Source organism: Streptomyces omiyaensis (assembly GCF_014650895.1).
GTDB classification, from domain to species: Bacteria; Actinomycetota; Actinomycetes; order Streptomycetales; family Streptomycetaceae; genus Streptomyces; species Streptomyces omiyaensis.
This window is the reverse complement of the sequence record NZ_BMVV01000002.1, coordinates 1-227,828: the sequence shown is the minus strand read 5'-3', so window position 1 is coordinate 227,828 and position 227,828 is coordinate 1. Positions and strand designations below refer to the sequence as shown.

Below are 227,828 nucleotides of genomic sequence, written 5' to 3'. Positions count from 1 at the left end.
ATGACGCTGAACCCGATCGGCATCCGTCTCGCCCCGGGTGCCCTGCTGGGCCGCCTGTCCGCCGACATCATCCGGTACACCACGCTGCTCTCCCTCGTGACCGAGTGGCGCGACGAGCAGGCCCGCCAGGACGTCATCACCTCCCTCGACAACCTGGCCGTCGTCGCCGAGGACGCGACCGACGAGACGGAGATCCTGGCCCGCGTCCGGGCTGTCGAGTGCGCCGCCGACATGGACCCGGCCGACGTCGCCATCACCCTCGACCAGCTGGTCCGGCTCCGTGACGAGCTCGACAAGACGATCGCCGACATCCGCAGCACGCACCTCGTCCTGTCCGGGCGGCTCGGATGACCGGCCGCCACGCCCACGACGCGCGCCGCTGCCGCCTGTGCGCACCGCTTCGCCACCCCTCGCAGCGCGACACCCGCCGCGCCCTACCCCTGCTCCTCCCCGCCCAGACCCGGAGGCCCTCGTGAGCTTCAGCGCAACGTGGTTCCTGACCCTGCAGACGTCCGTCCGTAGCTCCACGGCCGTCGGCCCGGTCCTGTACATCGAGCCGGACGGCATGGCCTACGGGGCCATCAACCTGCAGATGCGGTCCGGCCTCACGCTCGACGAGAAGGTGCAGATCGCGGACCGCGTCGCCGCCGAGGTCACCCGCTGGCGGGACGAGATCGCCGCCCGCGCGGACCAGGAGCGCACGGCCGCCGACGAACTGGCCGCGGCCCGCGCCGAGATCGCCCGCCTCAAGGGCGAGCTGGACGGCGACGCCGAGTGAGCGCCGAGGAGGCGCAGCGGCTCCGCCTGCTGCGCTGGGCCGCCGGCCAGTGGAAGGGCGAGTGGACCACGCGTCGCGTGCAGCACCTCTACCAGGCCCGCTTCGGCCCGGGCGACTGGCGGCGCAAGGCCCGCGGCGACCTCGACCAGCTGGCGCGGCAGGGCCTCCTCATCGAGCACGGCCCGGAGAACCAGCGGCACTTCACCCTCAACACCTGGAACGGAGGCAGCCCGTGATCGCCACCGGGAGCGACGACTACTCGCAGGCCCTCGCCGAACGCATCGGCCAGTTCATCGTGGACGCCGACGCGAACGCGCCCCGCAGCTTGCAGAAGGCCATCGGCCCGAGCGAGGTCGGCGAGCCGTGCGAGCGGCAGCTCACCTACAAGATCCTCGACTGGCCCGAGACCAACCACAACCGGGACCCGATCGCCGCGATCATCGGCACCGGATTCCACATGTGGATGGCCGAGAAGTTCGAGGCCCGCCAGGCCCCGCTGCCCGACGGGCGCCCGCGGTACCGCATCGAGGAGCGCGTCACGGTCCGCGACGGCTACACGCCGGCCGCCACCGTCGCCGGGAGCAGCGACCTGTTCGACCGGCTCGCGCTGCTCAACAACGACTGGAAGCTCGTCGGCAAGAGCAGCCACGACAAGTACCGACGGCAGGGCCCGGGCGACAAGTACCGCGTCCAGGCCCACCTGTACGGCCTCGGGCAGGAGAACGCCGGGAACCCCCCGGCGCGGGTCGCGGTCACGTTCATCGCCCGGCACCACGAGCTGATGGTCCACGTCTGGTCCGAGGCGTACGACCGGCAGGTCGCCCTCGACGCGCTCGCCCGTCTCGATCGGATCCGCGCCCGCGCCCAGTCCCTGGAGCTCGACCTCCACCCCGAGCGCTGGGACACCGTCCCCACCACCGACAAGCCGACGTGCCGGTTCTGCCCGTGGCTCAAGCCCGGTAGCACCTCGCTCACCGACGGCTGCCCCGGGGTGCAGAACAGCAACCCCGGCTCGTCCCTCAGCGCGCTCATCGCGTGAACCACCCCAACCAGGAGCACACACCGTGACCACACCTCAGCAGTACCAGGCGCCGGACGCCGACGACTTCCTCATGGGCGGCGGCGGCGCCCCCACCGCCAAGTTCCCCATGCCCGGCACCACCGTCAGCGGCCGCATCACGCAGAAGCCGACCGTCGAGCAGCAGCGCGACATCAAGACCGGCGACTCCAAGTTCTGGTCCGACGGCAACCCGATGATGCAGCTCGTCGTCACCGTCCAGACCGACCTGCGCGACCCCACCATCGACGAGGACGACGGCCGCCGCCGCCTCTTCGTCAAGGGCGTCATGAAGAACGCCATCGCCGACGCCGTCCGCATGGCCGGCGCCCGCGGCCTCGAGGTCGGCGGCACCATCGCCGTCACCTACACCCACGACGGGGTCGCCAAGGAGCGCGGCATGTCCCCGCCGAAGCAGTACACCGCGACGTACACCCCGGCCGCGCAGGCCGCGCTCCACACCCCTGACCCGGGCACCACGGCGCCGCAGCAGTACGCCCCGCCGCCGGCCGCGCCCGCGCCCGCCCCGGCCGCGCCGCCGGTGGGCCTGTCGCCGCAGCAGTACGCCGCCGCGCAGCAGAACCCCGCCACCCAGGCGCTCCTCGCCCAGCAGCAGGCCCAGGCCGCGAACGCCGCCGCACCCCCGCCGTTCTAGTCCCCCCACCCGAACACCGTCCGGGGCCGCGCGACTCCCCCGCTCCGCCGCCCCGGACGGGCCAACCCCGCAGAAAGCAGACCCACATGACCGAGCGCCCGTACACCGACGACGACCTCCGCACCGAGGCCGCCCGCCAGCACGCCAGCCTCACCGAGGACCCCGACTTCGTGGGCGTCGGCGAGGCGATGGAGGGCACCGAGATCAACAGCCGCCTCCCGTCGGCCGAGGCCGACGGCGAGGAGGGACTGCACTGGGACATGGCCCTCGACAGCAACGAGTTCGAGGCGGCCCAGCGCGCGATCCACAGCCTCATCGCCAGCGCGGCCGACACGTCCGAGTGGGCCGTCGCACTCGGCGCCGACGGGCTGGTCCCGTACGACGGGCAGCTCACCCTCGACGGCGCGGACAAGCCGCTCGCCCGCATCCACTTCGCCTTCGACGCGGACACCTCCGAGGAGATGCGCCTCGCCCTCGTCCAGGGCGTCGGCGGCGCGATCGCCCGCTACCTCTGACCGTCCCTGCCCCGCCTCGGCCCCATGGCGTGATGCCGCCGGATCGGCTCCGGCCCGAGGCACTACCCCCCGAACCGCACCACGCAAGGAGCCGAAGTTGAGCGACACCACACCCGACATGCTGACCGCGGCGCTCGCGCTGCACGCGGCCGGCTGCTCGGTGGTCGCCGTCAGGACGGACGGCTCGAAGCGCCCCACCGGCGGATGGAAGGCGGGCCAGGCCGAGCGCTCCACGGAAGACCGCGTCCGCGCGCTGTTCGCCCACGGGCACCCCGGGGTGGGCATCATCTGCGGCGCCGTCTCCGGCGACCTGGAGATGCTCGAGCTCGAGGGCCGCGCCGTCGACGAGGGCGTCCTCACCGCCCTCGTCGACATCCTCGCGAACTCCGGGCTCGCCGACCTGTGGCAGCGCATCGCCACCGGGTGGCTCGAGCGCTCCCCCTCCGGCGGCCTCCACTTCCACTACCGCGTCGAGGGCGGCGCCCCTGGGAACACGAAGCTGGCGTCCCGCCTGGCCGAGGAACACGAGCTCACCGCCCAGGAGCGGGACCTCCTCGCCCGCCACCCGGGGAAGAAGATCCTGCGCGGCCTCATCGAGACCCGCGGCGAGGGCGGGTTCGTCGTCACCGCCCCGTCGCACGGCACCGTGCACCCGACAGGCCGCCCGTACGAACTCCTCGACGGCGGGCCCGCGACCCTGCCGACCATCACCGTCGACGAGCACCGCGCACTGCACACCGTGTGCCGCATGCTCGACGCCGTCCCCGCGGACGAGGCCCCGGACGGCATCCGCGCGCTCGCGGCGCCGGCCGCGCCGGTCGACGAGGCGGCCGCGTTCCTCTTCTCCACCAACACCACCGCCCTCGGCGGCCTGTCGCCGCTCGACGACTACGAGCAGCGCACCCCGTGGGCCGACATCCTCACCCCGCACGGCTGGCGCCCCCTCTTCCGCAGCGGGCCGACCACGTACTGGCAGCGCCCCGGGAAGGACGGCAAGGAACCGTCGGCCACCACCGGCCGCGCCATGGACCGCGACCGGCTGTACGTCTTCACCACCAGCACCGAGTTCCAGGCCGAGGTGCCGTACACCAAGGCCGGGGCGTACGCGCTCCTCAACCACGGCGGCAACCACTCCGCCGCCGCGAGCGCGCTGCGCCGCCAAGGCTACGGCGAGCCCGCGCCCGAGCCGGTCCGCCACCTCGCCGCCGTCCCCGCACCCCGGACCGCGCCCCCCGTGGACGGGACCGCCGCGCTCAGCGTCGTCGTGCAACACCCCGCGGCCGACACAGGGCCGGAGACGTACAGCCGCACCGACGACGGAAACGCGCTCCGTCTCATCGACCTCCACCAGGACGAGATCCGGTTCGTGCCCCAACGCGGGAAGTGGCTGACCTGGGACGGGCACCGGTGGGCCTGGGACGAGGCCGGCACCGTCCGCGAGATGGCCCGCGCCATCGCGCGCGACCTGCCCAGCGGCGAGGGCGAGGCCAAGCACCGCATGCGGTCCCTCTCCGCCGCCGGGATCGCCGCCATGGTCACCATGGCCACCACCGACCCGCGCACCGTCGCCCACGCCCACCAGCTCGACGCACACCGCATGCTCCTCAACACCCCCGCCGGGGCCGTCGACCTCACCACCGGGCAGCTCTCCGCCCCCGACCCGATCGAGATGCACACCCGCGCCACCCGCGTCGCCCCCGACGCCACGCTGCCCACCCCGCGGTGGGACAAGTTCCTCGCCCAGACCTTCGGCCCCGACCAGGAGCTGCGCGGCTACGTCCAGCGGATGGCCGGCTACGCCGCGTCCGGCTCCGTGAAGTGGCACATCCTGCCCTTCCTCCACGGGCCCGGCGGCAACGGCAAGGGCGTGTTCCTCAACGTCATGCGCGCCGTCCTCGGCGACTACGCCGCGACCGCGCCGAACGCGTTCCTCATGGCCGGGGCCCAGCGGCACGAGACCGAGATCGCCCGGCTCCACGGGCTGCGTCTCGTCATCGCCTCCGAGGTCAACCAGGAAGCGAAGTTCGACGAGGCCAAGGTCAAGGAACTCACCGGCGGCGACGGCCTCACCGCGCGGTTCATGCGGCAGGACCACTTCACCTTCGAGCCCACGCACAAGCTGTTCCTGATGGGCAACCACCAGCCGCGCGTCTCCGCCGGCGGGAAGTCGTTCTGGCGGCGCCTGCGTCTCCTGCCCTTCACCCGTACCCCCGACGAGGTCATCGAGGACCTCGACCTCCTGCTCATCTCCGAGGAGGCCCCCGGGATCCTCGCGTGGATCATCGCGGGCGCCGTCGACGCGTTCAAGGACGGGCTGCGCGACCCCGCGTCCGTCACCGCGGCGACCGCGCAGTACGCCGCGGAGGAGGACGCGCTCGCCCGCTTCCTCGACGAGGCGTGCCACGTCGGTGGCGGCGCGCAGGTCCGCACCGCGACCGAGGTGTTCCGCAGCGCGTACGAGCGGTGGTGCCGTGCCGAGGGCGAGGATCCGCTCCCGTCGAGGCAGCTCGGCCGTGAGCTGAAGGACCGCTTTCAGATTGTGCGAAAGCCCAGCAACGGGACGTACTCGTACATCAACGTCGCCCTCCAGGCCCCGGCCGAGGATCGGTGGGACGACCAGTGACCATGATCAAAGTGCCGTTGCAGTGCCATCGAAGTGCCGTTGAAAGTTCCATCGGAATCCAGCGTTTCCGCAGGTCAACCGCACACAGTGCCATCAGTGCCGTTGAAATGCAGGAACCGGCTCCATGCGCACGCAAGAGCATCAATGCCGAGAAGGTGGCACTGACGGCACTGACGGCACTGCCACCCCACCTGACCAGCGAAAACAGCAGTGCCATCAACGGCACTGCAACGGCACTGCCCCTCGGCGGCACCCGATGACTCTGAACCCGGGCATCGCAGCCAAGATCGCCGCCACCGCCGACCACGCCAAGCCCGGCACCTGCCCCCGCTGCGACGCACCCGTACTCCGCGCACGCGCCGGCCGCATCGCCGCCCTCGACGTCACCGCAGACCCCACACCCCTCGACCTCGCCGCCGAGATCCTCGCCCGCCTCGATGGACGCCTCACCTGGCGGTTCATCACCACCGCCCTCGGCACCCAGCGCATCGCCTGGCGCAGCCCCAGCGTCCCGACCACCGACCCCGTCATCGCCGACCACACCTGCCCGCCCCAGCCCATCCAGGAGGCCCTGCTGTGAGCCCCATCCCCCGCTCCTTCACCCTGGCGCTCCCGCCCGGGCTGAAGCTCCTCAACGCCAACCAGCGCGTCCACCACCGCGTACGCGCCGAGGCCACCAGCCGCATCCGCACCGCCGCCATGAACGCCTGCTCCGAAGACCCCACCATGCGCGCCGCCCTCGTCCTCGCTGGCGACCAGCCGCTGCTCCGCCACGCGTACATCCTCGGAGTGCTCCACCCTCCGTCGCGGCGCCGCGCCGACCCCGCCAACTGGTACCCCAGCTTCAAGTCCGCCGTCGACGGGATCGTTGACGCCGGCGTCCTCGAGGACGACGACCACACCAGGGTCGTCGGACCCGACATGCGCATCGGCCCCGTCGTCCCCGGCGGGCAGCTCGTCCTCCACATTCAGGAGCTCACCACCGAGCAGCACGCCATGTTCCAGTGGGCCGGGCAGGCGGCCGCGTCATGAGCCTCACCCTCGACTGGCGAGTCCTGGCCGCCTGCGCCGCGCCGACCGTCAACCCGGAAGTCATGTACCCCGGGTCCATGACCGGGCCCCATACCGCAGAGGCCCGCAAGATCTGCCGCACCTGCCCCGTCAAGGCGGACTGCCTCACCCACGCGCTCGAGACCGACCAGCGCGAGGGCATCTGGGGAGGTCTCACCCCGAAGGAGCGGGGCCGGTTCCGTGCGGGCGACGGAACCCACCTCGACCCGGATGGGCGGCTGCGTAAGCCGTGCGGTACCGACAGGGCGTTCCGCGTCCACAAGACGTACGGCGAGACCTGCAACGTCTGCCAGGAGGCGCACGACGCCCGCGTCTTGGCCCAGCGCCGACGCCTCCTCGAGGAGGCCCACGCCGCCGGCGGTAGCACCGCTGCTGCCGCCGTTCACCGCCGCATCGGCGAGCCCGTATGCGACCTGTGCCTCGCAGCGCAGGCCCGCGACTCGGCCAACCGCCGCGCCCGCCGCAACAGCGTGAAGGCCGAGCGTGCCCTCACCTGAACATGCAGCAGGGCCGCCCTCGCCGTCATCGACGCCACCACCTGCGGCGACACCGACCACGCCCGCGCCACCCGCGTCGCCACCTACCTCGCCAGCAGCGGCTGGACCATCACACCCGCCTAGGAGAACCCCGTGAGCTCCCGTAGTAAGCGCAAGCAGGTACCCGGAGACATGTTCCCCGGCATGCCCGACATGCTCGCCAAGAAGCCGCCGAAAGCCGAGGAGGGCGAGCATGAGGCCCGCACCCTCGACGAGGCCATCGCCCGCACCCACGAGATCCTCGACGAGGCCCTCGCCGCCTACCCGGAGACGGCCGGGATCTACTGGATGTTCTCCGGCGGCAACGACTCCGTCATCGTCGGCCACCTCCTTCGCGGCCGGTACAACGCAGTCCTCCACGTCAACACCGGAACCGGAATCCCCGAGACCACCCACCACGTTCGCGACGTTGCCGACGCCTGGGGCGACACCCTCCACGAACTCCACCCGCGGAACACCTACGACGACCTCATCCTCGGCAAGGTCATCGCCTCCACGGGCCCCAACGCCGGCAAGCGCGCCGTCTGGAAGGGCTTCCCCGGCCCGGCCGGCCACAAGGTGATGTACCGCCACCTCAAGGACGAACCGCTGATGACGTTCCGCAACAGCGTCCTCGGCGACCAGCGGCGCCTCCCGCGCGCCGAACGCAGGCGAGTGATCTACCTCGGCGGGATGCGCTGGGCCGAGACCGACCGCCGCTTCCGCAACGCCGAAGCCATCGACCCGGCCGGGTCCATCGTGTGGGTGTCGCCCCTCGTCCACTGGACCGACGCCCACATGCGCGAGTACCGGTCCCGGCACCGCTGCCAGCAGGACCACGACCACGCCAAGCACCGGCTGTGCTTCGAGGGCGCTCTGCCGCTGAACGAGGTCACCGAGCACATCCACATGTCCGGCGAATGCCTGTGCGGCGCCTACGCCAAGCCGGGGGAACTCGACGAGATTGAGTTCTTCTACCCGGAGACCGCGGCCCGGCTGCGGGCGCTGGAGGGCCGGGCTGAGGCGGCCGGGCTTCCGGCCTGCCGCTGGGGCCAGAAGCCGCCGGGTGAGTCCAGCGATGCCGCGGCCGGGCGTCTCTGCTCGTCCTGCGTGAGCGTCCCCGGCCAGGACGACCTGATCGACCAGTGGCGCGATGCCGGCCTCATCACCGAAGACCAGCACGCCGCATTCCTCCGCACCGCCTGACATGCCGCAGCCCTCCCCGCACGAAGGAAGCGCGCGGGGAGGGCCGGCACCACCGTACCCACCCAAGGAGCCCTACGTGACCACCTGGACCACCCGCACCACCGTCAGCACCCGACACGAGTGGGAGGTGCCCGCCCGCGAGCCGTGGGGTGCCGACTTCGGACAGGTCGAGTCCGCCACCACTGCAGCGCTACGGCACTACCGGCGCCACTACGGCCTCGGCGACAACGACACCGTCCCCGACGACGCCCTCCGCTTCAAGGTCACCGACGAGGCGATCGTCATCAGCTTCACCATCGACGCCGCCGCCTGACCCCCACCCCGTCCCCGCCGGGCCGCCCACACGGCCCGGCCCACCCAAGGAGCCCCACGTGACCAACCAGCCCACCCGCCCCGCCATGACGATGCGTGAGATCCGCCTCGCCCTCGGGCACAACGTCGAGCCCGTCACCGCCCGCCAGACCGGACAGCAGCCGGACACCTGCACCTGCGGCCACCCCCAGACCCGACACAACACCGCCTGCGCCCACTGCCCCTGCATCGGCTACGCCCAGACCTGGCCCCCGCAGACCGGACAGCAGCCGGACCCGGCGCCGATCGAGCCCGGCCAGGTATACCGGCCGACCGAGGGCAACGCCGCCCGCCTTCCCGAGGGCCGAGCCACCGTCACCAATGTGTGGCCGGGCACTGAGACGGAGCGGTCGATCGCAGTCGACATCGCCACCGTCGACCAGGGCCTCCCCGCCACGGTGCACAGCCTCATGCTCGAATCCCAGCTCCGACGCTGGTACGTCCTCGACATCCCCGCCACCGCCGCCGGGCTGGATGCCAGCCAGCCGGCCACCGACCAGACGCAGCCCCCGCGCGTCGCCTGGCGCATCGAGCACTACGACCCGCAGGCGAAGGAGTGGGTGCCGCAGGCCCGCTACACCACCCACGAAGAGATCGTCGACCGGATCGCCACCCTGAACGCCCGCTTCCCCCTCTGGGCGGACAAGCAGCCCGTCAAGCGCCGCATCGTCCGTGAGACGACCACCTGGACCGTCGAAGGGACCGACCAGTGACCCAGCCCACCAGCCCCGCCTACCGCACCGCGCGCGAGCGCCTCTACACCGCCGCCACCGGCTACGGCCGCATGCCCGAAGCCGACGCCACCCAGCTCCTCGACACCCTCCTCGCCGAGACCCGCGCCACCGCCCTCGCCGAAGCCGCCGCAGCCGACACCGAGGAGACCGACCAGTGACCCAGCCCAGCGCCGAACAGCAGCCCACCAGCACCAGGCTGCGGCAGCTCATCCTCAACGTCCTGACTGGCCGTGCCGTGTGCCCCGCGCCACGCCCCGTAGACGAGGCCACGAGCCTCCTCGACGCCCACCAGGCCGAGGTCCGCACCGCCGTCCTCCGCGAAGCCGCCGACGCCATCGACGCCACGTTCACCGGACCGGACCGCGACCGCTACGCCCGCTACGGCGCCGACCTGCTCCGCCGCATGGCCGAGGAGGGGCGATGACGACCTGTGGCATGTGCGAGACCGTCGCTGGCACCGCCCAGCTCTGCACCAGCTGCACCCGGGCCCTCGACAAGCGCCTCGGCCGCATGCCCCGCCTCTACGCCGCCCTGGCCCCGTTCCTCACCCCCACCGCCACCCGCGAGCCCGGGGGCACGCCCGCCGGCCGCACCGAGGCGCCCCTCCCCGTGGTCGAGCACGTCCTCGACCTCCGCGGCCCCGGCGGCATCGTCGGCATCCTCGAGGACTGGCGCGCCGCCATGTACCGCGACCGAGGACAGACCGCCCCCGCGTCCACCGGGGCCATCGAGACCCGCATCGCCCACGCCGCTGACACCCTGCGCAGCAACCTCCCCGCCATCGCCGCCGAATGGCCCGCCGCCGGCCTCCTCGCCCGCGAGATCCGCGACCTCGAACAGGCCGTCGCCACCATCACCGGCGCCGTCAACCGCCCCCGCGGCACCCGCCTCGGCCCCTGCCCCGCCCAGCACGCCGACGGCACCCTCTGCGGCGCCACCCTCCGACTCGCCCCCGGGGCCCGGGTCATCACCTGCCCCTGGTGCGCCACCACCTACCCGCCCGCCACCTGGACCGGCCTCCACGCCCTCATCGCCCACGACACCCAGGACGCTGTCGCATGAGCGCCACCACCACCGACCCGCGCGCCGCCCGCCGCGAACGCGTGCGCCACCTCGACGCCACTGGCGCATCCACCCGCGCCATCGCAAGAGAGCTGAACATCAGCAAGGACACCGTCCGCCGCGACCTGGAGCACCTGGCGCAGACCGCTGACCAGCAGCCTGAGCCACTGGGTGACCGTGTCGCGCGCCGCAACGAGGAAGCGGGCGCCGCGCTGCGCCACCTCGCCGCCACGGTGCTGCTCGTCCAGAACGAGAAGCTCCCCTACCTGATCCAGACGCCCGAGGTGGCGCACAGCATCGAGGACGAGCTGCGCCAGCACGCCGCGACCCTCACCGCCATCGCCAACGACTTCAGCCTCTACTACCCCCGCCAACGCCCCGCCCCATAGCCAGCCCCACACCGCCCCGCCAAGACTCGGAGGGCCCCGTGAACATCCCGCTCCTCGTCGACACCCGCGCCGCCTCCGTCGCCACCGGCACGCGCCCCGGGACCATCCGCCAGTGGCTCCACCGCGGGCACCTCACCCACCACGGCCACGATCGCGCCGGCCGCGCCCTCGTCGACCTTCACGAGCTCGAGACCCACCTCGCCGACAAGGCCGCTTGATCCCCGCCCCGTCGAGGTGTAACACTGACCCCACGTCCGGCGTGCCCGGACACTCACAGGCCCGCCACCGTGCGGGCCTTCGTCATGTCACGGCACGATCACTCCCTCCACAGGCCGTGCACAACTCCGGCACGCTGACCTGATGCGCAGACTCACCACCGCCCTCACAGCCAGCGTCCTCCTCGCCCTCACCGCCTGCGGCAGCAGCGAGACACCCACCGTCGACACCAAGCCGGCACCCACCACGACGGCCACGCCGTCACCCGAGGAGCAGTTCCTCGCCGACGTCGAGGCCGCGGACTTCGAGAGCTGGAAGACCAAGGAACCCACAAGCGTCGAGCTCACCAGCTACGCAACCGACTGGTGCACCGAGTTCAAGGCCGGCCACGGCGTGGCCTACGTCCTCGGAGACGGCGGCCTCTACCCCAACGGCATGGACTGGGGCACGAAGAAGGGCGAAGCGCAGGAGCTCATCGTCCTCGCCGTCACCGCCTACTGCCCCGAGTACCGCGATCAGATCACCCAGGAGCTCCGCGACAGCGGCACGTACTGACCGAGGAGGCGCCCGTGGCCAGCAACCCCCGCAACGGGCGCCCCTACCGCCGCCTCGTCGCCGCACAGAAGGCCCTCGGCCTGCCCTGCGCACGCTGCGGCGGCTACATCAACCCCCGCCTCGACCCGCGGTCGCCGTGGAGCTTCACGCTCGACCACATCGTCCCCCTCAGCCGCGGCGGCAGCCTCCTCGACCCCACCAACGCCCGCAGCATGCACCGCCGCTGCAACTCGGCCCGCGGCAACCGCACGGCCACCACAGCCCCGATGCGAGCCTCACGGAGGTGGTGACGTGCTGTACGTCGTCACCGGCCCGCCAGCCGCGGGGAAGAGCTCCTGGATCCAGGGCCACGCCGGGCCGCGCGACATCGTCATCGACCTCGACCTGATCACCCGCGCGCTCACCGGCCCCGGCGCCCCCGGGTGGAACCACGACCCGCTGCACCAGCGCGTGGCGCAGAAGGCCCGCTACGCCGCCATCGCCGAGGCCGAACAGCTCATCGACAAGCTCGACGTCTACCTCATCCACACGCTCCCCAAGGCCAAGGCCCTCATCAGGTACCGGCGGCTCGGGGCCCGCATCGTCGAGGTCGACCCCGGCCAGGACGTCGTCATGGCCCGCATCGACGCCATGCGCTCCCCCGAGATGAAGCGGGTGGCGACCCGCTGGTACCGCGAGCGGCACACCCTCAAGGGCACGGTCCGTAGCGCGATGCCGCAGTCGACCGGCCGGTGGTGAGCCCCAGTCGATCAAGGTCGGGCCGCCCGCCGGATCCGTTCTTTGAGCAGGGGGGTGGGCGACCCAAAAGCCCTTGTCGCCCGCTTTTTTACACGGGGCCGAAAATCGCCCCGGGCGGATCACAGCTCGCGCCGCCTGTCAACCCCCTCGCCGATGTAACTTTGAGTGACGACCGGGGGTGATCATGATCTCCAACGTCGAAGCGACCCAAGCCGAGATCGATCAACTCAAGGCGACGGGTCTCGCCCCTGGCCTGGCACAACTTGCACTGACGCTGGCGGCCGCGGTCGACGGCGCCGACGACGTGACCGCCCAGGCCAAGGCCGCTCGGGAACTACGCGCTGTGCTCGAAGGGCTCCGCCGGCTCGCGCCGCCGGCCGCCGAGCGGGACGCCGTGGACGCCCTCGGCGACGAGCTGGCCGCGAAGCGACGGGGGGATGGCCTTGTCCGCGCCCGCCGTGCTTGAGCCGAAGGGCGTGCAGACGCCGACCCTGTTCACCGCCCCACCCGTGTTCTCCTCCTCGATGGCGCAGGAGGCTGTGGAGCTGGCCCGGCTCGCTGGCCTGGAGCTTTTCCCCTGGCAGCAGCACGTCCTGGACGTGGGCATGCGGGAGCGGCGGGACGGCAAGTGGGCGTCGTTCGAGTGCTGCGTGAACGTGCCGCGTCAGAACGGCAAGGGCGGCGTCCTCGAAGCCAGGGAGCTGGCCGGGCTGTTCCTCCTCGGCGAGCGGCTCATCATCCACTCGGCGCACGAGTTCAAGACGGCGCGGGTCGCCTTCCAGCGGATCCAGTCGCTCATCCTCGGTACCCCTGAGCTGCGGAAACGCGTGAAGCGGATGCTGTGCAACACGACCGAGACGAGCATCACGCTGACGAACGGTCAGGCCCTGCAGTTCATCGCGCGCTCCGGCGGGTCCGGCCGCGGCTGGACCGGCGACTGCAACATCCTCGACGAGGCGATGGCGCTCGGTGACGACGCGATGGGTGCGCTCATGCCGACCATGTCCGCCATCGAGAACCCCCAGCTGTGGTACTTGGGCAGCGCCGGGATCGGGGCGCCGTCGGTGCAGCTGGGCCGTCTGCGGCGCCGCGCGCTGGCGGCCCTGGAGGCCGGCGTCCCGGACCCCTCGCTGGCCTACTTCGAATGGTCAGTCGACCCGCACGTTGCCGAGTGCCGGGCGGACTGCACCGCGCACGACGACCCCGACGACCCGGTCGCCTGGGCGAAGTCGAACCCGTCGCTCGGCTACCTGATCAGCCACGAGTTCGTCCGCAACGAGCGGGCGTCGCTCGGCACCTCCGGGATCTTCGAGCGTGAGCGGCTCGGTGTGGGGCTCTACCCGAGCGACGAGGCCGACGTCTGGCAGGTGATCGGGGAGGACGCGTGGCGGGCGCTGGCGGACGCCAAGCCCGCCGCGCAGCCGGGCGACACGGTCGCCTTCGCGATCGACGCGACCCCGGAGCGCTCGCACGCCGCGATCGCGACGGCGACCCCGTGGCGGGGCGGCGTGCACGTCGAGGTGCCCGAGCACCGCCCGGGCCTGGGCTGGGTGCTGGACCGGGCGGCCGAGCTGCACGCGAAGTGGTCGCCGCGGTGCTGGGTCGTCGACGGCGGCGGCCCGGCCGGCTCCCTGATCCCCGCTCTTGAGGACCGGCTCGGCATCACGGTGGTGCAGCCGAAGGCCCGGCAGATCGCGCAGGGCTGCGGGCAGTTCTACGACGCGGTCGCCGATCACTCGCTGTCACATCTCGACGAGCCGTCGATGGCGGTCGCGCTGGCCGGCGCGCAGACACGCCCGCTCGGTGACGCGTGGGCGTGGGCCCGGCGCAACGTCGGCGTCGACATCTCCCCGCTCGTCGCGGCGACGTTCGCGAAGTGGGGCCTGGGCGCCGAGGTCGAGGACCGACCCAAGGACATCTTGAGCAACGTGTGGTGAGAGGGGTATCGGCATGAGCTGGTGGTGGCCCTTCCGCCGCAGGCAGCAGCAGCGCGCGATCACGTACCAGGATGTGTGGGGTGGTGGCGCGGACCCGGCGGCCCTGCGGGGCGGCTCGCAGGAGCGGGCCCTGCGGCTGGCGCCCGTGTACGCCGCTACGCGGATGCTCGCGGACTCGGTGGCGTCCCTGCCGCTGAAGTCGTTCGCGGTCGCGGGAGACGAGCGCAGGCCTGTGCCCCTGCCTGATCTGTTCCGGCGGCCGGCCGCGGTCGGCGCCCGCTACGACTGGCTACACCGGGCGATGACCTCGCTGACCCTGCGGGGCAACGCCTACGGCCTAGTCGTCGCCACCGACGCTTCGGGGTGGCCCTCGCAGATCGAGTGGCTGCACCCCGACGACGTGAGCATCGCGGACAACTTCGCCGCGGTCCCGGTCTGGTACTACAAGGGCCGGCGCCTCGACGAGGGGCAGATGTTCCACATCCCGGCCTACACGCTGCCCGGTCAGATCCTCGGTCTGTCCCCGATCGGCTACCTCATGGTGACGACGGAGACGGGGCTGTTGGCCCAGCAGTTCGGCCGGGACTGGTTCGCCAACGGCTCAACGCCGTCGGCGGTTCTGGAGACCGACATGGAGGTCTCGAAGGAAGCGGCCGACATCCTGAAGGCCCGGTTCAAGCAGGCCGCCGCGGACCGTGATGTGGTCGCCCTGGGCGGCGGCGTGAAGTACCGGCCCATCAGCGTGCCAGCCGAGGAGTCCCAGTTCCTGGAGACGATCAAGGCCACGGCCAACCAGGTTGCCGCCTGGTACGGCGTGCCGCCCGAGAAGGTCGGCGGCGAGACCGGCGGCAGCCTGACCTACGCCACGGTCGAGCAGAACAGCATCGACTTCCTGACGTGGACGCTGCGTCCGTGGCTGGCCCGCCTGGAGCAGGCGTTTTCCCTGCTGCGCCCGCCGGCCGAGGAGGTCAGCTTCAACGTGGACGCCATGCTGCGCACGGACACCCTGACCCGCTACCAGACGTACCGGATCGCCCGGGTGATCGGGCTGAACAGCATCGATGAGCTGCGCGCCATCGAGGACATGCAGCCCCTGCCGGACGGCCTGGGGTCCGACTATGCGCCGCTGGTCAAGGCGCCGGCCGACGAGAGCGAGTAGACGTGAACGACGCAGAGCGCCGGTTCACCCGGGGCCTTGTCGAGGTCCGGGCGGGCGGCGGCACGAGGACGATCGGCGGGTACGCCGCCAAGTTCAACACCCTGTCGCGGAACCTCGGCGGGTTCGTCGAGCGGATCGATCCCGGCTTCTTCGCCAAGAGCGAGGGCGACGGCTGGCCCGAGGCGCTGGCCCGCTACAACCACGACGACAACCGGCTGCTCGGCACCTCCGAGGCCGGGACGCTGCGGCTCGTCGTCGACGGCACCGGCCTGGACTACAGCGTGGACGTGCCTGCCTCCCGCGAGGACGTCTACGAGCTGGTGCAGCGCGGCGACGTCCGCCGCTCCAGCTTCGCCTTCTATACCTTCACCGATGACTGGGGCATGACCGACCAGGGGTTCCCCGTGCGGACGCTGCTGTCCGGCGCCCTGGTCGACGTGGCCCCCGTCAACACCCCCGCGTACCTGGACACCTCGACCGGCCTGCGGTCGCTCGCCGACAAGGCGGGCGCCGAGCTGGACGAAGTCCGCCACGCGGCCGACGAGAACGCGCTGCGCCGCTTCCTGGAGAAGCCGCCGGCGACCGTCATCGACTTGGCGCCGCCGAGCGGGCAGGGCGATCCCCACCCGCTCATGGCGCTGCGGCAGCGGCGCGCCGAGCTCCTCCGGCGCCGCACCCCCTGAGGCAGGGCGACACCCACCTCGACCACCCAACCCACCAGACACCCCGGCCGTCGGCCGCGGGTGCCGTCGTCTTGCCCAGGGAGGGCACAGTGAGTGAGCTCATCAAGCGGCTGCAGGAGCGCCGCGCCAACGTGTGGGAGCAGGCCAAGGCCCTGCTCGACACCGCGGAGAACGAGAAGCGGGACCTGTCGGCCGAGGAGGAGGCCAGCTACCAGGCCTTCAACGTCGACCTCGACAAGATCGACGCCCGCGTGAAGGACATGGTCGACGGCGAGCAGCGCGCGAAGGACGCCGAGGCCGCGCTCTCCGGGCTGCTGGCCAAGCCCGAGACCAAGCCGGGCGGCGGCGAGAAGAAGGACAGCGAGCTGCGCCGCTGGGCCCGCGGCGAGATGCGCGGCGTCGATGTCCCCGTCCCGGCCGGCGTCAGCTTCCGCGACCTGACCAAGGGCACCGCGACTGCGGGCGGCAACACGGTGCCCACCACGTTCTACGGCCAGCTCATGGCGCACCTCATCGAGGTGTCCGGTGTGATGATGGCCGGCCCGACCGTCCTGAACACCGCGTCGGGCGAGACCATCGAGGTGCCGGTCACCACGGCCCACTCCTCCGCGGCGCTGACCGCCGAGGCCGCGGCCATCTCCGAGTCCGACCCGGCGTTCGCGAAGCGGACCCTGGGCGCCTACAAGTACGGCGTCCTGCTCCAGGCCTCCACCGAGCTGCTGGCCGACACCGGCGTGGACCTGGAGGGCTACCTCGCCATGCAGGCCGGCCGCGCGCTGGGCAACGCCTTCGGTGTCCACGCCATCACGGGCGACGGCTCGTCCAAGCCGACCGGCATCGTCACCACGGCCACGACCGGCAAGACCGGCGGAACCGGCGTGGCGGGCGCGTTCACCGCGGACGACCTCATCGACCTCTTCTACAGTGTCATCGCGCCCTACCGGAACAGCACGTCGTGCGGGTGGATGATGCGCGACGCCACCCTCGCCGCGGCGCGGAAGCTGAAGGACTCCCAGGGCCAGTACCTGTGGCAGCCGTCGATCCAGCTCGGCGTCCCGGACATGCTCCTGGGCAAGCCGGTGTACACCGACCCCAACGTCGCCGCCGTCGCGACGACCGCGAAGTCGGTGATCTTCGGTGACTTCTCCGCCTACTTCGTCCGCATGGCGGGCGGGGTCCGCTTCGAGCGCTCCGACGACTACGCCTTCAACAGTGACCTCGTCACCTACCGGGCGATCATCCGGGCCGACGGCCTGACCGTCGACCAGACCGGCGCCCTGAAGGTCTTCGCCGGCGCCGCGACCTGACCCCACCCCGCAGGGCGGCGCCGCGCGGCGCCGCCCCCGCATCGAACCGGAGACACCCATGCGCGTACTCATGAAGGCCGCCCTGTCCGGCACCCACGACGGCGAGCCCTGGCCCGAGCGCGGCGGCCTCGTCGACCTCCCCGACGACGAGGCCCGCCACCTGATCCGGGCCGGTCTCGCGAAGGAGTCCGACGACGAGCCCGAGCAGGACAGCGCCCCGGCGCCCGAGGACCCCCAGGCGCCCGCCGACCCCGAGACGTTGGAGGAGACCGCGACCCCGACCGACGAGCCGGAGACGGCCGTCCCCGTCCGGCGCCGCGGACAGGCGAAGAAGCCCGGCAACGAGTAAGGCGGTACGGCGATGGCCCTCGTCAGCCTGGCCGAGGCCAAGGCACAGCTCGACATCCAGACCACCGCCGATGACGACGAGCTCCAGCGGTACATCGACGCCCTGACCGCCCCCATCGAGCGGCACGTTGGGCCGGTGGAGAACCGCGAGGTCGCCGAGGAGATCGAGGGCCGGACGGCCACCCTGTGCCTGAGCAGCGTGCCGGCGGTCTCGCTCACCTCGATCGTCCCCGTCCTGACCGGCGGGCAGGCGATCGCCGTCGACACGGTCCACCTCGACGGCGCCCGAGGCATCGTCCGGCGCCTGGACGGCGGCAGCTTCCGCGGCGGCCTGTGGACCGTCACCTACACGGCCGGCCGTGGCAGCGTCCCGCCGACCATCAAGGTTGCCGCGCTGATCCTCCTACAGCACCTGTGGCGGACCCAGTACGGCGCCGCCCGCGGCGCCAGCGGCGGCACCGACGACTACGACGTCAACGAGCCCGTGATCGGCTGGGGCTACGCGATCCCGAACCGGGTCCTGCAGCTGCTGGAGCCGTACCGAGTACCCCCGGGGGTGGCGTGATGGCGACCTCCAGGGTCCCGGCCGCGGTCGCTGCCCTCCTCGACATCCTGCACGCGGCGCCGTCCCTCGCCCAGGTGCACATCGAGGACGGCCCGACCGCGGTCAACCTCACCACCCGCGACCGCATCTACGTCGGCTGGCAGTCGGGCGGCGAGACTGCGGTCAGCCTGCAGCAGGACTTCAACGGTGCCGGCGCCCGCACCCGGGACGAGTTCTTCGACATCGCCTGCTACGCCGAATCCCGCTCCGGCGACAAGGACATGGCGGCCCGGCGGGAGAGGGTCTTCGAGATCCTCGCCGCCGTCGAGGACGCGCTGCGGGCGACCGACGCGGCCCCCACGGCGCCGACCCTGAACGGCACCGTCCTGTGGGCACACCTCACCGTCGGCGACCTCTACCAGGACAAGAGCGACGGGGCGAAGGCGGGCGTGAACTTCCAGGTCACGTGCCGCGCCCGCATCTGACCCACCCCCACCCCACCACGAGGAGAACAGCCATGGCGCGTGTGCGCTTCATCGGCGCGGAGCCGGTCACCGTGCCGGAGCTCAACAGCCGCGAGGTCCAGCCCGACCAGGTCGTCGACGTCCCCGACGCCAGGTTCGAGGGCTACGTCTGCCAGACCACGACGTGGGCGCCGGTCGAGGAACCGGGCGCCACGAAGAAGACCGCGGCCAAGCCCGCGGGGAAGGAGAGCTGACCCATGGCGATCGGTTCCGGTCTCGGCGCACAGCTCGGCCTCGCGGCCGAGGTGACCTACGGCACCTACGTGGCGCCGACCCGCTTCATCGAGTTCACGTCCCAGTCCCTCGCCCTGAAGAAGACCACGGCTCAGTCCGCGGGCATCGCGGCCGGCAGGCTCATGGCGCTGTCCTCGCGGCGCGTGGTGACGCAGCGGGAGGTGGCCGGGTCGATCGCCGCGGAGGTCGCCACCCGGGGCATGGGGCTGCTGCTGCAGGCTCTGATGGGGACGACGGTCACGCCGGTCCAGCAGGGCGTGACGACCGCGTACCTGCAGACGCACACCCTGGCCGACACGTGGGGCAAGTCCCTGGCGATCCAGGCCGGTGTGCCGCTGACGACCGGCACGGTGACGGACAAGAGCTTCGTCGGCTGCAAGATCGTCTCGGCCGAGTTCAGCTGCGAGGTCGGCGGCATGCTGACCATGACGCTGGAGATCGACGGCAAGGACTGCTCGGAGGCACAGCCCCTGGCCGTCGCGAGCTACGTGTCGGCATCGCCGTTCCACTTCGGGCAGATGGGCCTGAAGGCCGGCACCTTCGGTGCCGAGACCGCCCTCGACGGCGTCCGCAAGGTCAGCGTCAAGTTCGAGCGGCCGCAGGCGGTCGACCGCTTCTACGCGAACCAGTCCGCGCTCAAGGCGCAGCCGGTCCTGAACGACCTCACCAAGGTGACCGTGTCGATCGAGCAGGACTACGTGGCGACCACGGTCGACGACCTGCACACCAGCGACGCGGCGACCTCCCTGGTCTGGGAGTTCATCGGCGCGGAGATCGCCCCGACCTACACCGAGACCTTCCGGGTCAAGCTGCCGGCGGTCCGGGTCGACGACACGCCCCCGACCGTCGACGGGCCCAACGTCGTGCGCACGACCTACAACCTGACCGCCCTCTACGACGGCACGAACCCGCTGTCCATCGAGTACATGAGCGCCGACAGCACGCTGTAGGGGGGGTGGGCCATGCCCGGCGGCAGCGTACAGATCGCCGGTACCGGCCAGCTCCTGGACCTGTCCAGGAAGCTGCGCGCGGCCGGCGGTCCCCGCCTGCAGCAGAACCTCAACCGCCGGGTGCGGCGCGCCGCCGAGCCGCTGCACTCGGCCATGCGGCAGACGATCCGGAACCTGCCGATCACCGCCGACCAGCGGGCAGCGGGGAGCAGGGGCGGGCCCTCGCCGACGACCCGGCCCCTGCGGGCCACGATCGCCGAGGCGGTCCGGCTCAGCGTCCGCACCGGCCGCAACCCCGGAGCCCGCGTCTGGATCGACCGCTCCGCGCTGCCGTCCGACCTGAAGAACATGCCGTGGGCCATGAACAACGGCACCGGCCGGATCCGGCACCCGGTGTTCGGCAACCGTAAGCGCTGGGCGAACCAGCACACCACCCCGCTGTGGTGGGACAAGGTCGTCCGCACCCACACCCCCCGGATGCGCGCCGAGGTCGAGCGCGTCCTCGGCGACGTCCGCCGGTCCCTCACCTAGGAGCCCCGTTGATCATCGTGCACACCCCCGCCGACGGCGCCGTCGAGCGGTTCGACTTCCGCAGCGTCCGTACCGCGGAGGCGTCCCGGATCACCTCCCTGCTCACGGACAAGGCGTCGTGGCAGGACGTCCGCAAGCAGCTCGGCGACGAGCACCCGGACGTCATGCGTGTCGTCGCCTACGTCCTCAAGTGCCGGACTCAGCCCGAGCTGCGCATCTCCGACTTCGACCCGGTCGTCGCCGACCTCGCGGTCCGCCTGGACCGGCGGGAGATCGAGGAGTGGGCGGAGGTCGCGGCCGCCACGATCGCCGGGATCGACCTGCCGGCCGAGGTCGTACAGCTTCAGCTGTCGTCGATCCTCGACGAGGCCGACGACGTCGACCACGCGCGCACCGTGGTGGAGCGGCTCGTCGCGGGAAAATTCCGCCCCGCCCCGGCGGGACCGACTCCGGGCGGGCCCGGCCCGACGAGCGAGGGATCGACGAGCTCCGAGCCCAGCACCTCGGGCTCTTCGCCCACCTCCTCCACATCGACGGACCAGCCCTCGACGAGCTGAGGGTCGACGACTTCCTGGTCTACGTCGCCTGGATCGAGCAGCACCTAGCCCAGCAAGGAGGTACCGATGGCGTCTGAGCGGCTGACCTTCACGCTGGAGGGGCGGGACGATCTGTCCCGGGTCCTCGGCCACGCCGGGGAGTCCGCCGAACGGCTTCGGGCCACGATGACGGACGCGGCCGACGGCTCCGGGCAGGCGATCCTCACCCTGACCCAGGACGCCGACGGCCGCCTCCGGGACATGGAGGGACGCTTCGTCTCCGCCGGAGACGCCGCAGCGCTCATGGGCATGCAGGCCGAGGAGTCCGGGCGGCGAGTGACGACCTGGGCGGAGGCCGCGGACCGCGCGGGCAAGGCAGGCGACGCCCTCAAGAAGTCGCTGATCAGCCTCGCTCCCGCCGCCGTTCCGATGGCTGCGTCGATCGCACCCCTCGCCGCGTCCACCCTGGCCGCCGGCGTCGGCATCGCGGCGCTCGGCGTGGCGGCAGGCCGGCAGGTGGCGGCGATGTCCCAGGCCGCCGAGGCCGAGCAGGCCTACAGCGATGCCGTCGAGGAGTCCGGGCGGAACAGCGCCGAGGCCGTCAAGGCCCAGGTGGCCTACGCCCGGCAGCTGGCGAAGCTGCCGCCGGCCACCCGCGAGGCGGCCGCCGCCCTGTCGGTGTTCAAGGAGTCCTACTCTGACTGGTCGGACTCGCTCGCGGAGGACACCACCGGCCCGCTGATCAAGGGCATGGGCGTCCTCCAGTCCGTCTTCCCCAAGCTGTCCCCCACGGTCCGGGGGACGGCCGAGCAGCTGGACCGCCTCGTCACGATCGCGGGCGGCGGCGTCGCCAGCCCGGGCTTCGACGGATTCATGGCCCGGGTCGACCGGTGGTCCACCGGCGCGCTGACCCGCGCGACGGACGGCCTGGTTCGTCTGCTGCGCACCGCCGAGCAGGGCAACGCCGACGGCGGCGGGCTCGCCGAGTTCATGGACTGGGCCCGCGCCCAGGGCCCGGCCGTCGCCGCGACCCTGCAGGACGTCGGCCGCGCGCTGCTCCACGTCCTGGAGGCCGGGGCCGAGGTCGGCGTCGGGATGCTGGCCGTCGTCCAGGCGCTCGCGCAGCTCGTCGCCGCCGTCCCGCCGGAGCTCATCACCACGCTGCTGCAGCTGGCGATCGCGATCCGCGCGGTCACCCTCGCCGCTGCCGGCGCGGCCGCGGCCCGCACGGCGATCGCCGCGCTCGGCACCTCCCTGGTGGCGATGCGTGTAGCGGCCACCGCCGCGCCGGGCCCGCTCGCGGCCGCAGGCGCTGCGATCGCGACCCTGTCGCGGACGGCGAAGCTGGCGCTCGTCGGCACGGGCATCGGCATCCTCGCCCTCGTGATCGGTGAGATCGCGGCGGCCGGCGAGGAAGCACCGATCGACGTCGACAAGATGACGTCGTCGCTGGCCAAGCTGGGGCAGACCGGCCAGCTGACCGGCACCGCGCTGGAGCAGTTCGGCGCCGACTTCAGCTCGCTGGGCCAGACGATCGGCGAGGTCCTCGACCCGTCCGTCATGGAGTCCGTGGACAACTGGCTGCACGACCTGCCGGGCGGCTGGTTCAACGCCGGTGTCGCGACGGAGAAGTTCACCGAGCAGGCGGAGGCCGCCGACCAGGCGCTCGCCTCCCTCGTCTCCAGCGGGAAGGCCGACCTCGCGGCGGCCGCGCTGGAGCGGATGCTCGGCAGCATGGACGCGGAGAAGGCCGGCAAGCTCCGCTCTGCCCTCGACGACTACGACGGCGCCCTCGCCAACGTCGCGTTCGAGGCGGAGCTTGCGGCCCAGGCGCAGGGCATCTTCGGCGCCCAGGCGCAGGAGACGCAGAAGAAGCTCGACCAGCAGAAAGCCAGCGCCGACGGGCTGCGGCAGTCGATCTTCGCGTTGACCGACGTGAACCGGAACGCCGCCGGGGCCATGTCCGACTTTGAGGCGTCCATCGACAACGCGACCGCGCTCCTGAAGGACCACGGCGGCGCACTGCAGATGGTCAACGGCGAGCTGGACCTGGGCAGCGAGAAGGCCCGTGCTGCGGACGCGGCGCTGCGGGAGCTGGCTGCCAAGGCGCAGGCGGCGGCGGCCGCCGCCGACGAGCAGGGCCGGTCCAACGAGTACGTCAACGGCATCCTGGACCGGGGCCGGCAGGAGCTCGCCCAGCACGCCGAGGGGCTGGGCCTGAACCGGCAGGCCGCCGACGCGCTCGCCCGCTCCTACGTCGCCGTGCCGGACCGGACGGTGAAGCTGAAGGGCAACATCGAGGACCTTGAAGCGAAGCTGGCCGCCGCGAAGGAGAAGCTGAAGAACGTTCCCGATCCGAAGAAGGCGCAGGTCCGCGCGGACATCTCCCAGCTTGAGCGGCAGCTCGGCGCCGCGCGGATGAAGCTGGACGCGCTTGATGGCAAGGTCGCGCAGACCTACGTGACCACGGTGTACTCGTCGGACCGGATCGCCCGGCCCGAGGGGCACAACGGTCCGGGCGGCTTCCCGAAGTACGCCCGCGGCACGGACTCCGCCGAATCCGGCTGGGCGCTCGTCGGCGAGGAGGGGCCCGAGCTCGTCCGCATGCGCGGCGGCGAGCAGGTCTTTGACCACCTGACGTCGAAGAAGATGGCCCGCTCGATGGCCGACTTCCCCGGGCTCCAGCTCGGGCGGCAGGTCGGTGACGGCCTGGCCGTCGGCATGCTCCAGTCCACCGGCGGGGTCGCGGCCGCGGCCCGGCAGATGGCGGCCGGCGTGGAGGTCGGTGTCCGGGACGAGCTGGAGATCGCGTCGCCGTCGAAGAAGATGACGGCCCTGATGAAGGACGTCCGCGACGGCGTCGTTCGCGGGCTGACGGGGTCGCGGGAGCAGATCAAGGCCACGGCCCGGGACCTCGCCAACGACATCTGGGCCCAGTTCGCGGGGCGGAAGACGGACCAGGACACCCGCCTGGTGCGGATGGTCAGCACCGGGAACGACCAGCTGCAGAAGCTGGCCGTGCGCCGCGACGCGTTGAAGGCGAAGCTGGGCGATGCCCGCGAGCTGCTGAAGGCCCGGGAGTCGGCGCGCGACCAGCTGCGGGCGAACACCCGGACGGCGGCGCAGAACGCATCGTCGCTGTCGAGCCTCGGCCTGGAGCCGAAGGAGGTGACGGCCAGCTCCATCAAGGTGGGCCTGCAGCAGAAGCTGGCGAGGCTCGCCCAGTTCCGGCGGTACGTCGAGGCGCTGGCCAAGCGGGGTCTCAACAGGAACTTGATGCGGCAGGTTCTCGCGATGGGCCCGGAGGAGGGGTACGCCTACGCCTCCGCGCTCGCCGGGATGGCGGCCACCGACTTCAAGGAGATCAACTCCCTCCAGACGCAGCTCGACACGGAGGCCGACAAGGTCGGCATCGCCGGGTCGAACGCCCTGTACGGCGCTGGCGTGGACGCGGCGAAGGGCCTGATCCAGGGGCTCCAGTCCCAGCAGAAGGCCATCGAGGCGCAGATGGTCACGATCGCCAAGGGCATGGAGACGGCGATCAAGAAGGCGCTCGGGATCAAGTCGCCGAGCCGGGTGGGCCACGGGATCGGCGAGAACTTCGGCGAGTCCATCGGCGGCGGCGTCTGGCGGTCCCTGCCCGGCGTCGGCCGGGCGGTCGACGCGGTCGCCGGGCGGATGGCCGGGATCCGGCCGCAGCTCGGGCAGCCGACGGCCGGCCTCGGCGCCGGAGCGGCGGGCGCCGCCAGCGTCACCGCCCACTTCCACATCGACGGGGCCATCGACCCGGTGCGGGTCGGACAGGAGGTGCAGCGGGTGCTGCTCAGTCTCAAGCGGACCTACGGGATCAACATCGACCTGGGGGTGGGCTAGTGGGGGGATTGACGGTTCAGGCCGGCTTCGGGTACTCGGCGGTCGACCCGGACATCGTGTGGACGGACATCACGCAGTGGGTGAAGACCAGCGGCGGCGGCGCGGTGTCCATCACCCGCGGCGCCGCCGACGAGCGGGCGGACACGCAGACCGGGACGCTCAGTCTGTCGCTCGACAACCGGGACGGGAGGTTCACCCCGGGGAACGCGTCCTCCCCGTACACCCCGAACGTCCGCCGCAACACGCCGGTCCGGGTCCTGAAGACGGTGCTGAACGGGAAGAACTTTTTGGTCATCGCCAACTTCGAGTCCTCGGCCACGTCCGCCTGGGGGTGGGCGGCGGATCCGGCGGCGGCACCGCAGGCGTATGCGCGGGACAACACGCGGGCGAACACCGGCAGCTGGTCGATGAAGGTGACGTGGGCGGGCACGGGCACGGGTGGTGTCCTGCGGGCGCCGGTGCACGGCCTACCGATCGGCGTCTCTTGCACGGCCAGCGCCTACGTGTACGTCCCGGCGGGGTCGCCGGCCGTGGTCATCGACATCGACGGCACCCACGTGTCGGCGCCGTCGTCGGTGACCGGCAGCTGGCAGCGGCTATCGGTGACGTGGACGACGACCTCCGCGTCGGCGTACATGCGGATCACGACCGCCTCGGCGCCGCCGGCCGCCGGGACCATGGCGTGGATGGACTCGGCGCAGGTCGAGGAGGGCGCCGCCGCGACGGCCTGGTCGTCGAACGTGGCCAGCTACCACGCCCGCTTCTTCGGCATCGTGGGCAGCTGGCCGGTGAAGTGGTCGGGCCTGCACTCGACCGTAACGCTGACGGCGTCCGACATGATGAAGTGGCTCGGCCGCAGGCCGTCGCTCGGGCCGATGCTCGTCGAGGAGGTACAGGGCGACGGGGCAGCGCTGTACTACCCGCTGTCCGAGCCGTCGTCGTCAGTGTCGGGCGGCGACCAGTCGGGGGCGTCCCGGCCGTCGCTGACGATCCGGCAGAGTGGCAGCGGCGGGACGCTGGAGTTCGGGACGGGCACGGGGCCGCCGGCGGACGAGCTGCCCGCGCCCACGTTCACCCCGGCGTCAGCGTCGGCGGGCAAGTCGCTGCAGTGCCGGGTCACCCCGCTGCTGACGTCGGACGGATCGACGGGCACGCCGATCCCCGGGACCCAGGTGTGGGAGGTATGGCTCTCCACCTCGACGCCCGGGCGGTGCGTCCTGAAGCTGTCCACGGGCACGGCGCCAGCGTTCGAGTCCGGGGTCTACTTCATGCTGGAGTCCGGCACCGGCCGCCTGCAGGCTGTGGAGTTCCTGTTCGGCGGCGGCTCCACGACCACGCTCACCGCCGCGACTCCGACCCTCGCGGACGGCGCTCCGCATCACCTGGTGTGGGACGAGGCGTCGGGCGACGTGTGGGTCGACGGCGTGCAGTACGCCCTCGGGATCGGCGCCCATTCCGACATGGCTCTGCTCACGGTCGGCTCGACGGCCGGCAACTCCGCCTTCCCGGGGACGGACGGCACCCTGCACTGGGCAGGCACGGTCAGCCACGTCGCCGCCTACGTCCGCAACGGGGTCGGCGGCGCGGGCCCGGCGGTCGCGGACATCGTCGACCACTACGACGCGGGGATGACCGGGCACGCGGGCGAGCTGTCGTCGGAGCGGATGTCCCGGCTGGCCGGCTACGCGCGGATCCCGACGGTCACCTCGTCGGGGAGCTTCTCGCCGGTCGCGTCGCAGGGCGTCCTCGGTCAAGCCCCGGTGACGCACATGCGGGACGTCGAGCGCACGGAGTCCGGCCGGCTCTTCGCCGCCCGCGACGGCGCCGCGCTGCTCTTCCAGTCCCGGTCCGTCCGCTACAACCCGACGTCGGCGGTGACGCTGGCGTACTCCGACCTGGAGACGCTGGACGTCGAGATGGCGGACGACGACCAGAAGCAGGTCAACGTCGTCGAGGCGTCGCGGCCGGGCGGGGCGACGCAGCGGATCCAGTCCGATGAGTCGATCGCCCGGGACGGGATCTACCAGCAGCAGCTCACCGTGCTGAAGGTCACCGACGCCGAGGTCATCGACGCCGCGACGTGGCAGGTCATCCGCTACGCGGACCCGCAGCCTGAGCTGCGGCAGCTTCCGGTGGAGGCGTCGACTCTGGCCGTCGCCACCTACCGGGCGCTCCTCGACGCGGACATCTCCACCGTGGTCACGGTGACGGGCATGCCCGCCGAGGCGCCGGCACCGACGGCCATCTCGATGGTCGAGGGCTACGTCGAGCGGATCACCGAGGCCCAGCACCAGCTCGACTTCCACACCTCGCGCGCGGACCTCGGGTCGGTGTGGGTCCTCGGTGACCCCACCTACTCCGTGCTCGGCACCACCACCCGACTCGCCTACTGAGAGGAGCCCCGGTGCCGATCTTCCGTGCCGAGACGTTCTACCTGCCGCCGCCCTACCTCGACCCCGAGGCGTGGGCGGCGGAGCCCCCGGCGATGCGTGCCGTCCGCTGGTACGAGGAGCGGATGCAGCGCCGGGTCACCGTCGGCGAGGGCATGCTCCTGGAGACGGTGTACGCCCGGATCAACCACGGCCGCTGGGTGGCCGACTGCTCATGCCTGTCGGCGCAGATCGTCAGCCCTGCCGACCCCCGCATGTGGTGCATGGAGTGCGGCACCGGCTGGTGGCGCATCACCTTCCCGCCCGACCCGGCCGCGATCGAGGAAGCCCTCGACGGCCTGCCGCGCACCGAGCAGAACTGGTGGGCCGAGGCCGACCCGACCGACCCGACCCGACCCACCCTGGAGGCCTGATGGCGATCGCAGTCCCCCGTACCTGGGTTGTCGGCGAGGTCGTCGCCGCCGCCACGATGAACGCCGAGATCAGAGACCAGTTCGCCGACTTGATCGCGGGCGGCACCGCCTACGCGGTCGCCTGGACCACCACCGGCACCGCGCCCGCCACCGGCAACGGCACACTCACCGGCCGGGCCAAGCTCGTCGGGAAGATGTGCGACGCCGCGATCAAGCTGACCGTCGGGTCGACCACCACCTTCGGCTCCGGGAACTGGATGTTCTCCCTGCCGTACACCGCGTCCAGCTCGGCGGAGTTCGTGTGCCGGGCGTTCGCCGGAGACTCGTCCGTCGGCGCCGCCGGCTACTCGCAGGGCACGGCGTACATCTCGGCCGGCGGCACGACCGCCGCCGTCTACTTCGGCAACACCGGCGCTGCGGCGGCCGCGACGGCGACGACGCCCCAGACGTGGGCGAACGGCGACCGGCTGTGGGCCACCCTCCGCTACGAGACCGCCTGATCCCTGCCCCACCCTGCCCGCCCCGCGCCGACCGGCCGGGGCATCGTCATACCTGGAGGCCCCATGGCCTGGTACCCCGGCGCGGTCAAGATGGAGCTCCAGCCGGAGTCCGATCAACAGCCCGCGATCACGCCCGACCAATTCATCGTCCACAGCATCATCGCGCCGTGGACGGCGAAGCGAACCTACGAGTACTGGCGCGACTCGACCAACCTGGAGTCGCACTTCGGTCTCGGCTACGAGGGCGACCTCGGCCAGTTCATCGGCACCGAGACCCGCGCGGACGCCAACTACCTGGCGAACCGCAGGCCGAACGGGCACGGCGCCGTCAGCATCGAGACGGCCAGCAACACCAGCGGCACGGACCCGTGGACGCCGGCGCAGATCGAAGAGCTGATCAAGCTCGGCGTGTGGCTGCACCAGCGACACGGGATCCCGCTGCGGATCTGCCCGGAGTGGGACGCCCCCGGCTTCGGCTACCACCGGCTGCACCCGGAGTGGGCGAAGGACGGCACCAACTGCCCCGGCGACGCCCGGGTCCGACAGTTCAAGGAGGTCGTGTTCCCGGGCATCGTCGCCCGCGCGACCGGCAAGACCCCCGCCCCCGAGGAGGACGACATGGCCATCTCCGACGACGACCTGAAGCGCATCGCTCTGGCCGTGGCCGCCTTCAAGAACCCGGACCTCGACCCGCGCGATGTCTTCCAGATCCAGCGGGACGCCTCGGCCTACGCCAAGCAGGCCGCCACCCAGACCAAGGGCCTGTCGACGACCGGTCTCACCGACGCCCAGCTCGACAAGCTCGCCGACAAGGTGGCCGACAAGCTCGCCGCCCGCCTCGCCAACTGACAGGAGCCGCATCATGTCCGACGCCGCCAAGCGCACCGCGCGCACCGTCCTCCAGACCGCCGCCGCCATCGCCGTCCTGCTGCCCGCGATCGTCGACGCGTCCGGCATCCCCGCCACCCTGCCCTGGGTCGCCGGCGCGCTCGCCGTCGCCGGCGGGCTCACCCGCATGATGGCGATCCCCGGAGTACAGGCACTGCTGCCGTCCTGGATCCGCACCACCGACACCACCGGCCGCTACGACGCGGGCCGCTCGTGACGCCCACGGAGTCAGGGCAGGTGGCTCTGGAGCTGGAGCGGATGCGGGGCATCCTCGAGACCGGGTTCGCCCGGGTGGATGGCTCGCTGGCCCTGCTGGTGCAGCGGTCGGACCAGACCGACCGGGCGCTGATCCAGCACGGCGACGACCTGAAGTCCCTGGAGAAGCGCGTCGACGCGCTCGAGGCGGACGGCAAGGCCGCAGCCACGCACGGGCCGCGGCTGGCTGCGGTGGAGAAGGTCGCCTGGACGGCGATCGGTGTGGGGCTGCTTGCGGTCCCGGCGGGCGGATGGCTGGTGTCCATCCTGGTGAAGTGACAGCACGCCCCCTCCTTCGGGAGGGGGCGGCTTCGTCATGTCCGGGGGTCAGGCATCCATGGGCTCGGCCAGGTGCGCGGCCGCGATGGAGTCGATCCGGCGCGCGAGGTCGAAGTCGGCTGCGGTCAGGCGGTGGCCGGCGTCGTGGGTGGTGATGCCGAACCGGATCCGGCCCCAGCGGAGGTCGATGTCCGCGTGGTGTCCGATCAGCCGCTCGACGTCCGCAACGTGCACGATCATGGCGACGCCACCGTGGTAGCGGATGCCGTAGCTGCGGGTGATCTCGTCGCCGTCGCGCCGCCACCCGGGCAGGGCCGCGAGCGCCTCCTCGATCTCGGCCTCCGACAACGGCAGCTTCTCGTCCGACATCAGGTCCCCTCCGTCACGGGCGCCAGGGCCTCGGCCAGGTCCCGGCCTACCGGCGCATCGTGCCACGGCCGCATCACCCGCTCCAGCGCCTCCAGCTCCCGGCGCATCCGGGCCGAGCCAGTCTCCACCGCGATCGTCGCCACCTCCCGCGCGATCTCCACCGCCTGCTCCGGCTCCCGAGCGGTGGCGGCCGCGGTGGCGTGCCGGGCCATGTAGACGCCGCGGTCCCGCCGCGCGGTCGCGGGCACGACGGCGAGCACCTGCTGCCACAGGGCGCTCGCCTCGGTGCCGAGCCCGAGCCGGCCGTAGCAGGTGGCGCGCTGCACCTCTAGGTAGCCGGGGGTGCGGCGGCAGGCGTTGCCCCAGGGGAGGTCGTCGTCGACCCGGGGCAGGAGCTGGTCGGCGGCGTCGATGAGCCGGTCGACGGCGGCTCGGTCCCGGAGGAGGCTGGCGCCGTGGGCCTGCTGCTGCATGGCCATGACCCGGATCTTCGGCACGACCTTGTCGTCGTCGAGGGCGGCCTCGCACAGGTCGATGACGCTGGCCCCGTCTCCGAGGTCGGTCCGGACCTGCGCCGAGTTGACCATGGCGTAGCCGATGAGGTGGGGGTCGCGGGCGCGGAGCGCTATCTCCTGGGTGATGCCCCGCCAGAAAGTGGCCGCACTCAGGTCGCCGGCGTCCTGGTAGAGCCAGCCGACGAGCGCGGCGTAGGCGGCGCCGACGCGGAGCAGGCCGCGGCGGGTGTCGCCGGTCGCGCTCCGGGTGAGCTTGTCGATGAGCTGGTACTGGGGGCCGAGGGTGCCGATCAAGTCGTGTGGGCCGAGCAGCATGTCGGCGCGGTAGTGCCCTTCGAGCTGGGCCTGGAAGTAGTCGACGAGCGCGGGGTCGACCTGCTGTGGGGCGAGCGGTCCAGGAACGAGAGCGGGCGCGGTGACGGCGAGGAGGGACTGCTGCTGCACGGTGGTCTCTTCGTGGTGCTCGGGCCGGATCCAGCCCGGCGGGGTGGTGAAGCCGAGGTCCTCCGGCCACCGGCCGAGCGCGTCGTGCAGGACGAGCGCGGTCTCGTCGGACGGCCAGCCGGGGCGCGGTCCCTCCCACCGGCGCCACGTCCGTGGGGACACGGCGAAGTGCCGGTCGTCGAGGAGCCGCTGTCCGTGGGCGGTGAGCGCGCCGGCGGCGGCCTCAGCGGATCTCCAGCCGACGCGGAGGCGGGCCGCGCGCAGGGCGTCGTTGCGGCTCATGCCGCCAGTGTGAGGTGTCATTGCGGTCCCTCAGGGCCGTGGCCGCGCCGTGGCCATGCGTGGCCACTCGATGGCCTACCAGTGCAGATGGGTGCCCACACATCATCGACCTACAGCCACCGGGGCGTACAGCGAACCGCAGGAATGCCCCCGACGGAGGGAGCGCCCCCATGCCTGAGCACAGCCGGCCCGATGAGATCAGGCGGCCCAGCCCGATCGGGGATCTACTCCTCCAGGACGGGCCCTCCGTGGACCGGCGCGTCGAGGACCTGGCAGCGGCTCTCGTCCGGCGCACCCTCGCGATGCGGGACCACCCTGGCGAGGACGAGTTGGCCCGCGTCACGGCGACGCTCCTCGACTACCTCGACGTCCTGGAGCGCGGCCTCCTCACGGTGCCGCCCGTGGACCTGTGCGCGCGCGGCCGCGGCGCCCTGGAGGTACTTGCCCGCCTTCGTGCGGAGGGCCCGAGCAGCAGCCCGCTGGGCACGTGGTCGTACCCCCGGCACCTCGCGCTGTGCGCCCGCGACATGCTGACGGCGATCCGCGAGCACCGGGCGGCGGCACCGTTCATCGGCCGCCCCGACCGCCCGCCCGTCGCGCCAGCCTCGCGGTGAAGGAGTGGCAGCGTCAGGCCCTGTACGTCCTGACCACCTTCGCGCTGCTGGCCGTGATCGGCATCGGCATCACGCGCTGAGCCCTGGTCGGCACCCCGCAGTCCTTAGGATGGGCGGGCCGCACCGAGAGGAAATGATCACAAATGCTCCCCGCGCGCTTTCAGCAGTTCGCCCTCGAAGTCCTGGACAAGGCGCCCGATATCCAGTTGGTTGCCCCCTGGGATCGCGGCGACCACACCACTGGCCTGCACGTCACGTTCACCACCGGGGCCCAGGTCTGGTTCGGCGTCACCACGGCGTCCCCGCCCGGCGCCAAGGGCGACGAGGACCCGGTCGTCACCGGCACCCCGCCTGCCACGGTGGATTACCCGCCCCTCTACCAGGACGGCAAGGTGTCGCCCGAGCGCGCGCAGGACTACCTCGCTGCCGCAGCCGCCAACTCGGGGCACCCCGAGGTCGCGAGCGCCTACGGCTACTCCCCCGAGAACCAGCACCCCGGATTCGGGGTCGTCTTCCACTCGGGCGCGCGGGTCCACTGTCTGTTCCACCACACCGCCCGAGCTGGACAGGGCGCCGGCGGCCGGGAGCTGCAGGCCGCCTTCTAGACCCTCCCCGGCGTTCGGCCGGGGAGCGCACATCGCACCACCGTCAGCACCGCCTACGCCAGGAGGACTGCACTGTGACCAAGCGATTCGACCCCGGCATGTGTGAGGGAAGCTGCCCCGTCTGCGGGGCCGGCGTCGGCTCCGCGCCCGGACAGCCCACGGCCATGCACCAGCGGGGCGGCACCGGCACCGAGACGTGCCCGGGGAGCGGCTCCCCGGCCGTGTAGCCAGTTCGCGGGGCCCCGGTCGACAGCTCTTCGTGGCCGGCCGGGGCTACCGCACTAGATGGGCGAGGGGGACGCCGATCACATCGGCGACCAGAAAGAGCGTGTCGAGGGTGGCCGCGGACTGGCCTTGCTCGATGCGGATGTAGGTCGACCGGTCCATGGGGACCCTGTGCGCGACTGCCTCTTGGGTGAGGTTCGCGTGCAGTCGTGCCGCCCTGATGCGGTCGCCGACCTGTCGGCGCCGATCGAGGACCCAGTCGGGTGGTGGGGCGGAGCGTGGCACGTTCTCCACGCTCACGGGACCATGATCAAAAAGCTGTAGGCCAAACCCTACATTGTGTGATCATGAAGGCATGCGATAGGAAAGCGGAGTACAGCACTCCACAGACTGGCCCTCCCAGTCCTGCCCCCCAGGCGGTCGGGAGCGGTCAGGCGGCGCCCTCGCTTCAGCGGGGGCGCTGTCACGTTCCGGCCTATCGCGGTCAGGAGCTCGGCTACTCACTCCGGGACCGGGCGCCAGCCCCGTTCCCGCGCCTGTTCCCACGGGAACAACACCCCCCATCGGGGCACCCCGAGCGACATCGAGCGACATCGAACAGCCCCGGTATGTCCGGATTCTCGGCATCGCCGCAGGTCAAAAGTGGGTAACGAAACTGGTTCGAGTCCCGTTACTCACCCTGAGGGCCGAGGCCCCGGTTCGGAAGAACCGGGGCCTCGGCCGTTCTCGTGCGCCCGCTAGGAGCAGGTGAGGGTGGGCGGGGGCGGGTTGGCACCGGTCCAGGAGGCGTTGAAGCCGAAGACCGTGGAGCCGCCGGCCGGGACCGTGCCGTTGTACGCGAGGTGCGTCGCCGTCACCGTGGTGCCGGTCTGGGTGACGCCCGCGTTCCACGCCTGGGTGACCCGCTGGCCCGCCGGGTACTCCCAGGTGACCTTCCAGCCGGTCAGCGGGGCGGTGCCGGTGTTGCGGACGGTGACCTGGCCGGTGAAGCCGCCGCCCCACTGGCTCTGCACCGCGTACGCGGCGGCGCAGCCCGCCGGGCCGGGCGGGGTGACCGGGCCCAGGGCCTCGGCGATCCCGGCGTACGCGGGCTTCGGGTTCAGGCTCTCGTCGTAGGGGGTGGCCGCGCCCTGGCCCGGGAAGAAGTCCGGGATCCAGGAGTCGGAGTCGGTGAAGCCCCAGACGGTGAGCCCGGCGCACCGGGTGACGGCCAGGCAGGCGCGGGTCACCGCCGCGTAGTCCGCCTTCTGCTGGGCGAGCTTCGCGTCGGTGGCGGGCAGGGTCATCCGGACGTCGAGCTCGGTGATCGCCACGTCGACGCCGAGCTCGGCGAAGCGCCGGAGGTTGGCCTCCAGGGTGGAGGGGACCTGGCCGAGGATCAGGTGGGCCTGGAAGCCCACTCCGTCGATCGGCACGCCCTGGGCGAGGAGCCGCTCGACCAGGGCGTACATGCCGTCGCTCTTGGCGCCGAGGCCGTCGGTCGAGTAGTCGTTGACGTAGAGGCGCGCGGCCGGGTCGGCGGCCCGGGCGGCCCGGAAGGCGTCGGCGATGTAGGACTCGCCGAGGGTGGCGCCGAAGACGGACCGCCGGAGGGTGCCGTCCTCGTTCAGGGGTTCGTTGACGACGTCCCAGTGGTCGACGCGGCCCTTGTAGCGGCCCACCTCGGTGGTGACGTGGTCGGTCATGACCGCGCGCAGGGCGTCCGGGGTCCAGGTGCCGTTCTCGACCCAGGAGGGCAGCTGGCTGTGCCAGACCAGGGTGTGGCCGCGGACCTCCTGGCCGTGCGCCTCGGCGAAGTCGACGACCCGGTCGGCGCCGGTCCAGGAGAACTGGCCGCGCACGGGTTCGACGGACCCCCACTTCATCTCGTTGCCGGGGGTGACGGAGCCGAACTGGGCGGCGGCGGTGTCGGCGTACCCTCCGGTGAGCCTCCCGCCGGTGACGGCGGTGCCGAGGTAGATCCCCCGGGCGTCGGCGAGGTCCCGCAGCGGGGCCTCGGCGGCCGAGGCGGGCCCGGCGAGGCCGAGGGCGGCGGCGAGGAGCGCCGCGCCGGCGGTCAGGCGGCGGAACACGTGGCACCTCCGAGGGTGAAGACGGCGGGTACGGGGTTGGTGCCGGTCCAGCCGCCGGTGAAGCCGAAGGAGGCGGAGCCGCCGGCGGCGACGGCGCCGTTCCAGCCGGCGTTCCTCGCGGTGACGGCGGAGCCGGTCTGGGCCGGGGTGGCGTTCCACATCTGGCCGACGGTCTGACCGGCGGGGAAGCTCCAGCCGAGGGTCCAGCCGGTCCAGGCGGCGGTGGAGGTGTTGGTGACGGTGACGTCGGCCTGGAAGCCGCCCTGCCACTGGTTGGTGATCGTGTAGGCGACCTTGCAGGCACCGGCGGGCGGGGTGCCGGGGTCGGTGCCGCCGCCGTCCCCGCCGCCGGTCTCGCTCGTGTCGCCGTAGAGGATGCCGCGCCCGTTGGTCGCCACGTAGACGCGTCCGTAGACGCGCGGGTCGCCGGTGATGGTGGCGCCGGTCCAGCCCCACTGGTGGGCGTCGTCGTTGACCCGGACCCAGGTGGCGCCGGCGTCGGTGGAGCGGAAGACGCCGCGGACGCCCCCGATCTTCGCGCTGGAGTAGAGCGCCGGGTAGGAGGCGTTCGGGGCCGCCTTGCCGAAGCCGATCGCGTCGGCCTGGTCGACGCCGGGGAGGCGGGTGAAGGTGGCGCCGCCGTCGGTGGAGTGCCAGAGGCCGTACGCGGCGTCGGGGGCTCCGCCCGCGAGCCAGATGTCGCCCTTCCGCCCCGGGACGGCCTTGAAGCGGACGTTGCCCTCGGCGGGCAGGCCGGTGGCCTTGGCGGTGAAGGTCAGGCCGCCGTCGGCGGAGGCGTAGAAGGTGCCGCCGTGGAAGCCGTAGAAGGTCTTCGGGTCGACCCGGTCGGACTCGACGACGGCGCCGGCCGGGATGCCGGCCGCCCGGGTCCAGGAGGTGCCGTGTCCGGTGGCGGCGTGGACGCCCGCGGTGCCCTCGGGGCTCCAGACGAAGCGGCTGCCGTCGGCGGCCGCGGCGACCGTGCCGCCACCGGTGACGCCCGCGGGTTCCTGTCCGGCGGACCAGTGCGCGCCGTTGTCGGTGGAGAAGGCGACCCGGGGCCCGCCGTCGAGGTGGCCGGAGCGGACGAGGACGTCCGGCTTGGTCTCGGCGTAGTCGAGACTGGTCGTCGAGGTGAAGTTCGGGGCGGTGAACATCATCGGCGGGACGGCGCCGAGGTCGGTGTGGCGGAAGCCCCCGATGTCGCCGAGGGCGCTGATCAGCGGGGCGCCGGAGGGCGGCGAGACCAGGTCGAGGACGGCGGTCTCCTCCAGGCCCTTCACCATGGGCCTGATGGTGAACTTCGCGTCCGCGTCCCACCGGGTGAGCTCGGTGGTGCCGTAGACCGTGGCGCCGGTGCCGTACAGCATGCGGTCCGAGTCGAAGGGGTCGATCTCCAGCGCCTCGGTCATCCAGCCGAGCTTGGGGGTCTGCTCGGGCGGGGTGGGGTTGCCGCCCCAGGTCAGCCAGGGCACCGAGGAGACGTCCATGGTGTAGCGGTTCGAGCGGTCGGGGTACGAGGAGTAGTCCCAGGCCCTGGTCCAGGTGGAGCCGGAGTCGGTGGAGCGGAAGATCTGGGTGTCGGGCCACCAGGAGCTGTAGGCGGAGACCATGACCGTGCCGGGGCGCTGCCGGTCGAGGGTGAGGCCGCTGAAGCCGTGGTAGGTGTCGGCCTCGGCGACGGGGCTGACGTCCTTCCACTCGCCGGTGGCGGTGGCGTAGCGGTAGACCTTGCCCTTGCCGCCGTCGTAGGGGCCCGCGGTGTCGCTGTAGGCGAGGTAGAGGTAGCCGTTCCCGGCGTCGAGGACGCCCTTGTGGGCGAGGTAGCCGGTGGGCTGGCCGGCGAGGCGGGTCCAGGTGGCGCCCGCGTCGGTGGAGCGGTAGACGGCGTTCTCCTTGTCGCCGACGCCGACGTAGATCGTCTTCGTGGCGCCGGCGCCGGCGCCGGTCCCGCTGCCGGTGGACTCGTCGAAGGTGATCCAGACGATGCCCTGCGCGTCGGAGTTGTAGCCGCTGGTGTCGGAGGGGTCCTGCCGGTAGTCGCCGGGGTTGGTGAAGGAGGTGACCTTCGCCCAGGTGGCGCCGGAGTCGGTGGAGCGCCAGAGGCCGTTGCCGCTGGGGGCGCCGAGGTAGAGGACGGAGTTCTTGTGCGGGTCGACGGCGAGGCGCTCGCCCATGCCGCGGCCGGGCATGTTGCCGCCGAGCTTGAAGGGGAGGTCGGCGCGCCGCCAGGTGGCGCCGCGGTCGGCGGAGCGCAGGACGGCGCCCGTGCCGGGGTCCCAGTCGTTGGTGTAGGTGCCGACGGCGGCGTAGACCCTGTCGGGGTCGGCGGCGTCGGAGGCGAGGGAGACGACGCCGGTGTGGCCCCAGTCGTCCCAGCCGACGTGGTCGAGGAGCGGGATCCAGGCGGAGCCGGCCTGGTCCCAGCGGTAGGCGCCGCCGATGTCGGTGCGGGCGTAGAGGAGGTTCTTCTCGGTCCGGTTGAAGACCAGGCCGGGGACGAAGCCGCCGCCGTCGATCCGGACGTTCTTCCAGGTGTACGCGGCGGAGGCCGGGGCCGGGGCGGTCTCGGCGGCGCCCGCGGGCAGGGCGCCGGCGAGGAGCCCGGCCGTGAGGGCCAGCCCCGCGAGCCCCGCGAGGAGTCGTGGTCTGCGCATGGGTATCCCGTCGGGAAGTGAAGTATGGGAGCGCTCCCACTATCCGTTTCCTGTCAGAACACGGTCAATACGCGGGACCCGTCGAAGACGTTCGACGGCCCGCCCGGCCGGGGGCCGAACGGGTGAGCCCGGCCCGGCCCCCGGCGCCGCCCCGCCGGCCGCCCCGCCCCCGCCGCCTACGGTCGGGCCCATGGGGCGGAGGAACGGGACACCACGACGGACCGGCGCCCGCCCGCGCGCCCTGGCGCTGCTGCTCGCCGCGGCCCTGCTCGGCGGCTGCGCGGACGACCCGCCGGTGCCGCCCCCGGCCGGATCCGGGGAGACCGTGGACGGAGCGGGCCGGCCGGTCACCCTCACCGTCGGGGTGTACGGGACCTTCGGGCTCAAGGAGGCCGGGCTGTACGACACGTACATGCGGCTCCACCCGGACGTCGCGGTCCGGCAGACCTCGCTCGCCCGCGCCGACGTCTACTACCCGCAGCTGCTCACCCACCTCACGGCCGGCGCCGGCCTCGCCGACGTCCAGGCCGTCGAGGTCGGGAACATCGCCGAGGTCGTCGACACCCAGGCCGGCCGGCTCGTCGACCTGGCGCACGCGCCCGGGGTGGAGGAGAACGCCTTCCTGCCCTGGAAGTGGGCGCAGGCGCGGACCGGGGACGGGCGGGTCCTGGGGCTCGGCACCGACATCGGGCCGCTGGCCGTCTGCTACCGCAAGGACCACTTCGCCGCCGCCGGGCTGCCCACCGACCGCGAGGAGGTGGGCCGGCTGTGGGCCGGGGAGTGGCGGAAGTACCTGGAGACGGGGCGGCGGTTCGCCGCGCGGGCGCCCGAGGGCGTGGCCTTCACCGACTCCGCGTCCGGGGTGATGGCCGCCGTGATCTCGGGCGCGCGGCTGCGCTACTACGACGCCGAGGGGCGGCTCGTGGTGGCGGCCAACCCGGCCGTGCGGGCCGCCTGGGACCTCGGCGCCGCGTTCGCCGAGCACGGACTGACCGCCCGCCTCCAGCAGTTCACCCCCGACTGGGACCAGGGCTTCGCGCACGGACGGTTCGCCTCGATCGCCTGCCCGGCGTGGATGCTCGGCTACATCCAGGACAAGGGCGGCCCGGACGGGAAGGGGAAGTGGGACGTCGCGAAGGCGCCCCGGCCGGGGAACTGGGGCGGCTCCTTCCTGGTCGTCCCGGCCGCCGGGAGGCACGTCGAGGAGGCGGCCGAGCTGGCGGCCTGGCTGACCGCGCCCGCGCAGCAGGCGGTGCTCTTCGAGCGGCGGGGCAGCTTCCCGAGCGCCGAGGCCGCCTTCGGCCTGCCGCAGGTCCGCGGCGCCCGCCATCCGTACTTCGGCGACGCGCCCGTCGGCCGGATCTTCTCCGCGGCGGCCATGGGGGTGCCGGTGGCTCCGGTCGGCCCCAAGGACGGCCTGGTCAACACGATCCTGTCCGACACGGGGATGCTCCAGGTCGACCAGACGGGCCGGTCGCCGGAGTCGGCGTGGCGGGCGGCGATGAAGGCCATCGACAACGCGCTGGACCGGTGAGGTGGACGGGAACGGGATGGCCGAGGACCTCGTGGAGCGGGCCCTGCCCCTGGCGCCGGGCCCCCCGGGGCCGCCGGGGACCGGGCGGCGCCGGCTCGGCCGCCTGCGGTCGCGGGCGGCGCCGTACGTGCTGGTCGCCCCCTTCTTCCTGCTCTTCGGGGCCTTCGGGCTCTTCCCGCTGGCCGCGACGGCCTGGACCTCGCTCTTCCGGGTGGAGCTGACCGCGCCGGAGGCCCGGGAGTGGGTGGGCCTGCACAACTACGCCCGGCTGCTCACCGACGACTTCTTCTGGAACGCGCTGGCGAACACGGTGCTGATCGGGGTGCTGGCGACCGTGCCGCAGCTGCTGCTCGCGCTCGGCGCGGCGCACCTGCTGGACGCCCGGCTGCGCGGGCGGCTCTTCTTCCGGGTGGCGGCACTCGCCCCGTACGCGACCTCGGTGGCGGCGGCGACGCTGGTCTTCGCCCTGTTCTACGGGCGCGACCAGGGGATGGTGAACTGGGCGATCGGGCTGGTCGGGCTCGCTCCGGTGGACTGGCAGAACGGCCCGTGGGCGTCGAAGTTCGCGGTGGCGTCGATCGTGATCTGGCGCTGGACGGGCTACAACGCCCTGATCTACCTGGCGGCGATGCAGACGATCCCGCACGAGCTCTACGAGGCGGCGGCCCTGGACGGGGCGTCCCGGTGGCGCCGGTTCCTCCACGTGACGCTGCCGGGACTGCGGCCGGCGCTGGCCTTCACGGGGCTGGTGTCGACGATCGGCGCGCTGCAGCTCTTCGGCGAACCGCTGCTCTTCAGCAGCGGGGCGGGCGCCTCGGGCGGCGCCGACCACCAGTACCAGACGCTGGGGCTCTACCTGTACGAACAGGGCTGGGTGAACCTGCACCTGGGGCGGGCGGCCGCGATCGCCTGGGCGATGCTGCTGCTCCTGGTGGTGCTCTTCGGGGCGGTGCGGCTCGCGCGGGTCGCCCGCGGCAGGAGGGCGCGGCGGTGAGCGGGCGGGCGCGGCGGGGCCGCGACCGGGGGCCGGACGCGGGGGCGGAGCCGTACGAGCGGGGCGGGTGGGGGACGTACCTGCTGCTCGGCCTGTTCACGGCGGTCTCCGTCTTCCCGCTGCTGTGGACGGCGGTCGCCGCCTCGCGGACGAGCGGGCGGCTGGCCCAGAGCCCGCCGCCGTTCCGGTTCGGCCGGAACCTGGGCCGGAACCTGTCGGTGGCCTGGGACGAGGGCGGGATGGGCGAGGCGCTGGCCAACACGGCCGTGGTGGCGGGATCGGTGGCGCTCGGCACGGTGCTCTTCTCGACGCTGGCCGGCTTCGCCTTCGCCCGGCTGCGGTTCCGCTTCCGGGGGCCGCTGCTGCTCCTGGTGGGGGCGACGCTGCTGGTGCCGCCCCAGCTCGGGGTCGTCCCGCTCTACCTGCTGATCGCCCGGCTGGGGTGGACGGACCAGCTCCAGTCGGTGGTGCTCCCCTCGCTGGTCTCCGCCTTCGGCGTCTTCTACATGCGCCAGCACCTGCTGCGGGCCCTGCCGCCCGAGCTCCTGGAGGCGGCGCGGATGGACGGGGCGGGGACGCTGCGGGTGGTGTGGCACCTGGTGCTGCCGGCGGCGCGGCCGGCGATGGCGGTGCTCGGGATGCTGTCCTTCGTGGCGGCGTGGAACGACTTCTTCTGGCCGGTCCTCGCGCTGACCCAGACGGGGAACCCGACGGTGCAGGTGGCGCTGACCGGGCTCGGGCGGGGGTACGTGCCGGACACCTCGGTGGTGATGGCGGGGGCGCTGCTCGGGACGCTGCCGCTCCTCGTGGTGCTCGCCCTCTTCGGGCGGCAGATCGTGGGCGGGGTGATGCGGGGCGCGGTGAAGGGGTGAAGGGGTGAAGGGGTGAAGGGGTGAAGGGGTGGACGGGCTCAAGGGGGACGGGGCGACGGGGCGACGGGGCCGCGGAGGGCGTTCACCCGGACGGGCGCGGCGGCGGCCCTCTGCCGATCTTGCGCTGCTAGCTTCCCCTTATGTCCGCTATGAACGATTTGCCCATCGCGTGGGCGGGGTGAGGCCGGATGGGAGTCCTGCGCGACCATCCCGAACTCGCCCTCTTCGTCTGCCTCGCCGCGGGTTACCTCCTCGGCAAGCTCCGGGTCGGCCCGATCACGCTCGGCGGCATCTGCGGGACGCTGATCGTCTCGCTGCTCATGGGCGCCTGGGCGAAGGTCACCGTCTCCGACGACGTCAAGACGATCTTCTTCGCGATCTTCATCTTCTCGCTCGGCTATCTGGCCGGGCCCCAGTTCTTCGCCAACCTCAACAGGAAGAGCCTGCGCTTCTTCACCCTCTGCATCATCGAGGTGGTCTGCGTCGTCGGCATCGCCCTCGGCCTGGCGGAGGCCTTCGACCTGGACGTCGGCACCGCCGCCGGCATCCTGGCCGGCGCCGCCACCGAGTCCGCGGTCGTCGGCACGGCCACCGAGGCCATCGGCAAGCTCTCCGACCTGACGCAGGAGCAGATCACCCAGTACCAGGGCCACGTGGCCACCGCGTACACGGTCTGCTACCTCTTCGGCCTCGTCACCATCGTGATCTACACCAGCCAGATCATGCCGATGCTGCTGCGGATCAACCTCCGCGACGCCTCCCGCGAGCTGTGGGAGAAGATGCGGGGCTCCGGCGCCGCCCTGGAGTCCGACGAGCGCGAGGCGCTGCCCAACATGGTGGGCCGCACCTTCCTCGTCACCCTCGCCGACGGCGCCAGGGTCTCCGACCTGGAGCGGCAGTTCGGCAACCGGGTCACCGTCGAGGCGGTGAAGCGGGGCGGCGAGATCCTGACCCCTCCCCCGCCCGACTTCACGCTCACCCTCTCCGACCTCGTCCTCGCGGTCGGCCGGCGGGCCAACATCATCGAGGCGGGCCGGCTCATCGGCCCCGAGACCCCCGCGGTGCCGGGCCTCGACACCCCCCTCGCCACCCAGCAGGTCTCCCTCACCGACCGGTCGGCGGCCGGCAAGTCCCTGGACACGCTGACCACCGAGCACCCGGAGATCGCCTCCGGCGGCGTCTACGTGACCGACGTGCTGCGGGGCGAGGCACACCTGCCCGCCACCCCGGAGACCGTCGTCCAGCGCGGCGACGTGCTCACCCTGGTGGGCGCCCGCGCCTCGCTCGGGAAGCTCGCCTCCAAGGTCGGCGCGATCGTCAGGAACGACTCCACCGACTTCGTCTACCTGGGTCTCGGCATCGCCTGCGGCTCGCTCCTCGGACAGGTCGTGGTGAAGTTCGGCGACGTCCCCCTGTCGCTGGGCACCGGCGGCGGCTGCCTCGTCTCCGGCCTGCTCTTCGGCTGGTACCGCTCCCGCACCCAGACCTTCGGCGCCTTCCCGCCGCAGGCCGCCACCACGCTCAAGGACATGGGCCTGGCCATCTTCATCGCCTGCACCGGCCTGGTCTCCGGCCCGCAGGCGGGACCGCTGCTCAAGGAGTACGGGGCGCTGCTGCCGTTCGCGGGCATCGCCATGGTCCTCGTCCCGGCGACGGTCTCGCTGGTCGTCGGCCGCAAGCTCCTGAAGATCGAGAAACCGCTGCTCATCGGCGCCATCGCGGGGCAGCAGTGCTCGACGCCGGCGATCACCTCGGTCACCCAGGTCGCGCAGAGCTCGGTCCCGATGCTCGGCTACACGATCACCTACACCCTCTCCAACTTCCTGCTCCCGCTGACCGGACCTCTGCTCGTCGGCATCCTCGGAGCCTGAGAGGCGGCCCCACCTCCATGATCGACTTCCTCGACCGGAACATCTTCCAGCCCCACCCCGAACTGCTGGTCTTCCTCACCGTCGCCCTCGGCTTCCTCATCGGGAAGCTGCGCTACCGGGCGATCGCCCTGGGAGCCGTCACCGGTTGCCTGGTCGCGGGCCTGCTGCTCGGCGCCCAGTTCGAGATCACCATCGACGCGACGGTGAAGAACCTCTTCTTCACCCTCTTCCTCTTCGCCCTCGGCTACAAGGTCGGCCCCCAGTTCTTCCGGGGCCTCAAGAAGGACGGACTGCCGCAGGTCGTCAACGCGATCATCGTCTGCGTCACCGGCCTGCTGGTCTCCTGGGGCTTCGCCGTGATGCTCGGGTACGGCCCCGGCCTCTCCGCCGGCCTGCTCGGCGGCGCGCTCACCCAGTCCGCCGTCATCGGCGTCGCCCAGGACGCCATCGGCAACCTCCCCGGGCTCTCCGCCGACCAGATGAAGACCGAGGAGAACCTGGTCGCCATCGGGTACGCGGTCACCTACCCGCTCGGCACCATCCTCTGCGCGATCCTCCTCGCCAACGTCCTCCCCCGGCTCTACAAGCGGGACCTGGCCGCCGAGTCCGCGCGGCTCGCCCAGGAGCTGGACGCCCCCGGTGACAACCCCGACCTCGCCGAGGGCTACTACGAGGTCGTGCTGCGCGCGTACACGATCCGGCGCCCCGACCTCGTCGGCCGCACCATCGACGACTTCGAGAAGCAGCAGCAGGAGCTCGGCCACCGCATCTACCTCACCCGGGTCCGCCGCGACGGCACGGTCCTCGACCACGACCAGCGGACCGTGCTCCGCGAGGGCGACACCGTCGCCGTCTCCGCCCTGCGCGGCTCCCTCGTCGACTTCGACGCCCGCACCCACATCGGCCCCGAGACCGACGACGTCGAACTCCTCGGCTACGAGACCGAGTCCCTCCACGTCGTCGCCTCGGACAGGGCGCAGCTCGGGAAGACCGTCGCCGAGCTGCGCCGCGAGCCCTTCATGGTCGGCGTCTACGTCGACCGGATCTACCGCTCCGGCTCCGAGTTCCCCTACCGGCTCTCCACGAAGCTGGAGCGCGGCGACACCGTGGTCCTGACCGGCCCGAAGCGCCTCGTGGACCCGGCGGGCAGGGCGATCGGCAAGCCCGTGCCGACCTCCTTCGCCACCGACATGCTCTGGGTCGGCCTCGGCGTCTTCCTCGGCGGCTGCGTCGGCATCCCGGCCCTCACCGTCTCCGGGGTGCCGATCTCGCTGTCGACCTCCGGCGGCGCGCTGATCATGGGCCTGGTCTTCGGCTGGATCCGGGGCAAGTACCCGACGTACGGCAACGTGCCGCCGGGCGCCCAGTGGTTCATGGACACCTTCGGCCTGTGCGCCTTCGTCGCCGTGGTCGGCATCAACGCCGGCCCGAGCTTCACCAGCGGCCTGTCCACGGCCGGCTGGGGGCTGCTCCTGTGGGGAGCGGTCGCCACCCTGATCCCGCTGATCGTCGGCTTCCTCGTCGGCCACTACGTCCAGAAGATCCGCTTCCCGATCCTGATGGGCGTGCTGGCCGGCGGCCAGACCACGACCGCGGCGATCGGCGCCATCAACGAACAGTCCAGGTCGCAGATCCCCACCCTCGGCTACACGATCCCCTACGCGGTGGGCAACGTGCTGCTGACCATCTGGGGCGCCGTGATCGTCATCCTCAACCACTGACCTCCGCGAAGGACACGCCATGCCCGAGACCAGCTTCACCCGCGAGGAGATCAAGTCCTTCGCCCAGCTCTCGCCGTTCGAGCTGAAGGACAAGTTCATCACCATCGCCCAGGCGGCCCAGGCCGATCGGCCCGGCCAGAAGGGCAAGTCCTCGATCCAGATGCTCAACGCCGGCCGCGGCAACCCGAACTGGACCGCCACCAGCCCCCGCGAGGCCTTCCACGCCCTCGGCTACTTCGCCATCGCCGAGTCCCGCCGGGTGTGGACCGCCGACGACCTCGGCGGCATGCCCGAACTCAAGGGCTCCGGCGCCCGCTTCGACACCTTCGCGCGGCAGCACCCGGACCTGCCCGGCATCGAGCTGCTCCAGAAGTCGGTCGAGTACGCCGTCGAGCGCTTCGGCTTCGACAAGGACGCCTTCGTCCACGAGCTCACCGACAGCTCGATCGGCGACAACTACCCGGTGCCGGACCGGATCCTCACCCACACCGAACAGGTCGTCCGCGGCTACGTCGACGACGAGATGTTCGGCGGGCGGCCGCCCGCCGGGAACGTCTCCTACTTCGCCACCGAGGGCGGCACCGCCGCCATGTGCTACGTCTTCGACTCCCTGATGAAGAACGGGATCCTGAAGAAGGGCGACCGGATCGCCCTGATGGTGCCGGTCTTCACCCCGTACATCGAGATCCCCGAGCTCGACACGTACGAGTTCGACGTGGTGCACGTCAACGCCTCCCTCTTCACCGAGACCGGCGTCCGCGAGTGGCGCTACCCCCCGGAGGAGGTCGCCAAGCTGGAGGACCCCTCGATCAAGCTGCTCTGCCTGGTCAACCCCTCCAACCCGCCCTCCCTGGCGCTCAGTCAGCGGGTCGCGAACCAGCTCAAGGAGATCGTCGCCGAGAAGAACCCGAACCTGGTGATCGTCACCGACGACGTCTACGGCACCTTCGTCCCCGGCTTCCGCTCGATCGCCGCCGACCTGCCGCAGAACACCCTGCTCGTCTACTCGTACTCGAAGCACTACGGCGCCACCGGCTGGCGGCTTGGCGTCATCGGCCTCCACGACGACAACGTCGTCGACCGGATGATCGCCGACCTGCCGGCGGCCGAGAAGGCACGGCTGGACAAGCGGTACGGGACGCTCTCCCTGGAACCGGGGAAGATCCGGTTCATCGACCGGCTGGTCGCCGACTCCCGGCAGGTCGCCCTCAACCACACCGCGGGCCTGTCGCTGCCGCAGCAGGTCATGATGACGCTCTTCTCGCTCTTCGACATGCTCCCCGAGGGCCAGGAGTACAAGGAGCGGCTGCGGTCGATCGTGGGGCAGCGGCTCGACCTCCTCCTGGAGGGCGCCCGGATGAAGATCGCCGACGACGACAAGCGGGCCGGCTACTACATCGAGCTGGACCTCCTCGCGGAGGCCGAGCGCGTCCACGGCAAGGACTTCGCCGACTTCCTGGAGAAGAACTACGAGCCCGTCGACCCGCTCTTCCGGCTCGCCGAGCAGACCGGCGTGGTCCTCCTCAACGGCGGCGGCTTCGACGGCCCCGAGTGGTCGGTCCGGGTCTCGCTGGCCAACCTGGACGACCTCGACTACCTGAAGATCGGCCACCACCTGCGGGGCATCTTCCAGGACTACGAGAACGAGTGGCGGGCCTCGCGGGACGCCTGACGCCGAACGGGGGCGTGCCCCGGCCGAAGGTGGGGTGTCGTCGGCCGGGGCACGCGGTGTGGGGGGACGGGAAGGTCTACCGGTAGGCGGAGAGGGCCTTCGTGAAGGCCAGCGGCTGCTGGAGGATCGAGGAGCAGGTGGCGTCGGCGCGGTTCACCGCGCCGTCCGGGCACTGCTTGTCGCGGGTCGAGGACCACATCGAGAGCCGGCCGAGCCCCTTCGACCTCGCGAAGTCGACCAGCTGGGCGGCGTCGTCGACCCTGAAGACCTCGGTCGTGACGTCGTTCACGCCGATCATGGGGGTCACGGCGACGGCCTTCCAGGCGGCCGCGTCGGAGAGCCCGAGGACGCCCTTGAGCTGGGCCTGGGTCGCGGTCGCGGCCTGGATCGCGTACGTGCCCATGTCGGCGCCGTAGGCGGGGCCGTAGTCCATCGCCATGATGTTGACCGCGTCGATCCGGACGCCGTTCCTCTTCGCGTCGGCGAGCAGGCTCACCCCGGGCTGGGTCAGGCCCTCGGGCATCACCGGCAGGGTGAAGGAGACGTTCAGGCCGGGGTGCGACCTCTGGAGCTGGGCGATGGCCTGGGAGCGGCGGGTGTTGGCGGCCGTGTCGGGCAGGGCGGCGCCCTCGACGTCGAAGTCGACCTTGGTGAGCCGGTACTGGTCGACGACCTTGCCGTACGCCTTCGCCAGGTCGGCGGCGCTCGCGCAGTTCAGCGCCAGCTCGTGGCCGGCGGCGCCGCCGAAGGAGACCCGCACGTCACCGCCCTTGGCGCGCAGGGCGCCGATCTGGGCCGCCACCCGGTCGTTCGCGAGGTCGGTGACGCCGCCCCAGAGGGGGGCGCAGGAGCCGCCGGAGGTGATGAAGGCGAGGTTGAACTCCTTCACCCCGGTGGCGTCGGCGGTGGCGAGCAGGTCGTACGCGGGGTGGAGCGAGGTGTCGACGTAGGGGGCGAACCTCGCGCCGGCGGCGGGGGCGGGGGCCGGGGTCGGGGTCGGCTTCGGGGGTGCCGTGGCGGTCGCCGTGGCCGTGGGGGTCGGCTTCGGGGACGCGGTGGCGGTCGGCTTCGGGGGCGCGGTCGCGGTGGCGGTCGGCTTCGCGGTCGCGGTCGGCTTCGGGGGCGCGGTGGGCGGGTCGGTGGGCCGGCCGCTGGGGGTGGGGGCGGGACCGCCGGCCGAGCAGGCGGCCTCGTTGATCCGGCAGCCCGCCGGGTCCCCGGCCCGTCCGGCCGCCGAGGTCACGAAACCGACGGTGACGGACCGGCCGGGGGCGAGCTGCCGGTTCCAGCTCGCGGGCCGCACGGTGACGTGGCGGCCCGAGACGGTGTGGTCGCCGTTCCACAGGGAGCCGAGGGTGGTCCCGGCAGGGAGGTCGAACTCCAGCGTCCAGTCGGACTGGGTGGTGGAGGTCTCGTTGGTGATCACGTACTGGCCGGTGTAGCCGCCGGTCCAGGAGCTGGTCCGGGTGTAGGCGGCTCCCACGGCGGCGGCCTGGGCGGTACCGGTGAGGGCGAAGACCGTGCCGCCGGTGATCGCGGCGGCGACCACCGCGCCGACGGCCTTCGCGCGGCCGCTGGTCCTGCGCCGGTGCCCGTTGCTGCCCATGCGTGCTGCCTCCGTGGAGCGGGGGTGGGGTGCGGCAGCACGCTAGCGCCCGGGAACCGGACGAATGCCGCACTCCTGACGCCGGTCGGGATCCTTAGGGTCCGCTTAAGGAAGCCATCGGAACCACGAAAGGTTCAGCGCCGGCCGGTCTTGCGGCGGCGGGCCGGCCGGTGCGAGCGGTGGCCGCCGGAGCCGCCGGGGCGGTGGCCGCCGAGCCCGATCCAGATGCGCACCTCGGTGCCGCCGAGCACCGAGTGCCCGATCCGGACGTCGCCGCCGGTGGTCTCGGCCATGCGGCGCACGATGTCGAGGCCGAGGCCCGTGGAACCCGCCCGGGTGCCGCTGTTGCCCCGGGCGAGCGCGGCGTCCGGGTCGGCGATGCCGGGCCCGGCGTCGGAGACGAGGACGATGACCGCGTCGTCGCCGTTGTGGACGTCGACGGAGAAGGCGGTGCCCTCCGGGGTGTGCCGGAAGACGTTGCCGAGGAGGGCGTCGAGGGCGGCGATCAGTTCGGGGCGCGCCACCGGGATCCGTACCGGCCGCTCGACGCCGGCGAGGCGGACCAGCCGCCCCTCGTCCTCGGCCAGCGCGGACCAGAACTCCATGCGCTCCCGGACCACTTCGGCGGCGTCGCAGCCGGCGCCGGGGCCGGTCGGCGCGGTGGTCTGCGGCTTGGCCTCGCGGGCGGTGCGGATGATGGTGTCCACCTCGCGCTCCAGCTGCTCGACGGCGGCCCGGGTCTGGTCGGCGGCGGGGCCCGAGCCGAGCGAGGCCGCGTTGAGGCGGAGCACGGTGAGCGGGGTGCGGAGCCGGTGGGAGAGGTCGGCGGCGAGTTCGCGCTCGTTGGCGAGGAGCTGGACGACCTGGTCGGCCATGGAGTTGAAGGCGACGGCGGCCGACTTGAGTTCGGGCGGACCCTCCTCGGCGACGCGCACGCCGAGCCGGCCCTCGCCGAGCTCGTGGGCGGCGCCGGCGAGCCGCTGGGCGGGGCGGACCATGCGGACGCCGAGCCGGTCGGCGACGGCGAGCGAGCCGACGATCAGGGCGACGCCGACGCCGGCGAGGACCAGCCAGGCGGTGGCGACGCCGTTGGTCACCTCGCCCTCGGGGACGAAGAGTTCGACGACCACGACCTGGGCGGCGCTGAGCGCGGTCGGCTGGAGCAGGACGTAGCCGCCGGGGACCTCGGCGATGGAGGCGCGGCCCAGGGCTCGGGTGGCCTCCAGGTCCTCGACCTCGGCCCGGCGGGTGCCGATCTCCAGGGCCTGGTCGCCCGGGGCGACGGGCGGGACGTGGATCGCGAGCCGGCCGGCGGAGCCGTCCTCGGTGGTGGCGACGGCCTTCTCCAGCTCCACCCGGTCGGTGGTGATGGCGAGGACCGGGGCGAGCCCGGCGCCGCGCCGCTCGGCGTTGGAGAACGCCCGGTCGCGGGCCATCTCCTTGACGACGAGGCCGAGCGGGACGGCGAAGGCGATCACGACCATGGCCGTGACGGCCAGCGACACCTTGACGAGGGCCCATCTCACGGCCGGCGCTCCCGTCTCACGGCTGGTGCTCCCGCGGCGGCTCCAGCTTCACGCCGACGCCGCGCAGGGTGTGCAGGTAGCGCGGCCGGGCCGCCGTCTCGCCGAGCTTGCGGCGCAGCCAGGACAGGTGGACGTCGATGGTCTGGTCGTCCCCGTAGGCCTGCTGCCACACCTCGGCCAGCAGCTCCTTGCGGGGGACGACCACGCCGGGCCGGCCGGCGAGGAAGGCGAGCAGGTCGAACTCGCGCCGGGTCAGGTCGAGCGGGACGCCGTCGAGTTCGGCCTGGCGGCGCAGCGGGTCGATGGCGAGTCCGCCGACCCGCAGCTCGGTCGTCGGCGCGGGGTCCCCGGACACCGCGCGGGCGCGGCGGAGCACGGCGGCCATCCGGGCGGTGAGGTGTTCGACGGAGAAGGGCTTGACGAGGTAGTCGTCGGCGCCGGCGTGCAGCAGCCGGACGATCTCCGCCTCGTCGTCCCGGGCGGTCGCGATGATCACCGGCACGTCGGTGATCCCGCGCAGCATCTTCAGCGCCTCGGACCCGTCCAGATCGGGCAGACCGAGGTCCAGGACGACCACGTCGAAGCGGAAATGGGCGACCTCGCGCAGCGCCTCCAGTGCCGTGCCGACGCTCCGTACCGTGTAGGAGGCTTCCGTCAGCTGCCGGATGAGGGCGGAGCGCACGAACTGGTCGTCCTCGACCACGAGCACACTTGCCATGGGCGGCACCGTACGCCATCCGTGTGACGCCCCGGGCACTCCCCACCTCCCGGTACGCGCCGGACGGGCGTGGTGCAGTATGGCCGGGATGCGAAGAGGACTCGTTCACGCCCTGGCCTGGTCGCTCGCCACCGGCGCGGCGGTCACGCTCTCCTGGTGGGGGGTGCACACGGTGCTGTCCGGCACGGTCTACGACCCGCCGCGCGCCCTGCCGCTGCCGGGCAACACCACGGCGGCCGGCCCGGCCCCGGTCGAGACCGCCCTCGGCGATCCGGTGACGGCCTCGACCCGCCGCCCGCGGACCACTCCCCCGGCCCCGCCCGCCTCGTCGTCCCCGCCGCCCTCACCGGCGGCGACCCGGACGGCGGACGGCGCGGCCGGGACCGGCAGTCCGTCGGCGCCCCGGACCGCCCCGGCGCCGACGACCGCCCCGCCGGCCGCGCCGTCCTCCTCGCGGGTGCAGAGCTTCCCGTCCGACGGCGGCCGGGTGACCTTCGACCTCGGCGAGACCTCCGCCGAGCTGGTCTCGGCGATCCCGGCCTCGGGCTGGCAGATGCAGGTGTGGAAGCAGCCGACGTGGATCCGGGTGAGCTTCACCCAGGGCGACCGGGAGGTGTCGGTCTTCTGCCTGTGGCACGACTCCGCCCCGCGCGTGCAGATCGAGGAGCGCAGGGCCTGAGCCGCGGCGGCTCAGCGGAAGACGGAGGGCGGCGGGGCCGGTGAGGCCTTCGCGTGCGCGTCGGCGACCGGCGCCGCGCCGCCGGTGAAGTCGGCGAGGGCGCGGCCGTGTTCGACCCGGCCGGGGTGCGGGTCGCCCGCGACGCGGCGGGTCAGGTCGGCGACGGGGAGCTCGCGGTCGGAGGCGACCAGGACCGCGTTGCCGAAGCGGCGGCCGCGCAGGACGGTCGGATCGGCGATCAGGGCCAGTTCGGGGAAGACGGCGGCGGCGGTGGCGATCTGGCCGCGGAGGTGGGCCAGCGGCGGGCCGTCGGCGAGGTTGGCGGCGTACGTGCCCCCGGGCCGCAGCGCGCGCCGCACCTCGGCCAGGAACTCGGTGCTGGTGAGGTGGGCGGGGGTGCGGGCGCCGCGGAAGACGTCCGCGACGACGAGGTCGGCCCAGCCGTCCGGGACCTTGGCGAGTCCGGCGCGGGCGTCGGTGGCGCGGACCCGGATCCGGGCGCCGGGGTCGAGCGGCAGCGCGCGGCGGACGAGGCGGACGAGGGGTTCGTCGATCTCGACGACCTGCTGGGTGGAGCGGGGCCGGGTCGCGGCGACGTACCGGGCGAGGGTGAAGGCGCCGCCGCCGAGGTGCACGGCCTGGAGGGGGCGGCCGGGCGGGGCGGCGAGGTCGGCGACGTGGCCGAGGCGCCGCTGGTACTCGAAGGTGAGCGCGGTGGGGTCGTCGAGGTCCACGTGGGACTGCGGGGCGCCGTCGAGGAGCAGCGTCCAGGCGCGGGGGCGGTCGCGGTCGGGTATCAGTTCGGCGAGTCCGCCGTCGACGGTCTCGGAGACGGCGCCGGCCGCCGCCCGCTCGCGCTGTTTGTTCCTGGCCATCCGCCCATTATCGGCCGGTTCGGGACCGGAGGGGGCCGGGGCCGGGGTGGAGGCGGGGCGGAAGGGTCAGTGACAGCCGTCGGCCGCCTCGATGAGGCGGGCCGCCTCGCCGAGCGCGCGGCGCAGCACGGCGGGGTCGGTGACGGGGTCGGTGTCGCCGGGCGGGAGCAGCCAGCCGGCGGGGCGGGGGGCGGCGCCCGCGGGGCCGGGCAGTTCCGGGAGTTCGGGGAGGCGCAGGCCGCGGCCCGAGGTGCGGGTGCAGGCGCTGCCGGGGAGGTCCCAGGCGGCGGCGGTGCCGGGCGGGACGAGGAAGCCCAGGGTGTCGCAGGCGCCGTCGTGGAGCACGGGCCCGACGGCGGGGGCGCCGCGGCGGCGGAGGATGTCGACGGCCTCCAGGCCCTGCCGGGCGGGCACGGTCACCAGGTCGCAGGGCTCGTCGCCGCCGGCCGCCGGGGCGGGGGCGGTGTGGGTGGTCGTCACGGGCGTCGCGGTCGTCACGGGCGTCTCGAAAGGCGTGGCGTTCTCGGACATGGACCCCTCCTCGCTTCCCAGAGGAGACACGTTCCGTCTCTCCCATACGGTTCAACGCCCGTGCGCGTCAACGGCTACGGCGGCACGCCGCCGCAAAGGATGGCAGTTCATGGCAGATCGCAGGCGAGATATCCGATTTGTATCCAAACTCTGCGTAGGCATCCCGTCACAACAGGTACGTTCATGCCGCCGGAACACCCGGCAGCACCAGGAGAGGGCTCGGCCATGGCCATGTCACGGGCAGTTCCCAATCTCGCCTTCCGACGGCTCCGCGGACAGCACTCCCCGGCGGAGTTCGCCGCCCTGGTCCGCCGGGCGGCACGGGAGATCGGCGAACAGGTCGCGTGCGACGCCCGCTACATCGGGCGCGTGGAGGCGGGCGAGATCCGCTGCCCCAACTACGCGTACGAGCGGGTCTTCCTGCACATGTTCCCCGGGCTGAACCTTGCCGACCTGGGTTTCTCTGCGCGGGAGGCGGTGCGCGGCCGACGGCAGGCCGCCCCGGCCGGGGCCTCGGGGCCCCCCGCCCTCCCGACCCGGAACGATGAGGAGAGCGACGTGCTGCGTCGCGCATTCATGACGAGCGGCACCGCCACCCTGGCGGCCGTCTCCTGGGGACTCGGCGGCACCGCCGCGGCGATCCCCAGCCCCCGCGGCACCCACCGCATCGGCGAGGCCGAGGTCCTCGCCGTCGAGGACGCCGTGCGGCGCATCCGCCTGCTCGACGACCGGCACGGCGCCGACGGGCTCTACAAGGTCGCCGCCCAGCCGCTCCGCACCGCCTACGCCCTGCTCGACCGGGGCACCGCGGCCCGCCGCTCCACCGAGGACCGGCTGCTCGCCGGCGCCGGGGAGCTGTCGCTCTCCGTAGGCTGGCTCGCCCACGACTCGGGCCGCCACGAGGACGCCCGCTCCCACTACGCCGAGGCCCTCGCCACCGCCCGGGTCTCCGGGAACGCGGCCCTGGAGGCACACGCCTTCTGCAACACGTCCTTCCTCGCCCGCGACACCGGCCGCTACCGCGAGGCCGTCCGCGCCGCCCAGGCCGGACTGCGGGCCGCCGGCCCGCTCGACTCCCCCCGGCTGCTCGCCCTGCTCTCCCTGCGCGAGGCCGCCGCCTGGGCCGGACTCGGCGACCGCTCCTCGGCGGAGGAGTGCCTCGGCCGCGCCCACGACCACTTCGGCCACGGCCACGCCGACCAGGACCCCGAGTGGATGTCCTTCTTCGGCGAACCCGAGCTGGAGGCCCTGGAGTCCCACTGCTGGGCCGCGCTCGGCGACTGGACCCGCGCCGCCCGCCACTCCCACCGGGCCACCGTCCTCCAGCACCCCCGCTTCGCCCGCAACCTCGCCCTCTACCGCGCCCAGCTCGCCGGCAACCTCGCCCGCGCCGGCCGCCGCGACGAGGCCGAGGCGGAGGCGCGGCGGGTGGCCGACTCCCTGGACGGGATCGCGTCGGCGCGGATCCGGGGCCTGCTGGCCGAGACCCGCCTCATCCTCACGGGGGTGTGAGGGGGCGGGGGATCCCGGATCCCCCGCCCGGCGGGACCGGACGGGGGATCCGCCGCCCGCACCCGGGATCAGGCCTCCAGGTGCCCCGTGTCGTTCCAGCGGGCGATCGCCGGCGCGCCGTACGCCCAGCCGAGGACCGAGAGGCTCGTCGGGTCCAGGCGGATGCGGCCGGCGAAGGAGACGTCCTCGCCGAGCCAGCGGGCGCCGATGGACCGGAGGATGTGCCCGTGGGCGAAGACCAGCACGTCCCGGTCGGCCGAACGGGCCCACTCGACGACCTCGTCGGCGCGGGCCGACAGCTCGGCCAGCGACTCGCCCTCCGGAACGGCGTCGCGCCAGATCAGCCAGCCCGGGCGGATCTCCTGGATCTGGGCCGGGGTCAGCCCCTCGTAGGCGCCGTAGTCCCACTCCATCAGCGCGTCCCAGGGCTCCGCGCGGTCGCCGAAGCCGGCCAGGCCGCAGGTCTCGCTCGCCCGGACGAGCGGGCTGGTGCGCACCTCCACGCCGGGCAGGCCCCGCCAGGGGCCGCGGTGCAGACGCTCGCCGAGCAGCTCGGCGCCGCGCCGGCCCTCGTCGAGGAGCGGGATGTCGGTCCTGCCGGTGTGGCGTCCGAGGAGCGACCACTCGGTCTGGCCGTGTCGGGCGAGCAGGATGCGCGGTGCCATGGACGGTGCTCTCCAGAGATTGCGCGGATACGGGGGAACGCGTGCCCTTCCTTCGGGTGCCCTTCCGGAGGGTCCCCCCATCATCGCGCAGGTGGCCCGGGCGCGAACTCCCGGTGTCCCCGCGGCCGAACGCGCCCGCGTTGTCGGTGGCGGATGCGAGACTTCCGCGGGTGAGCGCATCCCTGGACGCCGGCGGGTCACGGCCGCCGCAGACGACGGACCCCGTGCCGACCCCGGCGAGCCGCCGCAGGACGCGGGAGAGACTCGCCGAGCTGCGCGGCCCGGCCGTCCCGCCGCGCCCGCTGGACGCCCGGGCGCTGGCCGCGCTGGCCGCGAACCCGGGGTGCAGGCGGCGCGCGCTGCTCGACGGCGCCGGGGTGGACAAGGGGGCGCTCGCGGCCCGGCTGGGGTCGCCGGCCCCCTTCGGCCAGTCCCAGTTCGCGATCGTGCGGGGCAACAGCTTCGAGGCGAAGGTGAAGGCGGACGGCGGACGGGAACTGCTGCGGCTCTTCGGCGTGGAGGACCCCGGGGCCGTCTCCGTGCCCGACCTGTCGGCGTCCGGGCCCGAGGGGCGGACCGCGCGCACCGCGCTCGCGCTGCGCGAGGCGACCGCGGCCGGCGGGTGGACGCTGCTGGACCACCCGCTGCTGACCCTGGAGGTGGCGGGATCGCCCGTGCACCTGGAGCCGGACGCCGTCGTGGTCGACCCGGCCGGGCGGTGGACGGTCGTGGAGATCAAGTCGTTCCCCATGGTCGACGGGGCGGCGGACGCGGCGAAGGTGGGCGCGGCCGCCCGGCAGGCGGCGGTGTACGTGCTGGCGCTGGAGCGGGTGGCGGCCCTCACCGACGGCGCCGAGGTCGGCCACGCGGTGCTGCTGGTCTGCCCCAAGGACTTCTCGAACCTGCCGACGGCCTCCGTGGTGGACGTGCGCAAGCAGCGCGCGGTGACCCGGCGGCAGCTGGAGCGGCTGACCCGGATCGAGGAGATCGCCGAGGCGCTGCCGGAGGGCCTGAGCTTCGACGTGCGGGAGTGCTCGGCGGAGCGGCTGGAGGCGGCCGTGGAGGCCGTCCCGCACGCCTACGCGCCGGAGTGCCTGGCCGCCTGCGAGATGGGCTTCCACTGCCGGTCGCGGGCCCGCGAGGCGGACGCGGTGCAGACCCTGGGCCGCGCGGTGCGGGGCGAGCTGGGCGGGCTGACCACGGTCGGCGCGGTGCTCGGCGCCGCCCGCGGCGAGCACGGCGACCCGGAGGACCCGGCGGTGGCGGCGCTGCGCAGGGCCCGGGCCCTGCGGCAGGAGGCGCTGGACGAGGCGGGGGCCGCCGCATGTCGCTGATCGCGCACCTGGCCCGGATGGAGGCCGTGGAGGCGGGCCGGGCCCAGCCCCTGGCCACCGTCCGGCACCGGCACCTCTCGGCGCGGCCCCTCGTCCTCGTGCCGCTGACCACCGCCGGCGAGGCGGGCGCCCCGCTCGGCGCGCTGGTCGGCACCGACCCGGAGGAGCCGCGGCTCCTCGTGGTCCCGCAGCCCCGGGACCGGGAGCTGCGCTTCGCCTTCCTCGCCGAGCTGGCCGAGGAGGTGCTGCCGTACGTCGACGGGCACACCGAGGCCGTCGAACTGGTCGAGAAGAACCGGACCGATCCGGAGACCGGGACGAAGTCCCGGGTCGAGGTCGAGCTGTGCGCCGACGCGCCGCAGCTGATCGTGCCGAGCCGCGCCGGGATCGAGTACGTCCGGCTCCTCGGGCGGTCCACGCGGTTCCGGCGCACCGCCGAACAGGACCCGGACACGCCGTACCCGGCGCCGCCGCGCGTGCCGCTGCTCGGCCGCTGGCTGACCCACTACGGCGAGCGGGCCCGGGTCCCCGGCTCCTCGCTGCTGCTCGCGGCGACCGACCTGCTCAACCGGCACTGGGCCACCGGCCAGTCCTCCCTGGAGGACCAGCACCTCGGGGCCCTGCTCGCCTGGATCGACCCCGCCGGGGACGAGCCGGGCGCGGTGGGGGCGCACCGGGCCGAGCTGGGGCGGGACGAGCGGGGACAGCTGCTGTGCCCGCCGGCCGGGCCCGCCACCGACCCGGCCTTCGACAACCAGCTCCTCGCGCCCGCGATCGAGGCCTACGACCGGGCCCGGCAGGCGGTCGGCGCCGCCGAGGACGGCGAGGCGGCCGAGGCGGCCCTGGCCGGCCTGCACCGCGCCGAGCGGGAGGTGCGCCGGCTCGTGGCCTCGCAGCTGAAGCCCGCCTGGGACGCCGTCTGGCGGGCGCTCGGCCTGCTGCGGGAGCTGCCCGAGGGGGCGCGGGTCGCCGACCGGTGGACCCGGGACCGCTGGTCGTTCACCGCGCACCGGGACCGGATCGCCGCCGGGGAGCCGCCGCAGCCGCGCCGGGACGACGCGGTGACCGCCGCGGCCAAGCTCGCCGCGCGCGAGCAGGCGCAGGGGCAGCTGGACGCCCAGGAGGCGCTGGACGACCCGCTGGTGCTGGCCGGGCGCCGGCTGTCCGGCGAGGCGTTCACCGGCGAGGTCGCCGAGGTGCTGATGGCGTGGACGGAGTCGAGGCGGCCGGCGCCGCGCCCGCTGCTCACGGTCCGCACCGAGGACCGCCCGCACCTGGACGCGGGCGTGCGGGTGTACCGCTCGCTGGGCGGCAAGCCGCAGGCGGCGGAGTTCGTGGCCCGCGAGGAGGACGGCTCCCTGGTGCTGCGGCTGCTGGACAGGATGGGCCGGGCGAAGGAGCCGGCGGAGGGCACGGTGCCGGAGAAGGGCGAGCGGATCGCCTGGACGCTCTTCGAGCACGACACGCGGGTGGGGCCGAAGCTGCCCGACCCGGAGGACACGCCGTGGACCCACGGCGGCCCGCCGCGCTCCGCCGAAGGCGAACTCCCCGACGCCGTGACCCCCGAGGACCTGCTGTGACCGTGTACGACCCGACCGTTCCCGACCCCGCCGCGGCCGCCGCGAAGGCGACGGCGGCGATCCTGGAGAGCACCCTGCACGGCACCGCCCGGGGGGTCGTCGTCGACTCCCCGCCCGGGGCGGGCAAGTCGACGCTCGTGGTGCGGGCCGCGCTCGAACTGGCCGCCGCCGGACGGCCCCTGATGGTGGTGGCGCAGACCAACGCGCAGGTCGACGACCTCGTGCTGCGGCTCGCCGAGAAGCAGCCCGACCTGGAGGTGGGGCGGCTGCACTCCAGCGACGGCGACCCCTACGACAAGGCGCTCGACGCGCTGGAGCACGTACGGAAGTCCGCGAAGGCCGGGGACCTCTCGGGGCTGCCGGTGGTCGTCTCGACGGCCGCGAAGTGGGCGCACGTGAAGAACGTGGAGCCGTGGGCGCACGCCATCGTGGACGAGGCCTACCAGATGCGCTCGGACGCGCTCCTGGCCGTGGCGGGGCTCTTCGAGCGGGCGCTGTTCGTGGGCGACCCGGGGCAGCTGGACCCGTTCTCGGTGGTCGGCGCCGACCAGTGGGCGGGGCTCTCGTACGACCCCTCCGCCTCGGCCGTCTCGACGCTCCTGGCGCACAACCCGGAGCTGCCGCAGCACCGGCTGCCGGTCTCCTGGCGGCTGCCCGCGTCGGCGGCGCCGCTGGTGTCGGACGCCTTCTACCCGTACACGCCCTTCCGGGCCGGCACCGGTCCCGGCGACCGGCGGCTCGCCTTCGGGGCGCCCTCCGACGGCTCCGCCGCCGACCGGGTCCTGGACGAGGCCGCCGAGTCCGGCTGGGGCCTGCTCGAACTGCCCGCCCGGCACACCCCGCGCACCGACCCGGAGGCCGTCCACGCGGTCGCCCTGGTGGTCCGCCGGCTCCTGGACCGGGGCGGCGCGGCGATCAGCGAGCGCTCCGACGCGCCGGTGCCGCTGACCGCCGACCGGATCGCGGTGGGCACCGCCCACCGGGACCAGGCGGCGGCCGTCCGCGAGGCCCTCGCGGGGCTCGGCGTGTCGGGGGTGACGGTCGACACGGCCAACCGGCTCCAGGGGCGCGAGTACGACGTCACGGTCGTCCTCCACCCGCTCTCCGGCCGCCCCGACGCCACCGCCTTCCACCTGGAGACCGGCCGCCTCTGCGTCCTCGCCTCCCGCCACCGCCACGCGTGCGTGGTCGTCTGCCGGGCCGGCGTCGCCGACCTCCTGGACGAGCACCCGTCGACGGAGCCGGTCCGGCTCGGCGTCACGGTGAAGTTCCCGGACGGCTGGGAGGCCAACCACGCGGTCCTGTCCCACCTGGCGGAGCACCGCGTGCCCTGGACCCCGTGAGCGGCGTCCCGGTCCGGCCGCGGCCGGACCGGGACGCCGCCGGGTCAGGACGCGGCGGCGTGGGCGAGGAGTTCGTCGACCGACCACTGGTCGTCGATGTGCTCGCCGTACTTCGCGGCGGCGACGCGGCCGTCCGGGGCGATGAGGAAGTCCGCGGGCAGGCCGATGCGGCCGCCCGGCTGGGAGGCGGCCGGCAGCCGCCCCCGGCCCCGGAGGAGTTCCGCGGTGGCTCCGCACACGCCCTTGACGATCCCCGGCCAGCCCCTCGGGTCCAGCAGGGCCCGGCGGTGGGCCTCGACGCCGAACGCCCGGTAGAGCTCCTTGCCGGGGTCGGCGACGACGGCGAACGGCAGGTGGGCCGCGTGGGCGCGCAGTTCCTCGACGGGCGAGTGGAAGAGCACCACCTCGCGGATCCCGGCCCGCTCGATCTCCTCGTGGCGCCGGGCGACCGAGCGGAGGTGCAGGTGGCAGACGGGACAGCCGGCGAAGCGCCGGAACTGCGCGTGGACGGCGCGCTCCGGGTCCGGCACGACCAGCGGCGGTCCGACGACCGGGGCGAGCGTGCGGACCGGCACGGGGTCGCCCGGCCGGAGCCGGGTCGCGGCGGAGCTCGGGGAGCCGGGGGACGAGGGCGTGCGCATGGGTCACCTTCCGGAGGCGGCTCGTAGGTGTACGGCGTACCCCTACGAGCGTAGGCGTAGGACGTACGCTGTCAACCGTCATGCCACGACCCCGCTCCCTCACCCCCGACCGGCTCGCCGCCGCCGCGCTCGCCGTCGTCGACCGCGACGGACTCGCGGCCCTCTCCATGCGCACCACCGCCAAGGAGCTCGGCATGAGCCCGATGGGGCTCTACCGCTACGTGGCCGACCGCGACGAGCTGGAGCGCCTGGTGGTCGACCGGATCCTCGGCGACGTGGACACCACCCCGCCGCCCGGCGACGCGCCCTGGCGCGAACGGGTCGAGGCCATGGCGTGCCGGCTGCGCGACGCCGTCGCCCGGCACCCCGAGGCCGTCCCCCTCGCCCTCGCCCACCGCCACCGCGCCGCCGGCGGGCTGCGCTGGTCGGAGACGGTGCTCGCGATCCTCACCGGGGCCGGGCTCGACGGCCCCCGGCGCGTGGTCGCCCTGCGGGCCCTGCACGCGTACGTGAGCGGGGCGATCCAGCTGGAGCACCGGGGACCGCTCTCGGGCCCCGGCACGGAGGCGATCGCCGCGCTGCCCGGCGACCGCTTCCCGCTGCTGACGGCGACCGCCCGGGACGCCGGCGGGGTCGCCCCCGACGAGGAGTTCCTCGGCGGGCTCCGGATGCTGCTGCGCGGCCTCGGCGACTGAGCCCCGGGCGGTCTTGCGGGGCACGGGACAATGGTGGGTGGCCCGGCGTCCCGGGCCGTGTGCGCGAGGAGGAACAGAGCATGGCGGAACCCGCGGAGCGGAGCGGACGGCGACGGCTGCGACCGGCGCCCCTGATCTTCGAGCCTGCCGAGGCGACCGCCGATCCGGAGCACTTCTTCGACCTGGAGTCGATCGAGGACCCGAGGGAGCTGCTGGCGCGGGCGACCGAGCTGACGCTGGCGTTCCGGGCGGCGACGGACCGGGCGGTCGAGTTCCAGGCCGTGGCGGCGGCGCAGCTCGCCGATCCGAAGCGGTTCGACCGGCTGACCGCGGCGGACGTGGCCGAGCGGGCCGCCTGGACCGAGGACTACGCGCGGAAGATGATCGAGTTCGGGCGGGATCTGATCCGCACGAACGGCCGACGGGCCGAGGACTGAGCCATCCATCCGGAACGGGCGTTCGGCATATGCGGGGCGCACGATACTCCCCCGCGCCACCGCCTGTCCGCGTTTCCCCGAGTTTCTCCGAACTCTCGGCGTTCGCTTCGTCACACGCGGTAGACCTGTCCGCATGACGACGACCTGGCTGCGCGACGAGACCCCGTACGCCGACGAGGCACCCGGTGCGTTCGGCGCGCTCGGCACCTCGGGAGTGCTCCGCTTCCTGCGGGCGGGCGACGAGGACCGGCACCAGACCGCCCGGGTGACGGCGGACGGCGCCGCCTGGCTGGCCTCGGCGGCCGGCGGGGACCTCGGGGCGGCGCTGACCCGCTGGGAGGCGCGGCCGGAGTCCCCGGCGGTGCTGCCGTGCGGGACGGTCTTCGACGTGCTCACCGTGGACCCGGTCTTCGGCCGGCGGATGCTGGACCGGCTGTGGGAGGAGGGCCCCGGCTCGGGACCGGTGGCCGCGCACCGGGGCCGGATGCTGCTCTTCGCCGCGCCCGGCACGGCCCAGCGGCTGCCCGCGCTGCTCGACTGGGAGGAGTGGGGCGAGGCGGTGCCGCGGCCCCTCTGCCACGGCACGGGCGACGCGGTGACCGTGCCGCCGCTGGTCCCGGCGGCGCGGGGCGGCTCCGGACCGCGCTGGCTGGTCGCCCCGGACACCCGGGCCCCCTGGCTCCCGGGGCCGGAGGTGATGCTCTGGGCCTGCGTCCGGGCGGCCCGGACGGTTTCCGCGGCCGACGTGCGGGTATCGATTTTCGCTCCCGCCGCCCAGGGTGCTAATGTCTACGACGTCAGCAGGCGCCGCTAGCTCAGTTGGTTAGAGCAGCTGACTCTTAATCAGCGGGTCCGGGGTTCGAGTCCCTGGCGGCGCACCGACGGAGAAGGCCCCTCACGCGAGTGAGGGGCCTTCTCGTCGTCCCGGTCGTTCCGCGTCCGCCGCGTCCGCCGGGGCGGCCAGTCGGCCGGGGCGGCCGGTCAGTCGGCGCCGGGCGGGGTGATCTTCACCGTCCAGACGCCGGCCTCGCTGCGGTCGGAGACCTCCACGCGGACCCCCGTGCCGGGCACCGTGAGCGTCTCGCCGACCTCCATCGGGGCGTCGGCCAGCGGCGGGTAGACCGAGCGCTCCCAGCAGGCCTCGGTGTCCGGATGGGCGTCGACGACCTCCACCGGACCGTCGCCGGAGGCCGCGCCCGCCCGGACCCGGTAGACGAGGACGCCCTCGGTGCAGGTGTCGGCGTCGTTGCCGGTGGCCGCACGGGCCTCGATCGCCAGGACGCTGTCCGCGCCGGTGCGGACCACGGCGAGCCGGGTGCCGCGCGCGGGGGCGGTCAGCGGGGCGGCGGAGACGGGCTCCAGGCCGACCACGCGCGGCTCGCCGCCCCGCACGCAGGCCACCTGGGAGCGGTCGAGCCAGCCCAGCTTCCACTTGTGCCAGCCGAAGGGGTCGGGGGCGAGCCCGAACTGGCTGCCCATGACGTCCCAGTCGCCCACGTGGGTGTCCCAGTCGCCCTTGCCGTCGGCGGGACGGCGGTAGAGGTCGGGCAGGTCGAAGACGTGGCCGGTCTCGTGGGCGAGGACGTTCCGGTCCGGCGGGTGCCGCTCGAAGACCGTGACGACCCGCCGGATCTTCGCCCCGTCGGCCTCCAGCGGCCGCTCCAGGTTGACGACCTTGGTGGCGTCCGAGTCCACGCCGGGGGCGTCCGGATCGGCGACCAGGTAGACGATGTCGTACCGGGAGAAGTCGACGGAGTCGTCGACGGCGGCGACCGCGTCCCGCAGGTAGGCGGTCCGCTTCCCGGCGTCCCAGTCCCGCCGTATGTCGTAGTCCGTGGACGGGCGGGGCATCGGCGTCCAGGCGGTGCGGGGGTGCGGGCGCAGGGTGAACCGCCCGTAGGAGGCCCGCTGGAAGAACTCGGTGGTGGCCGGGAAGTGGTCGGCGGTCAGCTCCGCGGGGGTGGTCAGCGGGGCCGCGTCCGGGAAGGAAAGGAAGATCATGACCGCGTCGAGCGCCCGCTCGGGGCGGGGGTAGGAGCCGTTCCAGCTGGAGAGGCCGAGCGAATGGTGGGCGGCGGAGCGCGGCAGGGCGCAGGGGCCGGACGACGGGGCGGCCACGGCGGGCCCGGCGACCAGACCCGTGGCCGCGAGCGCGGCGAGCGCCGTGAACGAGGCGGCTCCGGCGCGCAGCCTGGAGCGCTCCACTCCCCCGGGTGGCTGCTGACCCTCCACGTGGACCTCCGGTTTCGCGAGTGCGGGACACCTCCACCACCTTGTGATGGTTCGCGGTGTTTCGCATGTTTCCGCTGCCCCGGTCGGGTGAGAGGGCGGCACGGAGTGGACGCGAAACGAACGCACCGCAGCTCACGGAAAGTCACATTCGGTCAGCCGGCGGACGCCGTGCGTCAGAGCGGGGCGCAAACGGTCGAAGGGACGGCGCGCGGTGGTCAGCCTCACACCCGCCGGGGCCCCGGCCACCCGCCCAGGAGCTGGAAGGGCCCCCCGGGCTGGCTCTATGATCGGCACACTTGTCCCAGGCCGACCATCCCGACCACATGTGAACGGCCCCCCTGCACCACGGGAGCGAGCGGTGAGCGGAACCCCCGAAGGACCGGTACACCCAGAGCCGCCCGGCGTCCCGCCGGCCCGCCCGGCACTCACGGAGAGTGAACTCCACGACTACCGGGCCGCCTTCCGCGCCTCGCAGCTCGCCATGGCCCTCGTGGACCGGGACGGCCTCGTGGTCGCCGCCAACGACTCCCTCGGCACGCTCCTCGGCACCGGCGGCGCCGACCTGCGCGAACAGGCCGCCGCCGACCTCGTCGACCTGGCCGCCGACGGCCGCACCTGGCACGCCTACCGTGAGGTGCTGCGCGGCCACCGCTCCCGCTTCCGCTGCACCCGCCGGCTCAAGCACCCGGACGGACGCAAGCTGTGGGCCGAGGTCACCGTCGCCCCGGTCCCCGACACCGGCCGGGTGCTGCTCTCCGTCGCCGACATCAGCGACCGGCGCGAGCTCCAGGCCCGGCTGCGCCACCTCCAGATGCACGATCCGGTGACCCGGCTGCCCAACCGGACGCTCTTCTTCGAACGCCTCTCGGCGGCCCTGGAGACGGCGGCGGCGGAGTGCGACGGGGCGACGGGCGGGGCGGGCGGGCCGCTCGGACCGGCCGGCGCACCGGAGCCGTACCGCGGGCACCACCCCCACCGGTCGTATCAGTCGCACGGGTATGGCAGAACAGGGCGGATCGGCCTCTGCTACCTGGACCTCGACGGGTTCAAGGCGGTCAACGACACGCTCGGGCACCGGGTCGGCGACCGGCTCCTCGCCGCCGTCGCCGGCCGGCTCACCGAGTGCGCGGACGGCGCCGGCTACACCCGCAGCGGGGGCCACCTCGTGGCCCGGCTCGGCGGCGACGAGTTCGCCGTCCTCGTCGAGGACACCACCGGGACCGAGCAACTCGCCGACCTGGCCCGCTCGGTGCTCCACGCGCTGGAGCGCCCCTTCGACCTCGGCGGGCAGCGGCTCTCGGTCTCGGCCTCGATCGGCGTCGTCGAGCGCACCGCCCTCGGCACCACCGCCACCGGGCTGATGCAGGCCGCCGACACCACGCTGTACTGGGCGAAGGCCGACGGCAAGGCCCGGTGGACGCTCTTCGACCCGGAGCGCAACGCGCACCGGATGACGCGGCAGGCGCTCTCCTCCACCCTCCGTCCGGCGGTGGAGCGCGGGGAGTTCGCCCTGGAGTACCAGCCGCTGGTCGACCTGGCGGGCGGGGCGGTGCGCGGGGTGGAGGCGCTGGTGCGCTGGAACCATCCGCAGTTCGGGACGCTGCCGCCGAATCGGTTCGTCGGGATCGCCGAGGAGGACGGCTCGATCGTCGAGCTCGGGCGGTGGGTGCTGCGGACCGCGTGCGAGCAGGCCCGGCAGTGGCAGAAGGACCACCCGCGCGAGCGGCCGCTCTTCGTCTCGGTGAACGTGGCGGTCCGGCAGGTGTGGGACTCCGACCTGGTGGCGGACGTGGCCGGGATCCTCGCCGAGACCGGGCTCGCCCCGCACCTGCTCCAGCTGGAGCTGACCGAGTCCGCCGTGATGGGCTCGGCGGGCCGGCCCCTCCAGGCCCTCCAGGCGCTCAGCGACATGGGCGTGCGGATCGCCATCGACGACTTCGGCACCGGCTACTCGAACCTGGCCTATCTGAGCCGGCTGCCGGTCTCCGTCCTCAAGCTGGACGGTTCCTTCGTGCGCGGCTTCCAGGACGAGGAGCACGCCAGCCCGGCGGACGAGCTGATCGTGGAGGCGCTGGTCCAGCTCGCCCACCGGCTGGGGCTGACCGTCACCGCCGAGTGCGTGGAGACGGCCGGGCAGGCGGCCCGGCTGCGGAGGATCGGCTGCGACACCGGCCAGGGCTGGCTGTACTCCCGGGCGGTGGCCCCGGACCGGATCGCCGCGATGCTGGAGGGCACGACGGCGCTGCGGGTCTGAGGACCGCCGGGCGGGCATGGAACTGCCCCCGGCCGGAGGGACATTCCGGGCGGGGGCAGTGGTTCATGCGGGGTGGGGCGGGTTCAGGCCTCAGCAGGCGCCGAGGTCCTGCCAGACACCCCACTCACCCGTGGTGCCGGGGGTCTCGTTCTGGGTCCACCACTTGGCCTTGTACTTGCGGCCGTTGTGGGAGACCTCGTTGCCCGCGTTGTAGACCGTGCCCGCGACGTACGCCGGGAGCGAGCCGCAGCCGGCCGGAGGCGTGGTGGGAGGCGTGGTCGGCGGGGTGGTCGGAGGCGTGGTGGGGGGCGTGGTCGGCGGGGTGGTGGTGGGCGGGACGGTGGTGCCGCCGAGCGCGGTGTTGATCTGGGTCAGCAGGGTGGCGTTGTTGTCCAGGCCGAGGAGCGAGTACATCATCGCGCCGCCGAGGCCGCGCTGCTTGCCGTAGTTCACGCGCTCCTGGATGGCCTTCTGGTTCAGGCCGGTGAAGAACTCGCCGTCCTTGTAGAAGTACGCCGACTTGGCCTGGTCGTCCCAGAAGGTGGTCGCCGCGTTGTCGACGATGCCGCCGAGCTCCTTGTAGTGCGCGATGCCGGCCTGCTGGGAGAGCGGGCGGGCGCCGGAGCCGCCGGTGGCGGTCTGCGCGAGGCCGTTGGTGGTGCCGGCGGGCACGCCCTTCCAGCCGCGGTAGTAGAACTCGTAGCCCAGGGTCAGCTTCTCGGCGGGGAAGCCGCCGGCGATGCCGTAGGCGGGCTTGCCGTCGATCCAGGAGTCGATCGCGTTGTCGATCGAGTACTTCTCGGTGCCCGGGGCGATCGGGTCGGTCGGGTCGTTCGCGCCGGAGTAGAGCGGCGACTGGTGGTACGTCGGCCCGTCGCCGTCCCAGGCGCCGTGCATGTCGTACGTCATGATGTTGGCGTAGTCCAAGTACTGGCCGATCTTGTCGGTCTCGATGTACTTGATCTTGTCCTGGCCGGCCGGCATGGCGGCGGTCAGCATGTACTTCTTGCCGCCGTTGGCCGCGCCGTACTCGTCGAGCTGCTTGCGGAACTCGGCGAGGAGCAGCGTGAAGTTCTGCTTGTCCTCGGGGCCGTAGTGGTTGCCCAGGTGGCCGCCGGAGGAGCCCGGGTACTCCCAGTCGATGTCGATGCCGTCGAAGATGCCGGCCGCCGTGCCCGCGCCGCCGAAGCCGCCCTCGACGGGCAGGTTGCCCTTGAGGTACTGGTCGATGCAGGAGGAGACGAGCTTCTTGCGGCTCGCGTCCGTCTTCGCCGCGTCGTGGAAGTACTTCGAGTAGGTCCAGCCGCCCAGCGAGATGTTGATCTTCAGGTGGGGGTACTTCGCCTTCAGCTCCTTGAACTGGTTGAAGACGCCCACGATCGGCTGGTCCCACTTGTCGGCGACGCCGTCGACGGAGTCGGCCGCGGAGAAGGACTTCTGGTAGTCGGCGTAGGAGTCGCCGGCACCGTCGCCCGCGTTCGGGTTGTTGTCGTCACCCGCGGCCTTGTTGGCCATGAAACACGTGAGGTTCGTCGGGTGGATGTTGCCGAACGAGTAGTTGATGATGTCGAGCTGGCTCGCGATGCCCCGCGTGTCGAGGTGCTTGGGGTAGAACGCGTTGCCGTACACGCTCCACTGGTCGTAGTACGCGATGCGCACGCCGCCGGCGGAGGCGGTGGTCGAGGCGTCGGCGGCCTGGGCGGAACCGAGACCCGCGGTCGCGGCGAGGGCGCCGGCGGCGAGGGCCGAGCTGAGCAGCGCGGCGATCATTGACTTACGGGGGTGCACGAGCGTCCTCCGATGGGGGGTACTGGTGGTGCCGTACAAGGAGTTGGAGAAGTGATAGCTCCCGCGTGAACGGCGCGTCAATGGTCTGAACCAGATTGAGGACTAGACCAATTCGACGGAGAAAGAGCTCGTCAGAGGCGTGCAGCACAAAAAGAAACCGCCCGCCACCATCGGTGACGAGCGGTTTAAGGTTCACTTAGGGAAGCCGGGCGGGTGGTTCGGGACGGAACCAACCGCCCGACGGAATCACGGATTCAGCCCGCCCGCGGGTCCAGGACGGGCAAGTCGTAGGCGTCCGCGATCAGCTCGTAGCTCCGCAGCCGCGCCTCCCCGCCGTGCACGTTGGCGGTCAGCATCAGCTCGTCGGCGCCGGTCCGCTTCCGCAGCTCGTCGAGGCCCGACCGGACCGCGTCCGGGGTGCCGTACACGACGTTCGCCAGCCAGCCGTCGGTGAACTCGCGCTCCGCCGGGGAGAAGCCGTACGCCTCCGCCTCCTCCGGCGTCGGGATGAGCCCGGGCCGGCCGGTGCGCAGCCGCAGCATCGACAGCGCGCCGGTGAGCACCTGGCGGCGGGCCTCCTTCTCGTCGTCGGCGGCGAGGGCGCCGACGCCGATGAGGGCGTAGGGCTCGTCCAGCACCGCGGAGGGGCGGAAGGACTGCCGGTAGAGGTCGAGCGCGGGGATCGTGTTGCGCGCCGAGAAGTGGTGGGCGAAGGCGAAGGGCAGCCCGAGCAGTCCGGCGAGGCGGGCGCTGAAGCCGGAGGAGCCGAGCAGCCAGACCGGCGGCCGGCCCTTCGGGCCCTGCACCGGGCCGGGCACGGCGTGGATCCGGGAGTAGGGGTGCCCGTCCGGGAAGTCGTCGTCGAGGAAGCGGGTCAGCTCGGACAGCTGCTCGGGGAAGTCGTCGGCGCCCTCGTTCAGGGTGTCCGTGCGGCGCAGGGCGGCGGCGGTGGCGCCGTCGGTGCCGGGCGCGCGGCCGAGGCCGAGGTCGATCCGGCCCGGGGCGAGCGCCTCCAGGGTGCCGAACTGCTCGGCGATCACCAGCGGGGCGTGGTTGGGGAGCATCACGCCGCCGGAGCCGAGGCGGATGCGGCGGGTGTGGGCGGCGAGGTGGGCGAGGATCACGGCCGGGGAGGAGGAGGCGACCCCGGGCATGGAGTGGTGTTCGGCCACCCAGTGGCGGTGGTAGCCGCGCCGCTCGGCGAGCCGGCTGAGCTCCACGCTGGTGGCGAGGGAGCGGCTCGCGGTGGAACCGCCGCCGACCGTCACCAGGTCCAGCACGGAGAGCGGCACGGGGGCGCTGCCCAGGGCCTCCCCCCGTACGGCGCGGTCCGCCGCGCCTGCGTCTTCTTCCTGGGTGCCGGTCTCGCTCACCGTCCGGTCCTTCCTCCGTGCGGGTACGTCCATCCGTGCGGCAACAGGGGTACGGGGGCTCTTATTCCGGGGCGAACGGGGCGCACCGGGTGACCGGGGTCACATTCCAGCCAACGGAAGGGCGGCGTCCGGGTCCGTTTCCGTCCGGGGGACCGCGGTTTCGGTGCGAGCCGAACGCCTGCCCGAAAACGCGGCCGCGCCCGCCTGACCTCCCCCTCTTTCCGTCCTTCATGCCTTTGGCATATGCCATAGTGGCCCGCCCCAGTACAGGGCCCCGATCCTCCGCATGATTCTCGCCAACAGCCTCTCCGCAAAGGGCCCTTGGCGGCTATCGTGGTACGGAAGCTTGCGGTCACAACCTGGTAGGGGGAAACCGTGGCGCTGAAGCCCGAGCCCACCGCGCCGTTCCACTCGGTGCAATACGCCCTGCGCGTCCTGGAGACGGTCTCGCGCCACGGCGGCGGCGTGTCGGACGTCCAGATCGCCCGCGAGGCCGGACTGCCCGTCGCCCACCTGTCGCCCCTCCTCCTCATGCTCCGGCGCGAGGGGTACGTCGAGCAGGTCTCCAACGGCGCCTACGTCATCGGGGACTCGCTGGTCCTCCTCGGCTCCGGCGCGACCCGCCGCGAGGCGCTCCAGGCCAAGCTCCAGGAGACCCTCGGCGAGCTGCGCGACTCCGTCGGGGCCGCGGTCTACATCAGCCGGTACATCGACGGCGAGGTGCGGATCACCCAGTTCGCCGACGGCCCGCTCACGCCCAAGGTCCACGAGTGGGTCGACTTCCGCTCCGCCGCCCACGCCAGCGCCGTCGGCAAGTGCCTGCTCACCCAGCTCGACCTCGACGGGCGGCGCGACCACCTCTCCCGGCACAAGATCGCCCGGCTCACCTCCCGGACGATCACCAGCGAGAAGGTGCTCTTCTCCAAGCTGGACAGCCAGCCGCCCACCGTCCCGGTCCTCGACCTCCAGGAGTACGCGGTCGGCACGGTCTGCGCCGCCGTCCCGCTGACGGCCGGCTCCTCCGTGGGCTGCCTGGCGCTCTCCCTCCCGATCGAGCACGCGCACCGGCTGCGCGCCGCCGCCGACACGCTGAACCGGCGGGCGGCGCCGGTGGTGCTGTCGCTGGCGATCTGAGCCGGGAGGACCGGGGCGCGGGAAGGGCCGGCGGGCCCGCCGGAACGGGGGAATCCGGAGCTGCGGCGGCGTGGTCACGAGCACCCCCCGGGACCGGGTAGTATTTTCTCTGTCAGCAGGCGCCGCTAGCTCAGTTGGTTAGAGCAGCTGACTCTTAATCAGCGGGTCCGGGGTTCGAGTCCCTGGCGGCGCACAGACGGGAAAGCCCCTCGCGGAAGCGGGGGGCTTTCCGCATGTCCGGGCGGGTCACGCCTGGAGGTAGGCGAGGACCGCGAGGACCCGGCGGTGGGTGTCCTCGGCCGGCGGCAGGTCCAGCTTGGCCAGGATGTTGCCGATGTGCTTGCCCACGGCCGCCTCGGTGACGACGAGCCGGCGGGCCACCTCCCCGTTGGAGTGCCCCTCCGCCACCAGCCCCAGCACCTCCCGCTCGCGCGGGGTGAGCGCCGCCAGCGGGTCCCGGCGCCGGCGCAGCAGCTGCCGCACGACCTCCGGGTCGACGACCGTGCCGCCCGCGGCCACCCGGTCCAGCGCGTCCACGAACTCCGCCACCTGCCCCACCCGGTCCTTGAGCAGATAGCCGACGCCGGTGCCGTCGCCCGAGTCGAGGAGGTCGGCCGCGTAGTCCCGCTGCACGTACTGGCTGAGGACGAGCACCGGCAGGCCGGGGCGGTCCGCGCGCAGGGCGACGGCGGCCCGCAGCCCCTCGTCCCGGAAACCGGGCGGCATCCGCACGTCGGTGACGACCACGTCCGGGTCGTGGGCGGCGACCGCCGCGCGCAGCGCCTCCGCGTCGCCGACGGCGGCCACCACCTCGTGGCCGAACCTCGCGAGCAGCCCGATCAGTCCCTCGCGGAGGAGGACGCCGTCCTCGGCGAGGACGACTCGGAGCGAACGCGGCACGGGATCTCCACTCGTAGGACCGTCGGCCCGCCCGGCGGGCTGGTGATCGTCAGTGTGCCATCGAGGACCGCGAGCCGGTCGGCGAGTCCGGTCAGTCCGGAGCCCCGGGCCGGGTCCGCGCCGCCGCGGCCGTCGTCCTCGACGGTGAGGACGAGGACGCGGCCGTCGTGGCGGGCGGCGAGACGGGCGCGGGAGGCCCCGCTGTGCCGGTCGACGTTGGCCAGCGCCTCGCGGCCGGTGAAGTGGGCGGCGCTCTCCACCGCGGCCGGCAGCCGGGGCAGGCCGTCGAGCGCGGTGTCGACGGGGACGGCCGTGCGGTCGGCGGCGTCGCCGAGGGCCGGGCCGAGGCCGTAGTCGGCCAGGACCTGCGGATGGATGCCGTGGATCAGCTCGCGCAGCTCGGCGAGGACCTGCCCGGCCTCCTCCTGGGCCTGTCCGAGCCGCTCCTCCAGCGGGCTCCCCGGCGGGGCGTCGAGCCGGGCCAGGCCCAGGGTCATGGTGAGCGCGACGAGCCGGTGCTGGGCCCCGTCGTGGAGGTCGCGCTCGATGCGGCGGCGCTCGGCCTCGAAGGCGTCGACGAGCCGGGCCCGGGAGGCGAGCACCTCGCCGAGCCCGTCCCGCTCCCGGGGCGTGAGCAGCGCCCGGGCCAGCGCGCCCCGCCCGGTCGCGTACAGGCCGAGCGGACGGCCCAGGACGACGAGGGCGAGCGCGCCGACGGCGGCGCCCGCGAGGGCGCCGGGGTACGAGGTGACCAGGACGGCCTTGAGGAGCTTGGTCTCGTGGCCGTCGGCGGCGAGCAGCAGCGGGGCGGCGAGCAGCGTGCCCGGCGCACCGACCGCGAGGGCGAGCACGAGGGCGTCGAGCGGCCACAGGACGGTGGCGAAGAGGAGCGCGTACCCGAGCTCCCGCCAGGTCGCCCGCTCCCCCGCCCGGGTCCGCACCCAGGCACCGAGCCCGGGCACGGCGGGCACCCGGTGCGGATCGGCGGCCGGCAGCCGGTCGACGAGCCGCAGCCGCAGCCGCTCGGCCCCGCCGAGCGCCACCCCGCCGGACAGCAGCAGCGGGATCCCGACGAGGAGGAGGGAGGCGAGCAGCAGGACGAGGAGGACCGCGCAGGCGAGGGCGCCCCCGAGGACCCCCGTCACCAGATAGGCGGCGCTCCGCCACGGCCACGCGCCGAAGGGGTACCGCCGGGGCCGGCGGACGGGGGCCTGCCGGACGTCACGTGCTTCCATGACCGCCCACCGTAGGCGGCGGCACCGCTCCCGGACCATGGGGCGGGAGGGTGTGCGGGGGTGGGGCCGGCCCCACCCCCGGCCCGGGCGGCAGGGCGTCCCTCAGGCCGGTGCGCGGCCGTGGCGGGCGTACTCGGCGCGGAGGGCGGCGATCGCGGGGGCGGTGAGGGGCTCGTACGGGGACGCCGGCGCCGGGCGCCACCAGACGGGGTCGGCGCAGAGGAAGGAGGCGCGGCGCAGGGCGACGCGGTGGATCTTGCCGGTGGCGGTGAGGGGCAGGGCGGGGGCGACGCGGACGAAGCGCGGGGGCATCTTCGTGCCGAGGTCGGGCTGGGCGGCGAGGAAGGCGGCGAAGGCCCCGGGGTCGAAGACGGCGCCGGGGCGCAGGGCGAGCGCGGCCATGACCCGGTCGCCGGCGACCGGGTCGGGCACCGCGTAGACGGCGACCCCCGCGGTCCGGTCCCAGCGGGCCAGGATCGCCTCGATCATGGCGGCGGCGAGGTTCTCGCCGTCCACGCGGAGCCGGTCGTCGGTGCGGCCGGCGAAGTAGAGGAAGCCGGCCGCGTCCCGGTAGAAGAGGTCTCCTGTCCAGTACCAGCCGCCGCGCCGCCGGGCGGCCTCCGCGTCCGGGTTGCGCCAGTAGCCCTCGAAGGTGCCGGTGCCGCCGCGGTTGACGAGCTCGCCGATCGCCGCGTCGCCGTTGAGGAGGCGGCCTGCGGGCGAGAAGCGGGCCGGCGGGCACTCGGCCAGGGAGACCGGGTCCACGACGGCCAGGTCGTCGCCGGCGGCGGCGCGGCCGATCGCCCCGGGCGGGGTGTCGGGGGTGCGCTGGACCGACGCGCCGCCCTCGGAGGAGCCGTACCCCTCGACCAGCGGCACCCCGAAGCGCTCGCGGAAGCGGGCCGCGTCGGCCGCGCCCGCCTCGGTGCCGAAGCCGAGGCGGAGCCGGTGGTCGCGGTCGTGCGGGCCGGGCGGGGTGGCGAGGAGGTACTGGACGGCGCGGCCGACGTAGGTGAAGTAGGTGGCGTCGAAGCGGCGGACGTCCGGGAGGAAGCGGGAGGCGGAGAAGCGGGCCCGCAGCGCGATCCCGGCGCCGGCGGCGAGGGCGGGCGCCCAGTCGGCGATGACGGCGTTGCCGTGGAACATCGGCATGCAGACGTAGTGGGTGTCGTCCGGGCCGACGGAGAAGGCGCGGGCGAGCGAGGCGCCGGCGGCGGCGACCGCGCCCTGGCTGCGGAGCGCGGCCTTGGGGGCACCGGTGGAGCCGGAGGTGAAGGTGAGGAGGTAGCGGGTGCCGGGGCCGACGGGGCCGAGGACGGCGTCGCCGGGGCGGGCGTCCGCGTAGGGCGCGAGGAGCTCCTCGTACGCCTCGGTGTCGGTGACCAGCACGCGGAGCCCCGGCAGCGGGAGGCCGTCGAGGAGCGGCAGGTGGGCGCGCTGGGTGACGAGGACCCGGCAGGCGGTGTGGGTGATGTCGCGGGCGAGTTCGGCGCCGCGCCGGGTGGGGTTGATGCCGGCCACGGCGGCCCCCGCGAGGGCCGCCGCGCCGAGCCAGAGCGGGTACTCCGGCGTGTTGTCGAGCAGCAGGCCGAGGTGCGGCTCGCCCCCCGGCCGGGGTGGCATCAGCTCCACGAGCAGGGCGGCCCGGGCGGCGGCGCCCGCGGCGGCCCGGTGGTGGCTGAGGGTGTGGTGCTCGTCCCTCAGCCCGGTCCGGTGGTCGCCCCAGCGGCGCCGTATGAGCTCCGCGACGGTGTCCGCGCCTGCCCGTGTCCTGGCCGTCATGACCCGGACTGTAACTGACGGTGCGTCAGAACTGAACGTCCGAGCAGGCGTAGAAGGCGTTCGCCGTGTCCGCGACCGTCCACACCGCCAGGATCAGGTGCTTGCCCGTCTTGCCCGCCGGGATGGTCCCGGAGTGCGAGAGCGTGGCCGGCGGCTGCTGGCTGTTGTACGGGACGGTCAGGAACGGCTGGGGGTCGAGCTGGGCCCGGGTGAGCTTGCTGCTCGGGTTCCAGCCGTTCTTGGTGATGTAGTACCGGAAGTCCGTGGTGCGGTGGCGGGCCGTGAACTGCCAGCGGAAGGTGTAGCTCTGGCCCGCCGTGACCCTGGTCGCCGGCCAGGTGCCGCCGCGCGGGTCGTCCAGCTGGGCGAACTGGGAGTTGCCGCCGGCGCAGATGGTGCCGTCGGCGGGTCCGGCGCCCGGGAAGCCCTTGAGCCCCTCGACGGACTGCGGCTCCCACTGGATGTTGCCGCAGTTGGTCACCGTGCCGTTGGCACAGAGCTTCTGGCGGCTGATCGGCGAGTCGGTGTAGCCGTGACTGTTGGCGGTGCTGGTCGCGAAGAGCGAGGCGGCCGTGACGCCGAGCGCCACGGCGGCCAGCCCTGTCTTTTTGCGCATGCTGTCGCTCCAGGGAGAACGTGGGGGAGTTCTGTGATGCCCGTGGGCCGTGCTGCACGCGTGCGGGTGGTACGGAAGGAACCGTTCTAGGTCTAGACCAAGTACCAAGGTAGGGACGGAAGTTGAACATGTCCATACCAACGGCGGGGTGGCGGGGCGAGAACGCGAACGGCCCGGGCGTTCCCGCCCGGGCCGGTTCCGCTCCCGCTCAGGCGCCCTCGCCCGGACCCCCACGGCCCGTGTAGAACGCCACCGTCAGATCCTTCACCAGCGCCTTCCGCTCGTAGTCGTCCAGCTCCACGAGACCACGACTGGTCAGCCGGTGGACCACGTCGTCCACCGCGTCCACCACCGACGTCAGGACGCTGTCCCGGTGCTTCGCGTCGATCGCCGCGATCCGGCGGCGGCGCATCGCCTCCGCCACCTCCGGCGCGTACTCGATCCGGGTCGGCTGCGCCGAGAAGACGTCCAGCCCGACCGGCGCGCACTCCGCCGACAGCAGCCGGGTCAGCGCCTCGCCGACCGCCTCCGCGTCCCGCAGCGTCGGCGCGTCCTCGTGGAACGCGTCGGCCGGCAGCTGCGACAGCACCCGGGCCATCGCCGCCTCCACCTGCTCGCGCAGGTAGTCCTCGTGGCCGTCGACCCCGAGCGCCGCGCGGACCGTGTCCCGGACCCGCCACACCACCAGGACCGTCACGTCCAGCGCGGTCCCCTTCGCGTCCACCGCCGACAGCGGCTCGCTGCGCCAGTGCCGCAGCCGGACGTCCACCCGGCGGCGCAGCAGCAGCGGGCTCGCCCACACCAGGCCCGTGCGCCGGACCGTGCCGCGGTACTCGCCGAACAGCGTCAGCACCCACGCGTACCCGACCCGGCCGCGGCCGAGACCGCCCACCGCGAAGAGCAGCACCAGCACGCCGAGCGCCAGCAGCGCCCACTGCGCGAGGTGGATCCCGTGGTACGGACGCGGGGGCAGCCGCAGCATCCGCGCGGCCTCGGCGGGCACGGCGCCCGCCCACCACACGACCGCCGCGCACCCCGCGAGCGCCAGCAGCCCGCCGGCCACGCCGACCCAGCCGGGCAGCACCGCCGCCGGGCGCTCCACGAGCCCCGGATCGGCCGTCGGCGCGGGCCGCGCGGACCCGGCCCGGACCGGCAGCGGCTGGGTGGCCGGCCGCGGGATGACGGCCCTCGCGGCCCGCCCGGTGGGCGGCGCCATCGCGACGGTGTCGGGCCCGCCGTCGTCCACGGTCCCGCGCGGCGGCACGCCGGCCCCGCCGCCGTCCCGGAACAGCAGGTGCACCGGGATCGACCCGGTGGTCTCCGCGCCGATGACGTTCTTCCGCCGGGGCAACCGCCCCGACGCGGCGACCGGCACCGCGATCGACGTCACCCGCGCGCCCGTGATCCGCCCGAAGTCGAGCACGTCCCGCTCCTCCTTGAAGACTCCCGCCCCGGGGACCGCCGGCAGATCGGAGCTGCCGGCGCCCCCGGGGGCGGCCTGACGGGTGGGCGCGCCGTCCCCCACGACGGCGCCGCTCGGGCCCCCGCCCGCCGGACGCCCCGCCGGCGACACGGAGGGCGCCGCCGGGGTCGCCCGGGTCGTCGGGGTCGCCCGGGTCGTCGGGGTCGCCTGCGGGGGGCGGGCGGGCGGGCGGTCCGCCTCGGGCCGGTGGGGCGGGACCGGGGCCCCTGCGCCGGGGGCCACGCCGGTGTCGGTGTCGGTGTCGGTGCTGGCGGACGTACGGGCCGGGCCGCGGGTGCCGGTGGGCGGCGGGGCGGAGCCCGGGGCGGCCTGGGGCTCGGTCGGGGGACGGCTCGCCCCCGGGGCCGAGCCGTCGGTCCGGGTGCGCGCCGGGCTCCCGGCGGTGGGCGGGACCTGACGGACCCCGCCGGCCGGACGGGCGGCCGAGGCCGAGACGACCGGCGTCCGCGCCGGGGCGCCGGTCGCGCGACCGGCGGGCCCGGGCGACGGGGGCGCCTCGCCGGCCGGGCCCTGCGCCGGGGCGGATCCTCCGGCGGAGGACGCCGGACGCGTCGCGGTCGCCCCGTGCGGGGACGGTGCCGGACGCGTCCCGCCCGCCGGCCGGACGGTGACCGGCCCGGGGGGCGTGACGGCTTCCGGCCGGGGCGGCCGCACCGGGTCCGGCCCCTCGGTGACGGCCGTACCGGACCGCGCGCCGGCCGCCGGCGCCGGACGGAGCGGGGCGGCCGTCGGGCCGGCCGGGGCGGGATGCGCCGCCCCGGCCGGAGACGGTCCGGCGGTGGGCCCCGCCTCGCGGGCGGCGGGGTCCGCGGGCGCGGCCCGACCGGCCGGGAAAACGGCCTCGGGAGCCACGGCCCCCTGGCCGCGGGGCGGGGCGGCGACCGGACCGGCGGAGACGGAAGCGGCCGGGCCGGCGGACCCGACGGTGCCCGGACCTGCGGGCGTGGGCGCGGGCGTGGAAACGCCCGGCCCGACGGGCGCGTCGGCAGCGGCGGACGGGGCGGCGCCCGGGCCGGCGGGCGGCGCTCCGGCGGCCGCCGGGGCGGCGGGTGTCGCGGGGGCCGGGCGCGCCTCCCACGGACGGGAGGCGGTGGGCGCGGCCGCGCCCGGCGGAGAGGGAGGCGGGGTCCGGTCCGCCGGGGCGCCGGGCGCGGGACCCGCCCCGGGGCGCGCCGCCGGATCGACGGCGGGCCCCCCGGCGCCGGACCCGCCGACGGCCGGCGACGGGCCCGGAGCGGCGGCGGCCGGGGCCGGATTCGAGGTACCGGAGGCGGCCGGGGCCGGGTTCGAGGTACCGGAGGCGGCCGGGGCCGGGTTCGAGGTACCGGAGGCGGCCGGGGCCGGGTTCGAGGTACCGGAGGCGGCCGGGGCCGGGTTCGAGGTACCGGAGGCGGCGGGTCCCGTGCCCGAGGCCCCGGACACGGCGGCGGACGCCGGGTCCTGAGCCCCGGACGCGGCGGACACCGGCCCCGAGGTGCCGGACGTCACCGCTCCGGTCGGGGACGGGGCGCCGGACGCGGCGCTCCCGGTGGGGGACGGGGCGCCGGCGGGCACCGGGCCCGGAGTGACGGGCGCGGCAGCGGCCCCGGCCGGGAGCGGGACACCGGACGCGGCGCCGGACACCGGTCCGGGAGTCCCGGTCGGGGGCGGGCCGCCGGACGCGACGGCGGACGCCGGGCTCGGGGTCCCGGACGCGACGGCGGACGCCGGGGTCGGAGCGACGGGCGCGCCGGCGGAGGCCGGCTGCGAGGTGCCGGGCGCGGTCGGGGGCGTGCCCGACGCGGCGGCGGGCGCGGTCGGGGCCGGTGCTCCCGGCGGGGCGGCGGCGGGCGCCGGGGACGGCTCGGCGGGCGGGGCGGGGGCCGGGGGCGGGGGGCGCCGGGGGAGGGTGCCGTCGGTGAGGCGGCGGGCGGTCCTGGCCGCGTCGCGCGAGGCTGCCGCGCCGGAGTCGTTCGGGGTCGCTGCCGTCATTCGGGGTCCACCTCTTGTCTCGGGGTCATCGGAACAATCGCCTCCAGGTCTCCGGGCCCGGGTAGCCGTCGGCCGCCGCACCGCGCCAGCCCTGTGCCCGCTGGAACGCCTCGACGTTGCGGCGGTCCGCCTCCGTCCAGCGCGGACCGGGTCCCGACAGGTAGTGCTTGCCGAAGCCCCGCTTCACCAGTTGTTTGCCCAGCTTCTCCACATATGCGTTGGATTGGCCCGGACGGAAGGCGCCACGCCCGGGGAAGCCCTTCGCATCTGCGCTCGGACCGCTCGAACCACTCGAACCGCCGATGTCCCTGCCCGCTCCCGAGACGAGGAGCTTCCAGGTGTGCGGGCCCGGCAGGCCGTCGGCCTCCCCGCCCTTCCAGCCCTGCGCGAGCTGGAACGCCCGGGTCGCCCTGCGGTCGGCCTCGCCCCACCTCGGTCCGGGTCCGGTGGTGTAGAACCGCTGGCCGCCGCGCGCGACCAGCAGCCGGCCGAGCTTCGTCACGTGCGCGTTGTTCGCGCCGGGGCCGAACTTCGAGGCCCCGGGGTACGCCGCGGCCCCGGACGCCGCCGGCCCGCCGCCCGCGCCGGTGGTGGTGCCGGCCAGGCCCTTGTAGCGGTAGGCGACGTACCGGGCGGAGTTCTCCCAGTACGCCATGGGCGTGGCCTGCTTCCGCGTGCGCGGCTTGGTCTGCTCGTAGGCGACGTACGACGTGTGGGTGTAGTCCGTCCAGCCGCCGAAGATCGTCACGTGCGAGCCGCGGGTCGGGTCGGCCGGGTTGTGGAAGAGCAGGATGTCGCCGGGCTGGAGCTCGGTGCGGTCGATGCGGACGGCGAAGCGGTCGAGGCTGCCCGTCCACTCGTTGCTGCCCAGGTTCCAGGCCATCGAGATGTAGCCCGAGCAGTCCTGGCGGTACCCGTCCGACCAGTACTTCTCCATCGAGTACGGCACCTGGGCCGTGACCCACGTCTTGGCCCGGTTGACGATCTCCGTGCGGGTGGTCCTCCGCAGGGTCTCCGCCGAGACCTGACTGGTCGTCGGGACCGCGCCGGGGAGGGGCCCGCCGGCCTGCGCGGCCGGCGGGCCGTGCAGCGGGGCGCGGCCGCCCTGCGGAGTGTCGGACCCCCGGACACCGTCCGCCGCGTCCGCCACGTCCACCGCGTCCACCGCGTCCGTCACGTCCGTCACGCCCGCCGCGTCCGCCGGGGTGACCGGGCGCGCCGGGGCGACCGGGGCGAGGGCAGCGGCGGCGCCGCTCGCCCCTCCCCCTCCCAGGACCGCGCCCGCCGCCGTCACCAGGACCAGGGCGCGGCGGGCTCCGTGCGCCGCCGGATGGCCGCCCGCACGGACCGGCAGGCCCAGCGCGAGGTCACGGCGGTGCCGGGCGCAGCCCGGGCAGCCGCAGTCGGGCGCGGGTTCGAATTCCTCGAAGACCGGCACGCTCATGCGATCCCCTCCACACTCGTCAAGATCTTTTAGGGCCTCGTTTCGGGCGCCAGTTTCTCAACTGTCCGGACAAATCGCATTTTGACGGATCAACGGCCTGATACGACCATCCGACAGGCCGGAGGTGATCGGCGTTGGTCGGGAGCACCCCTGGAGGTCGGGTAGAGTTCTCTCTGTCAGCAGGCGCCGCTAGCTCAGTTGGTTAGAGCAGCTGACTCTTAATCAGCGGGTCCGGGGTTCGAGTCCCTGGCGGCGCACCGACAGAGAAAGCCCCTCACGCGAGTGAGGGGCTTTCTTGTCGCACCGGCACAACTACCGTGCGTCGTGGGCTGGTTCCCGTGCGTACGCGCCGAACCGCTCCCCCGCCCCGGGACCGCTCCGGCACTCCCCGTCCGACTCTCCGGGCCGCTCGATCCACAGGGGGGCGCGGACCAGCGGGTCTCCGGTGCGCAGGGTCGGCGGCGTGCCGAGCGCCCGGCCCGGCGGGTCGCACCAGTCCTCGGCGGGGTCGCCCTCCGCGTAAGGGCCGTTCCCGTCGCGGCTGGCGTCGACGACGAAGGGCTTCCCGCCGACCAGGACGGAGAGCCGCCGGCCGAGTGCCGCCCGCGGTCGCGGTCCGGGATGTCGCACAGGACGAGCAGCGCGGCCTCCGCGGCCCGCCCCGCCGCGCGGTGGGCGGCGACGGCCCGGGCCGCCTTCCCGTCCGGGTTCACCCCGTGGGGCACCTCGGCCGGGGGGCCGGGCGCGCCGCCCGGCGCCGGCGCGGAACCCCCGCAGGCGGTGACGGCCCCGAGCGCGAGCGCCGCGGCGAGGAGCCGTACGCCCTCCCGTACGACCGGCGGCGGAACGGGGCCCGGACCTCGGCCCGGCCACGCTCCCGGCCGGACGCGGCGGCGAGGGCAGCGGCGGGCACGGCGGCGAGGAAGAGGGAGGCCGGCGCGGCGGCGGGGAGCCCGGAGGGCCGGCGGCGGGGGCACGGGCGGGCGCGCGGGACCCCCGGGCGCGTGCGGGGTGGCGGAGTCGTGACCCTCGTGACACGGCGGCACTCTGGGCCGTGCGAGGCACGGCCCTCTACAGTGTCCGGAACTCCCGCCTCCCGCGGCGGCGCCCGGGCTCCTCCCGCAGCCCGTGGACCCGCGGTCGAGGACCGGCCCGGCCGGCGGCCGTGGGACGCGGCCCGCCGGCCGGAGCCAGGTCCTTCGCCCCCTCCGCTCCCCCGTTTCCCCGCAGCCCCGGCTACTCCGCCGCCGTCAGGTACGCCGAGACGACGACGTTCGCCGTGTAGAGACCGGTCGCGCGGTCGAAGGTCCCGCCGCAGGTGATGAGGCGGAGCTCGGCGCGGCCGGGGGCGCGGGAGCCGTAGACGGCCCGGGGGTCGAAGGCGTCGCGGGGGACGACCCGGACGTCGTCCACGGTGAAGACCGCGACCGAGCCGTCCGTCCGGGTGACGCGCACGGTCGCGCCGGGGCGGGCCGCGCTCAGGTCGTAGAAGACCGCGGGGCGGGTCTCGGTGTCCACGTGGCCGACGAGGAGGGCGGGGCCGGCCGCGCCGGGCGTGGTGCCGGGGCCGTACCAGCCGACGGTCTGCGGCGTCTCGTACGGCGGCGGGTCCACCGCCCCGGTGGAGTCGAGGCCCCGGGGGACGACCGGGGCGTCCACGCCGAGCGCGGGGATCTCCACCCGGAGGGGTTCCGCCGCGCCCGGTATCGGCGCGCGCGACGGCGGCAGGTCGACGCCCAGCGGGCGGCCGACCGCCGCGACGTCGCCGTGCGTCGGGGCCGAGCTGCCGCCGGGCCCCCAGGCGGTGTCACGGCCCCACAGCCAGAACCCGAGGAGGAGGACCGCCCAGGCCACGCCGGTGACCGGGCGGCTCGACGCGGCCACGCTACTCCGCGCGCCGGCGGCGGGAGCTCCGGAAGGCGACCGCGACGGCGGCGGCACCGGCCATGCCGAGGCCGAGCAGGGTGTACGGGGTGCCGAGGCCGTCGCCGCTCGCCGTCTGGGCGACGCCGGGCGCCACGGGGGCCGCGAAGACGGCCGTGCCGCCCCCGCCCGCGCGCACCGGGGCGACCGGGGTGACCGGGGCCGGGCGGTGGGTGGGCTGCTGGTGGCGCCGGACGGTGAGGGTGCCGACGTCGTGGTGGTCGTGTCCGTCGCAGGTGACGGAGAGCCTGTACGTGCCGTCCTCGAGCCCCGTGCGGAGGGTGGCCCCGCCGAAGAGGGCGTAGGCGCCGCCGTCGCGGCCGGTGAGTTCGGCGTCCGCGACGAACGCCGGGGACCTGGCGGCGCCGGTGGTGCCCTCGCACCCTTTGACGCGGACGTCGACGTCGGCGCCGGGGGCCGCGGTGGACGGGGTGGCGGTGGCCTGGACGCCGTCGTGGGCGAGGGCGGTTCCGGCCGCGGGCGCGAGCACCAGAGCCAGAGCCGCCCCTGCGGCACGGAGAGCGATGGGACCTGAACGCATGGTGACCTCCTGGTACTGGCAGGGTCACCCGGTTCGCGGGTTTCCGCATCCGCAGGGGACGGCGGGCCGGGCGCTCAGACCCGGTCGACGAGGTCCGCGATCGACTTCACGACCTTGGAGGGGCGGAACGGGAAGCGGTCGATCTCCGCCTCCGTGGTCAGGCCGGTGAGGACGAGGAAGGTCTGCATGCCCGCCTCCAGGCCCGCCAGGATGTCGGTGTCCATCCGGTCGCCGATCATCGCGCTCGACTCGGAGTGGGCGCCGATCGCGTTGAGCCCGGTGCGCATCATCAGCGGGTTGGGCTTGCCCGCGAAGTAGGGCTCCTTGCCGGTGGCCTTGGTGATGAGGGCGGCGACGGAGCCGGTGGCCGGGAGCGGGCCCTCCAGCGAGGGGCCGGTCTCGTCGGGGTTGGTGCAGATGAAGCGGGCGCCGGCGTTGATGAGGCGGACGGCCTTGGTCATCGCCTCGAAGGAGTAGGTGCGGGTCTCGCCGAGGACCACGTAGTCGGGGTCGTGGTCGGTGAGGACGTAGCCGATGTCGTGCAGCGCGGTGGTGAGGCCGGCCTCGCCGATGACGTACGCGGTGCCGCCGGGGCGCTGGTCGTCGAGGAACTCGGCGGTCGCGAGCGCCGAGGTCCAGATGTTCTCGACGGGGACGTCCAGGCCCATGCGGCGCAGGCGGGCGTGCAGGTCGCGGGCGGTGTAGATCGAGTTGTTGGTGAGGACCAGGAACGGCTTCCCGGTCTCCCGCAGCTTCCTGATGAACGCGTCGGCGCCGGGGATCGGGACGCCCTCGTGGATGAGGACGCCGTCCATGTCGGTGAGCCAGGATTCGATCGGCTTGCGCTCTGCCATGGGTGCGGGACTCCTGCCGTACGTGACGTGCGTGTGCTGGGGGCGACGCGACAGCGCTGTGGCGACGCCCCCAGCCTAGGTCAGGAAGTGGTCACGGTGACCCCGTCGACCGTCCAGTACCAGTTGTTGGACCCGGTGTAGTGGAAGCGGAAGCCGACGCTGGAGGCGCCGGCGGGGACGGGGACGGTGACCGTCTGGACCTGGGAGAGGACGTCGGCGGTGTAGCTCTTCACGACGGTGGGGGTGCCGCCGTTGAAGGAGGCCAGGATCCGGGCGGTCTGGGCGCCCTCCTGACGGTAGAGCGTGGTGAAGCCGAGGGTGACGGCGGAGGCGCCGGAGACCGGGTACGCCGGGGTGACCAGCGTGGAGTCGTACGTCCCCGAGAAGGACTTGTCGGCCCACTCGTCGGAGTCGGCGACGGCGAAGACGCCCCGGGCGCGGACGTTCAGCTCGCGCCACTGGTCGCGCTGGGAGCGGGACCAGAACTCGTCGGTGGCGAAGGACCAGCCGCGCCACTCGCTCACGCCGCCGGTGCCCATGGCGTTGTCGATGACGGACCAGCCGCTGGGCGGGGTGCGGGTGAAGCCGAGGACGCCGGCGGGGATGCCGGTCTCGTCGACGCGGCCGGCGAGGGAGGACTGGAGGGTGTCGAAGGGGTCGGTGGTGCGCTCCTGGACCGGCTTGCCGTCGAGGCCCCAGGACGGGTCGGGGACGATGCCGAGCTGGCGGAAGACGGTGGGGGCGACGTCGACGAGCCGGGTGTCGATCGGGCGGGCGCCGGCGGCGATGCCGGGGCCCTGGGCGAGGACGAAGGTGCGGCGCTCCTCGATCGCGGAGCCGCCGTGGCCGCCGGCGTCGGTGTGGCCGTGGTCGGTGGTGACGAGGACGGTCCAGCGCTCGGAGGCGTACGTGGGGCGGGCCTTGATCGCGGCGAGGAGGCGGCCGAGGTAGCCGTCCTGGACGGCGATGGCGTCGAGGTACTTCTGGCTGGCGGCGCCGTGGTTGTGGCCGATCTCGTCGGTCTCGCCGAAGTAGACGAAGAGGACGTCCGGGTTCTGGTCGCGCAGGACCTGCTCGGTGAGGTCGGTGATGACGGCGTCGTTGACGGCGTAGTCGTTGTCGTAGACGAGCTTGGCGTCGGCCCCGGGGGTGACCGTGCCGTGGGTGTCGAGCTCGGGCCAGTCGACGGCGGCGAAGAGGGAGAGCTGGGGCCGGACCTGGGCGAGGCGGGCGAGGAAGCCGGGGTACCGGCCGTAGTTCTTGCCGGTGAAGGTGTTGTCCTTGACGCCGTGCTTGTCGGGCCAGACGCCGGTGGAGATCGTCGACCAGCCGGGGCCGGAGGAGGTGGCGGCCATGGGGTTGGCGTAGAGCAGGGAGCGGCCGTAGGTGCCGTTCGCCATCAGGGACTTGAGGGCGGGGGCGTTCGCGGCGTCGATGCGGTCGTGGCGCAGGCCGTCCATGCCGACGACGAGGACCTTGTCCGCGCTGGTGCCGTTCGGGAGCGTCGGCGGGGTCGCCGCGAGGGCGGCGGGGGCGGTCGCGAGGCCGGTGGCGGCGAGGGCGGTGCCGGCGGCGGTCGCGGCGAGCACGGTGCGGCGGGAGATGCCGGGGAGCGGCATGTCGGAGTCCTCCGGGGAAGGGGAAGAAGGGGACGGACGCACACCAACGCCCCCGATTCCTCGGGGGCGTTGGTCCGTACCCGTTATCTTTCCGCTATCCGCGGAGGGGGTCGAGGGGCCGTGCGGTGAACTCTCAGCTTCCGGTCGCGGACTTCCACGCGTCCACGTAGGACGTGAGGTTCTCGTCGATGTCGGCCCAGTCCGGCTCGAAGATCTCGACGCCCTCGATCAGCTTCGCCAGCTCGATGGCGTTGGCGTCGGTGGCCTTGATGTCCTTGCGGGCGGGGAAGCCGCCGCCGACGGCGCTGACCTCGCGCTGGGCGCCCTCGCTCAGCATGAAGTCGAGGAGCTTCCTGCCGTTCTCGGTGTGCGGGGCCTTGTCGACCAGGCCGGCCGCGTAGGGCAGGGCGAAGGTGGTGGGCTCGCGGCCCTCCTTGGCCGGGAACCAGATGGCGAGGTTCGGCATGGACTTGGCCTGGGCGAAGTTCATCTGCACGTCGCCGTTGGCGACGAGGAGTTCACCCTTGTCGACCTTGGGGGCGAGCTTGGAGGTGGAGGAGGACGGGCCGACGTTGTTGGCCTGGAGCTTCTTCAGGTACTCCAGGGCGGGCGCCTGGCCGCCGAAGTCGTGCAGGGCCTTGATGAGGACGGCGGTGCCGTCGCCGGCGACGCCGGGGGTGGAGTACTGGAGCTTGTCCTTGTACTTCGCGTCGAGCAGGGCCTCCCAGGTGCCGGGGGCCTCGGGCAGTTCCTTCTTGTTGTGGATGAAGCCGAAGTAGTTGTTGACGACGGAGGTCCAGGAGCCGTCGGCGGCCTTGTCGGCGCCGTCGACCTGGTCGGCGCCCTTCGGCGCGTACGTCTGCAGGAGCCCCTTGGAGCCGGCCTGCTGGATGAAGGGCGGCAGGGTGACGAGGACGTCGGCCTGGGTGTTGGACCTCTCGCGGAGGGCCCGCTGGACCATCTCGCCGGAGCCGCCCTCCACGTACTTCACCTTGATGCCGGTCTCCTTCTCGAAGTCGGCGAAGACCTTGTCGTACCAGCCGTCGCCCTTCTCGCCCTTGAGGCCGTCGGCGCTGTAGACGGTGACGACCTTCTCGTCGGAGGCGGCGGAGGAGCCGCCGCAGGCGGTGAGGGAGGCGGCGAGGACGAGGGCTCCGGTGACGGCGGCGACCGGCTTGGCGTACGTCAGCATGACGTCGTTCTTCTCCTGGCGTGAGGGTTATCGGTAGGACGCTCTGGTGCGGATGCGGGAGACGGCGAGCAGGACCAGCAGGGTGGTGGCCATGAGGACCACGGCCAGCGCCGATCCGGTGAAGAGGGACCCGCGGTCGGTGGCGGTGAAGACCAGCACCGGCAGCGGCGTCCAGTCCGGCGGGTAGAGCATCATCGTGGCGCTCAGCTCTCCCATGGACAGGGCGAGGCAGAGCCCGGCGGCGGCGCTCAGGGAGGGCAGCAGCAGGGGCAGCTTGACCCGGAACAGGACGTACGAGGGGCGGGCGCCGAGTCCGGCCGCCGCCTGCTCGTACATCGGGTCGAGGCGGCGGATCGCCGCCGAGACCGACTGGTGGGCGAAGGCCGTGACCAGGACCGTGTGGGCCATGATCACGATCCAGCGGGTGCCGTTGAGCAGCAGCGGCGGCCGGGAGAAGGCCACCAGGACGGCGAGGCCGACCACCACCGACGGCACGGCGAGCGGCAGCACGAAGAGGGCGTCCAGGAGCCGGCGGCCCCTGCCGCGCAGGGCGGCGGCGGCGAGCGCGGCCCAGGTGCCGAGGGTGAGGGCGAGGAGGCTCGCGGCGACGGCGGTGACGAGGCTGGTCGTCAGGGCCTGGAGGGACTCCCCGCGGACGGCGGCCGCGTAGTGCTCGGCGGTCGGCCCGGAGGGGAAGGCGCCGGACCAGTGGGTGGAGAAGGAGGCGGCGACGATGACGAGGAGGGGGACGGCGAAGAGCGGGACGAAGAGGACCGCGAAGACGAGCCAGGACGCCCACCGTCCGGTACGGCTATGCACCAGCACGCTTGCTCACCACCCGGTAGACGGCGTAGAGGCCGACGGAGATCGCGACGTTGACGACGGCGACCACACAGGCGGCGGCGTAGTCGGATTCGAGGATGGCCTGGGAGTAGACGAGCATCGGGAGGGTCGTGACGCCCTTGGCGCCGGTGAAGAGGACGATGCCGAACTCGTTGAGGCACATGACGAGGACGAGGCTGCCGCCGGCCGCGAGCGCGGGCAGCGCCTCGGGGAGGATCACCCGCCGCACGATCCGCGCGGGCCGGGCGCCGAGCGAGGACGCCACCTCCAGCTGCGCGGTGTCCAGCTGGGAGAAGGCGGCGAGCAGCGGCCGCATCACGAAGGGCGTGAAGTACGTGATCTCGGCGAGGAGGACCCCCCAGGGGGTCGTCAGGAAGTGGAAGGGGCCCTCGGCGGCGCCGGTGACGCCGGTCCACATCCCGTTGGCCATGCCGACCGTGCCGTACACGAAGAGCAGGGCGAGGGTGATGAGGAAGGAGGGGAAGGAGAGGAAGACGTCGATGAACCGGGAGACCGCCTTCGCCCCGGGGAACGGCACGAAGGCGACGATCAGCGCGAGGACGAAGCCGAGGACGAGACAGCCGGCGGTGGCGCCGACGGCGAGCCACACGGTGGTGACCAGCGCGTCGCGGAAAGAGGCGGAGGCGAGGACGCCGGCGTACGCGCCGGGCGCCAGCGACTCCCGGACGACGAGCCCGAGCGGGTAGAGGAAGACGAGGGCGAGGACGGCGACGGGGGGCAGGGCCCAGAGCCCCTTCGGAGCGGTACGGCTCCGGGGCGGGCGGGCCGCGGTGACGACGGGCGGCGCGGCCGCGCGGGCGCTAGCCATCGCGCACCCCCGCGGCGAGCAGCACCGCGTCCTCGGGGGCGAAGTGCAGGACCACCTCGGAGCCCAGCGGCGGCGTGTCCCGCAGCTCCCGCACGTCCGCCTTCACCCGGTGGCCGCCGACGTCGACGTACAGGCGGTGGGTGGCGCCCCGCCACTGGACCTCGGCGATCCGGCCGCGCAGGGCGTTGGGGCCCTCGCCGAGGCCGACGAGGTGGGGGCGGACGCAGAGGGTGGCGGCGGAGCCGGGGGCCGCGTCGCCGACCGGGACCTCCAGGACGGTGCCGCCGAGGTCGACGCCGCCGGCGGCGACCCGGACCGGCAGCAGGTTGGCGTTGCCGACGAAGGAGGCGGTGAACTCGGTGCGGGGGCGCCGGTAGAGCTCCTGCGGGGTGCCGCAGTCCCGGAGCCGGGCCCGGTCCATGACGGCGATCCGGTCGGCGAGGGTGAGCGCCTCGACCTGGTCGTGGGTGACGTACAGGACGGAGACGTCGGGGAGTTCGCGGTGGAGCCGGGCGAGCTCGGCGAGCATGCCGGAGCGGAGCTGGGCGTCGAGCGCGGAGAGCGGTTCGTCGAGGAGGAGGACGTCGGGGCGGATGGCGAGGGCGCGGGCGATGGCCACGCGCTGCTGCTGCCCGCCGGAGAGCTCGCGGGGGTGGCGCCTGGCGTAGGCGCCCATCCCGGTCATCTCCAGGGCCTCGGCGACCCGGCCGGGGATCTCGGCCCTGGGGTGCTTGCGGGCCTTGAGCCCGAAGGCCACGTTCTCGTCGACGCGCAGGTGCGGGAAGAGGGCGTACTGCTGGACGACCATGCCGATGCCCCGCTGGTACGGCGGGAGGTCGGTGACGTCGCGGTCGCCGATGTGCACGCGCCCGGCGGAGGGCGTGACGAAGCCGGCGACGGTGCGCAGCGCGGTGGTCTTGCCCGAGCCGGACGGACCGAGGAGGGCCATCACCTCGCCGGGTTCGACGGTGAGGGTGAGCGCGTCGAGGACGGTGGTCTCCCCGTAGACGACGGAGACGCCGTCGAAGCGGATGCCGCTGGTCACGACTCGTACTCCCGTATCGCCGCCGGGAGTCCGGCGATCGAGGGGAGGACGCGGGTGGCGCCGTTCTCCTTGAGGGCGGGCTCCGCGTGGGCGCCGGTGAGGACGCCGGCGACGAGCCCGGCGCCGGCCCGGACGCCGCTGAGCATGTCGTACGAGGTGTCGCCGGCGACCGCGATCCGGCGCACGTCGTCGACGGCGGCGGTGCGGAGGAGCGCGGTGAGGACCAGGTCCGGGTACGGGCGGCCGCGGCCGCCGGCGTCGGCCGGGCAGAGGGTGAGGTCGGCGAGGTCCCGCCAGCCGAGGACGTCGAGGAGGGCGTCCTGGGTGACGCGGGCGAAGCCGGTGGTGAGGACGACGGCGCGGCCCTGCTCGCGGAGGGCGGCGACGGTCTCCGCGGCGCCGGGGACCGGGGCGATCCGGCCGCCGTCGACGAGTTCGCCGTACGCCTGCTCGAAGGCGAGGTTGGCGCGCCGGGCGCGGTCCTCGTCGCCGCCGAAGAGGTGGCGGAAGACGGTGATCTTCGATTCGCCCATGGTGGCGCGGACGTGGCCGATCATCGTCGCGGGGTCCTCGCCGAGGCGTTCGGCGGCGGCGGTGAAGGCGGCTTCGACGAGGCCGTCGTCGGCGACGGTGGTGCCGGCCATGTCGAGGACGATCAGGCCGAGGGTGTTCTGCGTGGTCACGTGGGTCACCAGTCCAGTTCGTCGGCGGTCGTCTCGGCGATGGCGGGCGAGCAGGTCATGCCGCGGCCGCCGGGTCCGGTCACGAGCCAGACCCCGTCCCTCACCCGCTGGCGGTGGACGACCCGGGTGGTGTCCACGCACTGCGCGTACACGCCGGCCCAGCGGCGGCGGATCGCCGGCAGCGGGCGGCCGAGGAGGGACTCGACGACGCGGACCAGGTGTTCGTAGGGGTCCTCGACGGTGTCGAAGGCGAAGGGGTGCTCGTACTCGTGGGTGTCGCCGATGGTCAGTCCGCCGTCGAGGCGCTGCACCATGAGCAGCTGCATCCGGTGGGCGGCGGCGGTCGGGTCCTGCGCCTGGCCCTCGTTCAGGGCGTCGAGCGCCCCGGAGGCGTAGGCCGGGTAGTAGCGGAAGGAGTCCGCGTCGGCGACCGAGGTCGTCAGCGGCTCGCCGAGGGGGGCGGTCTGCATCATCTGGAGGCGGACGCGGCGGACCGGGACGGGCCCCGCGACCTCGCGGACCAGGCCGGAGAGCCAGGCGCCGGTGCACAGGACGACGGCGTCGCCGCTGTGCAGGTCGCCGTGGTCGTCGCGGACGGCGTGCTCGCCGACGACCTCGCGGACCTCGCGGTTCGGGAGGAAGGTGTAGCGGCCGGTGGCGAGGAGGGCCTCGCGGAGGGCGAGCTGCGCGGTGCGCGGCTCGACGGCGGCGTCCCGCTCGCACCGGAGGGCGGCGTCGAAGTCCCCGCGCAGGGCCGGGTTGACCGCCCTGGCCTCCGCGGGGGTGAGCAGCTCGTAGCCGCGGGCGGCGGCGTCCGCGCGGGCGACGGCCGCCTCGGCGACGGCCAGCTCCAGCGCGCCCCGGACGGGGGTGAGGGAGCCGATCGCCCGGAAGCCGAGGCGGGGGACGCGGGCGCCGATCCCCTCCCACAGCTCGCGGGCGCGCAGGGCGGTGTCGAGCTCCTCGCCGCCCGCCCTGCCGCTGACCCAGATCTGGCCGAAGTTCCTCAGCGAGGCTCCGCGCGCCTCGGCCTCGCGCTCGATGTGTACGACCTCGTGGCCGCGTTCCACTGCCTGCCAGGCGTGCATGGTGCCCACCACGCCGGCTCCTACGACGATCACCTTCATGCCGCCCACGGTCCCGGCGGCGGGTGGACCGGGCCGGTCGGGCGGACGACGGGACGGTGAACGGCCCGACAAGCTTGGACCAGACCCGTTATCTTCTCGTTATTTTGCGAGGGGGTCCGGGGCGGCGGACGACGGAGGGACGGTGGCGGAAGGGCGGTGGCGGAGGGGTGATGACGGAGGGGCGGTGGCGGAGGGGTGATGGCGGAGGGGTGATGGGGGAGGGGCGGTGGCGGAGGGGTGATGGCGGAGGGGTGATGGGGGAGGGGTGATGGGGGAGGGGCGGTGGCGGACCGGACCCGGCCGGGCCGGCTCCGGCGGGGCCGGTCCCGGCGGTGCCGGTCCCCACGGTGTCCGTCCTGGCGGTGTCAGTCCTGGCGGCCGAGGTGGGTGGTGAAGCTGAAGCGGTCCCCCCGGTAGAGGGTGCGGACCCGCTCCAGCGGACGGCCCTCCCGGTCCCGGGAGACGCGGTGCAGCAGCAGCATCGGCAGGGCCGGCGGGGTGCCGATGAGCAGGGCCTCGCGCGGGGTGGCGAGCACCGTCTCGATCCGCTCGTCGGCGTCGCCGAAGGTGATGCCGAGCCGGTCGCGGAGATAGGCGTAGAAGGACGAGTCCGGGTCGAAGTCGGAGTCGAGGCGCGGGACCCGGGCCTCGGAGACGTACGTGCTCTCCAGGCCGACCCGCTCGTCGTCGGCGAGCAGCACCCGCTCCATGTGCCAGACGGGCGCGCCCGGTTCGACCCCGACCTCGGGGGCGAGCGCGTCGGGGCAGGGGAAGCGGTCCAGGGAGACGATGCCGCGGCCGGGGCGGCGGCCCTGGCGGCGGACGCCCTCGGTGTAGCTGGCGAGGGAGAGGGGCTGTTCGAGCTTGGGTCCGGCGACGACCGTGTTCCGCCCCTGGCGGCGCAGCCTGCCCTCCAGGAGGAGTTCGCGCAGGGCCTGGCGGACCGTCTCGCGGGACACCTCGTAGCGGACGGCGAGGTCGCGCTCGGTGGGCAGCGCGCCGCCCTCCCCCAACTCGTCGACGAGGACGGCCAGTCGCGCCTTCACGGCGTAGTACTTCGGCACCCGGCCGTGCTCCGGGACGCCGGAGCGGACGGGAGCGCCGGGGACGCCGAAAGCGCTCGGGGCGTGGTGCTGGTTCATCCGGGGATCGTCGCAGACGGGGGTGAACGGGAGGGTGTACGGCGGGTGTCCCGCGCGTTCGGGGCGAACGGGCGGGGCGTCGCGGACAGTGGTGCGGCCAGGGGGCAGGCGCCGTCAGGGGCGGGGGTCCGCCCCGAGGCGGCGGGCGGCGCGGACGAGGAGGGCGCCGGCGAGGACGAGGGCGACCGCCCAGAGGGCCGGTGCGACGGCGTCCTCCGGCCTGCCGGTGTGGGCCAGTTCGGGGCGCGGGGCGGCGACGCCGCCGGGGCGCCGGCCGGGGGACGGGGACACCGCCCCGTCGGGGGCGGGAACGGCCGTGGCCGGAGGGGCGGGGGTGGGCGCGGGGGTGGGCGCGGGAGCGGGGGTGGGCGCGGGAGCGGTCGCGGAAGGAGCGGCGGGGCCGGTGGGGGCGGTGGGGGCGGGGGCCTCGGGGTCCGGCGGGCCGATCGTCAGGCGGTAGTCGCCGGAGCGCCCGACCCAGTCGCCGTCGGCGCCCCGGCGCTGGACGAGCGCGGCGTTGACGACGACCTCCTCGGGCACGGCGTCGGCGCTGAACGCCAGCCGCACCGGCACCGTGACGGTCCGCCGGGCGGGGACGGCGAAGCCGCCGAAGCCGGTGAACGCGCCCACGCTCTCGGCCTCCTCGGTCGCCTCGAAGGCCACCGGCCGCCAGCGCTCGCCCTCCTCGTCGTAGAACTCCAGCCGGATCTGCTCCGGTCGCAGCACCCGCTCCTCGTCGGTGAGGACGAGCACCGGGTGCACCCCGGTGCAGGGGGCGCCGGTGGTGTTCCGCACCTCCAGTTCCCAGGTGCGGAACGCCCCTCCGGCGGGATAGTCGGCGGGGCCGTCGTGGATGCGGGTGTCGAGCGGGAACCCGGCGTCGGAGGCGCTGCCGCAGAGGGGCGCCGGGGCCGGGGCTCCGGGGGCGGCGCCCGCGGCGGCGGGCGGCAGGGCGAGGGACAGGGTGACGGCCGCGGCGGCGAGGACGGGGGCGCCGCGCAGGGGCCGGGGGTCGGTTGCCATGTGCGGGGGCCTTTGCTGCTCGCGGACGTACGGATCGCCCGCGACGCTGCCACACCGGCCCGCGCGCACCGGGCGCCGACACCGCCGGTGCCCCCGACCGGCCCGCCGGATCCGCCCGATCAGCCTATGGTCCGACCGTCCGATGAAAGGACCGCGCGATCCCCCGGCCCCGCCGCCGGACCGCTCTCCGGTTTCCCCCGACCGCTCTCCGGCTCCCCCGGCGGCGCCAGTCCGAAGACCGGGGCCAGGACGAGGTGGGCCGCGCCGAGCGCGACGGCGTGCGGGGCGGACGCGACCTCGACCGGGGTCGGCAGGCGGAGGCCGGCGAGCACCGCGGCCACCCCGTCCGCGAAGACCCCGGGCGCGGCGAGGACCGTCGCACCGCCCAGCAGGACCCGGTCGATGTCGAGGAGCCGGACCAGGTTGGCCGCGCCGGTGCCGAGGATCCGCGCGGCCCCGGGCAGGTCCCCCCGGGCCACCGCCGCGAGACAGAGCGCCTCCAGGCAGCCGCGCCCGCCGCAGACGCACGGGGGCCCGTCGAGCTGCACGGTCTGGTGCCCCAGCTCGCCCGCCCCGGTCCGCTCGCCGCGCAGCGGGGCGCCGCCGACGACGAGGCCCGCGCCGAGCCCCGTACCGAGGTGGACGTAGGCGAAGGAGCGGGGCGCGCCGGGGCGGAGGGCGAGGCCGAGGGCGGCGGCGTTGGTGTCCTTGTCGAGCGTGACGGGCAGTCCGAGCCGCGCGGCCAGCGCCTCCCGCACCGGGAACCCGTCCCACACCGGCGCCCCCGTCACCCGCCCCGGCACCCCGCGCCGGTGGTCCAGCGGGCCGGGCATGGCGACCCCGGCCCCGAGGACGCCGGACGGGGCCGCTCCGTCCGGGGCCCGGGCGCCGGCCAGCAGCTCCCGCACCTCCGCCACGAGGGTGGCGAGGACCGGGTCCGGGCCGTCCGCGAGGGCCAGGGGCGTGTGACGGAGGGCCACGGGGGCGCCGGTGAGGTCGGCGAGGGCGAGGGTCAGGCCGTCGCGGTCGAGGTGGGCGCCGACGGCGTGCGCGGCGGCGGGAACCAGCCTCAGGACGGTACGGGGCTTGCCGCCGGTCGACGCGCGGCGGCCGGCCTCGGCGGCCAGCCCCTCGGCGCGCAGCCGGGCGGTGATCTTGCTGACGGCCTGCGGGGTGAGGCCGGTGCGCTCGGCGAGTTCGAGGCGGCTGATGCCGTCCTCCCCCGCCGTGCGCAGCAGGTCGAGCACGAGCGCCGCGTTGTGGCCGCGCAGCGCCGACAGGTTCGCGCCGCCGCCGGGGTCTCTCGTCATCACCGTCACCGGCCCATTCTGCCTCCTGCTTGCACTTCGGCAACAGCGTTGCTTAAGTGCTGTCCATGACGTCCTCGACCCACCCCCGCCCCACCCCCCTCCGCGTCGGACTCGTCGGCTACGGCCTCGCGGGCTCCGTCTTCCACGCCCCGCTGATCGCCGCCTCCGCCGACCTGACGCTCGCCGCCGTCACCACCGGCAACCCCGAGCGGGCCGCCGAGGCCCGGGAGGCCCACCCGGGCGTCCGGGTGTGCGCCCGGCCGGAGGACCTCTGGGCGGAGGACGGCCCGGAGCTCGACCTCGTCGTGGTCGCCTCCCCGAACAAGACCCACGTGCCGATCGCCGAGGCGGCCCTGAGGGCCGGACTGCCCGTCGTCGTCGACAAGCCGCTCGCGGCGACCGCCGCCGAGGCGCGGGCCCTCGCCGGCCTCGCCGAGGAGCGCGGGCTGCTGCTCTCCGTCTTCCAGAACCGGCGCTGGGACAGCGACTTCCTCACCCTCCGCCGCCTCCTGGACGAGGGCGAACTGGGCGAGGTCCAGCGCTTCGAGTCCCGCTTCGAGCGGTGGCGGCCGCGCCCGAAGGGCGGCTGGCGCGAGTCCGGCGCCCCGGAGGAGATCGGCGGGCTGCTCTACGACCTCGGCAGCCACGTGGTCGACCAGGCGCTGGTCCTCTTCGGCCCCGCCGTCTCCGTCTACGCCGAGTCGGACGTGCGCCGCCCGGGTGCGGAGGCCGACGACGACACCTTCGTGGCGATCACGCACGCGAACGGCGTCCGCTCCCACCTGTACGTGAGCGCCACCGCCGCCCAGCTCGGCCCCCGCTTCCGGGTGCTGGGGCAGCGCGCCGGGTTCGTCACGTACGGCCTCGACCCGCAGGAGGCGGCGCTGCGCGAGGGGCTGCGGCCCGGCCCCGGCACCGCGTGGGGCGTGGAGCCCGAGGCGCTGTGGGGCCGGATCGGCTCCGGCGAGTCGCCGCTGACCGGCGGCGGGACGCCGGTCGAGCCGGTGCCGGGGGACTATCCGGCGTACTACGCGGCCGTCGCCGCCGCCGTGCGCGGCACCGGCCCGAACCCGGTCACCGCGCACGAGGCGGCCGCCGCCCTGGACGTCCTGGAGGCGGCGAGGCGGTCGGCCCGCGAGGGCGTCACGGTCGCGCCGGCCCGCGCGGACGGCGCCGCCGCCGGCTGACGGCGACGAGCGGGGCGCGGCGGAGGGGACGGGGCCACGAGGCACGGCCGCTCGGGCGGCCGGGCCTCTCGGGGCCCTGCGCGGCGCTCCGCGGAGCAGGCCGTCCCCTCGGCGGCACCCCGTGGGGGTGCCGCCGGAGAACCGGGCACGGCCCGTGGCCGCGGCGCGCGGGTCAGGCGCTCTTGAGCTCCTGGCGCTGGCGGCCCAGCCCCTCGATCTCCAGCTCGACGACGTCGCCGGGGCGGAGGTACGGCTTGGGGTCGGGCTGCCCCATGGCGACGCCGGCGGGCGTGCCGGTGTTGATGACGTCGCCGGGGTGGAGGGTCATGAAGCGGCTCACGTACCGGACGACCTCCGCGACCGGGAAGATCTGGTCGGAGGTGTGCCCCTCCTGCTTCAGCTCGCCGTTGACCCAGAGGCGCAGCGTGAGGTCCTGCGGGTCCGGCACCTCGTCGGCGGTGACCAGCCAGGGCCCGAGCGGGTTGAAGGTCTCGCAGTTCTTGCCCTTGTCCCAGGTGCCGCCGCGCTCGATCTGGAACTCGCGCTCGGAGACGTCGTGCGCGAGCGCGTACCCGGCGACGTGGGCCAGGGCCTCCTCGTCGGTCTCCAGGTAGCGGGCGGTCCGGCCGATCACGATCGCCAGCTCGACCTCCCAGTCGGTCTTCACCGAGCCGCGCGGCACGAGCACGGTGTCGTCCGGGCCGACGACGGTGTCGGAGGCCTTCAGGAAGACGACCGGCTCGGCCGGGGTGGCCTGGCCGGTCTCGGCCGCGTGGCCGTGGTAGTTCAGCCCGATGCACACGACCTTGCCGATCCGGCCGACCGGCGGGCCGACGCGCAGCCCGGTCGGGTCGCCGGAGCCGCCGTACGCGGGCAGCACCCCGGCCTCGGCGGCGGCGCGGATCCGGTCGAGCGCGGCGGCGTCCGAGAGCAGGCCTCCGTCGACGTCGCCGGTGAAGGACGACAGGTCGCGGAGGGTTCCGTCCCCGTCGAGGAGGGCGGGACGCTCGGCACCCGGCGGGCCTACGCGCAGCAGCTTCATGGTCTTCTCCCTGTGGTCGAGGTGGGCCCGGGGGGAGGCCCTTCGGTGCCCCGGCCGATGGAGTGCGGCCATCGGAGGATCGTCCGATCCTCCAAGACTCCCGTTCAGCCCGCAAGACCCCGTTCAGCCTGCGGACCCTTACGCGTGAGTAGCGTCCGTTCGGCCACGGCCCAGGTGGTGCTGGTGGCGAGGAAGAGCCCGACCGCGAGCGGGACGACGGCGACGGTCGCCACGAGGGTGAAGGAGAGCAGCGGAAGGACCTTCGCGACCCCCGCGAGGGCCTGCGGGCCGGGGGTCCGGGGCTGCGCGGCGAGCTGCCGCCGGGTGCGCAGGTACTGGTACGCGGCGACGGCGGCGGTCAGCGCGAAGAGCGCGAGGTGGACGAGCCCGGCCTGCCCGAAGGGGCCTCCGTCGGCGAGGGCGTCGCCCCACCGCGCGTCCAGCGGGGCGGCGAGGAGGCCGTGCCCGGCCATCCGGTCGCCGGAGGAGAAGAGGGAGTACAGGAGGAGGAAGGCCGGCGCCTGGAGCAGGCCCGGCAGGATCCCGGCGAGCGGCGAGACCCTCTCCTCGGCGTGCAGCTCCCTGACCGCCCGCTGGAAGCGCTCCGGCCGGCGCGCGTGCTTCTCGCGGAGCTCCGCGATCCGGGGCGCGAGCCGGACGCGGGCCTCCTGCCCCCGGACGGCGGCGCGGGAGAGGGGGTGGACGGCGAGCCGGACGAGGACGGTGAGCAGGACGACGGCGGCGGCGGTCGCGGCCCCGGCGGCGAGCGGTTCGAGCAGTCGGGCGAGCTGCCCGAGGAAGGCGGAGAAGGCGTCGAGGACCGGGGACGGGAAGACGGAGAGGGCGAGGGCGGTGGTCGCGGTCGCCGGGGACACGGGCAGGGACAAGGGAACCCTCCGGGGTTCGTCGTGCCGGGGACGGTGGGTCTCGGCATGACGGACCGCGCGCGGGGGCCTCGGACGTGACGCGAGGGTCCTTACGCGGCCGTCGGGAGGGAACGCCCGGGCGCCCGGGGCCGGCTGCGGCCGGCGGCGTCGGGGTCGCGCTGCGGGAGGAAGGCCGTGCGGAGGGCCCGGTCGCGCAGGGCGGTGCGGACGAGCGTGGGCGCCGCGGCCGGGGCCGTACGCGCGCCGACGAGGGCGCGGGCGACGGCGGAGGCGGCGAGGACGACGGCCGCGCCGACGGAGCCGACCGAGCCGTCGGCCAGGAGGGCGCCGGCGGACGCCACCGCGAGGGCGAGGAGCACCGAGAGGAAGACGAGGGGCGCGACTCGGCGCAGGACCAGACTCCCGCTCATCGCACCCCCCGTTCCCCGAACTTCACTGTCCGTCGGGTAGGACGAACGGGAGTACGGGAGAGTTCCCGGCTCCCGCGGACACCGGCCCGAGGCACCGGGGACGGCGGGGTGCGGGGGCGGCCGGGCACCGGGGGACGGGGGCGGCCGGGCGGCGAAGGTGCCGAGGGAGCCGGGCGGCGGGGCACCGGGTGCGGGGGCGACCGGGCGCCGAGGGTGCCGGGGCGGCGGGAACCGTCGCCCCGGCTCACGCTCCGGTCGGGTCCAGCGGGACGAGCAGGCGGCGCGGGGCGAGGAGGGCACGGCCGACGGGGTCGGCGGGGTCGGGGTCGAGCCCGGTGCCGGGCCGCATCTCGATGTCGGCGGGGGCCACGGGGGCGCGGCAGGCGGGGCACTCGCCGAGCGGGCCCAGTTCGGTGCCGCAGTCGGCGTGGTGGAAGTGGCGCATGGGGAGGGTGCCGGGGAGCTCGGCCCTCCCCCAGGCCCCGAGGGCCCACAGGACGGGCCAGAGGGCGAGGCCGCGCGCGGTGAGGACGTACTCGTCGCGGGGCGGCGATTCCCGGTAGCGGCGCCGGTCGAGGACGCCGGCGTCGACGAGGGCCTGGAGGCGGGCGGCGAGGACGGCGCGGGGCGCGCCGAGGTGGGCGAGGAAGTCGCTGTAGCGGCGGACGCCGTAGAAGGCGTCGCGCACGACGAGGAGGGTCCAGCGCTCGCCGACGATCTCCAGGGCGCGGGCGATGGAGCACTGCTGGTGGGCGTAGTCCTTGCCGAGGGCCATGGGGACAGCGTACCGACCAGGGGTTCATTGAACGAACCGACCGGGGTAGAGTCATGGTTCAATCACCGAACCGACGAGTGGGGCGGGTGCTCCGACCCGACCCGCCGCCGACGACGACCGGGCGGAGGCCCCCGTGCGCAGAGCCCACTCCCCCTCCCACTCCCCTTCGCCCCCGCTCCCCCGCCCCGCGCCCGCCCGCGCGCCCGGCCCGGCCACCCTCGCCGTCACCGGCGTCGCCACCGCCCTCGCGCTGATGAACTACACGGCGCCGATGCTGACCCTCCCCGCGATGGCGGAGGCCTTCGGGACGCCGTCCTCCGCACAGGCCTGGCTCCTCAACGGCACGCCGCTGGGCCTCGCCGCGCTGCTCCTGGTGGCGGGCGCGCTCGCCGACGCGCACGGCCGGCGCCGGGTCTTCCTGCTCGGCACGCTCGCCCTGGGCGTGACGGCGGCGCTCGGCGCCTTCGCGGACTCCACGGCGCTCTTCACGGCGGCGCGGATCGCGCAGGGCGCGGCGAGCGCGGCGGTCCTCGCCGGCAGCCTGGGCCTGCTGGCCGACGCGTACCCCTCGGGCCGGGACCGGATCCGGGCCACCGGCGTCTGGGGCGCCTCGGTCAGCGGCGGGATCGCGCTGGGCCCGCTGCTCGCGGGGGCGCTCAGCCTGGCCGACTGGCGGCTCGCGTACGCGGCGCTGGGCGCGGCGACCCTGCTGACGGCGGCGGCGGGGACCCGCGTCCTCGCCCGTCCGGCCCACCGGCCGCCGGGCGGCGACCGCCGGCCGGACCTGGCGGGCGCGACCGCCCTGGCGCTGGCGCTCGCCGCGCTGCTGACGGCGCTGACCCTGGGCCGGGACGGCTGGCTGCGCCCGGCGATCGGGGTGCTGCTGGCGGCCGCGGCGGCGCTCACCGCGCTGTTCCTGCGGGTGGAGCGCCGCGCGGCCGATCCGATGATCGACCTGGGGCTGCTGCGCAGGCCGGAGTTCCGGGCGTCGACGGTGGGGGCGCTGTTCACCGGCCTGGCGGTGATCGGCCTGTTCAGCGTCGTCCCGGCCCTGATCCAGCACGGGGCGGGCATGGCGCCGCTCGCGGCGGCGTGGCTCTTCGTCCTCTGGTCGGGCACGGCGTTCGTGGTGGCGCTCCAGGCCCGCCGGCTCGCGGGCCGGCTCTCCGCCCCGTACCAACTGGCCCTCGGCTTCGCCCTGTCGACGGCCGGCGTGCTGGCCCTCCTCGGCTCCCTCGACACCCCGGACCTCCCCTGGCCCCGCCTGGTCACGGGGCTGGTGGTGGCGGGCGCCGGCAGCGGCCTGCTGAACGCGGCGCTGCCCCGGCTCGCCGTCGACTCCGTGCCCCCGGAGCGGGCGGCGATGGGCTCGGGCGCGAGCAACACCGCCCGGTACATCGGCTCCGCGGCCGGCGTGGCGCTGATGCTCGCCGTCTCGGCGGCGGGCCCCGACGCGGCCCTGGTGACCGCGGCGGCGCTGTCCCTCGCGGGCGCCGCCCTCACCGTCGCAGGATCGCCCAGACGACGAGCCGGTGGCGGGAGGTGAACTCGGGCGTGCAGGTGGTGAGCGTGAGGTAGGAGCCGGCCGCGGAGTACCCGTACGAGGGCTTCACGACCGACCGGGGCACCGGCCGGATGACGCCGGTGTCGCGCGGCGAGGTGACCGGCAGGATCTGGTCGACCACGTAGGTGTACGTGCCCTCCCGCGTCCGCAGCGTGATCTCGTCGCCCCTCCGCAGCCGGTTCACGTACCGGAACGGCTCGCCGTGCGTGTTCCGGTGCCCGGCGAGCGCGACGTTCCCGGCCCGGCCGGGAGCGGCGGTGCCCGGGTAGTGGCCCACGTACCCCCTGTCGAGCACCTTGCTCTTGGAGATCCCCCGCGCGACGGGCACCGTCAGCCCGATCCGGGGGATCCGGAGCACGGCGAAGGTCTCCCCGGACGGCGGCGGGGCGGCGGGGCGGACCGGCGCGGCCGAGGTCCTCGCCGGGCGCGGGGACCCGCCGCCCGCGGCGGCCGGGGAGGACGGCGCGGCGGACGGCTCCCGCACCGGCCCCCCGGACGGCGACGACACGCCGCCGCCCGCACCCGCACCCGCGCCCGTGCCCGTGCCCGCGGGGGGAGAGATGTCCCACTCCCGCTCCAGCACCTCCACCCGCTCACCGGCCTCGGCGCGGGCCTGCTGATTGGTCCACCACAGCTGGTGGACGACGAGGAGGAGGACGAGAACCCCGCAGGTGACGACGGCCTCGGCACCGATCCAGAGCGCGCGGGCGAGCCCACGGCGCCCCGAACGCGCCTGGACGACGACCGGCACCCTCTCCCGCCCCCTGCCCCGCACGCCCGGCACGATAGGCGCTGCGGCGCCAACTCTCCAGGGCCGTACAGCAGTACGGTGGAGCACATGCGCCCCGACACGCCTGCCGCCCACACCGCCGAAGCCGAGCGCCTGCTGCGCACCGCCGCGCAGTACCCCGGGGACCGGGAGCCGCTGCTGCTCCAGGCCGCGGCCCACCTGGAGCTGGCGGACGACCGGCCGGGCGCCACCGCGCTCTACGACGACCTCCTGGCAGGCGACCCCGCCGACCCGCACCTGATCCGCGCGCTCAAGGCGTCGAACCTGTGGGAGTACGGCCACGAGGCCGAGGCGCGCGCCATCATCGAGGGCCTCCGCCGCTCCCGCCCCGAGGACGCGGCCCCGTGGCGGATCGCGGCGGAGACGCTGGAGGCCCACGACGAGCTGGAGGCGGCCGAGCGCACCCTCGCCGAGGCGGCGGCCCTCCTCGTCACCCCCGGCGCGGAACTCCCCCACGCCACCCGCTCCCTGCTCGCCGCCCGCCACCGCGTACGGCGCATGCTGGCCCGGGACCACGACGACTGGGACGCCCTGGCGGACCGCCTCCACACCGGCACGGTCCCGCTGGACGAGCTCCACGACCCCAAGCGCCTGTGGTCCCTCGGCTCCTCGGACCCCACCGAGCTCCAGGCCGAGATCGCCCGCCTCCGCTCCGAACTGGGCACCTACCGCACCGCCCTCTCCCGCCCCTTCCCGGTGGCGGTCCTGCACTGGCCCGAGCGCGAACTGACGGAACTCCTCACCGCCTACCCGGAGCTGGAGACGGAGTACCCCACCTACCGCGCCCACCTGACCGACATCGAGGCCTCCCTCCGCGAACTCGCCGCCGCCGGCACCCCCAACCTGGGCATCGTCCGCGCCACCGTCCCCTCCTACGAGGCCTTCGCCGCCTCCGAGTCCACCCACCCCTCCCAGGCGGCCCTCCTCCCCCAGTACGCCACCACCCTCGCCGCCCGCGCCCGCGCCACCCCGTGGCCCCCCTTGCGGACGGACACGTGCTGGTGCGGCACCGGACGGGCTTACGGGGAGTGCCACGGGGGCGAGGAGTAAGCCGGGACTACGTGGTGGTCAAACGCCAGGTCCGTGCCCTGGGGGATCCATCCCATCCGTCGCCGTCACGCCAGACCGAAGCGATGCCCTGCTCTTCGAGGTAGGGGGCATAGACCCCGACCTCTTGAGAGAAGAGGCCGACGAGGAAGGGGCGCGCATCCTGGCTGTAGAGGAAATGGCGGTACTCGAAGAGCTGGCCGAGGGCCTCACGAACAGCGGCGGTCACATTTCCGTTACGGACGATCTTCGCTTCGACGAGCCACTCGGACACCTGGTCGCCCACGGGACCGCCTTTGAGAATGAGGTCCTTGGGGTGCTGTCCGCGCGTGACCGGAATGTACCCATGAGCGACGACGTGAAGGCCGAAGTCATGGACCAGGTCCTCATGGGTTCTCAGCTTGACCTGCTGACGGGCTTTGATCTCGGCGGTGTACTCGCTGCTGTCTTTCGGCTGGAAGTCGGCGAGCGGATCGAAATCAGCCGGTGACGCGACATCCCGATGGATGTGTGCGCTCAAGTCATAGGCCACCTGGACAGCGTCCATCTCGTTACTCATCCACCAGACGCGATCGAACTCCTCCGCCTGCCGGAGGAACGCAACACCTTGGAGAAGATCCTCAGCCAAGGTGACCTCGCTGGGAAGGGCCGAGGTGTCATAGATCTTGGCGATCACACTGGCCGCTTCGTACGCCCTCGGTCGCGCCGCGTGATGCCGAAGTTCGGGTTCATCCGACCAGCCGAGGGCTTCCCGTCGCCTCACGGCTCGACGGAGGCGCGCCGCGTGATGCCGAAGATGTTCCTCCCGAGCTCGCCCCTTTCCCAAAGGCTCTTCGAGCCACGTGATTCCCTGCTGCAAGGTGAGCGTCACGTTCTTCAGATCGGCACTGAAGATATAGGCGAGGTAGAGACCCTTCTTGGGGTCGCGCATTCCGCGCTCGTCGAATACGCCAATCCACGGTGTCGCCGCCGGGGTGGTCTGCCCCCCGTGCCCCTGGGCCTTGAAGCCGGGTGGAAGGGCGAGGTCGGTACGGCTCGCGACGCCCCTCAGCACCTGCTGCCCAGGCACCTCGCGCCTCGATCCAGCCTCACTGTCGTATGTGCTCGCGATCTCGCTGAGCAAATCTCGCATCCCCATACGGGGAATCTAGATCACGGCATCGGAGCGAGTATGCGATCCACCGCTACCTCGTCACCTCGCCAGGACCTTTCACAACCCAAGGTCGAAGCGCGTCTGCGCGGCGTCCAGGACGTCATCGGCGTCGTAGCCATGGGCCTCCACCCACGCAAGGAGATCGACAATCAACTTGATGACCACTCTCGCGGCCGTGGCGGGGGTGAGTCGGGGCGTTCGCGCCCCGTGGCTGGACACCGCCGCTTCGTAGAGGGAGATCATGGCCTCCGCCCGGGTGACACGGATGCCGCCGCCGTGGCTATGGGGGGAGGTGAGGTCGGTGGCGATGTCGCACCAGGTGGCCTTGAAGTCCGGGCCCTCTCGCGCACCCCACCGTTCCGCGTAGCTATCCAACAGCAGTTCTCCCATCATCGTTTCGTCATCCTCATGGGAGGAGGCACGCGTCGGGGTCTCGCACTCCCCCGGGTCCCGCACTTCGATGCGCAAGGAGATGCCGTTCATCGACAGGGAGAGCGAGGCCGGAGTACCGGCCCCAGCCCTCCGGATCACGCGGGTGACCAGCTCGCTCACACAGAGCTGAGCCACCTCGGTCTGTTGCGACAATCCCCACATCTTGAGATGGAGCCTCACCACACGGCGAAGGCCCGCCACTTCCCGGGGTTCCGCGAGGAATGACAGCTCCCAAGGCTCCCTGACCATGCAACCGGCCTCGCTCACGCGGGGTCCCCCTGTCCCAGCTCGGCCCAGACCTGCTTGCCCCAGCGATACCGCTCGGTGCCCCATCGGTCCGCGAGGCTGTCCACGAGAAGGAGCCCCCTCCCTCGGGCCCGATCGACGACCGGGCCGGCCTTCAAGATCGGAATGTTCCTAGAACGGTCCACCACACCAAGGCGGACGCTGCTGCTGGACGTCCTGGATACGACAACGCGGATCGATGAAAGTCGGGCGTGATCAACCGCGTTGGAGGCGAGCTCAGAAATGACGACGGTCGCGTCATCGATGAGAGCTTCCAGACCCCATACGGCCAGCGCCGTCCGCGCCAATCCACGTGCGGTGGACACGCTCCGGGGCTCGCGCGCCATTGTCTGGGAATACGCGGGGCGACCGATGCCGTGCGCGACGATGGGCCCGCTCAAGACCTCCTCACCCGGAGGCGCCGTCACTTCGAAGGCACGGAACTTCCCCAGTGGACAAGCCGCGTTCGGCGTGACTGGAACCGTCGACGATCGCGCTGACACTCCTCGCTCACCGCTGTCACTCACGGGGCTGAAAGTCACCAGTCGCCCTCCCCTCATCGCTGATTAGTGGTTTCGTGTTCCCCCAGCGAACCGTGATTCGCGATGGGTGGGCATCTCTGCCGAGGCCTCGATGCCGTCAAACCCGTCAAAGGTTGTTCTCTTGTGAACAGGGGCGCAGCATGGCGCGCAGAAACGACGATCTAGCCGCGGTGATCGCGGAGACGGGCTGGTCGCAGCCCGTCGTGGCCGCCGCGGTGGTACGTGTCGCGGCGGAGTCCGGGGTCGACGAACTCCTCAACGTCAAGCGCTCACACATCGCCATGTGGGTTGCTGGAACCCGTCCTCGGGGCCGGGCGGCCGATGTCCTGCGCGAAACCCTGTCCCGTCGGTTGGGCCGGCCCCTCACGCTCGCGAGCATCGGCCTCGCGGCAAGCGCCTCGGATACGGTCACCGGGTCGGAGTGGGAAACCGACACGCTGACGACTCTGGTCGACCTGAGGAGAAACAGCATGGATCAGAATCGCCGCCGACTCCTCACCGGCGCCGCCGTCTACTCCGTCGGCGGACTGGCCCTGCCCGGGGATCCGTGGTGGGAGGAAGCACCCCAGCGGGCGCGCTCCCGAGCGGTCGGTCCGAACCGTGAAGTCGGCGAGCGCGAAGTGCGGGCCGTTCGCGAGATGACCGACTTCTTCGCCCGCCGCGATCAGCGACACGGTGGTGTAGACGGTCGCACCGCCCTCTACCAGTACATCATCGACGACGTCGCCCGTTACGTCAGCGGAGTCTTCAGCGGCGAGGACTCCCGCCGCTCCCTTTACTCGGCAGCGGCCGAGGCGGTGTACGTGGTCGGCTGGATGAGCTTCGACGCCTCCCAGCACGAGCTCGCGCGACGCTACTTCACCCTCGCGCTGAAACTCGCGGCGGAGGCCGACGACGCTCCCCTTGCCGGTCACATCCTGCGCGCGATGGCCCATCAGGCCATAGACCTTGGACACACCAGGGCCGCGTTGGACCTCGCCACCGCCTCCGTCGAGCGCAAGAGGTACGACCTCGCCACCCCACGTGAACGATCCTTGATCGGCATCGTACGAGCGCGGGCACTAGCCGTGGACGGCCAGAAGGGCCACGCCATCGCCGCGATTCACCAGGCCGAAGCCGACCTCAGCCAGGCCACGGCGGGAGACGGAGAGCCTCAACGCGTCTGGTTCTTCCAGGAGGCCTCCCTCGCACACGAGACCGCCCGTACGCTGTGGGTCCTCGGTGATCTCAGTGGTGCCCTGCGCCACTTCCGTGCCAGCGTTCGGCTCCGTAGGACGGACTCCTTCAGCCGAACCCACGCTGTCACGCTCGGCTACATGGGAACGGTCCAGGCTGGGCAGGGCGATATCGATGAGGCATGCCGGACCTGGTCCCGAGCCCTGGACGCCATGGACGGCGTTCAGTCCGGCAGGGCACGGGAAGCGGTCGTGACCATGCGGACGACCCTGTCCCCCTTCCGCAACCGTGGAATCCGCTCTGTCTCTGAGGTGGACGAGCGGGCCCGGGTCGCGCTTCGACGAGTAATCTGACGGCGTCGAGGCCGCCGCACCCCACAAGTGGTGCCGCCGATGAGGAAGAAGGGCAACTGTGCCTGCACAGTTCATCCAGGTGCCGATCATCGCTGATGTCGTCGGAGGGCACAGCGGGCGACTCGACGACTACAAGGGTGGAATGGATTCGATCATTCGTTTGCGGCCGGAGTACCCCGTGGAAACGCTTCAAGGGATCGAGGAGTTCTCGCACCTCCAGGTCACCTGGTTTTTCAACCTCGGATCTCCAGACGACGTCGCTCTCCATGCCCGCAGCCCCCGGGACAATCCCGCCTGGCCGGCGACCGGTACGTTCGTCCACCACAACCACCGACGCCCGGCTCGCCTCGCGACCTCGTTCCCCCGGCTCCTCAAGGTCGACGGACTCGACCTGCACGTCAGTGACCTGGATGCCGATCACGGGACTCAGATCATCGACCTCGTCGCGGTGTTCCGGGAGATGCTGCCGCGTGGGCCCGTCCAGCAGCCGGCGTGGCCGGGCGAGATGCTCACCGACTACTGGCGGGACGCTTCCGAGCGCTGAGACGAGTGGATCGTCACTCACACGGGTGGTCTCTCCTTGGGACGCCTGTCCTAGCGCCGAACGTCCGGTACGTTCACGAAAAACGGCCCCCGTCGATGGTTCGCAGCCATAGGCGGGGGCCTGAACCACTAGTGGAATCAAGGTCCACCCGTGATCTACCGGCACTTTAACGCGCCTTCGCGCGCCTTCACGCGGTTCTCGCACGACATCATCCGTCATCCGCGCCTCAGTTCGGACGCTGTACGACTTCTGACCTGGCAACTCTCCCTTCCTCGTGGCGTTCAGGAGTCTCTCTCCCGGACCGCCGAACGGGCCCGGATCGGGTCATGCGCATTCACGCGGGCCAAACGACAGCTCCGGGACGAGGGCTTCGTACACGAGCGACGTGTTCAGGGCGCCGGTGGACGCTGGGTCACCCAACAGCTCGTCTCCGGCTCTCCCCTGACCGCCGACGAAGCCGTCAAGATTCTCACCCGTACTTCGCTCCCTGCCTGCGCCGAACGGATGGTTCCGCAGGTCGCACCGAATCCCCGGAATCAGACCGCCGGTGTTCCGGCCGCCGGTACGCCGGTACGCCCGCCCACCGGCGGTCATCCAAAGAAAGAACCCGGCGAAAAGACCTCCAGCCGTCCGACAACGACCGACGCGCCACGAGAGGAGCCAGGAAACAGCCCAGTGCGGGAGGAGGCGAGCGCGCTCATCCGGGCGCTACCACTCCTTTCCCCAGCGCTCAGGTACATCCCTCCCGGTATGTGCGAAGAACTCACCCAGCTCGCCACGCACTGGCTTGCCGCTGGACATACCTCCGCCGACCTGCACGCCCACATCCTGCGAGGCCTGCCCGGCGCTGGTACGCCGGTGCGACGGCCCGGGGGGCTCGTGCGCTATCTGCTGCGCGAGGTGGCTCCCCGCCACTCATCCGGTCCTCTGCCCCCGCCCGACCCCGCCGCTCCGCTGCGCGGGCCCCGATTGTCCGCGCGGCTCACGGGCGCACGCGAGTGCTCCGGTGACCACGTCCAGCCGATGTTGTTCCGACCTCTGAGTGACGAGACCCTCTGTCCCCGGTGCGTGCGTGAACCGTGACCTCACATAGGGACGGAATTCATTCGTCGTACGCTCGGAGGACGATCCGTCTCGTCGACCGAAAGGCCCCGTCATGCCCCACATCCCCTCCTCCGCCATAGCCGCCGCCGGGCTCGTCGGGGGTTACGCCGTCGCGCGGTGGACGAAGAAGCGGCCGCTGGGTGGGGTCGTGCTCGCCGTGGCCGGTGGGGTGGCGGCCCGGGAGTGGCAGCGGGTGGGCGGGGCCAAGGCGGCCGTGGGGCTTTCCGCCGCGTACGTGGCGGCCTTCGGGGGGTCGCACCCGCTGGCCAGGAAGATCGGCGCCTGGCCGGCGGTCTTCACCGCGGCCGGGGCCGTGGGAGCCGCCTCCTGGGCCGTCACCCGCGAGCGCGCGTAGGAGGGCGCCGGCCTCCCGGCCCTCACCCGCGAGCGCGCGTAGGAGGGCGCCGGCCTCCCGATCCTCACCCGCGAGCGCGCGGCGGCGGGCGCCGGCCTCCCGGCCCTCACCCGCGAGCGCGCGTAGGAGGGCGCCGGCCTCCTGACCGTCACCCGCGGCAAGGCCTGGGTGCCGGTTCCGTCCCGGCCCGGCGCGGTCAGCCGCCCAGGGCGTGGCTGACCGTGTGGATGGCCAGGCCCGCCAGGGCGCCGACCACCGTGCCGTTGATGCGGATGAACTGGAGGTCGCGGCCGATGTTGGCCTCGATCTTCTTGGAGGTCTGGTCGGCGTCCCAGCCCGCGACCGTGTCCGTGATCAGCGAGGTGATCTCGGTGCGGTAGGTGGTGACGAGGTAGGTGGTGGCCGATTCGAGCCAGCCGTCGACCTTCTCCTGGAGGCGGGCGTCCGACGCGAGGCGCTTGCCCAGGGAGATCAGGGAGGCCCGGGCGCGGAGGCGGAGCTGGCTCTGGTCGTCCTCGGCCGCGGCGATGATGAGGGCGCGGACGGAGCCCCAGGCGGAGGCGATGACGTCCTGGACCTCGGGGCGGGCCAGCAGGTCGGACTTGAGGCGTTCGACGCGGACGCGGGTGTCCGTGTCGGACTGGAGGTCCGCCGCGTAGTCCGCGAGGAAGCGGTCGATGGCGCCGCGCGCCGGGTGCGTCGGCATGTCGCGCATCTCCGTGACGAAGCGCAGCAGCTCCTTGTAGACGCGCTCGCCGACCTTGCGGTCCACGAAGCGCGGCGTCCAGCCGGGGGCGCCGCCCTGCACCGCGTCCATCACCGAGTCGCCGTGGGTGACGAGCCAGTCGTGGGCCCGGACGCAGACCAGGTCCACGGCCCGGCGGTGGGCGCCCTCCGTGACCATCCGGTCCAGGGTCTTGCCCAGGCCCGGCGCGATCTCGGCCTGCTCCGCCCTGCGGGTGATCGCCTCGCCGACGACCGCCTGCACGTCCGCGTCGCGCAGCACCGTGAGGGCGCCCCGCAGGGCCGTCGCCGCCTCCTCCGTCACCCGGTCCGCGTGGGCCGGCTCGGCCAGCCAGGCGCCCACGCGCCGCGCCACGCCGAGGGCCCGCAGCCGGCCCCGCACGACGTCGGCGGAGAGGAAGTTCTCGCCGACGAAGGAGCCGAGCGAGGCGCCCAGCTGGTCCTTCTTGGTCGGGATGATCGCCGTGTGCGGGATGGGGAGGCCGAGCGGGTGCCGGAAGAGGGCCGTCACGGCGAACCAGTCCGCCAGCGCGCCGACCATGCCGGCCTCGGCCGCCGCGGCCACGTACCCCGCCCAGGCGCCCGCGCCGGAGTTCTCCGCCCAGGTCGCGAGGGCGTACACCACCGCGACCAGCGCGAGGAGCCCCGTCGCCAGGGCCTTCATCCTGCGGACGCCTCTGCTCTTCTCCTCGTCCGCCGCCGTGTACGAGAAACTCACCATCTCGGCCCGACCTCCCTGCCCGACTGCACCGGGCGCCTACCTCAGGGACTCCCGGCGCCCCTCACGAGTTCCCCCGTACATCTTCGCGATCACGGACTCGATGTCCGGTTCCCGCACCGAGAGGTCGACGAGCGGGTACTCCGCCGCCACCGCCGCGACCAGGGGAGCCGCCGACGCGGAGGCCGGGAAGGCCAGGTACTGGCGCGGCCCGTCCGCCCGGACGAAGCGGGCGCCGGGGACGGAGTCGATCGGCGGGAGCTCGCGCGCCAGGTCCACGACGAGCATCCGTTCGCCGTCGCCCGCCTCGTGCAGGCCGGCGAGGTCGCCGTCGTACATCAGCCGCCCGTGGTCGATGACCATCACGCGCGAGCAGAGCTGTTCGATGTCGGTGAGGTCGTGGGTGGTGAGGAGGACGGTCGTGCCGCGCTCCGCGTTGAGCTCGCGGAGGAAGGCGCGGACCCGGGACTTCGAGACGACGTCGAGGCCGATCGTCGGCTCGTCCAGGTACAGCACCTCGGGGTCGTGGAGGAGGGCGGCCGCGATGTCGCCGCGCATCCGCTGCCCGAGGGAGAGCTGGCGCACCGGCACGTCGAGGAGGTCGCCGAGGTCGAGCAGGTCGACGCAGCGGGCGAGGTTCTCCCGGTAGCGGTCGTCGGGGATCCGGTACATGCGGTGGGTCAGCCGGTACGAGTCCCGCAGCGGCAGGTCCCACCAGAGGGTGGTGCGCTGGCCGAAGACCACGCCGATGCGGCGGGCGAGGCGGGTCCGTTCCCGGGCGGGGTCGATGCCGGCGACGCGCAGGCGGCCGCCGCTGGGGGTGAGGATGCCGGTGAGCATCTTGATGGTGGTGGACTTCCCGGCGCCGTTCGGGCCGATGTAGCCGACCATCTCCCCCCGGTCGACGGTGAAGGAGATGCCGTCGACGGCCCGGACCTCCCGCCGTTCCCTGCGCAGCAGGCCCGCCCTGCGGCGGACGGTGAAGGTCTTCTCCAGGCGGTCGAGTTCGATCAGCGGTACTCCCACGGCGGGACCTCAGCTTCCTGTCGATCGGTACGAACGGACGCCCGCCCGCCACGCCAGGGCGGCGGCCCCGCAGCAGACCAGGGCGACGGGCGGGGCGGCGAAGGCCGCCCAGGACGGCACCCCTGCCGGGGCGGGGCGGCCGAGGACGTACAGGGCCGGCAGCCAGTTCACGAAGGCGAGCGGGACGACGTAGACGACGCCCTTCACCAGGTCCTGCGCGAAGACCGTCGGCGGGTACTGGAGCAGCGTGTTCCCGCCGTACGTGAAGGAGTTGGTGACCTCCGCCGCGTCCTGGAGCCAGAAGAGCGCCGACGCGCCCAGCACCATCACCGCCATGAAGATCACCGCGCCGCAGGCCACCATCCCGGGCACCATCAGGACCTTGCCCCAGCTCCACGCCACCTCGCCGCGCAGCAGCACCAGGCTCCACACCAGCACCAGCAGCCCCTGGAGCACGCGGCCGAGCCGGCGGACCGCGAACTTGTCCGCCGCGACCTGCGCGAGCAGCGGCGCCGGCCGCAGCAGGAACACGTCGAGCGAGCCGTCCCGGATCCGGCGCCCCATCCGCTGGAGCGAGCCCATCGTCAGGTCGGCGATCCCGAAGGCGGTGCCGGTGGTGCCGTACAGGAAGGCGACCTCGGCGAAGGAGAAGCCGCCGAGCCCCCGGACCTGCCCGAACATCAGCAGGATGACGACGAAGTCGAAGAAGGTGACGCAGAAGGACGTGACGAGGGTGAGGGCGAAGGAGGCGCGGTAGGCCATCGTGGAGCGGATCCACATGGCGGCGACCATCCGGTACGCGCGCAGCCCGCCGCCCGCCCGGTACCCGCCGGGGCCGTCGTCCGCCCGGTACCCGCCGGCCTCGTCGCCCGCCCGGCACCCGCCGGCGCCGTCCCCCGCCGGGTACGGACCCGGGGCGTCGTCCGCCCGGCACGCGTCCGGGTCGCCGTCCGTCCGGTACGCGGTCGGCTCAGCCACCCTGCACCACCACCTTCCGCGTCGCCGCGGCCTGGGCGGCGCGCCCCGCCGCCAGCAGCAGCGCGAGCCAGCCGAGCTGGAAGCCGTACGCGCGGGCGAGACCCCCGCCGCCGTCGTACCGGCCGAGGTAGACGTCGGCCGGGACCTGGAGCAGGGCGGCCCACGGGAGCGCCCGGGCGATCTCGCCGAGGGCGCCGGGGAAGACGTTCAGCGGGAGCAGCATCCCGGAGAAGAAGAGGCCGGTCAGCCAGGCGACCTGGACGACGCCCTGGCCGTCGAGGAGCCAGAAGGCGCTCATCGCGACGAGGTACCAGAGCGCGAAGGAGACGAAGGAGCCGAGGACGACCGCGAGCAGGAAGGCGGTCCAGGCCGCGGGATCGTCCGGAAGGGTGAATCCGAAGGCGAGCGCGCCGATCAGGAGGGGGACGGCGCCGCGGCCGAGCAACTGGTAGGCGGAGCGGCCCGCGTTGGCCGCGCACCACCAGGCCTGGAGGTCTGCGGGGCGGTAGAGGTCGACGGCGATGTCGCCGGTCCTGATGCGTTCCATCAGTTCGTCCTCGAAACCGCCGCCCATGAGGCCGCAGACGGTGATGAGGGCCTGCCCGATCCAGACGTAGGCGAGGGCGTCGGCCATGGAGTAGCCGCCGAGCTGGGGGCGTTCGGCCCACAGGGCGATGTAGGTGTACGAGAAGACGAAGCCGAAGACCGTGTTGGTGAAGAGGCCTGCCAGCGTGGCCACCCGGTAGGTGGCGTGCCGCCGGAAGCCCCCCGCGGCCACGGTCGCGTACAGCCGCAGCATGAAGCTTCCCTTCGGGGGATGCGGAAAGGGGAGGGTGGGGGGTGGGGAAAGCAAGGGGGTTGGGGGGAGCAGAGGGTGGGGGGAAGGGAGGACGGCGAGGGCGCGCGGACGCGGGGACGCGCGGAACGGCGCGCGGCACCGTGCGGAGAGGTGGGAAAACGGGCGAAGCGCACGACCCTAGTGGCCCGGACACACCACCGCGAGCGGATTTCCCGGCCGATTTCCCGGCGGCCACCCGCCGCCTTCGGGAGTTTTGCCCGCTTTGTGTGCACTATGTGATGCCATGTCCCCTTCCTTGCGCTCCTCCTCCCCCGCCGCGCCGTCCCCGGACCCGGGCGCGGACCCGGGCTGGGAACCGAGGGACCCCACCCTCCCCGCACCCCGCGCCGGCACCCGGCGCCGGGCCCCGCTCCCCCGCCGCCTGCTGCGCGCCGCCCTCGCGCTGTTCCTGCTCGGCGGGGTGGTGCTCGCCGGGGCCTTCGCCGCCGGCTACCTCCTGGTGGACATCCCCGCCGCCAACGCCGCCGCCGTCGCCCAGTCCAACCTGTACCTCTACCGCGACGGCACCGTCCTCGCCCGCGACGGCGAGGTCAACCGCGAGAACGTCCGCCTCGAACGGGTCCCGCTCGCCGTCCGGCGGGCCGTGCTCGCCGCCGAGGACCGCGACTTCCACACCTCGCGCGCCGTCGACCCCAAGGCCATGGTCCGCGCCGCCTGGAACACCGTCACCGGGAAGGGCCGCCAGTCCGGCTCGACCATCACCCAGCAGTACGTCAAGAACTACTACCTGGGGCAGGAGCAGACCCTCACCCGCAAGGCCAAGGAGTTCTTCATCGCGATCAAGCTGGAGCGCGAGAAGACGAAGGACGAGATCCTCCAGGGCTACCTCAACACCAGCTACTTCGGCCGCAACGCCTACGGCGTCCAGGCCGCCGCCCACGCCTACTACGGCAAGGACGTCGAGCGCCTCGGCCCCGCCGAGGGCGCCTACCTCGCCGCCCTCCTCAAGGCCCCCAGCGCCTACGACGTCACCACCCGCCCCGAGAACCGCCCCGCCGTCCTCGCCCGCTGGGGATACGTCCTCGACGGCATGGTCGGCGAGGGCTGGCTCACCCCCCGCGAGCGCGCCGCCCTCCGCTTCCCCGACCCGCAGGCCGCCCGCGCCGCCACCGGCCTCTCCGGCCAGCGCGGCTACCTCGTGCAGGCCGTCGAGGAGCACCTCGCCTCCCGCGGGATCCTCGACGAGAAGACCCTCGCCGGGGGCGGCTTCCGGATCGTCACCACCATCGACCCCGCCCGGCAGGCCGCGCTCGTCCGGGCCGTCGAGGACCGCGTCACCCACCGCCTCGACCCGGCCGCGAACCCCGCCGACCGGTACGTACGGGCCGGCGCCGTCGCCGTCGAACCCGCCACCGGCCGCGTCGTCGCCCTCTACGGCGGCATCGACTACACCGAGCAGTACGTCAACAACGCCACCCGCCGCGACTACCAGGTCGGCTCCACCTTCAAGCCCTTCGTCCTCACCGCCGCCGTGCAGAGCGGCGCACGCACCCAGTACGGCGAGCCGATCACCCCGTACACGCTGTACGACGGCACCGACCGGCGCCCCGTCGAGGGCTGGCCCGGCGCCCCGTACGACCCCGCCAACGAGGACGGCGAGAGCTACGGCGAGATCCCCGTCGGCACCGCCACCGACCTCTCCGTGAACGCCGTCTACGCCCAGATGGCCGTCGACGTCGGCCCCGCGCACGTGCGCCGCACCGCCGTCGCGCTCGGCCTGCCGGCCGCCACGCCCGACCTCACCGCCTCCCCCTCGATCGCGCTCGGCCCGGCCACCGCCAGCGTCCTCGACATGGCCCAGGCGTACGCCACGCTCGCCGCCCACGGCCGGCGCGGCGAGCACACCCTGGTCGCCGCCGTCACCCGCGACGGGGAACCGCTGCCGCTGCCCTCGGGCGAGCCGCGGCAGGTGGTGGGGCGGGAGGCCGCCGACACCACCACCGCCGTGCTGCGGAGCGTCGTCGCGTCCGGCACGGGCACGGCGGCGCTCGGCGCCGGACGCCCGGCGGCCGGCAAGACCGGCACGGCCGAGGACGACAAGGCGGCCTGGTTCGCCGGCTACACCCCCGAACTCGCCACCGTCGTCGCCCTGATGGGCCAGGACCCGGAGAGCGGCGCGCACGAGCCCCTGTACGGGGCGCTCGGCCTCCCCCGGGTCAACGGCGGCGGCCCGCCCGCCGAGATCTGGGCCCGCTTCACCCGCGAGGCCCTCGGGAACGCCCCCGTGCGCGACTTCGACCTCCACCTGATGCCGGGCGCCGAGCTCCCCGAGGTGCCGCCGGTCCCGGACGACACGGACGGGGAGAGGGAAAGCGAGCAGGACTGGTACGGGACGGGCGAGGCGGGCCCGGAGGCGAAGCCCGCCCGCCCGGGGAAGCGCGCGCCGCGCCGGGACTGACGCCGGCGGGGCCGCCGGGGCCGTCGGGGCCTTCCGGGTACCGGCGGGACCGCCCGGAGGCACCCGGAGGTCGCCGTCAGCGCCCGGAGGTCGCCTTCAGTGCCCGGAGGTCGCCTTCAGGCCCACCACGGCCACCAGCAGCAGACAGACGAAGAAGATCCGGGCGGCGGTCGCCGGCTCGCCCAGCACCACCATGCCGAGCACCGCCGCACCGGCCGCGCCGATGCCGACCCAGACGCCGTAGGCGGTACCGATGGGGAGGGTCTTGGCGGCCTGCGACAGCAGCAGCATCGAGGCGACGATCCCGGCGCCGGTGAAGACGCTGGGCCACAGGCGGGTGAAGCCCTCGGTGTACTTCATCCCGATGGACCAGCCGACTTCCAGCAGACCCGCGACGATCAGAAGAACCCAGGCCATGACGACGACACCTCCGCGAGACGGGACAACAAGGGGTGCGTCGTCTTTTCACTACCCGGTACGGCGCGTCTCGTCGGGGTCTCCCCAGCCTAGCAAAGAACAGGCAAAAACCCTGGTGACACCGGTCACCAGGGCCTTGGGGCGGGTGCGCCGCTACAGGTAGAGGCCGGTCGAGTCCGCGCTCTGGAAGCGGTCCGCGGCCACGGCGTGCAGATCCCGCTCCCGCATCAGCACGTAGGCGACGCCGCGCACCTCCACCTCGGCCCGGTCCTCGGGGTCGTACAGCACCCGGTCGCCGATCTCGACGGTCCGGACGTTCTGCCCGACCGCGACCACCTCGGCCCAGGCCAGACGCCGGCCGACCGCGGCCGTCGCCGGGATCAGGATCCCGCCGCCGGAGCGCCGCTCCCCCTCCGGGGTGTCGGTGCGGACCAGGACCCGGTCGTGGAGCATCCGGATGGGCAGCTTGTCGTGGGTGTTCTCGCTCACGGGACGAACCTACCCGGCCGGGCTCAGTCCCTGTGCCGCCGGGAGGACAACAGCAGCCCGGCGACCGCGACGACCACCAGGGCCGCCGGGACCACGCGCTCCAGGCGCGGGGCGCCGTCCTCGTGGGTGAAACGTGCCTTCACGTCGGAGACGACCCGGTTGACGGCGACGAACGCCCGCCCGGCGGTCTCGTCGACGGTCGAGGCGACCCGTGCCTTCGCGTCGCCGACGATCGTCTTCGGATGCATCCGAATGCCGATCTCGTCGAGCGTGACGGCGAGCTGGTCGCGCCGGCGGACGATGTCCGCCTCGATCTGCGCAGGGGTCCTGGCGTCCGACACCGCGCTGCCTCCGTAGTCGTGATCCGGTCGTTGATGGACAGTCTGTCAGTTCCGTGGCCGGGAGGCTGTCCCCGACCCCCATTAGGCTCTCATCGCGTACGCGAACATTCCCGAGGAGAGCAAGCCATGAGCGAGCGACTGCAGCCCGGCGACACCGCCCCCGCCTTCACCCTGCCCGACGCGGACGGCAACGAGGTCTCCCTCGCGGACCACAAGGGCCGCAAGGTCATCGTCTACTTCTACCCCGCCGCCCTCACCCCGGGCTGCACCAAGCAGGCGTGCGACTTCACCGACAACCTCGACGTCCTGGCCGCCGCCGGCTACGACGTCATCGGCGTCTCCCCCGACAAGCCGGAGAAGCTCGCGAAGTTCCGCGAGAAGGAGAACCTGAAGGTCACCCTGGTCGGCGACCCCTCCAAGGAGACCCTGGAGGCGTACGGCGCCTTCGGCGAGAAGAAGCTCTACGGCAAGGTCGTCACGGGCGTCATCCGCTCCACGGTCGTCGTCGACGGGGAGGGCAAGGTCGAGCACGCCTTCTACAACGTCAAGGCCACGGGCCACGTCGCCAAGATCATCCGCGACCTGGGCATCTGACCGCCCCGACGCCGCCCGACGGGCCCGCCCCCTCACGACGAGGGCGCGGGCCCGTCCGCGCTCCGCCCCCGATCGGCGCAACCGTCCGATGGTCGGCTCGTTGATCCGTACGAGATCCGCACAGGGGAGGGATCCGGCCCGATGACGACGAGCCCGTACACGAAGGACCGGCTCAGCGCCGTGGTGGCGGAGTCGGCGGGATGGGCCGACCTGATGCGCCGGCTGGGATTCGAGGAGAGCGGGGGACGGCGTCGTACGCTGCAGTCGAAGGGCACGGCATACGGGATCGACACCAGCCACTTCAAGCAGCGCAGCCCTTGGCGCAAGTACACGGACAGCGCCATCGCCGACGCGGTCGCCTCGTCGACGACCCTGCGCGAGGTCGCACGGAAGCTCGGGGCCCCGCCGGCGACCGGAACGCTCTCGCACATCCGGCGGCGCATCGCCGCGGCGGGGATCGACGTGAGCCACCTTCCCGGCCTGAACCGTTCGACCACGGACCTGCCGTTCACCGACGACGAGCCGCGGGCCGCCGCGGCGTCCACGCGCAGCGTGAGAGAGATGGCCCGCCTGCTGGGCGTGGGCGAGGACGGCAGGTCCCGCGCCGCCCTCAGGCACATGCTCCAGGAGCGGGCGATCGACCTCGCCCACTTCACCCACCGGCAGATCACCATCCCGGAGCAGCAGCTGCGAGCGGCAGCGGCCGAGGCCACCGGTTTCGCCGGCGTGATGCGTGCGCTCGGCCTTCCCGTGAACGACCAGAACCACCGCCGGGTACGGCGGCGGGTGGCGGAGCTGGGCATCGACACGGCGCACTTCAAGCGTCGGACGTGGGGCACGGTGCGCGCCGCACCCCCCCAGGCCATCGCCGCCGCGGTCTTTCGGGTACGCCCGGAGGGGTCGTCGCGCGAGAACCGCGACCGGCTCCAGCGCGCGCTCGCCGAGGTCGGCGTTCCCTACCGCTGCGTCGGGTGCGGGAACGAGGGCACGTGGCGGGGCGGAACCCTCACGCTGCAGATCGATCACATCAACGGGAACTGGCTCGACAACCGCCGGGAGAACCTGCGCTACCTCTGCCCCAACTGCCACTCGATGACCGAAACATGGTGCCGAAGAGGCAAGCGCCCCGGCCAGTCGGAGGACGACCGCCCCGGGCCGCCGTCCGCCCGCTACCATGACAGCTGACCAGCGGCCTTGGCGGAACTGGCATACGCTTCGCGTTTAGGGCGCGACGGGAGCAATCCCATGAGGGTTCGAATCCCTCAGGCCGCACAGAGCTTCACACCGAAGGCCCCGCTCGGGGTTTCCTCCGAGCGGGGCCTTCCCTCTGCCTCCGTCAGCCCAGCAGCTCCCGTACCACCGGGGCCAGGGCCCTGAAGGCCTTGCCCCGGTGGCTGATGGCGTTCTTCTCCGCCGGGGTGAGTTCCGCGCAGGTCACGTCGTGGCCGGCCGGCTGGAGGACGGGGTCGTAGCCGAAGCCGTTGGTGCCCGTCGGCTCGTGGCGGAGGGTGCCCTCCATGCGGCCCTCGACGACGCGCTCGGTGCCGTCGGGGAGGGCCAGGGCGGCCGCGCAGGCGAAGTGGGCGGCGCGGTGCTCGTCGGCGATGTCGCCGAGCTGGGCGAGGAGCAGCTCCAGGTTGGCCTTGTCGTCGCCGTGGGTGCCGGCCCAGCGGGCGGAGAAGATGCCGGGGGCGCCGTTGAGGACGTCGACGCAGAGGCCGGAGTCGTCGGCGACCGCCGGGAGGCCCGTCGCCTGCGCCAGGGCGTGGGCCTTGAGGAGGGCGTTCTCCGCGAAGGTCACCCCCGTCTCCTTGACGTCGGGGATCTCGGGGTACGCGTCCGCGCCGACGAGTTCGAGGTCGAGGCCGGCGTCGGCGAGGATCGCGTGGAGTTCGGTGATCTTGCCCGCGTTGCGGGTGGCGAGGATCAGGCGCTGTCGGGTCATGCCCCCGATTATCCCGGGGTGCAGACCTTCCCGATCTCGGTGGCCGCGTCGGTGACGGGCGCGATGTCGGGGGTGGTGTCGCCGTTCTTGACGGCGTCGCGGACCGTCTCGACGCCCTTGGTGAGGTCGTCGACCGCCTTGGAGAGATCGGCGTTGTCCGTGGTGTTCTTGAGGTTGCCGAGCTCCGTGGAGATGGAGTTCAGGGATTCCTCGATCTGCGTGACGTCGTTGGAGGCGTTGGAGACGGCCTGCTGGAGGTTGCCCACCGAGGTGGCTATGGCGTCGGCGGTCTTCACGCAGTCCATCGCCTTGTCGAGGGCCCCGCAGCCGGTCAGGGCGAGCGTGGTCAGTGCGGCCGCCGTGGTGACGGCGAGACTGGCGGTACGGCGGCGCTTCACTTTCGGGTCCTCCCCGGATTGCGTACGGATCGACGGGGCGCACGGTACGGCCGTGCGCCCCTTTCCGTAAAGGACGCGTTCCCGGGGAGGCCAGTTGCTCGGGGTTCACCCCGAGCCGTCCCCTGGGGGACGGCCGGAGCGGGGTGTTCAGAGCGTGGCGTCCAGCGCCTTGCGCTGGAGGTCGGCCAGGTCGGCGCAGCCGCCGGCGGCCAGGTCGAGGAGGGCGTCGAGCTCGGCGCGGTCGAAGGGCTCGGCCTCGGCGGTGCCCTGGACCTCGACGAAGCGTCCGTCGCCGGTGCAGACGACGTTCATGTCGGTGTCGGCGCGGACGTCCTCCTCGTAGCAGAGGTCGAGGAGGGGGACGCCGCCGACGATGCCGACGGAGACGGCGGAGACGGTGCCGGTGAGCGGCTGGCGGCCGGCCTTGACCAGCTTCTTGCCCTGTGCCCAGGAGACCGCGTCGGCGAGGGCGACGTAGGCGCCGGTGATGGCCGCGGTGCGGGTGCCGCCGTCGGCCTGGAGGACGTCGCAGTCGAGGACGATGGTGTTCTCGCCGAGCGCCTTGTAGTCGATGACGGCGCGGAGCGAGCGGCCGATGAGGCGGGAGATCTCGTGGGTGCGGCCGCCGATCTTGCCGCGGACGGACTCGCGGTCGCCGCGGGTGTTGGTGGAGCGGGGCAGCATGGAGTACTCGCCCGTGACCCAGCCCTCGCCGCTGCCCTTGCGCCAGCGGGGGACGCCCTCGGTGACGGAGGCGGTGCAGAAGACCTTGGTGTCGCCGAAGGAGATGAGGACGGAGCCCTCGGCGTGCTTGCTCCAGCCGCGTTCGATGGTGACGGGGCGGAGCTGTTCGGGGGTACGGCCGTCGATGCGAGACATGGGACGAGCCTAGCCGTTCCCGCGCCGCGGCCCGGTCCGTCGCGGGTGGGTCCCGCGGTCCGCCGGCGCGTCCGTCACCCGGGTCCGCCGCGCGTCCGTCGCACGGTTCCTCGCGGGTCCGTCGCGGGTACGCACGAGGGCCCGTTCCCCTGCCGGAACGGGCCCTCGTCAGCTGGTGTCAGCTGCTCACATCATGTCTTCGATCTCGGCGGCGATCGGGTCCGCGTCGGTGCCGATGACGACCTGGATGGCCGTGCCCATCTTCACGACGCCGTGGGCGCCGGCGGCCTTGAGCGCGGCGTCGTCGACGAGGCTGGCGTCGGCGACCTCGGTGCGCAGGCGGGTGATGCAGCCCTCGACCTCTTCGATGTTGTCGATGCCGCCGAGCCCGGCGACGATCTTCTCAGCCTTGGTGGCCATGTGTTTCTCCCTGTCCGTTCCGTTCGCGGGACACGCGAATCTCGGCGCACCGGCGGTCCGCTTTGCCACGGTAACCCACGGTTGGCCCAACTTCGCGAGCGAGTGCCGCCGTTCTGCCGAATGATGACGATCACCGGCGGCCTGTCCTCAGCGGGCTCCCGGAGCCTACCGCAAGTGGTCTACACCAGTGTGCAACGAGACGCCGCCCCGGGTCGTTCCGGGGCAGGGAGGTCGCCGATGAGTACGGACAGCGCCGCGGCGCGGCCGAAGGGCTCCCTGTGGGGCAATCTCTTCCAGGGCCTGCAGAAGATGGGGCGCAGCCTTCAGCTGCCCATCGCCGTGCTGCCGGCCGCGGGCATCATCAACCGGCTCGGCCAGCCGGACGTCTTCGGGGCCGACGGCCTGGGCTGGGACAACGTCGCCAAGGTGATGGCCGGCGCGGGAGGCGCGCTGCTCGACGGCAGCCTCGGCCTGCCCCTGCTGTTCTGCATCGGCGTCGCGATCGGCATGGCGAAGAAGTCGGACGGTTCGACCGCGCTGGCGGCGGTCGTCGGCTTCCTCGTCTACTACACGGTGCTGCGCCAGTTCCCGAAGGACTGCCCCGAGGGCACGAAGGACATCGGGGGCGGCTGCCTCGGGCTCGACGACTCCTTCGCGGGCTACACGTACCAGAACCCGGGCGTCTTCGGCGGCATCGTCATGGGTCTGCTCACCGCGTACCTGTGGCAGCGGTACCACCGGACGAAGCTGGTGGACTGGCTGGGCTTCTTCAACGGCCGCCGTCTCGTCCCGATCATCATGACGTTCGTAGGGATCGCGTTCGCCGCGCTCTGCCTGTGGATCTGGCCGCCGATCGGTGACGCCCTGGAGAGCTTCAGCGACTGGCTGGTCGGGCTCGGCGCGTGGGGTTCGGGCATCTTCGGCCTGGCGAACCGGGCGCTGCTCGTCATCGGCCTGCACCAGTTCCTGAACGTGCCCATCTGGTTCCAGTTCGGCACGTACGAGAAGCCGGACGGCACGACGGTCCACGGCGACATCCCCATGTTCCTGGCGGGCGACCCGAACGCCGGCCAGTTCCTGACGGGCTTCTTCCCGATCATGATGTTCGCGCTGCCGGCGGCGGCGCTCGCGATCACCCACTGCGCGAAGCCGCACCGCCGCAAGGAGGTCGGCGGCCTGATGCTGTCGGTCGCGCTGACCTCGTTCGTCACGGGCATCACGGAGCCGCTGGAGTACTCGTTCCTCTTCATCGCGCCGGTGCTGTACGCGGTCCACGCGGTGCTGACGGGTGTGTCGATGGCGGTGACGTGGGCGTTCGGGGTGAAGGACGGCTTCAGCTTCTCGGCCGGCCTGATCGACTACGTGATCAACTGGAACCTCGCGACGAAGCCGTGGCTGATCATCCCGATCGGCCTCGCCTTCGCGGTGGTGTACTACGCGATCTTCCGGTTCGCGATCACCAAGTTCGACCTCCAGACCCCCGGGCGCGAGCCGGACGAGGTGGGCGAGGAGATGGAGCGCGACAACGTCAAGTGAGGCGGTCCGCCGGCGCCGTCCGGCGGCGTGACCGACCCGGTGGACCCTGACCGTTCCGGGGCTTTCGCCCCCTTCGCAGGATCCGCCCGAGGCCCCTGGACCCCCTGGTCCAGGGGCCTTTTGTCACGCCTTCATCACTATGCCCCCGCACCAAAAATTCGAAGGTTCCTTATCTAAGTCTCACGTGCTACAACTGGTCTACACCACTCATTGGTGTAGACCACGCGGTCCAGACCACCGCGTTCCACGAGACGCCGCCGTCACCCCCTTCCACTGTCCTCGGCGGCGCCTTGCCTACTGGAGGAAGTTGATGAGTACGGCCACCGCCCAGGCCGCCGCTCCCGCGAAGAAGCGCGGATCCGGCCTGTTCCAGGGCCTGCAGAAGGTCGGTCGCAGCCTGCAGCTGCCGATCGCCGTACTGCCGGCCGCGGGTATTCTGCTCCGTCTCGGCCAGCCCGACGTCTTCGGCAAGGACGGGCTCGGCTGGGACAAGGTCGCCTCGGTCTTCGCCACCGCCGGTGGCGCGGTCTTCGACAACCTGCCCCTGCTCTTCTGCATCGGCGTCGCCATCGGCTTCGCCAAGAAGGCGGACGGCTCCACCGCCCTGGCCGCCCTGGTCGGCTTCCTGGTCTACAGCAACGTGCTGAAGGCCTTCCCGGTCGCCGAGGCCGTCATCCAGCCCGGCGCCGACATCGCCGCGAAGTACAACAACCCGGGTGTCCTCGGCGGCATCCTCATGGGTCTGATCTCCGCGGTCATCTGGCAGAAGTACCACCGCACCAAGCTGGTCGACTGGCTCGGCTTCTTCAACGGCCGCCGCCTCGTCCCGATCATCATGGCCTTCGTCGGCACCCTCGTCGGCGTCGTCTTCGGCCTGGTCTGGGAGCCCATCGGCAACGGCATCTCCAGCTTCGGCGAGTGGATGACGGGCCTCGGCGCCGCCGGTGCCGGCCTCTTCGGCCTCATCAACCGCGCGCTGATCCCGGTCGGCATGCACCAGTTCGTGAACACCGTCTCCTGGTTCCAGATCGGTGACTTCACCAACGCCGCCGGCGAGGTCGTCCACGGTGACCTCAACCGCTTCTTCGCCGGTGACCCGAGCGCCGGAATCTTCATGTCGGGCTTCTTCCCGATCATGATGTTCGGCCTCCCGGCCGCCGCCATCGCCATCGCGCACGCCGCCCGCCCGGAGCGCCGCAAGGCCGTCCTCGGCATGATGGTCTCGCTCGCGCTGACCTCCTTCGTCACCGGCATCACCGAGCCGATCGAGTTCACCTTCATGTTCATCGCGCCGGTGCTCTACGCGATCCACGCGGTGCTGACCGCCATCTCGATGGCCGTCACCTGGGCGTTCGGCGTCCACGCCGGCTTCACCTTCTCCGCCGGCGGCATCGACTACCTGCTGAACTGGAACCTCGCGACCAAGCCGTGGCTGATCATCCCGATCGGTCTCGTCTTCGCGGCGATCTACTACGTGGTCTTCCGCTTCGCGATCACCAAGTTCAACCTCCCCACCCCGGGCCGCGAGCCCGAGGAGGAGGTCGAGGACCTCACCAAGGCGTGAGTCCCGCCCCCCGCGCGGAAAGCCCCGTGCGCGGAAAGGCCCCGGAACCTCGAAGGTTCCGGGGCCTTTCCCGTGTCCGCGCCGGCGCTCAGACCTCGTAGACCGCGCCCGCCCTCGCCAGCTCCGACGGGCCCCCGTACACCGCGCGCGCGTCGGCGAGGTTCCGCTCGCCGTCCGTCCACGGGGGGATGTGGGTGAGGACCAGGCGGCCCGCCCGGGCGCGCTCCGCCGCCGCCCCGGCCTCGCGCCCGTTGAGGTGGAGCTCCGGGATGTCCTCCTTGCCGTGGGTGAAGGAGGCCTCGCAGAGGAAGAGGTCGACCCCGTCGGCCAGCGCGTCGAGCTCCGCGCAGACGCCGGTGTCGCCGGAGTACGCGAGGGAGCGGCCGCCGTGCTCGACGCGGATGCCGTACGCCTCCACCGGGTGGCACACCTTCTCGGTGCGGACCGTGAAGGGGCCGAGCTCGAAGGTGCCCGAGCCCAGGGTGCGGAAGTCGAAGACCTCGCTCATCGAGCTGGGCGAGGGGGTGTCCGCGTACGCCGTGGTCAGGCGCTGCTCGGCGCCCTCGGGCGCGTACACGGGGAGGGCGTCGCAGCGGCCGCCCTCGTGCCGGTAGTAGCGGGCGACGAAGTAGCCGCACATGTCGATGCAGTGGTCCGCGTGGAGATGGCTGAGGAAGATCGCGTCCAGGTCGTACAGGCCGATGTGGCGCTGCAGCTCGCCCAGGGCGCCGTTGCCCATGTCGAGGAGCAGCCGGAAGCCGTCGGCCTCGACGAGGTAGCTCGAACAGGCCGATTCCGCGGACGGGAACGACCCCGAGCAGCCGACGACGGTGAGCTTCATAGGAGCGTGAACCTCCGTGGACGGGTGCGGTCAGGCACGCAAAGGGGAGGGGGAGGCCGTGCGGTCAGACGAGCGTAAGGCGCACGGGGGCCGGTCGCTCCTTCGTGGCGGCCCGTTGTGGGGCAACTCACGGGCTCTGTCACCGGTTCGGATGGACGGCGGGGCGCGGCGGCGCGGTGCGGCCCGCGCCGGTAACGTCATGGGGTATGGACACGTCGTGGTGGCCCGCGCTGGTCGCGGTCGTGGTGATCGCGCTGGTGGTGGCGGTCGCCGGCGGGCGGCGGCGCGCGGCGCGCCGTCCGGCTCCGGGGCGCGCCCGGCCGCCGGTCCGCACCCGTCCGCCGGGGCGGCCCGCCGCCCGCGCGCCGGGTGCGCGGGTGCCGCGGGCCCGGGAGATCTGGTGGGCGGAGGTGCCCTTCGAGGACGGTCCCGGTGCCAAGGACCGGCCGTGCCTGGTGCTGTCGGTGCGCGGGGAGAGCGTGCTGGTCGCGAAGATCACCAGCAAGTACCACGACGAGCGGCCCGGGGTGATCGCGCTGCCGCCGGGCTCGGTGGGCGACGCGCGGGGCCGGCCGAGCTTCCTGGAGACGGACGAGCTGCGGGACGTGCCGGTCGGGGCGTTCCGCCGGCGGGTCGGCGAGGCGGACCCGGTCCTGTGGGACCAGGTCCGCCACCTCGCGCGGTAGCGGGGCGGGGGCGGGCCCGGAGGGGCCGTTCCGTCGCGTCCGCGGCGGGGGCTACGCCCAGAGCTGGCCCTGGACGGCCGCGATCGCCTCTTCCGTCGTGGCGGCCGTGTAGAGGCCGGTGGACAGGTACTTCCAGCCGCCGTCGGCGACGACGAAGGCGATGTCGGCGCTCTCGCCGGCCTTGACGGCCTTGTTGCCGACGCCGATGGCGGCGTGCAGGGCGGCGCCGGTGGAGACGCCGGCGAAGATGCCCTCCTGCTGGAGGAGTTCGCGGGTGCGGGTGACCGCGTCGGCGGAGCCCACGGAGAAGCGGGTGGTGAGGACGGAGGCGTCGTACAGCTCGGGGACGAAGCCCTCGTCGAGGTTGCGGAGGCCGTAGACGAGGTCGTCGTAGCGCGGCTCGGCGGCGACGATCCTGACGTCGGGCTTGTGCTCGCGCAGGTAGCGGCCGACGCCCATGAGGGTGCCGGTGGTGCCGAGTCCGGCCACGAAGTGGGTGATCGACGGCAGGTCGGCGAGGATCTCGGGGCCCGTGGTGGCGTAGTGGGCGCCGGCGTTGTGCGGGTTGCCGTACTGGTAGAGCATCACCCAGGTGGGGTTCTCGGCGGCGAGCTCCTTGGCGACGCGCACCGCCGTGTTGGAGCCGCCCGCCGCGGGGGACGAGATGATCTCCGCGCCCCACATGGCGAGCAGCTGCCTGCGCTCCTCGCTGGTGTTCTCGGGCATGACGCAGACGATGCGGTAGCCCTTGAGCTTGGCGGCCATGGCCAGCGAGATGCCGGTGTTGCCGCTGGTCGGCTCCAGGATGGTGCAGCCGGGGGTGAGGCGGCCGTCCTTCTCCGCCTGCTCGATCATGTGGAGCGCGGGGCGGTCCTTGACCGAGCCGGTCGGGTTGCGGTCCTCCAGCTTCGCCCAGATCCGGACGTCGTCCGAGGGCGAGAGCCGGGGGAGGCGGACGAGCGGCGTGTTGCCGACCGCCGCCAGCGAGGAGTCGTAGCGCATGTGGATCAGACCATGCCGCCGGCGACGGCCGGCAGGATCGTGACGCTGTCGCCGTCGGTGAGCTTGGTGTCGATGCCGTCGAGGAAGCGGACGTCCTCGTCGTTGAGGTAGACGTTGACGAAGCGGCGGAGCTTGCCGCCGTCCACGATGCGGGCCTCGATGCCGGTGTGACGGGTCTCCAGGTCGGCGAAGAGCTCGGAGAGGGTGCCGCCGCTGCCCTCGACGGCCTTCTCGCCGTCGGTGTAGGTGCGGAGGATGGTCGGGATGCGGACCTCGATGGCCATGGCGTGGGCTCCTGTCGGAAGTGACGTGGTGGGCGCGCTGCTGGGGCCCCCGCGCGGAGGGGGGTCGTGCGTGGGGTGCGCTCGGCCGGGTCGCTCAGAGCGCGGCGCGGGACGGACAGATCGCGCTGGCGAGGCGGCACAGGTCGACGTGCAGGCGCGCCACAAGCAGCAGGGTGCCTGGCGTCTCTTCGCTCACGTCGTGGGAAACCATGCGGTCATCGTATCGATTCCCGGTCCGGGTTCCGGAATGTGATCTCAGATGCTGGATGTTTTCTGATCGCCTGGCGGACTGGGCAGGTAGAGGACGGTCGGTGTGCCCGTCCTGGGGTGCGGGACGACGTCCGCCTCCACCCCGTAGACGGCCGCGAGGAGTTCCGGGGTGAGGACCTCGGCGGGGGTGCCGCCGGTGACCACCCGGCCCGATTCGAGGACGTAGAGCCGGTCGCAGTGGGCGGCGGCCAGGTTGAGGTCGTGGATCGCCAGGAGGGTGGTGGTGCCCAGGGTGCGGACCAGGCCGAGGACGTCGATCTGGTGGCGGATGTCCAGGTGGTTCGTGGGCTCGTCGAGGACGAGGAGTTCGGGTTCCTGGACGAGGGCGCGGGCGACGAGGGCGCGCTGGCGTTCGCCGCCGGAGAGGGTGGGGTACGGGCGGTCGGCGAGGTCCGCGAGGCCGACCCGGGCGAGGGCGGCGTCGGCGCGGTCCCGGTCGGCGGCGGTGTCGCCCTCCCAGAAGCGCTTGTGGGGGGAGCGGCCGAGGGCGACGAGTTCGCGGACGGTGAGCTCGAAGTCGACGGCGGAGTCCTGGGGGACGGTGGCGACCCGGCGGGCGCGGGCCTTGGGGCCGAGGGCGCGCAGGTCGGCGCCGTCGAGCAGGGCGCGGCCGGCGGTGGGGGCGAGGGTGCCGTAGACGCAGCGCAGGAGGGTGGTCTTGCCGCTGCCGTTGGGGCCGATGAGGCCGACGGTCTCGCCGGGGCGGGCGGTGAGGTGGGCGTCGCGGAGCCGGTGCTCGTACGACAGTCCCTCGATGCGCAGTCCGGTCACAGGGCGGCTCCTTCGGGACGGCGGCGCATCAGCCAGAGGAAGAAGGGGCCGCCGGTGAGGGCGGTGAGGACGCCGACGGGGATGTCCTGGGGGGCTGCGACGGTACGGGCGCCGAGGTCGGCGACGACGAGGGCGAGGGCGCCGCCGAGCGCGGCGACGGGCAGCAGCCGGCGGTGCGGGGCTCCGACGGCGAGGCGGGCGGCGTGCGGCACCATCAGGCCGACGAAGCCGACGGCGCCGCTGGCGGCGACCATCACGGCGGTGACGAGGGAGGCGAGGAGGAAGACGGCGGCGCGGAAGCGGGCGGTGTCGAGGCCGAGGACGGTGGCGCCCTCGTCCCCGGTGAGGAGCAGGTCGAGCGGGCGGGCGAGGGCGAGCAGGACGCCGGTGCCGAGGACCAGGACGGCGGTGGGCATCAGGAGGGTGTCCCAGCGGGCGGAGCCGAGGCCGCCGAAGGACCAGTAGAGGGCTTCCTGGAAGTGCTCGGGGCGGCCGGCGGAGACCAGGACGAGGGTGGTGAGGGCGGTGAGGACGTACGAGACGGCGACGCCCGCGAGGACGAGCCGGGGGCCGGTCATGGTGGAACCCCGGCGGGCCAGCGCGTAGACGAGGACGAGCGCGGCGAGGGAGCCGGCGAAGGCGCCGGCGGGCAGGGCGAGGGTGGTGGTGAGTCCGCCGCCGATGCCGAGGACCAGGACGAGGACGGCGCCGGCGGACGCCCCGGAGGAGATCCCGAGGAGGAAGGGGTCGGCGAGCCGGTTGCGCACGAGGGCCTGGAGGACGGTTCCGACGACCGCGAGCCCGGCGCCGACGACGATCCCGAGGATCACCCGGGGCAGCCGGACGTCGAGCACGATGGTGCGGTACGGGGAGGGGGCGGCGCGCCCGGTGAGGGCGTCGAGCACCTGGCCGGGCGGGATCCGTACGGAGCCGAGCGCGAGGGAGCCGAGCACGGCGGCGGCGAGGGCGGCGAGCAGCCCGGCGGCGACGAGGGCGAAGCGGCCCCGGCCGGGCGTCGCCGCCGCCGGGCGGGCGGGGGCCGGGGCGGCGGCGACGGCGGTCATCGGCCGGTGGCCGGGTGGAGCTGGGCGGCGAGCTTGTCGACGGCGGCGGGGACGCGGACGCCGAGGACGGTGTCGGAGAGCGGGAGGACGGCGAAGCGCCGGTTCCTGACGGCGGGGACGTCCTGGAGGACGGGGTCGTCGAGGAGGCGCTTCTTCTTCTGCTCGACGCTGGTGGAGCCGTAGTCGTAGATGACGATGACCTCGGGCTTGCGGGCGACGACCTGTTCCCAGGTGGCGTCGCCGAAGGCCTTGGGGAGGTCGGCGAAGACGTTGCGGCCGCCGGCCCGGGCGATGAGCTCGTTGCCGATGCCCTTGCCGCCGGCGGTGAAGGCGGTCTTGTCGCCGCTGTCGTAGACGAAGACGGAGACGGGGTCGAGGCCGCCGAGGCGCTTCTCGGTGGCGGCGACGGTGGCGCGGGCCTCCTCGTTCCACTTCTCGGCCCGGTCGGGGACGCCGAAGGTGCGGCCGACCTCGGTGACCTCGCGGTAGAGGTCGTCGACGGTGGGGGTGCCGGCCGGGCAGGACTCGGCGTTGAGGCGGGTGGCGATGCCGGTCCTCGCCAGGTCGTCGCGGCCGCGGCCGTCCTTGGCGTCGAAGGCGGAGGCGTAGCCGCCGTAGACGAAGTCGGGGTTCGCGGCGAGCAGCGCCTCCTTGGAGGGGTACTCCTTCGACAGCACGGGGACGGAGTCGTACGCCTTCCGGTAGGCGGGGAGGATCGCGTCGTCGAGGTAGGCGGTGCCGGCGAGGGACTTCTCCAGGCCGAGGGCGAGGAGGATCTCGGTGACGTGCTGGTTCATGGTGACCGCGCGCTTCGGCGGGGCCCGGAAGGTGGTGGTCTCGCCGCAGTTGGTGACGGTGTACGGGAAGCCGGGGGCGGGCTTCGCGGCGTCGGGGCCGCTCGCGGGGGCGGCGGTGCAGGCGGCGAGCAGGGGCAGCAGGGCGGCGGCGAGCGGCAGCCGGTGGCGCCGGGTCATGGCGGAGGGCCTCCTCCGGGGATTTCCACGTCCCCGATCGGTGGTGAGAAGGCGGCAGGTCAGTTCCTGGCTGGCGGCCCCGGGAGGGGGCCGGTCACAGTGGCGGGACCGCGCCGGATTCGTCACCGGCTTCCTGGGTCCTGCCGCCCTGAAAGGTCGCGCACAGACTACTGGTACGGACGGGCGCGGTTACGCGTACTCCTCGACGACCTTCACGTCCTCCTCCGTCACGACGCCCTCGACGATCGTGTAGGAGCGGAACTGGAAGTCGCCGGCGCCGTCGGTGTCGGCCGTGGAGACGAGCACGTAGTGGGCGCCGGGCTCGTTGGCGTAGGTGATGTCGGTGCGGGACGGGTACGCCTCGGTCGCCGTGTGCGAGTGGTAGATGATCACGGGCTCCTCGTCCCGGTCGTCCATCTCGCGGTAGAGCTTGAGGAGGTCGGCGGAGTCGAACTCGTAGAAGGTGGGCGAGCGGGCGGCGTTGAGCATGGGGATGAACCGCTCGGGGCGGCCCGTGCCGACCGGTCCCGCGACGACGCCGCAGGCCTCGTCGGGGTGGTCCGCGCGGGCGTGTTCCACGATCCGGTCGTACAGGGCCCGGGTGATGGTCAGCATGCCGACAGGATAAGCAGACGGGCCGTCCCGTACCGAGGAGTGGTACGGAACGGCCCGGATGCTGGACGCGACCCTTGTTACGACCGCTTGGCGAAGGCGGCGCCCTCGGGGTTGCGGGCCTTGAGGACCAGGTAGGAGACGGCGAGGAGCAGGCCCCAGACGGGGGCGCCGTAGAGGGCGACGCGGTTGCCCGCGTCCATGCCCATGGTCACCACGACCAGGCCGATGAAGGCGAGGGCGAAGACGCTGGCCCAGATGCCGCCGGGGGCCTTGAAGGAGGACTGGGGCAGCTCGCCGCGGTCGGCCTTGAGGCGGTAGCGGATCTGGCAGACGAGGATCATGATCCAGGCCCACATGCCGGAGATGGTGGCGAAGGAGACGACGTAGTTGAAGGCGTCGCCCGGCCACTGGTAGTTGATCCAGACGCCGACCATCATCAGCGCGGCCGAGAAGGTGGTGCCGACCAGCGGGGTGCCGTTCTTCGTCAGCCGGGTGAAGACGGCCGGGCCCTGGCCGTTGAGCGCGAGGTCGCGCAGCATGCGGCCGGTGGAGTACATGCCCGAGTTGCAGGAGGAGAGCGCGGCCGTCAGGACGACGAAGTTGACGATGGCGGCGCCGACGCTGAGGCCCATCTCCTCGAAGGCGGCGACGAACGGGGAGACGCCCGGCTGGAAGTGGGTCCACGGGACGACCGACAGGATCATGATCAGCGCGCCGACGTAGAAGACGGCGATCCGCCACGGCACGGTGTTGATGGCCTTGGGCAGGACGGTCTTCGGGTCCTTCGACTCGCCGGCGGTGACGCCGACCAGCTCGACCGCGAGGAAGGCGAACATGACCATCTGGAGGGTCATGAGGGTGGAGCCGATGCCGTGCTCGCCGGCGAAGAAGCCGCCGAGGTCCCACAGGTGGGTGATCGAGGCGGTGTCGCCCGCGTCGGAGAAGCCGATCGTGAGGATGCCGGCGCAGATCAGGATCATGCCGACGATGGCGGTGACCTTGACCATGGAGAACCAGAACTCCAGCTCGCCGAAGAGCTTCACGGAGATCAGGTTGGCGCCGTAGAGGATCACGGTGAAGACGAGGGCGGAGATCCACTGCGGGATGTCCCACCAGTACGTCATGTAGGTGGCCGCGGCGGTGACCTCGGTGATGCCGGTGACGACCCAGAAGAGCCAGTACGTCCAGCCGGTCACGAAGCCCGCGAAGGGGCCGACGAACTCGCGCGCGTACTCCGAGAAGGAACCGGAGACGGGGCGGTACATGAGGAGCTCGCCGAGCGCCCGCATGATGAAGAAGATGACGAGGCCCGCGAGGGCGTACGCGAGGATCAGGCTGGGGCCCGCCTTGGAGATGCCCTTGCCCGCTCCGAGGAAGAGGCCGGTGCCGATGGCTCCGCCGATCGCGATCATCTGGATCTGGCGGGCGCCGAGTGCCCGGTGGTAACCCTCGCCCGAGGCGGAGTCCGCGGCCTCATTGCCGTCGTGCTGCTTGTCGACCCGCACTGAGGTCATGGTGGTGCGCCTTTCTCCATGCTGATCCGCGCGACTGCGAGTGCGTCTGCCGCGGATCAGGTCCTGATCCCCCCGGATGTGGATGGAGTGCCACCGGCGGTCAGCCGGCCGAAGCGCCCTCGGGAACAGGGGTGGCGTGCCCGAGTGGTCGTGAAGATTTATCACGGTGCGGGGGGTGATCGACGGAGTTATGTGTGGCGCACGCCACAAAAAAATCAGGGCAAAAAGGATTCAAGACGGCAAGGTGTTCACTCTGATAACGAGTTCGTTATCCGGATTTGAGCGTCCGCTGAGCGAACGCCCCACCGCGCCGGTCCTTCAGGACATCAGCGTCTCGACCAGTGACTCCTGGAGCGCGCCGAGCCAGAGGTACGCCATCACCATCGGCTTGCGCGGGTCGCTGTCCGGCAGCCGGTAGAGCCGCTCGCTCTCCTCGTCCTCGGTGATGTCGAGGCGGGTGGCGATGGTCAGCCGCAGGTCGTTGAGGGCGCCGAGCCAGGCCCGGGACTCGTCCGGGGTCAGCTTCAGGACCGCCGCCGCCTCCGGCCCCTCGCCGCCGGCCAGCCCGTCGAGGGCGCGCACCACCGCGAGGGCGTCCTCGCGCTTGCGGGCCCGCAGGTCGTTCTCGGTGAAGCGGCGGAAGTCGGCCGCGGCCGCCCGCAGCTCCTCGGTGTCGTCCCCGTACGCGTCGGGGAAGAGCCGGCGCAGGGCCGGATCGGACGGCGGCTCGCTGGGGCCCTCGGCGAAGAGGGCGGCGAGCGGGTCGGCGTCCGCGTCGGGCTCGTCGCCGGGGCCGATCAGCTCCAGGAGCTGGACGGCGAGCGAGCGCAGGATGGAGACCTCGACCTCGTCGAGGGCGACGGCGGCCCCGCCGCCGGGCAGGAGCTCGAAGTGGCCGGCCATCAGCCGCGGTCCTGGGAGAGGGTCGCCCACAGTCCGTAGCCGTGCATCGCCTGCACGTCCCGTTCCATCTCCTCGCGGGTGCCGCTGGAGACCACCGCGCGGCCCTTGTGGTGCACGTCGAGCATCAGCTTGTGCGCCTTGTCCTTGGAGTAGCCGAAGTACGCCTGGAAGACGTAACTGACATAGCTCATCAGATTCACCGGGTCGTTGTGCACGAGGGTGACCCAGGGGACGTCGGGCTCGACGACCGCGGAGACCTCCTCGGCCGACTCGGTCCGTTCGATCTCGATAGGCGCGATGCTCACTTACCCCATGCTGCCACCCGGGTCCCCCCGTCGCACAAACGGGCACCCCGGAGCGGAGTATTCGTCAAACTGACGATTTCTGCGCTAGCATCGTCGGCATGAACGCTGCGGACCTTGGGCTCCCGGTGGACGTGCCGTCGACCGCGCTCTTCACCGACCAGTACGAGCTGACCATGCTCCAGGCGGCCCTCCGGGCCGGCACCGCCGACCGGCGCTCCGTCTTCGAGGTCTTCACCCGGAGGCTGCCGGAGGGGCGGCGGTACGGCGTCCTCGCGGGCGTCGGCCGCGTCCTGGACGCCGTCGAGAACTTCCGCTTCGACCCGGCCGTCCTCGGCTTCCTGCGCGAGCGGGGAATCGTCGACGAGCCGACCCTGGAGTGGCTCGCCGGCTACCGCTTCTCCGGCGACATCTGGGGCTACCCCGAGGGAGAGGTCTACTTCCCCGGCTCCCCCGTGCTGCGCGTCGAGGGCTCCTTCGCCGAGTGCGTGCTCCTGGAGACGGTGATCCTCTCGATCCTCAACCACGACTCGGCCATCGCCGCCGCGGCCTCCCGGATGTCGGCCGCCGCGGCCGGCCGGCGGCTCATCGAGATGGGCGCCCGGCGCACCCACGAGCTGGCCGCCGTCGCCGCCTCCCGCGCCGCCTACGTCGGCGGCTTCGACTCCACCTCCGACCTCGCCGCCGGCTTCCGCTACGGCATCCCCACCGTCGGCACCTCCGCGCACGCCTTCACCCTCCTCCACGACAGCGAGCGGGACGCCTTCCGGGCCCAGGTCGACAGCCTCGGCCGGGGCACCACCCTCCTCGTCGACACCTACGACGTCGCCGAGGCGGTCCGCACCGCCGTCGAGATCGCCGGGCCCGAGCTCGGCGCCGTCCGCATCGACTCCGGCGACCTGCTGCTCGTCGCCCACCGGGTCCGGGCCCAGCTGGACGAGCTCGGCGCCCGCGACACCCGCATCGTGGTCACCTCCGACCTCGACGAGTACGCCATCGCCTCGCTGGCCGCCGCGCCGGTCGACGCGTACGGCGTGGGCACCCAGCTCGTCACCGGCAGCGGCCACCCGACCTGCTCGATGGTCTACAAGCTGGTCGCCCGGGCCGCCTCGGCCGACCCGAAGGCCCCGCTGGTGCCGGTCGCCAAGAAGTCGCTGGGCGGCAAGGCCTCCGTCGGCGGCCGCAAGTGGGCCGCGCGCCGCCGCGACGCGGACGGGGTCGCCGAGGCCGAGGTGATCGGCACCGGAGCGGTCCCGGACGCGCTCGCCGCCGACCAGCTCCTGGTCGAGCTGGTCAAGGGCGGCGAGGTGGTCGCACGGGAGCCCCTGGAGGCCGCCCGGGCCCGTCACATCGCGGCCCGCGCGGGCCTGCCGATGTCGGCGATCCAGCTCTCCCGGGGCGAGCCGGTGCTGCCGACCGAGTACCTGTAGCCGCCCCACCCGGGCCCGGCGGCCCCCTCCCGATCCGGAGGGGAAGTCTCTAGGCTCGGTCCCACCCCTTCCGACCACCCGAGGACGCCCGCCATGCACCGCGCACTGATCGTCGTGGACGTACAGAACGACTTCTGCGAGGGCGGCAGCCTCGCGGTGGCCGGCGGCGCGGACGTCGCCGCCGCCATCACCGAACTCGTGGGCGAGGCGGCGGGTGCCGCCTACCGGCACGTCGTCGCCACCCGGGACCACCACGTCGACCCGGGGGCGCACTTCGCCCCGGAGGGCGAGGCCCCCGACTACGTCGACTCCTGGCCGCGGCACTGCGTGGCCGGTACCGAGGGCGTCGGCTTCCACCCGAACTTCGCCCCCGCCGTCGCCGGCGGGGCGGTGCAGGCCGTCTTCGACAAGGGCGCCTACGCCGCCGCGTACAGCGGCTTCGAGGGGCGGGACGAGAACGGCGAGACGCTGGCGCAGTGGCTGCGCGAGCGGGACGTGACCGAGGTCGACGTGGTGGGCATCGCCACCGACCACTGCGTCCGGGCCACCGCCCTGGACGCGGCCCGCGAGGGCTTCCGCACCCACGTGCTGCTCGACCTCACCGCCGGGGTGGCCCGCGAGACCACCGCCCGGGCCCTCGTGGAGCTCCGCGAGGCCGGCGTGGCCCTCACGGGCACCCCCGTGGTCGCCTAGGCCGCCTCTCCCCGGTCCGGCCCGGTCCGGCCCGGAAGGGACGGCCCGGCCCTCCCTTCCGGGTCCCGGCGCGGCTAGGCGCGGGCCGCCGGGGCCTTCGGCAGGGTCCCGGCCGGGTGCCACAGCTCCTGGGCGGCACCCGGCGCCGATCTCCACAGGAGTCCGTCCGGGTGGTGCAGCACGGCCGTGATCTCGTCCGGCGTGGGCGGCTCGGCGTTCCCCCGCAGGTAAACCGACCGCAGACCCAGGTTTCGGAGCCTGGTCAGGGCCCTGGCGCGGTTCGCGGCGTGGACGAGGAAGCGTACGTTCGCGCCGTCTTCGGCCGGGCTGGGCAGCCCTATCGCGACCACCACGCTGCCTCCCGGCAACTTGCAGAACCCTCCACCGGGCATGCGGAACCACTCCCCCGTGAGCCGACTGTCAATAAGGAGTCCGTGAGAACTCGGTCAGCTGCACCTAAACACGATCGGCCGCCGCCCGCTAGGGGGCGACGGCCGATCATGCTCTGACCTGCGGTTCTATCGAATCTCTAGTCGATCAACGAGTCGACGGGCCCACGCGGACCGTGATCGTCTCGCCGCTCTTCGGCTCCTTGACGACCTCGATCTTGGTGTTGGTGTCAGTGACCTTGACGCCGGCGCGCTCGGTCTCCTGGTACCAGTAGGTGCCCTTGCGGTCGTCGAAGACCGGGTTGCCCGGAAGCGAGCGGATCCAGGTCGGGACGTCGGCCTTGTGCAGCTGGAAAGCGTCCGTCCGGTACGTTCCGAAGGTGGAGTCGTACGCCTGGACGCGGTTGCGCATCAGGGTGCCGTCCTTGAACTTCAGCGGCGTCGGGTGGGCGTCGACCGGGAGGATCAGGCCCTGGCCCGGGTGGGCGGAGGTGTTGTTGTCCTTCTGGGACAGGTCCCACTTCCAGATGAGCAGGCCGTTCTGGTACGGGTAGTGCTCGACCCAGCTCGCCTTGTCACCGGTGAAGCCGAAGTTGTACGGGCCGACCTTGAGGGTGGCGTCGTACGAGACGTACTGGCGGTTCTCCGCGATGTAGTACTGCTCGTACTCCTTCGTGAAGCCCTTGCCCATCCGCGTGAAGCCCTTGGCCGTCCAGCCGTTGTCGCCGTTCTCCGCGTCGTCGGAGAAGACGGTGGCGCCGTCGGCGGTCAGCGTGATGGCGTCGGCCGCGAAGCCCTTGAGCGCCAGGCCGCCGTCCGTCTGGTAGCGGAAGCGGAGGTCGAACTTCTTGCCCGCGTACGACGAGAGGTCGAAGGAGAGCGACTTGTACCCGCCGGAGACGCTGGACAGCGCCGGGGTGCCGGCGGCGTCACGGTCGATCGGCTTGCCGTCGGCGGTGCCGTCGAGGGCGGTCCAGTTGGCGCCGCCGTCCGTCGAGACCTCGGTGTAGAGGTAGTCGTACTCGGCCTCGATGTCGTACCAGCCCTTGAAGGCCAGGGTGGCGGACGACTTGCCGGTCAGGTCGACCGGGCGGGTGAGGGTGTTCTTGAGGTCGTCGCCCATGCCGCTCCACCACTGGGCCGCGCCCTCGGCGGGGGCGACGATGTCGGTGGTGACAGCCTTCTTCGGCAGCTCGACGAGGAGTGCCTGCGGGTTCTTGGTGTTGTACTCCGCCACGCCCAGCTTGTGGGTGGACTTCGACGAGCGCTGCTCGTTGCTCACCTTGGTGTAGTTGAGCCAGCCGAGCTGGAGCTTGTCCCAGGCGTTCATGTCGCCGGGCATGTCGCCGATGGAGTCCTTGCCCAGGCCCAGCCAGGAGCCGGAGGACATCAGCGACCAGTAGCCGGTCGAGTTCTCGCCGCCCGCGGTGTCGTACAGGTCCGGCAGGCCGAGGTCGTGGCCGTACTCGTGGGCGAAGACGCCGAGGCCGCCGTTCTCGGGCTGCATCGTGTAGTCGCCGACCCAGATGCCGGTGTCGCCGATCGGGGTGCCGCCGGCCTTGTTGTTCTCCGGGCCGGTCTTGCCCGCGCTGGTGCCGTAGGCGTACCAGCGGTGCGCCCACAGGGCGTCGGTCGCCTGGGCGCCGCCGCCCGCCGACTCGTCCTCGCCCGCGTGGACGATCTGGAAGTGGTCGATGTAGCCGTCGGACTCGTTGAAGTTGCCGTCGGCGTCGAAGTCGTAGCGGTCCCACTGGTCGTAGGTCGCCAGGTCGGCCTTGATCTGGGCGTCGGTCCTGCCCTTGGCCTTCTGGTCGGCGACCCACGCGTTGACGCCGTCGCGGACGGTGTCCCACACGTTGGCGCAGTTGGTCTGGCCGCAGTAGTTGGAGCCGTAGCGGGCCTCGTTGTACGGGACCTTGACCCAGTCGGAGACCGCGCCGTCGACCGAGTAGCGGCCGGACGAGGTGCGCTCGTAGTAGGTCTTCAGGGAGTGCTTCTGCTGACCGGTCTTCTTGTCCTTGCCGGTGCCGAAGTACAGGTCCTGGAAGTGCTTCTGGTTGTAGTCGGCCTGCCACTCGGTCGAGTTGTCCTTCGACCGGTCGGGCTCGGCTATCTGGTTGTGCAGCGGGCCGGGCGTGCCGCCGAACTTCGGCTTCAGCTCGTCCGTGTCGTCGTCCTTGCGGTCGACGAGGGTGGTGGTGTCCACCTGGTCGCCGAACTCGACCAGGATGGTGAAGATCTTGTCGGTCTTCTCGCGGCCGAGCTCGACGTACTTCTTCGCGTCGAGCTTGACGACCTTGGAGCCGCCGCGGTTCTCGATCGTGGCCTTGCCCCCGAGGACCTGCTCCAGCGCGGCCTTGCGCTGCTGCGCCTGCTGCTTGCTGAAGGGGCCGTCGAGGTCGTGGTCGACCGTCGTCTTGTCCGGGGCGTGCCCGTGGTCGTGGCCCGGAGCCGGGTCGTGGCGGACGTCCGCCGCCGTGATCCTGCCGTCCTCGTTGGCCCAGGCGGTGCTGAAGGTCGAGGCGGTGGCGGCGGTGGCGGCCAGCGCCACGACGACCGCGGATGCCCGAATCGCCCGTCGTCTGTTGGTCACTTGGTGTCGTTCCTCCCCGGCGCCCGCGCCTCGGACCAGGAGGTGGGGTGTCCGTCCGGCGGGGTCGCGCGTCACAAGTGACGACATTCGACCGGAGAGAGAGGAGAAAAGACAGATCTTGACTTGCACACACCAAGTGCACTATGCGGGTGTCGAAATCCGGTATGCGGACGGTCAAGCCGGGTAAAGGAACGGAAAGTTCGGGTTCGCGCGGTGCCCGGCGGAGGGTCCGTGCCGCGCCCGTGCCACCCGTGCGCCCCCCGTGCTCCGGCACCGTGGGTCAGGTCACGCTTACCCGTCGTTCCTCCCGGGCATCGAGCGTCGTAGAGTCGACCGGGAGTCCGGAGGGGCGGTATCCGTCATGCAGCGTCCGAACGCAGCGCAGTACGCCTACGGTTCGGCCGTCGTGGTCCTCGCGACCGCCGCGCTCCTGCTCCTGACCGGCGCCACCGGGCCGCCCGGCATCGCCGCGGCCTGTCTCGCCGGACTGCTGCTCGGCGTTCTCGTGGCGGTGACGATGCCCTCGGGGACGCGGCCCGTCAAGACCCCCGGCACCACCGCCGCGCGGCCCGGGAACGACGCGGTCCGGGTACCGGCCGCGCAGGTGGGCGCGGGAGCCGATAACCGGACCGGTCCGTGAGTCCGTCCGTTCCGCCGGGCGCTACCGCGGCACGGTGACCACCACCGTCTTCGCCGCCTTGTCGTGCAGGCCCTGCTTGTAGGGCTTGTCGACCAGGATGAGGATGAGCAGCAGCAGCGGCCAGAGGCAGGCGCAGCAGATCAGCGCGGGCAGCCAGAGCACGACCGCCCGCAGCAGCGACTGGTTCATCGGGGGCGTGGAGCCGTCGTTGAGCATCGCCACGCGCAGCTTCATCAGCCGCTTGCCGAGGGTCTGTCCGTTCTTCGCCGTGAGCACGGTGTCGTAGGCGACGAAGGCGACGATCGTCAGCAGCTGGAAGACGATCGAGGTGCCTCCGGTGAAGGCGTCCTGGAAGTCGGCGTCGTCCTGGGTGGCCCGGTCGTAGACGTCGAACGGGATGCCGATGATCGCCAGCGGCACCGCGACGATCAGCCAGTCGACGAGCCGCGCGAGGATGCGGCGCCCGGACTCGGCGAGCGGCGGCATCCCGGAGAGCGGGTCGGTGCCGCCGTAGCCGCTTCCGTAGCCGCCGTACGGGGGCGGCGGCGGGTACGGGGAGTCGTACGGGCTCCCCGGTGGCGGGGGGCCCGGCGGGGGCCCCGGCGGCGGGTCCTGGGGCCGCTTGGCGAACGGGTCGTCGTCGGGGGGCGGTCCGGGCGGCGGCTGGTCGGTGCTCATGGGGGCATCGCATCCCGGCCGCCGGGGCCCCGCAACGGATGGACGCCCGTTCGGGGGACGCCCCCGCGGGGCCCGGGATCAGGCCCGGGCGACGAAGGTGCGGGCCGCCTTGTCGTGCCAGCACTGGCGCCACGGGCGGTCGAAGACGCACCAGACCGCGTTGAGGACGCCGATCACCAGCAGGCCCAGGAAGGTGTACAGGAACCAGCGGCGCAGCGACCGTCCGAGGGTCGGCGGCTCGTGGCCCTCGATGTCCCGGACCTGGATCCCGCAGAGCTTCTTGCCGAGCGTCCGGCCCCACCTGGCGGTGGGCAGCGCCTCGTACAGCACGCCGAGGACGAGCAGCAGGCCGAGCGCGATGCCGAACTGGACCGAGGTGGTGCCGTCGACCAGCCAGACCTGGACGGTGACGCCGGACCGCTTGGCCGCCTCGATCTTGGCCTCGATGTGGTCGAGGGCGGCGGTCACGAAGGGGAAGGCCGCGCCGGCCGCCGCCGCTCCGAGGAGGAGGGTGTCGACGATCCGCGCGAGGAGCCGGCGGCCGAGCCCGGCCGGGGGTGCGGAGGACTGCTCGCGGACGGCCGCGAGGAAGGGGTCCTCGACCGGCGGCTTCCACGGCACGACCGGCTGCCGGCCCTGCGCCTGCTGTGCCTGGGGCTGTGCCTGCGCCTGCTGTGCGTGCGCCTGCTGTGCGTGGGGCTGCGCCTGCTGCGGCTGGGCCCAGGAGGGGGTGGCGGGCGCGGGGGCCGGCACGGGCTGGGGCTGGGGCTGGGGCTGGGGCCGTACCGGCGCGGGGGCCGGGGCGGGGGCCTCGTGGACGGGAGCCGGGGCCGGGGCGGGCGTGGGCGCCGGGGCGGGCGTGGGCGCCGGGGCGGGCGTGGGCGCCGGGGTGACGGGCATGCCGCCCAGGCGGGCGGGGGAGCTCGGCCGCCGGGGGTCGGCGGCGGGCGCGGGCGCGGCGGCCTGCGCGGGGGCGGCCGGCCACTCGACCGGGGACCTCGGGTCGGGCACGGCGGGCGCCGGCTCGGCGGCGGGCGCGGGGGCCGGGGCGGGCCGCGGGGCGCCCCAGGCCGCGGGGCGGTCCGGCCCGGCGGCGGGTCCGTACTGCCGGGAGGCGTCGGCGCGCCAGGCGGAGGCGGGCTCCCGGACGAGGGGTTCCTCGTCGAAGAAGACGGGCCCCGTCTCGTCGACGGCGGCCGGCGCCGGGGCGGCCGCCGGTGCGGGGTCCGGGGTGGGTTCGGGCGCGGGCTCCGGCACCGGGGCCGGGGCCGGGGCGGGGCTCGGGGCGAGGACGGGCCCGGCGGGCATGGCCGAGGCGGGCGGGACCGGAGCGGCCTCGCCGTCCTGCGGGGCGGGCCGGCTCGTGCCCGGCACCCAGGAGCCGCCGTTCCAGTACCGGATGTATCCGGGGATCGACGGATCGGGGTAGTACCCCGCCTGCGGTACCTCGCCGCCGCCTCCGGGAGGAGTAGCCACTGCCCCGACTCCGTTCAGTCACAACGTTCCGTCACCACACTAAGGAGGCACAGTAACGAAGAACCTCCGCGAGGGAGGAAAGAGCCCGCGAGAAAGCCCGCCTTCGGGCGAAGGACGCCGGAATCGCTCACTCCCCGTGAGGTTCGGGCCCGGGAACGCGGGGTGGCGGGGCGCCGGGAGGAACTTCCCGGAAAAAACTTCCCGAAGTCGCGTAATGAACCCGGCCGACTCCGCTCTCTCCAGGTGAAGGCCCGTCCGGGGCCCCTACCCGAGAGGCAGTCAGCCATGCGGAACACCGAGCACACCACCGTCGAGCGCGAGCTGGAGCTGAAGCTGGTGCTCTCCCCCGAGCGCTCGGTCCCGGTGCCGGCCCGGCTGGCCTACCGCACCGACGACCCCTACGCGGTGCACATGACCTTCCACATCGGCTCCGAGCACCCGGTGAACTGGACCTTCGCCCGCGAACTCCTCGTCGAGGGCGTCTTCCGCGCCTGCGGCCACGGCGACGTGCGGATCTGGCCGACCAAGGTCGACGGCCGCGCCGTCATCCTGATGGCCCTCTCCTCCCCCGACGGCGACGCCCTCCTGGAGGCCCCGTCGGCGCAGGTGTCCGCCTGGCTGGAGCGGACCCTGCGCACGGTCCCGCCGGGCACCGAGTCGGAGCGGCTGGGCATCGACGACGGGCTGGCCGAGCTGCTCGCCACGACCGTGGTCGGGGACGACCTGTGGCTGCGCGACCCGTGGCCGTCGGACGAGTCCCAGGACGGCGAGCTGTGAGCCCGTACCGGTGGGCTCAGAAGAGCTTTCCGGGGTTGAGCAGGCCCAGCGGGTCGAAGACCCGCTTGATCTCGCGCTGGAGCTCCAGTCCGACGGGGCCGAGTTCGCGGGCGAGCCACTCCTTCTTGAGGACGCCCACGCCGTGTTCGCCGGTGATGGTGCCGCCGAGGGAGAGGCCGAGCGCCATGATCGCGTCGAAGGACTCGCGGGCGCGCCGGGACTCGTCCTCGTCGGTGTGGTCGAAGCAGACGACGGGGTGGGTGTTGCCGTCGCCCGCGTGGACGCAGACGCCGATGGTGAGCGCGTACTTCTCGGCGACGGCGGTGGTCCCGGCGAGCATCTCGGCGAGCCGGGTGCGGGGCACGCAGACGTCGTCGATCATCGTGGCCGGCCGGAGGGTCTCCAGGGCGGTGAGGGAGAGCCGGCGCGCCTGGAGGAGGAGTTCGGACTCGGCGGCGTCGGCGGCGGGGACGACCTCGGTGGCCCCGGCGGCCGTGCACAGCGCGCCGACGGCGGCGAGGTCGGCGGCCGGATCCGGGGTGTCGAAGGCGCACAGGAGCAGCGCCTCGGTGGACTCGGGCAGCCCCATGCGCGCCACGCGGTTGACGGCCTGGACGGTGGTGCGGTCCATGAGTTCGAGGAGCGAGGGGGCGTGTCCGCGCTCCATGATCGCGCAGACGGCGGCGCAGGCGGCGTCCGTGGAGGGGAACTCGGCGGCGAGGACGAGCTGGGCGGGCGGCTGCGGCCTGAGCGCGAGGACGGCCTTGACCACGATGCCGAGGCTGCCCTCGGAGCCGACGAAGAGCCGGGTGAGGTCGTATCCGGCGACGCCCTTGGCGGTGCGCCGGCCGGTGGTCAGGAGCCGCCCGTCGGCGAGCACGACCTCCAGGCCGAGGACGTACTCGGCCGTGACGCCGTACTTGACGCAGCACAGGCCGCCGGAGGCGGTGCCGATGTTGCCGCCGATGGTGCAGGACTCCCAACTGGAGGGGTCCGGCGGGTAGTACAGGCCGTGCTCGTTCACGGCGCGGGACAGGACGGCGTTGATCACGCCGGGTTCGACGACGGCGATCCGGTCGACCGGGTCGATCTCCAGGATCCGGTCCATCTTGACGAGGGAGAGCACGACGCAGCCCTCGGAGGCGTTGGCGCCCCCGGAGAGGCCGGTGCGGGCGCCCTGCGGCACGACCGGGACGCGGTGCTCGGTCGCGGTCCGCATGACGTGCTGCACCTGTTCGACGGTGCGCGGGAGCACGACGGCCGCGGGGGTGCCGGCCGCGCAGAAGCTCGCCATGTCGTGGGCGTAGGAGGCCGTGACGTCCGGATCGGTGAGGACGGCGTCGGCGGGGAGCCCGGCGCGGAGAGCCGCGTGGAGGGCCGCGTGGGGCGTCGGAAGATCGTCCATGCTCCCAGCCTGGCACCGGGGGCCAACGGTGTGAACCCGCCGGGGCGAGCGGCTCGTGTGCTCTTCGTACGAGCGCGGGCGGGCGCACAGTGAGGCGCATGAGCCCCATGAAGAGCCAGAACGTGTCGCGGGTGGTGCTCGCCTCCGGGGTGGGCGCGGTCCTCGCGGCGACGGCCCTGCTGTACCTGCCGGAGCTCCTGGACGGCGGCCCGCCGCGCCCGCCGAGCCCCGCCGAGCGGGCGGCGAGCGCGGCCCACGCGGGGGCCCCGGCGGCCCTGCCGGACCTGGTGGCGCTGATCGGGGACCGCGAGGAGTGGCTGCGGGAGAACCCGGACGACGCGCCGTCGTGGGCGGTGCTGGGCGCGGCCTACACGGAGCGGGGCGTCCGGCTCGGGGACGCGCGGGACCTGTCGCGGGCCGGGCGGGCGCTGGACCGGTCGCTGGCGGAGCTGCCGGCGGAGCGGGGGAACCTGGACGCGCAGCTCGGCCTCGGGGTCCTCGCGGGGGCCCGGGGCGACTGGAAGGGCGCGAAGGAGTGGGGCGAGCGGGTCCGCAAGGCCGCGCCCCGGCGGTGGAACACCTACCCGCTGCTCATCGACGCCTACAACGGCCTGGGGGACCGGCCGGCGGCCCGGAAGGCGATGGAGCGCCTGGAGGAGCTGCACGGCGGGGCGGTGGTGCGGGGGCGGGCGGCGCAGGTCTACCGGGACCGGGGCTGGCGGGAGGACGCGGACGCCACGGCGCTGGACGCGGCGGCGCTGGCGGCCACGGACGCGGAGCGGGCGGCGGCGCACACCCGGCTCGGGCAGTTCGCGTGGGAGCGGGGCGAGGCGGCGGAGGCGCTGGAGCGGTACGGGACGGCGCTGCGGTTCGTCCGGGACCACGGGCCGGCGCTGGCGGGCCGGGCGCGGGCGCTGGCGGTGCTGGGACGGACCGACGAGGCGCAGCGGGACTGGCGGGCGGCGCTGGCCCGCCAGCCGCTGCCGGAGTACGTCCTGGAGGCCGGGGAGCTGGCCGAGTCGCTGGGCCTGGACGGGGACGCGCGGGCGGCGTACGAGCGCCTGCGGAGCGGGAGCTGGGCCTCGCCGCAGGCCGAGGTGGTGCTGGGGCTGCTGGACGCGGACCACGGCGCCCCGGGGGCGGCGGTGGCCCGGCTGCGGGCCGCGTGGGCGGAGGGCCGCCGGTCGGTGGCGGTGGCGGACGCGCTGGGCTGGGCGCTGTTCCGGGCGGGCGAGCCGGAGAAGGCGCTGCCGTACGCCCGGCAGGCGGTCGAGGAGGGCCCGCGGAGCGCCCCGTTCACGTACCACCTGGGCGAGATCGAGCGGGCGCTCGGGCGGACGGGACGGGCGCGCCGGCACCTGGAGGAGGCGCTGCGGATCCACCCGGCGTTCTCGCCGCTGCACGCGCCCCGCGCGGCGGCGGCGCTCGCGCGGCTGGGCGAGCCGGATCCCGGCGTGGTCCCGGAGGACGCGCTGTCGGAGGAGGACCTGAAGCGGCTCGCGGCGTCGGGGGAGCGAGAGGGGGCGCGGGAGAAGGAGGAGGCGGTCCCGGAGGCCGCGGAGGAGCAGGAGACGCCGAAGGCCCAGAGGACCCGGAAGGCGCAGGGGACGCCGGAGGAGGCGAGGGCGCCGGAGGAGGCGGAGGCCTCCCGGGGGACGGGGTGACCTCTCGCGTCCGGGCGGGCCCCGTGCCCCGCCCGGACGCGACGGCCGGTCCTACAGGTTGCCGCGCTTGTCCTGCTCGCGCTCGATGGCCTCGAAGAGGGCCTTGAAGTTGCCCTTGCCGAAGCCCATGGAGCCGTGGCGCTCGATCATCTCGAAGAAGACGGTCGGGCGGTCCTGGACCGGCTTGGTGAAGATCTGGAGCAGGTAGCCGTCCTCGTCGCGGTCGGCGAGGATCTTCAGCTCGCGCAGCTCGTCGATCGGCACGCGGGTGTCGCCGACCCACTCGCCGAGGGTGTCGTAGTAGGCGTCCGGGACGGACAGGAACTCGACGCCGGCGGCGCGCATCGCGCGCACGGTGGCGACGATGTCGTTGGTGGCGAGGGCGATGTGCTGGACGCCGGGGCCGTTGTAGAACTCGAGGTACTCGTCGATCTGCGACTTCTTCTTCGCGATCGCCGGCTCGTTGATCGGGAACTTCACCTTCTTGGTGCCGTCCGCGACGACCTTCGACATGAGGGCGGAGTACTCGGTGGCGATGTCGTCGCCCACGAACTCCTTCATGTTGGTGAAGCCCATGACGTCGTTGTAGAACGCCACCCACTCGTTCATCTTCCCGAGCTCGACGTTGCCGACGCAGTGGTCGATCGCCTGGAAGGTGCGCTTGGCCGGCGGCTCGACCATCGGGGCGGCGGCGGTGTAGCCGGGGAGGTACGGACCGGTGTAGCCGGAGCGCTCGACCAGGGTGTGGCGGGTCTTGCCGTAGGTGGCGATGGCGGCGAGGACGACGGTGCCGTGCTCGTCCTCCAGCTCGTGCGGCTCGACCAGGCCGGTGGCGCCCTGCGCGACGGCGTGGGCGTACGCGGCGCGGGCGTCGGGGACCTCGATGGCGAGGTCGATCACGCCGTCGCCGTGCTCGGCGACGTGCTCGTCGAGGAAGCGGCCCCAGTCGGTGGTCGCCTTGATGACGGAGGTGAACACGAAACGGGCGTTGCCGTTGGTGAGGACGTAACTGGCGGTCTCGCGGCTGCCGTTCTCCGGTCCGGAGTAGGCGACCAGCTTCATGCCGAAGGCCGTGGAGTAGTAGTGCGCGGCCTGCTTGGCGTTGCCGACGGCGAAGACGACCGCGTCCATGCCCTTCACCGGGAAGGGGTCGGCCTCACGCGCGGTGGAAGGGGTGTGGTCAAGGGTCTCAGTCATGGGAGCAGGGTCCCGCCGACGCGCAAGGTGCGCAATAGTTCGCCGCAGGGGTGGGCAATCTGTACAGCGATGAGCGAGCATGGCCGGGCGACTTGTACATCGTGACCATTCGGAGGGCGCTGTGGCGATCGATCATCTGGACGGGCGGCTGATCGTGCTTCTGGCACGGGAGCCGAGGATCGGCGTCCTGGAGGCCTCGCGGCGGCTGGGGGTCGCCCGGGGGACCGTCCAGGCGCGGCTCGACCGGCTCCAGGCGAGCGGGGTGATCCGCGGTTTCGGCCCGCAGGTGGACCCGGCGGCGCTCGGGTACCCGGTGACCGCCTTCGCGACGCTGGAGATCAAGCAGGGGCAGGGCGCGGACGTGCGGGAGCACCTGGCGACGGTGCCGGAAGTGCTGGAGCTGCACACGACGACGGGCCACGGGGACATGCTGTGCCGGCTGGTGGCGCGGTCCAACGCCGACCTCCAGCGGGTGATCGACAAGGTGGTGGCCTTCGAGGGGATCGTGCGGGCGTCGACGGCGATCGTGATGGAGAACGCGGTGCCGCTGCGGATCATCCCGCTGGTGGAGCAGGCGGCGGGCGGGGAGCCGGAGTAGCCCCGGAGCGGCGCTCCGCGCGGAGCCGGAGCGGTCCCGGGGCGACGGCACCCGAGTTGCAAAGAAGGTGTTGCAAAGAAACCCTTGCAACGCCTTCTTTGCATGTCTACGCTCAGGGCATGCCCGAGCCCGAGAAGGCCGCGAAGGCCCCGCAGGAGCACGAGACCTGCGTGCTCGACCCGCGCTCCCTGCGCGGCCTCGCCCACCCCCTCCGCATGCAGCTCCTCCGCGCCCTGCGCCACCACGGGCCGGCCACCGCCTCCCAGCTCGCCGAACGCCTCGGCGAGTCCAGCGGCGCCACCAGCTACCACCTGCGCCAGCTCGCCGCCCACCGCTTCGTCGAGGACGACCCGAGCCTCGGCAAGGGGCGCGAGCGCTGGTGGAAGGCGGTCGGGCAGGGCATCCGCTGGGACGAGTCGCTCCACTCCGACCCCGACCCGGACGTGCGCGGCGCCGCCGACCTCCTCCTGCACGAGGTGGCGAGCAACCACACCCAGGAGCTGTCCACCTGGATCGCCACCCGGCACGACTGGCCCGCCTGGGCCGGCGCGTCCGACCTGAGCGACTTCACCCTGCGGCTCCCGCCCGCGGCCGCGCGCGAGCTCGGCGAACGCCTGCACGCGCTGATCGAGGAGTACCGGGACTCCCCCGGGGCCGGCGCGCCGGACGCCGCGCGCGTCCGCCTCCACCTGCACGCGTTCCCCCAGCACGAGGACTGACCCGGCACGAGGCCCGGCCCGGCACGAGGACCGGCCCGGGACCCGGCCCGGCCTGGGTCCGGCCCGGCCCGGGACCCGGCACCGGCCGCCACGGGCCCGTCGCGCGGGGCCTCCGCACCCGCACCTCCCGCACCGCCGACCGATTCCACGGAAGGGACCGCGAGACATGCACGCCGACGTCCACCACCTCCTGCACCGGATGACCGCCGCCGAGGCCCACCGGCGGGCCGCCGCCCCCCGGGCGACCCCGCCCGGCGTCCGGCCCGTCACCCGGCGCCTTCCTCCGGGCGGCCCGAGCGGACCGGGCGGCCCCGCCGTCGCCCTCGCCGCGTGAGCGCCGACGGCCGGGCCGACAGGCGGCCCCTGCTCACCGTCCTGACCGCCAACGCCATCTCCATAGCGGGCAATTCGCTCACCCTCATCGGCGTCCCGTGGTTCGCCCTGGAGACCACCGGCAGCCCCGGCAAGGCCGGCTTCGTCGCCTTCTGCGCCGCGCTGCCGGTCGTCGTCTCGGCGATCGCAGGCGGGCCCGTCGTCGACCGGATCGGGCGGCGCCGGATCGGCATCGCCTCCGACCTGGTCTGCGGGCTCGCCCTCGCCGCGATCCCGCTGCTGCACCACGCCGGGCTCCTCTCGTACGGGACGCTGTGCGCCCTGATGGCCCTCAACGGCCTCTTCCACGCCCCCGGCGAGACGGCCAGGTACGTCCTCGTGCCCGATCTCGCCGAGCGGGCCGGGACGCCGCTGGCCCGCGCCGCGAGCCTGTACGACGCGGTCTCGCGCGGGGCCCGGATGGGCGGCGCCGCGCTGGCCGGGGTCCTGGTGGCGACGGTCGGCGCGGACACCGTGCTCCTCCTCGACGCGGCGACCTTCGGCGTCTCCGCCGTGCTGACGGCGGCCGGACTGCGCGGGCTCGCCGCCGCCGCGCCGCGCCGCGACGGGCCGCCGCTCTCCCCCGAGCGCTACCGCGCCGACCTCCGCGAGGGGTACGCCCACCTCTTCGGCGACCGGCTCATGCTCGGCATCATGCTCATGGTCATGGTCACCAACGGCCTGGCGCTGAGCTGGAGTTCGGTGCTGCTGCCGCTGCACGCCCGGGAGCACCTGGGCGGCCCGGCGATGCAGGGCCTGCTGGTGGCCGTCTTCGCGGGCTGCGCGCTCGCCGCGGCGCTGCTCTACGGCGCCGTGGGCCACCGCTTCCCCCGCCGGACGGTCTTCACGGCCGGCTTCCTCCTCGCCGGCGCCCCCCTCTTCGTGGTGGCGGCGACGACGGAGACGGTGGCGCCGCTGCTGCTCACGGCGGCGGCGGCCGGGCTCGGCGCCGGGGTGCTCAACCCGATCCTGGCGACCGTCATGTACGAGCGGGTGCCGGAGGAGCTGCGCAGCCGGGTGGCGGGCGCCAGCACCGCGGGGGTCCTGATGGCGACCCCGCTGGGAGGTCTGGTGACGGGCCTGCTGGTCGAGCGGGCGGGCCTGACGGCGACCCTGCTCGGTGTCGCCGCGCTCTACTTCCTGGTGACGCTCGCCCCGGCGGTCTTCCCCGCCTGGCGCGGCCTGGACGCGAAGCCGGCCGCGGCGGGCCCCGCTAGCAGAACGGGACCTTCGACTCCTGTCCCTGCCCCAGGGCCCGCAGGGACGCCACCGCGTCGTTGAGGGTGCCGACGGGCACGAGCCGCATGCCGTCCGGGAGTTCGGCCTGCGCGTCGGAGCACTCGTCCTTCGGGACGAGGAAGACGGTGGCGCCGTCGCGGTAGGCGGCCTGGGTCTTCAGGGAGACCCCGCCGACCGCTCCGACCTTGCCGTCCGGCGTGATCGTGCCCGTACCGGCGACGCTCCTGCCGCCGGTGAGGTCGCCGCCGTCGCCGTCGCCGTCGAGCTTGTCGACGATCCCGAGGGCGAAGAGCAGCCCGGCGCTCGGCCCGCCGACGTCGGCGAGGTGCAGCTCCACCTTCACCCGCTCCGGGTCCAGGCCGAGGTGGTCGAGGGCGGCGAGCGCGGCGGCGTCCTGGGACTCCTTCATCTGCCCGAGGTTCCGCTTCTCGATCTCCGCGTCGGACTTCCCCGGCGGATAGACGGAGTCGTGGGGCAGCACCGCCCGGTCCGCGCGGAACCAGGCGTCGGCCACGTCCCCCAGGTCCACGTCCGTGCCGGGGCCGGTGGCGAGGATCGTCGTCATCCGCAGCTGTCCGGTGGTGGGCCGCACCGGGGCGCCGGTGATCGTGATGACCTCCCGCCCCTTGACCTCCCCGAGGACGTCGGCGGTGGTCCCGGGCTGGGCGATGGCGAACGGCAGCGGCGCGAGCCCCGCCACGGCGACCAGGGCGACGACGGGCACGGCGCACGCCGCGAGCACACGGGACCGGGGCATACGGGAGAGACGCGAGAGCACGCACCCAATCTACTGGGCCGGGATCGGCGGCGGGCGCGGCCCGGGACGCGCCGGGGGCACCCGCGGTCCCACGGGTGCCCCCGGCACGGCGCCCGGAGCGCTCCGGGCGCTCCCGGCCGCCCGGCACCGTCCCTGGGGGCGGGGCCCGCGGACGCGGCTAGCGCAGCGCGTCCGCGACCTCGCGGGCCGCGTCGACGACGCGGGGGCCGACGCGCTCCGGCACGGCGTCGGCCAGCATGACGACGCCGACGCTGCCCTCGATGCCGGTGACGCCGACCAGGGGCGCCGCGGCGCCGCTCGCGCCCGCCTCCAGCTCGCCGTGGGTGAGGGTGAAGCCGGGGTCGATCAGGGTGCCCTGGCGGGCGGCGAGTATCGCCCGGCCGGCCGCGCCCCGGTCCAGCGGGTGGCGGAAGCCGGCCCGGTAGGCCACGTGGTAGTCCGTCCAGGTGGGCTCGACGACGGCGACGGCGAGCGCCTCCGCCCCGTCGACGAGCGTGAGGTGGGCGGTCGCGCCGATGTCCTCGGCGAGCGAGCGCAGCGCGGGCAGGGCCGCCTCCCGCACCAGCGGGTGGACCTGGCGGCCGAGGCGCAGCACGCCGAGGCCGACGCGGGCCCGGCCGCCCAGGTCGCGGCGGACGAGGGCGTGCTGTTCCAGGGTGGCGAGCAGACGGTAGACCACGGTCCGGTTGACTCCGAGTTTGTTGGACAACTCGGTGACGGTCAGGCCGTGGTCGGTGTCGGCGAGCAGCTTGAGGACTCTGAGTCCTCTGTCGAGCGTCTGGGAGGTCTCCGCGGTCACGACGCCCTCTCCTTCGAAAGTGAGTGGCGGCGGGCTCCCACGGGGTTCACGGCGCCGGTCCCGTCGGCGACGCACGTCAGAGGCCGCCGGCAGGAAGGGGTACACCGGCTGCGCTCCGCGGCGGCGCTGCCACGGGGCGGTTGCTTTGTGCCGGGACAGTAGCGACCCGCTCCGCTCAGCGGAAGACCTCGTCCAGAATCCGGGCGCCGACGACCGGATGCGGACGGTTCAGGACCTTCGTCGGCCCTCCTCGGGACTTTGGCTGACAGATACGGCTATGTCGTGCCCGTAGCGTGGAGGGTGCCGGACGGCCGTCCGTGGGGGCCGGCCCCGGCTTCGCGGCCCGCCCCGCGCGGGACGCGAAGGAGGCCCGTACGACCGCCGTCGTACGGGCCTCCCTCACGTTCCGGGCCGGCCGGTCACCGCATCCGGGTGGCCCACTCCTGCACCTTCTTGATCCGCTCGCGGATCTGGCCGGCGGTGGCCTCCGCGCTCGGCGGGCCGCCGCAGACGCGGCGCAGCTCGGTGTGGATCACGCCGTGCGGCTTGCCGCTCTGGTGCACGTAGGCGCCGACCATCGTGTTGAGCTGCTTGCGCAGCTCCAGGAGCTCCTTGTGGGAAACGACGGGGCGGCGCTCCGCCGGAAGCTCCAGCAGGTCCGCCTCGGTGTCCGGCCGCTTGCGGCTGTGCGCGATCTGCCGGGCCTGCCGCTTCTGGAGGAGCAGCTGGACCTGGTCGGGTTCGAGGAGGCCGGGGATGCCGAGGTAGTCCTGCTCCTCCTCGCTGCCGGGGTGGGCCTGCATGCCGAACTCGGCGGCGTTGTAGAGGACGCGGTCGAAGACGGCGTCGGACTCCAGCGCCTCGAAGGGCAGCATGTCCTGCTCGCCGGTGTCCTCGTCCTGGAGCTTCTCGGCCTCCGCGAGCTCCTTCTCGGACTCCGCGTACGGGTCCTCCTCGCCCTGCTTCTTCGGCTTGTCGAGGACGTGGTCGCGCTCGACCTCCATCTCGCTGGCGAAGCCGAGGAGGCTGGGGATGGTCGGAAGGAACACGGAGGCGGTCTCGCCGCGCCTGCGCGATCGCACGAAGCGGCCGACGGCCTGCGCGAAGAAGAGCGGCGTCGAGATCGTCGTCGCGTAGACGCCGACGGCGAGGCGGGGCACGTCGACGCCTTCCGACACCATGCGGACGGCGACCATCCAGCGGTCGGTGTTCTCGCTGAACTCGTCGATGCGGTCCGAGGCGGCGGCCTCGTCCGAGAGCACGACGGTGGCCTTGGTGCCGGTGATCTCGCGGATCAGCTTGGCGTAGGAGCGGGCCGAGTCCTGGTCGGAGGCGATGACCAGGCCGCCGGCGTCCGGGATCGACTTGCGGACCTCGGTGAGGCGCTGGTCGGCGGCGCGGAGCACGTTCGGCATCCAGTCGCCGCGCGGGTCGAGCGCGGTGCGCCAGGCCTGCGAGACCGCGTCCTTGGTCATCGGCTCGCCGAGCCGGGCGGCGATCTCGTCGCCGGCCTTCGTCCGCCAGCGCATGTTGCCGCTGTAGGAGAGGAAGATGACCGGCCGGACGACGTTGTCGCCGAGCGCGTTCCCGTATCCGTAGGTGTAGTCGGCGGAGGAGCGCCGGATGCCGTCGTTCCCCTCCTCGTACGTCACGAAGGGGATCGGGTTGGTGTCGGAGCGGAAGGGCGTGCCGGTGAGGGCGAGCCGCCGGGTGGCGGGCTCGAAGGCCTCCAGGCAGGCCTCGCCCCAGGACTTCGAATCTCCGGCGTGGTGGATCTCGTCGAGGATGACGAGGGTCTTGCGCTGTTCGCAGCGGTTGCGGTGGAGCATGGGCCGTACGCCGACGCCGGCGTAGGTGATGGCGACGCCGTCGTACTCCTTGCTGAGCGGCCCGGCGCTGTACTCCGGGTCCAGCTTGATCCCTATGCGCGCCGCGGCGGCCGCCCACTGCTTCTTCAGGTGCTCGGTGGGGGCGACGACCGTGACCTGCTGCACCACGTGGTGGTGCAGCAGCCAGGACGCGAGGGTCAGGGCGAAGGTGGTCTTGCCGGCGCCGGGCGTGGCGACCGCGAGGAAGTCACGGGGCTGTTCCTGGATGTACTTCTCCATCGCGCCCTGCTGCCAGGCTCGCAGCTTGCTGGCGGTGCCCCAGGGAGCACGGCCGGGAAAGGCGGGAGAGAGGTGATGAGAGGAGGTGGCGGTGGTAGTCACGATCTCCGGTTCGACGCTCGTCCAGATATGACAACCGGGCCACCTTACCGGCGGCCCGGCCGGAACCTCGATCGCACACGGGGCGGGTGCGACTCAGCTCACGTCGGGGGCCATCAGCTCGCGCAGCCCCTGCGCGATCGTCTTCACCTCGTCGAGCGCGCCGGTGGCGACGTCGACGACCAGGCGTTCCGCCGCGTCGATGTCCGGTCGCAGCCGGACGCCGTTCATGGCGAGGAAGGTGACGCAGGAGAGCCACGCCGTGCGCTTGTTCCCGTCGACGAACGAACGGTTGACCGCGAGGGAGTGGAGCAGCGCGGCGGCCTTGCCGACGGGGTCGGGATACGCCTCCTCGCCGAAGACGGCCGCGGACGGCCTGTGCACCGCCGACTCCAGCAGCCCCGCGTCACGCACGACGACGACCTGGTCGTCGACCGCGTATCCGGCGATGACCAGGACGTCCTCGGCGGAGAGGTGGACGCAGGTCACTTGAGCCGCTCCATCAGCTCGTGCCACTTGGCCGCCTGCTCCCTGGCCGTCTTCCGCACGATCGCCTCCTGCGCGGTGCGCGCGAGGTAGTCGTCCACCGCCTTGAGGAGGAGCGCGTGCATGCTCGTGCCCTCCTGCTCGGCGCGCTGCTTGAGGGCTTCCGTCTGGTCGTCGCGAAGACGCAGGTTCATGGCCATACCAGAACGGTACCGACATGGGGCCAGAGTGGTACTACTCGCCGGGGCGTCCGTCCCGCAGCCGCGTCGCGACCCACGCCCCCGCCGCCGCGACCCCCGCCATCGGCAGGAAGACGACCGCGAACGCCCCCGGGTGGGACGCCTCGGAGGCGGTGGAGGCCACCGCGTGGCCGACCGCGCCGCCGCCGAGGGCGGCGAAGGCCGCGCCGCCCGCCGCGAGCAGCAGGACGTTGGAGAGCCCGTCCGAGATCTGGAGCGCGGCCGAGTTCGCGCCCGCCTCCTCCGGCGGGGACAGCTTCATCAGCAGCACGCTCGTCGAGGCGATCACCACGCCCATGCCGAGGCAGCCGACGGCCCAGGCGGCCGCGACCACCCACACCGGCACCCCCGGCAGCAGCACGCTGGGCGCGGCCGCGATGGCCAGGGCGACCAGCAGCATCCCGAGCACGACCAGCCGCTCCCGGTAAGGCTCCGTCCACGGCCGCGACTGGATCCAGGAGCCGAGGGCCCAGGTCAGGCCGCCGAGGGCCAGCGAGAGCCCGGCGAGGGTCGGGCTGAGGCCGCGCTGGGTGACGAGCATCAGCGGGACGAAGGACTCGGCCGCGATGAAGGACCCGGCGGCCACGCCCCGCAGCAGGACCACGGACGGCAGCCCGCGCGCCGCCCGGACCGTGCCGCGCGGCAGCAGCCCCCGCACGGCCGGCACGAGCAGCGCCGCGCCCGCGGCGGCCGGCAGCAGCGACAGCCAGCGCAGCTCCTGCCCCGCGTACTGGAGCAGCCCGGCGCCCGCCGAGATCGCGAGCGCCAGCAGGATCCTGCGCCGGTCCCAGGGCGCGACGGGCGCCGACGGGTCGGCGGGCCCGGAGGCGGTCCGGCGGATCGCCGGCAGGGCGAGGGCGAGCGGCAGCACGACGAGCGCCGGGATCCCGACGAAGACCCACCGCCACCCCAGGTGCTCGGTGACCGTCCCGGAGGCGAGGGGGCCGACCACGGACGGCACCACCCAGGCCGCGGCGAAGGCCGCCATGATCGCGGGCCGCAGGTGCTCGGCGTACGCCCGGCTGACGACCACGTACAGCGCGACGATCACCAGCCCACCCCCGAGCCCCTGCACGGCCCGCCCGAGGACGAACACCCACATCGCCGCGGCCGTCCCCGACAGCAGCAGCCCCGCCGCGAAGGCGCTCATCCCGGCCGTCAGCGGCACCAGCGGCCCGCTCCGGTCGGACCACTGCCCGGCGACGACCATCCCGAAGAGGCTGGTCGTGAAGTACGCGGAGAAGGCGAAGGCGTACACGGACACCCCGTCCAGCTCCCGCGCGGCCACCGGCATCGCCGTGCCGACCGCCGTCGCCTCGAAGGCGATCAGCAGCACGACGGAGACGATGCCGATGCTGAGCGCCCGGTGGGCTCCGTCCAGGACGGAGCCGCGGGGCACGTCGACGGATACGGGTCCGCTTCCGGGTCCGGCGACGGTGCCGGCCTCACGGGGTTCGAGGGCGCTCATCCCCACAGGGTAAGGGCCGTATCCCCAGATGACCCCTGTCGCGGGTCGTAGCCGCCCTTCCCCCTTTGGTCCTACGCCCCTACTCGGGCAACGGCGTGAAGACCGGCTCCGCGTCCAGCCCGGCATCGTTCTCGCAGCCGAGCTTCCGGACGACGGCGAGGGTGACGGAGTGCAGCACGGTGAGGGTGGCCTCGCGGACGGGGACGGTGTCGGGGAGCTCGGACCGGCTGACTCCCAGCGCTCCCCAGATTTTGGCGGGACGCTTGTCGGACCCGGGGAAGCGGGGGCTGACGCAGTTGACGTAGAGATGCGCGTCGTCCGGCCCGGACAGTGCTTCCACCCCCATGTCGTACGGATGGAGAGTCGCCGCGTGCTGGTCCCCGTGAAGATTGATGTCCCTCCAGAAACGGAAGTCGACGGTGACCCTGGCCGAACTCGTGGAGGGACTGGCTTTGCACAGGGAACGCCTCTGGGTGCGCCCCTCGCTCTTCGGGTAGTCCGCGATCAGCTCGTCCGTACTCCGTTGCAGTCCGCCCCTCGGATCGTGGTCGAACCGCTTCGTCCTGAGCACCGTCTCCAGGGCGCGGGCCGCGTCCGGCGACAGCGTGTCGTCGCACTGCTGCTCGGCTCTCACCCGCTCCGGCTCGGGCTCCTCGCTCCCGCCGCACGCGGCGACCAGGAGGCACAGCACCACTCCGGAAGTGGCGCCCCTGAGCGCCTTTCCCGCGGACAGTCTCGACAGCCTCACCCGATCACTCCGTCTCCGGTCCGTTGCCGACCTGCACGGCGAGCGAGCCGCCCTTCTCGTAGCCGAGGTCCACGGCCATGCCGAGGTGCGCCTCGAACGACTCGCTCCCCTGCCCCCGGTGGGCATCGGCGAAGTGCCTCACGGGAGACTCTGCGCTGTGCCTGCCGTCTCTGTAGACGGCCTCCTTGTCCTCGTCGGCCTTGTCCTCCGTGGCGTCCTTGTACTCCTCGTTGGACTTCTCGGACCAGTCTCCGACGACCACCCCCGCAAGCGTCTCCATGGCGCCGGCGCCCGAGTCGACGGCGAGTGGGACGAGGATCGCGGCCGCTCCCGCCGCCGCGGCGGTGGCGGGCACGAAGGCGACTCCGGCCGCGATGGCGGTCGCCGCTCCGAGTTGCACCCACGCGCCCTTCTCTTCCTGCGCCTTCTCGTAGTCCTCGATGGCCTTCGCGCCCTCGGCCTTGATCTGCTCGGCACGAGACGCGTCCAGCACGCCCTGAAGCTGGGCCCCCGTGCCCGCGGCCTTGAGGGCGTCGCCCTCGTTGATCCGCCCGTCGGCACCGACCTGCGCCTCCAGCATGCTCGTGGTGTAGAGGCGATCCGCGGTGGACATCGTCGCGTACGCGTCCGGATGCTGGCCCAGGACCGTCAGGAAATCGACGGCCTTGCCCTGACCGAACACGGGGTGCAGCTCCGCGATGCCGGCGGCTTCCTTCAGCGACTTGCCCTCGACGTCAGGGGCATAGGGGGAGTTCGGGTCGTTCTCGGCGAGGGCCCAGCTGAGGTCGTCGATGTACCCGGCCCCCATGGCGCCCAAGCTGTCGGCGAGGGCCGAGTGGTGCTTCTTGACGAGTTCTGCGCCCTCGGCGTACTTCTCCACCACGTCCGTCATGATCCCGGCCGTCGTCGCGTCCCTCCGGAGCTCGGGGTCCGGATCGTCCCAGGCGTGCCCGAGCGTCGCCGCCTCCAGCGCGTGCCCCAGCGCGTCCGGCATGAAGTCCCTGGACTTCGCGGCGTCGTCGCCGACGACGTGGTCCGAGAAGGACGTGTACTTCTCGTCGGTGAAAACGTCCAGGTAACGGCCGATGGCTTTGCCGTCCTTGTCCTTCCCCAAATCCAGCGTCCCGCCCGCGCTCCCGTCCCGTTCGTACGCCGTCGGTTCGGCCGAGAAGAACTGCTTCGCCGCCTCCGGGCTGTGCCCGAGTGCCTCCAGGACGGGGATCACCGGGTCGTAGCCGTGGCCGTTGGTGCCGGACGGGTTGTACGTGCCCAGGGCGCGGGGGCCCATCAGCACGCGGTCGGGGGTGAAGAGGTCCGGTTCCCTGGCGTGGAGCTGGGTGACGTGCTCGGCGAGGGGGACGAGGAACTTCGGGTGGTAGTCGCCGTAGCGCAGGAGGCCGCCGAGCAGCTGGTAGCCGTAGGGGCCGACGGCGTCGGGCCGCGAGGGGAGCGGGACGCGTTCGGTGCCGAGCTTCCGCAGCTCGGCGGACCACTCCTCGGCCCATCTCCCGTCGCCGCGCGTGGCGTTCGCGAGGTTGAGGCCCAGGTTCTCCTGGAGGGCCCGGACGTCCGCCAGGCGCTCCGCGTCCTTCTCCTCCGAGCCCTGCCCGGCGGTGTCGGCCGCGAGTTCGCCGAAGAACTCCAGCGCGCCCTTGGCGCCGAGCCGGTCGTAGAAGGCGCGGGAGAAGGCCCCCGCCTTCCGGTTGTCGGCGAGCAGTTCGTTGAGCTGCTCCAGCTCCGCGTGGGTGAGTTTCCGTCCCTTCGCGGCCAGTTCGGCCGCCCGGGCGGCCTCCTCGGCGTCGAGGCCGGTGTACTTCGGCGCGCTGAAGTCGTGGCCACCGCCGTCCATGTTGGCGCGCAGGGCGTTCGCGCAGGCCGTGTCGGCGTCGTCGCAGGTCTCGACGACGGCGTCGATGCGCCGTTTCAGGGCCTCGATCGCGGCCAGTTCCTTGCGCAGGACGAGGGCGAAGTCGGGGTCGCGGCGGGCGGCGGCGTCCTCCCCGGCCGGGCTGCGGGCCTCGACGGTTCCGTCGGGCCGCACGACCAGTCCCTGGGCCGGGGCGTCGGTCTCGACGATCCGCTTCAACTCCCTCTGGGCCTTCCCGAAGGCGTGGTGGCCTTCTTCGAGGACCTTGCGGACGCCCTCGGCCGCCTTGGCGGCGTCCCTGAACTCCTGGGCGGTTCTGTCGATGAAGGGTTTGGTGACCTCGGCGTTCAGGCCCTGCCAGTCCTCGGACCTGGCCTGGTCGGCCATCGTCAGGCGGGCGTCCAGGCCGAGCTCGTCGAGCCTGCGCTTCATCTCGGCCCAGCGGTCCACCGCGTCCTTCAGCCGGGCGAGCGGCGCCCGGTACACGTCGTCGAAGGTGAGCACCTTTTCCCGCTCCTACTTGATGTACTCGCTGATCTTGGACAGGGAGAGGGAGGTGGCGACCTCCGCGTCGTCCTCGGCGTGCGAGGCGACGCTGTGGTCGAGGTGGTTGGAGATGTGCGCGACCGCGTCGAGCAGCGTCCGGAGCTGTGCGGACCAGGCGTCCCGGACGGTCTCCAGGGCCGCACCGGTGCGGAAGCCGTGGGACTTCAGCGCGGTCGCCGCCTCCGACGTGTCCGTACGGGCGTGGTTGCCGTCCTTCGCCAGCCGGCCGTGGAGCGCGTAGGCGGCGCGGCCGATCCCGCCGAGGTGGTCCTGCCGCACGGAGAGGCCGGCGCCCGGGCTCCAGCGCCCCGGATCGGCGGGAAGCCCGGCGAGCCTCGTCGCGGTGTCCCTCGCGGTGTCCTTCGCCGTGGCCCACTCGTCCTCGAACGACATGCTTCCCCCTCGGTCCGCCCCTGAGGCACCGGAGTTTACGCACGCACACGGACGCGCACAGATGTGTGCGGCGAAATCCGGACTCGCCCGGAAAACCCGGCCCTTGCTCCCCAGCAGGCCCTTCTCCGCGCATGCATGAACGTTCACTCGTGCTATCGGCCACCGTTCCCCGCGCCGAATCCATCAGGTCCGCCCGCCGTTCCGTGAACGGCGTGTGGCAGGCGCGTTGCAGTCCCGTGGCGCGGCCCCGATGTCTCTTGAGCCGCTCCTCCGCGCCCCCTAACGTCGTCGTTGTCGCCACACCGACACGACCGTGTGCCCGAGTGGTTCAGGGGCTCGTCTGCAAAGCGAGTGACGCGGGTTCGAATCCCGCCACGGTCTCCACTTCCCCCGTCCGTACGGCCTTCACCGGACGCACGGGAGGCCGCGCTCCACCCCGCGCCGGCCGCGCCCTCCGCACCCTGCCGCGCCTCCGGCCGCGGAGGACCGGCGGCGAAGCCCCGCCGCGTCCTCGGTAGGCTCGTCACGCCCCCGTCGTCACGGGCGGCCGGAGAGAACAGCCGGAACGGCGGGGGGACGGACGGGTGGGAACGGCGCGCGCGCACGAGGCCTCCGGTCCCGGACCGTCCGGCCGGATCGGCCCCTACCGGCTGATCACCCGGCTCGACCCGCCGCACTCCCCCGCCGCCCTGCCCTGCCGCCGCTTCGTCGCCCGGGGCGCCGAGGGGGAGACCGTCCTGCTCAGCGCGGCGCTGCCCGGGCGCGATCCGCGCGGCTTCGCCGCCGAGGCAGAGGGGGCGCGACGGCTGCCCGCGCCCTGGTTCGAGCCGGTCGGCCGGGTGTCGGGGCCGGACGCGCGACAGGCCTGGTACGCCTCGCCGTTCCGGCCCGCGCTGCCCCTGCCCGTCGCCCTCGCCGTGCACGGCGGGCCGCTGCCGGAGGCGACCGTACGGGCCGTCGGCGCGGCGCTCGCCGAGGGCCTGGCCGCCGCCCACGCCCAGGGCCTCACGCACGCCGGGATCTCCCCGGCCGCCGTCCTGCTGACCGCCGACGGCCCCCGCCTCGGCTGCCACGGCGCCGTCCGGGCGGCCGGGCCCGACGGGGTCCCGCGCGCCGGGATCCCCGGCCTCGACCCCGGCGCGCTCGCGCCGGAGCAGGCCGCGGGCGGGCGGCCCCGCCCGCCGGGCGACGTGTTCGCGCTCGGCGCCGTCCTCGCGTACGCCGCCACCGGTCACACCGTCCCCGAGAGCTCCGAACTCCCGCCCTCCCTGCGCCCCGTGGTCCTCTCCTGCCTCACCCGGGACCCCGCGCACCGGCCCACCGCCGCCGCCCTCCTCCCCGCCCTCGCCCCGCCCGCCCCGCACGCCACCGTGCTGAACGCGGCGTCCTCGCTGCTCGCGCCCGGCTGGCTGCCGGGCCGCGTGGTGGCGGCCCTCGCCCGCCAGTCCGCCGAACTCCTCGCGGCGGAGACGGCGGTGGAGACGGCGGGTACGGCGGCGGGGACGGCGGGGGCACGCGCGCGGACGGAGCCCCCGGCGTCCGCCGGTCCCGCCGGCCCCGTCCGTCCCGCCGACGCCCACCGGTCCGCCGCCTTCCCGACCGCCCCGGCCTCACCGACCGCCCCAGTCTTCCCGACCGCCCCGGCCTCACCGACCGCCCCAGTCTTCCCGACCGCCCCGGCCTCACCGGCCTCGCCGGCCTCGCCGACCGTCCCGGCCTCACCCGGCGCGCCCCTCTCCCCCGGAACCCCCGGAACCCCCGTGCCCCCCGGCCCACCCGGCTCCCCCACCGTGCCCGCCGCCCGCCCGAACGACCCCCGACGGACCTGAAGCCGATGCTGTCGCCCCTGACCCACGACGATCCCGACGCGATCGGTACGTACCGGCTGCTCGCCCGCCTCGGTTCCGGCGGCATGGGCACGGTCTACCTGGGCCGCTCCCCCGGTGGCCGCACGGTCGCGCTGAAGACGCTGCACGCCCGGCTCGCCGCCGATCCGGTGTTCCGGGGGCGGTTCCGGCTGGAGACCGACGCGGCCCGGATCATCGGCGGGCGGCACGGCGCGGCCGTCGTCGACGCCGATCCGCTGGCGGACACGCCCTGGCTGGCCACCGAGTACGTGCTGGGGCCGCCGCTCGACCGGGCGGTGGGGCTGGGCGGGCCGCTGCCCGAGCCGACCGTCCGGGCGCTGGGCGCCGCGCTCGCCGGGGCGCTCGGGCAGCTGCACGCCTCGGACGTGGTGCACCGGGACCTGAAGCCCTCCAACGTCCTCGTCACCGCGTACGGCCCGAAGATCATCGACTTCGGCATCGCCCGCGCGGCCGGCGACGACCGGATGACCCGGGCGGGAGCGGCGGCCGGCACCCCCGCGTACATGTCGCCGGAACAGGCGGGCGGCCTCGAACACACCCCGGCCGGCGACGTGTTCGCCCTCGCCGGGGTGCTGCTCTTCGCCGCCGCCGGCCACGGCCCCTTCGGCGGCGGCGCCCCCGCCGACCTGCTCTACCGCGTCCGGTACGCCGAACCGGACCTGACCGGCCTCCCGCCCGCCCTGCTGCCGCTGGTCTCCGCCTGTCTGGCGAAGGACCCGGCGGCCCGCCCCACCACGGCCGAGCTCACCGCCCGTCTCCACGACGGACAGGGCGAGTTCGCCGACCACCTGCCGCCCGTCGTGCTCGCCGACATCGCCCGCCGGGCCACCGACGTGTGGCTGCCGCACCCCGACCGCCTCCCGGCGCCCGAGGAGGACCCGTACGCGGAGACCGGGGCCGGCCCGCGGACCCGCCCCGCCCCCTCCCGGCGCCGTTTCCTCGCGCTCGGCGGCGGACTCGCCGGCCTCGCCGCGGCGGGCGCGGGCGCCGCGCTCTGGGCGACCCGGGACACGGGCCGGTCCACCGGCGCCCAGCTGCCGAAGGCCCCGCTGCTCGGCGACGCCCCCGACTCGCTCTGGAACGCGACCGTGCTCCTCCCCGAGGTGACGGCGGAGCGCGGCTTCCCGCTGGTCGCGGGCGACCGGGTCGCGGTCCTCGCCGGGCTCGGCATCGCCTTCACGGACGTCGGCTCGGGCGAGACGACGGGCGTCTGCACGGTCGACACGGTCTGGCGGGCGCTCGCCACCGACGGGCGCGAGGTGTACGCCGTCCCCCGCAAGCCGCAGGACGACCACCACGAACTGGCCGTGCACACCGTCGACACCGGCCGCTACGCGCTCCGCGGGCCCGGCGTCCGGGTCCGGGGCCTCAACGCCAACATGGCGACGACCCAGCTCGCCTGCGTCGCCGACGGGATCGCCTACCTGGCGGGCGCCACCGGCACCCGCGCCGACTTCGGCGAGGCGGCGCTCGTCGCCCTCGACCTCCGCACCGGCCGCGAGCTGTGGCGCACCCGGCCGGCCGATCCGAGGGAGGACACGCCGCCGTTCATCGGCGCCGTCGTCCGCGACGGACTGTTCCTCGCCTTCGAGCGCTCCGCCGACATCCAGAACTTCTCCCCGCCGCTGCTCGTCGTCCGCGACGCCCGCACCGGCGCCGTCCGCTGGAAGCAGGCCGTCCGCTACGCCTCGGAGCGGCCCTGCCTCGACGACACCCACGTCTACGTCGGCGGCCCCGACCTCGTCGCGTACCGGCTGGCCGACGGGAAGGAGGCGTGGCGGCTGCGGGGTCCCGACGACGACGGCCTGTACGCGCCCCCGGCGCTCCGCGACGGGACCGTGTACGCGGTGACCGAGCGGGGGGCGCACGCCGTCGCGGCGGACACGGGGAAGGTGCGGTGGCGGGAGGAGGCCCCGCGGGACAACCCGGCGTCGCCCGTCTCGGAGCAGTACCTCGCCGTGGGTCCCGGGCACCTCTTCTACCGGAGCCGGCTCGGTCTCGCCGCGCTGGACCTGGGGACCCGCCGCCGGTCCTGGGTCTACCAGACGGAGGCCGACCACCTGGTCGAACTCCCCGAGCGGGACAGGATGTTCGGCATCGGCGCCGATTCCCTCGTCGCGCTCCCCCTGAACTGAACCGCCCCGCCCCGCCGGGCTGCCCCCCGAACCGAACCGCCCCGCTCCCCCGACAGGACGTGACCGACCAGTGAACCCCCTCGGCTTCGGCGACCCGCTCCGGCTCGGGCCGTACCGCCTCGTCGGCGTGCTGGGCGAGGGCGGCATGGGCAAGGTCTATCTCGCCGCCGGGCGGGACGGGCGGCCCGCCGCCGTGAAGGTGCTGCGCCCCGAACTCGCCCACGACCAGGACCTCGCCCGGCGGTTCGTGCGCGAGGCCCACACCGCGCGGGCCGTCGAGAGCCCCGGCGTGGCGCGGGTCCTCGGCGCGGAGGTGGAGGGCGGACGCCCCTGGATCGCCACGGAGTTCCTGTCCGGCCCCACCCTCGAGGAGGCCGTCGCCCGCCACGGCCCGCTCGACGAGCCGGCGGTACGGCTCCTGGCGGCGGCGCTCGCCGGGACGCTCCGGGACGTCCACGCGGCCGGGCTGGTCCACCGGGACGTCAAGCCGGCCAACATCGTGCTCACCGCCGACGGTCCCCGGCTGATCGACTTCGGCATCGCCCGCCCCGAGCACGGCCTCACCCTCACCACCACCGGCCAGATCCCGGTCACCCCCGGCTACGGGGCGCCCGAGCAGGTCCTGGGACGGCGGGTGACGGGCGCGGCCGACGTCTTCTCGCTGGGCGCGGTCCTCGTCCTCGCGGCCTCGGGGCGGCGGGCCTACGACGGGCCGCACGTGGCGGCCGTCCAGTACGCGGTCGTCCACGAGCAGCCGGACCTGGGCGGGCTGCCGCCCGCGCTGCACCCGCTGGTCGCCCCCTGCTTCCGGCCCGATCCGGCGCAGCGCCCGACGCCCGGGCAGATCGCCGGGGCCTTCGCCCCCGAGGGGACCGGGGGCCGGAAGGCCCGCGAGGTGTGGCGCCGGGGGCCGCTGCACGAGGAGGCGAAGGCCCGGGAGGCCGAGGTCCGGCGGCTCACGGCGGCCACCGTCGTGCCCGGCCCCGGGGACGCCGGGGTGCCGGCCCCGTCCCGGCGGCGGTTCCTCGCCCTGGGCGCGGGCGGCGGGCTGCTGCTGGCCGGGGGCGGCGGCACGGCCTGGTGGCTGACCGGCCGGGACCGGGCGGAGCCGCCGGCGGCGGGCGACGCTCCGGACGCGGCGCTCCTGGAGGGCGGCCGGGGAGGCGTCCGGCCGAAGCCCCTGTGGGGGCCGCTGGAGGTGGCCGCGTCGGGGCCCCTGCCGACGCCGGTGGTCCTGCGCGACGTGGTGGTCTTCGCCGCGCGGGACGGCGGGCTCACCGCGCTGCGGGTGGTCGACGGGTCGGCGAAGTGGACCCGGCCGGAGCTCTCCCCCCGCGCCGGGCAGGTGGCGGTGAACGAGGACGAGTTCGCGTGCGCCGACGCCTCGGGCCGGCTGTCGGTGCGGAACGCGTCGACCGGTGCGGAGAGCTGGTCGGTGGCGGACGCCGGGGTGGCCCTGCTGCTCGCCGCCACGCCGGAGGGCGTCTACTTCCTGACCTCGGAGCGGAGGCTGCGGGCCGTGGACACGGCCGGGCGGCGGATCCGCTGGACGGTGGAGTCGGGCGAGGACCCGGTGGGCACCGCCACCCCGCTGGCGGCGGCCGGCCCCGGACGGCTCGCCGTCTCCGGCACCGGCGGTGACCTCACGGTCCTCGACACGGCGGACGGGCGGGTGGCCTGGCGCGTGCGGGGCAAGTCGTCCGGGCCCCTCGGGCCGGCGATCGAGGGCGACACCCTCTACGCCGGCGGGGAGGCGCTCACCGCGTTCGCCCTCGCGGACGGCGAGCGGCGCTGGGAGGAGAAGGGGTACGGCGACTGGGGGCCGCCGGCGCTCGACCCGGAGGGCCTGACCGTGACCGGCGGCGGTCTGGCGTACCGGTACCGGAAGGACGGCTCGCGGACCGAGCTGTGGATCGTCTCCCTGACCAGCCCCTATCCGTCGAGGCAGCGGCCGGTGGTGCAGGGCGACTGGATCTGGGTGGTCGAGGGCAATCACACGGAGGCCGGCGTCTCGGCCCTCTCCCGGTCCGCGAAGGACCGCCTGTGGAGCTACGAGCGGGAGAACCCGGGCCCGTGGGCGGTGGCCGCCGCCGGGAACCGGGTCTTCCTCCTCAGCAGGGGCAGGATCGTGGCGATGCCGACGGCCTGACCCCACCGCCCGGACGGGCCGGGGGCGGGGGTCACGGCGTCGCCGCCACCGCCGCCTGGGGCCGGATCGGCAGCCGGTTGACGGGCCGGCCGGTCGCCGCGCGGACCGCCGCCGCCACCGCGGCGGGCGAGGTGACGACGGGGACGGCGCTGGCCGCCTTCGCGCCGAACGGGGCGACGACGTCCCGCTCCTCGACGAGCTTCACGATCCGGATGTCCGGCGCGTCCAGCGACGTCGGCAGCGCGTAGCCGGTGAGGTCGGGGTGGCGGACCAGGCCCCGGGCGGTGCGCAGGTTCTCGGTGAGGGCCGCGCCGACGCCCTGGGTGACGCCGGCCTCGATGCGGGTGGCGAGCTGGGCGGGGTTGAGGATCCGGCCGACGTCCTGGGCGACGGCCATCTCCACGACCCGGACCGAGCCGAGTTCGATGTCGACGTCCACCACCGCGCGGATCGCGCAGAAGGCGAGGCCGACGAAGGCGTCGCCCTGCCCGGACGCGTCCAGCGGCTCGGTGGGGTGCGGGCGGCACTGGGCGGTGGCCCACAGCTCCTTGCCGTTCATCTCCTCGGCGACGGTCGTCGACAGGACGCCGTCGTACGAGGTGATCCTGCCGTCGCTGATCTGGAGCAGCTCCGTCGACATGCCGAACTTGTGGGCCAGCGGCTGGAGGAGCTGGGTGCGGACCATCTTGGCGGCGCGCTCGACGGCGCCGCCGGAGACCCAGGTGTGGCGGCCGTGGGTGGCGGCGCCGGCCGGCGGCTGGTCGGTGTCGACGGGGGCCACGTGGACCTCCTCGACGCCGAGGGTCTCCTGGACGATCTGGCGGGCGAGGGTGGAGAAACCCGAGCCGGTGTCCACCGCGGAGCAGATGACGGTGGCGACTCCGTCGAGGACCCGGACGGTGGCCGTGGAGACCTCGTCGGTGCCCTCGGCGCCGAGCATGTGGACCATGCCGAGCGCGTAGCCCACGCCCCGCCGCACGGCGCCCGGCTCACCGGCGCCCTCGGGTCCGCCGGGCAGCAGCCAGTCCTCCTCGGGGGTGTCCTTGGGAAGGGCGGGCAGCGGGAAGTCCCGCACGGCGGCGAGGAGTTCGGCGACGGGGGCGGGGCAGGTGACGGTCTGGCCGGTGGGCAGCAGGTCGCCGGTGGACATCACGTTCCGCAGGCGCAGCTCGGCGGGGTCGATGCCGATCCGGCCGGCGAGCTTGTCCATCTGCGCCTCGTAGGCGGCGCACACCTGCATCGCGCCCTCGCCGCGGACGTGTCCGGAGGGCGGGTTGTTGGTGCGGACCGCCCAGCCCTCGACGAAGGCGTGCGGGACGACGTACGGGCCGCAGGCGAAGGCGACGGCGGCGGCGAGGGACTCCGAGGAGGAGTCGGCGTAGGCGCCGGCGTCGAGGAGGATCTGCGCCTCGACCTTCACCAGCCGGCCCTCGGCGTCGGCGTGGTGGCGGTAGCGCAGCAGGGTGGGGTGGCGGTGGGCGTGGCCGAGGAAGGACTCCTCGCGGGTGGCGGTGAGCTTCACCGGGCAGCCGGTGCGCAGCGCGAGCAGGCCGAGCGGGATCTGGAAGCCGGGGTCCTCGCGGTCGCCGGTGGCGCCGGGCACACCGGTGACGACGATCTTGACCTGGTCGGGCGCGAGGCCGAAGCAGGCGGCGGCGAGGTCGCGGTCGGTGTGCGGGTCGGTGGAGGCGGTGTAGAGCTCGACGCCGCCGTCGGGGCGGGGGACGGCGAGTCCGGCCTCGGCGCCGATCGGGGCGGGGTCCTGGCGGCCGACCCGGTAGAGGCCCTCGACGACGACCTCGCCGGTGGCGTCCGGGTCGCCGAAGCTCAGCGGGATGTGGCGGACGAGGTTGCCGTCGGGGTGGAGGGGCTCGGCCTCGAAGGCCTTCTCCGGATCGGTGACGGGCTCCAGGAGCTCGTACTCGACGAGGATGGCGGCGGTGGCGAGCCGGGCGGTGTCGGGGTGGTCGGCGGCGACGGCGGCGATGGCCTCGCCGTGGTGCCGGACCAGTCCGTCGGCGAAGACGGGCCGGTCGGCGACGCGCCGGCCGTAGGTGGCCGCGCCGGGCACGTCGGCGGCCGTCACCACGGCCCGGACGCCGGGCATGGCCTCGGCGGCCGAGGTGTCGACGGAGACGATCCGGGCGTGCGCGTGCGGGGAGCGCAGGAGCGCGGCCCACAGCAGGCCCTCGGCCCACAGGTCGGAGGCGTACGGGAAGGTGCCCTCGGCCTTCGCGCGGGCGTCGGCCTGCGGGAGGGAGGCGCCGAGTCCGCGGAGCGGGGCCTCGGCCTCGGGCGCGGCTCCGGCGGCCTCCGCGAAGGGGAGCGTGGGAATGGCGGTCGTCGCGTCGCTGCTCACGCCCTGCCTCCGTCGTGCTGGTGCGGGCCGTCGTGGGTGGGGTGCGGAAGCTGGTGCGGGATGCGGCCGGTGGCGTCGTCCTCGCCGGCGGCGGCGTGGTCGGCGGCCGCGGCGGCGCGCTCGGCGACGACGTCCTCGACGGCCTGGAGCACGCCCTTGTAGCCGGAGCAGCGGCAGAGGTTGCCGGCGAGGGCCTGGCGGGTCTCCAGTTCGGTGGGGGCGTGGTTGCCCTCCAGCAGGTCGTGCACGGTCATGCACATGCCGGGGATGCAGAAGCCGCACTGCACGGTGCCGCAGCGCGTGAGGGCCCGCTGCACGTCGGACGGCTCGCCGTCCGCCGCGAGGCCCTCGACGGTCCGCACCTCGGAGCCGGCGGCGGTCGCGGCCGGCACCAGGCAGGAGGCGACGAGCCGCCCGTCCACCTGGACGTTGCACGCCCCGCACTCGCCCTGCGAGCAGCCGTCCTTGGCCCCGGCGAGACCCAGCCGCTCGCGGAGCACGTAGAGCAGCGACTCGCCGATCCAGGAGTCGGTGACGGGCCGGTCGGCGCCGTTGACCCGCAGGACGTAGGAGGTGTGCGGGTGCTCGTCGCTGTCGACGGAGGTGTACGAGGGCGCCGGGGCGTCCGGGACGGCCGCGGCGGTCGCCGCGTGTCCGGGGTCCGCCACGGGCCCGGGCTCCGGTTCCGGCTCGGGCCCGGCGTCGGCCGGGGCTTCGGCCCCGGACTCCCCGACGGGCTCCTCCGCGGGCCCGGCGGCGGGCTCCGGCTCCTCGGCGGCGACCGGCTCCCCGACGGCGTCCGGCACCGCCCACGGCGCCGGCGCGCCGCCCGGCAGGGTCGGCGGGGCCTGCTCGTACGAGGCGGGCGCGGGCGCCTCCCCGGCCGGGGCGGCGGGGAAGTCCGCGAGCCGGCCCGGGACCTCGTACGCCTCCGGGGCGAGCGGGGCCTCCGGGACGAGCGGGGCCTCGGGCGCGAGCCGCGCCTCCGGGGCCTCGGGGACCTCCCACTGCCCCGTCGCGCCGAAGTGCCACTCCGCCGTCGCGTGCGGGTCGTTCCCCCCGTACGGCCGCGCCACCGGCGCGCCCGCGGTCTCGTCGCCGTACCCGTGGGGCAGCGGCTCGGGGCCGGTCCCGAAGCCGTGCTCCGGCTCCGGCGCGAAGAACTCGACGCCCTCGCCGTGGTGCTCCGGCTCCGCCGCGAGGTGCCCCGGCCAGGTGCCGGCCGCCTCCGGGTCGGCCGCGACGGGCTGCGCCAGCGGCTGGAGCGGCACGATCATCGGCGGCGTGTAGCCGTGGCCGGGGGCCTCCAGCGGCACCCCGTCCAGCATGAACTCCGGCGGCAGGTGGACGAAGGCGGTCGCGCCCTCGTCGTACCCCTCGCTCTGCGGGATCGGCTCCCAGCCGCCCGGCGCGGCGGGGGCCGCGGTCTCGTTCGGCTCGTTGTTGCCGGTGTTCACGACAGGGCCCTCCCCAGTGCCCGGCGGGCGAGAGTGGCGACGGTGCGCCGCAGGTGCAGGACGGCGGGCGACAGCTGCTCGTCGCCCGGCGGGTCGGGAATGCAGGCGGCGGCCACGTACTCGCCGAAGGCGGTCAGCGCCTCCGGTGCGAGCCCGCGGTCGTTGTCCCAGTCCACCAGGGACGCGATCCAGCGCTCGGCCTCCAGCGGGCGCAGCGGCATCGGGGCGACCGCGCCGACGGCGCAGCGGACCCCGCGCCGGGCCGGGTCGAGGACGACGGCGACGGAGGCGGTGGCGCGGGCCGGGCCGGTGCGGCCGGTGGCCTTGAGGAAGACCTGCGGGGCGTGCAGCAGCGGCACGCGGACGAAGGCCACGAGCTCGCCGGGGGCGAGCAGGTCGCGGCCGGCGAGGAGGTGCGAGACGGGGATCTCGCGGCTGCCGAGCGGGCCGACGACGACGAGGTCGGCCTCCAGCGCGGCGAGCACGGGCAGCGAGTCGCCGGTGGGGGCGGCGGTGACGACGTTGCCGCCGAGGGTGCCGGCGTTGCGGATCTGGGGCGGCCCGGCCGCGCGGGAGGCGGCGGCGAGGGCCGGGATGAGGGCGGCGAAGTCGGGGCGGCCCATCCGGGCGTGGGTGAGGCCGGCGCCGAGGAGGGCGTGGCCGTCCTGGTACTGCCAGCCGCGGATCTCGTTGATGCGGCCGAGGCCGACGAGGCCGGCGGGGCGGAGCTGGCCGCGGTTGACGGCCGCCATCAGGTCGGTGCCGCCGGCGACGGGCACGGCGGCCGGCATGGCGGTGAGCGCGGCCACGGCCTCGTCGAGCGAGGCGGGCAGCGTCACGGACTGCGCCGTCTGTGGTGCGTGCGTGGTCAACCCGCTGCCCCTTCCCGGTTGTCCCGGTCCGTCCCCGACTGTGCCCGGTGCCCCGCGCCCGCGAGCGGGCGCACGGCGCGCCCGTGCGTGGGCGTACCGTACGTGCTCACAGGCCGGACGTGGCAACTCTGGCACATCTTCCGAGCCGTCCGGAGCGAGGGGCCGCGCGGGCCCCCGCCTCCGGGAGCCCCGGGACGCCCGGGACGCCCGGGATGTTCCCGGACACCCGTGACGCCCCGGGACGCCCTGACAGAGAAGGTAACTCCCCTTTCGCCGCTCCCGGGTGACCCCGGGACGCGAGGTGGCTCACACGATCGGGGGCGGCCCGTCGATCGGGCGGCCGAGGAGGCCGGGGCGGCGCTGCCCGGGCGTGGGGCCGGCCGGCGGGCGGTAGGCGACGCCGAGGGCGTCGAGGCGCCGGTAGTGGGTCTCCATGCGCCGCAGGAAGCCCTCCGTGTCGCGGTCGCCGGGGGCGGGCAGCGCGGACCAGGCGACCTCGGCGAAGGCGGCGAGGCGGGGGAAGACCTGGTAGTCGACGCGGTCGCGGTTCTCCATCACCTCGGTCCACACGTTGGCCTGGGTGCCGAGGACATGACGGGCCGCCGCCTCGGACAGACCGGGCGGGACGGGTTCGAAGCGGTACACGTCGGACAGGGTCCGCACGAAGCCGATCGGCACCGGCTCGTCAGGGCCGCCGTCCTGCCGGTGGTCGAGGTAGACCTGCTGCTCCGGGCACATGACGACGTCGTGCCCGGCCTCGGCGGCGGCGATCCCGCCGCGGTAGCCGCGCCAGGAGGAGACGGCCGCGCCCTCGGCGAGGCCGCCCTCCAGGATCTCGTCCCAGCCGATGAGCCGGCGGCCCCGGTCGGCGAGCCAGCGGTCGAAGTGCCGGATGAACCAGGACTGGAGCCCGTCCTCGTCGCCGACGCCCAGCTCCGCGATCCGGGCCTGGGCGGCCGGGGACTCCTTCCACTGGTCCTTGGGGCACTCGTCGCCGCCGACGTGCACGAAGGTCGACGGGAAGAGCTCCAGGACCTCCTCCAGGACGCCCTCGTAGAAGCGCAGCACCTCCTCGGTGGGGGCGAGGACGTTCGGGTTCACGCCCCAGGTGTCCCAGACGGTGAGCGCGGCGGTGTCGACGACGTCGGCGTTGCCGAGCCAGGGGTACGCGGCGATGGCGGCCTGCGAGTGGCCGGGGAGGTCGATCTCCGGGACGACGGTGACGTGCCGCTCGGCGGCGTACGCGACGATCTCGCGGATGTCGTCCCGGGTGTAGAAGCCGCCGTGCGGGGTGTCGTCCCACAGCGGGGAGGCGCGGTGCCCCTGCTTGGACCGGGACCGCCAGGCCCCGACCCCGGTGAGCCGCGGGTACCGCTCGATCTCGATCCGCCAGCCCTGGTCGTCGGTGAGGTGGAGGTGGAGGACGTTCAGCTTGTGCGCGGCCATCAGGTCGAGCAGCCGCAGCACGTCCTCCTTGGCGGTGAAGTGCCGGGAGACGTCGAGGAGGAGGCCGCGCCAGCCGAAGCGGGGGCGGTCGGCGACGGTCACGCGCGGCAGGTCCCACTCCGCGCCGGGCCGGACGGGCGCCCGGCGGAAGGCGTCCGGGCCGAGGAGCTGGCGCAGGGTCTGGGCGCCCCAGAAGAGCCCGGCGGGGCCGCCGCCGTCGATCGTGACGGCCGCCTCCGGGTCCTCGGTGGAGAGCCGGTACCCCTCGGGGCCGTGCTCCCGCGCCGTCTCCGGGGAGATCCGGAGCCGGACGGCGTGCGGGCCGGCGCCGTCGGCGAGGGGGAGGCCGGTGGCGGCGCCGAGGACGGAGCGCAGCCAGCGGGCGGTGGCCTCGGTGCCGGGGCCGGCGTCCAGGGTGGTCCGCTCGTCGAGGGAGGGGCGCCCGGGGGCGTCGCCGCCGGTCCGGGCCGTCAGGGGCGCGGGGATCAGGTCCGTGTCGGTCATGGCGTCAGTCCTTCACCGCCCCGCCCAGTCCGGAGACCAGACGGCGCTGTACGAGTACGAAGAAGACGAGCACCGGGATCGTCATCACGGTCGACCCGGCCATGATTCCCCCCCAGTCGTTCTCGTCGGGCTTGAAGAAGACCAGCAGCGCCATCGGGAGGGTGGACTGCGAGGTGTCGCTGATGAGGAACGACTTGGCGAAGAGGAAGTCGTTCCAGGTCGAGATGAAGGAGAAGACGCTGGTCGCCACGAGGCCGGGCAGGACCAGCGGGAAGAGGATCGTCCACACGAAGCGGGTGTGGCTCGCCCCGTCGATCCGGGCCTGCTCCTCCAGCGCCTCGGGCACCGCCCGGACGAAGCCGCGCAGCATCCAGATCGCGAAGGGCAGCGAGAAGGCGAGGTGCGGCAGGACGAGCGAGCCGAGGGTGTTGAGGAGTCCGGCGTCCCGCATGAGGAAGAAGAGCGGGATGGTCAGCGCCTCGACCGGCACCATCTGCGCCACCAGGAACATGACCAGGATCGTGGTGCGGAAGCGGAAGCGGAAGCGCGTGACCGCGGTCGCCGCGAGGAAGGCGACGACGGCGGAGGCGAGCACGACCGCCGTCGCCACCAGCAGGCTGTTGAGGAAGTAGCGCCCGAAGTCCTGCTGCTCGAAGACGCGCCGGAAGGAGTCGAGCGACGGGGAGAGGGTCCAGGGGCGGGGTTCGGCCGACTGGATCTCGCCGGCCGGCTTGAAGGCGGAGAGGACCATCCAGTACAGCGGGAAGGCGACGACGACGGCGGTCAGCAGGGCGGCCGCCTCGGCGAGCAGCCGCCCGGGGCGGCGGATTCCGGGGATGCGGAGGGCGGTCACAGTTCCTCCCCCTGGCGGCGCAGCAGCCGCAGGTACACCAGGGTGACGCCGAGCAGCAGCAGGAGCATCACCACGCCGATCGCCGCGCCCAGGCTGTACTGGGAGGAGGCGAAGGCCTGCTGGTAGGCGTAGACGTTGAGGACGAGGTTCTGGCCGGCGATGCCGCCTCCGTTGGTCATGACGTAGATCTGGGTGAAGACCTTGAAGTCCCAGATGACGGACTGGATGGTGACGACGGCGAGGATCGGGCGGAGCAGTGGCGCGGTCACGGTGCGCCAGATCCGCCACTGGGAGGCGCCGTCGAGGGCGGCGGCCTCCAGGACCTCGGTGGGGACGGCCCGGATCCCGGCGTAGACGGTGACCATCACGAAGGGGAACGAGCACCAGACGACTTCGAGCAGGACGAGCGCGAAGGCGCTGTACCGCCCGTAGGTCCAGGAGAAGTCGCCGAGGCCGAACAGCCGGTTGACGGGTCCGAAGTCGGCGTCGAAGAGGAAGACCCAGACGGTGGAGCCGGTGACGGCGGGGGTGGCCCAGGCGCCGAGCGCGGCGAGCATCAGGGCCAGCCGGGGCAGCGCCCGTATCCGGGTGAGGAGGACGGCGAGGGTGCAGCCGACGACGAGGGTGCCCGCCACGCAGGCGGCGGCGAAGACGACGGTGGTGAGCAGGACCTCGCGGAACCGCGGGTCGGTGAAGAGGGCCGTGTAGTTGCCGAGGCCCTGGAAGGAGGTGGGTTCTCCGCCGCTGACCTGGGCCTGGGTGTACTCCAGGAAGGAGATCAGGCCGAGCTGGTAGACGGGGTAGACGAGGAGGGCGCCGAGGACGGCGAGGGCGGGCAGGAGGTAGAGCCAGGGGGTCCAGGCGGAGGTGCCGGTACGGCTCCGGGGGCGGCGCGCGGGCTGCTTCGCGGCGCCCGCGGGCGCGGGCGGCGCGGCGGCGGGGGCGGTGAGCGTCATGCGGGTCAGCCCGCCTCGGCGAAGGCCGCGTCCATCTTCTTCGCCGCGTCGCCCGCGGCGGTCCGCACGTCCTTCCGGCCGCTGGCGATCTCCTGGAGCATCGTGGGGACGACGAGCGAGGAGTCGATGCGGCCCCAGGCCGGGGTGGCGGGCACGAACCTGGTGCCGGCGGCGAGGGTGTCGATGAAGGGCTTCACGAAGGGCTTGCGCTCGGCGGCGGCGGTGCGGACGTCGGTGAAGGTGGGCAGGAAGCCCATCGCGTCGAACAGCCGGGCCTGGGTCTCCTTGCCGGCGAGGGTCTTCATCAGCTCGACGGCCAGGGTGCGGTGCGAGGTGGACCTGAGGACGCCGATGTTGTTGCCGCCGGCGAAGGCGGGGGCGATGGAGCCGGGGGTGGTGCCGGGCAGCGGGACGACGGCGTACTTGCCCTTGACCTGGCCCGCCTCGACGGCGGCGTGGCTGAAGTCGCCGCCGATGGCCATGCCGGCCTTGCCCGCGGCGAAGGCGGTGATGGTGGCGTTGCCGCCCATCTGGGCACAGGTGGCGGCGGGGCAGTTGTCGTCGCCGAGGAGCGAGGTGTAGGTGGTGAGGCCCTTGACGGCGGCGTCGCTGTCCAGGGCCGCCTTGTAGGCGCCCGAGCCGTCCCGGGTGGCGAGGTCGCCCCCCGCGGCCCAGACGAAGGGCAGGGCGCCGTAGGTGAAGGCGCCGCCGGCGGCGAGGCCGTACAGCTCGGGCTTCTCCTTGCGGATCTTCTTCGCCGTCGCGACGAGCTCGTCCTGGGTCTTGGGCGCGGCGAGGCCGAGCTCGCCGAAGACGTCGGTGCGGTAGTAGAGCGCGCGGACGCCGACGAAGAGCGGGGCCCCGTAGACCTTCCCGCCGACGGTGACGGACTCCTTGGCCGTGGGGTCGGCGTCGGCGGCCTGGTCCCAGGCGGTGAACTCGGCGGTGACGTCGGCGAGGCCGCCGTCCTCGACGTAGCCGGCGGTGTCGGTGTTGCCGTACTCGATGACGTCGGGCGCGGACTTCGGGTCGTTGAAGGCGGCCGTGACGCGCTGGGCGCGGGTCTCGACGGGGATGTACTCGACCTCGACCTTCGCGCCGGGGTGTTCGCCCTCGAAGGCGGCGACGGCCGCGTCGACGACCTTCTCCTTGGGCTGGTTGGACACCTCCTGGAAGAGCCAGACGCGCAGGGTGCCGTTCTTCTCGTCCCCGCCGGCGGCGGGGGCGGAGGTCTGGGGCGCGCAGGCGGCGAGGACGAGGGCGGCGAGCGGCAGGGCGACGGGGGCGGTGATCCGGGCAGGAAGCTTCATGGCGATTCCCCTCCGAGCGGGCGTTGCAGCATGCGCAACGGGCGTTTCGTATTGCACAACAACAGCGGTGAGGTTAGGCGCGCCCGGCGATCACGACAAGAGGTCTCGACCACTTCGCCCCCGGCCCGGGGACGGGAGCCGGTCCGGAGAGGGGCCCGGAAGGGGGTCCGGAAACGCGGAACGGCCCCTGTCGCGCGCACCAACGGTGCGCGCGACAGGGGCCGTTCCCGACCGGACCGGAGGGGTTACTTCCCCTTGCCGTCCTTGCCGCCCTTGTCCTTGTCCCCGCCCGAGCCCATGGACTCGTAGATCTCCTTGCACATGGGACAGACCGGGTACTTCTTGGGGTCGCGCCCGGGCACCCAGACCTTCCCGCACAGGGCGACGACGGGAGTGCCGTCGAGGGCACTCGCCATGATCTTGTCCTTCTGGACGTAATGGGCGTAGCGCTCGTGGTCGCCGTCACCGTGGGACACCTGCGGCGTCGGCTCGACGAGGGTTCCCGTACCTGCCCCGCGCTCGGGCTCGAGAGTGCTCATGGCACCCAAGGGTACTGGGCGCGGCGGGGCTCAGTTGAGCGAAGGGTCGTCCGGGTAGGTGGCGACCATCGCGAGGTCGCCGCGCTGGCGGCGGAGGACCTGGCGCCAGAGGGTCTCGGGGGTCGGCGAGGAGACGTCACCGGGCTCGGACTCGACGACGTACCAGGCGCCCTCGGCCAGTTCGGTCTCCAGCTGGCCGGGACCCCAGCCCGCGTAGCCGGCGAAGATGCGCAGCGCGCCGAGGGCGGGGCCGAGGAGTTCGGGCGGGGTCTCCAGGTCGACGAGGCCGATCGCGCCGAAGACCCTGCGCCAGCCGAGCGGGCCCTCGTCGCCGGGGATGACGGCGAGGCCGAGGGCGGCGTCGAGGGAGACCGGACCGCCCTGGAAGACGACGTCGGGCTCGCCGGCGAGCCCGGCCCAGGGGGCGAGGACGTCGCCCACGGTGACGGGGGTGGGCCGGTTGAGGACGACGCCGAGCGAGCCCTCGTCGTCGTGATCGAGCAGCAGCACCACCGCGCGGTCGAAGTTCGGGTCCGCGAGGGCGGGGGTGGCCACGAGCAGCCGTCCTGTGAGCGAGGACACCTCGGTCATGCGACACATGATCCCGCATCTTCGGCGCGCGCGGGGGTTCTCGCGCGCGATACCGGGAAACCGGTCCGGAGGCGGGCGAGCCCCGCAGGTCGGGAGGGCGGGACGGAACAGACCGGACCACCCGCCGGGGAGAAGCGGACGGTGACAGTCCGCAAGATCACGGAAACAGAGGGTGTTGTGCCGAATTCATTACATCTGCCAGGCACCCCGACCGGCCCGATCGGGGTCCAATGGCCCCTTACCCTTTTCACTGGCCACCCGACCGACGACTCCGGAACGCGAGATTCATGACCGGCACAGACGATGTCCTGCTTGTCCACGGCGGAACCCCGCTGGAGGGCGAGATCCGCGTTCGCGGCGCGAAGAACCTCGTGCCCAAGGCGATGGTCGCCGCCCTGCTCGGCAGCGGTCCCAGCAGACTGCGGAACGTGCCGGACATCCGTGACGTCCGCGTCGTCCGCGGGCTGCTCCAGCTGCACGGCGTGACGGTCCGCCCGGGCGACGAGCCCGGCGAGCTGGTGCTCGACCCGACGCACGTCGAGTCCGCCAACGTCGCCGACATCGACGCCCACGCCGGCTCCTCGCGCATCCCGATCCTCTTCTGCGGCCCGCTGCTGCACCGCCTCGGCCACGCCTTCATCCCGGGCCTCGGCGGCTGCGACATCGGCGGCCGGCCGATCGACTTCCACTTCGACGTGCTCCGCCAGTTCGGCGCGACCATCGAGAAGCGCGCCGACGGCCAGTACCTGGAGGCCCCGCAGCGCCTTCGCGGCTGCAAGATCCGCCTTCCGTACCCCTCGGTCGGCTCGACCGAGCAGGTGCTGCTCACCGCCGTCCTCGCCGAGGGCGTCACCGAGCTGTCGAACGCGGCCGTGGAGCCCGAGATCGAGGACCTCATCTGCGTCCTGCAGAAGATGGGCGCCATCATCTCGATGGACACCGACCGGACCATCCGGATCACCGGTGTCGACAAGCTCGACGGCTACACCCACCGGGCCCTCCCGGACCGCCTGGAGGCGGCCTCCTGGGCGTCGGCGGCGCTGGCCACCGAGGGCAACATCTACGTGCGCGGCGCCCAGCAGCGCTCGATGATGACCTTCCTCAACACGTACCGGAAGGTCGGCGGCGCCTTCGAGATCGACGACGAGGGCATCCGCTTCTGGCACCCGGGCGGCTCGCTCAACGCGATCCACCTGGAGACCGACGTGCACCCCGGCTTCCAGACCGACTGGCAGCAGCCGCTGGTGGTCGCCCTGACGCAGGCGTCCGGCCTCTCCATCGTCCACGAGACGGTCTACGAGTCCCGGCTCGGCTTCACCTCGGCGCTGAACCAGATGGGCGCCCACATCCAGCTGTACCGCGAGTGCCTGGGCGGCTCCGACTGCCGCTTCGGCCAGCGGAACTTCCTCCACTCGGCGGTCGTCAGCGGCCCCACCCGCCTCCAGGGCGCCGACCTGGTCATCCCGGACCTGCGCGGCGGCTTCTCGTACCTGATCGCGGCCCTCGCGGCCCAGGGCACGTCCCGGGTCCACGGCATCGAGCTGATCAACCGCGGCTACGAGAACTTCATGGAGAAGCTCGTGGAGCTCGGCGCCAAGGTGGAGCTCCCGGGCAGCGCGCTGGTGTAGGACACCCCTGGAAGGCCCTGCGGGGCCTTCTGGCGGCCATGCGGAAGGGCGGCCACCCCGGAAGGGGTGGCCGCCCTTTTCGCTTGCCCAGGGGCCGCTTACTTGCCCTTGGCGGCTTCCTTGAGCTTCGAGCCCGCGGAGACCTTCACGCTGTAGCCGGCCGGGATGTTGATCGGGTCGCCGGTCTGCGGGTTACGAGCGGTGCGAGCGGCACGGTGGGTGCGCTCGAAGGTCAGGAAGCCGGGGATGGTGACCTTCTCGTCGCCCTTGGCGACGACCTCGCCGACGGTCTCGGCGAGGGCGGCCAGCACGGCGTCGGCGTCCTTGCGGGTCACCTCGGCGCGGTCGGCCAGCGCGGCCACCAGCTCACTGCGGTTCATGTTGTTACTCCCGTGTTCTTCTTGCCTGTGAGGCGTGAGATCGAAGCCGATGCTGCCAGGGGCCTCGGACAGTCCCCGGACCCGGGTCTGCCTCTCGTGGATCCCTCGCGCCCTGGGGGGTCCCCCCTGGACGAAGTCCTCGGGGGAGCATCCTGCCCCCACCAGCGGCGGGAACGCCAATCCGGCACCCTCTGGGGTCACACGGAAAGCGCCGGAGCCCCTCGGTGGTGACGTAGCGTCGACTCCCCGCAAACGGTGCGGAGCCGAAAAGCAACCCTAAAGGCGGGTTTACGACTCCGCGAATCGCGACACGCTCGGGGTGCCGTTCCCGGGGCCCCCGGGAGGCCGTCAGGCGCCCGCGCCCGCCGCCTTCGCGGCGGTGCGGACCGCCCCGGCCACGGCGCCCGCGACCTTGTCGTTGAAGACCGACGGGATGATGTAGTTCGGGTTCAGCTCGTCCTCGGTGACGACGTCCGCGAGGGCGCTGGCGGCCGCGAGCATCATCTCGGTGTTCACCGTGCGGGACTGCGCGTCGAGCAGGCCGCGGAAGACGCCGGGGAAGACCAGCACGTTGTTGATCTGGTTCGGGAAGTCCGAACGGCCGGTCGCGACCACGGCCGCGGTCTGCCGGGCGGCGGCCGGGTCGACCTCCGGGTCGGGGTTCGCGAGCGCGAAGACGATGGAGTCCTCGGCCATCGCGGCCACGTCCTCGGCGCCCAGCAGGTTCGGGGCCGAGACGCCGATGAAGACGTCCGCGCCGACGACGGCCTCCTTGAGGGTGCCGGTGACGCCCTCCGGGTTGGTGTTGTCGGCGATCCAGCGCAGCGGCGAGTCCGCCGGGGCGTCCACCAGGTCCTCGCGGCCGGCGTGGACGACGCCGTGGATGTCGGCGACGACCGCGTGCTTCACGCCCGCGGCGAGCAGCAGCTTCAGGATGGCCGTGCCGGCCGCGCCGGCGCCGGACATGACGACCTTGACGTCCCCGATGCCCTTGCCGACGACCCGCAGGGCGTTGGTGAGCGCGGCGAGGACGACGATGGCGGTGCCGTGCTGGTCGTCGTGGAAGACCGGGATGTCCAGGGCCTCGCGGAGCCGGGCCTCGATCTCGAAGCAGCGCGGCGCGGAGATGTCCTCCAGGTTGATGCCCGCGAAGCCGGGAGCGATGGCCTTGACGATCTCGACGATCGCGTCGGTGTCCTGGGTGTCCAGGCAGATCGGCCAGGCGTCGATGCCGGCGAAGCGCTTGAAGAGGGCGGCCTTGCCCTCCATGACGGGCAGCGCGGCCTTGGGGCCGATGTTGCCGAGGCCGAGGACGGCGGAGCCGTCGGTGACGACCGCGACCGAGTTGCGCTTGATGGTGAGGCGGCGGGCGTCCTCGGGGTTCTCGGCGATCGCCATGCACACGCGGGCCACGCCCGGCGTGTAGATCATCGAGAGGTCGTCACGGTTGCGGATGGGGTGCTTGGACGCCATCTCGATCTTGCCGCCGAGGTGCATCAGGAAGGTGCGGTCCGAGACCTTGCCGAGGACGACGCCCTCGATCTCCCGCAGCCGCTCGACGATCTCGTCGGCGTGCGCGGTGGAGGTCGCGGCGACGGTGACGTCGATCCGGAGCTTCTCGTGACCGGAGGCCGTGACGTCGAGGCCGGTGACGGAGCCTCCGTGGGACTCGACCGCAGCCGTGAGCTGCGAGACCGCGGTGCCGCTCGCGGGCACCTCCAGCCGGACCGTCATCGAGTACGAGACGCTGGGCGCCGTTGCCATGGCCGGGTTCCTCTGCTTTCCCTAGCTTCGTTGCTACGCCGGCCCGGCTGGTTGCCCTGGCGGCGCCCTCCGATGGTCGCACCTACCTGCCGGTAGCAGGTAATGCGGTCATTTTGTTTTCGGAAAGTACTTTCCACCATACGAGAGATGCCGGAGCAACAGAAGAGGCCCCGGTCATCGGAAGACGACCGGGGCCTCAACTTCGTATGTACGTCTAAGTGACACCGGCCCGCCATGCTCGCCTCGCGGCAAGTGGTCCCTCTGAGGGACGAAGGTTGGGCCCGGGGGCTTGGATCGAGCCGGTGTCACGACCAGGCTAACAAACCCTCCCCGAAGGTGATTCCCCCGGCGCGTGTTGACCTGAAATCGCCACCGCGCCGGGGGTACGGGGACCGCGCTCAGTCCCGCAGGAGGTCCGGGACCCCGGCCTCGTCCGGCAGGTCGCGCGCGCCCGAGAGCACCGTCAGCGCCTGCGTCGAACGGGTGAGGGCCACGTACAGGACGCGCAGTCCGGCCGGGGACTCGTCGGCGATCTCGGCCGGGGAGACGACGAGGGTGGCGTCGTACTCCAGCCCCTTCGCCTCCAGCGAGCCGAGCGCGACCACCCGGTCGCCGAGGCCGTCGAGCCAGCGGGCGGCCTCGGCGCGCCGGTCCATGGCGACGACGACGCCGACCGTGCCCTCGACCGAGGCGAGCAGCCGCTCCGCCTCCGACCGCACGGTTCCGGCCAGACCGCCGTCCTTGCCGACGGCGACGAAGCGGGGCTCGACACCGGTCGAGCGGACCGCCCGCGGCGACTCCTTGCCGGGCATGGCCAGGGCGAGGACCTTGGCGGCGAGCTCGGCGATCTCGGCCGGGTTGCGGTAGTTCACGGTCAGCTCGAAGCGGCGGCGCGGCCGGGAGCCCAGCGCCTCGTCCCGGGCGGCGGCCGCCTCGTCGGGGTCGGACCAGGACGACTGGGCCGGGTCGCCGACGATCGTCCAGGTGGCGTGCCGGCCCCGCCGGCCGACCATCCGCCACTGCATGGGGGTCAGGTCCTGGGCCTCGTCGACGATGACGTGGGCGTACTCGGTGCGCTCGGCGGCGAGCCGCTCGGCCCGCTCCCGCTGGGTCTCCTCCCGCACCGGCATCAGCTCCTCCAGACCGGTGAGCTGGTCCAGCGGGTCGTACTCCCGCTTCCGCTTCGGCCGGGCGGGGGCGCCGAGCAGGGTGTGCAGCTCGTCGAGGAGCGCCACGTCGTGGACGGAGAGGCCCGGACGGCGCAGCGAGCGGGCGATCCGGCGGACCTCGCCGGGGTTGAGGACCCTGCGGGCCCAGCGGCCCAGGCGCTTCTCGTCGCCCATGGCGTCGAGGACCCCGCGGGGGGCCAGCTCGGGCCACCAGGCGTCGAGGAAGCCGAGGAAGGAGTCCTCGGTGGAGACGTCCTCGTCGAAGGAGGAGCGCAGCTCGGCGGCGAGCTCGGGGTCGCTGTGCCGGCCGACCGCGCCGGACTTGGCGTACAGCGCGTCGAGCAGCAGCCGGCGGGCGCGCGGCCGCAGCAGGTTGACCGGGGCGGTGCCGCCCAGGACGTTGTGCCGGATCCGGCGCAGCTCGTCGGCCTCCAGCTCCAGCCGGCGCCCGAAGGCGACCACCCGGAGCAGCTTCGGGGCGTCGGGGTGGTCCAGGGCGCCGCGGGCGGCCTTGCGGAGCACCGCGAGCATCCGGGAGGAGCCCTTGATCCGGGAGACCGCGGGCTCGTCGTAGGTGTCGGCGACGCCGCCGGCGGCGTCCTCGGCCAGATCGCCGAGCGCCCGGATGGCGACCTGCCCCTCCTCGCCCAGGGAGGGCAGCACGCCCTCGGTGTACGAGACGAGCAGCGGGGTCGGCGAGACGATCAGGATGCCGCCGGAGTACCGCCTGCGGTCCTGGTAGAGCAGGTAGGCGGCCCGGTGCAGCGCCACGGCGGTCTTCCCGGTGCCCGGCCCGCCCTCGACGTACGTGACGGAGGCGGCGGGCGCGCGGATGACGAGGTCCTGCTCGGCCTGGATGGAGGAGACGATGTCGCGCATGGAGTGGCCGCGCGCCTGTCCGAGGGCGGCCATCAGCGCGCCGTCGCCGATCACCGGCAGCTCGGCGCCGCCGAGGCTCGCCCTCAGCTCCGGGCGCATCAGGTCGTCCTCGACGCCGAGGACCCGCCGCCCCTTCGACCGGATGACCCGGCGGCGCACCACCCGGCCCGGCTCGACGGGCGTCGACCGGTAGAACGGCGCGGCGGCGGGGGCGCGCCAGTCGATGACGAGCGGGGAGTAGTCGGCGTCCAGGACGCCGATGCGGCCGATGTGCAGGGTCTCGCCGATGTCGGCGGTGCCGTCGGGCCGGATGGCGTCGTCGGCGGGCTCCACGGACGTGTAGGCGCCGTCGGGGCCCTTGACCCCGTCCTTCCCGTCCAGCAGGTCGATCCGCCCGAACAGGAAGTCCTCGAACTCGTTGTTGAGCCGGTTGAGGTGGACTCCGGCGCGGAAGACCTGGGCGTCGCGCTCGGCGAGCGCGCCGGGCGTGCCGACGTGCCCCTTCTGCGCGGCGTCGTTCATCAGGAACTCCGCTTCGTGGATCTTCTCCTCCAGGCGGCGGTAGACCTGGTCCAGATGTTCCTGCTCGACGCCGATCTCACGGTCTCTGACCGTGTCGACGGCTTCCTGCGCGGCCACTAAGGCCCCCTTCTGACGTGCACTGGGCAGCCGTCAAAGGTACGCCACCGGTGGCTTCCGTGTCAGGCGAGGGGCGGCGGATCGTCGTGCAGGATCCGCTGGAAGAGGTGGTGGTCGCGCCACGCGCCGGCGATGTGCAGGTAGCGGGGCGCGGTCCCGATCCGCTCGAAGCCGGCCTTGGCGAGGACGCGCTGGGAGGCGTGGTTGTCCAGCAGGGTGCACGCCTCGATCCGGTGCAGGCCGAGTTCGTCCCGCGAGGCGCGGAGCACCTCGGCGACGAGCAGGGAGGCGACGCCCCGGCCGACGGTCTCCCCGTCCACCCAGTAGCCGAGGGAGGCGCTGCGGAAGGGCCCGAGCACGATGCCCGAGAGGATGGCGGCGCCGACGATCCGTTCCCCGTCCACGGCGAACCACCGCCGGCCGCCGTCGGCCAGCCGCTCGGCCTGGGCCTCGGCGGTGTAGTACCGCTCGGCCCGGTACGGCTCCGTGCGGCGCATGTGCGCGCGGTTGCGTGCGAGTGCCTCGGCGAGCGCCTCCGCGTCCGACGCCCGCGCCTCCCTGATCCCCACCATCCCCGCACGCTACCCCGCCCGGCGTTCCGTCGCGGGCCTGCGTCGCGCTCCCGCCGTTCCGTCGCGGGCCTGCGTTCCGCCGGGACGCCTGCCCGCACGGGGGTGCGACGGAGGGCGCCGTTCCGGCGGGCGGCGGGGGTGTCAGGGGGCCGGGGAGTCGTCGGCGAGGGGGTCGAGGGAGAGGCGGTAGCCGCGCTTGACGACGGTCTGGATGAGCTTGGGCACGCCCAGCGAGGCCCGCAGACGCGCCATCGCCGTCTCGACCGCGTGCTCGTCCCGCCCCGCCCCCGGCAGCGCCCGCAGCAGGTCCGCGCGGGAGACGACCCAGCCGGGCCGCCGGGCGAGCAGCCCGATGAGGGCCATGCCGGCCGGCGGCACGGGCCGGAGCTCGCCGTCGACGAGCACCGCGTGGCCCCGGATCTCGACGCGGTGGCCGGCGACCGGCAGCACCCGCGACCGCGCGGGCAGTTCGGTGCAGAGGAGCTGGACGAGCGGTCCGAGCCGGAACCGTTCGGGCTGGTGCGTGGGGATGGCCTCGGCCTGGAGCGGAAGGGCCGTCACGGGTCCCACGCACACCGCGAGCACCTCGTGCCGCAGCGCCTCGACGACCCGGTCCCGTACCCCCCGCTCGGCCGCCCGGGCGAGGAGCGAGGCGGCGGCCGGGGCGCTGGTGAAGGAGACCGCGTCGACGGAGCGGGAGAGCACCGCGTCGACGAGCCGGTCGAGCGGTCCGAGGTCCTCCGGCGGCATCCACCGGTAGACGGGGACGCCGAGGACGGTCGCCCCGGCGGCGGTGAGCGCCTCGACGAAGCCGGGGAGGGGTTCGCCGTGGAGCTGGAGGGCGATCCGCCGCCCGGCGACGCCTTCGGCGAGGAGCCGGTCGAGGACCTCGGCCATGGATTCGGAGGAGGGCGACCAGGACTCGGTGAGCCCGGCGGCCCGTACGGCCCCCTTGACCTTGGGGCCGCGGGCGAGGAGCTCGACGCCGCGGAGGGCGTCGAGGAGTTCGGTGCCGTGTCCCCAGCCCTCCGCCGCCTCGACCCATCCGCGGAAGCCGATCGCGGTGGTGGCGACGACGACGTCCGGGGTGTCGCCGATGATCTCCTTGGTGGCGGCGAGGAGTTCGGCGTCGTCGGCGAGGGGGACGATCCGCAGCGCGGGGCCGTGCACGACGGAGGCTCCGCGCCGGCGCAGCAGGGCGATGAGTTCGTCCGCGCGCCGGGCCGCGGTGACGCCGACGGTGAAGCCGGCCAGGGGTCCGTGTGCGTGCTGGTCCATGGGGATCGAGGGTGGCGTGGGCGCGTGTCGGTCGGGGTTCACGCGTATTTCCTGCCCGTTACGGTCCGCGCCCGGCATCCCGTCTCACACCTTCGCGTATCCGGGCCGGTTCTCCGGCTCCTCGGCGGTCTCCGCGGTGTCGGGGACGGCGACCGGGCGGCGAAGGTATACCGCCCAGGTGACGACGATGCAGGCGGCGTAGAAGGCGAGGAAGGCGACGAAGGCCCCGGTGCCGGTGCCGACGGTCTGGAAGGACTGCCGGAAGGCGAGGTTGATGCCGAGGCCGCCGAGGCCGCCGACGGCGCCGATGAGGCCCATGGAGGCGCCGGAGAGCCGCCGCCCGTACGCCTCCGCGGCCTCGCCGGAGAGGCCCTTGCGGTGGCCCTGGGCCAGGAAGATCGCCGGGATCATCTTGAAGGTGGAGCCGTTGCCGAGGCCGCTGAGGACGAAGAGGGCGATGAAGCCGACGAGGAAGGCGGCGAGGGACTCGATGACCGAGGCCCAGATGACGACGCCCGTGGCCGCGGACATCGCGGCGAAGGTGGCGAGGGTGATGCGGGCGCCGCCGTGCTTGTCGGCGAGGGAGCCGCCGAAGGGGCGGATGAGGGAGCCGAGCAGGGGGCCGATGAAGGTGAGCGAGGCGGCCTGGAGCGGGGTGCGGCCGAACTGGGTCTGGAGGACCAGGCCGAAGGCGAAGCTGTAGCCGATGAAGGAGCCGAAGGTGCCGATGTAGAGGAAGGCCATGATCCAGGTGTGGCGGGCCCGTACGGCTTCGCGGAAGGCGCCGGTGTCGTTCTTGACGGGCGTGAGGTTGTCCATGAAGAGCGCCGAGCAGACGGCGGCGATCACGATCAGCGGCAGGTAGACGCCGAGGACGATCCTCGGGTGCATCGCGCCGGCGGTGCCGATGACGAGGAGGCCGACGAGCTGGACGACGGGGACGCCGATGTTGCCGCCGCCGGCGTTGAGGCCGAGCGCCCAGCCCTTCTTCCGGAGCGGGAAGAAGGCGTTGATGTTGGTCATGGAGGAGGCGAAGTTGCCGCCGCCGACGCCGGTGAGGGCGGCCACGAGCACGAAGGTGGAGTAGGACGTGCCGGGTTCCATCACCGCGTAGGCGACGCCGGTCGGCAGGAGCAGCAGCAGGGCGCTGAAGACCGTCCAGTTGCGTCCGCCGAAGCGCGCGACGACGAAGGTGTACGGGATGCGGATCAGCGCGCCGACGAAGGTGGCGGTGGCGATGAGGAAGAACTTGCCCGCGGGGTCGATGCCGTACTGCGGCCCCATGAAGAGGACCATGACGGACCACAGGCTCCAGATGGAGAAGCCGATGTGTTCGGAGAGGACGGAGAAGGCGAGGTTGCGCCGGGCGATCCGTTCGCCCTTCTCCCGCCAGAAGGTCTCGTCCTCCGGCTCCCAGACGTCGATCCAGCGCCCGCCCATCTCGCACCTCCACGGTGTCGGACCCGGTTCCGGATCCTTGTGACAACGACGCTAGGGAAGGCGGGTTTCAGGACGGTGCCGTGAGGTGACGGCGGCGGAACCTTGCTCTCACCCGGCCGGACCGGATCCTGTGAGCGGGGCCGGAGGGGTCCCCGGCTCGCCCTCCGGCAGCCAGGAGCCGGCCGGGCGGGCCAGCCACCCCTCCCGCTCCGCGAGTTCGGCCGCGGCGGCGCGCAGCGCGTCGAGGGCGGGGTGGCGCAGGCCCTTGCGCCAGACCAGGCTGACGGGCGAGAGGGGGACGGGGTCGACGAGGGGCCGCAGGACGCAGCCGGGCATGGGCGGGAAGCCGACGACGGCGAGCACCGGGTGGCGGTGCTTGGCCATGATCCGCTGGAACTCCTCCTTGCCGACGGCGAGCGGCGCGGGCGGCGAGAGCCGGATGCCGCGCCCCTCGAAGAGCCGGACGGCGAGGTCGGTCCACTCGGGGGTGCGGTCGTTCCCGGCTCCGGCGTAGAGGCGTTCGCCGGCGAGCCGGCCGAGCGGCACCTCGGGCAGTCCGGCGAGCGGGTGGTCCTCGGGGAGGATCACCGCCATGGGCTCGTAGCGCAGGAACTGCGCGTCGAGGCGGGCCCGCAGGCCGGGCGCCAGGCCGCCGTACCGGCCGAAGGAGGCGTCGAGCCGCCCGGCCAGGATCTCCTGTGCGGCGCCGGTGAGCCCGGACTCGAAGCGGGCCATCAGCTCCTGTTCGGGGGCGAGTTCGCGGGCGCGGCGCAGGACGCGGTCCTGGACGAGGCCGGGCGTGTTGAGGTCGACGAGGAGGGGGCGGGTCTCGGTCCGGAAGGCGTCCCGGAGCGCGTCGTGGGCGTCGAGGACACGGCGGGCGTACGGGAGGAGCCGCTCGCCGTCCGGGGTGAGGGCGACCTGCCGGGTGGTGCGGACGAAGAGCGGCGCGCCCACCTCGCGCTCCAGGCGCCGGACGTCGCGGCTGAGCGCCTGCTGGGCGACGAAGAGGCGTCCGGCGGCGCGGGTGAAGTGGAGCTCCTCGGCGACGGCGGTGAAGGCGCGCAGCAGCCGGGGTTCGATGTCGTACGGAGTGGGCACCCGCCGCATTCAACAACACGGGTGCGTGAATCGCGACCGAACAGGTGTTGGACGGTCGCGGCGGGCGGGCCGGAGCCTGGTGCCATGCCGCACCAGTTTCTCGTCCCGACCCCGGCGGGCCCGGGCCTGGCCCCCCGCTACCGCGAGCGCCCCGCCGCGCTCCCCCGCAATCCCTACCTCCGCCTCTTCGCCCTGCCCGGCACCCGCGCGTTCACCGCCGGGAACCTGATCGCCCGGCTGCCCTCGGGGATGTTCGGGATCAGCGCGGTGATCATGATCTCGGCGGCGTACGGCTCCTATGCCCTGGCGGGCGCGGTCACCGGGACCGGCCTGGTCGCGGGGGCGCTGACGGCGCCCCTGGTCGCCCGGCTGGTCGACCGGCACGGACAGCGCCGGGTCGCCGTGCCCGCCGCCGCGATCGCCGCCCTCGGGCACGTGCTGCTCCTGCTGTGCGTCCGGGGCGACGCGCCCGCCTGGGCGCTGTTCTGCGCGGTCCTGCCGACCGCGGCCGCCCCGAACACGGGCGGCATGTCCCGGGCCCGCTGGGCGCACCTGCTGCGCGACGACCCGGCGTCGCTGCACACCGCGAACTCCTTCGAGCAGGCCGCCGACGAGCTGTGCTTCATGCTCGGCCCGGTGCTCGCGGCGGTGGTCTGCTCGGCGCTCTTCCCGGAGGCGGGCACGCTGGTGGCGGCCGTCCTGCTGTCGGCCGGCGTCCTGCTCTTCACGGCCCAGCGCTCGACCGAGCCGCCGGTCGCCCCGCGCACCCCGGCGGGCTCGCCGCTGCGCGCGCCGGGGATGGTCCCGCTGCTCGCGGTCTTCGCCGCCACGGGCGCGGTCTTCGGTGCGATGGAGGTGACCGCCCTGGCGTTCGTGGACGGTCCGGTCGCGGGTCCGGTCCTGGCGCTCCAGGCGGCGGGCTCCTGCGCGGCCGGCCTGCTCTACGGCCGGGCCCGCCGCACCGCCGGGCTCGGCACCTGCCTGGCGGCGATGACGGTGGTGATGGCGGCCCCGCTGCTCGCGGCCCGGACGGACTGGCTCCCGGCGCTGGCCGCGGGGCTGCTGGTGGCGGGCATGGCGACGGCCCCGACGATGGTCACGGGCATGGCCCTGGTCCAGCGGCTGGTCCCGTCCGACCGGCTCAACGAGGGGATGACGCTGGCCGTGACCGCCCTCCTGGCGGGCATCGCCACCGGCTCCGCGACCGCGGGCTGGACCGCCGACCACGCTCCGGACCCCGCCCTCGGCTTCGTCCTGCCGGTGGCGGCCGCCGCCCTGGCCCTGGTCCTGTGCGCGGCGACCGGTGTCGGCCGCCGCGTCCCGGCGTGATCCGGGAGCGGATCCACGGCGGGCACGACAGAGGCCCGGCGGCCGCTCGCGCGGTCACCGGGCCTCTGCCCACATGGGATGAGTGGAGATGGCGGGAATCGAACCCGCGTCCAACGGTGCGGAACCAGGGCTTCTCCGTGTGCAGTCTGGTACGAGTTTCTCAGCCCTCCGGATCACCCAGACAAGTCCGGAACGGGCTCAGTCACTGTTAGGTTTCCCTCTTCACCCCGTGACCGGGATCAAGGTTTAGTCCCCTTCATGATGCCAGGATCCGGGTCGGGAACAGCCCCGGGCTGACACTTCGCAAGTCGCTACTTAGGCAGCGAGGGCGAAGGAATCGCGCTTGGTGTTGGCGATTATTGGTTTCGGCGCGTGGTTTACGAGATCATTGCCGCTTCCTCGACACGCTTCCCCTGCTTCGACATCCGCTGTCGAAACCGATCATCCCCATGTTGATTTTTCAAAGTGCGCCCTCGGTGGGGTGCGTCGCCCATGGTACGTGACCGGCGGGCACGGTCGCCAGCGATTAACGCTCCTGGGCGCGCTGGCGGCGCTTCGCCGACGCGATGGCGCGGGCGGTCTCGCGCGTGTCCTGCTTCTCCCGGAGCGTCTGGCGCTTGTCGTACTCCTTCTTGCCCTTGGCGAGCGCGATCTCGCACTTGACCCGGCCGCCCAGGAAGTACAGCGCGAGGGGCACGATCGTGTGACCGGTCTCCGACGCCTTCTGCTCCAGCTTGTCGATCTCCGCCCGGTGCAGCAGCAGCTTCCGCTTCCGCTTCGCCGAGTGGTTGGTCCAGCTGCCCTGCATGTACTCGGGGACGTGGATGTTGTACAGCCACGCCTCGTGGTCCTCGATCTGGACGAAGCCGTCCACCAGCGAGGCCCGCCCCATCCGGAGCGACTTCACCTCCGTACCCATGAGCGCCACGCCCGCCTCGTACGTGTCGAGGATGAGGTAGTCGTGGCGCGCCTTCTTGTTCTGCGCGATGAGCTTGCGCTCCGGCCCCTTGTCCTGGGCCTTCTTGGCAGGCTTGCCCTGCACGTTGACGAGTCCCTTAGCCATAGTGCGGTCATTTTCGCACTACGAGCCCCCTCCGAGGCCACTCAATACCGTGCGGGCCCGCTCCTCCGCCCCTTCGTCGGCCGGCAGGTCGGGCGCGATGCCCCGCCCGTCGACGTCGTGCCCGGCGGGGGTGCGGTAGTGGCCCACGGTGAGCTCGGCGACCGAGCCGTCGGGCAGGGTGCTCGGCATCTGCACCGACCCCTTGCCGAAGGTGTTGGAGCCGACGGTGACCGCCCGGCCCCGGTCCTGGAGCGCGCCGGTGAGCAGCTCGGCCGCGCTCATCGTGCCGCCGTCGATCAGCGCGACCAGCGGCCTGCCGGTGTCGCCGCCCCGCTCCGCGTACAGGGCCCGCTGCTCGCCCTCGACGTCGTACGTGGCGACGAGGCCGCCGTCGAGGAAGGCGGAGGCGGCGACGGCCGCCTCGTCGACCAGGCCGCCGGAGTTCCCCCGCAGGTCGAGCAGGACGCCCGCGCCGGCCGGGGCGGTGCGGACGGCCTCCCGCACCCGGGCGCCGACGCCCTTGCTGAAGGCGGCGACCCGGATGACGACGGTCCGCGCGTCGGGGCGGGAGACGGTGACGGGATCGGTCGCGAGGCGCTCGCGGCGCAGGGTCTGGGTCCAGGTCATGCCGCCCCGCCGGACCCGCAGGACCACGGCCGAGCCGGCGACGCCGTCGCCGCGCAGCAGGGAGACCGTCTCGGAGACGGACAGCCCCTCGGTGGAGCGGCCGTCGACGGCGAGCAGCAGATCGCCGACCCGCACCCCGGCGCGCCCGGCGGGCCCGCCGTCGCGCACCCGGGTGACGCGGACCCCGCCGGAGGGGGTACCGCCCCGCTCCGCGGCCGCCGCCCCGGCGGAGAGGCCGACGCCGGTGTAGGCGCCGTCGAGGGACTGCTCGAACTCGGCGTACTCCCGCCGGTCGTAGACCGCGCCCCAGCGGTCGCCGCTGCGGCTGACGAACTCCTCCGCGGCCTGCTTGCCGGACTTGCCGTCGGCGACGGCCTCGGCGGCGGCGCGGTGGAGGGCCGCCCGGTCGAAGGCCGCGGCGTCCCCGGCACCGGGACGGGGCTCCCCGGCCCCGTCCTCCCGGGGCAGTGCGCCGGTCGCGGCTCCGGTGGCGAGGACGCCGGCGAAGACCAACGTGAGAACGGCCCCGCGGACGACACCGCGGGGCCGGAGACAGAGGGGCACGGAGCGATCCGGCATGGCGCCCACTCTAGGACAAGGCGGGGGCGTCCCCGGGGTTTTGGCCTCGGGACGCCAGTCGTCGCCGGTGGTCTCTTCTCACACCTTCAGGTACTTGCGCAGCGCGATGAACGCGGCCACGGACGGCATGAGCAGTCCGATGACGATCACCAGCGGCAGCTGGGCGAGGACCACGTCCCAGCCGATGAAGTTCACCAGCGGCATCTGTTCGGCCAGGTTGAGGCCGTGGTCGACCAGGAAGTACCGGCCGGCGACGAGCAGCACGCAGGCGAAGGCGCCGCCGATCAGTCCGGAGAACGCGGCCTCCATGATGAACGGCATCTGGATGTAGAAGCTGGAGGCGCCGACCAGCCGCATGATGCCGGTCTCGCGGCGGCGGCTGAAGGCGGAGACGCGGACCGTGTTGATGATCAGCATGAGCGCGATGACCAGCATGAGGAGCATCAGCGCGACGGCCGCGTAGTTGACGCTCCGCATCATGTTGAAGAGCGTCTCCAGGATGGAGCGCTGGTCCTGGACGGACTCGATGCCGTCCCGGCCGGCGAAGGCGGTGGCGACCACCTTGTACTTCTCCGGGTCCTTCAGCTTCACCCGGATCGACTCCTGCATCTGGTCCGGCGTGATGACGGACGCGATGGCGGTGTCGCCGTACTGCTCCTTGTAGTGCTTGAAGGCCTCCTCGGCCGTCTCGTGGATGACGTTCTCCACGATGTCCATCTTCTTCAGATCGGCCTGGATCTGCTCGCGCTGCTGCTTGGTGACGGCGCCCTTGGCGCACTTGGGCGAGGTCGAGGCGTCCGTCTTGTTGCAGAGGAAGATGGAGACGTTGACCTTGTCGTACCAGTAGTCCTTCATCGTGGAGACCTGCTCGCGCATGAGCAGGGCACCGCCGAAGAGGGCGAGCGACAGGGCCACGGAGACGATCACCGCGAAGGTCATCGTCAGGTTGCGCCGGAGGCCGACGCCGATCTCGGAGAGCACGAACTGAGCGCGCATGGTGTTCTGGTTCCCCCGCCGTCAGTGCTGGTAGCCGTAGACGCCGCGCGCCTGGTCGCGGACGAGGCGGCCCTTCTCCAGCTCGATGACGCGCTTGCGCATCTGGTCGACGATGTTCTGGTCGTGGGTCGCCATGACGACGGTGGTCCCTGTCCTGTTGATGCGGTCGAGCAGCTTCATGATGCCGACGGAGGTCTGCGGGTCGAGGTTGCCGGTGGGCTCGTCCGCGATCAGCAGCATCGGGCGGTTGACGAAGGCCCGCGCGATGGCGACGCGCTGCTGCTCACCACCGGACAGCTCGCCCGGCATGCGGTCCTCCTTGCCGCCGAGACCGACCAGGTCGAGCACCTGGGGCACGGCCTTGCGGATCTCGCCGCGCGGCTTGCCGATGACCTCCTGGGCGAAGGCCACGTTCTGGGCGACGGTCTTGTTCGGCAGCAGGCGGAAGTCCTGGAAGACGGTGCCGAGCTGGCGCCGCATGTGCGGCACCTTCCAGTTGGAGAGGCGGGCGAGGTCCTTGCCGAGGACGTGCACCTGCCCCGTGCTGGCGCGCTCCTCCCGCAGGAGCAGTCGGAGGAAAGTCGACTTTCCGGAGCCGGAGGAACCGACGAGGAAGACGAACTCCCCCTTCTCGATCTCCAGGGAGACTTCCCGGAGCGCGGGGCGGTTCTGCTTCGGATAGGACTTGGAGACGTTGTCGAATCGGATCACGGATGCACCACGGTCGGCCGGGAGTAGGTGTGCGTGACCTTACGCGAACCGGGAAGCCCCGCGCAGTCGCGGTCCTGGCTTGTGCGCTTTATCCTTTTTCGGCCTCCGGTGCGGGGCGGGGACGTTCGCGGCCGGGGCGCGCCGGAACCCCGCGGAGCTGGCACAGTGGTAGGGGGAACGTCCGGATCGTGCCGGGCGTTGTCCTGGTGTGAGCCCCGTGCGGGAGGAGGAGAGCGTATGACCTACGACCGACTGGTGTGCGCCAGCTGCGCGGCCCCGGTCGCCGAGGGTCGCTGCCCCGTCTGCCGGGCCAACCGCGAGCGCCTGGCACCGCAGGGGTTGTCCCCCGCGATGGTCCTGACGCTGGTGATCGCCCTGCTGGCGACGCTGGCACTGCTGGCCGCGGTCCGCACGGTGTAGGCGGCACACGAGCCGGAGAGCCGAACGACGAAGGGCCGGGGAGGAAGCCTCCCCGGCCCTTCTGCGCGCCGTGCCGGTCAGGCGGCGGCGCCGCGCCCGCCCGCGACGAGGCGCGGGAGGAAGCGGAAGCCGATGCCGCCGGCGATCATGGTGGCGGCACCGATGATCAGGAACGAGGTCTCGGCCGCACCGGTCTCGGCGAGCTCCTCCTTGGCCTCACCCTGCTGCACCGGCTGCGAGCCGGCCTGCTGGGTGTCGGTGTTGTTGTTCGAGCCGGTCGAACCGCCGGTGGCGTTCGAGCCGTCGGCGACGCACTCGACGCCGTCGAGCTCCACGGTGCAGGCGCCGGAACCGCCGTCGGTGGAGGTGCCACCGTCGGTCGAGGTGCCACCGTCGGTCGAGGAACCACCGGTCGTGCTGGTGGAGCCGGAGTCCGAGCCGGAACCGTTGCCGCCGTTGCCGTTCGACCCGTTGCCGTTGCCGTTCGAGCCATTGCCGTTGCCGTTGGAGCCGCTCGACGAGTTGCCGCCGTCGGTCGAGGCACCACCATCGGTGGACGCGCCACCGTCGGTGGACGCGCCGCCGTCGGTCGAGGCACCACCGTCGGTGGACGCGCCACCGTCGGTGGAGGCGCCGCCGTCGGTCGAGGCACCACCGTCGGTGGACGCGCCACCATCGGTCGAGGCACCACCATCGGTCGAGGCACCACCGTCGGTCGAAGCGCCACCGTCGGTGGACGCGCCACCATCGGTCGAAGCGCCACCGTCGGTCGAGGCACCACCGTCGGTCGAGGCACCACCGTCCGTGGACGCGCCACCATCGGTCGAAGCGCCACCGTCGGTCGAGGCACCACCGTCGGTGGACGCGCCACCGTCCGTGGAGGCACCACCATCGGTCGAAGCGCCACCGTCGGTGGACGCGCCACCGTCGGTCGAAGCGCCGCCGTCGGTGGACGCGCCACCGTCGGCGGAAGCGCCGCCGTCCTCGCCGCAGCCGATCGGGTCGACCTCACACGGCGGGTCGTCCTGCGGGGACGAGTAGGAGGCGATGTTGTCGTCGTTGCCGGCGCTGACCGCCTGCGCGGCGCCCGCCGCGGTCAGGGACGCACCGGCGATGATCACGGCACCGGCCGCGACTCGCGCCAGGCGGACTCGCGTCTTGTTGGTCATCTGGTTGCTACCCCCAGTAGCTTCATCTCGTCATGGGGCAGCGCCAGGGGCCCCGGGCACGGGGGGCGACATGGTTACTGGACCTGCCCCCCGTTCACACGCGCCCCAGATATGCGCATGCCATCCAGCCACCCTTCCGACTTTCCGATGCAGCGTCAAGGCCGTTGCGCGTGCGATGCCCGAAAGATCACCAGTTGGCCGTCATATGACGATGCAACTGTGACGTAAACCCTGAACTACGGGCTCTGCCACGCCAGTTCCCTTGTCGACAAAGCTCCCCGCTCACCCGCGAACCGCTTGCACCGGCGAACACGGGTGAACGCACAGGGCCCCGCACCGAGAGGTGCGGGGCCCTGAAACGAACGCTGCGGAGGACTACTTCGTCTGCTCCTGCTGCTTGCGCCAGCGGATGCCGGCCTCCAGGAAGCCGTCGATCTCGCCGTCCAGGACGGACTGCGGGTTGCCGACCTCGAACTCCGTCCGGAGGTCCTTGACCATCTGGTACGGGTGGAGGACGTAGGAGCGCATCTGGTTGCCCCAGGAGCTGCCGCTGTCCTTGAGGGCGTCCATCTTCGCCCGCTCCTCCTGGCGCTGACGCTCGAGCAGCTTGGCCTGGAGGACGTTCATGGCGCTCGCCTTGTTCTGGATCTGGGAGCGCTCGTTCTGGCAGGAGACCACGATGCCGGTCGGGAGGTGCGTGATGCGCACGGCCGAGTCGGTGGTGTTGACGCCCTGGCCGCCGGGGCCCGAGGCGCGGTACACGTCGACCCGCAGGTCCGACTCCTCGATCTCGACGTGGTCCGAGGACTCGACGACCGGGAGGATCTCGACGCCCGCGAAGGAGGTCTGGCGGCGGCCCTGGTTGTCGAAGGGCGAGATGCGCACCAGGCGGTGGGTGCCCTGCTCGACGGAGAGGGTGCCGTAGGCGTACGGGGCCTTGACGACGAAGGTGGTCGACTTGATGCCGGCCTCCTCCGCGTACGAGGTCTCGTAGATCTCGGTCGAGTAGCCGTGGCGCTCGGCCCAGCGCAGGTACATGCGCTGGAGGCGCTCGGCGAAGTCGGAGGCGTCGACGCCGCCGGCCTCGGCGCGGATGTTGACCAGCGCCTCGCGCGCGTCGTACTCGCCGGAGAGGAGGGTGCGGACCTCCATCTCGTCGAGCGCCTTGCGCACGGCGGCGAGCTCGGTCTCGGCCTCGGCGCGGGTGTCCGCGTCGTCCATCTCCTCGGCGAGGTCGAAGAGCACGCCGAGGTCGTCGATGCGACCCCGCAGCGCCTCGGCCTTGCGGACCTCGGCCTGGAGGTGCGAAAGCTTGCTCGTGATCTTCTGCGCCGCCTCCGGGTCGTCCCAGAGGGACGGGGCCGCGGCCTGCTCTTCGAGCACGGCGATGTCGGCCCTCAGCTTGTCGAGGTCCAGGACGGCCTCGATCGACCCCATGGTCGAGGAGAGGGACTTCAGCTCTTCGGATACATCGACGACTGCCACGCGTCCAGCGTAACGGCTCCGGGCCCGGAGCCGAACCTGCGGCCGCCCGCCTGTGGACGACCGGCTCCCGGGCGGCCCGCCTGTGGACGACCGGAGTCAGGGCCGCGCGGGCTGCGAGGTGGGCCGGGAGTCCTGGGGCGGGGCCCCGTCCTCCCCGGCCAGCGCCAGATAGCCGCCGACCCCGAGCGCGCCCGCGGCCACCGCGGCCGCGAGGCCGAGGGCGATCCGGCGCTTGCGGACGGCGCCGGACCTGTTGCGGGCCGAGCCGGGGCGGCGGGCACCGGCCGGACGCGGGGCGCGGGCGGTGCCGTGCGGACCGCCGGAGAGCTCCTCCGGGCCCGGCACGCGCATGGAGGTGTGGGTGTCGCGGTGCGAGTCGGCGGAGGCGCCGGGCACCAGCGGGACGGCCGCGCGGCGGCGGCCGGTCTCCGCGGGCGCGGCGGTGGAGGTGGCGTACGCCGGGTCCTCGTACGGCTCCGGGGGCGCGGGCTCGGCGTCGGGCTCGTCCACGTCCAGCGGCGGGATGCCCTTGAGCAGCGGCAGGACGTCGGCGAGGCGGGCGGCCAGCTCGGAGGCGCGCAGCCGGGAGGCGGGGGCCTTGGCGAGGCACTGGACGAGCAGCTGCCACAGCTCCTCGGGGATGCCGGGGAGCGGGACGACGGTCTCGGTGACGTGGCGGCGCAGGACCGCGCCCGGGTGGCCGCCGCCGAAGGGGGTGAAGCCGGCCAGCAGCTCGTACAGGACGGTGGCGAGCGCGTAGATGTCGACGGCGGCGCGGGGCGGCAGGCCCTCGACGATCTCGGGGGCGAGGTAGTCGGGGGTGCCGATGATCCGGGTGGCCTTGGTGCGGCCCGGGGTGTCGATGAGTTTGGCGACGCCGAAGTCGGTGAGGAGGGCGGGGTGGGCTCCGCCGGGGCCGAGCGGGCCCTCCATGTCGAGGAGGATGTTCTCCGGCTTGACGTCCCGGTGGACGACGCCGGCCGCGTGGGCGGCGGCGAGGCCCTCGGCGACGTCGCGGATGATCGCGACGGCTGCCTCGGGCGCGAGCCGGCGCTCGCGGTCCAGGCGGGTGCGCAGGTCGGTGCCGCGGACCAGGTCCATGACGAGGGCGAGGTCGTTGCCGTCGACGACGAGGTCGCGGACCTTCACCACGCGCGGGTGGTCGAGTCCGAGCAGGGCGGTCCGCTCCTGCACGAAGCGGCCGACGAGTTCCTGGTCGGAGGCCAGGTCCTCGCGCAGCAGTTTGACGGCGACGGGGCCTTCGGGCCCCTCGCCGAGCCACACCGTTCCGGCGCTGCCCCGCCCGAGGATCTGGTGGGTGGTGTAGCGGCTGCCGATGTTCCGTGCCAAGACTGCTCCCTCAGCGGCTGCGGTTCGCGTCAAAGTTACGCGTCCCGGGCCGCCGGACGTCACTTCCGGAGCGAAATCACCCCTCGGAAGTCGATAAATCGGCAGTACGACCCCGTTTCGGCGGTCGTACTGCCCCTCGTGCCGCCCGGAGGCGGGGGCGGCTACTGGCCGGTGCCGCCCGATCCGCCGGTCCCGGTGGACTCGCCGATGGTCGAGACCCAGTCGGTGACGGTGGAGATGCCGTCGCCGATCGCCTCCCAGTAGCCCTTGCCCTGGGCGATCCAGTCCTGGAGCGGGGTGAGCTCCCAGATCAGCCAGCCGGCCACCACGAAGAGGACGATCATGACCAGGCAGCCCTTGAGGCAGCCGAGGCCGGGGATCCGCACCGGGTTGGCGCTGCGGCGGCGCGGCTCGCGCGGGGCGGGCGGCTGGGCCTGCGGCCGCTGGGGCTGCTGCGGCTGCGCGTACTGCTGCTGCGGGGGCTGCGGGGGCGCGTACTGCTGCGGCGCGGGCTGCTGCTGGTACTGCTGCGGCGCGGGCCGCTGGGGCGCCGGGCGCTGCTGCTGGTACGGCGGCGGCTGCTGCGGCTGCTGGTACTGCTGCGGCTGCTGCTGGTGGGGCGGCTGCTGGTACTGCTGCTGCGGGGGCCCCTGCTGGTACGGCGGGGCCTGCGGCGGCTGCTGCGGGCGGCGCGGGGGCCGACGGCGCAGCGGGTCCTCGGCGGGGTCCAGGTACTGCACCTGGGTCTGCTCGTTGCGGTCCCGGGCGGCCCGGAGCTGGGTCTGCCAGGGGTGCGGGTCCTCCGCCGGCGGGTTCGCCGGCATGGCCGGCATGACGGCGGTCGGGTCCGCCGCCCCGGCGGGGCCGCCGGTCGGCAGGACCGTGGTGGGGTCGGCGGCGCCGGCCGGCCCGCCGGTGGGCAGGACGCTGGTGGCGGCGCCCGGGTCGAACCGCCCGCCCGGGCCGGCCGGCAGCACCTGCGTGGGGTCCGCCGCGCCGGGGGTCTGCGGGACCGGCGCCGGGTCGGGGTCCGGGGCCAGGAGGGCGCCGACGCCCTCGGCGGCCTCGATCTGGGCGGGCGAGGAGTGGACGCCGATGCCGGCGGCGACCGTGCGCAGGCCGCGCGCCAGGTTGACCGCGCTGGGGCGCCGGGCGGGGTCCTTGCTGAGGCAGCGCTCGATGACCGTCCACAGGGGCGCGGGCACGGTGGAGGGGCGCCGGGGCTCCTCGCTGAGGTGCATGTGGAGGACTTCGAGGGCGGTGCCGCCGGCGAACGGCGGACGGCCGGTCACGAGCTCGTACAGGAGGATGCCGGCGCCGTAGATGTCGACGGCGGAGGTCTGCGGGCGGCCCTCGGCGGACTCCGGCGCCACGTACGCGGGCGTGCCGACGAACTCGTGGGTGCGGGTGAGGCCGGGGGAGTCGGCGAGCCGCGCGATGCCGAAGTCGGTCAGCATCGGGTGCATCGCGCCGTCCCGCTCGGCGACCAGCACGTTGGCCGGCTTGAGGTCGCGGTGGACGACCCCGTCGGCGTGGCTGGCGGCGAGCGCGTCGGCGATCTGCGCGGTGAGCAGGGCGGCGGCGACCGGGGTCAGCGGGCCGTTCTCCCGCAGGTAGCGGTGGAGGTCGGGGCCCTCGACGAGGTCCATGACCAGGGCCAGGACGTCGCCCTCGACCACCAGGTCGCGGGTGCGCACGATGTTCGGGTGCGTGAGCCGGAGGAGGACGGACCGCTCGCGCAGGAAGCGCATCACGATGTCCGCGTCGTTGGCCAGCTCCTCCTTGAGGACCTTGATCGCGACGGTCTCGCCGGGCTGTCCGGGCACGGCCGCCTCGGCGCCCGCCGTCTCCCGCTGGCGGGCTCGCCAGACGGTGCCCGTGGCGCCGCGGCCGAGCGGCTCCTCGAGCAGGTACTTGCTGCCGATTGGCCGCACGTCACGCGCTCCCTGCTGATCGTGGTCCTGGGTGGCCGGTTCCCGCTCGGTGGGCCGAGCCGGGTCCCGGAGACCTGTTCGTCTCTGTTGTGACCCGTCCGGGTGTCCGACCCACTCTAGTGCCGCCGAACGGGTCACAGCCCGGTCGTCCACAGGCCTTTCTCCGTCGGCGTGTGCGAACCCGGAGGGCCGCCGGGCCGCCTTCCGGGCCCGTCGGTGGTCACCGCCGGAATCCCACCCGGATTCCGGCCCAACTTGTCCGGAAGAAGACGCTCCTCCGGGCGGGATGGTTGCCGCACCGGCCCGGCGGTCCGGGTCGACCTGGCGTTTTCGCGTCACGCCCGGCGGTTCCGGACGACCGTTCAAGATCACTTCGGGCCGACCCGGCGGCGGGTTGTCCGCGGCAGGTGCGAGGATGCCTCCAGCACGTCGTGCAGGTGGGGTCGGGAGCCCCCGCGCCGTGCAGACCTGTACCGGGCGACGCGTCCGTGCCGGGTGGGGGGTGACACGGGGCGGTCCCCTGCCGGGCATGTCGCGCAGAAGGGACCGCTGACGGCGATGCAGATCCGGTTGACCGTCCTCGCGCCGCACGCCGGCCACGGCGCCGGGCGCGCCTGCGACGTGCTCGTCACGGCCCCCGCGGGCACGGCGCTGTCCGCCGTGGCCTCGAACCTCGCCGCCGCCGTCACCGGCCCCGACGCGGCCGGCACCGGCACCCCCGTGCTGTACGCGGGCGCGGAGCGGCTGGACGCCCGCCGCTGCGTGCTGGGCGAGCCGCCGCTGGTCGACGGGGCGGTCCTCGCGCTCCACACCCCCGATCCGGACGACCGGGCCGGTCTCGACGCCACCGCCTCCTCCGCCGCCCGGCTCCACGTCGTCGCCGGTCCCGACGCGGGCGGGGTGCACCTGCTGCACGGCGGGGCGATCCGGATCGGCCGCTCCGTGGAGGCGGACGTCCCGCTGGACGACCCGGACGTCTCCCGCTCCCACTGCACGGTGACCGTCGCCGGGGACGGCCGGGTCACCGTCGCCGACCTCGGTTCGACCAACGGCACGACCCTCGACGGCGCCCCCGTCGGCGACCGCCCGGTCCGGCTGCGCCCCGGCGCGCTGCTCCGGCTCGGCGAGTCCACCCTGCGCCTCACCCTCCCCGACGGCGCCGCGGCGGACACCGGGACGCTGCCCACGGCCCCCGACGGGGAGGGCCACCTCCGGGTGCCCCCGCCGGAGCCCGGGACCCTCGCGGACCCGGACGGCGGCGCGTGGTCCGACCGCTCCCCCGGGCCCGAGGCGGCCGCTCCCGGCCGGACCGCCGTACGGGAGGGCGCCCCGGCCCCCTCCTCCTGGACCGGGCACGGCCCCGAGACGCACGGCGCGGCGCGGGGCGTGCCGCTCGCGGACGCCTGGCCGGACGCCGGGCACGCGCGGGCGGGCGACCCCGAGGGCGGTGACGGCGGCGCGGCGCACAGCCGCGTCCGCACGGCCCCCGACGGCGGCGACCCGGCCACCCGCAGGACCGGCCGGCGCGGGCTCGGCGCCTGGGCGCGGCGGATCGCGGGCGGCCGCGAGGCGGAGCCCGCGCCCGGCGCCCCGGTGTCCCCGGACGCCCCCGGCACGGACCGGCCCGAGGCGCCCGGCACCACCGCCGCGCCCGACACCTGGCCCGATCCGGCGGCCGTCCTGCTCACCGCGCTCGGCCCCGGCCCCCGGCTGTGGGAGCGGACGCCGGGCCACCCCGAGTCCCTGGCGGTCCGGCTCGGCACCGCCGACCGGGCGGAGCTGTCAGGCGTCCCCGTGACCGTCGGGCTGCGCGAGGCCGGCTCCCTGGGCCTGGCCGGGCCCGCGGACCGGCTGTCCGGCCTGGCGCGGGCGGTGGTGGCCCAGCTGGCGGCCCTGCACTCCCCCGCCGACCTGGAGATCGTCCTCGTCAGCGCCGACCGCAACCGCCCCCTGGAGGAGCGGCGGCGCGCCTGGGGCTGGCTCGGCTGGCTCCCGCACGTGCGGCCCGCGCACGGCCAGGACTGCCGGCTCCTCCTCGCGTACGACCGCGAGCAGGCCCAGGCGCGGACGGCCGAGCTGACCCGGCGGCTCGACGACGGCCCCCTCGGGCCCGGCTGGGCCAGCGCGGACCGGGCGGCGGTCGCGGAGGCGGCCGCGCGCCACACGGGTCCGGCGACGGTCGTCGTCGTGGACGGCGACCCCGGCACGGCGGCGCTGCGGGAGACGGTGGCCCGGCTCGCCGGGGCCGGCGCGGCGGCGGGCATCCACCTGATCTGCCTGGCCGAGGCGCCCTCGGCCTCCCCGGCCTCGCCGGTCGCCGCCACCTACGAGACGGCCTGCGCGGCCTCCCCGGCCTTCCGCGAGTGCGGGGCGGCGGTCCTCCTGAGCGGGGACGTGGCGACGGCGCTGCGGCTGCTGCGGACGTCCGGCGGGCGGGCCGCGGGCCACGGCACGGTCGGAGTGGTGGACGCGGTCTCGGTCGCCTGGGCGGAGCGCTTCGGGCGGGCGCTGGCCCCGCTGCGCACGGACGCGGCGTCGGCCGCCCCCGGCCGGGCCGCCGCGCTGCCGCCGTCGTCCCGGCTCCTGGACGAGCTGGGCCTGGCCCGGGCCACGCCCGCGTCCCTGATGGCCCGCTGGGCGTCGGCCGGGGAGGGCACGGCCGTCCTCGGCGCGGGCCCGCGCGGCCCGCTCGCCGTCGACCTCACGGCGGAGGGCCCCCACCTGCTGATCGAGGGCCCGGCGGGCAGCGGCCGCACGGAGCTGCTGCGCGCCGTCGCCGCCTCCCTCGCGGCCGGCGCCCGCCCCGACCGGCTCGGGCTGCTCCTGGTGGACGGCGCCGGCGGCGAGCGGGGCGAGGGCCTCGCGGCCTGTACGGAGCTGCCGCACGTCACCGAGCACCTGGTGGCGTCGGACCCGGTCCGGATGCGGGAGTTCGCGCAGGCACTGGGCGCGGAGCTGAAGCGCCGCGCGGAGCTCCTCGGCGACGCGGACTTCGCCGACCGCCGCACCACCCGCGCGGTGGTCGGCCAGCGGGCCCCGAGCGCCGCCGAGGCGGTCCCGCAGGGCGTCCGGGCGAGCCTCCGGCTCCCCGACGCGACGGAGCTCGGCGACCGTCCGAGCGGCCGCACCCTGCGCACGGGCGCGGGCGCGGTCGGCGACAGCCCGCCGGGGGTCCGCACGCCGTACCAGGGCGCGGAGGGGGCGGCGGACCGCGCCCCGGTCCGCGTCCCCCGCCCCGCCGGCGCCCCCGACGAGCTCCCGGCCACCCCCAGCGACCGGCTCGGCGGCCGCGCCCCCGTGGGCGACCTCCCCGCCGCCTTCGCCACCCGCCCCGGCGGCCGCGCCGTCCCCCACCAGGTCGCGCCCGACGCCCCCGGCACCGCGAGCGGCCGTACGCCGTACCCGGGCGCGGGAGACGTCCGGGGCGGCACGAGCGGGCGCACGGCACACCCCGGTACGGGTGACGTGTCCGGTGCCGCGAGCGGCCGTACGCCGTACCCCGGCCCGGGGGATCTGCGCGGCGCCGCGAGCGGGCGCACGGCGTACCCCGGTACGGGTGACGTCCAGGGGGCGGCGAGCGGGCGCACGGCGTACCCGGGGCCGGGGGATCTGCGCGGCGCCGCGAGCGGCCGCACGCCGTACCCGAGGGCGGGCGACGCGGCCGGCGGGCGGAGCCCGTACCCCGGCACCGAGGACGTGACCGGCACGTCGAGCAGCCGCACGCCGCACCCGGGCGCCTCCGGTCCCTCCCGGACGCCGAGCGCGCGCACGCCCTACCCGGGCACGAACGACGCGGCCGGCGGCCGGACCGCGCACTCCGGTGCGGGCGACGTGTCCGGCGCGGCGAGCGGGCGCACGGCGTACCCGGGGGCTGCCGACGTCCAGGGCGCCGCGAGCGGCCGGACCGCGCACCCCGGCGCGGGGGACGTCTCCGGCGCGGCGAGCGGGCGCACGGCGTACCGGGGCGCGACCGACGTCGCCGGGGCCGCGAGCGGGCGCACCGCCCACCCCGGGTCCGGGGACGTCCCGGCGCCGTCGAGCGGGCGGCTCGGGGAGCGGACGGCGACCAGCGGCCGCACGCTACGGGCCGACGACGGCCCCGCGCCGGTCGACGAGCGGAGCAGCGCGCGCGTGCCCCGGCCGGGGAGCGAGGAGGACCACCTCCCGCGCGCCGTCGCCGCGAGGGTGCCGCTGCCGCGGCTCGTCGTGCTCGTGGACGACTTCGACGCCCTCGTCGCCCCCGCCCTCGGTGCTTCGGGCCGGCCCGCCGCCGGGTCCGTCGTCCGGGCCCTGGAGGCGATCGCGCGCCACGGCGAGCGGCTCGGGGTGCACCTGGTCGCGACCTCGGCCCGCCCGGACCGGACCGTCGACACCGACCTGGCGCACGGGGCCCGGCTCCGCGTGGTGCTGGACGCGCCGGCGAGCGTGCAGGGCCCCGACGTCCCGGCTCCCGGCCGGGGCCGGCTGGGGCACCCGGACGGACGGGTGACGCCGTTCCAGGCGGGCCGCATCACGGGCCGGATCCCCCGGACGGCGACGCTGCGGCCGACGGTCGTCCCGCTGGAGTGGGAGCGGATGGGCGACCCGCCCGCCCGCCGCCCGGTCCGCGAGCTGGGCAACGGCCCGACGGACCTGGCCCTGCTGGCGAGCGCGCTGGACCGCGCGGCCCGCTCGGTGGAAGCCGCCCCGGTCCCCCCGCTCGGCCACGCCTGACCCCACGCCCGACTCCGGCCGCGGTCCGGCCGGAGTCGGGTCCGGCCGGACCCGAGCCAAGGCGGAGTCTGCGTCTGCGTCTGCGCCGGGGCACGCCGTGTCCCGGCCCGGCCGTACCCGGCACGACCGGGCCCGCGACCCCATGCCACCGACCCCGTGCCACCGACCCCGTGTCCGACGGGCGGGCGAGCGAGCGGCCTGAGGCCGAGCGCCGGGCGCCTGACAGCCGTGCGCCGGGCGCCGATCCGGCTGGCGGCCGGACGGCGCCTGGCGGCCGAACGGCGGCTGGCGGCCGAACGGCGGCCGGCGGCCGAACGGCGGCCGGCGGCCGAACGGCGGCCGGCGGCCGAACGGCGAAGCACCGAGCGGCCGGATGTCAGGGTGCCGGGCTGCCGACGGCCCGACGGCCGAGCGCCGGACGACGGGGCACCGGACGGCCAGGCACCGCATGAGCCCAGGCACCCGGAGCCGCCCGGCGGTGCCCGAAGGCCCCCGAAAGCCGCCCGGTGGCGCCCGAAAGCCGCCGACAGCTCCCGACAGTCCGTGAAAAGGCCGGGCCTCCCCTTCCGGCGGTGGTCGGGGGCGCGTCAGGCCCGGGCGCCGCGTGGCGTCGGCGCGGGTCCGTGGGGACCGCGGCGGCACCGCGGATGCCGGGCGCGCCGGTTCACGCGCCCGGCGTGAGCGTCCGCAGGGCCGCGACCGCCGCGCGGGCGAGTTCGTCGGCGTACCCCTTCGGGGGGTCGGTGCGGACCACGACGAGGCGCCAGTAGAGGGGGCCGACGACGAGGTCGAGGGCGAGGGCGGGGTCGGTGCCCTCGGGGAGCTCGCCGCGGGCCACCGCCTCCCGGACGATCTGGGCGACGACGCCCTCCTGTCCGTCCAGGAGCGCCGAGCGGACCGGTTCGGCGATCTCGGGCTGCCGGGCGGCCTCGACGAGGAGTTCGGGGATCACCTGAGAGGCGATCGGGTGGCGCAGGGCGTGCGACGCGACGGCGAGGAGGGCGCGTACGTCGCCCTCCAGGGAGCCCGTGGCGGGCGCCGGCAGGCCCTGTGCGGCGACGGCGCCGACGAGGTCGAGGACGAGCGCGAGCTTGGACTTCCAGCGCCGGTAGACGGCGGTCTTCCCGACGCCCGCGCGGCGCGCGATGCCCTCGATGGACATCCGGGCGAAGCCGACGGCGGCGAGTTCCTCGAAGACGGCCTCGCGGATGGCCTCGGTGACGTCCTCGCGGAGCACGGCGGCTCCGGCGGGGGCGCGACGGGGCGTGGGAGTGCTCATGGACGGCATCCTAACCGGCGACGACGTCACGACGATACGGTTGCGTTCCGACGCGAGGCGCCCTACCCTCCCCTTCAAGCATCGATACGCAGACGTACCGACGCAACGAGATCGTCCCGTCGATTCGGAATCCTCCGGCACGACGGACCCCACCCCGCACCCTCCGTCGAAAGCGCCCGCACGTGACCCGGACACTGCCCCCGCCGTCGACCCCGCCCACGGCTGCGACCCCACCCACGGCCACGGCCGCGCCCCCGGCCTCCGCGCCGGCCCCGCCGACGCCCACCGGCGAGGAGCTCCAGGCCCTCGCCCGCCGCCACGGCCTGACCGTGAGCGGCGCCCGGCCACCGCTGGCGGAGTACGTCCGGCAGCTCTGGTCCCGCCGCGACTTCATCACCGCCTTCGCGACGGCCCGGCTGACCGCCCAGTACAGCCAGGCCCGGCTCGGGCAGGCGTGGCAGCTGATGACCCCGCTGCTCAACGCGGCCGTCTACTACCTGATGTTCGGCGTCCTGCTGAACGTCCAGCACGGCATCCCGGACTACCTCCCGTTCCTCCTGACCGGCGTCTTCGTGTGGACCTTCACCGCCAACACGCTCACCGCCGGCACCCGCGCGATCAGCGGCAACCTCGGCCTGGTCCGCGCCCTGCACTTCCCCCGCGCGAGCCTCCCCCTCTCGCTCGCCCTGCTCCAGCTCCAGCAGCTGCTCGTGTCGCTCGCCGCGCTCGTCGTGATCCTGTTCTGCTTCGGCGAGTTCCCGACGTGGAGCTGGCTGCTCGCGGTGCCGGCGATCGCGCTCCAGGCCCTCTTCAGCACCGGCGTCTCGCTCGCCCTCGCCCGGCTCGCCGCCCGCACCCCGGACATCAGCCAGCTGATGCCCTTCGTGCTGCGCACCTGGATGTACGGCTCGGGCGTGATGTGGTCGCTCGGGCGCCTGGCGGCGAGCGACCGCTTCCCGGACCCCCTCGTGCTCCTCCTCCGCTGCAATCCGGCGGCGGTCTACATCGACCTCGTCCGCTTCGCCCTCGTGGGGAGCTTCACCGCGGACGACCTGCCGCCCCACGCGTGGGCGCTGGCCGCCGGCTGGGCGGTCCTCGCGTTCGCGGGCGGTTTCCTCTGGTTCTGGAAGGCGGAGGAGGCGTACGGCCGTGGCTGACGACACGACACCGCCCCCGGCGGCACCGCACGCACGCCCCACCCCCACCGCCCCCACTGCTCCCTCTGCCATCGCAGACCCCACCGTCATCGCCGACCGCGTCCACATCGCCTACACCGTGGCGACCGGAGCCGCCGGCAGCCGCCGCGTCCACGCCGTGAAGGGCGTCTCCTTCGTCGCCCGGCGCGGCGAGGCGATTGGCCTGATCGGTTCGAACGGATCGGGGAAATCCACCCTCCTGAAGGCCATCGCGGGCCTCCAGCCGGTGGAGAGCGGCGCCGTCTACACCCGCGGCCGCCCCACCCTCCTCGGCGTCGACGCGGCCCTGATGGGCGACCTCTCCGGCGAGCGGAACGTGATCCTCGGCGGGCTCGCCATGGGCCTGAGCCGGTCCGAGATCGAGTCCCGCTACGACGAGATCGTCGACTTCTCCGGCCTCTCCGACGGCAGCCGGCCCCCACGGCCCCACCCCGGCCCCGGCCCCGGTTCCGCCCCCCGGCCACGCCTGCGCCTGCGCCCCCGCCGCCGCACCCCCGGATCCTCCGGTCCCGACGACGACCCCCTCTCCCGCCCCCTGCGCACCTACTCCGCCGGCATGGGCGCCCGCCTCCGCTTCGCGATCTCCGCGACGGCCCGGCGCCACGACGTGCTCCTCGTCGACGAGGCCCTGGCCACCGGGGACGCCCGCTTCCAGCGGCGCAGCCGCCGCCGGATCGACGAGCTGCGGGCCGAGGCGGGCACGGTCTTCCTGGTGGCCCACTCGCACGCGACCATCCGGGACACCTGCGACCGGGCCCTCTGGCTGGAGGCGGGGACGCTGCGGGGGGACGGGCCGGCGGACGAGGTGGTGGCGGCGTACGAGGAGTTCACCAGGACGGGTGCCCCACAAGGGGACAAGTAAGGCATACCGCCCGTCACGGACCTAAGGTCGGAGCGTGACGACGCCCGATCGCCCCCGCTCCCGCGCCTCCGGTCCCACGGCCCCCGCACCCTCCTCGCTCACCCGCTCGCCCTTCGAGTCGGACACCTTCACGTCCGCCACCTTCGTCACCGTCGGGCACGGCCCCGCCCTCGCCCTCGCGGCGGTCTGGCTGCTCACCCGCGTGGGCATGCTGGTGCTGCTCGCCGGCGACAGCCTCGGCATCGGCGGGGTCGGCCACGAGGTGCAGCTCCTCTACCGCTACTGGTACGGCCTCTTCGCCGACGGCACCTTCCCGCCCTCGGACCCCACCTGGCAATACCCGCCGGGCGCCGGCCTCGTGATCATGGCGCCGGGGCTGCTCATGCCCTGGCTCGGCTACACCCAGGCGTTCATCGCGCTGACCCTGCTCGCGGACGCGGCCGTCACCCTCGGCCTCGCCCTCGCCGACCGCTCCCGGCTCACCCACGGCGCCTGGTACTGGGTCTGCGCCCTGCCGCTCCTCCTCCACCTGCCGCTCGCCCGGTACGACGTGCAGGCCACCGCCCTCGCCGTCCTCGCGCTGCTGCTGCTCAAGGGCCGCTCCCCCGCCGCCCACCGCCTCGGCGGGGCGCTCGCGGGGCTCGGCGCGATGGTCAAGGTGTGGCCGGCGCTCGCGCTGATCGGCACGCCCCGGGGGCGTACCACCCGCGAGGCGTGGACGGCCGCCGCCGTCACCGCCGTCACCCTCCTCGGCGTCCTCGCGCTCTGCTTCTCCGAGTCGCTCGGCTTCCTGCGCCAGCAGGGCGCCCGGGGCATCCAGATCGAGTCCCTGGGCGGCACCGCGCTCGCCCTCGCCGGCGCGGCCGGGATCTGGCCGGGGGCGCCGGAGATCCGCTACGGGGCCTACGAGTACACGGGCCCGTACGTCTCCACCCTCGGCCACCTCTTCCTGCTGCTGACCGTCACGGCGCTCCTCTGGCTGGTCCTCTGGCGGCTCCGCGCCACCCGCTGGAGCGACGCCACCCCGCTCGACGCGGCCCTCGCCGCCGTCCTGCTCTTCACCGTGACGAGCCGGGTGATCAGCCCCCAGTACCTGGTCTGGCTGCTCGGGCTCGCCGCCGTCTGCCTGACCTCGCGCCGGACCGTGATGCGCCCGGTGGCGCTGCTGCTGCTCCCCGCGGCGGCCCTCAGCTCCCTCGCGTACCCCGTGCTCTACGCGGAGGTCGTCGCCGGCACCCCCGTCGGGCTGACCGTGATGGTCCTGCGCAACGCCCTCCTCCTCGCCGCGGCCGCGGTCGCCGCCCACCGCCTGTGGCGGGCCACGGTGACCCCCGTGGAGGAATGACGGAGCCCCCTGGACGGAAACGGGCGGGGACCCGCGTGCGGGAACGGGCGCGCCCCCGCAGGGAACCGGGCGGAGGCCCGTGCGGAAACGGGCGAAGGCCCCGCCGGACAGGACGTCCGGCGGGGCCTTCGAGGAACAGCGGCCTCCGGGGCGCGGCGGTCCCGGAGGACCGGCGGCCCCGGAGGACCGGCGTCAGCCGTGCGTCCGCAGCAGCGCGCGCATCGTCCGCATGGCCACCGACAGGTTCGCCAGGTCGAAGGTGTCCGAGCCCTGGATCTCCTCCAGGGTCGTCCGCGCGCGGCCCAGGATCGCCGCGTTCGTCTCCTCCCACGCCTTGAAGCGCTCCTCCGGCGTCGAGGCGCCGTTGCCGGCGGCCAGGACGTCCGAGGTCAGCGCCGCGTGGGCGGCGAAGAGGTCCTCGCGGATGGAGGCGCGGGCCATGGACTGCCAGCGGTCGGCCCGCGGCAGCTCGATGATCCGGTCCATCAGGTCGGTGATGCTCAGCCGGTCGGCCAGGTCGTAGTAGACCTCGGCGACGGCCAGCGGGTCCTTCTCCATGCGGTCGGCGATCGCGACGATGTCGAGCGTCGGGAAGGCGGACGAGAAGCCCGCGACGCGCGCGGCCAGCTCCTCCGGGACGCCGAAGCCGGTCAGCTCGTCGAGGATCGAGCGGTACCACTCCGCGTCCGAGCCGCGCACCAGCTCCGGCAGCCGCTCCCAGACCTGCTCGACGCGCTCGGCGAAGAACTCGATGGTCTCGCCGATCGCGAGCGGCTGCGGCCGGTTGTTGAGCAGCCAGCGGGTGCCGCGCTCGACGAGCCGGCGGGAGTGCAGCCGCATCCGGGTCTGGACCTCGGCCGGGACCACGTTGTCGAGGGCCTCGACGGCGTCCCAGACCTCGCCGAGCCGGAAGATGGCCCGGGCCGCGGTCTGGGCCCGCACGATCTCCTCCATCGACGCGCCGGTCTCCTCGCGGAGGCGGTGCAGGAAGGTGGAGCCGCCGGTGTTGACGGTGTCGTTGACCAGGACGGTCGTGATGATCTCGCGGCGCAGCGCGTGCCCGTCGACGGCCTCGCCGAACTTCTCGCGCAGCAGCGTCGGGAAGTAGGCGTGGAGCAGGCCGGCCAGGTACGGGTCGTCGGGCAGCTCGGTGCCGATCAGCTCGTCGGCCACCGTGATCTTGGTGTAGGCGAGGAGGACGGCGAGCTCGGGCTGGCTGAGGCCCTTCTCGTTGTTGAGCAGCTCGCGGATCTGCCGGTCGTTGGGCAGGAACTCCAGCGAGCGGTCGAGCGCCCCGTCGCGGCCCAGGCGGCGCATGAAGCGCTGGTGGGCGTGGAGCAGGGAGGGCGACTGGGCGACCGCGTTGGCGAGGGCGGTGTTCTGCGCGTAGTTGTTGCGCAGGACGAGCCGGCCGACCTCGTCGGTCATCTCGGCGAGGATCCTGTTGCGCTGCTTGACGGTCATGTCGCCCTCGGCGACGAGCCCGTTGAGCAGGATCTTGATGTTGACCTCGTGGTCGGAGGTGTCGACGCCGGCGCTGTTGTCGATGGCGTCGGTGTTGATCTTGCCGCCCTCGCCCTCGGGTCCGCCGGCGCGGGCGAACTCGATGCGGCCGAGCTGGGTGGCGCCGAGGTTTCCGCCCTCGCCGACGACCTTGGCGCGGACGTCCTGGCCGTCGACGCGGATGGCGTCGTTGGCCTTGTCGCCGACCTCCGCGTTGGACTCGGCGGAGGACTTCACGTAGGTGCCGATGCCGCCGTTCCACAGCAGGTCGACGGGCGACTGGAGGATCGCCTTCATCAGCTCGGCCGGGGTGAGCTTGGTGACGCCCTCCTCGATGCCGAGCGCGGCCCGCATGTGGGCGTTGACCGGGATCGACTTCGCGGTGCGCGGGTGGATGCCGCCGCCCGCGGAGAGCAGCGAGGGGTCGTACTCCGCCCAGGAGGAGCGGGGCAGGTCGAAGAGGCGGCGGCGCTCGGCGTACGAGGTGGCCGCGTCCGGGTTCGGGTCGATGAAGATGTGGCGGTGGTCGAAGGCCGCGACGAGGCGGATGTGCTCGGAGAGCAGCATGCCGTTGCCGAAGACGTCGCCGGACATGTCGCCGACGCCGACGACGGTGAAGTCCTCGGTCTGGGTGTCGTGGCCCAGCTCGCGGAAGTGCCGCTTGACGGACTCCCAGGCGCCGCGGGCGGTGATGCCCATGCCCTTGTGGTCGTAGCCGGCGGAGCCGCCGGAGGCGAAGGCGTCGCCGAGCCAGAAGCCGTACGACTCCGCGACGCCGTTGGCGATGTCGGAGAAGGTGGCGGTGCCCTTGTCGGCGGCGACGACGAGGTAGGTGTCGTCCTCGTCGTGGCGGACCACGTCGACCGGGGGCACGACCTCGCCGGCGACCAGGTTGTCGGTGATGTCGAGCAGGGCCGAGATGAAGGTCTTGTACGAGGCGATGCCCTCGGCCAGCCAGGCGTCCCGGTCCACGGCGGGGTCCGGGAGCTGCTTGGCGACGAAGCCGCCCTTGGCGCCGACCGGCACGATGACGGTGTTCTTCACCATCTGCGCCTTGACCAGGCCGAGGATCTCGGTGCGGAAGTCCTCGCGGCGGTCGGACCAGCGCAGACCGCCTCGGGCGACCTTGCCGAAGCGGAGGTGGACGCCCTCGACGCGCGGCGAGTACACCCAGATCTCGAAGGCGGGGCGCGGGGCCGGCAGGTCGGGGATGGCCTGCGGGTCGAACTTCATGGAGACGTACGAGTGCGCCGCGCCGGTCTGCGACTTCTGGAAGAAGTTGGTCCGCAGGGTCGCCTTGATGACGGTGAGGAAGGACCGCAGGATCCGGTCCTCGTCCAGGCTCGCGACCTGGTCGAGGGCGCCGTCCAGCTCCTCCAGGATGCCGTCGGTGAGCTCGGTGCCGGCGCGCTGCCGCTCCGGGGCCATCCGGGCCTCGAAGAGGGAGACCAGCAGCCGGGTGGTGTGGACGTTGTTGCGGAGGGTGTCCTCCATGTAGTCCTGGCTGAAGGTCGAACCGGCCTGGCGCAGGTACTTGGCGTAGGCGCGCAGCACCATCGCCTCGCGCCAGGTGAGCCCGGCGGAGAGGACGAGGGAGTTGAAGTTGTCGTTCTCGGCCTCGCCGGTCCAGGTGGCGGCGAAGGCCTCCTGGAAGCGCTCGCGGGCGTCGTCGCCGACGTAGTCGCCGTTGCCGGAGGAGGCGGGCATCCGCAGGCCGAAGTCGTAGATCCAGGCGTGGGTGCGGTCGGCGCAGCGGAGCTCGTACGGGCGCTCGTCGGTGACCTCGACGCCGAGGCGGTTGAGGACGGGCAGGACGGCGGAGAGGGAGACCTGCTCGCCGGTCTTGTAGATCTTGAAGCGGCGCTCGCCGGGGCCTGCGGCGACGGGCTCGTAGAGGGAGAGCGCGAAGTCCTTGCCGCTGGCGGCGAGGGCCTCCATGCGGACCAGGTCGGCGACGGCGGCGCGCGGCGAGTGGTCGGCCTTGTAGCCCTCGGAGAAGGCGTTGCCGTAGCGGCGGAGCAGCTCGGCGGCGCGCTCCTCGCCGAACTCGGCGTTGAGGGCCTCGCCGAAGCCGTCGGCCCAGGAGCGGGCGGCCTCGACGAGCCGGGCCTCGATGCGGTCCACGTCGGCGTCGGTGAGGGCGGCGAGCTCGGTGCCGGGCTCGACGCGGATGACGAAGTGGAGGCGGGAGAGGATCGACTCGGTGTTCCAGGCGGTGAAGTCGACGGAGGCGCCGTTCAGCTCCTCCTTGAGGATGTCGATGATCCGCAGCCGGACGCGGGTGGTGTAGCGGTCGCGCGGCAGGTAGACGAGGGCCGAGAAGTAGCGGCCGTACTCGTCCTGGCGCAGGTAGAGCCGCAGCCGGCGGCGCTCCTGGAGGTACAGGACGCTGGTGACGATGGAGCGGAGCTGGTCGACCGGGGTCTGGAAGAGCTCGTCGCGCGGGTAGGTCTCCAGGATCTGGAGGAGGTCGCGGCCGTCGTGGCTGTTCGGGGAGAAGCCGGCGCCGGCCAGCACCTCCTGCACCTTGCGCTTGACGACGGGGACGCGGCGCACCGACTCGGTGTACGCGGCGGAGGAGAAGAGGCCGAGGAAGCGGCGCTCGCCGATGACGTTGCCGTCGGCGTCGAACTTCTTCACGCCGACGTAGTCGAGGTACGACGGGCGGTGCACGGTCGCGCGGCTGTTGGCCTTCGTCAGGATGAGCAGCTTGTGCTCGCGGGCCTTGGCGCGGGCGTCGGCGGGGAGCCGGCTGAAGGACGGGGAGACCGGGTGGGCGTGGTGGCCCTCGTCGTTGCCGCTGTGGTGCGGGTCGGAGCGCAGGATGCCGAGGCCGGTGCCGGGGACGGCGGCGAGCGCGTCGCCGTCGACGAGCTCGTACTCGCGGTAGCCGAGGAAGGTGAAGTGGTCGTCGGCGAGCCAGCGCAGCAGCTCCTGGGCCTCCTCGACCTCGGTGGGCCGCAGGTCGGAGGCGGTGGGCTCGGCGGTGAGGCCGTCGGCGATGCGCAGCGCGGCGTCGCGCATCTTCTCCCAGTCCTCGACGGTCTCGCGGACGTCGGAGAGGACGCGGAGCAGGTCGGCGGTGATCTGCTTGAGGTCGGCCTTGTCGGTCTCGCGGTCGATCTCGACGTGGATCCAGGACTCGGCGAGCGCGTCGTGCGGCAGCTCGCCGTGGATCTGGGTGGACAGGACCTCGATGAGCCTGCCGGTGATGTCACGGCGGACGAGGACCTGCGGGTGGATCACGACGTGGATGCCGCGGCCCTGGCGGGAGAGCTCGTTGGTGACGGAGTCGACGAGGAACGGCATGTCGTCGGTGACGACCTCGACGACGGAGTGGCTGCTGGTCCAGCCGTTCTCCTCGACCGTCGGGGTGTGCACGCGGACGTTCGCGGTGCCCTGGGGGCGGTTCTCCGCGAGCCGGTAGTGGGCGAGCGCGGCGCCGAAGACGTCGTCCGGGTCGCGGTCGGTGAGGTCCTCGGGGGCGGTGTGCAGGTAGTAGCGCTGGAGATAGTCGAGCACGGTGCCCCGGTCCGGACGTTCGCCCTCCGGGCCCGTCGGAAGTCGCCCCCCGACCGGGCTGTGCTCAGCTACGCGGGCGGCCCTCTCGAGCAGCTCGGCCTTTGCTTCGTCCAGCTTGGTCTGCATGTCCTCTGACTCCTGTCGCGCGCCGTTGCGTGACGTCGGTGGGTAGGACACAACGCCTCGACGCGGTGATTCCGGTCGAAGTCGACGTTATGCCCGGATGAGAGATGCCCGGATGGAAACCGGCCACGGAGAGCGGCGTTTCCGGACGGAGAGGATCGGCGAACGCACGGGCGGCCCGGCCGCGTGAGCGGACCGGGCGGCAGCCGGGGGCCGCACTGCCCCCGCGGCGTATCGCGCTGATCACGGGAAAAGCCTATCGCTCAAGCCCCCTGCCCCGTCATGAGCCGTATGTGTACAAAAGCGGGGGTGGAAGTTTGACGTTCTGGACAGCGACACATGTCCCCTTGGCGGATCGCGCGGAACGGTGCAGCGTGGACGCGAGCACGACGACGGACGACCATCCCTGAATCCGGGAGAGCCATGGCGAAGATCTTGATCGTGACGGGGGACGCTGCGGAGTCGCTGGAGGTGTTGTACCCGTACCAGCGTCTGCTCGAAGAGGGGTACGAGGTCGACATCGCCGCCCCGGCGCGCAAGCAGCTCCGGTTCGTGGTCCACGACTTCGAACCCGGCTTCGACACGTACACCGAGAAGCCCGGTTACACCTGGCCCGCCGACCTGGCCTTCTCGGAGGTGGACCCGGGCGACTACGTGGCGGTGGTGATCCCGGGCGGCCGCGCCCCGGAGTACCTGCGCAACGACCCGGAGCTCCGCAAGATCCTGAAGTCCTTCTTCGACGCGGACAAGCCGGTCGCCCAGATCTGCCACGGCCCGCTGCTGACGGCGGCCGTCGGCGGCCTGGAGGGGCGCCGGGTCACGGCGTACCCGGCCCTCGAACTGGACATGCAGGCGGCCGGCGCCGACTTCCAGGACTCGGCGGCGGTCGTCGACGGCCTGCTGGTCTCCTCGCGCGCCTGGCCGGACCACCCGACGTGGATGCGCGAGTTCCTGAAGGTGCTGCGCGCGAAGGGCTGACGCCCGGCGGGGCCGCCCGGCGGGCGGCCCCGTCCGTCCCGCCGGGCCGGCTCCCGAGCCGGCTCCCTAGACCAGCTCCTCCGCGACGGCGACGGCCTCCTCCAGGGAGTCGACCACCGGCACGCCGACCCGCTCCAGCGAGGCCCGGCTGTGGGAGCCGCCGGTGAAGAGCACGGCCTTCGCCCCGACGTGCGCGGCGGCGAGCGCGTCGTCCGCCGCGTCGCCGATGACGACGATCCTCTCGGCGGGGACGGCCAGCGCCTCCAGGTGGCGGACCATGTTGGCCGACTTGCCGTCCGTGGAGCGGTCGGTGCGCCCGTCGACCCGGACGAACCGCTCGGCGATCCCGTGCCGCCGCAGCAGCGGCAGCAGCTCGGCGTGCGGCGCCAGCGAGAGCAGCGACTGGGTCGCCCCGGCGGTCTGCCGGGCGGCCAGCAGCTCGGCGGCGCCCAGGGTCAGCGCACAGCCCTCCGCCCGCTCCCAGTAGTACCGGTGGAAGGTCCCGTCCATCAGGGTCCACTCGGCGTCGGTGGGCAGCCGTCCCATCAGGCGCTCGTAGAACCTCGGCACCGGCACCGTGTACAGGTCGCGGTACCGCTCCAGCGTGATCGGTGCGAGGCCGAGCTCCGCGAAGGCGGCGTTGGTGGCGCCGATGACCGCCCCGATGTCGTCCAGCAGGGTGCCGTTCCAGTCCCAGACCAGGTGCTTCTTCATGTGCTGCTTCCCCATGGCCCGACGGTACAGGCCGCCGCCTCAGCCGAGGAGGGAGGGGATCTCCTGGATGCCGAACCAGAGCAGCTCGTGGTCCTCGGCCCCGTCCACGACGAACTGCGCATCGTCGTCGCCCTGGTCGGCGGCGCCGAGCGCGGCGGCCGCGGCGGTGACGTCCGCCTCGGCGTCGTCCGCGTCGGCGTGCACGGCGGCGGCCTTGGCGAGGGCCACGGCGGCGGCGATCCGCACCTCGCCGATCGCCCCGGCGTCCAGCCCGCGGTCCGGGTCCGCCACGGCGTCCTTGTCGGCGACGTCGACGGCGACGACCACCCGGCGCCGCGGCGCCTCCGGGTCGCCCGCGACGAGCCGCAGCGAGGCGGCGGCGGCGCGGCTGAGCGCCGCGTACTCCAGCTCCTCGATGTCGTCGGAGACGTACCACTCGCGCAGCGCGGGCGTGACGGCGTAGGCGGTCAGCGGGCCGGGGCCCAGCTCGCCCGCCTTGTGCGCCTGTGCGAGACCGGGGAGGGTCAGAGGGACGTACACGCGCATGGCTGGCCGCTTTCGTAGTCGGAAACGCCCTCAGGATACGTCCGGCCCCGCGGGGCCGGGAGGTCCGCCCGCCGCCCCGCGGAGCCCGCCCGCCGCCCTCCGTCCCCCGGATAGGTGAATCACTCAGCGTGTCCGTCCGCGGCCGCCGCCCCTTGCGAGGGCCGGAGCGGGCTGGGTACAAGATCCCCACGGAAAGTTACCGACCGGTATCAAGCGGTCACCCTCCGAAGGGATCCCCATGCCGCCCCACGCCCAGGACACCCACCACCCCGACACGACCGTCCCCTCGCCCCGCACGCCGTCCGGCACGCCTCCCCTCGCTCCGCCCGCCACGCCCCTCCCCGCGCCCCGCACGGCGCCCGACAGGCCCCTCCTCGCTCCGCCCGCCACGCCCCTCCCCGCGCCCCGCACGGCGCCCGGCGCCTGCCCCGGCCGCCTCTCCGCGCGCCACCGCCCCGCGGGGCCGCCCCGCGGCACGCCGCCCTCCCGCCGCGCCCTCCCCGTGCACACCGCCTTCGCGGAGCGGCTGCTCGCGGTGCTCAGCGGGGAGCGACCGGTCCACTCCATGCTGGGGCTGACCGTCGGGGAGGCGTACGAGCAGCTGGTCCGGCTCGCGCCCCGGACCGCCGCCCGGGTGCCCGGCCCCCGGCCGGTGCTGCGCCGGTGCGCCGCCCAGCCGCACTCCGGCGACACCGTCCTGGAGGTCTTCGCCTCGCTCGCCGCCGGCCACCGCGTCCGCGCCCTCGCCTTCCGCCTGGAGCGCGGCCCCGACCACCGCTGGCGCTGCGCCGCCGTCGAGCTGGACGGCCTCGGCCGGCTCACCGGCGGCGGGCCCCGGCCATGACGAAGGGCCCCGCCGGACAGCTCCGGCAGGGCCCTTCCACGCCTCAGGCGGTCACTTCTTGCGGCGACGCCCGCCCGCGTTCTTCTGCGCCTTGCGGCGCTCCGCGCGGGTCATGCCGTCGCCCTCCGCGTCGCCGTCGGAGGCGAAGTCGCCCTCGACGACGCCGCCGTCGCCGTCCACCGACGGCGCCGAGAAGTGCAGCCGGTCCGGCCGCTGCGGGGCGTCGAGGCCCTTCGCGCGGATCTCCGGGCGGCCGCCCGCCGGCACCGCGTCGCCCTTGTCCAGGGACGGCGCGCCGGCCTGCACCGGGACCTCCTCGACCTGCTGCTCGACCTGGACCTCCAGGTTGAACAGGTAGCCGACGGACTCCTCCTTGATGCCCTCCATCATGGCGGTGAACATGTCGAAGCCCTCGCGCTGGTACTCGACCAGCGGGTCCTTCTGCGCCATCGCGCGCAGGCCGATGCCCTCCTGGAGGTAGTCCATCTCGTAGAGGTGCTCGCGCCACTTGCGGTCGAGGACCGAGAGGACGACCCGGCGCTCCAGCTCGCGCATGATCTCCGAGCCGAGCTGCGCCTCGCGCGCCTCGTACTGCTCGTGGATGTCGTCCTTGATGGACTCCGCGATGAACTCCGCGGTGATGCCCGCGCGGTCGCCCGCGGTGTCCTCCAGCTCGTCGACGGTGACCTTCACCGGGTAGAGCTGCTTGAAGGCGCTCCACAGCCGGTCCAGGTCCCACTCCTCCGCGAAGCCCTCGGCGGTCTCCTGGCGGATGTAGTCGTCGATGGTGTCGTCCATGAAGTGGCGGATCTGCTCGTGCAGGTCCTCGCCCTCCAGGACGCGGCGGCGCTCGCCGTAGATGACCTCGCGCTGCCGGTTGAGGACCTCGTCGTACTTGAGGACGTTCTTGCGGGTCTCGAAGTTCTGGGTCTCGACCTGCGACTGGGCGGAGGCGATCGCCCGGGTGACCATCTTGTTCTCGATCGGCACGTCGTCCGGCACGTTGGCCATGGCCATGACGCGCTCGACCATCTGGGCCTTGAAGAGGCGCATCAGGTCGTCGCCGAGCGACAGGTAGAAGCGGGACTCGCCCGGGTCGCCCTGACGGCCGGAACGGCCGCGCAGCTGGTTGTCGATGCGGCGCGACTCGTGGCGCTCGGTGCCCAGCACGTACAGCCCGCCGAGCTCCTTGACCTCCTCGAACTCCGCCTTCACGGCCTTCTCGGCGCGCTCCAGGGCGGACGGGAGGGCGGCGGCCCACTCCTCGACGTGCTCGACCGGGTCCAGACCCGCCTGGCGCAGCTCCGCCTCGGCGAGGTCGTCCGGGTTGCCGCCGAGCTTGATGTCGGTACCGCGGCCGGCCATGTTGGTGGCGACGGTGACGGCGCCGCGGCGGCCCGCCTGGGCGACGATCGTGGCCTCGCGCTCGTGGTGCTTGGCGTTCAGCACCTCGTGCGGGACGCCGCGCTTGGAGAGCTGCTGCGAGAGGTACTCGGACTTCTCGACCGAGGTGGTGCCGACGAGGACCGGCTGGCCCTTCTCGTGCTTCTCGACGATGTCGTCGACGACGGCGGCGAACTTCGCGACCTCGGTCCGGTAGATCAGGTCGGACTGGTCCTTGCGCTGCATCGGCCGGTTCGTCGGGATCGGGACGACGCCGAGCTTGTAGATCTGGTGGAACTCGGCCGCCTCGGTCATGGCCGTACCGGTCATGCCGGAGAGCTTGTCGTAGAGGCGGAAGAAGTTCTGGAGGGTGATCGTGGCGAGCGTCTGGTTCTCGTCCTTGATCTGCACGCCCTCCTTGGCCTCGATGGCCTGGTGCATGCCCTCGTTGTAGCGGCGGCCGGCGAGGATGCGGCCGGTGTGCTCGTCGACGATCATGACCTCGCCGTCGATGACGACGTAGTCCTTGTCCTTCTTGAACAGTTCCTTCGCCTTGATGGCGTTGTTCAGGTAGCCGACGAGCGGGGTGTTGACCGACTCGTAGAGGTTGTCGATGCCGAGCCAGTCCTCGACCTTGGCGACGCCGGCCTCGTGGATGCCGACGGTGCGCTTCTTCTCGTCGACCTCGTAGTCGCCGGTCTCCTCCAGGCCCTTCAGCGGGTTGCCCGGCTCGCCCTTGGTGAGACGGGTGACGAGCTTCGCGAAGTCGCCGTACCACTTGGTGGCCTGGTCGGCCGGGCCGGAGATGATCAGCGGCGTACGGGCCTCGTCGACCAGGATCGAGTCGACCTCGTCGACGCACGCGTAGTTGTGGCCGCGCTGGACGAGCTCGTCCTTCGACCAGGCCATGTTGTCGCGCAGGTAGTCGAAGCCGAACTCGTTGTTCGTGCCGTACGTGATGTCGCAGGCGTACTGCTCGCGGCGCTGCGCCGGGGTCATGTTGGCGAGGATGCAGCCGACCTGGAGCCCCAGGAACTTGTGGACGCGGCCCATCATCTCGGAGTCGCGCTCGGCCAGGTAGTCGTTGACCGTGATCAGGTGCACGCCCTTGCCGGAGAGCGCGTTCAGGTACGCCGGGAGGGTGCCGACGAGGGTCTTGCCCTCACCGGTCTTCATCTCGGCGACGTAGCCGAGGTGCAGGGCGGCGCCACCCATGATCTGGACGTCGTAGTGACGCTGGCCGAGGACGCGCTTGGCCGCCTCGCGGACGGTGGCGAAGGCCTCGGGCAGCAGGTCGTCGAGGCTCTCGCCGTCGGCGTACCGCTGCTTGTACTCCGCGGTGAGGGCCCGCAGGTCGGCGTCGGAGAGGTTGACGAAGTCCTCTTCGATGGAGTTGACCTGGTCCGCGATGCGGTGCAGTTTGCGCAGGATCTTGCCTTCGCCTGCACGCATGAGCTTGTTGAAGACGGACACTGAGGCTGGTCTCCTTGCCGGTCGGGCCTGGCACTGGGTCTTGTCACGGACACGAGCGCGGGCACGGCAGGTGGTCCCCACCGCAACGGCCATCGTAAGCGAGACCACCCTCACGGAGGGAGGCCCGCAGGGTCGTCGCCGCACGTCCGCCCGGAAAGAGAACGCCCGAGGCGCTCGGAAGGTGCCGTCCCTTCCGAAAAGTGTTCGCTTCCGTCCGGCCGGGTCCCCACAATCCGGGCATGGATCCCATCACGCTCACCAGTGACCGTCTCCGGCTCCGCGTCTTCGTCCCCGAGGACGAGGACATCGTGTACGCGCACTGCCAGGACCCCGCCATCCGCCGCTGGACGACCGTGCCGGATCCGTATCCGCGCGAGGCCGCCTCCTTCTTCCTGAACCGGATCGTCCCGGACGGCTGGCGCGACGACACCGACTACGCCTTCGCCGTCGAGCCGCTGGACGGCGGCCCCCTGTTCGCCTCCGTCGGCCTGCACAACCGGGGCTCGGGCGTCTGGGAGGTCGGCTTCTGGCTGGCCCCGGAGCAGCGGGGCCGGGGCTACATGACGGAGGTGGTCAGGACCGCCGCCCACTGGGCCTTCACGGGGCTGGGCTGCGTCCGGCTGGTCTGGCGCGCCGAGACGGGGAACACCGCCTCGCGCGCGGTCGCCGAGCGGGTCGGCTTCGCCCTGGAGGGGGTCCAGCGCGCGGGCCTGCTGCACAACGGCACGCTGCGGGACGCCTGGGTCGGCTCGCTGCTCCCCTCCGACTTCGGCCTGCCGAGCCCCGTCCCGTACCTCCCGCCGCGCGAGGCGCCGCCCTCCGTGGACCCCCGTGCGGCCGCCCTTCCCGAGGACTCCGGCACTGTCGGTCCTGGGGCCTAGGGTTCCTGCATGACGACCGTGCCGACGCCCGCCCCGACGCCCGCCCACCAGCCCGTCACCGACCTCTCCGCCGCCGACGCCCGCCGGATCGCCCTGCGCGCCCAGGGCTTCCTCGGGGCCCCCGACCGGAGGGCCGGGGTCCGCGGGGTACTCCGTCATCTCGGCCAGGTCCAGCTGGACACCATCTCGGTCCTGGCCCGCTCGCACGAACTGATCCCGTACGCCCGCCTCGGCGCCGTCGGCCGCCCGGCGGTGGAGGAGGCGTACTGGTCCGACGGCCACGCCTTCGAGTACTGGTCGCACGCCGCCTGCATCCTGCCCGTCGAGGAGTGGCCGCTCTTCGCCTTCCGCCGCCGCGCCTACCGCGACCGCCCGCACTGGCACCACGACCTGTCGGACGGCTCCTACGCCAAGGTGCTCGACCAGCTGCGCGCCGAGGGCCCGCGGACGGCGACCGAGCTCGGCGGCGCCAAGAACAAGGGCGAGTGGTGGGACTGGTCCGACACCAAGATCGCGGTCGAGCGGGCGCTGATGTACGGCGAGGTCGTCGTCACCGAGCGGCGCGGCTGGAAGCGGGTGTACGACCTGGCGGAGCGGGCGATCCCCGGGGCGCTGCTCCACGACGAGCCGGCCGACGCCGAGTGCCTGCGCCGGCTGGTCCGGCAGGCGGGCGAGGCACTGGGCGTCGGGACGCGCGCGGACATCGCCGACTACCACCGGCTGAAGGCGGAGCAGTTCGACGCGGTGGTGGCGGACTCGGGCCTGGTGCCGGTGGCGGTCGAGGGCTGGGGGAAGCCGGCGTGGGCCGATCCGGCGGCGCTGGCCGCGGAGCCGCGCGGCCGGCACCGCACGACGCTCCTCTCCCCCTTCGACTCGCTGATCTGGGAGCGGGCCCGGACGGAGCGGATCTTCGGCTTCACCCACCGCCTGGAGGCGTACGTGCCGAAGCCGAAGCGGGTGCACGGCTACTTCGCGATGCCGGTCCTCGCCGGCGGGCACCTGGTCGGCCGCGTGGACCCGGCCCGCGAGGGCCGCACCCTGGTGGCCAGGCAGGTCTCGCTGGAGGGACCGAAGGCGGTCCCGCCGGTCGCCCGGGCCCTGCGCGAGGCCGCCGAGTGGGTCGGCTGCGACGCGGTCCGCGTGGAGCGCCTGGACCCGCCGGAGCTGATGCCGCTCCTGGTCAAGGCGCTGGAGGCCTAGCCCCGGCGCCTACCGGATCTCCAGGATCTTCTCCCGCATCGCGTAGACGACGGCCTCCATGCGGGAGTGGAGCTGGAGCTTCTCCAGGATGTTCCGGACGTGGTTCTTCACCGTGTTCTCGGAGATGAAGAGCTCCTTGGCGATGTCCCGGTTGTTCATGCCGGTCGCGACGAGCTTGAGGACCTCCAGCTCGCGGTCGGTGAGCCGGGGCGCGGGGACGAGGCGGCGCTCGTCGGTGCGCTGGATCATCGACTTGAATTCGGTGAGGAGCTTCGACGCCATGGAGGGGCTGATCTGGGACTGCCCGTCGGCCACGGCGCGGATCGCGGTCGCGACCTCGTCCGTGGAGATCTCCTTGAGCAGGTAGCCGGTGGCCCCCGCCTTGATCGCGTCGTAGAGGTCGGCCTCCTCGTCGCTGATCGTCAGCATGATGATCTTCGCGCTGGGGGCGACCTCCTTGATGGAGGTGCACGCCTCGATGCCGCCGCGCCGGGGCATCCGGACGTCCATCAGGACGATGTCGGGCAGCAGGTCCGCCGCCTTGTCGACCGCCTCGGCCCCGTCGCCGGCCTCGCCGACGACCTGGATGTCCTCCTCCTGGGCGAGGACGATCTCGAGTCCGCGCCGGAAGAGCGCGTGGTCGTCCACGACCAGCACCCGGATCGGCTCCTTGCGATAGGGCTCGTTGGCCGATTCCGATCCTTCCGGAGCATCCTCGTGGACGAGCGCACCACGCTCGCGCCCGCTGAGCACCGGGCCGAAGCTGTCTGCCATCGTTCCTCCCCCTGAAGGCCGTGGCCTGAATTCGTTTCCGGTCCTCCAACCACTGCCCGCGAAGCACCGGTTGGCGTGCACGCCATGATTTCATGCCGCGGCGGTCCCGGGGTGGCCCCAGGGGCACACAGGGGTGCCCCTGGGGATCGCGGGGAGCGCTCCAGGGGCACCTGACGGGACGCGGGAGAAGGGTGGTGCGGTACGGGACGGCCGGGTCGGCCGGTCAGCCGTTCGACGGGTCAGCCGCCGAGCGCACCGCCCGCACCACCGCTGTTCTCGGCGAGCGGGTCGTTCTCCAAGTGGATGACGCCGTAGTCGTAGGCGTGGCGCCGGTAGACGACGCTCGGCTGCTTGGTCTCGGCATCGACGAAGAGGTAGAAGTCGTGGCCGACCAGTTCCATCTCGTAGAGGGCCTGGTCGAGCCCCATGGCGCCGGCCTTGTGCGTCTTCTCGCGGACCACCAGCGGGCCTTCGCCCTGGACCTCGATCGAGCCCATCATCGTGGTGGGCACCTCGCCGTCGGTCTCGTCGGCGACGAGCTCGCCCTGGCCGTTGAGCTGGGCGACGCCGGGGACGACGTCGGCGACCTCCGCCGCGGAGAGCCGCCCGCTGCCCCGGCGGGTGTAGCGCTTGTCGTGCTGCTTGCGGAGCCTGGCCTCCAGCTTGTCGCTGGCCAGGTCGAGTGCCGCGTACGGGTCGCCGGCCGACGCTTCCGCCCGGATGACCGGGCCTCGGGAGTGGAGGGTGATCTCCACGCGGTCGGACCGGTCCGCCTGCCGCGGGTTGGGCTCCTTGGACACCTCGACGTCGAGGCTGATCACCTTGCCGTCGAGCTTCTGGATCTTCTCCAGCTTCAGCTTCTCGGCCACGTGCTTGCGGAACCGCTCGGGCACCTCGGTCTTGCGGCCCTTGACGACGATGTCCACGCAGAACTCCGTTCCCGGATCGCCCGCCCGGCTCCCAGGCCGGCGGGCATCTCCCTTTGCACCAGCTCCGGCGGTCTCACCGGAGCTCGGACTTGGCGACTTCGCCCTCCTCCTCCCCAGCCGACAAGATCGCCACCCCATCGACGAGAGGTTAATTCGCCCTGAACTCCTGTCCTGTGCGCAACCATGTATGCAGTGAGGTTCGGTGTTTTACCTTTCCTCACAACCGAACATAGCTCCTTCGGACGGGTGTCGGCACCCGCTGCCGAGACTTACCTCCATTCGGAGGCTTTCACCTCTCACCACCTGCAACGATCCAAGTTCTTGGCGAGTTCCGGTTTATTTCGAACGAAGCGGGAGATGATGCGATCACAGCCGCCACCCGCTGTTCGAATTCGTGCTGCGCGAAATCACCGGCCGCTCTTTCCGCCGGCCCGGGGATGAACGGCGGATGTACGACCCCGAGGGCGCGCGCCGCCTCCGCGAGCGTCGCGCCGGTGGTCATCAGGTCGTCCACCAGGACCACCTGTCCGGCCGCCAGCAGCCGCCCGCCGCCCCGCACCACCTCCAGCGCCCCGGCCAGGTTCGCCCGCCGCCCGCGCGCGTCCAGCCCCGCCTGGTCCGCCACGGCCCGCCGCTGCCGCAGCACCGGCACCACCCGCGCCGGCCGTCCCGCCCGCCGCAGCCGCGCCGCCGCGGCCAGCGCCACCCGCCGCGTCGGATCGTGCCCCCGGGCCCGCACCGAGCGCCGCGAGGACGGCACCGGCACCAGGAGCAGCGGACGCTCCCCCGGGCCCGCCACGGGGGCCGCAGCGGCCTCCACGGCCCCCGCGAGCGCCCCTCCCAGCACCCCGGCGAGCCCCAGGGCCCCGCGTTCCTTGTGGGCGATCAGCAGCGCCCGTACCGCTCCCTCGTACGGCACGGCGGCGTGCACCACCGGCAGCCCCGCCGGCTCCGGCGCGGGCCGCACCCGGCCGGCCCCCGGCCCGGCGAGCGCGCCCGCGCACCGCGCGCACAGCCCGGTCCTGGGCGCTCCGCAGCCCTCGCAGGCGCCGGACAGCACCAGCCCGGAGATCTCGCGCCACCAGCCCCGCATGCCTCCACGATGACCGCGCGCGGGGCCCGCCGCCACCCCTGTGGACGACGCCCTGTGGACAACCGGGCCCCAGGAAACAGACCGCTAGCCGGGAGGCTCCCCGGGACAGACCGGCTACCCGGGATAGACCGGCGCGCTCCCGGACTTGACCACCGGCTGCCAGTTGGCCCCCGGCATCAGCCGCACGATGCCGTCGTTGCCCGATTCGACCACCAGAGGCTCGGTCTCCTCGTGCGGCGCGGCCACCGCGTTGACCCCGTTGAGGCCCGGCAGCACCGAGCTCGCCGAGGTGGAGCCGTCGGTCTGGAGGTAGCGGATCTGCTGCACGCCGCCGGCCTCGCGCCCGACCACGACGAGCCGGCTCGGCCCGGCCCAGGAGACGGAGGAGACCGACTCCATGCGCGGCGCGGCCGGCTGGAGGTCCACCACGGACACGACCTGCTCGTCCGCGCCGTCCTGGCGCTCGATCCGGCCGATCTGGAGGGTGGTCTTCCCGTCGCGGGTGATCAGGAGCGCGATCCGCACCCCGTCGGCCGAGACCCGCAGCGACTCGACCCGGGTGTCCTCCCCGAGCCAGGGCGTGCGGACCTCGATCCACTTGCCAGTGCCGTCGGGCACGACCACGAGCCGCTGGTGGCCCCGGGCCCGGTCGGCGATCCACAGGTCGCCCCGCCCGTCCCAGCTGGGCTGCGAGAGCCGGTCCTTCGTCGCCGCGGTCACCGCCGCCTTGCTCCTGAGGACCGGCGGCAGCTGCTCCTGCTCGGTGGTGATCGAGGAGACGTAGAGCGAGGAGCCGTCCTCGGAGACGCCGGCCGCCCGGGTCCCGCCGCGGGCCACCGCGAGCGAGCCCAGCGGCACCACGCCGCTGCCCAGCGGTCCCGGCACCTCGGTCGGCTGGACGACGTCCTTCCCGCCCGGGGCGAGGGCCATCATCCTGCCGTTGTCGTCGAGGAAGTACGGCGTCTCGACCTGCCCGGTGTCCTGCACCGCCTCGAACTCCGCCGCCTGCTCCTTGCCGAGCCGGCACACGACGCCCCCCTCGACGTCCTGGAGCTCGACCTGGTCGACCCGGACGGAGGGCAGGTCGCCGAGGGTGACGAGCAGCTGGGCCGCGAGCCGCCGGCACACCTCGCCGCCGAAACGGTCGGACTTCACGCTCAGCGGCACCTTCAGCGTGGACTGGTCGTCCGTGGTGAGCGTGGTGACGCCCTTCTTCAGCTCCGTGCCGGAGGGGAAGGTCGAGTCGACGGCCGGCCGCAGCCAGTGCGTCGGCCCCGCCAGGAGCGCCCTCACGGTCTGCGTCACCGGATCCATCCGGGTGACCGGGTCCTGGCGCTGCCGGATGTAGACGGGGTCGGCGACCAGCCAGTCCTCGCCGGACGCGAAGTAGTACTTGTTGACCGACCGGTAGTTGCGCAGGAAGTCGGGCTCCCCGAGGACGAGGCCGGACGGCAGGCTGTCGATCCGCCACTCCTTGTCCTTGCCTTCGGCCACGGCCTCCTGCACCACGTGGATCGCCTGCGCGTACTCCACCGGGCTGTTCGGCTGGTACGCGTGCCGGGCGTCGACGGTCGCGATCTTCCGGCCGGAGATGGGGTACGCGCGCCCCTGGTTCTCGGGGTCCGCGTTGCGGTCGGGCTGCTCGCGGTCGGGCGCGGTGGCGAGCACCGTGATGCTCTCCTCCGGCTTCCAGCTCTTGGCGGCCTGCGAGGTCAGGTACTTGCGGGCGGTCGCGAAGCCGGGGTCGTCACTGGTCATGGCCTCCAGGAAGCCGTCGACGATCTCGTCCGGGGTCGCGTTCTCCCGGGGGGCGACGGCGTAGACCCGCACCTGCGAGTCGCCGGGGTTGGCCCCCCGTACCGCCTGCACGTCACCGCTGTCGGGCATGGTGGCGCAGCCCGTCGCCAGGAGTCCGCCGCAGGCGGCCAGCACCAGGACGCGACCGCCCCGTCCCCGCCCCGCCCGCCGTCGCCCGTCAGCGCCCACCTGTGCCGTCCTCCCGCTCCGCGTTCCCCGCCGTTCCCGTGCCCTGGCCGTGCTCGGCCTCCGCCGCCGTCCTGGCCACCACCCTGGCGCCGCTGCCGGGCAGCGCCGCCGGGTCGACGGCCGCCCGCGGCGGCGCCGGGATCCGCGGCGGCACGGCGGGCAGCGAGGGCCGCTCCCCGGCCGGCTGGGCCGGCACCGAGGCGGCCCGGCCGGTGTCCTGCGCCCGCTGCGCGGCGGCCTGCTCCCGGTTGCGCCGGGAGTCCTCCGGCTCCAGCGGGATCGGCGAGCCGCGCAGCGGCTCGTCCGCGGTGCGCGGCAGCGTGAGCCGGAACTGCGAACCGCCGCCGGGCTCGCCCCAGGCCTGGAGCCAGCCGCCGTGCAGCCGCGCGTCCTCGACGGCGATCGACAGGCCGAGGCCCGTTCCGCCGGTGGTACGCGCGCGTGCCGGGTCGGCGCGCCAGAACCGGTTGAAGACCCGGGTGGCCTCGCCCGGCTTCAGGCCGACGCCGTAGTCGCGTACGGCGACGGCGACGGCCCCGCCGGCCGCGGCCAGCTTGACCACGACGTCCTTGCCCTCGCCGTGCTCGACGGCGTTGACCACCAGGTTGCGCAGGACGCGCTCGACCCGGCGGGCGTCGGCCTCGGCGACCACGGGCTGCTCGTCGCCGACGACGACGATCCGGGTGCCCTTCCGCTCGGCGAGCGGCTCGGCGCCGCCGATGACCCGGCGCACCACCTGCCGCAGGTCGATCGGCTCGGCCTCCAGGGCGGCGGCACCGGCGTCGAAGCGGCTGATCTCCAGGAGGTCGGCGAGCAGCGACTCGAAGCGGTCGAGCTGGTCGCCGAGGAGTTCCGCGGAGCGCGCGGTGACGGGGTCGAAGTCGACGCGGGCCTCGTGGATGACGTCGGCCGCCATCCGGACCGTGGTCAGCGGCGTCCGCAGCTCGTGCGAGACGTCGGAGACGAACCGCCGCTGCATCCGGGAGAGCTCCTCCAGCTGCTGGATCTTGAGCTGGAGGTTGGAGGCCATCTTGTTGAAGGCCTCGCCGAGGCGGGCGATGTCGTCCTCGCCGGTGACCTTCATCCGCTCCTGGAGCCGCCCGGCGGAGAGCCGCTCGGCGATCCCGGCCGCCATCCGCACGGGGCTGACGACCTGCCGCACCACGAACCAGGCGATCACCCCGAGCAGCACCACGACGAAGAGCCCGGCGGTCGCCAGGGTGGTCTTGACCAGGGTGAGGGAGTCCTCCTCCTGGGTCAGCGGGAAGAGGTAGTAGAGCTCGTACTGCTTGCCCTCGGCGTCGTTGAGCCGCTTGCCGATGACGAGCCCCGGCTCGGCCGGCTTGTCGCTGGTGTAGTGGATGCGCCCGAACTTCTGGAAGGGGCCGTTGCCCTGGGCCACCCAGTGCCGCAGGTCGGCGGGGACGGACCGCGCGGGGTCGACCTCGCCGGAGGCGCGGGCGCCGCGGCTCGCGGTGTCGCCGGAGTCCAGCGAGAGCGCGACCACGTTGAACGCGTTCTGTCCGCCGCTGGCGAGCTGCTCGACGAGGGTGGAGCGCCAGTTCACCGAGGAACCGGCCCGCACCCCGTCCTGCCCGGGCACGGGCGGCGTGGTCGCCGCCCGGTCCTGCGCGGCGGAGAACCCGCCGGCGGCCTGGGTCTGGGCGGCCTTCTCCTTGGTTTCGAGCAGACCGTTGCGGACCTGCCCGATGACGACCAGGCCGAGGAGCAGCACGACGCCCAGGGACATCAGGAGGGTGCCCGCGACGACCCGCAGCTGGATGTTCCTCCGCCACAGGCGCACGGCGGGCAACAGGGGTCGCCGCACCAGCCGGGCGACGATCCGGAAGACCCGTCCGCCCGGCGTCCCGTCCTGCAGGAGTCGTCCACCGCGTATCAGGCGGCCGGAACGCGAGCCCCCCCGTCCCGGTCCGGCAGCCCGCCCCGTGAGGCCCCCGGGGTCAGGGGACTCCGGAGCAGTACTGCCCTTGCTCATATCAGCTCGGTCCCGCCTTGTATCCGACACCGCGGACGGTCACCACGATCTCCGGCCGCTCGGGGTCCTTCTCGACCTTCGAGCGCAGTCGCTGGACGTGGACGTTCACCAGCCGGGTGTCGGCCGCGTGGCGGTAGCCCCAGACCTGCTCCAGGAGCACCTCCCGGGTGAAGACCTGCCACGGCTTGCGCGCGAGGGCGACCAGCAGGTCGAACTCCAGCGGCGTCAGGGCGATCGACTGCCCGTCCCGCTTCACGGAGTGCCCCGCCACGTCGATGACCAGGTCACCGATGGTGAGCTGCTCCGGCGCGGGCTCCTCGGAGCGCCGCAGCCGCGCCCGGATGCGGGCGACGAGCTCCTTCGGCTTGAACGGCTTGACGATGTAGTCGTCGGCCCCGGACTCCAGGCCCACGACGACGTCGACGGTGTCGCTCTTGGCCGTGAGCATCACGATCGGCACACCGGACTCGGCCCTGATGAGCCGGCACACCTCGATGCCGTCCCGTCCGGGCAGCATGAGGTCCAGCAGCACGAGGTCCGGCTTGGCCTCGCGAAAAGCGGCGAGCGCCTTGTCGCCGTCCGCGACGAACGACGGCTCGAACCCTTCACCCTTGAGCACGATGCCGAGCATCTCGGCCAGTGCGGTGTCGTCGTCGACGACGAGAACGCGTCCCTTCATATCGACATCATCCCATTTCCGTATCGGTCTCAAGGTGGCTGGTGAGATACCTCACCGACCTGCGACGACGTCGAGGCCGGGCTCCCTGACTCCCCGTGTCCACGCGCCGCGCGGCCGGTGACGACCGTCACCCCCCGTACCCCCGCGGTCGCCCAGAACCGTACCCCGCCGGACGCCGAACGCCCACGGTCCGGCGGAAGCCCGTGGCCAAAGGAGCCGCGAAGGGGCCCGCAAGAGGGACGGGAGGGGTACGGGAAAGAAGGCGTTCCGCCCCGGCCCACGGCGGGGTCCCGCGTGACACGATGGCAGCCGGCCCGCCGCCCGCCCGATGGGACGGCCGCCGTGACCGAGCCGGTTCGCCGACCGGCACCGCGACCCAATCCGCCGAGGTGGACGACCGTGAACGACACTCCGGGCTGGAACCCGCCCGGATCCGCCCCTTCCGACGGCCAGGACGGCCCCGCGATCCCCGGGCAGTCCTCCCCGCCGGAGACGAACGACTCCGCACCCCGGTGGTCGAAGGACCAGCCGCCCGCCGGCCGCTGGTCCCCGCCGCAGGACGGCCGGGGCCCTGCGCACCGCCCGGGCCGGGCCCGGGGGAACCCTCCGCCGCAGCTCGGCCGCTCCGGCCCTCCGGCCGAGAAGCCGGGCGTCATCCCGCTCCGCCCGCTGGGCGTCGGCGAGATCCTCGACGCATCGGTCGCGATCCTCCGCCGCTACTGGCGGACGGTGCTGGCCGTCACGGTCACCGTCGCCGTCGTCACCCAGGTCGCCCTGGTCTTCGTCCAGCGGTACCTCTCCACGGAGCCGCCGGCCCTGCACGCGGACGCGAGCCCGTCCGAGCAGCTGGAGGCGGCCTCGGCATACCTCCGGGCCTCGGTGACCGAGCTGGCCCCGACGATGCTGGTGTCGGTGGCCGCCTCGGTCTTCACCAGCGCCCTGCTCACCGTGGTGGTCAGCCGGGCGATCCTGGGCCGCCCGGTCACGCTGGCCGAGGCCTGGCGGGAGGCGAGCCCCCGGCTCCCCCAGCTCCTGCTGCTCTCCCTGGCCCTTCCGCTGGGCGCCGGGCTCCTCGCCACGGCGGCGATGCTCCCGGGCGTGCTCCTCGGAGGCGCCGGTGGCGCGACCCTCGCCTTCTTCGGCGGTACGGCGGCGTTCGTCGTCGTCATCTCGCTGCTGATCCGCTTCAGCCTGGCCTCCCCGGCGCTGATGCTGGAGCGTCAGGGCATCGTGCCCGCGCTGAAGCGCTCGGCGAAGCTGGTGAAGGGCGCCTGGTGGCGGATCTTCGGCATCACGCTGCTGACCCAGCTCCTCATCATGATCTTCACGATGATCCTGACGATCCCCTTCGCGGCGATCGCCTTCGCCGTCGACAGCACGGGCTCGACGCTCAGCTGGACCTATCTGATCGTGATGGGCGTCGGCGGCATCGTCAGCAGCGCCCTCACGTACCCGATCGCGGCCGGCGTCACCGTCCTCCTCTACGTGGACCAGCGCATCCGCCGCGAGGCCCTGGACCTGGAACTCGCCAAGGCCGCCGCCACCCCGGTCGACCACTGACCCGTTCCGTCCCGAAAGGCTCCCGCCCTCCCAGGGCGGGAGCCTTTCCGTTTCCCGTTCGGGTGCTCACCCCGCTCCCCTCCCCCTGCTTGCCGGAAAGGGGCGCAGGGGCATCGACAACCTCGCCGAGAAGCCCCTGCACCACCCCCCGACGGGCCTGGCGGCACGCCCCCGGCACAGGGGGACCCGCCCTTCCGGAACCCCTCCCAGAAGGCAACCAGCCACACCCTCTCCCCCGCACCTCTCCCGTTCCCGTGCACACGGGAAAGGGGGTGGTGAACGCAGAAAAGCCCCGCACCATGACGGTGCGGGGCTTTCCCACAATGATTGTTCGGCGGTGTCCTACTCTCCCACAGGGTCCCCCCTGCAG

212 protein-coding genes, 5 tRNA genes, 1 other RNA gene and 2 riboswitches (1 of these 220 running past the window's edge) are annotated in these 227,828 nt (G+C 73.6%); of the genes, 102 read left to right on the top strand and 116 right to left on the bottom strand.

The genetic code is table 11. The annotated features are described in order from the left end of the window. Window position 1 carries a 1-nt sliver of a hypothetical protein gene (locus IE287_RS03975; protein ID WP_189847463.1) on the top strand. 347 nt of this gene lie to the left of the window's left edge, so a 1-nt sliver of its 348-nt coding sequence is all that appears in the window; its start codon lies beyond the left edge, outside the window; only part of the stop codon is in view: it crosses the left edge, with 1 base visible at window position 1. Continuing rightward, window positions 1–351, top strand: coding sequence for a hypothetical protein (locus tag IE287_RS03970; RefSeq protein WP_189847462.1), 351 nt, complete (start codon window positions 1–3; stop codon window positions 349–351). Before IE287_RS03975 ends, IE287_RS03970 begins: the two co-directional genes overlap by 1 nt. A gap of 121 nt (window positions 352–472) precedes the next feature. Beyond that, window positions 473–778 carry a hypothetical protein gene (locus IE287_RS03965; protein WP_189847461.1) on the top strand — a complete coding sequence of 102 codons (306 nt, stop codon included), beginning with the start codon at window positions 473–475 and terminating at the stop codon, window positions 776–778. Next, on the top strand, window positions 775–1,014 hold the full coding sequence (locus IE287_RS03960) for a hypothetical protein (RefSeq protein ID WP_189847460.1): 240 nt from the start codon (window positions 775–777) through the stop codon (window positions 1,012–1,014). Before IE287_RS03965 ends, IE287_RS03960 begins: the two co-directional genes overlap by 4 nt. Further along, entirely contained in the window at window positions 1,011–1,817 is an 807-nt protein-coding gene (locus IE287_RS03955; RefSeq protein ID WP_189847459.1) for a hypothetical protein, read from the top strand. Before IE287_RS03960 ends, IE287_RS03955 begins: the two co-directional genes overlap by 4 nt. A 25-nt stretch (window positions 1,818–1,842) precedes the next feature. Continuing rightward, a complete protein-coding gene (locus tag IE287_RS03950; protein ID WP_229883267.1) occupies window positions 1,843–2,490 on the top strand; it encodes a hypothetical protein in 648 nt (215 codons plus the stop codon). Window positions 2,491–2,576: 86 nt separating this feature from the next. Further along, window positions 2,577–3,005: a hypothetical protein gene (locus tag IE287_RS03945; protein ID WP_189847458.1), complete on the top strand. Its 429-nt coding sequence runs from the start codon at window positions 2,577–2,579 to the stop codon at window positions 3,003–3,005. A gap of 97 nt (window positions 3,006–3,102) precedes the next feature. Further along, on the top strand, window positions 3,103–5,628 hold the full coding sequence (locus IE287_RS03940) for a phage/plasmid primase, P4 family (protein WP_189847457.1): 2,526 nt from the start codon (window positions 3,103–3,105) through the stop codon (window positions 5,626–5,628). After that, window positions 5,625–5,888, top strand: coding sequence for a hypothetical protein (locus IE287_RS03935; protein ID WP_189847456.1), 264 nt, complete (start codon window positions 5,625–5,627; stop codon window positions 5,886–5,888). The genes IE287_RS03940 and IE287_RS03935 overlap by 4 nt, the downstream gene beginning before the upstream one ends. Beyond that, window positions 5,885–6,208 (top strand): hypothetical protein, encoded by a 324-nt coding sequence (locus IE287_RS03930; protein ID WP_189847455.1) that lies wholly within the window; start codon window positions 5,885–5,887, stop codon window positions 6,206–6,208. Before IE287_RS03935 ends, IE287_RS03930 begins: the two co-directional genes overlap by 4 nt. Continuing rightward, window positions 6,205–6,660, top strand: coding sequence for a RusA family crossover junction endodeoxyribonuclease (locus tag IE287_RS03925; protein WP_189847454.1), 456 nt, complete (start codon window positions 6,205–6,207; stop codon window positions 6,658–6,660). The genes IE287_RS03930 and IE287_RS03925 overlap by 4 nt, the downstream gene beginning before the upstream one ends. Beyond that, window positions 6,657–7,196, top strand: coding sequence for a WhiB family transcriptional regulator (locus IE287_RS38295; protein WP_268254962.1), 540 nt, complete (start codon window positions 6,657–6,659; stop codon window positions 7,194–7,196). Before IE287_RS03925 ends, IE287_RS38295 begins: the two co-directional genes overlap by 4 nt. Before the next feature lie 132 nt (window positions 7,197–7,328). Beyond that, complete coding sequence (locus IE287_RS03915; RefSeq protein WP_189847453.1) at window positions 7,329–8,420, top strand: adenine nucleotide alpha hydrolase family protein; 1,092 nt, start codon at window positions 7,329–7,331, stop codon at window positions 8,418–8,420. A gap of 76 nt (window positions 8,421–8,496) precedes the next feature. Then, window positions 8,497–8,733 (top strand): hypothetical protein, encoded by a 237-nt coding sequence (locus tag IE287_RS03910; RefSeq protein WP_189847452.1) that lies wholly within the window; start codon window positions 8,497–8,499, stop codon window positions 8,731–8,733. Window positions 8,734–8,791: 58 nt separating this feature from the next. Continuing rightward, the gene (locus tag IE287_RS03905) at window positions 8,792–9,484 is read left to right on the top strand and encodes a hypothetical protein (protein ID WP_189847451.1); all 693 of its coding nucleotides are present in this window, start codon (window positions 8,792–8,794) and stop codon (window positions 9,482–9,484) included. Then, on the top strand, window positions 9,481–9,663 hold the full coding sequence (locus IE287_RS03900) for a hypothetical protein (protein ID WP_189847450.1): 183 nt from the start codon (window positions 9,481–9,483) through the stop codon (window positions 9,661–9,663). Before IE287_RS03905 ends, IE287_RS03900 begins: the two co-directional genes overlap by 4 nt. After that, window positions 9,660–9,929, top strand: coding sequence for a hypothetical protein (locus tag IE287_RS03895; protein ID WP_189847449.1), 270 nt, complete (start codon window positions 9,660–9,662; stop codon window positions 9,927–9,929). The genes IE287_RS03900 and IE287_RS03895 overlap by 4 nt, the downstream gene beginning before the upstream one ends. Further along, window positions 9,926–10,567 carry a hypothetical protein gene (locus tag IE287_RS03890; protein WP_229883301.1) on the top strand — a complete coding sequence of 214 codons (642 nt, stop codon included), beginning with the start codon at window positions 9,926–9,928 and terminating at the stop codon, window positions 10,565–10,567. Before IE287_RS03895 ends, IE287_RS03890 begins: the two co-directional genes overlap by 4 nt. Continuing rightward, on the top strand, window positions 10,564–10,956 hold the full coding sequence (locus tag IE287_RS03885; RefSeq protein WP_189847448.1) for a DeoR family transcriptional regulator: 393 nt from the start codon (window positions 10,564–10,566) through the stop codon (window positions 10,954–10,956). Before IE287_RS03890 ends, IE287_RS03885 begins: the two co-directional genes overlap by 4 nt. Window positions 10,957–10,994: 38 nt before the next feature. Further along, window positions 10,995–11,174, top strand: a complete 180-nt coding sequence (locus IE287_RS03880; protein WP_189847780.1) for a hypothetical protein — start codon at window positions 10,995–10,997, stop codon at window positions 11,172–11,174. Between the two features lie 142 nt (window positions 11,175–11,316). Beyond that, window positions 11,317–11,727: a DUF732 domain-containing protein gene (locus tag IE287_RS03875; protein WP_189847447.1), complete on the top strand. Its 411-nt coding sequence runs from the start codon at window positions 11,317–11,319 to the stop codon at window positions 11,725–11,727. Window positions 11,728–11,741: 14 nt separating this feature from the next. Then, window positions 11,742–12,017 carry an HNH endonuclease signature motif containing protein gene (locus tag IE287_RS03870; RefSeq protein ID WP_189847446.1) on the top strand — a complete coding sequence of 92 codons (276 nt, stop codon included), beginning with the start codon at window positions 11,742–11,744 and terminating at the stop codon, window positions 12,015–12,017. 1 nt (window position 12,018) lies between these two features. Further along, window positions 12,019–12,465 carry an ATP-binding protein gene (locus tag IE287_RS03865; RefSeq protein ID WP_189847445.1) on the top strand — a complete coding sequence of 149 codons (447 nt, stop codon included), beginning with the start codon at window positions 12,019–12,021 and terminating at the stop codon, window positions 12,463–12,465. A 184-nt stretch (window positions 12,466–12,649) separates the two neighbouring features. Then, window positions 12,650–12,931, top strand: a complete 282-nt coding sequence (locus tag IE287_RS03860; protein WP_229883266.1) for a hypothetical protein — start codon at window positions 12,650–12,652, stop codon at window positions 12,929–12,931. A 10-nt stretch (window positions 12,932–12,941) separates the two neighbouring features. Then, entirely contained in the window at window positions 12,942–14,402 is a 1,461-nt protein-coding gene (locus IE287_RS03855) for a terminase large subunit domain-containing protein (protein ID WP_229883265.1), read from the top strand. A 13-nt stretch (window positions 14,403–14,415) separates the two neighbouring features. After that, a complete protein-coding gene (locus tag IE287_RS03850) occupies window positions 14,416–15,561 on the top strand; it encodes a phage portal protein (RefSeq protein WP_189847444.1) in 1,146 nt (381 codons plus the stop codon). A 2-nt stretch (window positions 15,562–15,563) separates the two neighbouring features. Then, a complete protein-coding gene (locus IE287_RS03845; protein WP_189847443.1) occupies window positions 15,564–16,244 on the top strand; it encodes an HK97 family phage prohead protease in 681 nt (226 codons plus the stop codon). 89 nt (window positions 16,245–16,333) lie between these two features. Then, window positions 16,334–17,551 (top strand): phage major capsid protein, encoded by a 1,218-nt coding sequence (locus IE287_RS03840; protein ID WP_189847442.1) that lies wholly within the window; start codon window positions 16,334–16,336, stop codon window positions 17,549–17,551. 58 nt (window positions 17,552–17,609) lie between these two features. Continuing rightward, complete coding sequence (locus IE287_RS03835) at window positions 17,610–17,900, top strand: hypothetical protein (protein ID WP_189847441.1); 291 nt, start codon at window positions 17,610–17,612, stop codon at window positions 17,898–17,900. 12 nt (window positions 17,901–17,912) lie between these two features. Then, window positions 17,913–18,464, top strand: coding sequence for a head-tail connector protein (locus IE287_RS03830; protein WP_189847440.1), 552 nt, complete (start codon window positions 17,913–17,915; stop codon window positions 18,462–18,464). Further along, window positions 18,464–18,928 carry a hypothetical protein gene (locus IE287_RS03825; RefSeq protein ID WP_189847439.1) on the top strand — a complete coding sequence of 155 codons (465 nt, stop codon included), beginning with the start codon at window positions 18,464–18,466 and terminating at the stop codon, window positions 18,926–18,928. The genes IE287_RS03830 and IE287_RS03825 overlap by 1 nt, the downstream gene beginning before the upstream one ends. A gap of 32 nt (window positions 18,929–18,960) precedes the next feature. Beyond that, window positions 18,961–19,161: a hypothetical protein gene (locus tag IE287_RS03820; protein WP_189847438.1), complete on the top strand. Its 201-nt coding sequence runs from the start codon at window positions 18,961–18,963 to the stop codon at window positions 19,159–19,161. A 3-nt stretch (window positions 19,162–19,164) separates the two neighbouring features. Beyond that, the gene (locus IE287_RS03815) at window positions 19,165–20,151 is read left to right on the top strand and encodes a phage tail tube protein (RefSeq protein ID WP_189847437.1); all 987 of its coding nucleotides are present in this window, start codon (window positions 19,165–19,167) and stop codon (window positions 20,149–20,151) included. 12 nt (window positions 20,152–20,163) lie between these two features. Continuing rightward, window positions 20,164–20,682 (top strand): hypothetical protein, encoded by a 519-nt coding sequence (locus tag IE287_RS03810; RefSeq protein WP_189847436.1) that lies wholly within the window; start codon window positions 20,164–20,166, stop codon window positions 20,680–20,682. Window positions 20,683–20,690: 8 nt separating this feature from the next. Next, complete coding sequence (locus tag IE287_RS03805) at window positions 20,691–21,239, top strand: hypothetical protein (RefSeq protein WP_189847435.1); 549 nt, start codon at window positions 20,691–20,693, stop codon at window positions 21,237–21,239. Between the two features lie 66 nt (window positions 21,240–21,305). Further along, window positions 21,306–25,091: a hypothetical protein gene (locus IE287_RS03800; RefSeq protein WP_189847434.1), complete on the top strand. Its 3,786-nt coding sequence runs from the start codon at window positions 21,306–21,308 to the stop codon at window positions 25,089–25,091. Window positions 25,092–25,099: 8 nt separating this feature from the next. Then, window positions 25,100–27,484 carry a hypothetical protein gene (locus IE287_RS03795; RefSeq protein WP_189847433.1) on the top strand — a complete coding sequence of 795 codons (2,385 nt, stop codon included), beginning with the start codon at window positions 25,100–25,102 and terminating at the stop codon, window positions 27,482–27,484. 11 nt (window positions 27,485–27,495) lie between these two features. Next, complete coding sequence (locus tag IE287_RS03790) at window positions 27,496–27,894, top strand: hypothetical protein (RefSeq protein ID WP_189847432.1); 399 nt, start codon at window positions 27,496–27,498, stop codon at window positions 27,892–27,894. After that, window positions 27,894–28,394, top strand: a complete 501-nt coding sequence (locus IE287_RS03785; protein WP_189847431.1) for a hypothetical protein — start codon at window positions 27,894–27,896, stop codon at window positions 28,392–28,394. Before IE287_RS03790 ends, IE287_RS03785 begins: the two co-directional genes overlap by 1 nt. 63 nt (window positions 28,395–28,457) lie before the next feature. Further along, on the top strand, window positions 28,458–29,243 hold the full coding sequence (locus IE287_RS03780; RefSeq protein ID WP_229883264.1) for a peptidoglycan recognition protein family protein: 786 nt from the start codon (window positions 28,458–28,460) through the stop codon (window positions 29,241–29,243). A 13-nt stretch (window positions 29,244–29,256) separates the two neighbouring features. After that, entirely contained in the window at window positions 29,257–29,499 is a 243-nt protein-coding gene (locus IE287_RS03775) for a hypothetical protein (protein WP_189847430.1), read from the top strand. Between the two features lie 41 nt (window positions 29,500–29,540). Then, window positions 29,541–29,816: a hypothetical protein gene (locus tag IE287_RS03770; RefSeq protein WP_229883290.1), complete on the top strand. Its 276-nt coding sequence runs from the start codon at window positions 29,541–29,543 to the stop codon at window positions 29,814–29,816. A gap of 48 nt (window positions 29,817–29,864) precedes the next feature. On the opposite strand, the gene IE287_RS03765 is transcribed toward IE287_RS03770, so the two are convergent. Then, complete coding sequence (locus tag IE287_RS03765; protein WP_189847429.1) at window positions 29,865–30,185, bottom strand: 4a-hydroxytetrahydrobiopterin dehydratase; 321 nt, start codon at window positions 30,183–30,185, stop codon at window positions 29,865–29,867. Continuing rightward, window positions 30,185–31,426, bottom strand: a complete 1,242-nt coding sequence (locus IE287_RS03760; protein ID WP_189847428.1) for an NsdA family TPR-like regulatory protein — start codon at window positions 31,424–31,426, stop codon at window positions 30,185–30,187. The genes IE287_RS03765 and IE287_RS03760 overlap by 1 nt, the downstream gene beginning before the upstream one ends. 170 nt (window positions 31,427–31,596) lie before the next feature. Between IE287_RS03760 and IE287_RS03755 the strand changes: the two genes are divergently transcribed. The 3 genes from IE287_RS03755 (at window position 31,597) to IE287_RS03745 (ending at window position 32,872) form a co-directional block, all read left to right on the top strand. After that, on the top strand, window positions 31,597–32,040 hold the full coding sequence (locus IE287_RS03755) for a hypothetical protein (protein WP_189847427.1): 444 nt from the start codon (window positions 31,597–31,599) through the stop codon (window positions 32,038–32,040). Window positions 32,041–32,246: 206 nt separating this feature from the next. Further along, entirely contained in the window at window positions 32,247–32,645 is a 399-nt protein-coding gene (locus IE287_RS03750; RefSeq protein WP_229883263.1) for a hypothetical protein, read from the top strand. 74 nt (window positions 32,646–32,719) lie between these two features. Next, complete coding sequence (locus IE287_RS03745) at window positions 32,720–32,872, top strand: hypothetical protein (RefSeq protein WP_189847778.1); 153 nt, start codon at window positions 32,720–32,722, stop codon at window positions 32,870–32,872. Window positions 32,873–32,918: 46 nt separating this feature from the next. Here IE287_RS03745 and IE287_RS03740 read toward each other — a convergent pair whose 3' ends face one another. The 3 genes from IE287_RS03740 to IE287_RS03730 all read right to left on the bottom strand — a co-directional run bounded on the left by IE287_RS03740 (window position 32,919) and on the right by IE287_RS03730 (window position 37,599). Beyond that, on the bottom strand, window positions 32,919–33,170 hold the full coding sequence (locus IE287_RS03740) for a helix-turn-helix domain-containing protein (RefSeq protein ID WP_229883262.1): 252 nt from the start codon (window positions 33,168–33,170) through the stop codon (window positions 32,919–32,921). 437 nt (window positions 33,171–33,607) lie between these two features. Further along, window positions 33,608–34,942 (bottom strand): glycoside hydrolase family 10 protein, encoded by a 1,335-nt coding sequence (locus IE287_RS03735; protein ID WP_189847425.1) that lies wholly within the window; start codon window positions 34,940–34,942, stop codon window positions 33,608–33,610. Then, on the bottom strand, window positions 34,927–37,599 hold the full coding sequence (locus tag IE287_RS03730) for a cellulose binding domain-containing protein (RefSeq protein WP_189847424.1): 2,673 nt from the start codon (window positions 37,597–37,599) through the stop codon (window positions 34,927–34,929). Before IE287_RS03730 ends, IE287_RS03735 begins: the two co-directional genes overlap by 16 nt. Before the next feature lie 190 nt (window positions 37,600–37,789). Between IE287_RS03730 and IE287_RS03725 the strand changes: the two genes are divergently transcribed. From IE287_RS03725 to IE287_RS03700, 6 genes are all read left to right on the top strand, one after another. After that, entirely contained in the window at window positions 37,790–39,133 is a 1,344-nt protein-coding gene (locus IE287_RS03725) for an ABC transporter substrate-binding protein (RefSeq protein WP_189847423.1), read from the top strand. A 16-nt stretch (window positions 39,134–39,149) separates the two neighbouring features. Further along, window positions 39,150–40,127 carry a carbohydrate ABC transporter permease gene (locus IE287_RS03720; RefSeq protein WP_189847422.1) on the top strand — a complete coding sequence of 326 codons (978 nt, stop codon included), beginning with the start codon at window positions 39,150–39,152 and terminating at the stop codon, window positions 40,125–40,127. Continuing rightward, complete coding sequence (locus IE287_RS03715; RefSeq protein ID WP_189847421.1) at window positions 40,124–40,999, top strand: carbohydrate ABC transporter permease; 876 nt, start codon at window positions 40,124–40,126, stop codon at window positions 40,997–40,999. The genes IE287_RS03720 and IE287_RS03715 overlap by 4 nt, the downstream gene beginning before the upstream one ends. 188 nt (window positions 41,000–41,187) lie before the next feature. Beyond that, window positions 41,188–42,870 carry an aspartate-alanine antiporter gene (gene aspT / locus IE287_RS03710; RefSeq protein ID WP_189847420.1) on the top strand — a complete coding sequence of 561 codons (1,683 nt, stop codon included), beginning with the start codon at window positions 41,188–41,190 and terminating at the stop codon, window positions 42,868–42,870. Window positions 42,871–42,887: 17 nt separating this feature from the next. Beyond that, window positions 42,888–44,591: an aspartate-alanine antiporter gene (gene aspT, locus IE287_RS03705; RefSeq protein WP_189847419.1), complete on the top strand. Its 1,704-nt coding sequence runs from the start codon at window positions 42,888–42,890 to the stop codon at window positions 44,589–44,591. A 19-nt stretch (window positions 44,592–44,610) separates the two neighbouring features. After that, entirely contained in the window at window positions 44,611–46,263 is a 1,653-nt protein-coding gene (locus IE287_RS03700; RefSeq protein WP_189847418.1) for a bifunctional aspartate transaminase/aspartate 4-decarboxylase, read from the top strand. 76 nt (window positions 46,264–46,339) lie between these two features. On the opposite strand, the gene IE287_RS03695 is transcribed toward IE287_RS03700, so the two are convergent. From IE287_RS03695 to IE287_RS03685, 3 genes are all read right to left on the bottom strand, one after another. Further along, window positions 46,340–47,869: a glycoside hydrolase family 18 protein gene (locus IE287_RS03695; protein ID WP_189847417.1), complete on the bottom strand. Its 1,530-nt coding sequence runs from the start codon at window positions 47,867–47,869 to the stop codon at window positions 46,340–46,342. A 134-nt stretch (window positions 47,870–48,003) separates the two neighbouring features. After that, window positions 48,004–49,395: a sensor histidine kinase gene (locus IE287_RS03690; RefSeq protein ID WP_189847416.1), complete on the bottom strand. Its 1,392-nt coding sequence runs from the start codon at window positions 49,393–49,395 to the stop codon at window positions 48,004–48,006. Between the two features lie 16 nt (window positions 49,396–49,411). Then, the gene (locus tag IE287_RS03685) at window positions 49,412–50,113 is read right to left on the bottom strand and encodes a response regulator transcription factor (RefSeq protein WP_189847415.1); all 702 of its coding nucleotides are present in this window, start codon (window positions 50,111–50,113) and stop codon (window positions 49,412–49,414) included. An 88-nt stretch (window positions 50,114–50,201) separates the two neighbouring features. On the opposite strand from IE287_RS03685, the gene IE287_RS03680 reads away from it, so the two are divergent. Further along, complete coding sequence (locus tag IE287_RS03680) at window positions 50,202–50,792, top strand: hypothetical protein (protein ID WP_229883261.1); 591 nt, start codon at window positions 50,202–50,204, stop codon at window positions 50,790–50,792. An 11-nt stretch (window positions 50,793–50,803) separates the two neighbouring features. Here the strand turns inward: IE287_RS03680 and IE287_RS03675 are convergent, their stop codons facing one another. Then, window positions 50,804–51,667, bottom strand: coding sequence for a spermidine synthase (locus IE287_RS03675; protein WP_189847413.1), 864 nt, complete (start codon window positions 51,665–51,667; stop codon window positions 50,804–50,806). A 66-nt stretch (window positions 51,668–51,733) separates the two neighbouring features. After that, window positions 51,734–52,198 (bottom strand): hypothetical protein, encoded by a 465-nt coding sequence (locus IE287_RS03670; protein WP_189847412.1) that lies wholly within the window; start codon window positions 52,196–52,198, stop codon window positions 51,734–51,736. Between the two features lie 225 nt (window positions 52,199–52,423). On the opposite strand from IE287_RS03670, the gene IE287_RS03665 reads away from it, so the two are divergent. Further along, window positions 52,424–53,710, top strand: coding sequence for an NsdA family TPR-like regulatory protein (locus IE287_RS03665; RefSeq protein WP_189847411.1), 1,287 nt, complete (start codon window positions 52,424–52,426; stop codon window positions 53,708–53,710). A 68-nt stretch (window positions 53,711–53,778) separates the two neighbouring features. Here the strand turns inward: IE287_RS03665 and IE287_RS03660 are convergent, their stop codons facing one another. Then, window positions 53,779–54,375: a histidine phosphatase family protein gene (locus IE287_RS03660; protein WP_189847410.1), complete on the bottom strand. Its 597-nt coding sequence runs from the start codon at window positions 54,373–54,375 to the stop codon at window positions 53,779–53,781. Window positions 54,376–54,545: 170 nt separating this feature from the next. Between IE287_RS03660 and IE287_RS03655 the strand changes: the two genes are divergently transcribed. The 3 genes from IE287_RS03655 to IE287_RS03645 are packed head-to-tail and all read left to right on the top strand — an operon-like array spanning window position 54,546 to window position 58,632. Then, window positions 54,546–55,709 carry a hypothetical protein gene (locus IE287_RS03655; RefSeq protein WP_189847409.1) on the top strand — a complete coding sequence of 388 codons (1,164 nt, stop codon included), beginning with the start codon at window positions 54,546–54,548 and terminating at the stop codon, window positions 55,707–55,709. Continuing rightward, a complete protein-coding gene (locus tag IE287_RS03650) occupies window positions 55,700–57,289 on the top strand; it encodes a hypothetical protein (protein WP_189847408.1) in 1,590 nt (529 codons plus the stop codon). The genes IE287_RS03655 and IE287_RS03650 overlap by 10 nt, the downstream gene beginning before the upstream one ends. Continuing rightward, complete coding sequence (locus tag IE287_RS03645; protein ID WP_189847407.1) at window positions 57,286–58,632, top strand: AAA domain-containing protein; 1,347 nt, start codon at window positions 57,286–57,288, stop codon at window positions 58,630–58,632. Before IE287_RS03650 ends, IE287_RS03645 begins: the two co-directional genes overlap by 4 nt. Window positions 58,633–58,676: 44 nt before the next feature. On the opposite strand, the gene IE287_RS03640 is transcribed toward IE287_RS03645, so the two are convergent. Beyond that, window positions 58,677–59,273, bottom strand: coding sequence for a peroxiredoxin-like family protein (locus tag IE287_RS03640; RefSeq protein WP_189847406.1), 597 nt, complete (start codon window positions 59,271–59,273; stop codon window positions 58,677–58,679). Window positions 59,274–59,353: 80 nt separating this feature from the next. On the opposite strand from IE287_RS03640, the gene IE287_RS03635 reads away from it, so the two are divergent. From IE287_RS03635 to IE287_RS03620, 4 genes are all read left to right on the top strand, one after another. Then, window positions 59,354–59,968, top strand: a complete 615-nt coding sequence (locus tag IE287_RS03635) for a TetR/AcrR family transcriptional regulator C-terminal domain-containing protein (RefSeq protein WP_189847405.1) — start codon at window positions 59,354–59,356, stop codon at window positions 59,966–59,968. A gap of 80 nt (window positions 59,969–60,048) precedes the next feature. Continuing rightward, window positions 60,049–60,405, top strand: a complete 357-nt coding sequence (locus tag IE287_RS03630; protein WP_189847404.1) for a DUF8844 domain-containing protein — start codon at window positions 60,049–60,051, stop codon at window positions 60,403–60,405. A 133-nt stretch (window positions 60,406–60,538) separates the two neighbouring features. Next, window positions 60,539–61,219, top strand: a complete 681-nt coding sequence (locus tag IE287_RS03625) for a hypothetical protein (RefSeq protein ID WP_229883260.1) — start codon at window positions 60,539–60,541, stop codon at window positions 61,217–61,219. Continuing rightward, window positions 61,210–61,283, top strand: a tRNA-Lys gene (locus IE287_RS03620). The genes IE287_RS03625 and IE287_RS03620 overlap by 10 nt, the downstream gene beginning before the upstream one ends. Before the next feature lie 103 nt (window positions 61,284–61,386). Here the strand turns inward: IE287_RS03620 and IE287_RS03615 are convergent. Next, window positions 61,387–62,637, bottom strand: a complete 1,251-nt coding sequence (locus tag IE287_RS03615; protein ID WP_189847403.1) for a M6 family metalloprotease domain-containing protein — start codon at window positions 62,635–62,637, stop codon at window positions 61,387–61,389. Between the two features lie 358 nt (window positions 62,638–62,995). Here IE287_RS03615 and IE287_RS03610 point away from each other — a divergent pair, with 358 nt between their 5' ends. Continuing rightward, window positions 62,996–64,891, top strand: a complete 1,896-nt coding sequence (locus IE287_RS03610; RefSeq protein WP_268254961.1) for a putative bifunctional diguanylate cyclase/phosphodiesterase — start codon at window positions 62,996–62,998, stop codon at window positions 64,889–64,891. Window positions 64,892–64,981: 90 nt separating this feature from the next. Here IE287_RS03610 and IE287_RS03605 read toward each other — a convergent pair whose 3' ends face one another. Together IE287_RS03605 and IE287_RS03600 are read right to left on the bottom strand one after the other, a co-directional pair. After that, complete coding sequence (locus tag IE287_RS03605) at window positions 64,982–66,679, bottom strand: glycosyl hydrolase family 18 protein (protein WP_229883259.1); 1,698 nt, start codon at window positions 66,677–66,679, stop codon at window positions 64,982–64,984. Between the two features lie 254 nt (window positions 66,680–66,933). Next, window positions 66,934–68,085, bottom strand: coding sequence for an LLM class flavin-dependent oxidoreductase (locus tag IE287_RS03600; RefSeq protein WP_373307798.1), 1,152 nt, complete (start codon window positions 68,083–68,085; stop codon window positions 66,934–66,936). Window positions 68,086–68,427: 342 nt separating this feature from the next. Between IE287_RS03600 and IE287_RS03595 the strand changes: the two genes are divergently transcribed. Together IE287_RS03595 and IE287_RS03590 are read left to right on the top strand one after the other, a co-directional pair. Next, entirely contained in the window at window positions 68,428–69,186 is a 759-nt protein-coding gene (locus IE287_RS03595; RefSeq protein ID WP_189847400.1) for an IclR family transcriptional regulator, read from the top strand. A gap of 119 nt (window positions 69,187–69,305) precedes the next feature. Continuing rightward, a tRNA-Lys gene (locus IE287_RS03590) sits at window positions 69,306–69,379 on the top strand. A gap of 53 nt (window positions 69,380–69,432) precedes the next feature. Here IE287_RS03590 and IE287_RS03585 read toward each other — a convergent pair. The 6 genes from IE287_RS03585 to IE287_RS03560 all read right to left on the bottom strand — a co-directional run bounded on the left by IE287_RS03585 (window position 69,433) and on the right by IE287_RS03560 (window position 78,617). Continuing rightward, window positions 69,433–70,086: a response regulator gene (locus IE287_RS03585; RefSeq protein WP_189847399.1), complete on the bottom strand. Its 654-nt coding sequence runs from the start codon at window positions 70,084–70,086 to the stop codon at window positions 69,433–69,435. Further along, window positions 70,026–71,321, bottom strand: a complete 1,296-nt coding sequence (locus IE287_RS03580) for a sensor histidine kinase (RefSeq protein ID WP_189847398.1) — start codon at window positions 71,319–71,321, stop codon at window positions 70,026–70,028. The genes IE287_RS03585 and IE287_RS03580 overlap by 61 nt, the downstream gene beginning before the upstream one ends. A gap of 102 nt (window positions 71,322–71,423) precedes the next feature. Continuing rightward, the gene (locus IE287_RS03575) at window positions 71,424–73,103 is read right to left on the bottom strand and encodes an AMP-binding protein (protein ID WP_189847397.1); all 1,680 of its coding nucleotides are present in this window, start codon (window positions 73,101–73,103) and stop codon (window positions 71,424–71,426) included. A 25-nt stretch (window positions 73,104–73,128) separates the two neighbouring features. Beyond that, window positions 73,129–73,719, bottom strand: coding sequence for a lytic polysaccharide monooxygenase auxiliary activity family 9 protein (locus IE287_RS03570; protein ID WP_189847396.1), 591 nt, complete (start codon window positions 73,717–73,719; stop codon window positions 73,129–73,131). A 208-nt stretch (window positions 73,720–73,927) separates the two neighbouring features. Continuing rightward, window positions 73,928–75,142 carry an SPFH domain-containing protein gene (locus IE287_RS03565; RefSeq protein WP_229883258.1) on the bottom strand — a complete coding sequence of 405 codons (1,215 nt, stop codon included), beginning with the start codon at window positions 75,140–75,142 and terminating at the stop codon, window positions 73,928–73,930. A gap of 2,056 nt (window positions 75,143–77,198) precedes the next feature. Then, a complete protein-coding gene (locus IE287_RS03560) occupies window positions 77,199–78,617 on the bottom strand; it encodes a peptidoglycan-binding protein (protein ID WP_189847395.1) in 1,419 nt (472 codons plus the stop codon). A 183-nt stretch (window positions 78,618–78,800) separates the two neighbouring features. On the opposite strand from IE287_RS03560, the gene IE287_RS03555 reads away from it, so the two are divergent. Further along, window positions 78,801–78,874: transfer RNA gene (locus IE287_RS03555), tRNA-Lys, on the top strand. Window positions 78,875–78,929: 55 nt separating this feature from the next. On the opposite strand, the gene IE287_RS03550 is transcribed toward IE287_RS03555, so the two are convergent. The 14 genes from IE287_RS03550 to IE287_RS03485 all read right to left on the bottom strand — a co-directional run bounded on the left by IE287_RS03550 (window position 78,930) and on the right by IE287_RS03485 (window position 92,748). After that, complete coding sequence (locus tag IE287_RS03550; protein WP_373307797.1) at window positions 78,930–79,247, bottom strand: glycoside hydrolase family 6 protein; 318 nt, start codon at window positions 79,245–79,247, stop codon at window positions 78,930–78,932. Between the two features lie 606 nt (window positions 79,248–79,853). After that, window positions 79,854–80,501 (bottom strand): class F sortase, encoded by a 648-nt coding sequence (locus IE287_RS03545; RefSeq protein ID WP_229883257.1) that lies wholly within the window; start codon window positions 80,499–80,501, stop codon window positions 79,854–79,856. Window position 80,502: 1 nt separating this feature from the next. Continuing rightward, window positions 80,503–81,081, bottom strand: coding sequence for a hypothetical protein (locus IE287_RS03540; RefSeq protein WP_189847393.1), 579 nt, complete (start codon window positions 81,079–81,081; stop codon window positions 80,503–80,505). 74 nt (window positions 81,082–81,155) lie between these two features. Further along, window positions 81,156–81,935 carry an HAD-IIA family hydrolase gene (locus IE287_RS03535; RefSeq protein WP_189847392.1) on the bottom strand — a complete coding sequence of 260 codons (780 nt, stop codon included), beginning with the start codon at window positions 81,933–81,935 and terminating at the stop codon, window positions 81,156–81,158. An 80-nt stretch (window positions 81,936–82,015) separates the two neighbouring features. Continuing rightward, window positions 82,016–83,554, bottom strand: coding sequence for an alkaline phosphatase family protein (locus tag IE287_RS03530; RefSeq protein ID WP_189847391.1), 1,539 nt, complete (start codon window positions 83,552–83,554; stop codon window positions 82,016–82,018). A 133-nt stretch (window positions 83,555–83,687) separates the two neighbouring features. After that, window positions 83,688–84,746 carry a 2-aminoethylphosphonate ABC transporter substrate-binding protein gene (locus IE287_RS03525; RefSeq protein ID WP_189847390.1) on the bottom strand — a complete coding sequence of 353 codons (1,059 nt, stop codon included), beginning with the start codon at window positions 84,744–84,746 and terminating at the stop codon, window positions 83,688–83,690. A gap of 27 nt (window positions 84,747–84,773) precedes the next feature. Then, window positions 84,774–85,571, bottom strand: coding sequence for an ABC transporter permease (locus IE287_RS03520; RefSeq protein ID WP_189847389.1), 798 nt, complete (start codon window positions 85,569–85,571; stop codon window positions 84,774–84,776). Further along, window positions 85,558–86,418, bottom strand: a complete 861-nt coding sequence (locus tag IE287_RS03515) for a 2-aminoethylphosphonate ABC transporter permease subunit (protein WP_189847388.1) — start codon at window positions 86,416–86,418, stop codon at window positions 85,558–85,560. Before IE287_RS03515 ends, IE287_RS03520 begins: the two co-directional genes overlap by 14 nt. After that, a complete protein-coding gene (locus tag IE287_RS03510; RefSeq protein WP_189847387.1) occupies window positions 86,411–87,463 on the bottom strand; it encodes an ABC transporter ATP-binding protein in 1,053 nt (350 codons plus the stop codon). The genes IE287_RS03515 and IE287_RS03510 overlap by 8 nt, the downstream gene beginning before the upstream one ends. Beyond that, a complete protein-coding gene (locus tag IE287_RS03505) occupies window positions 87,460–88,146 on the bottom strand; it encodes an HAD family hydrolase (protein WP_373307796.1) in 687 nt (228 codons plus the stop codon). The genes IE287_RS03510 and IE287_RS03505 overlap by 4 nt, the downstream gene beginning before the upstream one ends. Window positions 88,147–88,151: 5 nt before the next feature. Then, the gene (locus IE287_RS03500) at window positions 88,152–89,273 is read right to left on the bottom strand and encodes a TIGR03364 family FAD-dependent oxidoreductase (RefSeq protein ID WP_189847386.1); all 1,122 of its coding nucleotides are present in this window, start codon (window positions 89,271–89,273) and stop codon (window positions 88,152–88,154) included. Window positions 89,274–89,638: 365 nt separating this feature from the next. Next, window positions 89,639–90,415: a GntR family transcriptional regulator gene (locus tag IE287_RS03495; protein WP_189847385.1), complete on the bottom strand. Its 777-nt coding sequence runs from the start codon at window positions 90,413–90,415 to the stop codon at window positions 89,639–89,641. A 114-nt stretch (window positions 90,416–90,529) separates the two neighbouring features. Then, a complete protein-coding gene (locus IE287_RS03490) occupies window positions 90,530–91,438 on the bottom strand; it encodes a hypothetical protein (protein ID WP_189847384.1) in 909 nt (302 codons plus the stop codon). A 119-nt stretch (window positions 91,439–91,557) separates the two neighbouring features. Continuing rightward, window positions 91,558–92,748 (bottom strand): ROK family transcriptional regulator, encoded by a 1,191-nt coding sequence (locus IE287_RS03485; protein ID WP_189847742.1) that lies wholly within the window; start codon window positions 92,746–92,748, stop codon window positions 91,558–91,560. Window positions 92,749–92,813: 65 nt separating this feature from the next. Between IE287_RS03485 and IE287_RS03480 the strand changes: the two genes are divergently transcribed. After that, window positions 92,814–93,935 carry a Gfo/Idh/MocA family oxidoreductase gene (locus IE287_RS03480; protein ID WP_189847383.1) on the top strand — a complete coding sequence of 374 codons (1,122 nt, stop codon included), beginning with the start codon at window positions 92,814–92,816 and terminating at the stop codon, window positions 93,933–93,935. Between the two features lie 172 nt (window positions 93,936–94,107). Here IE287_RS03480 and IE287_RS03475 read toward each other — a convergent pair whose 3' ends face one another. The 4 genes from IE287_RS03475 to IE287_RS03460 form a co-directional block, all read right to left on the bottom strand. Next, window positions 94,108–94,977, bottom strand: a complete 870-nt coding sequence (locus tag IE287_RS03475; protein ID WP_189847382.1) for a fumarylacetoacetate hydrolase family protein — start codon at window positions 94,975–94,977, stop codon at window positions 94,108–94,110. A gap of 104 nt (window positions 94,978–95,081) precedes the next feature. After that, window positions 95,082–95,864, bottom strand: a complete 783-nt coding sequence (gene yidC, locus IE287_RS03470; RefSeq protein WP_373307795.1) for a membrane protein insertase YidC — start codon at window positions 95,862–95,864, stop codon at window positions 95,082–95,084. Window positions 95,865–95,953: 89 nt separating this feature from the next. After that, window positions 95,954–96,274, bottom strand: coding sequence for a DUF6412 domain-containing protein (locus IE287_RS03465; protein ID WP_189847381.1), 321 nt, complete (start codon window positions 96,272–96,274; stop codon window positions 95,954–95,956). A gap of 244 nt (window positions 96,275–96,518) precedes the next feature. Further along, complete coding sequence (locus IE287_RS03460; RefSeq protein WP_189847380.1) at window positions 96,519–97,049, bottom strand: winged helix-turn-helix transcriptional regulator; 531 nt, start codon at window positions 97,047–97,049, stop codon at window positions 96,519–96,521. Between the two features lie 133 nt (window positions 97,050–97,182). Here IE287_RS03460 and IE287_RS03455 point away from each other — a divergent pair, with 133 nt between their 5' ends. After that, window positions 97,183–98,595, top strand: coding sequence for an MFS transporter (locus IE287_RS03455; protein WP_229883256.1), 1,413 nt, complete (start codon window positions 97,183–97,185; stop codon window positions 98,593–98,595). Here the strand turns inward: IE287_RS03455 and IE287_RS03450 are convergent. Beyond that, window positions 98,549–99,388, bottom strand: coding sequence for a class E sortase (locus tag IE287_RS03450; RefSeq protein WP_189847379.1), 840 nt, complete (start codon window positions 99,386–99,388; stop codon window positions 98,549–98,551). The two genes, IE287_RS03455 and IE287_RS03450, sit on opposite strands and share 47 nt — an antisense overlap. Before the next feature lie 63 nt (window positions 99,389–99,451). On the opposite strand from IE287_RS03450, the gene IE287_RS03445 reads away from it, so the two are divergent. Next, window positions 99,452–100,453 carry an SEC-C domain-containing protein gene (locus IE287_RS03445; RefSeq protein ID WP_189847378.1) on the top strand — a complete coding sequence of 334 codons (1,002 nt, stop codon included), beginning with the start codon at window positions 99,452–99,454 and terminating at the stop codon, window positions 100,451–100,453. Between the two features lie 7 nt (window positions 100,454–100,460). Here IE287_RS03445 and IE287_RS03440 read toward each other — a convergent pair whose 3' ends face one another. The 3 genes from IE287_RS03440 to IE287_RS03430 all read right to left on the bottom strand — a co-directional run bounded on the left by IE287_RS03440 (window position 100,461) and on the right by IE287_RS03430 (window position 102,721). Then, the gene (locus IE287_RS03440) at window positions 100,461–101,588 is read right to left on the bottom strand and encodes an MrcB family domain-containing protein (RefSeq protein WP_189847377.1); all 1,128 of its coding nucleotides are present in this window, start codon (window positions 101,586–101,588) and stop codon (window positions 100,461–100,463) included. A 72-nt stretch (window positions 101,589–101,660) separates the two neighbouring features. After that, window positions 101,661–102,155, bottom strand: a complete 495-nt coding sequence (locus IE287_RS03435; RefSeq protein ID WP_229883255.1) for an ATP-binding protein — start codon at window positions 102,153–102,155, stop codon at window positions 101,661–101,663. Between the two features lie 143 nt (window positions 102,156–102,298). Next, complete coding sequence (locus tag IE287_RS03430) at window positions 102,299–102,721, bottom strand: ATP-binding protein (protein ID WP_229883254.1); 423 nt, start codon at window positions 102,719–102,721, stop codon at window positions 102,299–102,301. Between the two features lie 281 nt (window positions 102,722–103,002). Here IE287_RS03430 and IE287_RS03425 point away from each other — a divergent pair, with 281 nt between their 5' ends. The 3 genes from IE287_RS03425 to IE287_RS03415 all read left to right on the top strand — a co-directional run bounded on the left by IE287_RS03425 (window position 103,003) and on the right by IE287_RS03415 (window position 106,394). Beyond that, window positions 103,003–104,391: an NsdA family TPR-like regulatory protein gene (locus IE287_RS03425; RefSeq protein ID WP_189847375.1), complete on the top strand. Its 1,389-nt coding sequence runs from the start codon at window positions 103,003–103,005 to the stop codon at window positions 104,389–104,391. Window positions 104,392–104,449: 58 nt separating this feature from the next. Further along, entirely contained in the window at window positions 104,450–104,935 is a 486-nt protein-coding gene (locus IE287_RS03420) for a TrmO family methyltransferase domain-containing protein (RefSeq protein ID WP_189847374.1), read from the top strand. 1,156 nt (window positions 104,936–106,091) lie between these two features. Beyond that, window positions 106,092–106,394: a hypothetical protein gene (locus IE287_RS03415; RefSeq protein ID WP_189847373.1), complete on the top strand. Its 303-nt coding sequence runs from the start codon at window positions 106,092–106,094 to the stop codon at window positions 106,392–106,394. Between the two features lie 196 nt (window positions 106,395–106,590). On the opposite strand, the gene IE287_RS03410 is transcribed toward IE287_RS03415, so the two are convergent. From IE287_RS03410 to IE287_RS03395, 4 genes are all read right to left on the bottom strand, one after another. Further along, window positions 106,591–107,859 (bottom strand): DUF445 domain-containing protein, encoded by a 1,269-nt coding sequence (locus IE287_RS03410; RefSeq protein ID WP_189847372.1) that lies wholly within the window; start codon window positions 107,857–107,859, stop codon window positions 106,591–106,593. A gap of 36 nt (window positions 107,860–107,895) precedes the next feature. Beyond that, complete coding sequence (locus IE287_RS03405; protein ID WP_189847371.1) at window positions 107,896–108,882, bottom strand: ABC transporter ATP-binding protein; 987 nt, start codon at window positions 108,880–108,882, stop codon at window positions 107,896–107,898. A 9-nt stretch (window positions 108,883–108,891) separates the two neighbouring features. Next, a complete protein-coding gene (locus IE287_RS03400) occupies window positions 108,892–109,674 on the bottom strand; it encodes an ABC transporter permease (RefSeq protein WP_189847738.1) in 783 nt (260 codons plus the stop codon). Window positions 109,675–109,852: 178 nt separating this feature from the next. After that, on the bottom strand, window positions 109,853–110,656 hold the full coding sequence (locus tag IE287_RS03395) for an ABC transporter permease (RefSeq protein ID WP_189847737.1): 804 nt from the start codon (window positions 110,654–110,656) through the stop codon (window positions 109,853–109,855). 286 nt (window positions 110,657–110,942) lie between these two features. On the opposite strand from IE287_RS03395, the gene IE287_RS03390 reads away from it, so the two are divergent. Continuing rightward, window positions 110,943–113,117 (top strand): transglycosylase domain-containing protein, encoded by a 2,175-nt coding sequence (locus IE287_RS03390; protein ID WP_189847370.1) that lies wholly within the window; start codon window positions 110,943–110,945, stop codon window positions 113,115–113,117. Between the two features lie 96 nt (window positions 113,118–113,213). On the opposite strand, the gene IE287_RS03385 is transcribed toward IE287_RS03390, so the two are convergent. The 3 genes from IE287_RS03385 to IE287_RS03375 all read right to left on the bottom strand — a co-directional run bounded on the left by IE287_RS03385 (window position 113,214) and on the right by IE287_RS03375 (window position 114,364). After that, window positions 113,214–113,534: a DMT family transporter gene (locus tag IE287_RS03385; protein WP_043228159.1), complete on the bottom strand. Its 321-nt coding sequence runs from the start codon at window positions 113,532–113,534 to the stop codon at window positions 113,214–113,216. 34 nt (window positions 113,535–113,568) lie between these two features. Continuing rightward, window positions 113,569–113,638: riboswitch (guanidine-III (ykkC-III) riboswitch) on the bottom strand. A gap of 49 nt (window positions 113,639–113,687) precedes the next feature. After that, entirely contained in the window at window positions 113,688–114,023 is a 336-nt protein-coding gene (locus tag IE287_RS03380; protein WP_189847369.1) for a GroES family chaperonin, read from the bottom strand. Between the two features lie 23 nt (window positions 114,024–114,046). Continuing rightward, window positions 114,047–114,364, bottom strand: coding sequence for a DUF3618 domain-containing protein (locus IE287_RS03375; protein ID WP_189847368.1), 318 nt, complete (start codon window positions 114,362–114,364; stop codon window positions 114,047–114,049). 126 nt (window positions 114,365–114,490) lie between these two features. On the opposite strand from IE287_RS03375, the gene bcp reads away from it, so the two are divergent. The 3 genes from bcp (at window position 114,491) to IE287_RS03360 (ending at window position 116,230) form a co-directional block, all read left to right on the top strand. Then, window positions 114,491–114,958 carry a thioredoxin-dependent thiol peroxidase gene (bcp, locus tag IE287_RS03370; protein WP_189847367.1) on the top strand — a complete coding sequence of 156 codons (468 nt, stop codon included), beginning with the start codon at window positions 114,491–114,493 and terminating at the stop codon, window positions 114,956–114,958. 141 nt (window positions 114,959–115,099) lie between these two features. Further along, a complete protein-coding gene (locus IE287_RS03365; protein WP_189847366.1) occupies window positions 115,100–116,143 on the top strand; it encodes an HNH endonuclease signature motif containing protein in 1,044 nt (347 codons plus the stop codon). Between the two features lie 3 nt (window positions 116,144–116,146). Further along, window positions 116,147–116,230 (top strand) — tRNA-Leu (locus IE287_RS03360). Window positions 116,231–116,294: 64 nt separating this feature from the next. On the opposite strand, the gene rdgB is transcribed toward IE287_RS03360, so the two are convergent. From rdgB to IE287_RS03340, 4 genes are all read right to left on the bottom strand, one after another. After that, window positions 116,295–116,903: an RdgB/HAM1 family non-canonical purine NTP pyrophosphatase gene (gene rdgB, locus IE287_RS03355; protein WP_189847365.1), complete on the bottom strand. Its 609-nt coding sequence runs from the start codon at window positions 116,901–116,903 to the stop codon at window positions 116,295–116,297. Between the two features lie 8 nt (window positions 116,904–116,911). Then, the gene (locus IE287_RS03350) at window positions 116,912–117,301 is read right to left on the bottom strand and encodes a hypothetical protein (protein ID WP_189847364.1); all 390 of its coding nucleotides are present in this window, start codon (window positions 117,299–117,301) and stop codon (window positions 116,912–116,914) included. A 147-nt stretch (window positions 117,302–117,448) separates the two neighbouring features. After that, a complete protein-coding gene (rph, locus tag IE287_RS03345) occupies window positions 117,449–118,180 on the bottom strand; it encodes a ribonuclease PH (RefSeq protein ID WP_189847363.1) in 732 nt (243 codons plus the stop codon). 186 nt (window positions 118,181–118,366) lie between these two features. Continuing rightward, entirely contained in the window at window positions 118,367–118,600 is a 234-nt protein-coding gene (locus IE287_RS03340; protein ID WP_043228148.1) for a PTS sugar transporter subunit IIB, read from the bottom strand. 237 nt (window positions 118,601–118,837) lie between these two features. Between IE287_RS03340 and IE287_RS03335 the strand changes: the two genes are divergently transcribed. After that, window positions 118,838–120,136, top strand: a complete 1,299-nt coding sequence (locus IE287_RS03335) for a PTS transporter subunit EIIC (protein WP_189847362.1) — start codon at window positions 118,838–118,840, stop codon at window positions 120,134–120,136. Window positions 120,137–120,446: 310 nt separating this feature from the next. Next, entirely contained in the window at window positions 120,447–121,700 is a 1,254-nt protein-coding gene (locus IE287_RS03330; protein WP_189847361.1) for a PTS transporter subunit EIIC, read from the top strand. A gap of 88 nt (window positions 121,701–121,788) precedes the next feature. Here IE287_RS03330 and IE287_RS03325 read toward each other — a convergent pair whose 3' ends face one another. Next, window positions 121,789–122,541, bottom strand: a complete 753-nt coding sequence (locus IE287_RS03325) for an MBL fold metallo-hydrolase (RefSeq protein ID WP_189847360.1) — start codon at window positions 122,539–122,541, stop codon at window positions 121,789–121,791. A gap of 206 nt (window positions 122,542–122,747) precedes the next feature. On the opposite strand from IE287_RS03325, the gene IE287_RS03320 reads away from it, so the two are divergent. Beyond that, window positions 122,748–123,227 (top strand): type II toxin-antitoxin system PemK/MazF family toxin, encoded by a 480-nt coding sequence (locus IE287_RS03320; RefSeq protein ID WP_189847359.1) that lies wholly within the window; start codon window positions 122,748–122,750, stop codon window positions 123,225–123,227. Between the two features lie 51 nt (window positions 123,228–123,278). On the opposite strand, the gene IE287_RS03315 is transcribed toward IE287_RS03320, so the two are convergent. The 10 genes from IE287_RS03315 to clpS all read right to left on the bottom strand — a co-directional run bounded on the left by IE287_RS03315 (window position 123,279) and on the right by clpS (window position 130,929). Next, complete coding sequence (locus IE287_RS03315; protein WP_189847358.1) at window positions 123,279–124,229, bottom strand: PLP-dependent cysteine synthase family protein; 951 nt, start codon at window positions 124,227–124,229, stop codon at window positions 123,279–123,281. A gap of 5 nt (window positions 124,230–124,234) precedes the next feature. Beyond that, a complete protein-coding gene (locus tag IE287_RS03310) occupies window positions 124,235–124,513 on the bottom strand; it encodes a MoaD/ThiS family protein (protein WP_189847357.1) in 279 nt (92 codons plus the stop codon). Between the two features lie 94 nt (window positions 124,514–124,607). Then, window positions 124,608–124,724 (bottom strand): putative leader peptide, encoded by a 117-nt coding sequence (locus IE287_RS39380; RefSeq protein WP_373307794.1) that lies wholly within the window; start codon window positions 124,722–124,724, stop codon window positions 124,608–124,610. A 44-nt stretch (window positions 124,725–124,768) separates the two neighbouring features. Next, window positions 124,769–125,554 carry an ABC transporter ATP-binding protein gene (locus IE287_RS03305; RefSeq protein ID WP_189847356.1) on the bottom strand — a complete coding sequence of 262 codons (786 nt, stop codon included), beginning with the start codon at window positions 125,552–125,554 and terminating at the stop codon, window positions 124,769–124,771. Next, window positions 125,551–126,618, bottom strand: coding sequence for a FecCD family ABC transporter permease (locus IE287_RS03300; protein ID WP_189847355.1), 1,068 nt, complete (start codon window positions 126,616–126,618; stop codon window positions 125,551–125,553). Before IE287_RS03300 ends, IE287_RS03305 begins: the two co-directional genes overlap by 4 nt. Then, a complete protein-coding gene (locus IE287_RS03295) occupies window positions 126,615–127,592 on the bottom strand; it encodes an ABC transporter substrate-binding protein (protein WP_189847354.1) in 978 nt (325 codons plus the stop codon). Before IE287_RS03295 ends, IE287_RS03300 begins: the two co-directional genes overlap by 4 nt. 40 nt (window positions 127,593–127,632) lie before the next feature. After that, a riboswitch (cobalamin riboswitch) is annotated at window positions 127,633–127,751 on the bottom strand. A 30-nt stretch (window positions 127,752–127,781) separates the two neighbouring features. Then, window positions 127,782–128,207: a M67 family metallopeptidase gene (locus IE287_RS03290; protein WP_189847353.1), complete on the bottom strand. Its 426-nt coding sequence runs from the start codon at window positions 128,205–128,207 to the stop codon at window positions 127,782–127,784. A 77-nt stretch (window positions 128,208–128,284) separates the two neighbouring features. Next, the gene (locus tag IE287_RS03285) at window positions 128,285–129,721 is read right to left on the bottom strand and encodes an amino acid permease (RefSeq protein WP_189847352.1); all 1,437 of its coding nucleotides are present in this window, start codon (window positions 129,719–129,721) and stop codon (window positions 128,285–128,287) included. Between the two features lie 318 nt (window positions 129,722–130,039). Further along, window positions 130,040–130,624: a DUF2017 domain-containing protein gene (locus IE287_RS03280; protein ID WP_189847351.1), complete on the bottom strand. Its 585-nt coding sequence runs from the start codon at window positions 130,622–130,624 to the stop codon at window positions 130,040–130,042. Further along, the gene (gene clpS / locus IE287_RS03275; RefSeq protein ID WP_189847350.1) at window positions 130,624–130,929 is read right to left on the bottom strand and encodes an ATP-dependent Clp protease adapter ClpS; all 306 of its coding nucleotides are present in this window, start codon (window positions 130,927–130,929) and stop codon (window positions 130,624–130,626) included. Before clpS ends, IE287_RS03280 begins: the two co-directional genes overlap by 1 nt. A 98-nt stretch (window positions 130,930–131,027) precedes the next feature. Between clpS and IE287_RS03270 the strand changes: the two genes are divergently transcribed. Both IE287_RS03270 and IE287_RS03265 read left to right on the top strand, forming a co-directional pair. Further along, entirely contained in the window at window positions 131,028–132,356 is a 1,329-nt protein-coding gene (locus IE287_RS03270) for a nicotinate phosphoribosyltransferase (protein WP_189847349.1), read from the top strand. A gap of 93 nt (window positions 132,357–132,449) precedes the next feature. Then, entirely contained in the window at window positions 132,450–133,049 is a 600-nt protein-coding gene (locus IE287_RS03265) for an isochorismatase family protein (protein WP_189847348.1), read from the top strand. A gap of 74 nt (window positions 133,050–133,123) precedes the next feature. Here the strand turns inward: IE287_RS03265 and IE287_RS03260 are convergent, their stop codons facing one another. Continuing rightward, entirely contained in the window at window positions 133,124–133,441 is a 318-nt protein-coding gene (locus tag IE287_RS03260; RefSeq protein ID WP_189847347.1) for a hypothetical protein, read from the bottom strand. Between the two features lie 145 nt (window positions 133,442–133,586). After that, window positions 133,587–136,031, bottom strand: coding sequence for an immune inhibitor A domain-containing protein (locus IE287_RS03255; RefSeq protein ID WP_189847346.1), 2,445 nt, complete (start codon window positions 136,029–136,031; stop codon window positions 133,587–133,589). 361 nt (window positions 136,032–136,392) lie between these two features. Here IE287_RS03255 and IE287_RS03250 point away from each other — a divergent pair, with 361 nt between their 5' ends. Next, window positions 136,393–136,671 carry a hypothetical protein gene (locus IE287_RS03250; protein WP_189847345.1) on the top strand — a complete coding sequence of 93 codons (279 nt, stop codon included), beginning with the start codon at window positions 136,393–136,395 and terminating at the stop codon, window positions 136,669–136,671. Window positions 136,672–136,692: 21 nt separating this feature from the next. Here IE287_RS03250 and IE287_RS03245 read toward each other — a convergent pair whose 3' ends face one another. Together IE287_RS03245 and IE287_RS03240 are read right to left on the bottom strand one after the other, a co-directional pair. Beyond that, complete coding sequence (locus IE287_RS03245) at window positions 136,693–137,349, bottom strand: RDD family protein (protein ID WP_189847344.1); 657 nt, start codon at window positions 137,347–137,349, stop codon at window positions 136,693–136,695. Window positions 137,350–137,427: 78 nt separating this feature from the next. Further along, window positions 137,428–138,825 carry an RDD family protein gene (locus tag IE287_RS03240; RefSeq protein ID WP_189847343.1) on the bottom strand — a complete coding sequence of 466 codons (1,398 nt, stop codon included), beginning with the start codon at window positions 138,823–138,825 and terminating at the stop codon, window positions 137,428–137,430. Window positions 138,826–139,110: 285 nt separating this feature from the next. On the opposite strand from IE287_RS03240, the gene IE287_RS03235 reads away from it, so the two are divergent. Then, complete coding sequence (locus IE287_RS03235) at window positions 139,111–139,602, top strand: SsgA family sporulation/cell division regulator (RefSeq protein WP_189847342.1); 492 nt, start codon at window positions 139,111–139,113, stop codon at window positions 139,600–139,602. A gap of 16 nt (window positions 139,603–139,618) precedes the next feature. Here the strand turns inward: IE287_RS03235 and IE287_RS03230 are convergent, their stop codons facing one another. Beyond that, window positions 139,619–141,007: an FAD-binding oxidoreductase gene (locus IE287_RS03230; RefSeq protein WP_189847341.1), complete on the bottom strand. Its 1,389-nt coding sequence runs from the start codon at window positions 141,005–141,007 to the stop codon at window positions 139,619–139,621. Between the two features lie 98 nt (window positions 141,008–141,105). Between IE287_RS03230 and IE287_RS03225 the strand changes: the two genes are divergently transcribed. Then, complete coding sequence (locus tag IE287_RS03225; protein WP_189847340.1) at window positions 141,106–142,671, top strand: tetratricopeptide repeat protein; 1,566 nt, start codon at window positions 141,106–141,108, stop codon at window positions 142,669–142,671. Window positions 142,672–142,722: 51 nt separating this feature from the next. Here IE287_RS03225 and hppD read toward each other — a convergent pair whose 3' ends face one another. Beyond that, window positions 142,723–143,868 (bottom strand): 4-hydroxyphenylpyruvate dioxygenase, encoded by a 1,146-nt coding sequence (gene hppD / locus IE287_RS03220; protein WP_189847339.1) that lies wholly within the window; start codon window positions 143,866–143,868, stop codon window positions 142,723–142,725. Window positions 143,869–143,989: 121 nt separating this feature from the next. Here hppD and IE287_RS03215 point away from each other — a divergent pair, with 121 nt between their 5' ends. From IE287_RS03215 to IE287_RS03200, 4 genes are all read left to right on the top strand, one after another. Continuing rightward, window positions 143,990–144,466, top strand: coding sequence for an Lrp/AsnC family transcriptional regulator (locus IE287_RS03215; RefSeq protein ID WP_043228120.1), 477 nt, complete (start codon window positions 143,990–143,992; stop codon window positions 144,464–144,466). A 119-nt stretch (window positions 144,467–144,585) separates the two neighbouring features. After that, on the top strand, window positions 144,586–145,185 hold the full coding sequence (locus tag IE287_RS03210; RefSeq protein ID WP_189847338.1) for a winged helix-turn-helix domain-containing protein: 600 nt from the start codon (window positions 144,586–144,588) through the stop codon (window positions 145,183–145,185). 166 nt (window positions 145,186–145,351) lie between these two features. Then, the gene (locus IE287_RS03205; protein WP_189847337.1) at window positions 145,352–145,519 is read left to right on the top strand and encodes a hypothetical protein; all 168 of its coding nucleotides are present in this window, start codon (window positions 145,352–145,354) and stop codon (window positions 145,517–145,519) included. Further along, a complete protein-coding gene (locus tag IE287_RS03200; protein WP_189847336.1) occupies window positions 145,516–146,838 on the top strand; it encodes an MFS transporter in 1,323 nt (440 codons plus the stop codon). The genes IE287_RS03205 and IE287_RS03200 overlap by 4 nt, the downstream gene beginning before the upstream one ends. Here the strand turns inward: IE287_RS03200 and IE287_RS03195 are convergent. The 9 genes from IE287_RS03195 to IE287_RS03155 all read right to left on the bottom strand — a co-directional run bounded on the left by IE287_RS03195 (window position 146,771) and on the right by IE287_RS03155 (window position 156,327). Further along, window positions 146,771–147,553 (bottom strand): S16 family serine protease, encoded by a 783-nt coding sequence (locus IE287_RS03195; RefSeq protein ID WP_189847335.1) that lies wholly within the window; start codon window positions 147,551–147,553, stop codon window positions 146,771–146,773. The genes IE287_RS03200 and IE287_RS03195 overlap by 68 nt on opposite strands. A 178-nt stretch (window positions 147,554–147,731) precedes the next feature. Next, entirely contained in the window at window positions 147,732–148,373 is a 642-nt protein-coding gene (locus IE287_RS03190; RefSeq protein WP_189847334.1) for an IclR family transcriptional regulator, read from the bottom strand. A gap of 419 nt (window positions 148,374–148,792) precedes the next feature. Further along, window positions 148,793–150,586, bottom strand: a complete 1,794-nt coding sequence (locus tag IE287_RS03185; protein ID WP_189847736.1) for a DEAD/DEAH box helicase — start codon at window positions 150,584–150,586, stop codon at window positions 148,793–148,795. A gap of 90 nt (window positions 150,587–150,676) precedes the next feature. Then, window positions 150,677–151,069, bottom strand: a complete 393-nt coding sequence (locus IE287_RS03180) for a type II toxin-antitoxin system death-on-curing family toxin (protein WP_189847333.1) — start codon at window positions 151,067–151,069, stop codon at window positions 150,677–150,679. Then, window positions 151,066–151,266, bottom strand: coding sequence for a ribbon-helix-helix protein, CopG family (locus tag IE287_RS03175; protein WP_189847332.1), 201 nt, complete (start codon window positions 151,264–151,266; stop codon window positions 151,066–151,068). Before IE287_RS03175 ends, IE287_RS03180 begins: the two co-directional genes overlap by 4 nt. Window positions 151,267–151,300: 34 nt before the next feature. Continuing rightward, entirely contained in the window at window positions 151,301–152,773 is a 1,473-nt protein-coding gene (locus IE287_RS03170; protein ID WP_189847331.1) for an MFS transporter, read from the bottom strand. A 79-nt stretch (window positions 152,774–152,852) separates the two neighbouring features. Then, window positions 152,853–153,521: a hypothetical protein gene (locus tag IE287_RS03165; protein WP_189847330.1), complete on the bottom strand. Its 669-nt coding sequence runs from the start codon at window positions 153,519–153,521 to the stop codon at window positions 152,853–152,855. Between the two features lie 4 nt (window positions 153,522–153,525). Continuing rightward, a complete protein-coding gene (locus IE287_RS03160) occupies window positions 153,526–155,892 on the bottom strand; it encodes a hypothetical protein (RefSeq protein ID WP_189847329.1) in 2,367 nt (788 codons plus the stop codon). Between the two features lie 12 nt (window positions 155,893–155,904). Further along, window positions 155,905–156,327 (bottom strand): hypothetical protein, encoded by a 423-nt coding sequence (locus IE287_RS03155; RefSeq protein ID WP_189847328.1) that lies wholly within the window; start codon window positions 156,325–156,327, stop codon window positions 155,905–155,907. Between the two features lie 309 nt (window positions 156,328–156,636). On the opposite strand from IE287_RS03155, the gene IE287_RS03150 reads away from it, so the two are divergent. From IE287_RS03150 to IE287_RS03135, 4 genes are all read left to right on the top strand, one after another. After that, window positions 156,637–156,711, top strand: a tRNA-Cys gene (locus tag IE287_RS03150). A 200-nt stretch (window positions 156,712–156,911) separates the two neighbouring features. Beyond that, the gene (locus IE287_RS03145; RefSeq protein WP_373307793.1) at window positions 156,912–158,156 is read left to right on the top strand and encodes a protein kinase family protein; all 1,245 of its coding nucleotides are present in this window, start codon (window positions 156,912–156,914) and stop codon (window positions 158,154–158,156) included. A gap of 5 nt (window positions 158,157–158,161) precedes the next feature. Further along, the gene (locus IE287_RS03140; RefSeq protein ID WP_189847327.1) at window positions 158,162–160,330 is read left to right on the top strand and encodes a serine/threonine-protein kinase; all 2,169 of its coding nucleotides are present in this window, start codon (window positions 158,162–158,164) and stop codon (window positions 160,328–160,330) included. 70 nt (window positions 160,331–160,400) lie between these two features. After that, window positions 160,401–162,479, top strand: a complete 2,079-nt coding sequence (locus IE287_RS03135; RefSeq protein WP_189847326.1) for a serine/threonine-protein kinase — start codon at window positions 160,401–160,403, stop codon at window positions 162,477–162,479. 31 nt (window positions 162,480–162,510) lie between these two features. Here IE287_RS03135 and IE287_RS03130 read toward each other — a convergent pair whose 3' ends face one another. From IE287_RS03130 to IE287_RS03090, 9 genes are all read right to left on the bottom strand, one after another. Beyond that, window positions 162,511–164,838 carry a xanthine dehydrogenase family protein molybdopterin-binding subunit gene (locus IE287_RS03130; RefSeq protein WP_189847325.1) on the bottom strand — a complete coding sequence of 776 codons (2,328 nt, stop codon included), beginning with the start codon at window positions 164,836–164,838 and terminating at the stop codon, window positions 162,511–162,513. Next, on the bottom strand, window positions 164,835–166,295 hold the full coding sequence (locus tag IE287_RS03125; RefSeq protein WP_229883253.1) for a 2Fe-2S iron-sulfur cluster-binding protein: 1,461 nt from the start codon (window positions 166,293–166,295) through the stop codon (window positions 164,835–164,837). Before IE287_RS03125 ends, IE287_RS03130 begins: the two co-directional genes overlap by 4 nt. Further along, window positions 166,292–167,167 (bottom strand): FAD binding domain-containing protein, encoded by an 876-nt coding sequence (locus tag IE287_RS03120; RefSeq protein WP_189847324.1) that lies wholly within the window; start codon window positions 167,165–167,167, stop codon window positions 166,292–166,294. Before IE287_RS03120 ends, IE287_RS03125 begins: the two co-directional genes overlap by 4 nt. 306 nt (window positions 167,168–167,473) lie before the next feature. Next, window positions 167,474–169,117: a beta-N-acetylhexosaminidase gene (locus tag IE287_RS03115; protein WP_189847323.1), complete on the bottom strand. Its 1,644-nt coding sequence runs from the start codon at window positions 169,115–169,117 to the stop codon at window positions 167,474–167,476. A gap of 4 nt (window positions 169,118–169,121) precedes the next feature. Next, window positions 169,122–169,970: a carbohydrate ABC transporter permease gene (locus IE287_RS03110; RefSeq protein ID WP_189847322.1), complete on the bottom strand. Its 849-nt coding sequence runs from the start codon at window positions 169,968–169,970 to the stop codon at window positions 169,122–169,124. After that, window positions 169,967–170,926 carry a carbohydrate ABC transporter permease gene (locus IE287_RS03105; RefSeq protein WP_189847321.1) on the bottom strand — a complete coding sequence of 320 codons (960 nt, stop codon included), beginning with the start codon at window positions 170,924–170,926 and terminating at the stop codon, window positions 169,967–169,969. The genes IE287_RS03110 and IE287_RS03105 overlap by 4 nt, the downstream gene beginning before the upstream one ends. 5 nt (window positions 170,927–170,931) lie before the next feature. Then, window positions 170,932–172,236, bottom strand: a complete 1,305-nt coding sequence (locus IE287_RS03100) for an extracellular solute-binding protein (RefSeq protein ID WP_189847320.1) — start codon at window positions 172,234–172,236, stop codon at window positions 170,932–170,934. Between the two features lie 245 nt (window positions 172,237–172,481). Then, on the bottom strand, window positions 172,482–172,775 hold the full coding sequence (locus IE287_RS03095; protein WP_037708332.1) for a DUF3039 domain-containing protein: 294 nt from the start codon (window positions 172,773–172,775) through the stop codon (window positions 172,482–172,484). A gap of 30 nt (window positions 172,776–172,805) precedes the next feature. Continuing rightward, window positions 172,806–173,366, bottom strand: a complete 561-nt coding sequence (locus IE287_RS03090) for a YqgE/AlgH family protein (protein WP_189847319.1) — start codon at window positions 173,364–173,366, stop codon at window positions 172,806–172,808. A 287-nt stretch (window positions 173,367–173,653) separates the two neighbouring features. Between IE287_RS03090 and murA the strand changes: the two genes are divergently transcribed. Beyond that, entirely contained in the window at window positions 173,654–174,994 is a 1,341-nt protein-coding gene (gene murA / locus IE287_RS03085) for a UDP-N-acetylglucosamine 1-carboxyvinyltransferase (RefSeq protein ID WP_189847318.1), read from the top strand. 98 nt (window positions 174,995–175,092) lie between these two features. Here the strand turns inward: murA and IE287_RS03080 are convergent, their stop codons facing one another. The 7 genes from IE287_RS03080 to IE287_RS03050 form a co-directional block, all read right to left on the bottom strand. Further along, window positions 175,093–175,374, bottom strand: coding sequence for an HU family DNA-binding protein (locus IE287_RS03080; protein ID WP_017237029.1), 282 nt, complete (start codon window positions 175,372–175,374; stop codon window positions 175,093–175,095). A 348-nt stretch (window positions 175,375–175,722) separates the two neighbouring features. Beyond that, complete coding sequence (locus IE287_RS03075) at window positions 175,723–177,138, bottom strand: NAD-dependent malic enzyme (RefSeq protein WP_189847317.1); 1,416 nt, start codon at window positions 177,136–177,138, stop codon at window positions 175,723–175,725. 398 nt (window positions 177,139–177,536) lie between these two features. Next, window positions 177,537–179,825: a HelD family protein gene (locus IE287_RS03070; RefSeq protein WP_189847316.1), complete on the bottom strand. Its 2,289-nt coding sequence runs from the start codon at window positions 179,823–179,825 to the stop codon at window positions 177,537–177,539. A 62-nt stretch (window positions 179,826–179,887) separates the two neighbouring features. Beyond that, a complete protein-coding gene (locus IE287_RS03065; protein ID WP_189847315.1) occupies window positions 179,888–180,397 on the bottom strand; it encodes a GNAT family N-acetyltransferase in 510 nt (169 codons plus the stop codon). A 141-nt stretch (window positions 180,398–180,538) separates the two neighbouring features. Further along, entirely contained in the window at window positions 180,539–181,675 is a 1,137-nt protein-coding gene (locus IE287_RS03060; RefSeq protein WP_229883252.1) for a uroporphyrinogen-III synthase, read from the bottom strand. An 84-nt stretch (window positions 181,676–181,759) separates the two neighbouring features. Further along, window positions 181,760–183,115 carry a nitrate/nitrite transporter gene (locus IE287_RS03055; RefSeq protein ID WP_189847313.1) on the bottom strand — a complete coding sequence of 452 codons (1,356 nt, stop codon included), beginning with the start codon at window positions 183,113–183,115 and terminating at the stop codon, window positions 181,760–181,762. 108 nt (window positions 183,116–183,223) lie between these two features. Beyond that, the gene (locus IE287_RS03050) at window positions 183,224–184,216 is read right to left on the bottom strand and encodes a LysR family transcriptional regulator (protein WP_189847312.1); all 993 of its coding nucleotides are present in this window, start codon (window positions 184,214–184,216) and stop codon (window positions 183,224–183,226) included. An 84-nt stretch (window positions 184,217–184,300) separates the two neighbouring features. On the opposite strand from IE287_RS03050, the gene IE287_RS03045 reads away from it, so the two are divergent. After that, complete coding sequence (locus IE287_RS03045; protein ID WP_229883251.1) at window positions 184,301–185,545, top strand: MFS transporter; 1,245 nt, start codon at window positions 184,301–184,303, stop codon at window positions 185,543–185,545. An 80-nt stretch (window positions 185,546–185,625) separates the two neighbouring features. Here IE287_RS03045 and ssrA read toward each other — a convergent pair. From ssrA to ftsE, 5 genes are all read right to left on the bottom strand, one after another. After that, window positions 185,626–185,994, bottom strand: a transfer-messenger RNA (tmRNA) gene (ssrA, locus tag IE287_RS03040). A 77-nt stretch (window positions 185,995–186,071) separates the two neighbouring features. Continuing rightward, window positions 186,072–186,608 (bottom strand): SsrA-binding protein SmpB, encoded by a 537-nt coding sequence (gene smpB, locus IE287_RS03035; RefSeq protein ID WP_189847311.1) that lies wholly within the window; start codon window positions 186,606–186,608, stop codon window positions 186,072–186,074. A gap of 18 nt (window positions 186,609–186,626) precedes the next feature. Next, a complete protein-coding gene (locus IE287_RS03030; protein WP_189847310.1) occupies window positions 186,627–187,814 on the bottom strand; it encodes a S41 family peptidase in 1,188 nt (395 codons plus the stop codon). Between the two features lie 78 nt (window positions 187,815–187,892). Then, window positions 187,893–188,810 (bottom strand): permease-like cell division protein FtsX, encoded by a 918-nt coding sequence (ftsX, locus tag IE287_RS03025; RefSeq protein ID WP_189847309.1) that lies wholly within the window; start codon window positions 188,808–188,810, stop codon window positions 187,893–187,895. Window positions 188,811–188,831: 21 nt separating this feature from the next. Continuing rightward, a complete protein-coding gene (gene ftsE, locus IE287_RS03020; RefSeq protein WP_189847308.1) occupies window positions 188,832–189,521 on the bottom strand; it encodes a cell division ATP-binding protein FtsE in 690 nt (229 codons plus the stop codon). 237 nt (window positions 189,522–189,758) lie between these two features. Here ftsE and IE287_RS03015 point away from each other — a divergent pair, with 237 nt between their 5' ends. Next, window positions 189,759–189,941, top strand: coding sequence for a hypothetical protein (locus IE287_RS03015; RefSeq protein WP_189847307.1), 183 nt, complete (start codon window positions 189,759–189,761; stop codon window positions 189,939–189,941). 77 nt (window positions 189,942–190,018) lie between these two features. Here IE287_RS03015 and IE287_RS03010 read toward each other — a convergent pair whose 3' ends face one another. From IE287_RS03010 to IE287_RS02995, 4 genes are all read right to left on the bottom strand, one after another. Then, on the bottom strand, window positions 190,019–191,110 hold the full coding sequence (locus IE287_RS03010) for a hypothetical protein (protein WP_189847306.1): 1,092 nt from the start codon (window positions 191,108–191,110) through the stop codon (window positions 190,019–190,021). Window positions 191,111–191,485: 375 nt separating this feature from the next. Beyond that, on the bottom strand, window positions 191,486–192,595 hold the full coding sequence (gene prfB, locus IE287_RS03005) for a peptide chain release factor 2 (protein WP_189847305.1): 1,110 nt from the start codon (window positions 192,593–192,595) through the stop codon (window positions 191,486–191,488). Window positions 192,596–192,691: 96 nt separating this feature from the next. Continuing rightward, window positions 192,692–193,945 carry a serine/threonine-protein kinase gene (locus IE287_RS03000; protein ID WP_189847304.1) on the bottom strand — a complete coding sequence of 418 codons (1,254 nt, stop codon included), beginning with the start codon at window positions 193,943–193,945 and terminating at the stop codon, window positions 192,692–192,694. Window positions 193,946–194,106: 161 nt separating this feature from the next. After that, window positions 194,107–195,879, bottom strand: coding sequence for a serine/threonine-protein kinase (locus IE287_RS02995; RefSeq protein ID WP_189847303.1), 1,773 nt, complete (start codon window positions 195,877–195,879; stop codon window positions 194,107–194,109). Between the two features lie 558 nt (window positions 195,880–196,437). Between IE287_RS02995 and IE287_RS02990 the strand changes: the two genes are divergently transcribed. Continuing rightward, a complete protein-coding gene (locus IE287_RS02990; protein WP_189847302.1) occupies window positions 196,438–200,592 on the top strand; it encodes an FHA domain-containing protein in 4,155 nt (1,384 codons plus the stop codon). A 664-nt stretch (window positions 200,593–201,256) separates the two neighbouring features. Here the strand turns inward: IE287_RS02990 and IE287_RS02985 are convergent. Then, on the bottom strand, window positions 201,257–201,871 hold the full coding sequence (locus tag IE287_RS02985) for a TetR/AcrR family transcriptional regulator (protein ID WP_189847301.1): 615 nt from the start codon (window positions 201,869–201,871) through the stop codon (window positions 201,257–201,259). A 182-nt stretch (window positions 201,872–202,053) separates the two neighbouring features. Between IE287_RS02985 and IE287_RS02980 the strand changes: the two genes are divergently transcribed. From IE287_RS02980 to IE287_RS02970, 3 genes are all read left to right on the top strand, one after another. Beyond that, window positions 202,054–203,028 carry an ABC transporter permease gene (locus IE287_RS02980; protein ID WP_229883250.1) on the top strand — a complete coding sequence of 325 codons (975 nt, stop codon included), beginning with the start codon at window positions 202,054–202,056 and terminating at the stop codon, window positions 203,026–203,028. Between the two features lie 88 nt (window positions 203,029–203,116). Next, window positions 203,117–203,929, top strand: coding sequence for an ABC transporter ATP-binding protein (locus IE287_RS02975; RefSeq protein WP_373307808.1), 813 nt, complete (start codon window positions 203,117–203,119; stop codon window positions 203,927–203,929). Window positions 203,930–203,963: 34 nt separating this feature from the next. Further along, window positions 203,964–205,274, top strand: coding sequence for a glycosyltransferase 87 family protein (locus IE287_RS02970; protein WP_373307792.1), 1,311 nt, complete (start codon window positions 203,964–203,966; stop codon window positions 205,272–205,274). Between the two features lie 192 nt (window positions 205,275–205,466). On the opposite strand, the gene IE287_RS02965 is transcribed toward IE287_RS02970, so the two are convergent. Next, window positions 205,467–210,425 carry an NAD-glutamate dehydrogenase gene (locus tag IE287_RS02965; protein ID WP_189847299.1) on the bottom strand — a complete coding sequence of 1,653 codons (4,959 nt, stop codon included), beginning with the start codon at window positions 210,423–210,425 and terminating at the stop codon, window positions 205,467–205,469. A gap of 420 nt (window positions 210,426–210,845) precedes the next feature. On the opposite strand from IE287_RS02965, the gene IE287_RS02960 reads away from it, so the two are divergent. Then, window positions 210,846–211,400 carry a DJ-1/PfpI family protein gene (locus tag IE287_RS02960; protein WP_189847298.1) on the top strand — a complete coding sequence of 185 codons (555 nt, stop codon included), beginning with the start codon at window positions 210,846–210,848 and terminating at the stop codon, window positions 211,398–211,400. Window positions 211,401–211,466: 66 nt separating this feature from the next. Here IE287_RS02960 and IE287_RS02955 read toward each other — a convergent pair whose 3' ends face one another. Both IE287_RS02955 and IE287_RS02950 read right to left on the bottom strand, forming a co-directional pair. Further along, the gene (locus IE287_RS02955; protein WP_189847297.1) at window positions 211,467–212,129 is read right to left on the bottom strand and encodes an HAD family hydrolase; all 663 of its coding nucleotides are present in this window, start codon (window positions 212,127–212,129) and stop codon (window positions 211,467–211,469) included. A gap of 24 nt (window positions 212,130–212,153) precedes the next feature. Beyond that, complete coding sequence (locus tag IE287_RS02950; RefSeq protein ID WP_189847296.1) at window positions 212,154–212,660, bottom strand: DUF6912 family protein; 507 nt, start codon at window positions 212,658–212,660, stop codon at window positions 212,154–212,156. A 238-nt stretch (window positions 212,661–212,898) separates the two neighbouring features. Here IE287_RS02950 and IE287_RS39375 point away from each other — a divergent pair, with 238 nt between their 5' ends. Continuing rightward, entirely contained in the window at window positions 212,899–213,504 is a 606-nt protein-coding gene (locus tag IE287_RS39375) for an Rv3235 family protein (RefSeq protein ID WP_373307791.1), read from the top strand. Between the two features lie 51 nt (window positions 213,505–213,555). Here the strand turns inward: IE287_RS39375 and secA are convergent, their stop codons facing one another. Further along, window positions 213,556–216,360 (bottom strand): preprotein translocase subunit SecA, encoded by a 2,805-nt coding sequence (gene secA / locus IE287_RS02940; protein ID WP_189847295.1) that lies wholly within the window; start codon window positions 216,358–216,360, stop codon window positions 213,556–213,558. A gap of 239 nt (window positions 216,361–216,599) precedes the next feature. Between secA and IE287_RS02935 the strand changes: the two genes are divergently transcribed. Together IE287_RS02935 and IE287_RS02930 are read left to right on the top strand one after the other, a co-directional pair. Next, window positions 216,600–217,241 carry a GNAT family N-acetyltransferase gene (locus IE287_RS02935; RefSeq protein WP_189847294.1) on the top strand — a complete coding sequence of 214 codons (642 nt, stop codon included), beginning with the start codon at window positions 216,600–216,602 and terminating at the stop codon, window positions 217,239–217,241. Between the two features lie 9 nt (window positions 217,242–217,250). Then, window positions 217,251–218,441, top strand: coding sequence for a winged helix-turn-helix domain-containing protein (locus tag IE287_RS02930; protein ID WP_189847293.1), 1,191 nt, complete (start codon window positions 217,251–217,253; stop codon window positions 218,439–218,441). 9 nt (window positions 218,442–218,450) lie between these two features. On the opposite strand, the gene IE287_RS02925 is transcribed toward IE287_RS02930, so the two are convergent. The 6 genes from IE287_RS02925 to mtrA form a co-directional block, all read right to left on the bottom strand. Next, on the bottom strand, window positions 218,451–219,215 hold the full coding sequence (locus tag IE287_RS02925) for a response regulator (protein WP_189847292.1): 765 nt from the start codon (window positions 219,213–219,215) through the stop codon (window positions 218,451–218,453). Window positions 219,216–219,454: 239 nt separating this feature from the next. Further along, complete coding sequence (hpf, locus tag IE287_RS02920; protein ID WP_189847291.1) at window positions 219,455–220,141, bottom strand: ribosome hibernation-promoting factor, HPF/YfiA family; 687 nt, start codon at window positions 220,139–220,141, stop codon at window positions 219,455–219,457. Window positions 220,142–220,433: 292 nt separating this feature from the next. Further along, window positions 220,434–221,237, bottom strand: coding sequence for a ComF family protein (locus tag IE287_RS02915; protein ID WP_189847290.1), 804 nt, complete (start codon window positions 221,235–221,237; stop codon window positions 220,434–220,436). Window positions 221,238–221,351: 114 nt separating this feature from the next. Continuing rightward, window positions 221,352–223,223, bottom strand: coding sequence for an LpqB family beta-propeller domain-containing protein (locus tag IE287_RS02910; protein ID WP_189847289.1), 1,872 nt, complete (start codon window positions 223,221–223,223; stop codon window positions 221,352–221,354). Continuing rightward, the gene (gene mtrB, locus IE287_RS02905; protein ID WP_189847288.1) at window positions 223,213–225,219 is read right to left on the bottom strand and encodes an MtrAB system histidine kinase MtrB; all 2,007 of its coding nucleotides are present in this window, start codon (window positions 225,217–225,219) and stop codon (window positions 223,213–223,215) included. The genes IE287_RS02910 and mtrB overlap by 11 nt, the downstream gene beginning before the upstream one ends. Before the next feature lies 1 nt (window position 225,220). Beyond that, window positions 225,221–225,898, bottom strand: coding sequence for a two-component system response regulator MtrA (gene mtrA, locus IE287_RS02900; RefSeq protein WP_030498730.1), 678 nt, complete (start codon window positions 225,896–225,898; stop codon window positions 225,221–225,223). A gap of 399 nt (window positions 225,899–226,297) precedes the next feature. Here mtrA and IE287_RS02895 point away from each other — a divergent pair, with 399 nt between their 5' ends. Then, window positions 226,298–227,458: a proline-rich domain-containing protein gene (locus IE287_RS02895; protein WP_189847287.1), complete on the top strand. Its 1,161-nt coding sequence runs from the start codon at window positions 226,298–226,300 to the stop codon at window positions 227,456–227,458. Window positions 227,459–227,828 lie beyond the last annotated feature (370 nt).

Coding starts and splice junctions, on each gene's coding strand:
- IE287_RS03970 (WP_189847462.1), top strand. CDS start 1: ATGACGCTGAACCCGATCGGCATCCGTCTCGCCCCGGGTGCCCTGCTG.
- IE287_RS03945 (WP_189847458.1), top strand. CDS start 2,577: ATGACCGAGCGCCCGTACACCGACGACGACCTCCGCACCGAGGCCGCC.
- IE287_RS03930 (WP_189847455.1), top strand. CDS start 5,885: ATGACTCTGAACCCGGGCATCGCAGCCAAGATCGCCGCCACCGCCGAC.
- IE287_RS38295 (WP_268254962.1), top strand. CDS start 6,657: ATGAGCCTCACCCTCGACTGGCGAGTCCTGGCCGCCTGCGCCGCGCCG.
- IE287_RS03890 (WP_229883301.1), top strand. CDS start 9,926: ATGACGACCTGTGGCATGTGCGAGACCGTCGCTGGCACCGCCCAGCTC.
- IE287_RS03885 (WP_189847448.1), top strand. CDS start 10,564: ATGAGCGCCACCACCACCGACCCGCGCGCCGCCCGCCGCGAACGCGTG.
- IE287_RS03875 (WP_189847447.1), top strand. CDS start 11,317: ATGCGCAGACTCACCACCGCCCTCACAGCCAGCGTCCTCCTCGCCCTC.
- IE287_RS03860 (WP_229883266.1), top strand. CDS start 12,650: ATGATCTCCAACGTCGAAGCGACCCAAGCCGAGATCGATCAACTCAAG.
- IE287_RS03850 (WP_189847444.1), top strand. CDS start 14,416: ATGAGCTGGTGGTGGCCCTTCCGCCGCAGGCAGCAGCAGCGCGCGATC.
- IE287_RS03835 (WP_189847441.1), top strand. CDS start 17,610: ATGCGCGTACTCATGAAGGCCGCCCTGTCCGGCACCCACGACGGCGAG.
- IE287_RS03830 (WP_189847440.1), top strand. CDS start 17,913: ATGGCCCTCGTCAGCCTGGCCGAGGCCAAGGCACAGCTCGACATCCAG.
- IE287_RS03825 (WP_189847439.1), top strand. CDS start 18,464: ATGGCGACCTCCAGGGTCCCGGCCGCGGTCGCTGCCCTCCTCGACATC.
- IE287_RS03820 (WP_189847438.1), top strand. CDS start 18,961: ATGGCGCGTGTGCGCTTCATCGGCGCGGAGCCGGTCACCGTGCCGGAG.
- IE287_RS03815 (WP_189847437.1), top strand. CDS start 19,165: ATGGCGATCGGTTCCGGTCTCGGCGCACAGCTCGGCCTCGCGGCCGAG.
- IE287_RS03810 (WP_189847436.1), top strand. CDS start 20,164: ATGCCCGGCGGCAGCGTACAGATCGCCGGTACCGGCCAGCTCCTGGAC.
- IE287_RS03800 (WP_189847434.1), top strand. CDS start 21,306: ATGGCGTCTGAGCGGCTGACCTTCACGCTGGAGGGGCGGGACGATCTG.
- IE287_RS03785 (WP_189847431.1), top strand. CDS start 27,894: ATGGCGATCGCAGTCCCCCGTACCTGGGTTGTCGGCGAGGTCGTCGCC.
- IE287_RS03780 (WP_229883264.1), top strand. CDS start 28,458: ATGGCCTGGTACCCCGGCGCGGTCAAGATGGAGCTCCAGCCGGAGTCC.
- IE287_RS03775 (WP_189847430.1), top strand. CDS start 29,257: ATGTCCGACGCCGCCAAGCGCACCGCGCGCACCGTCCTCCAGACCGCC.
- IE287_RS03770 (WP_229883290.1), top strand. CDS start 29,541: ATGCGGGGCATCCTCGAGACCGGGTTCGCCCGGGTGGATGGCTCGCTG.
- IE287_RS03765 (WP_189847429.1), bottom strand. CDS start 30,185: ATGTCGGACGAGAAGCTGCCGTTGTCGGAGGCCGAGATCGAGGAGGCG.
- IE287_RS03760 (WP_189847428.1), bottom strand. CDS start 31,426: ATGAGCCGCAACGACGCCCTGCGCGCGGCCCGCCTCCGCGTCGGCTGG.
- IE287_RS03755 (WP_189847427.1), top strand. CDS start 31,597: ATGCCTGAGCACAGCCGGCCCGATGAGATCAGGCGGCCCAGCCCGATC.
- IE287_RS03730 (WP_189847424.1), bottom strand. CDS start 37,599: ATGCGCAGACCACGACTCCTCGCGGGGCTCGCGGGGCTGGCCCTCACG.
- IE287_RS03725 (WP_189847423.1), top strand. CDS start 37,790: ATGGGGCGGAGGAACGGGACACCACGACGGACCGGCGCCCGCCCGCGC.
- IE287_RS03720 (WP_189847422.1), top strand. CDS start 39,150: ATGGCCGAGGACCTCGTGGAGCGGGCCCTGCCCCTGGCGCCGGGCCCC.
- aspT (WP_189847420.1), top strand. CDS start 41,188: ATGGGAGTCCTGCGCGACCATCCCGAACTCGCCCTCTTCGTCTGCCTC.
- aspT (WP_189847419.1), top strand. CDS start 42,888: ATGATCGACTTCCTCGACCGGAACATCTTCCAGCCCCACCCCGAACTG.
- IE287_RS03700 (WP_189847418.1), top strand. CDS start 44,611: ATGCCCGAGACCAGCTTCACCCGCGAGGAGATCAAGTCCTTCGCCCAG.
- IE287_RS03695 (WP_189847417.1), bottom strand. CDS start 47,869: ATGGGCAGCAACGGGCACCGGCGCAGGACCAGCGGCCGCGCGAAGGCC.
- IE287_RS03685 (WP_189847415.1), bottom strand. CDS start 50,113: ATGGCAAGTGTGCTCGTGGTCGAGGACGACCAGTTCGTGCGCTCCGCC.
- IE287_RS03680 (WP_229883261.1), top strand. CDS start 50,202: ATGCGAAGAGGACTCGTTCACGCCCTGGCCTGGTCGCTCGCCACCGGC.
- IE287_RS03675 (WP_189847413.1), bottom strand. CDS start 51,667: ATGGCCAGGAACAAACAGCGCGAGCGGGCGGCGGCCGGCGCCGTCTCC.
- IE287_RS03670 (WP_189847412.1), bottom strand. CDS start 52,198: ATGTCCGAGAACGCCACGCCTTTCGAGACGCCCGTGACGACCGCGACG.
- IE287_RS03665 (WP_189847411.1), top strand. CDS start 52,424: ATGGCCATGTCACGGGCAGTTCCCAATCTCGCCTTCCGACGGCTCCGC.
- IE287_RS03660 (WP_189847410.1), bottom strand. CDS start 54,375: ATGGCACCGCGCATCCTGCTCGCCCGACACGGCCAGACCGAGTGGTCG.
- IE287_RS03650 (WP_189847408.1), top strand. CDS start 55,700: ATGTCGCTGATCGCGCACCTGGCCCGGATGGAGGCCGTGGAGGCGGGC.
- IE287_RS03640 (WP_189847406.1), bottom strand. CDS start 59,273: ATGCGCACGCCCTCGTCCCCCGGCTCCCCGAGCTCCGCCGCGACCCGG.
- IE287_RS03635 (WP_189847405.1), top strand. CDS start 59,354: ATGCCACGACCCCGCTCCCTCACCCCCGACCGGCTCGCCGCCGCCGCG.
- IE287_RS03630 (WP_189847404.1), top strand. CDS start 60,049: ATGGCGGAACCCGCGGAGCGGAGCGGACGGCGACGGCTGCGACCGGCG.
- IE287_RS03625 (WP_229883260.1), top strand. CDS start 60,539: ATGACGACGACCTGGCTGCGCGACGAGACCCCGTACGCCGACGAGGCA.
- IE287_RS03600 (WP_373307798.1), bottom strand. CDS start 68,085: ATGGACGTACCCGCACGGAGGAAGGACCGGACGGTGAGCGAGACCGGC.
- IE287_RS03580 (WP_189847398.1), bottom strand. CDS start 71,321: ATGGAAGCACGTGACGTCCGGCAGGCCCCCGTCCGCCGGCCCCGGCGG.
- IE287_RS03575 (WP_189847397.1), bottom strand. CDS start 73,103: ATGACGGCCAGGACACGGGCAGGCGCGGACACCGTCGCGGAGCTCATA.
- IE287_RS03570 (WP_189847396.1), bottom strand. CDS start 73,719: ATGCGCAAAAAGACAGGGCTGGCCGCCGTGGCGCTCGGCGTCACGGCC.
- IE287_RS03560 (WP_189847395.1), bottom strand. CDS start 78,617: ATGAGCGTGCCGGTCTTCGAGGAATTCGAACCCGCGCCCGACTGCGGC.
- IE287_RS03540 (WP_189847393.1), bottom strand. CDS start 81,081: ATGCGTTCAGGTCCCATCGCTCTCCGTGCCGCAGGGGCGGCTCTGGCT.
- IE287_RS03535 (WP_189847392.1), bottom strand. CDS start 81,935: ATGGCAGAGCGCAAGCCGATCGAATCCTGGCTCACCGACATGGACGGC.
- IE287_RS03530 (WP_189847391.1), bottom strand. CDS start 83,554: ATGCCGCTCCCCGGCATCTCCCGCCGCACCGTGCTCGCCGCGACCGCC.
- IE287_RS03525 (WP_189847390.1), bottom strand. CDS start 84,746: ATGCTGACGTACGCCAAGCCGGTCGCCGCCGTCACCGGAGCCCTCGTC.
- IE287_RS03515 (WP_189847388.1), bottom strand. CDS start 86,418: ATGGCTAGCGCCCGCGCGGCCGCGCCGCCCGTCGTCACCGCGGCCCGC.
- IE287_RS03500 (WP_189847386.1), bottom strand. CDS start 89,273: ATGAAGGTGATCGTCGTAGGAGCCGGCGTGGTGGGCACCATGCACGCC.
- IE287_RS03495 (WP_189847385.1), bottom strand. CDS start 90,415: ATGAACCAGCACCACGCCCCGAGCGCTTTCGGCGTCCCCGGCGCTCCC.
- IE287_RS03490 (WP_189847384.1), bottom strand. CDS start 91,438: ATGGCAACCGACCCCCGGCCCCTGCGCGGCGCCCCCGTCCTCGCCGCC.
- IE287_RS03485 (WP_189847742.1), bottom strand. CDS start 92,748: ATGACGAGAGACCCCGGCGGCGGCGCGAACCTGTCGGCGCTGCGCGGC.
- IE287_RS03480 (WP_189847383.1), top strand. CDS start 92,814: ATGACGTCCTCGACCCACCCCCGCCCCACCCCCCTCCGCGTCGGACTC.
- IE287_RS03475 (WP_189847382.1), bottom strand. CDS start 94,977: ATGAAGCTGCTGCGCGTAGGCCCGCCGGGTGCCGAGCGTCCCGCCCTC.
- IE287_RS03465 (WP_189847381.1), bottom strand. CDS start 96,274: ATGAGCGGGAGTCTGGTCCTGCGCCGAGTCGCGCCCCTCGTCTTCCTC.
- IE287_RS03460 (WP_189847380.1), bottom strand. CDS start 97,049: ATGGCCCTCGGCAAGGACTACGCCCACCAGCAGTGCTCCATCGCCCGC.
- IE287_RS03445 (WP_189847378.1), top strand. CDS start 99,452: ATGCGCCCCGACACGCCTGCCGCCCACACCGCCGAAGCCGAGCGCCTG.
- IE287_RS03440 (WP_189847377.1), bottom strand. CDS start 101,588: ATGGGGATGCGAGATTTGCTCAGCGAGATCGCGAGCACATACGACAGT.
- IE287_RS03425 (WP_189847375.1), top strand. CDS start 103,003: ATGGCGCGCAGAAACGACGATCTAGCCGCGGTGATCGCGGAGACGGGC.
- IE287_RS03415 (WP_189847373.1), top strand. CDS start 106,092: ATGCCCCACATCCCCTCCTCCGCCATAGCCGCCGCCGGGCTCGTCGGG.
- IE287_RS03410 (WP_189847372.1), bottom strand. CDS start 107,859: ATGGTGAGTTTCTCGTACACGGCGGCGGACGAGGAGAAGAGCAGAGGC.
- IE287_RS03400 (WP_189847738.1), bottom strand. CDS start 109,674: ATGGTCGCCGCCATGTGGATCCGCTCCACGATGGCCTACCGCGCCTCC.
- IE287_RS03390 (WP_189847370.1), top strand. CDS start 110,943: ATGTCCCCTTCCTTGCGCTCCTCCTCCCCCGCCGCGCCGTCCCCGGAC.
- IE287_RS03385 (WP_043228159.1), bottom strand. CDS start 113,534: ATGGCCTGGGTTCTTCTGATCGTCGCGGGTCTGCTGGAAGTCGGCTGG.
- bcp (WP_189847367.1), top strand. CDS start 114,491: ATGAGCGAGCGACTGCAGCCCGGCGACACCGCCCCCGCCTTCACCCTG.
- IE287_RS03365 (WP_189847366.1), top strand. CDS start 115,100: ATGACGACGAGCCCGTACACGAAGGACCGGCTCAGCGCCGTGGTGGCG.
- rdgB (WP_189847365.1), bottom strand. CDS start 116,903: ATGACCCGACAGCGCCTGATCCTCGCCACCCGCAACGCGGGCAAGATC.
- rph (WP_189847363.1), bottom strand. CDS start 118,180: ATGTCTCGCATCGACGGCCGTACCCCCGAACAGCTCCGCCCCGTCACC.
- IE287_RS03340 (WP_043228148.1), bottom strand. CDS start 118,600: ATGGCCACCAAGGCTGAGAAGATCGTCGCCGGGCTCGGCGGCATCGAC.
- IE287_RS03335 (WP_189847362.1), top strand. CDS start 118,838: ATGAGTACGGACAGCGCCGCGGCGCGGCCGAAGGGCTCCCTGTGGGGC.
- IE287_RS03330 (WP_189847361.1), top strand. CDS start 120,447: ATGAGTACGGCCACCGCCCAGGCCGCCGCTCCCGCGAAGAAGCGCGGA.
- IE287_RS03325 (WP_189847360.1), bottom strand. CDS start 122,541: ATGAAGCTCACCGTCGTCGGCTGCTCGGGGTCGTTCCCGTCCGCGGAA.
- IE287_RS03320 (WP_189847359.1), top strand. CDS start 122,748: ATGGACACGTCGTGGTGGCCCGCGCTGGTCGCGGTCGTGGTGATCGCG.
- IE287_RS03315 (WP_189847358.1), bottom strand. CDS start 124,229: ATGCGCTACGACTCCTCGCTGGCGGCGGTCGGCAACACGCCGCTCGTC.
- IE287_RS03310 (WP_189847357.1), bottom strand. CDS start 124,513: ATGGCCATCGAGGTCCGCATCCCGACCATCCTCCGCACCTACACCGAC.
- IE287_RS39380 (WP_373307794.1), bottom strand. CDS start 124,724: ATGGTTTCCCACGACGTGAGCGAAGAGACGCCAGGCACCCTGCTGCTT.
- IE287_RS03300 (WP_189847355.1), bottom strand. CDS start 126,618: ATGACCGCCGTCGCCGCCGCCCCGGCCCCCGCCCGCCCGGCGGCGGCG.
- IE287_RS03295 (WP_189847354.1), bottom strand. CDS start 127,592: ATGACCCGGCGCCACCGGCTGCCGCTCGCCGCCGCCCTGCTGCCCCTG.
- IE287_RS03290 (WP_189847353.1), bottom strand. CDS start 128,207: ATGCTGACCATCACCCGGGCCCTGTACGACCGGATCGTGGAACACGCC.
- IE287_RS03285 (WP_189847352.1), bottom strand. CDS start 129,721: ATGACCTCAGTGCGGGTCGACAAGCAGCACGACGGCAATGAGGCCGCG.
- IE287_RS03280 (WP_189847351.1), bottom strand. CDS start 130,624: ATGGCCGGCCACTTCGAGCTCCTGCCCGGCGGCGGGGCCGCCGTCGCC.
- IE287_RS03270 (WP_189847349.1), top strand. CDS start 131,028: ATGAACGCTGCGGACCTTGGGCTCCCGGTGGACGTGCCGTCGACCGCG.
- IE287_RS03265 (WP_189847348.1), top strand. CDS start 132,450: ATGCACCGCGCACTGATCGTCGTGGACGTACAGAACGACTTCTGCGAG.
- IE287_RS03260 (WP_189847347.1), bottom strand. CDS start 133,441: ATGCCCGGTGGAGGGTTCTGCAAGTTGCCGGGAGGCAGCGTGGTGGTC.
- IE287_RS03250 (WP_189847345.1), top strand. CDS start 136,393: ATGCAGCGTCCGAACGCAGCGCAGTACGCCTACGGTTCGGCCGTCGTG.
- IE287_RS03245 (WP_189847344.1), bottom strand. CDS start 137,349: ATGAGCACCGACCAGCCGCCGCCCGGACCGCCCCCCGACGACGACCCG.
- IE287_RS03235 (WP_189847342.1), top strand. CDS start 139,111: ATGCGGAACACCGAGCACACCACCGTCGAGCGCGAGCTGGAGCTGAAG.
- IE287_RS03230 (WP_189847341.1), bottom strand. CDS start 141,007: ATGGACGATCTTCCGACGCCCCACGCGGCCCTCCACGCGGCTCTCCGC.
- IE287_RS03225 (WP_189847340.1), top strand. CDS start 141,106: ATGAGCCCCATGAAGAGCCAGAACGTGTCGCGGGTGGTGCTCGCCTCC.
- hppD (WP_189847339.1), bottom strand. CDS start 143,868: ATGACTGAGACCCTTGACCACACCCCTTCCACCGCGCGTGAGGCCGAC.
- IE287_RS03210 (WP_189847338.1), top strand. CDS start 144,586: ATGCCCGAGCCCGAGAAGGCCGCGAAGGCCCCGCAGGAGCACGAGACC.
- IE287_RS03205 (WP_189847337.1), top strand. CDS start 145,352: ATGCACGCCGACGTCCACCACCTCCTGCACCGGATGACCGCCGCCGAG.
- IE287_RS03195 (WP_189847335.1), bottom strand. CDS start 147,553: ATGCCCCGGTCCCGTGTGCTCGCGGCGTGCGCCGTGCCCGTCGTCGCC.
- IE287_RS03175 (WP_189847332.1), bottom strand. CDS start 151,266: ATGGCCATGAACCTGCGTCTTCGCGACGACCAGACGGAAGCCCTCAAG.
- IE287_RS03170 (WP_189847331.1), bottom strand. CDS start 152,773: ATGAGCGCCCTCGAACCCCGTGAGGCCGGCACCGTCGCCGGACCCGGA.
- IE287_RS03155 (WP_189847328.1), bottom strand. CDS start 156,327: ATGTCGTTCGAGGACGAGTGGGCCACGGCGAAGGACACCGCGAGGGAC.
- IE287_RS03140 (WP_189847327.1), top strand. CDS start 158,162: ATGCTGTCGCCCCTGACCCACGACGATCCCGACGCGATCGGTACGTAC.
- IE287_RS03115 (WP_189847323.1), bottom strand. CDS start 169,117: ATGACCGACACGGACCTGATCCCCGCGCCCCTGACGGCCCGGACCGGC.
- IE287_RS03105 (WP_189847321.1), bottom strand. CDS start 170,926: ATGACGCTCACCGCCCCCGCCGCCGCGCCGCCCGCGCCCGCGGGCGCC.
- IE287_RS03100 (WP_189847320.1), bottom strand. CDS start 172,236: ATGAAGCTTCCTGCCCGGATCACCGCCCCCGTCGCCCTGCCGCTCGCC.
- IE287_RS03095 (WP_037708332.1), bottom strand. CDS start 172,775: ATGAGCACTCTCGAGCCCGAGCGCGGGGCAGGTACGGGAACCCTCGTC.
- IE287_RS03090 (WP_189847319.1), bottom strand. CDS start 173,366: ATGACCGAGGTGTCCTCGCTCACAGGACGGCTGCTCGTGGCCACCCCC.
- murA (WP_189847318.1), top strand. CDS start 173,654: ATGACCGGCACAGACGATGTCCTGCTTGTCCACGGCGGAACCCCGCTG.
- IE287_RS03080 (WP_017237029.1), bottom strand. CDS start 175,374: ATGAACCGCAGTGAGCTGGTGGCCGCGCTGGCCGACCGCGCCGAGGTG.
- IE287_RS03075 (WP_189847317.1), bottom strand. CDS start 177,138: ATGGCAACGGCGCCCAGCGTCTCGTACTCGATGACGGTCCGGCTGGAG.
- IE287_RS03065 (WP_189847315.1), bottom strand. CDS start 180,397: ATGGTGGGGATCAGGGAGGCGCGGGCGTCGGACGCGGAGGCGCTCGCC.
- IE287_RS03060 (WP_229883252.1), bottom strand. CDS start 181,675: ATGGACCAGCACGCACACGGACCCCTGGCCGGCTTCACCGTCGGCGTC.
- IE287_RS03055 (WP_189847313.1), bottom strand. CDS start 183,115: ATGGGCGGGCGCTGGATCGACGTCTGGGAGCCGGAGGACGAGACCTTC.
- IE287_RS03045 (WP_229883251.1), top strand. CDS start 184,301: ATGCCGCACCAGTTTCTCGTCCCGACCCCGGCGGGCCCGGGCCTGGCC.
- smpB (WP_189847311.1), bottom strand. CDS start 186,608: ATGGCTAAGGGACTCGTCAACGTGCAGGGCAAGCCTGCCAAGAAGGCC.
- IE287_RS03030 (WP_189847310.1), bottom strand. CDS start 187,814: ATGCCGGATCGCTCCGTGCCCCTCTGTCTCCGGCCCCGCGGTGTCGTC.
- ftsX (WP_189847309.1), bottom strand. CDS start 188,810: ATGCGCGCTCAGTTCGTGCTCTCCGAGATCGGCGTCGGCCTCCGGCGC.
- IE287_RS03015 (WP_189847307.1), top strand. CDS start 189,759: ATGACCTACGACCGACTGGTGTGCGCCAGCTGCGCGGCCCCGGTCGCC.
- IE287_RS03010 (WP_189847306.1), bottom strand. CDS start 191,110: ATGACCAACAAGACGCGAGTCCGCCTGGCGCGAGTCGCGGCCGGTGCC.
- IE287_RS02990 (WP_189847302.1), top strand. CDS start 196,438: ATGCAGATCCGGTTGACCGTCCTCGCGCCGCACGCCGGCCACGGCGCC.
- IE287_RS02985 (WP_189847301.1), bottom strand. CDS start 201,871: ATGAGCACTCCCACGCCCCGTCGCGCCCCCGCCGGAGCCGCCGTGCTC.
- IE287_RS02965 (WP_189847299.1), bottom strand. CDS start 210,425: ATGCAGACCAAGCTGGACGAAGCAAAGGCCGAGCTGCTCGAGAGGGCC.
- IE287_RS02960 (WP_189847298.1), top strand. CDS start 210,846: ATGGCGAAGATCTTGATCGTGACGGGGGACGCTGCGGAGTCGCTGGAG.
- IE287_RS02955 (WP_189847297.1), bottom strand. CDS start 212,129: ATGGGGAAGCAGCACATGAAGAAGCACCTGGTCTGGGACTGGAACGGC.
- IE287_RS02950 (WP_189847296.1), bottom strand. CDS start 212,660: ATGCGCGTGTACGTCCCTCTGACCCTCCCCGGTCTCGCACAGGCGCAC.
- IE287_RS39375 (WP_373307791.1), top strand. CDS start 212,899: ATGCCGCCCCACGCCCAGGACACCCACCACCCCGACACGACCGTCCCC.
- IE287_RS02935 (WP_189847294.1), top strand. CDS start 216,600: ATGGATCCCATCACGCTCACCAGTGACCGTCTCCGGCTCCGCGTCTTC.
- IE287_RS02930 (WP_189847293.1), top strand. CDS start 217,251: ATGACGACCGTGCCGACGCCCGCCCCGACGCCCGCCCACCAGCCCGTC.
- IE287_RS02925 (WP_189847292.1), bottom strand. CDS start 219,215: ATGGCAGACAGCTTCGGCCCGGTGCTCAGCGGGCGCGAGCGTGGTGCG.
- IE287_RS02915 (WP_189847290.1), bottom strand. CDS start 221,237: ATGCGGGGCTGGTGGCGCGAGATCTCCGGGCTGGTGCTGTCCGGCGCC.
- mtrB (WP_189847288.1), bottom strand. CDS start 225,219: ATGAGCAAGGGCAGTACTGCTCCGGAGTCCCCTGACCCCGGGGGCCTC.
- mtrA (WP_030498730.1), bottom strand. CDS start 225,898: ATGAAGGGACGCGTTCTCGTCGTCGACGACGACACCGCACTGGCCGAG.